The organism is Selenomonas ruminantium AC2024, from assembly GCF_000687995.1.
Lineage (GTDB): Bacteria > Bacillota > Negativicutes > Selenomonadales > Selenomonadaceae > Selenomonas_A > Selenomonas_A ruminantium_B.
Genome location: NZ_JIAC01000001.1, coordinates 403,701 through 634,386 on the forward strand (window position 1 = coordinate 403,701; position 230,686 = coordinate 634,386).

206 protein-coding genes, 3 tRNA genes, 3 rRNA genes and 1 riboswitch (2 of these 213 only partly in view) are annotated in these 230,686 nt (G+C 50.1%); of the genes, 92 read left to right on the plus strand and 120 right to left on the minus strand.

Features of this window, described 5'->3' with window-relative positions; translation table 11 throughout:
* The 16 genes from P157_RS0101845 to P157_RS0101920 form a co-directional block, all read right to left on the minus strand.
* Positions 1-653: the start of an alginate O-acetyltransferase AlgX-related protein gene (locus P157_RS0101845; protein ID WP_026759510.1), read on the minus strand. It extends 685 nt beyond the left edge of the window; the window shows 653 of its 1,338 coding nt (coding positions 1-653); it begins with the start codon at positions 651-653; its stop codon lies beyond the left edge, outside the window.
* A 9-nt stretch (positions 654-662) separates the two neighbouring features.
* The gene (locus P157_RS0101850) at positions 663-2,057 is read right to left on the minus strand and encodes an MBOAT family O-acyltransferase (protein WP_026759511.1); all 1,395 of its coding nucleotides are present in this window, start codon (positions 2,055-2,057) and stop codon (positions 663-665) included.
* A gap of 180 nt (positions 2,058-2,237) precedes the next feature.
* On the minus strand, positions 2,238-2,687 hold the full coding sequence (locus P157_RS0101855; RefSeq protein WP_026759512.1) for a Fur family transcriptional regulator: 450 nt from the start codon (positions 2,685-2,687) through the stop codon (positions 2,238-2,240).
* Positions 2,688-2,779: 92 nt separating this feature from the next.
* Entirely contained in the window at positions 2,780-3,703 is a 924-nt protein-coding gene (locus P157_RS0101860; protein ID WP_026759513.1) for a hypothetical protein, read from the minus strand.
* A 72-nt stretch (positions 3,704-3,775) separates the two neighbouring features.
* Positions 3,776-4,714, minus strand: coding sequence for a cation diffusion facilitator family transporter (locus P157_RS0101865; protein ID WP_026759514.1), 939 nt, complete (start codon positions 4,712-4,714; stop codon positions 3,776-3,778).
* Positions 4,715-4,786: 72 nt separating this feature from the next.
* A complete protein-coding gene (locus P157_RS0101870) occupies positions 4,787-5,209 on the minus strand; it encodes a hypothetical protein (protein ID WP_026759515.1) in 423 nt (140 codons plus the stop codon).
* Positions 5,210-5,411: 202 nt separating this feature from the next.
* Complete coding sequence (gene hypE / locus P157_RS0101875) at positions 5,412-6,419, minus strand: hydrogenase expression/formation protein HypE (protein ID WP_026759516.1); 1,008 nt, start codon at positions 6,417-6,419, stop codon at positions 5,412-5,414.
* Positions 6,409-7,533 (minus strand): hydrogenase formation protein HypD, encoded by a 1,125-nt coding sequence (hypD, locus tag P157_RS0101880; protein WP_230578425.1) that lies wholly within the window; start codon positions 7,531-7,533, stop codon positions 6,409-6,411. The genes hypE and hypD overlap by 11 nt, the downstream gene beginning before the upstream one ends.
* Positions 7,530-7,766 carry a HypC/HybG/HupF family hydrogenase formation chaperone gene (locus P157_RS0101885; protein WP_026759518.1) on the minus strand — a complete coding sequence of 79 codons (237 nt, stop codon included), beginning with the start codon at positions 7,764-7,766 and terminating at the stop codon, positions 7,530-7,532. Before P157_RS0101885 ends, hypD begins: the two co-directional genes overlap by 4 nt.
* A gap of 19 nt (positions 7,767-7,785) precedes the next feature.
* Positions 7,786-8,376, minus strand: coding sequence for a HyaD/HybD family hydrogenase maturation endopeptidase (locus P157_RS0101890; RefSeq protein ID WP_026759519.1), 591 nt, complete (start codon positions 8,374-8,376; stop codon positions 7,786-7,788).
* A 2-nt stretch (positions 8,377-8,378) separates the two neighbouring features.
* Positions 8,379-9,038, minus strand: a complete 660-nt coding sequence (gene hypB, locus P157_RS0101895) for a hydrogenase nickel incorporation protein HypB (RefSeq protein WP_026759520.1) — start codon at positions 9,036-9,038, stop codon at positions 8,379-8,381.
* Between the two features lie 2 nt (positions 9,039-9,040).
* Positions 9,041-9,382 carry a hydrogenase maturation nickel metallochaperone HypA gene (hypA, locus tag P157_RS0101900; protein WP_026759521.1) on the minus strand — a complete coding sequence of 114 codons (342 nt, stop codon included), beginning with the start codon at positions 9,380-9,382 and terminating at the stop codon, positions 9,041-9,043.
* A 112-nt stretch (positions 9,383-9,494) separates the two neighbouring features.
* Entirely contained in the window at positions 9,495-9,740 is a 246-nt protein-coding gene (locus P157_RS0101905; RefSeq protein WP_026759522.1) for a heavy-metal-associated domain-containing protein, read from the minus strand.
* Between the two features lie 206 nt (positions 9,741-9,946).
* Complete coding sequence (gene cybH, locus P157_RS0101910) at positions 9,947-10,642, minus strand: Ni/Fe-hydrogenase, b-type cytochrome subunit (RefSeq protein ID WP_026759523.1); 696 nt, start codon at positions 10,640-10,642, stop codon at positions 9,947-9,949.
* A gap of 20 nt (positions 10,643-10,662) precedes the next feature.
* The gene (locus tag P157_RS0101915; RefSeq protein ID WP_026759524.1) at positions 10,663-12,570 is read right to left on the minus strand and encodes a nickel-dependent hydrogenase large subunit; all 1,908 of its coding nucleotides are present in this window, start codon (positions 12,568-12,570) and stop codon (positions 10,663-10,665) included.
* A gap of 16 nt (positions 12,571-12,586) precedes the next feature.
* A complete protein-coding gene (locus tag P157_RS0101920; RefSeq protein ID WP_026759525.1) occupies positions 12,587-13,663 on the minus strand; it encodes a hydrogenase small subunit in 1,077 nt (358 codons plus the stop codon).
* Positions 13,664-14,061: 398 nt separating this feature from the next.
* Here P157_RS0101920 and P157_RS0101925 point away from each other — a divergent pair.
* Positions 14,062-14,137 (plus strand) — tRNA-Ala (locus P157_RS0101925).
* A 65-nt stretch (positions 14,138-14,202) separates the two neighbouring features.
* Positions 14,203-15,540: an MFS transporter gene (locus P157_RS0101930; RefSeq protein ID WP_026759526.1), complete on the plus strand. Its 1,338-nt coding sequence runs from the start codon at positions 14,203-14,205 to the stop codon at positions 15,538-15,540.
* Positions 15,541-16,166: 626 nt separating this feature from the next.
* Here the strand turns inward: P157_RS0101930 and P157_RS0101935 are convergent.
* From P157_RS0101935 to P157_RS0101950, 4 genes are read right to left on the minus strand one after another with little or no spacing between them, the layout of a single operon-like run.
* Complete coding sequence (locus P157_RS0101935) at positions 16,167-16,646, minus strand: NUDIX hydrolase (RefSeq protein WP_037368462.1); 480 nt, start codon at positions 16,644-16,646, stop codon at positions 16,167-16,169.
* An 18-nt stretch (positions 16,647-16,664) separates the two neighbouring features.
* Positions 16,665-17,486, minus strand: coding sequence for an ATP-dependent sacrificial sulfur transferase LarE (gene larE / locus P157_RS0101940; RefSeq protein ID WP_026759528.1), 822 nt, complete (start codon positions 17,484-17,486; stop codon positions 16,665-16,667).
* Positions 17,483-18,541, minus strand: coding sequence for an FAD:protein FMN transferase (locus P157_RS0101945; protein WP_037368072.1), 1,059 nt, complete (start codon positions 18,539-18,541; stop codon positions 17,483-17,485). Before P157_RS0101945 ends, larE begins: the two co-directional genes overlap by 4 nt.
* Positions 18,542-18,561: 20 nt before the next feature.
* Positions 18,562-19,863, minus strand: a complete 1,302-nt coding sequence (locus P157_RS0101950) for a dicarboxylate/amino acid:cation symporter (RefSeq protein WP_026759530.1) — start codon at positions 19,861-19,863, stop codon at positions 18,562-18,564.
* 240 nt (positions 19,864-20,103) lie between these two features.
* Here P157_RS0101950 and P157_RS0101955 point away from each other — a divergent pair, with 240 nt between their 5' ends.
* Positions 20,104-20,379 carry a hypothetical protein gene (locus P157_RS0101955; protein WP_230578426.1) on the plus strand — a complete coding sequence of 92 codons (276 nt, stop codon included), beginning with the start codon at positions 20,104-20,106 and terminating at the stop codon, positions 20,377-20,379.
* A gap of 97 nt (positions 20,380-20,476) precedes the next feature.
* Here the strand turns inward: P157_RS0101955 and manZ are convergent, their stop codons facing one another.
* The 8 genes from manZ to P157_RS0101995 all read right to left on the minus strand — a co-directional run bounded on the left by manZ (position 20,477) and on the right by P157_RS0101995 (position 27,539).
* Positions 20,477-21,301 carry a PTS mannose transporter subunit IID gene (gene manZ, locus P157_RS0101960; RefSeq protein WP_026759532.1) on the minus strand — a complete coding sequence of 275 codons (825 nt, stop codon included), beginning with the start codon at positions 21,299-21,301 and terminating at the stop codon, positions 20,477-20,479.
* Between the two features lie 15 nt (positions 21,302-21,316).
* The gene (locus tag P157_RS0101965; protein ID WP_026759533.1) at positions 21,317-22,114 is read right to left on the minus strand and encodes a PTS mannose/fructose/sorbose transporter subunit IIC; all 798 of its coding nucleotides are present in this window, start codon (positions 22,112-22,114) and stop codon (positions 21,317-21,319) included.
* Between the two features lie 44 nt (positions 22,115-22,158).
* Positions 22,159-22,650, minus strand: a complete 492-nt coding sequence (locus P157_RS0101970; protein WP_026759534.1) for a PTS system mannose/fructose/N-acetylgalactosamine-transporter subunit IIB — start codon at positions 22,648-22,650, stop codon at positions 22,159-22,161.
* A gap of 239 nt (positions 22,651-22,889) precedes the next feature.
* Entirely contained in the window at positions 22,890-24,356 is a 1,467-nt protein-coding gene (locus P157_RS0101975) for a 6-phospho-beta-glucosidase (protein ID WP_026759535.1), read from the minus strand.
* Positions 24,357-24,371: 15 nt separating this feature from the next.
* Complete coding sequence (locus tag P157_RS0101980) at positions 24,372-24,722, minus strand: PTS lactose/cellobiose transporter subunit IIA (protein ID WP_026759536.1); 351 nt, start codon at positions 24,720-24,722, stop codon at positions 24,372-24,374.
* An 18-nt stretch (positions 24,723-24,740) separates the two neighbouring features.
* Entirely contained in the window at positions 24,741-25,040 is a 300-nt protein-coding gene (locus P157_RS0101985; protein ID WP_026759537.1) for a PTS sugar transporter subunit IIB, read from the minus strand.
* A 22-nt stretch (positions 25,041-25,062) separates the two neighbouring features.
* Complete coding sequence (locus P157_RS0101990; RefSeq protein ID WP_026759538.1) at positions 25,063-26,409, minus strand: PTS sugar transporter subunit IIC; 1,347 nt, start codon at positions 26,407-26,409, stop codon at positions 25,063-25,065.
* A 260-nt stretch (positions 26,410-26,669) separates the two neighbouring features.
* On the minus strand, positions 26,670-27,539 hold the full coding sequence (locus tag P157_RS0101995; RefSeq protein ID WP_080695363.1) for a MurR/RpiR family transcriptional regulator: 870 nt from the start codon (positions 27,537-27,539) through the stop codon (positions 26,670-26,672).
* A 196-nt stretch (positions 27,540-27,735) separates the two neighbouring features.
* Here P157_RS0101995 and P157_RS0102000 point away from each other — a divergent pair, with 196 nt between their 5' ends.
* Positions 27,736-28,068, plus strand: a complete 333-nt coding sequence (locus tag P157_RS0102000; RefSeq protein ID WP_026759540.1) for a PTS lactose/cellobiose transporter subunit IIA — start codon at positions 27,736-27,738, stop codon at positions 28,066-28,068.
* A 65-nt stretch (positions 28,069-28,133) separates the two neighbouring features.
* Here the strand turns inward: P157_RS0102000 and P157_RS14755 are convergent, their stop codons facing one another.
* From P157_RS14755 to P157_RS0102040, 8 genes are all read right to left on the minus strand, one after another.
* Positions 28,134-28,631 carry an HMA2 domain-containing protein gene (locus P157_RS14755; protein ID WP_051598450.1) on the minus strand — a complete coding sequence of 166 codons (498 nt, stop codon included), beginning with the start codon at positions 28,629-28,631 and terminating at the stop codon, positions 28,134-28,136.
* An 18-nt stretch (positions 28,632-28,649) separates the two neighbouring features.
* Complete coding sequence (locus P157_RS0102010; protein WP_026759541.1) at positions 28,650-30,767, minus strand: heavy metal translocating P-type ATPase; 2,118 nt, start codon at positions 30,765-30,767, stop codon at positions 28,650-28,652.
* Entirely contained in the window at positions 30,764-31,420 is a 657-nt protein-coding gene (locus P157_RS0102015) for an HMA2 domain-containing protein (protein WP_026759542.1), read from the minus strand. The genes P157_RS0102010 and P157_RS0102015 overlap by 4 nt, the downstream gene beginning before the upstream one ends.
* Positions 31,421-31,423: 3 nt before the next feature.
* Positions 31,424-31,723 carry an HMA2 domain-containing protein gene (locus tag P157_RS0102020; RefSeq protein WP_026759543.1) on the minus strand — a complete coding sequence of 100 codons (300 nt, stop codon included), beginning with the start codon at positions 31,721-31,723 and terminating at the stop codon, positions 31,424-31,426.
* 85 nt (positions 31,724-31,808) lie between these two features.
* A complete protein-coding gene (locus P157_RS0102025) occupies positions 31,809-32,018 on the minus strand; it encodes a hypothetical protein (RefSeq protein ID WP_014423389.1) in 210 nt (69 codons plus the stop codon).
* Positions 32,019-32,267: 249 nt separating this feature from the next.
* Positions 32,268-35,324, minus strand: coding sequence for an efflux RND transporter permease subunit (locus P157_RS0102030; protein WP_026759544.1), 3,057 nt, complete (start codon positions 35,322-35,324; stop codon positions 32,268-32,270).
* Entirely contained in the window at positions 35,324-36,397 is a 1,074-nt protein-coding gene (locus P157_RS0102035) for an efflux RND transporter periplasmic adaptor subunit (RefSeq protein WP_074672094.1), read from the minus strand. The genes P157_RS0102030 and P157_RS0102035 overlap by 1 nt, the downstream gene beginning before the upstream one ends.
* Entirely contained in the window at positions 36,384-36,866 is a 483-nt protein-coding gene (locus P157_RS0102040) for a MarR family winged helix-turn-helix transcriptional regulator (RefSeq protein WP_026759546.1), read from the minus strand. The genes P157_RS0102035 and P157_RS0102040 overlap by 14 nt, the downstream gene beginning before the upstream one ends.
* Before the next feature lie 207 nt (positions 36,867-37,073).
* On the opposite strand from P157_RS0102040, the gene P157_RS0102045 reads away from it, so the two are divergent.
* Complete coding sequence (locus tag P157_RS0102045; protein WP_026759547.1) at positions 37,074-37,913, plus strand: menaquinone biosynthetic enzyme MqnA/MqnD family protein; 840 nt, start codon at positions 37,074-37,076, stop codon at positions 37,911-37,913.
* On the opposite strand, the gene rsmH is transcribed toward P157_RS0102045, so the two are convergent.
* The 4 genes from rsmH to P157_RS0102065 form a co-directional block, all read right to left on the minus strand.
* Positions 37,910-38,992, minus strand: a complete 1,083-nt coding sequence (rsmH, locus tag P157_RS0102050) for a 16S rRNA (cytosine(1402)-N(4))-methyltransferase RsmH (RefSeq protein ID WP_026759548.1) — start codon at positions 38,990-38,992, stop codon at positions 37,910-37,912. The genes P157_RS0102045 and rsmH overlap by 4 nt on opposite strands.
* Before the next feature lie 290 nt (positions 38,993-39,282).
* Positions 39,283-41,244: an alkyl/aryl-sulfatase gene (locus P157_RS0102055; protein WP_230578427.1), complete on the minus strand. Its 1,962-nt coding sequence runs from the start codon at positions 41,242-41,244 to the stop codon at positions 39,283-39,285.
* Between the two features lie 126 nt (positions 41,245-41,370).
* Positions 41,371-42,183, minus strand: a complete 813-nt coding sequence (locus P157_RS0102060; protein ID WP_026759550.1) for a Cof-type HAD-IIB family hydrolase — start codon at positions 42,181-42,183, stop codon at positions 41,371-41,373.
* A 93-nt stretch (positions 42,184-42,276) separates the two neighbouring features.
* Positions 42,277-43,464, minus strand: a complete 1,188-nt coding sequence (locus P157_RS0102065; RefSeq protein WP_026759551.1) for a multidrug effflux MFS transporter — start codon at positions 43,462-43,464, stop codon at positions 42,277-42,279.
* A gap of 411 nt (positions 43,465-43,875) precedes the next feature.
* Here P157_RS0102065 and P157_RS0102070 point away from each other — a divergent pair, with 411 nt between their 5' ends.
* Positions 43,876-45,897: an alpha amylase C-terminal domain-containing protein gene (locus P157_RS0102070; protein WP_026759552.1), complete on the plus strand. Its 2,022-nt coding sequence runs from the start codon at positions 43,876-43,878 to the stop codon at positions 45,895-45,897.
* Between the two features lie 49 nt (positions 45,898-45,946).
* Here the strand turns inward: P157_RS0102070 and mscL are convergent, their stop codons facing one another.
* The 12 genes from mscL to P157_RS0102130 all read right to left on the minus strand — a co-directional run bounded on the left by mscL (position 45,947) and on the right by P157_RS0102130 (position 59,299).
* Entirely contained in the window at positions 45,947-46,384 is a 438-nt protein-coding gene (gene mscL / locus P157_RS0102075; RefSeq protein ID WP_026759553.1) for a large conductance mechanosensitive channel protein MscL, read from the minus strand.
* A gap of 90 nt (positions 46,385-46,474) precedes the next feature.
* Positions 46,475-46,591: ribosomal RNA gene (gene rrf, locus P157_RS0102080) — 5S ribosomal RNA — on the minus strand.
* Between the two features lie 72 nt (positions 46,592-46,663).
* Positions 46,664-49,580: ribosomal RNA gene (locus tag P157_RS0102085) — 23S ribosomal RNA — on the minus strand.
* Positions 49,581-49,747: 167 nt separating this feature from the next.
* Positions 49,748-49,824 (minus strand) — tRNA-Ile (locus P157_RS0102090).
* A gap of 4 nt (positions 49,825-49,828) precedes the next feature.
* Positions 49,829-49,904: transfer RNA gene (locus P157_RS0102095), tRNA-Ala, on the minus strand.
* 89 nt (positions 49,905-49,993) lie between these two features.
* Positions 49,994-51,554 (minus strand): 16S ribosomal RNA (locus P157_RS13610).
* Together the 16S, 23S and 5S rRNA genes with 2 tRNA genes alongside form the textbook arrangement of a ribosomal RNA operon.
* Positions 51,555-52,124: 570 nt before the next feature.
* Positions 52,125-52,832: a hypothetical protein gene (locus tag P157_RS14760; protein WP_051598451.1), complete on the minus strand. Its 708-nt coding sequence runs from the start codon at positions 52,830-52,832 to the stop codon at positions 52,125-52,127.
* 28 nt (positions 52,833-52,860) lie between these two features.
* Positions 52,861-53,586 carry a hypothetical protein gene (locus P157_RS0102110; RefSeq protein WP_026759554.1) on the minus strand — a complete coding sequence of 242 codons (726 nt, stop codon included), beginning with the start codon at positions 53,584-53,586 and terminating at the stop codon, positions 52,861-52,863.
* A gap of 126 nt (positions 53,587-53,712) precedes the next feature.
* Positions 53,713-54,486 carry an HAD-IIB family hydrolase gene (locus P157_RS0102115; protein WP_026759555.1) on the minus strand — a complete coding sequence of 258 codons (774 nt, stop codon included), beginning with the start codon at positions 54,484-54,486 and terminating at the stop codon, positions 53,713-53,715.
* A complete protein-coding gene (locus P157_RS0102120) occupies positions 54,483-56,177 on the minus strand; it encodes a glycoside hydrolase family 13 protein (RefSeq protein WP_026759556.1) in 1,695 nt (564 codons plus the stop codon). The genes P157_RS0102115 and P157_RS0102120 overlap by 4 nt, the downstream gene beginning before the upstream one ends.
* 79 nt (positions 56,178-56,256) lie before the next feature.
* Positions 56,257-58,377: an alpha-glucoside-specific PTS transporter subunit IIBC gene (locus P157_RS0102125; RefSeq protein ID WP_026759557.1), complete on the minus strand. Its 2,121-nt coding sequence runs from the start codon at positions 58,375-58,377 to the stop codon at positions 56,257-56,259.
* Between the two features lie 154 nt (positions 58,378-58,531).
* Positions 58,532-59,299 carry a MurR/RpiR family transcriptional regulator gene (locus tag P157_RS0102130; protein ID WP_026759558.1) on the minus strand — a complete coding sequence of 256 codons (768 nt, stop codon included), beginning with the start codon at positions 59,297-59,299 and terminating at the stop codon, positions 58,532-58,534.
* Between the two features lie 145 nt (positions 59,300-59,444).
* Here P157_RS0102130 and P157_RS0102135 point away from each other — a divergent pair, with 145 nt between their 5' ends.
* Entirely contained in the window at positions 59,445-60,038 is a 594-nt protein-coding gene (locus tag P157_RS0102135) for a sigma-70 family RNA polymerase sigma factor (protein ID WP_026759559.1), read from the plus strand.
* A 33-nt stretch (positions 60,039-60,071) separates the two neighbouring features.
* Here the strand turns inward: P157_RS0102135 and P157_RS13620 are convergent, their stop codons facing one another.
* The 6 genes from P157_RS13620 to folE form a co-directional block, all read right to left on the minus strand.
* A complete protein-coding gene (locus P157_RS13620) occupies positions 60,072-61,112 on the minus strand; it encodes a LacI family DNA-binding transcriptional regulator (protein ID WP_051598452.1) in 1,041 nt (346 codons plus the stop codon).
* Between the two features lie 96 nt (positions 61,113-61,208).
* Positions 61,209-61,883, minus strand: coding sequence for a uracil-DNA glycosylase (locus P157_RS0102145; protein ID WP_026759560.1), 675 nt, complete (start codon positions 61,881-61,883; stop codon positions 61,209-61,211).
* A 5-nt stretch (positions 61,884-61,888) separates the two neighbouring features.
* Positions 61,889-62,878: a 2-amino-4-hydroxy-6-hydroxymethyldihydropteridine diphosphokinase gene (gene folK / locus P157_RS0102150; protein ID WP_026759561.1), complete on the minus strand. Its 990-nt coding sequence runs from the start codon at positions 62,876-62,878 to the stop codon at positions 61,889-61,891.
* A gap of 1 nt (position 62,879) precedes the next feature.
* Positions 62,880-63,242 (minus strand): dihydroneopterin aldolase, encoded by a 363-nt coding sequence (gene folB / locus P157_RS0102155; RefSeq protein ID WP_026759562.1) that lies wholly within the window; start codon positions 63,240-63,242, stop codon positions 62,880-62,882.
* Positions 63,235-64,092 carry a dihydropteroate synthase gene (gene folP / locus P157_RS0102160; RefSeq protein ID WP_037368077.1) on the minus strand — a complete coding sequence of 286 codons (858 nt, stop codon included), beginning with the start codon at positions 64,090-64,092 and terminating at the stop codon, positions 63,235-63,237. The genes folB and folP overlap by 8 nt, the downstream gene beginning before the upstream one ends.
* Entirely contained in the window at positions 64,092-64,658 is a 567-nt protein-coding gene (gene folE, locus P157_RS0102165) for a GTP cyclohydrolase I (RefSeq protein ID WP_026759564.1), read from the minus strand. The genes folP and folE overlap by 1 nt, the downstream gene beginning before the upstream one ends.
* A gap of 129 nt (positions 64,659-64,787) precedes the next feature.
* Between folE and P157_RS13625 the strand changes: the two genes are divergently transcribed.
* From P157_RS13625 to P157_RS0102195, 4 genes are all read left to right on the plus strand, one after another.
* Positions 64,788-65,498, plus strand: a complete 711-nt coding sequence (locus tag P157_RS13625) for a phosphatase (protein WP_037368080.1) — start codon at positions 64,788-64,790, stop codon at positions 65,496-65,498.
* Between the two features lie 1,085 nt (positions 65,499-66,583).
* Entirely contained in the window at positions 66,584-67,042 is a 459-nt protein-coding gene (locus P157_RS15705; RefSeq protein ID WP_230578428.1) for an IS30 family transposase, read from the plus strand.
* 1,018 nt (positions 67,043-68,060) lie between these two features.
* Positions 68,061-68,666, plus strand: a complete 606-nt coding sequence (locus P157_RS0102190) for a DUF805 domain-containing protein (protein ID WP_026759567.1) — start codon at positions 68,061-68,063, stop codon at positions 68,664-68,666.
* 23 nt (positions 68,667-68,689) lie between these two features.
* Positions 68,690-69,541, plus strand: a complete 852-nt coding sequence (locus P157_RS0102195) for a zinc ribbon domain-containing protein (RefSeq protein ID WP_026759568.1) — start codon at positions 68,690-68,692, stop codon at positions 69,539-69,541.
* 55 nt (positions 69,542-69,596) lie between these two features.
* Here P157_RS0102195 and P157_RS0102200 read toward each other — a convergent pair whose 3' ends face one another.
* From P157_RS0102200 to P157_RS0102245, 10 genes are all read right to left on the minus strand, one after another.
* On the minus strand, positions 69,597-70,508 hold the full coding sequence (locus tag P157_RS0102200; RefSeq protein WP_026759569.1) for a zinc ribbon domain-containing protein: 912 nt from the start codon (positions 70,506-70,508) through the stop codon (positions 69,597-69,599).
* A 23-nt stretch (positions 70,509-70,531) separates the two neighbouring features.
* Positions 70,532-70,810: a hypothetical protein gene (locus P157_RS0102205; RefSeq protein WP_196243094.1), complete on the minus strand. Its 279-nt coding sequence runs from the start codon at positions 70,808-70,810 to the stop codon at positions 70,532-70,534.
* Between the two features lie 160 nt (positions 70,811-70,970).
* Entirely contained in the window at positions 70,971-71,360 is a 390-nt protein-coding gene (locus P157_RS0102210) for a hypothetical protein (protein WP_026759571.1), read from the minus strand.
* Positions 71,361-71,387: 27 nt separating this feature from the next.
* Positions 71,388-71,744: a hypothetical protein gene (locus tag P157_RS0102215; RefSeq protein ID WP_026759572.1), complete on the minus strand. Its 357-nt coding sequence runs from the start codon at positions 71,742-71,744 to the stop codon at positions 71,388-71,390.
* Between the two features lie 85 nt (positions 71,745-71,829).
* On the minus strand, positions 71,830-72,837 hold the full coding sequence (locus tag P157_RS13635; protein WP_072000138.1) for an AIM24 family protein: 1,008 nt from the start codon (positions 72,835-72,837) through the stop codon (positions 71,830-71,832).
* Between the two features lie 576 nt (positions 72,838-73,413).
* Positions 73,414-74,010, minus strand: a complete 597-nt coding sequence (locus tag P157_RS0102225) for an NlpC/P60 family protein (protein WP_196243095.1) — start codon at positions 74,008-74,010, stop codon at positions 73,414-73,416.
* Between the two features lie 116 nt (positions 74,011-74,126).
* Positions 74,127-75,551 (minus strand): L-arabinose isomerase, encoded by a 1,425-nt coding sequence (araA, locus tag P157_RS0102230; protein ID WP_026759574.1) that lies wholly within the window; start codon positions 75,549-75,551, stop codon positions 74,127-74,129.
* A 29-nt stretch (positions 75,552-75,580) separates the two neighbouring features.
* On the minus strand, positions 75,581-77,188 hold the full coding sequence (locus P157_RS0102235; protein ID WP_026759575.1) for a xylulokinase: 1,608 nt from the start codon (positions 77,186-77,188) through the stop codon (positions 75,581-75,583).
* 80 nt (positions 77,189-77,268) lie between these two features.
* Positions 77,269-78,696, minus strand: a complete 1,428-nt coding sequence (locus P157_RS0102240; RefSeq protein ID WP_026759576.1) for a sugar porter family MFS transporter — start codon at positions 78,694-78,696, stop codon at positions 77,269-77,271.
* A gap of 211 nt (positions 78,697-78,907) precedes the next feature.
* Complete coding sequence (locus P157_RS0102245) at positions 78,908-79,792, minus strand: LysR family transcriptional regulator (RefSeq protein ID WP_026759577.1); 885 nt, start codon at positions 79,790-79,792, stop codon at positions 78,908-78,910.
* A gap of 326 nt (positions 79,793-80,118) precedes the next feature.
* On the opposite strand from P157_RS0102245, the gene P157_RS0102250 reads away from it, so the two are divergent.
* On the plus strand, positions 80,119-81,288 hold the full coding sequence (locus tag P157_RS0102250; RefSeq protein WP_026759578.1) for an exonuclease SbcCD subunit D: 1,170 nt from the start codon (positions 80,119-80,121) through the stop codon (positions 81,286-81,288).
* Positions 81,285-84,476, plus strand: a complete 3,192-nt coding sequence (locus tag P157_RS0102255) for an AAA family ATPase (RefSeq protein WP_026759579.1) — start codon at positions 81,285-81,287, stop codon at positions 84,474-84,476. Before P157_RS0102250 ends, P157_RS0102255 begins: the two co-directional genes overlap by 4 nt.
* Before the next feature lie 70 nt (positions 84,477-84,546).
* On the opposite strand, the gene P157_RS0102260 is transcribed toward P157_RS0102255, so the two are convergent.
* The 3 genes from P157_RS0102260 to P157_RS0102270 are packed head-to-tail and all read right to left on the minus strand — an operon-like array spanning position 84,547 to position 88,365.
* Positions 84,547-85,827 (minus strand): S-layer homology domain-containing protein, encoded by a 1,281-nt coding sequence (locus P157_RS0102260; protein WP_026759580.1) that lies wholly within the window; start codon positions 85,825-85,827, stop codon positions 84,547-84,549.
* A 32-nt stretch (positions 85,828-85,859) separates the two neighbouring features.
* Positions 85,860-87,215 carry a C4-dicarboxylate transporter DcuC gene (dcuC, locus tag P157_RS0102265; RefSeq protein ID WP_026759581.1) on the minus strand — a complete coding sequence of 452 codons (1,356 nt, stop codon included), beginning with the start codon at positions 87,213-87,215 and terminating at the stop codon, positions 85,860-85,862.
* Between the two features lie 16 nt (positions 87,216-87,231).
* Complete coding sequence (locus P157_RS0102270; protein WP_026759582.1) at positions 87,232-88,365, minus strand: M20 family metallopeptidase; 1,134 nt, start codon at positions 88,363-88,365, stop codon at positions 87,232-87,234.
* Positions 88,366-88,556: 191 nt separating this feature from the next.
* On the opposite strand from P157_RS0102270, the gene P157_RS0102275 reads away from it, so the two are divergent.
* Both P157_RS0102275 and P157_RS0102280 read left to right on the plus strand, forming a co-directional pair.
* A complete protein-coding gene (locus P157_RS0102275) occupies positions 88,557-89,459 on the plus strand; it encodes a LysR family transcriptional regulator (protein WP_026759583.1) in 903 nt (300 codons plus the stop codon).
* 59 nt (positions 89,460-89,518) lie between these two features.
* Complete coding sequence (locus P157_RS0102280) at positions 89,519-90,427, plus strand: hypothetical protein (protein WP_026759584.1); 909 nt, start codon at positions 89,519-89,521, stop codon at positions 90,425-90,427.
* 93 nt (positions 90,428-90,520) lie between these two features.
* On the opposite strand, the gene P157_RS0102285 is transcribed toward P157_RS0102280, so the two are convergent.
* Positions 90,521-91,231, minus strand: a complete 711-nt coding sequence (locus P157_RS0102285; protein ID WP_026759585.1) for an aspartate/glutamate racemase family protein — start codon at positions 91,229-91,231, stop codon at positions 90,521-90,523.
* A 134-nt stretch (positions 91,232-91,365) separates the two neighbouring features.
* Between P157_RS0102285 and P157_RS0102290 the strand changes: the two genes are divergently transcribed.
* From P157_RS0102290 to P157_RS0102300, 3 genes are all read left to right on the plus strand, one after another.
* On the plus strand, positions 91,366-92,322 hold the full coding sequence (locus P157_RS0102290; RefSeq protein WP_026759586.1) for a LysR family transcriptional regulator: 957 nt from the start codon (positions 91,366-91,368) through the stop codon (positions 92,320-92,322).
* A 13-nt stretch (positions 92,323-92,335) separates the two neighbouring features.
* Positions 92,336-93,841, plus strand: coding sequence for an NAD-dependent dihydropyrimidine dehydrogenase subunit PreA (gene preA / locus P157_RS0102295; RefSeq protein ID WP_051598453.1), 1,506 nt, complete (start codon positions 92,336-92,338; stop codon positions 93,839-93,841).
* Positions 93,842-93,946: 105 nt separating this feature from the next.
* Positions 93,947-95,302, plus strand: coding sequence for an SH3 domain-containing protein (locus tag P157_RS0102300; RefSeq protein ID WP_051598454.1), 1,356 nt, complete (start codon positions 93,947-93,949; stop codon positions 95,300-95,302).
* A gap of 73 nt (positions 95,303-95,375) precedes the next feature.
* On the opposite strand, the gene P157_RS0102305 is transcribed toward P157_RS0102300, so the two are convergent.
* From P157_RS0102305 to P157_RS0102335, 7 genes are all read right to left on the minus strand, one after another.
* Positions 95,376-97,718 (minus strand): FAD-dependent oxidoreductase, encoded by a 2,343-nt coding sequence (locus P157_RS0102305; RefSeq protein ID WP_026759589.1) that lies wholly within the window; start codon positions 97,716-97,718, stop codon positions 95,376-95,378.
* A gap of 15 nt (positions 97,719-97,733) precedes the next feature.
* Positions 97,734-99,365 carry a glutamate synthase-related protein gene (locus P157_RS0102310; RefSeq protein WP_026759590.1) on the minus strand — a complete coding sequence of 544 codons (1,632 nt, stop codon included), beginning with the start codon at positions 99,363-99,365 and terminating at the stop codon, positions 97,734-97,736.
* A complete protein-coding gene (locus P157_RS0102315; RefSeq protein ID WP_026759591.1) occupies positions 99,353-100,459 on the minus strand; it encodes a glutamate synthase in 1,107 nt (368 codons plus the stop codon). Before P157_RS0102315 ends, P157_RS0102310 begins: the two co-directional genes overlap by 13 nt.
* A gap of 406 nt (positions 100,460-100,865) precedes the next feature.
* Positions 100,866-101,825, minus strand: coding sequence for a M23 family metallopeptidase (locus P157_RS0102320; RefSeq protein WP_026759592.1), 960 nt, complete (start codon positions 101,823-101,825; stop codon positions 100,866-100,868).
* A 28-nt stretch (positions 101,826-101,853) separates the two neighbouring features.
* Entirely contained in the window at positions 101,854-102,363 is a 510-nt protein-coding gene (locus P157_RS0102325) for a DUF4446 family protein (protein WP_026759593.1), read from the minus strand.
* A 24-nt stretch (positions 102,364-102,387) separates the two neighbouring features.
* Positions 102,388-103,341 carry a ParB/RepB/Spo0J family partition protein gene (locus tag P157_RS0102330; RefSeq protein ID WP_026759594.1) on the minus strand — a complete coding sequence of 318 codons (954 nt, stop codon included), beginning with the start codon at positions 103,339-103,341 and terminating at the stop codon, positions 102,388-102,390.
* On the minus strand, positions 103,334-104,092 hold the full coding sequence (locus P157_RS0102335) for a ParA family protein (RefSeq protein WP_026759595.1): 759 nt from the start codon (positions 104,090-104,092) through the stop codon (positions 103,334-103,336). Before P157_RS0102335 ends, P157_RS0102330 begins: the two co-directional genes overlap by 8 nt.
* Before the next feature lie 215 nt (positions 104,093-104,307).
* Here P157_RS0102335 and P157_RS0102340 point away from each other — a divergent pair, with 215 nt between their 5' ends.
* Complete coding sequence (locus P157_RS0102340; RefSeq protein WP_026759596.1) at positions 104,308-104,982, plus strand: methionine synthase; 675 nt, start codon at positions 104,308-104,310, stop codon at positions 104,980-104,982.
* 24 nt (positions 104,983-105,006) lie between these two features.
* The gene (locus tag P157_RS0102345; RefSeq protein ID WP_026759597.1) at positions 105,007-107,385 is read left to right on the plus strand and encodes a homocysteine S-methyltransferase family protein; all 2,379 of its coding nucleotides are present in this window, start codon (positions 105,007-105,009) and stop codon (positions 107,383-107,385) included.
* Between the two features lie 55 nt (positions 107,386-107,440).
* On the opposite strand, the gene pfkA is transcribed toward P157_RS0102345, so the two are convergent.
* Complete coding sequence (pfkA, locus tag P157_RS0102350; RefSeq protein WP_026759598.1) at positions 107,441-108,403, minus strand: 6-phosphofructokinase; 963 nt, start codon at positions 108,401-108,403, stop codon at positions 107,441-107,443.
* 628 nt (positions 108,404-109,031) lie between these two features.
* Positions 109,032-109,108, plus strand: a riboswitch (ZMP/ZTP riboswitch).
* A gap of 43 nt (positions 109,109-109,151) precedes the next feature.
* Between pfkA and P157_RS0102355 the strand changes: the two genes are divergently transcribed.
* Complete coding sequence (locus tag P157_RS0102355; RefSeq protein ID WP_026759599.1) at positions 109,152-110,321, plus strand: phosphoribosylaminoimidazolecarboxamide formyltransferase; 1,170 nt, start codon at positions 109,152-109,154, stop codon at positions 110,319-110,321.
* A gap of 81 nt (positions 110,322-110,402) precedes the next feature.
* On the opposite strand, the gene P157_RS13640 is transcribed toward P157_RS0102355, so the two are convergent.
* The 11 genes from P157_RS13640 to rpmH form a co-directional block, all read right to left on the minus strand.
* Positions 110,403-111,053, minus strand: coding sequence for a hypothetical protein (locus tag P157_RS13640; protein WP_051598455.1), 651 nt, complete (start codon positions 111,051-111,053; stop codon positions 110,403-110,405).
* A gap of 128 nt (positions 111,054-111,181) precedes the next feature.
* Complete coding sequence (locus P157_RS0102365) at positions 111,182-111,997, minus strand: hypothetical protein (RefSeq protein ID WP_026759600.1); 816 nt, start codon at positions 111,995-111,997, stop codon at positions 111,182-111,184.
* Positions 111,998-112,061: 64 nt separating this feature from the next.
* Complete coding sequence (locus tag P157_RS13645) at positions 112,062-112,286, minus strand: hypothetical protein (RefSeq protein ID WP_037368084.1); 225 nt, start codon at positions 112,284-112,286, stop codon at positions 112,062-112,064.
* A gap of 785 nt (positions 112,287-113,071) precedes the next feature.
* A complete protein-coding gene (gene rsmG / locus P157_RS0102375) occupies positions 113,072-113,788 on the minus strand; it encodes a 16S rRNA (guanine(527)-N(7))-methyltransferase RsmG (protein ID WP_026759601.1) in 717 nt (238 codons plus the stop codon).
* Positions 113,781-115,691: a tRNA uridine-5-carboxymethylaminomethyl(34) synthesis enzyme MnmG gene (mnmG, locus tag P157_RS0102380; RefSeq protein WP_026759602.1), complete on the minus strand. Its 1,911-nt coding sequence runs from the start codon at positions 115,689-115,691 to the stop codon at positions 113,781-113,783. Before mnmG ends, rsmG begins: the two co-directional genes overlap by 8 nt.
* A gap of 13 nt (positions 115,692-115,704) precedes the next feature.
* Positions 115,705-117,081, minus strand: coding sequence for a tRNA uridine-5-carboxymethylaminomethyl(34) synthesis GTPase MnmE (mnmE, locus tag P157_RS0102385; protein WP_026759603.1), 1,377 nt, complete (start codon positions 117,079-117,081; stop codon positions 115,705-115,707).
* 91 nt (positions 117,082-117,172) lie between these two features.
* Positions 117,173-117,976 carry an RNA-binding cell elongation regulator Jag/EloR gene (jag, locus tag P157_RS0102390; RefSeq protein ID WP_026759604.1) on the minus strand — a complete coding sequence of 268 codons (804 nt, stop codon included), beginning with the start codon at positions 117,974-117,976 and terminating at the stop codon, positions 117,173-117,175.
* Entirely contained in the window at positions 117,976-118,653 is a 678-nt protein-coding gene (locus tag P157_RS0102395; protein WP_026759605.1) for a YidC/Oxa1 family membrane protein insertase, read from the minus strand. Before P157_RS0102395 ends, jag begins: the two co-directional genes overlap by 1 nt.
* Before the next feature lie 36 nt (positions 118,654-118,689).
* Positions 118,690-118,899 (minus strand): membrane protein insertion efficiency factor YidD, encoded by a 210-nt coding sequence (yidD, locus tag P157_RS15065; RefSeq protein ID WP_072000139.1) that lies wholly within the window; start codon positions 118,897-118,899, stop codon positions 118,690-118,692.
* Entirely contained in the window at positions 118,896-119,240 is a 345-nt protein-coding gene (gene rnpA, locus P157_RS0102400; protein WP_026759606.1) for a ribonuclease P protein component, read from the minus strand. Before rnpA ends, yidD begins: the two co-directional genes overlap by 4 nt.
* A gap of 87 nt (positions 119,241-119,327) precedes the next feature.
* Positions 119,328-119,462, minus strand: coding sequence for a 50S ribosomal protein L34 (gene rpmH, locus P157_RS0102405; protein WP_014425951.1), 135 nt, complete (start codon positions 119,460-119,462; stop codon positions 119,328-119,330).
* A 430-nt stretch (positions 119,463-119,892) separates the two neighbouring features.
* Between rpmH and dnaA the strand changes: the two genes are divergently transcribed.
* The 9 genes from dnaA (at position 119,893) to htpX (ending at position 129,166) form a co-directional block, all read left to right on the plus strand.
* Positions 119,893-121,314, plus strand: coding sequence for a chromosomal replication initiator protein DnaA (dnaA, locus tag P157_RS0102410; RefSeq protein ID WP_026759607.1), 1,422 nt, complete (start codon positions 119,893-119,895; stop codon positions 121,312-121,314).
* A 281-nt stretch (positions 121,315-121,595) separates the two neighbouring features.
* Positions 121,596-122,708: a DNA polymerase III subunit beta gene (gene dnaN / locus P157_RS0102415; RefSeq protein ID WP_026759608.1), complete on the plus strand. Its 1,113-nt coding sequence runs from the start codon at positions 121,596-121,598 to the stop codon at positions 122,706-122,708.
* A 13-nt stretch (positions 122,709-122,721) separates the two neighbouring features.
* Positions 122,722-122,946, plus strand: coding sequence for an RNA-binding S4 domain-containing protein (locus P157_RS0102420; protein WP_177166180.1), 225 nt, complete (start codon positions 122,722-122,724; stop codon positions 122,944-122,946).
* Between the two features lie 11 nt (positions 122,947-122,957).
* Positions 122,958-124,061, plus strand: a complete 1,104-nt coding sequence (gene recF / locus P157_RS0102425; RefSeq protein ID WP_026759610.1) for a DNA replication/repair protein RecF — start codon at positions 122,958-122,960, stop codon at positions 124,059-124,061.
* Positions 124,062-124,064: 3 nt separating this feature from the next.
* Positions 124,065-125,015 (plus strand): DUF721 domain-containing protein, encoded by a 951-nt coding sequence (locus P157_RS0102430; RefSeq protein ID WP_026759611.1) that lies wholly within the window; start codon positions 124,065-124,067, stop codon positions 125,013-125,015.
* A gap of 3 nt (positions 125,016-125,018) precedes the next feature.
* Positions 125,019-125,339, plus strand: coding sequence for an extracellular matrix regulator RemB (gene remB, locus P157_RS13650; protein ID WP_051598456.1), 321 nt, complete (start codon positions 125,019-125,021; stop codon positions 125,337-125,339).
* A 71-nt stretch (positions 125,340-125,410) separates the two neighbouring features.
* On the plus strand, positions 125,411-127,375 hold the full coding sequence (gene gyrB / locus P157_RS0102440) for a DNA topoisomerase (ATP-hydrolyzing) subunit B (RefSeq protein WP_155266761.1): 1,965 nt from the start codon (positions 125,411-125,413) through the stop codon (positions 127,373-127,375).
* 230 nt (positions 127,376-127,605) lie between these two features.
* Entirely contained in the window at positions 127,606-128,325 is a 720-nt protein-coding gene (locus tag P157_RS0102445; protein WP_026759613.1) for a TerC family protein, read from the plus strand.
* Positions 128,318-129,166: a zinc metalloprotease HtpX gene (gene htpX / locus P157_RS0102450; protein WP_026759614.1), complete on the plus strand. Its 849-nt coding sequence runs from the start codon at positions 128,318-128,320 to the stop codon at positions 129,164-129,166. Before P157_RS0102445 ends, htpX begins: the two co-directional genes overlap by 8 nt.
* A gap of 99 nt (positions 129,167-129,265) precedes the next feature.
* Here htpX and P157_RS0102455 read toward each other — a convergent pair whose 3' ends face one another.
* Positions 129,266-129,862, minus strand: a complete 597-nt coding sequence (locus tag P157_RS0102455) for a hypothetical protein (RefSeq protein ID WP_026759615.1) — start codon at positions 129,860-129,862, stop codon at positions 129,266-129,268.
* A gap of 290 nt (positions 129,863-130,152) precedes the next feature.
* Here P157_RS0102455 and P157_RS0102460 point away from each other — a divergent pair, with 290 nt between their 5' ends.
* The 3 genes from P157_RS0102460 to gyrA all read left to right on the plus strand — a co-directional run bounded on the left by P157_RS0102460 (position 130,153) and on the right by gyrA (position 134,634).
* Positions 130,153-131,148, plus strand: a complete 996-nt coding sequence (locus P157_RS0102460) for a pyridoxal-phosphate dependent enzyme (protein ID WP_026759616.1) — start codon at positions 130,153-130,155, stop codon at positions 131,146-131,148.
* Between the two features lie 17 nt (positions 131,149-131,165).
* Positions 131,166-132,074: an exopolyphosphatase gene (locus P157_RS0102465; protein WP_026759617.1), complete on the plus strand. Its 909-nt coding sequence runs from the start codon at positions 131,166-131,168 to the stop codon at positions 132,072-132,074.
* 130 nt (positions 132,075-132,204) lie between these two features.
* Complete coding sequence (gene gyrA, locus P157_RS0102470; RefSeq protein ID WP_026759618.1) at positions 132,205-134,634, plus strand: DNA gyrase subunit A; 2,430 nt, start codon at positions 132,205-132,207, stop codon at positions 134,632-134,634.
* Between the two features lie 68 nt (positions 134,635-134,702).
* On the opposite strand, the gene P157_RS0102475 is transcribed toward gyrA, so the two are convergent.
* A complete protein-coding gene (locus tag P157_RS0102475; protein ID WP_026759619.1) occupies positions 134,703-135,935 on the minus strand; it encodes an NAD(P)-dependent malic enzyme in 1,233 nt (410 codons plus the stop codon).
* A 278-nt stretch (positions 135,936-136,213) separates the two neighbouring features.
* A complete protein-coding gene (locus P157_RS0102480) occupies positions 136,214-137,470 on the minus strand; it encodes an LCP family protein (RefSeq protein ID WP_026759620.1) in 1,257 nt (418 codons plus the stop codon).
* Between the two features lie 156 nt (positions 137,471-137,626).
* Here P157_RS0102480 and P157_RS0102485 point away from each other — a divergent pair, with 156 nt between their 5' ends.
* From P157_RS0102485 to P157_RS14765, 8 genes are all read left to right on the plus strand, one after another.
* The gene (locus P157_RS0102485) at positions 137,627-138,091 is read left to right on the plus strand and encodes a CYTH domain-containing protein (protein WP_026759621.1); all 465 of its coding nucleotides are present in this window, start codon (positions 137,627-137,629) and stop codon (positions 138,089-138,091) included.
* Positions 138,092-138,462: 371 nt separating this feature from the next.
* Positions 138,463-139,143 (plus strand): MgtC/SapB family protein, encoded by a 681-nt coding sequence (locus P157_RS0102490; protein ID WP_177241779.1) that lies wholly within the window; start codon positions 138,463-138,465, stop codon positions 139,141-139,143.
* Positions 139,144-139,230: 87 nt separating this feature from the next.
* On the plus strand, positions 139,231-139,650 hold the full coding sequence (locus P157_RS0102495; RefSeq protein ID WP_026759623.1) for a cytidine deaminase: 420 nt from the start codon (positions 139,231-139,233) through the stop codon (positions 139,648-139,650).
* Between the two features lie 60 nt (positions 139,651-139,710).
* Positions 139,711-140,184, plus strand: a complete 474-nt coding sequence (locus P157_RS0102500; RefSeq protein WP_026759624.1) for a hypothetical protein — start codon at positions 139,711-139,713, stop codon at positions 140,182-140,184.
* A 69-nt stretch (positions 140,185-140,253) separates the two neighbouring features.
* Positions 140,254-140,523 (plus strand): hypothetical protein, encoded by a 270-nt coding sequence (locus P157_RS0102505; RefSeq protein ID WP_026759625.1) that lies wholly within the window; start codon positions 140,254-140,256, stop codon positions 140,521-140,523.
* Positions 140,507-140,764 carry a DUF4160 domain-containing protein gene (locus tag P157_RS0102510; protein ID WP_051598457.1) on the plus strand — a complete coding sequence of 86 codons (258 nt, stop codon included), beginning with the start codon at positions 140,507-140,509 and terminating at the stop codon, positions 140,762-140,764. Before P157_RS0102505 ends, P157_RS0102510 begins: the two co-directional genes overlap by 17 nt.
* A gap of 175 nt (positions 140,765-140,939) precedes the next feature.
* Positions 140,940-141,290 (plus strand): hypothetical protein, encoded by a 351-nt coding sequence (locus P157_RS0102515; RefSeq protein WP_026759627.1) that lies wholly within the window; start codon positions 140,940-140,942, stop codon positions 141,288-141,290.
* 105 nt (positions 141,291-141,395) lie between these two features.
* A complete protein-coding gene (locus tag P157_RS14765) occupies positions 141,396-143,054 on the plus strand; it encodes a restriction endonuclease (RefSeq protein ID WP_051598458.1) in 1,659 nt (552 codons plus the stop codon).
* Positions 143,055-143,293: 239 nt separating this feature from the next.
* Here P157_RS14765 and P157_RS0102530 read toward each other — a convergent pair whose 3' ends face one another.
* The 4 genes from P157_RS0102530 to P157_RS0102545 form a co-directional block, all read right to left on the minus strand.
* Entirely contained in the window at positions 143,294-144,601 is a 1,308-nt protein-coding gene (locus P157_RS0102530; protein WP_026759628.1) for an NCS2 family permease, read from the minus strand.
* 160 nt (positions 144,602-144,761) lie between these two features.
* Positions 144,762-146,657, minus strand: a complete 1,896-nt coding sequence (locus P157_RS0102535) for a PTS fructose transporter subunit IIABC (protein WP_026759629.1) — start codon at positions 146,655-146,657, stop codon at positions 144,762-144,764.
* 63 nt (positions 146,658-146,720) lie between these two features.
* On the minus strand, positions 146,721-147,629 hold the full coding sequence (gene pfkB, locus P157_RS0102540; RefSeq protein WP_026759630.1) for a 1-phosphofructokinase: 909 nt from the start codon (positions 147,627-147,629) through the stop codon (positions 146,721-146,723).
* Between the two features lie 3 nt (positions 147,630-147,632).
* Positions 147,633-148,379 (minus strand): DeoR/GlpR family DNA-binding transcription regulator, encoded by a 747-nt coding sequence (locus P157_RS0102545; protein WP_026759631.1) that lies wholly within the window; start codon positions 148,377-148,379, stop codon positions 147,633-147,635.
* 233 nt (positions 148,380-148,612) lie between these two features.
* Here P157_RS0102545 and P157_RS0102550 point away from each other — a divergent pair, with 233 nt between their 5' ends.
* Positions 148,613-149,512 carry a YitT family protein gene (locus P157_RS0102550; protein ID WP_026759632.1) on the plus strand — a complete coding sequence of 300 codons (900 nt, stop codon included), beginning with the start codon at positions 148,613-148,615 and terminating at the stop codon, positions 149,510-149,512.
* 35 nt (positions 149,513-149,547) lie between these two features.
* Entirely contained in the window at positions 149,548-150,147 is a 600-nt protein-coding gene (locus P157_RS0102555) for a hypothetical protein (RefSeq protein ID WP_026759633.1), read from the plus strand.
* Here P157_RS0102555 and P157_RS0102560 read toward each other — a convergent pair whose 3' ends face one another.
* A complete protein-coding gene (locus P157_RS0102560; protein WP_026759634.1) occupies positions 150,148-150,711 on the minus strand; it encodes a beta-class carbonic anhydrase in 564 nt (187 codons plus the stop codon).
* Between the two features lie 15 nt (positions 150,712-150,726).
* Positions 150,727-151,287, minus strand: coding sequence for a hypothetical protein (locus P157_RS0102565; protein WP_026759635.1), 561 nt, complete (start codon positions 151,285-151,287; stop codon positions 150,727-150,729).
* Between the two features lie 180 nt (positions 151,288-151,467).
* Between P157_RS0102565 and P157_RS0102570 the strand changes: the two genes are divergently transcribed.
* From P157_RS0102570 to P157_RS0102580, 3 genes are all read left to right on the plus strand, one after another.
* A complete protein-coding gene (locus tag P157_RS0102570; RefSeq protein ID WP_026759636.1) occupies positions 151,468-151,734 on the plus strand; it encodes a YhdT family protein in 267 nt (88 codons plus the stop codon).
* The gene (panF, locus tag P157_RS0102575) at positions 151,727-153,226 is read left to right on the plus strand and encodes a sodium/pantothenate symporter (protein ID WP_026759637.1); all 1,500 of its coding nucleotides are present in this window, start codon (positions 151,727-151,729) and stop codon (positions 153,224-153,226) included. Before P157_RS0102570 ends, panF begins: the two co-directional genes overlap by 8 nt.
* 171 nt (positions 153,227-153,397) lie before the next feature.
* A complete protein-coding gene (locus P157_RS0102580; protein ID WP_026759638.1) occupies positions 153,398-153,682 on the plus strand; it encodes a hypothetical protein in 285 nt (94 codons plus the stop codon).
* 58 nt (positions 153,683-153,740) lie between these two features.
* Here the strand turns inward: P157_RS0102580 and P157_RS0102585 are convergent, their stop codons facing one another.
* Positions 153,741-154,049, minus strand: coding sequence for an AzlD domain-containing protein (locus tag P157_RS0102585; protein ID WP_026759639.1), 309 nt, complete (start codon positions 154,047-154,049; stop codon positions 153,741-153,743).
* Positions 154,050-154,201: 152 nt separating this feature from the next.
* On the opposite strand from P157_RS0102585, the gene P157_RS0102590 reads away from it, so the two are divergent.
* Together P157_RS0102590 and P157_RS0102595 are read left to right on the plus strand one after the other, a co-directional pair.
* Positions 154,202-155,152, plus strand: coding sequence for a class I SAM-dependent methyltransferase (locus P157_RS0102590; protein WP_026759640.1), 951 nt, complete (start codon positions 154,202-154,204; stop codon positions 155,150-155,152).
* Entirely contained in the window at positions 155,131-156,762 is a 1,632-nt protein-coding gene (locus tag P157_RS0102595; RefSeq protein ID WP_026759641.1) for a dicarboxylate/amino acid:cation symporter, read from the plus strand. The genes P157_RS0102590 and P157_RS0102595 overlap by 22 nt, the downstream gene beginning before the upstream one ends.
* A gap of 323 nt (positions 156,763-157,085) precedes the next feature.
* On the opposite strand, the gene P157_RS0102600 is transcribed toward P157_RS0102595, so the two are convergent.
* Together P157_RS0102600 and P157_RS0102605 are read right to left on the minus strand one after the other, a co-directional pair.
* Positions 157,086-157,805, minus strand: a complete 720-nt coding sequence (locus tag P157_RS0102600; RefSeq protein WP_026759642.1) for an AzlC family ABC transporter permease — start codon at positions 157,803-157,805, stop codon at positions 157,086-157,088.
* Positions 157,806-157,882: 77 nt separating this feature from the next.
* Positions 157,883-159,211, minus strand: a complete 1,329-nt coding sequence (locus tag P157_RS0102605) for a threonine/serine ThrE exporter family protein (protein ID WP_026759643.1) — start codon at positions 159,209-159,211, stop codon at positions 157,883-157,885.
* Positions 159,212-159,361: 150 nt separating this feature from the next.
* On the opposite strand from P157_RS0102605, the gene P157_RS0102610 reads away from it, so the two are divergent.
* Positions 159,362-159,775 (plus strand): peptide deformylase, encoded by a 414-nt coding sequence (locus P157_RS0102610; protein ID WP_026759644.1) that lies wholly within the window; start codon positions 159,362-159,364, stop codon positions 159,773-159,775.
* A 64-nt stretch (positions 159,776-159,839) separates the two neighbouring features.
* Here P157_RS0102610 and P157_RS0102615 read toward each other — a convergent pair whose 3' ends face one another.
* Positions 159,840-161,222 (minus strand): alanine/glycine:cation symporter family protein, encoded by a 1,383-nt coding sequence (locus tag P157_RS0102615; protein ID WP_026759645.1) that lies wholly within the window; start codon positions 161,220-161,222, stop codon positions 159,840-159,842.
* Positions 161,223-161,332: 110 nt separating this feature from the next.
* Positions 161,333-163,102, minus strand: a complete 1,770-nt coding sequence (locus P157_RS0102620) for a MutS-related protein (RefSeq protein ID WP_026759646.1) — start codon at positions 163,100-163,102, stop codon at positions 161,333-161,335.
* A gap of 147 nt (positions 163,103-163,249) precedes the next feature.
* Between P157_RS0102620 and P157_RS14770 the strand changes: the two genes are divergently transcribed.
* The 35 genes from P157_RS14770 (at position 163,250) to P157_RS14780 (ending at position 207,164) form a co-directional block, all read left to right on the plus strand.
* Positions 163,250-165,448: a SpoIIE family protein phosphatase gene (locus tag P157_RS14770; protein WP_026759647.1), complete on the plus strand. Its 2,199-nt coding sequence runs from the start codon at positions 163,250-163,252 to the stop codon at positions 165,446-165,448.
* 85 nt (positions 165,449-165,533) lie between these two features.
* Entirely contained in the window at positions 165,534-165,701 is a 168-nt protein-coding gene (locus P157_RS0102630; RefSeq protein ID WP_026759648.1) for a hypothetical protein, read from the plus strand.
* Positions 165,702-165,776: 75 nt separating this feature from the next.
* Entirely contained in the window at positions 165,777-166,052 is a 276-nt protein-coding gene (locus tag P157_RS0102635) for a hypothetical protein (RefSeq protein ID WP_026759649.1), read from the plus strand.
* Between the two features lie 26 nt (positions 166,053-166,078).
* Positions 166,079-166,747 (plus strand): hypothetical protein, encoded by a 669-nt coding sequence (locus P157_RS0102640; RefSeq protein WP_026759650.1) that lies wholly within the window; start codon positions 166,079-166,081, stop codon positions 166,745-166,747.
* A gap of 70 nt (positions 166,748-166,817) precedes the next feature.
* Positions 166,818-167,477 (plus strand): D-sedoheptulose-7-phosphate isomerase, encoded by a 660-nt coding sequence (locus P157_RS0102645; protein WP_026759651.1) that lies wholly within the window; start codon positions 166,818-166,820, stop codon positions 167,475-167,477.
* Between the two features lie 338 nt (positions 167,478-167,815).
* The gene (locus P157_RS0102650; RefSeq protein ID WP_026759652.1) at positions 167,816-169,324 is read left to right on the plus strand and encodes a phosphoglucomutase; all 1,509 of its coding nucleotides are present in this window, start codon (positions 167,816-167,818) and stop codon (positions 169,322-169,324) included.
* Complete coding sequence (locus P157_RS0102655; protein ID WP_026759653.1) at positions 169,324-170,001, plus strand: FadR/GntR family transcriptional regulator; 678 nt, start codon at positions 169,324-169,326, stop codon at positions 169,999-170,001. Before P157_RS0102650 ends, P157_RS0102655 begins: the two co-directional genes overlap by 1 nt.
* 159 nt (positions 170,002-170,160) lie before the next feature.
* Entirely contained in the window at positions 170,161-170,778 is a 618-nt protein-coding gene (locus tag P157_RS0102660) for a LutC/YkgG family protein (protein ID WP_026759654.1), read from the plus strand.
* A 2-nt stretch (positions 170,779-170,780) separates the two neighbouring features.
* Positions 170,781-172,961 carry an L-lactate dehydrogenase (quinone) large subunit LdhH gene (ldhH, locus tag P157_RS0102665; RefSeq protein WP_026759655.1) on the plus strand — a complete coding sequence of 727 codons (2,181 nt, stop codon included), beginning with the start codon at positions 170,781-170,783 and terminating at the stop codon, positions 172,959-172,961.
* Between the two features lie 192 nt (positions 172,962-173,153).
* Positions 173,154-174,872 carry a M48 family metallopeptidase gene (locus tag P157_RS0102670; protein ID WP_026759656.1) on the plus strand — a complete coding sequence of 573 codons (1,719 nt, stop codon included), beginning with the start codon at positions 173,154-173,156 and terminating at the stop codon, positions 174,870-174,872.
* Between the two features lie 8 nt (positions 174,873-174,880).
* Positions 174,881-175,399 carry a hypothetical protein gene (locus P157_RS0102675; protein WP_026759657.1) on the plus strand — a complete coding sequence of 173 codons (519 nt, stop codon included), beginning with the start codon at positions 174,881-174,883 and terminating at the stop codon, positions 175,397-175,399.
* A gap of 167 nt (positions 175,400-175,566) precedes the next feature.
* Positions 175,567-176,529, plus strand: coding sequence for a YybS family protein (locus tag P157_RS0102680; RefSeq protein WP_026759658.1), 963 nt, complete (start codon positions 175,567-175,569; stop codon positions 176,527-176,529).
* 10 nt (positions 176,530-176,539) lie between these two features.
* Positions 176,540-178,549 (plus strand): DHH family phosphoesterase, encoded by a 2,010-nt coding sequence (locus P157_RS0102685; RefSeq protein WP_026759659.1) that lies wholly within the window; start codon positions 176,540-176,542, stop codon positions 178,547-178,549.
* Entirely contained in the window at positions 178,521-178,964 is a 444-nt protein-coding gene (gene rplI / locus P157_RS0102690; protein WP_026759660.1) for a 50S ribosomal protein L9, read from the plus strand. Before P157_RS0102685 ends, rplI begins: the two co-directional genes overlap by 29 nt.
* A 1-nt stretch (position 178,965) precedes the next feature.
* Positions 178,966-180,954, plus strand: a complete 1,989-nt coding sequence (gene lonC / locus P157_RS0102695) for a Lon family ATP-dependent protease (RefSeq protein ID WP_026759661.1) — start codon at positions 178,966-178,968, stop codon at positions 180,952-180,954.
* 4 nt (positions 180,955-180,958) lie between these two features.
* Positions 180,959-182,287 (plus strand): replicative DNA helicase, encoded by a 1,329-nt coding sequence (gene dnaB, locus P157_RS0102700; protein ID WP_177241780.1) that lies wholly within the window; start codon positions 180,959-180,961, stop codon positions 182,285-182,287.
* 314 nt (positions 182,288-182,601) lie between these two features.
* Positions 182,602-185,130, plus strand: a complete 2,529-nt coding sequence (locus tag P157_RS0102705) for a DEAD/DEAH box helicase family protein (protein WP_080695367.1) — start codon at positions 182,602-182,604, stop codon at positions 185,128-185,130.
* Between the two features lie 45 nt (positions 185,131-185,175).
* Positions 185,176-185,826, plus strand: a complete 651-nt coding sequence (locus P157_RS13665; RefSeq protein WP_051598459.1) for a hypothetical protein — start codon at positions 185,176-185,178, stop codon at positions 185,824-185,826.
* A 141-nt stretch (positions 185,827-185,967) separates the two neighbouring features.
* Positions 185,968-187,443 (plus strand): ATP-binding protein, encoded by a 1,476-nt coding sequence (locus tag P157_RS0102715; RefSeq protein ID WP_230578429.1) that lies wholly within the window; start codon positions 185,968-185,970, stop codon positions 187,441-187,443.
* Between the two features lie 429 nt (positions 187,444-187,872).
* On the plus strand, positions 187,873-189,714 hold the full coding sequence (locus P157_RS0102720) for a glucose PTS transporter subunit IIA (RefSeq protein WP_026759665.1): 1,842 nt from the start codon (positions 187,873-187,875) through the stop codon (positions 189,712-189,714).
* 57 nt (positions 189,715-189,771) lie between these two features.
* A complete protein-coding gene (locus P157_RS0102725; RefSeq protein WP_026759666.1) occupies positions 189,772-191,217 on the plus strand; it encodes a glycoside hydrolase family 32 protein in 1,446 nt (481 codons plus the stop codon).
* Between the two features lie 773 nt (positions 191,218-191,990).
* On the plus strand, positions 191,991-193,343 hold the full coding sequence (trkA, locus tag P157_RS0102735; RefSeq protein WP_026759668.1) for a Trk system potassium transporter TrkA: 1,353 nt from the start codon (positions 191,991-191,993) through the stop codon (positions 193,341-193,343).
* A 32-nt stretch (positions 193,344-193,375) separates the two neighbouring features.
* Complete coding sequence (locus P157_RS15710; protein ID WP_051598461.1) at positions 193,376-193,774, plus strand: hypothetical protein; 399 nt, start codon at positions 193,376-193,378, stop codon at positions 193,772-193,774.
* A 17-nt stretch (positions 193,775-193,791) separates the two neighbouring features.
* Positions 193,792-194,847 (plus strand): TrkH family potassium uptake protein, encoded by a 1,056-nt coding sequence (locus P157_RS13670; RefSeq protein WP_051598462.1) that lies wholly within the window; start codon positions 193,792-193,794, stop codon positions 194,845-194,847.
* 3 nt (positions 194,848-194,850) lie between these two features.
* Positions 194,851-196,302, plus strand: coding sequence for a TrkH family potassium uptake protein (locus P157_RS0102745; protein ID WP_026759669.1), 1,452 nt, complete (start codon positions 194,851-194,853; stop codon positions 196,300-196,302).
* Positions 196,303-196,312: 10 nt separating this feature from the next.
* Entirely contained in the window at positions 196,313-197,254 is a 942-nt protein-coding gene (locus P157_RS0102750) for an AEC family transporter (protein ID WP_026759670.1), read from the plus strand.
* 240 nt (positions 197,255-197,494) lie between these two features.
* Complete coding sequence (locus tag P157_RS0102755) at positions 197,495-197,794, plus strand: PBECR4 domain-containing protein (protein WP_196243097.1); 300 nt, start codon at positions 197,495-197,497, stop codon at positions 197,792-197,794.
* A 141-nt stretch (positions 197,795-197,935) separates the two neighbouring features.
* Positions 197,936-198,430 carry a hypothetical protein gene (locus P157_RS0102760; RefSeq protein ID WP_026759672.1) on the plus strand — a complete coding sequence of 165 codons (495 nt, stop codon included), beginning with the start codon at positions 197,936-197,938 and terminating at the stop codon, positions 198,428-198,430.
* A 515-nt stretch (positions 198,431-198,945) separates the two neighbouring features.
* Positions 198,946-199,965, plus strand: coding sequence for an ABC transporter substrate-binding protein (locus P157_RS0102765; RefSeq protein ID WP_026759673.1), 1,020 nt, complete (start codon positions 198,946-198,948; stop codon positions 199,963-199,965).
* Between the two features lie 91 nt (positions 199,966-200,056).
* Complete coding sequence (locus P157_RS0102770) at positions 200,057-201,565, plus strand: sugar ABC transporter ATP-binding protein (protein ID WP_026759674.1); 1,509 nt, start codon at positions 200,057-200,059, stop codon at positions 201,563-201,565.
* Complete coding sequence (locus tag P157_RS0102775; protein WP_026759675.1) at positions 201,565-202,638, plus strand: ABC transporter permease; 1,074 nt, start codon at positions 201,565-201,567, stop codon at positions 202,636-202,638. Before P157_RS0102770 ends, P157_RS0102775 begins: the two co-directional genes overlap by 1 nt.
* On the plus strand, positions 202,635-203,672 hold the full coding sequence (yjfF, locus tag P157_RS0102780; protein WP_026759676.1) for a galactofuranose ABC transporter, permease protein YjfF: 1,038 nt from the start codon (positions 202,635-202,637) through the stop codon (positions 203,670-203,672). Before P157_RS0102775 ends, yjfF begins: the two co-directional genes overlap by 4 nt.
* Positions 203,673-204,361: 689 nt before the next feature.
* Positions 204,362-204,604 (plus strand): hypothetical protein, encoded by a 243-nt coding sequence (locus tag P157_RS0102785; protein ID WP_026759677.1) that lies wholly within the window; start codon positions 204,362-204,364, stop codon positions 204,602-204,604.
* A 134-nt stretch (positions 204,605-204,738) separates the two neighbouring features.
* Positions 204,739-205,929 (plus strand): phosphotransferase, encoded by a 1,191-nt coding sequence (locus tag P157_RS0102790; RefSeq protein ID WP_026759678.1) that lies wholly within the window; start codon positions 204,739-204,741, stop codon positions 205,927-205,929.
* A gap of 14 nt (positions 205,930-205,943) precedes the next feature.
* A complete protein-coding gene (locus P157_RS14780) occupies positions 205,944-207,164 on the plus strand; it encodes an RsiV family protein (protein WP_026759679.1) in 1,221 nt (406 codons plus the stop codon).
* A 59-nt stretch (positions 207,165-207,223) separates the two neighbouring features.
* On the opposite strand, the gene P157_RS14785 is transcribed toward P157_RS14780, so the two are convergent.
* From P157_RS14785 to P157_RS0102825, 6 genes are all read right to left on the minus strand, one after another.
* Positions 207,224-209,734, minus strand: coding sequence for an ATP-binding protein (locus P157_RS14785; RefSeq protein WP_051598463.1), 2,511 nt, complete (start codon positions 209,732-209,734; stop codon positions 207,224-207,226).
* Positions 209,721-210,836, minus strand: coding sequence for a BMP family ABC transporter substrate-binding protein (locus tag P157_RS0102805; RefSeq protein WP_026759680.1), 1,116 nt, complete (start codon positions 210,834-210,836; stop codon positions 209,721-209,723). The genes P157_RS14785 and P157_RS0102805 overlap by 14 nt, the downstream gene beginning before the upstream one ends.
* A complete protein-coding gene (locus P157_RS0102810) occupies positions 210,826-212,169 on the minus strand; it encodes a PTS transporter subunit EIIC (protein WP_026759681.1) in 1,344 nt (447 codons plus the stop codon). Before P157_RS0102810 ends, P157_RS0102805 begins: the two co-directional genes overlap by 11 nt.
* Before the next feature lie 10 nt (positions 212,170-212,179).
* Complete coding sequence (locus P157_RS0102815; RefSeq protein WP_026759682.1) at positions 212,180-212,620, minus strand: response regulator; 441 nt, start codon at positions 212,618-212,620, stop codon at positions 212,180-212,182.
* A gap of 12 nt (positions 212,621-212,632) precedes the next feature.
* The gene (locus P157_RS0102820) at positions 212,633-214,690 is read right to left on the minus strand and encodes a transporter substrate-binding domain-containing protein (protein WP_026759683.1); all 2,058 of its coding nucleotides are present in this window, start codon (positions 214,688-214,690) and stop codon (positions 212,633-212,635) included.
* Positions 214,691-214,867: 177 nt separating this feature from the next.
* The gene (locus P157_RS0102825; RefSeq protein WP_026759684.1) at positions 214,868-215,230 is read right to left on the minus strand and encodes a PTS glucitol/sorbitol transporter subunit IIA; all 363 of its coding nucleotides are present in this window, start codon (positions 215,228-215,230) and stop codon (positions 214,868-214,870) included.
* A gap of 222 nt (positions 215,231-215,452) precedes the next feature.
* Between P157_RS0102825 and P157_RS0102830 the strand changes: the two genes are divergently transcribed.
* Genes P157_RS0102830 through P157_RS0102845 form a run of 4 tightly spaced genes read left to right on the plus strand, consistent with a single transcriptional unit; the run spans position 215,453 to position 219,715 of the window.
* The gene (locus P157_RS0102830; protein WP_026759685.1) at positions 215,453-216,418 is read left to right on the plus strand and encodes a sugar ABC transporter substrate-binding protein; all 966 of its coding nucleotides are present in this window, start codon (positions 215,453-215,455) and stop codon (positions 216,416-216,418) included.
* Complete coding sequence (locus P157_RS0102835) at positions 216,418-217,752, plus strand: sensor histidine kinase (protein ID WP_026759686.1); 1,335 nt, start codon at positions 216,418-216,420, stop codon at positions 217,750-217,752. Before P157_RS0102830 ends, P157_RS0102835 begins: the two co-directional genes overlap by 1 nt.
* A complete protein-coding gene (locus P157_RS0102840) occupies positions 217,752-218,423 on the plus strand; it encodes a response regulator transcription factor (RefSeq protein ID WP_026759687.1) in 672 nt (223 codons plus the stop codon). Before P157_RS0102835 ends, P157_RS0102840 begins: the two co-directional genes overlap by 1 nt.
* A complete protein-coding gene (locus P157_RS0102845; RefSeq protein ID WP_051598464.1) occupies positions 218,420-219,715 on the plus strand; it encodes an ABC transporter substrate-binding protein in 1,296 nt (431 codons plus the stop codon). The genes P157_RS0102840 and P157_RS0102845 overlap by 4 nt, the downstream gene beginning before the upstream one ends.
* A gap of 38 nt (positions 219,716-219,753) precedes the next feature.
* Here the strand turns inward: P157_RS0102845 and P157_RS0102850 are convergent, their stop codons facing one another.
* Together P157_RS0102850 and P157_RS0102855 are read right to left on the minus strand one after the other, a co-directional pair.
* Positions 219,754-220,239: a PTS sugar transporter subunit IIA gene (locus P157_RS0102850; RefSeq protein WP_026759689.1), complete on the minus strand. Its 486-nt coding sequence runs from the start codon at positions 220,237-220,239 to the stop codon at positions 219,754-219,756.
* 218 nt (positions 220,240-220,457) lie between these two features.
* Positions 220,458-221,555, minus strand: a complete 1,098-nt coding sequence (locus tag P157_RS0102855) for a hypothetical protein (RefSeq protein ID WP_026759690.1) — start codon at positions 221,553-221,555, stop codon at positions 220,458-220,460.
* A 119-nt stretch (positions 221,556-221,674) separates the two neighbouring features.
* On the opposite strand from P157_RS0102855, the gene P157_RS0102860 reads away from it, so the two are divergent.
* On the plus strand, positions 221,675-222,115 hold the full coding sequence (locus P157_RS0102860; protein ID WP_026759691.1) for a metal-dependent hydrolase: 441 nt from the start codon (positions 221,675-221,677) through the stop codon (positions 222,113-222,115).
* A gap of 38 nt (positions 222,116-222,153) precedes the next feature.
* Positions 222,154-224,067 carry a fructose-bisphosphatase class III gene (locus P157_RS0102865; protein ID WP_026759692.1) on the plus strand — a complete coding sequence of 638 codons (1,914 nt, stop codon included), beginning with the start codon at positions 222,154-222,156 and terminating at the stop codon, positions 224,065-224,067.
* A gap of 22 nt (positions 224,068-224,089) precedes the next feature.
* Here P157_RS0102865 and P157_RS15430 read toward each other — a convergent pair whose 3' ends face one another.
* Positions 224,090-224,266, minus strand: a complete 177-nt coding sequence (locus P157_RS15430; protein WP_155266689.1) for a hypothetical protein — start codon at positions 224,264-224,266, stop codon at positions 224,090-224,092.
* A 195-nt stretch (positions 224,267-224,461) separates the two neighbouring features.
* On the opposite strand from P157_RS15430, the gene P157_RS0102875 reads away from it, so the two are divergent.
* Positions 224,462-224,875: an EamA family transporter gene (locus P157_RS0102875; RefSeq protein ID WP_026759693.1), complete on the plus strand. Its 414-nt coding sequence runs from the start codon at positions 224,462-224,464 to the stop codon at positions 224,873-224,875.
* A gap of 63 nt (positions 224,876-224,938) precedes the next feature.
* Here P157_RS0102875 and P157_RS0102880 read toward each other — a convergent pair whose 3' ends face one another.
* From P157_RS0102880 to P157_RS0102905, 5 genes are all read right to left on the minus strand, one after another.
* Positions 224,939-225,703, minus strand: coding sequence for a TSUP family transporter (locus P157_RS0102880; RefSeq protein WP_026759694.1), 765 nt, complete (start codon positions 225,701-225,703; stop codon positions 224,939-224,941).
* 59 nt (positions 225,704-225,762) lie between these two features.
* Positions 225,763-226,782 (minus strand): LacI family DNA-binding transcriptional regulator, encoded by a 1,020-nt coding sequence (locus tag P157_RS0102885; protein WP_026759695.1) that lies wholly within the window; start codon positions 226,780-226,782, stop codon positions 225,763-225,765.
* Positions 226,783-227,157: 375 nt separating this feature from the next.
* Complete coding sequence (panD, locus tag P157_RS0102895; protein ID WP_026759696.1) at positions 227,158-227,541, minus strand: aspartate 1-decarboxylase; 384 nt, start codon at positions 227,539-227,541, stop codon at positions 227,158-227,160.
* Positions 227,542-227,558: 17 nt separating this feature from the next.
* Positions 227,559-228,407, minus strand: a complete 849-nt coding sequence (gene panC / locus P157_RS0102900; protein WP_026759697.1) for a pantoate--beta-alanine ligase — start codon at positions 228,405-228,407, stop codon at positions 227,559-227,561.
* Positions 228,408-228,419: 12 nt separating this feature from the next.
* Complete coding sequence (locus P157_RS0102905) at positions 228,420-229,376, minus strand: bile acid:sodium symporter family protein (protein WP_026759698.1); 957 nt, start codon at positions 229,374-229,376, stop codon at positions 228,420-228,422.
* Between the two features lie 518 nt (positions 229,377-229,894).
* On the opposite strand from P157_RS0102905, the gene P157_RS15840 reads away from it, so the two are divergent.
* On the plus strand, positions 229,895-229,963 hold the full coding sequence (locus tag P157_RS15840) for a type I toxin-antitoxin system Fst family toxin (protein ID WP_419185406.1): 69 nt from the start codon (positions 229,895-229,897) through the stop codon (positions 229,961-229,963).
* 142 nt (positions 229,964-230,105) lie between these two features.
* Here the strand turns inward: P157_RS15840 and P157_RS0102915 are convergent, their stop codons facing one another.
* A protein-coding gene (locus tag P157_RS0102915) for a class I adenylate-forming enzyme family protein (protein WP_026759699.1) crosses the window boundary here: on the minus strand, positions 230,106-230,686 show its 3' portion. 910 nt of this gene lie beyond the right edge of the window; the window shows 581 of its 1,491 coding nt (coding positions 911-1,491); its start codon lies beyond the right edge, outside the window; the stop codon is at positions 230,106-230,108.

Sequence of the window (230,686 nt, forward strand, 5' to 3'; positions counted from 1 at the left end):
TCAAGGGTGTCTATGCCACAGTTCTGCAAGCCCTGCAGCATCGCATCTTTTTTCTGCAGGCTAAAATCCACCCGCCCGATGAATTTACCATCGCTCGCTTCATCCAAGGCCGGCGGATTGGGCACGAACAGAAACTTAGCCCCCTGCGCATGGCAAAAATCCGCCAAACCTGCTGTTTCCTCAATGTATTCCTGAATGTCAAAGGGAAGCGTGGGGAAAAAGAGCCAGCCATCTGGCAGCACCTGTACGCTGCCGGGAGTTATGGGCCGGATGTCCCAGCCAATCAGCCGGTCATAACGCCTGCCCGTTTCGACAATGCCCGTATAGCCGGGAAAATACGTTTCGCTCCAACTGGCAAACCGTGCCTGCTCCTCCCGCAATTTATTTTCCCGATAGCGCATTTCCGCCAGCAGATTTCGCTCCGGTTCCGGCTCTGAAAAAGGATAGAGACCAGCCCAGTCAATATCTTTTTCCCTTGGATGGATGCGTTCCAGCAGACGCCAATTATCCCAAAGAACCAACTGCGTCAGCGCGTTATCCCACTTGCAGCCTTCAATCAGCACCACTACGGTAAACCAGCGCAGGAATATCATCAATAGAGCCAGCACCAAAACACCTGCGCAAAAACGCATCATATAGTCACGCATGCTCATAGCTGCACCTCAAAAGTTAAAATAGATAAACGGATTGTAATTTCCGGCTACGGTAGCGATAATGGCGAGCAAAAACAAAACGGCCGCCAGACAAGGCTCGACCACAGGCTGCCAAAGCGCCCAACGTTTTGCCACCCAAGGATAGATGGGGAGAGAAAAGATAAGCCCCATCAGCCAAACTATCCCGCCGTCAAAGAGAAAATGCCCCGCCAGCTCGTCATAGAGAGGATTTCCGGCCAGCCCCCACATCATGCCCATATAGGCGAGACTCTGCGTTAAATCAGAGAATTGAAATACCACCCAGGCCATAATGACCGCCAACAGGGTGTACATATGTCCAAAAACGCCCAGGCGATTGGCAAAGCCGGTAAACTTCTCCAGAATCAACAGGCAAAAATAAATCAGGCCCCAAAGCAGAAATGTCCAATTCGCGCCATGCCAAAAGCCGGTCAGCGACCAGACGATAAAGAGATTCAGCGCCAGACGGCTTCGGCTGCAGCGGCTTCCCCCCAGCGGAATATAGACATAATCCCGGAACCAGGAGGACAGGGAGATATGCCAGCGGCGCCAGAATTCCGTCACGCTGCGGGAAATATAAGGATAGTTAAAATTCTCCCGGAAGTGGAAGCCAAACATATGCCCCAGGCCAATGGCCATATCCGAGTAACCCGAGAAGTCAAAATAAATCTGGAATGTATAAGCCATAGCCCCGAGCCAGGCCGCCGCCACAGACAGCGGTTCCTGCTCAGCCATAAACCTTGCGTCCAGCGCAATGACAGCAAAATAATTGGCCAGCAGTACTTTCTTGGCAAGACCATAGATAAAACGTATCATGCCGTTCGTGAAATCCTGCCGCGTTTCCTGCCGCTGAAGGATTTCCCGCTCAATATCAGCATAGCGCACAATCGGCCCTGCAATAAGCTGCGGGAACAACGCAATATAGAGACCTACATGCAAAACATTTGCCTGTGCCTGCGCCTTGCCATAATAGATATCAAACAGATAAGACAGGAGCTGGAACGTAAAGAAGGAAATCCCGATGGGCAATGCCAGCCGAATGGCAGAAAAATCCGTCTGCAATAAAAGCCCCAGCTGAGCTGCCGCAAAGGTCAGGTACTTAAAGACAAACAACATGCCCAAATGAAAGGCTGCGCCCAAGATGAGCCAGCGCTTGCGCGCTTCCGGCGTTTTTGCCCCGCTCATCCTTAGCCCCACCTGCCAGCCAACGACGATGGACACCACCATCAGCCAGACAAAGAACGGCTCGCCCCAGGCATAGAACACGAGGCTTGCCAGCAGCAATAAGATATTACGAAACCTCCTGCTCCGGCAAAAGGGGTTATAGTAGAGCAGGAGTATCAGCGGCAGAAACATAAACAAAAAGATATTCGATGAAAAAACCACGGCCGCCCCTCCTTTGTAATTTTTTCGCTGGATTCGACCTTCCCCACCTATTCGACATTTCGCCTTCGACTTCCTGCCGCAGTGCACCGCTACGGACAGACAGCAAAAAGCCCCTAAAAGCATCTTCTTGCTTTCAGGGGATATTATCGTAAACTTTCCTGCTGATTTTGTTGTTCTCGTTTAGGCTTCCTGCGCCAGCATTGCCTGCTGGCAATGTGGACAAACGCCATAGAAATAGTATTGCTGTCCTGTCAGCTGATAGCCTGTCTCGAGCATGACCTGCTCCGAAAAATCCGTGGTCGGCAGGGTCTTTACATCGTCCACCCGGCCACAGTGCATGCAACGGATATGCGGGTGCGGACTGACTCTGGCATCATAGCGGAAAGAGTCCTCGCCCACATTCAATTCCTGTACAATTCCTACGGCACACAAAATATTCAACGACTTATAGACCGTCGCCAAACTCATGGTAGGATAATCAGGCAGCAATTCCTGATACAAAGTTTCCGCACTGGGATGTTCCGTGGTATGCGCCAGCGCATTATACACCGCCAGCCTCTGTGGTGTGACCTTGAAACCGCGCTCCCGCAGCAGCGCAGTCACTTCCTTCGGTTTCAATCCAACCCGCATGATAAATCCTTTCTATAAGTAACAAATAATTATTATCCTTTGCGATTTATTCTAAATAAAAAAGCACCTCCTGTCAAGAAGGTGCTTCAAAATTATTCTGCCGTAGTAGCTACGCCATACAGCGTCGTGTCGTTCTTCGTCTGAATGTAGAATTCCGTACCGGCCGGCAGTTCAATGTTCTTGCCGTTGACAAAGGCACCGCCAATGATGCCAATGGGGCCGAGGAGAACCATGCCTGCTACACTGGCACCAGCAGCCAGCGCCAGACTCTTCATTTCCTGCTTGGCTTCCTCACCTACAAAAGTAGCAACATAAGTACCATCTATGGATTTCGTCTGCTTATAATCAACATCCAGCTCGGCATTGCGGCCAAAGTTACGCGCCTGCGTTACCTTCTTGACGACGCCATCGCCCGGTTCCCCTTTAGCGAATACCAGCTTGCTGTCTACGATGACATCAGCGGCCACCTTATAGCGAATGATATCGCCTTTTTTCAGATTCTTGGTATTTACCGGGTCAACCAGCGCTACCTTAATCAGCGTATTTTTCGGCACCACGACCTGTTCCATCGGCAGTTCCACCGTGCCAAAGGAAGCCGAAGCCAAATCCTGAATCCGTTTCTTGTACGTACCCTCGTTGGTATGACCGTTGATGGTCATTTCCATATCAGCTACGCGCTTTTCTACGGAGTTCATGCTGACTTCATGGTCAATATTCCACTCAACCGCATTGAGCTGTGCCAATACCGACGGCTTGCTGCCATTGGTATACACCTCATCATAAAGAGCATCCACACGCGCCATCATGCTGCCCTTCTTATGGCTGCCATTATAATCTTTTTCCAGTTTGTTTATACGTTCTAAAAGAGCACCAGTCTGTTCTGTGCCGTAGGTATCTTTTTCTACAGCAGAAAGTTTTGCCTGCACCGTTTCCGGCGTTGCGGCACTGGCCATTCCCATGGATGATACCAACATCATCGCCGACATGACCATCGCACATACTTTGCGAAATTTCATAAACTCGTTCCCCCATTCATTTCTTCACTGACCTTACTATTGTACCATATTCTAACTTGTTTTTCTTAAAAATCAGTTAGAAACATCAATTTTTTCCTGTTTTTTGGCAATCTCGTATTGGGCCGCCTTTGTCTCAGGCTCATGGTTGCCTGCCGGTTCCGGGTGAATCAAAATGTCAAAGGCGCCGAACTCCTCCCGGATTTTTTCTTCGAGCTCATCACAGATTGCATGAACATGGGAAAGATGCATATTGCCATCAAAGAGCACATGCACGTCCAAAAGCTTATACGAGCCGGATTTGCGGGTGCGCAGGCAATGGCAGCCTTTGACCTCGGGAATGGCATCGATAATGGCCATGATTTTGTTCTCCTGCTCCTCCGGCAGGCTCACATCCGTAAGCTCCATAGTGGAATCCACCACCATCTTCCAACCCTCCCGGAAGATAATCAGAGCCACAGCAATAGCAATGGCACCATCGAGCCAGGCCCAGCCGGTAATTTGCATAAGGATTAAGCCAGCCATGACGCCTACCGAAGTCCAGACATCTGCCCGCAGATGCAGGCCATCGGCCTCCAGCGCCTGCGAGCCTGTGAGCTTACCCACGGAAATCAGTTTGTGGGACACGAGCAGGTTGATGATGATGGACACCAACATAATGGCCACACCGAAGTGCAACATCTCCGGCACTTTATCCTGTCCGATGTGTTCAAAGGCTTCATAGACAATGCCCCCAGCCGCCGCTACAATGAGCAGAGCTTCCACCGCCGCCGAGAGATTTTCAAACTTACCGTGGCCGTAGTCATGTTCTGTATCCGGGGGAGTCACCGACTTCTTCACGGCCCAAAAGGCAATCAGCGAGGCCACCAAATCGACACTGGAATGCAGGGCTTCGGAAATCAGACTTACCGCCCCCACCCAAACGCCCACAAAAAGCTTCAGGAGCACCAGCACGGTGTTGGATATGATGGACAAATAAGCGGTATCTTTTTTCAGCACATCTATCTCAGTCATAAGAACCTCCATTCCGATTCGCAAAGATTTCATAGTAAAAGCCTCCCCCATATTGGAGGAGACTTCAAACATTTAATTTGTGCGGGGCTGCTCGTAAATAAAGTCCACCACGGTCTGCATGGGGGAGGTTTCCACAAAAGGCAAATCCAGATGCTGATCCCCGGATTCTTCCAATGTCTGCTTGGTATCATAAGCCTGCACCTTGGAAGCCAAGATATGGTAGACCCGCTTGTCCCTGTTGAACTGCATCAGGTAGATATAGCGGCGGTTCGTACGGGCTTTGATGACAGCCACCCGTGCCTGCACCAGTTCATAAGTCCGGCTCGTATTATCAGGCTGCACTTCCACCGTCTGGAAATAGGACAGGGAATCCACATCCACATAGTACCCTGTCGGCCCTACGGCATCCACAAACTGCATATTTTCGGCAAAGACACTGGTACTGCCCCAAAACAACAGTCCCAGCAACAACGGCAAAATCCGCCCCAGTTTCATCTATTTCGCTTCCTTCTATGAGTAAAGTGTAACATCTTCTAAACATGATTCATTATAGCCAAAAAGATTCGTTCGTGCAAGGTTTGCATCGGTGAACTTTTGGGACTCGGACTCACATCGTGCCGCGAATAAAAAGATGTACCACGGAGTGGGGCGGGGGCAGCAGACCAACTGTCCCCGCCCCACGTTGTACCTTCATATATCAGCAAATTCGCGGCACGATATTCCCCAACGGCATATCAACTACGCGAATCCCGCCGATTCCCGTGCGCAGTCCCACGGTTCCCGGAGCCTCGGCCGTAACTTCGCCGATAATCCTTGCCTCCTGCCCATAAGGGCTTGTCCGCATTGCTTTGAGCACTTTATCGGCACTTTCTGCAGGCACAAAGGCCACGCATTTACCCTCGTTAGCCAGATACAGCGGGTCAAAGCCAAGCATATCGCAGACACCCTGCACCTCGGGATGAATGGGAATCTCATCCTCGTCAATCAAAATGCCACAATGCGAAGCCTCAGCGATTTCATTGAGCACTGCCGCAACGCCGCCGCGGGTCGGGTCACGCATGACCGCAATATCCGGTGCAGCCTCAAGCATAGCCTTGGTCATTTTATTGAGCGGCGCACAGTCCGTCTGCACGCTGGCAGGCAGATTGATATTGTGCCGTCCCGCCATAATGGCGGCCGCATGGTCGCCGATATAGCCGGAGAGAATCACCTTCATGCCCGGCTTGACGTTTTCCGGACTGATATGCGTGCCGGGAATCTTGTCGCCAATCCCGGCCGTGGTGATGAAAATGCCATCGGCCTTGCCCTTTTCCACCACTTTGGTATCGCCAGTAGCAATGACGACACCGGCTTCATCTGCCATCTTCTTCATCGTGCTCACGATGGTCTGCAAATCCTTGATGGGGAAACCTTCCTCGATAATCATGCCCACCGAGAGATAGCGAGGAATCGCCCCCGTCATCGACAGGTCATTGACCGTGCCGCAGACGGCCAACTTGCCGATATTGCCGCCCGCAAAAAACAAGGGCTGTACCACATAGGAATCCGTGGTGAAAGCCACTTCGCCCTTCATCTCCACCAAAGCCCCGTCATGCAGGGTGTTAAGCACCGGATTGCCATAGGCCGGCAGGATAACCTGCTCCATCAATTCCTGACTCACCTTGCCCCCGGCACCATGGGCCAGGGTTACTTTATCATTTGCCATATTCAAACCTCCCCTGACCATATTTATACCAGGCCGCACATACACCTTCCACCGACACCATGCAAGGGCCGATAGCGTGTGTCGGCACACAGGCCTTGGCAAACAGCGGACATTCCTTGGGCGTTACAATGCCCCGCAGAACCTCGCCGCAGCGGCAGGCCGTCTTTTTCACCACCGTCTCTACTTCCAACGGCAAGACCTGTTCAATATCAAAGCGGGCATATTCAGCCTTCATCTTGAGCCCGGACAGGGGCACAATCCCCATGCCGCGCCAGCCTGTATCGCACGGCTCATATACCTTATTGGTAATCGCCATGGATACGGGATTGCCTTCTGTCTTTACCACATCGGTGTACTCATTTTCCACCTTGGCTTCGCCGTTTACTACCTGCTGCACCAGACGGTAAAGGCCGCGCAAAATCTGCAGCGGCTCAAAGCCTGTGACCACGCCCGGCACATGATACTTGCCGATTACCGGCTCATATACGCCGGTTCCCGTGACCACCGATACATGGCCTGGCAGGATAAAGCCGTCCACATGGACTTCTTCATCGTTCAAAAGTGCTTCCATGACCGGCGGCACCAGTTTTTGCGCGGACAACATGTAGAGATTGCTTATCCCCTGCTGCTCAGCCGCCAGCACCGTAGCCGCCGCCGTCGGTGCCGTGGTTTCAAAGCCCACCGCGAGAAAGATAACCTTCTTATCCGGATTGTCTTTAGCAATCTGAATGCTGTCCATTGGCGAATACACAATGCGGATATCTGCACCATTTGTTTTCGCTTCATTCAGACTGGACTTGGAACCGGGAACTTTAAGCATATCGCCAAAGGTCGCGATAATCACATCATCACGCTGGGCATAGGCAATCGCCTTGTCCATATAATCGTCCGGCGTCACACAGACAGGACAACCAGGCCCCGATACGAGTTCCACCGAATCCGGCAAAATCTGCCGCAGACCTGCGCGGAAAATCGCCACCGTATGCGTGCCACAAACCTCCATAAAACGCAGCTTGCGGCCAGTTGTGGCGGCCAGTTCACCTATTTTTTGTACGAGCTCTTTGGCAAATGCCCGTTCTTCCGCTTTCGTCAGCTTCTCCTTAACTTCCGTCACAGCTTATCCACCGTCCTCGGCGCCCCACGCATTTCCGCCATCAGGGCATAGGTTTCCTCTGCGTCCTTCTCCTCCACCTTCTGCATGGCAAAGCCGGCATGCACCAGCACATAATCCCCGAGCTTCGTCTCCGGCAGCAGCATCAGACTCACATCGCGGGTCACCCCCGCAATATCCACCGTGCCCATGGCATCCTTTATCGCAACTACTTTGGCAGGAACAGCCAAACACATAGTATAACCTCCTAACGCATCATCTGACAGACGAAAAATCCTCTGCCACTTTATGGTAGTCCATATCGTCAACATTATCACGCTTGCGCGGCTCAATTCCCCAGTTTTTGAGTTCTTTGAGCGCCTGCTCCACCATCTGCGGCAGCAGTTCCATCATGCCATCCGACAACTCAACGCCTGCCTCTACATCATAGGGCTGGGCGCCAATAACCACCACATCGGGAATCTTATGCCCCGTAACCGTGAGTAATCCCAGCACATCCTGAATGCCGACTTCATGAGCAGACAGTTTATCCTGAAAGTGCTCCATCACATCATCGTTATGAAAGCGGAACGTCGTTCCGGGATCGGCCCCGCCATTGATGGAGTCAATGACCAAGAGTTTCTCTGTACCCGTGACATACTGCGTGAGCTCAATACCCAGTGTACCGCCGTCCACAATCTGCACGGATTCCGGGAATTCGTAATGCTTGTCGAGATATTCCGCCACCCGCACGCCGAAACCTTCGTCCCTCAGGATGACATTGCCAATGCCCAAAATCGTCACTTCATTTTTGTAGAGCACATTATCCAGACTGGACTTGCCGCCAGCCGCAAATACATCAGCCATGCTTACTGTCCTTTCTTGGCATCAATCTTTTTCAACAGCCAGTCACACCATTCCTCAATGCCCTGCCCCTTGGTGCAGGAAACTTCCAGCACCTCAATGCCCGGATGCAGGCTCGTTATATCCTTCTTGGCTGACTCCATATTGAAGTTACAATACGGCGCCAAATCCACCTTGTTCAGCAGGGCGATTTCGCTTTCCTTGAACATCAGCGGGTACTTTAAGGGCTTATCGTCGCCTTCTGTCACAGAGAGTACCACTGCGCGAGCATCTTCACCCACAGGGAACTCTGCCGGGCAGACGAGATTGCCGACGTTTTCCACCACCAGCAAATCCAGCTCATCCAAATTCATTTCCTTGACGGTTTTCTGCACCATATTTGCATCGAGGTGGCAGCCGCCCGCCGTGTTAATCTGAATCACCGGCACGCCGTATTTATCGATACGCTCCGCATCCTTGCTCGTAAAGAGGTCGCCCTCTATAACTGCCATCTTGATTTTATCCTTCAAACGCTCCATGGTCTTTTCGAGCACGGAGGTCTTGCCTGCCCCCGGCGAGCCCATAAAATTCAGTACAAAGACTTTTTTATCCGCAAACATGGCCTGATTTTCGGCGGCCAATCTGTCGTTTTCCCCTAAGATATTCTTGATAACCTTTATCTCCATAATCAGTCAACCTCCAAATATTCCACCTGCATCTCCCGGCCGCTCAGGGTGGTCAGTACCCCATTTTCGCATTCAGGACACCAGAAATCATAATGCTCGATATGAAACTCCTTGCCGCATTTGCTGCATTTGCCCATAAGCGGCACATTCTTTATCTTCAGCTCTGCCCCTTCGGCAATAGTTCCCTGGGTCAGCATATTAAAGGAGAAATTCAGCGAGTCAACTTCCACGCCGGACATCTCCCCAATCAGCAGACCGATTTCATTGATTTTATGGGCATTGTTCGCCTTTGCATAATCCAGAGCAATATCCAAAATCCCTTCGGCAATGGCCATCTCATGCATATTTTTCACCTCGTTTGCATCTTTTGGGAGCGTTCCCCCAGCAGATACATAATGAAAACGCCTTCCCCGCCAACACTATGGGCAGGGAAGGCGTCACCTAATCAGCGATTAATCACAGAACCGCGTCCAAACCACGAGCGTTCAAAACCTTCAGGATTTCCCCCAGTTTGGTCTTTTCCGGGTTGTAATCCACCGTGGTTTCACCATCATGGGCATGGATGTGAACATAGAGCACCCCGGGCAGGCCCAAAAGCTCTTTTTCCACTTCCTGAGCAATCTCCTCAGTATAACCATGCACCGTAAACTGCAGACGAGTGTTAGAACCACCCTCATGCCCGCAACCACATTCTTTACACATTGGGCAAAGCCTCCTCTATTATAAAAATCATGCGTACTCGTAGCCCGGCGCTCACGGAAGAGCGCTGGCGGACGTAAATCGCGTGATGCGATTTCAGTCCGCTGTTTCTTTTGGTCCTTTTCTTTGCACCAAAGAAAAGGACATAGACCACGCACTAACAACAACCACTAACCCTACTTGCCCACTGTGGTCAAGTAACAACTAAATCACTTCAGCGTGCCGTCAAGATGACCTGCATCACGCGGCTTATGCGCCAAAATCTTGCTGCCGGAGAACATGGAAGAAACTTCGCTTTCACCTTCCATAAACTCTGCACGGATAACCATGTAGAGATGACCGATAGCAAAGAGGATAATCGCCCAGGCTACATAATGATGTACCAGATGGGCCATCATTTCACCGCCCAGCACCGTGATTACCCAACCAAAGAGGGTGCCACCGATGCCCGAAGGATCCGTCATGTAGTAAATACCGAAGCCCGTGAGGATTTCGATAAATACCAGCACATACAGGAACGCATAGGAGCAACGGGCAATGGGGTTACGCAGATAGGACGCATGTTCCGAACGCAGGAACATATAATGGAGCGCCACATCTACGGTATTGCTGTAGAAGTACCCCTTCCATACATGAGGGAACAGGCGGTCACCGGGATTGGTGCAAAAGCCGTAAATCCTCAGGATAAAGGCGGCACAGAACAGATAGGCTGCGACAAAATGGATATTGCGGATATTATCCAGCGTCATACCGGAAAATGTCGGCTCTGAAGCATGGATACTCCAAGGGCTGGTAATCATCAAGCCTGTAACAAACAGGACGCAGATGGCTACCACCATAATCCAATGAAAGATCCGCAGCCAAGGACTAAACAGGTAATATTCCCTGCGAACTACTTCTTTCATAGCTTTTTCCTTTCTGCAGATTACTTGTCCACCCGCGTACCAGAGTACGGGTCCGTGGTGATGACGTTAATCTTTTCACCCTTGGCATTGAACATATGCGTTGCGCAAGCCATGCAGGGGTCAAAGGAACGAATAACCTTCACGATTTCCAGCGGTTTGTCCGGAATCTTCACCTGCGTATCCTTCATGGCCATTTCGTATGCACCATTGCCGCCCTCATCATCACGCGGGCAGGCATTCCAAGTGGTCGGAACGATACACTGATAGTTGTCCGTCTTGCCATCCTTAATGGTAATGTAATGGGACAAAGCGCCGCGCGGTGCTTCGTAGAGGCCAACACCTTTGCATTCTTTCGGCCAGGTGCTGATTTCCCATTTATCAGAGTTGGCAACCTTGGTATCACCAGTTTTGAGGTTGGCAATGAGCTTATCGAAGAAGAACTTGTTGATTTCGGCAGCCAGCTGGCAGTCGAGCGCACGGGCAGCCGTGCGGCCAACCATCGTCGGCAGCCATACTTCCGGAGCCAGGCCCAGAACCTTGGATACTGCATCGAGCTGGTCAAGCATCATCTTTTCTGCCCAGGTCATATCCGGCAGCAGGCCTTTCTTAGCCTTGGTGTAGATGATGATGTAGCGGGCCAGCGGGCCAACTTCACAGAGTTTGCCCTTCCATTTCGGCGTTTTCAGCCAGGAATATTTGCCGCTTTCATTGAGCGCCTTCCAATCCGTTTCCGTGCCCTCTTTAGGACCGGTGAACTTAGGTGCAGTAACGCCTTCCCAAGGATGACGGTCTTTCTTCCCGGCAGGATACTCATACCAAGCGTGGTCAACGCTTTCCGTAATATTTTCCGTCGTAACATCTTCTGCCGTTACCTCCGAGAACTTAGCTGCTGCGAGCCCCTTGCCGAAGTCTTCAACTACACCGTTGCAGCGGATTAAGAGGTTCTTGAAGAAACCGCCATCGCTGGTACCCGTGTAGCTTTCAATCGGATATGCACCATAACCCAATACGCAGGTCTTGGCCATACCGCCGCCATCAACGCGGCCAGCTTTCACATAAGCCGAACCGATTGCCAAAAGGTCAGGCAGATAGTAGTTGTTCACGAGACTTCTGCCCATATTGATGGCTCTGTCCACGATTTCCAGACGGGCCGTGTTGACCGGTGCATTGCCGTCTTCCAGAGAAATGGAGCAGGGCATGCCGCCAACCACATAATGCGGATGCGGGTTCTTGCCGCCGAAGATAACGTGCGGCGTAACCAGTTCACGCTGCTTGTCCAGCATTTCAAGATAATGTGCTACAGCCAACAGATGAACTTCAGGCGGCAGCAGCTTGTAATCGGGATGATCCCACCAGTTGGCGGAGAAGATACCGAGCTGACCGCTTTCGACGATAGCTTTTACCTTGTTCTTAATCTGCTCAAAATACTGCGGCGTAGCTGCCGGGAAATCATGCTCATAGGCTTCCGTTACGGAAGTGTCCGGAGCACGGAACGGCAGTTTGTAGGTATTGAGCAGCGTATTCTGCAGATTAGCCGTAGCAATGGCATCAGCAGCCAGTGCTTCTACCGGGCTAACCCAGTCCAGTGCATGGAGATGATAGAAATGCACGATATGGTCCTGCACCGTCAGCGTAGCCGCCATGATGTTGCGAATATAGTTGGCATTCTTCGGAATCGTGATGCCCAGAGCATCCTCTACGGCGCGCACAGACCCCAAGGCATGTGCCGTGGTGCAAACACCGCAAATACGCTGAATATAAGCCCATGCGTCACGAGGGTCACGGTCTTTCATCACCAGTTCCAGACCACGCCAGGCGGTACCGGAGGAAACAGCGTCTGTGACTTTCCCCGTTGCTTCATCAACCTGTACCTCAACACGAAGATGTCCTTCAATGCGGGTTACCGGATCTACTACTACATGTTTCATTTATTCACCTGCTCCCTTATTCCTCATTATGTTCTTCCGCTTCGCGTTTCTGCTTCTGCACGACGCTCATTGCGCCATGAACAGCTACGCCGGCAGCCGTACCAACAGCCATTGCGGCACCAATCTTATCCACATTTCCGAGAGGACCATACTCCGGCATACGGGTGGTCATGGGGTCCTCGTCCCAGAAATGCGCATTGGAGCAGCCAATGCAGGGAGCACCGGACTGAATCGGATAGCTCATGCCCTGGAACCAGCGCAGGTTGCCGCAGGAGTTGTAAGTCTCGGGGCCGCGGCAGCCCAGTTTGTAGAGGCACCAGCCAGCCTTTGCACCTTCATCATCAAAGTGCTCGGCAAACATCCCAGCATCAAAGAAGGGACGGCGATAGCAGGTATCGTGGATGCGGTTGCCATAGAACTGCTTGGGACGGCCCTCATTATCAAGAGGCGGCACCGTGCCGAACAGAGCAACGTGCATAACCACGCCCGTCATAACTTCCGGAATCGGGGGGCAGCCCGGTACATTGATTACCGGAGTCTTGCCTGCGAAATGGGCAATGCCCGCAGAACCCGTGGGGTTCGGTTTAGCAGCCTGAATACCGCCGGATACGGCGCAGGTGCCGTACGCAATGACGGCGGCCGCATTGTGCGCAGCATGCTGCAGGGTCTCGATGAAAGGCTTGCCGCCGGACATGCAGTAAACACCATTGTCCTTCGTGCAGACAGCACCTTCCACGCACAAGATGTACTGACCCTTGTACTTGTTAATGGTTTCTTCCAAGTGTGCCTCGAAGGGCTCGCCACTGGCAGCACTCAAAAGATGGTCATACTCCAGCGCAATCTGGCTCAGCACCAAATCCGATGCCAATGGTGCACCGGAACGGATGAAGGATTCATCACACCCCGTGCATTCATGCCCGTGAATCCAGACTACAACCGGCAAAGGCTTCTTTTCGGCAGCTTCCACCACCCTGGACACCTGGTCCGTGCTGAGTCCCATCAGGGAAGTCAGCGCTACGCAAGCTTTCACAAAGCTGCGGCGGCTCATGCCTTTTCTGAGATATACATCCCACATACTCTCCCGTTTGTCCACTTTTTTACCTCCTCTTGATTATCCTTGCAATAATTGCCACAGAAAATTCCACCGCTGGCTCATTTGCGGTTTCATAAAGAAAATCTATTAGCGAACAGTCTTATTATACGCTGAAAAAATACAAAATGCTATATCTATAAATGCATTTATTCACCATAAATTAACTTTATTTTCGCCAGGCAATAAAGCAAGAATATCCTTTGATAAACAGGACTAATAACGCCCATTTTCCATAGATATCCATGTTCACCATTTTCGCCAAACCCCTGCTTTTTTCCTGCTACGAAAAAACATTTTAAGCCTAAATAAAAACGAAATTATCCTGTTCATCTTGCAAAACAATAGAAAACGCGGTATACTTCTAATTGGTTGCTGATGAAGCATAATCCACATTAATTGGGGACATAGCTCAGCTGGGAGAGCACCAGGTTCGCAATCTGGGGGTCGAGGGTTCAAGCCCCTTTGTCTCCACCAATTTTGAAATAACAAAGCCTTCCTCAGGGGAGGTTTTTTTCTTGTATATACGAGGAGAATAAAACATGGAGCGCCGCGTACTTTTCACCATTATGCTCACATCTTTCCTTACCCCTTTTACAGGCAGTGCCTTGAATCTGGCTCTGCCTTCTTTGGGTGCAGAATTTGGCGCTTCGCCAGCGTCCTTAGGCTGGGTGCTGGGCAGTTTTCTGCTGGCGGCCATTGTCGTGCTGCTGCCTTTTGGGAAACTTGCCGACCGCTATGGAAAACGGCGATTTTTCATCATGGGTAACGGGATTTTTGCCCTGACTTCTTTGGCAGCTTGTTTTGCCCCGAACCTGCCTCTGCTGATTGCCGCCCGCGCAGCCCAGGGCATCGGTTCTGCCATGACCTTTGCCACCTCCATGTCCATCCTGACGCTGGTAATCCCCAAGGAGCGCCGTGGTTGGGCCATGGGCTGGAATGTGGCAGTTGTTTACACCGGCCTCACCTTAGGGCCTGCCGCCGGTGGTTTTCTCAACTACTATTACGGCTGGCAAAGCATCTTCGTGGTGCTCTCCCTCCTTGGCGGCATCGCCTTTCTGGCCGCCCGCCATTTCCTGCAGGAAGAATGGTACGAGGACAGCAGCCCCCAATGGGACAAAAAAGGCGCCGTCCTTTACGGCGGCGCTATTCTCCTCGTCATCTACAGTCTGTCCCAACTGCTTGCTGAACCACTGGCCCCCGCGCTTTTATGCGCAGGCCTGCTGCTGTTTGCTGTGTTCATTCGCTATGAACGGCACACGAAAAATCCACTTCTGCCGGTAAGTCTGCTGTTTACCAACCGGCCTTTTTCCCTTTCCTGTCTGGCGGCACTGCTCAACTACTGTGCCACCTTTGCCACCAGTTTATTGCTATCGCTCTATCTGCAGTCAATTCTGGGACTGACCTCGCGCAGCGCGGGACTTATCCTGCTGGCCCAGCCCATCATCATGGCCAGCCTTTCCCCCTTGATGGGCAAGCTGTCGGATAAATACTCACCCACAAAGCTTGCCGCCTTGGGCATGGCAGTCATCACCATCGGCTTAGGCGGTTTTGCCCTGACGGTTCACAATCTCTCCCTGTATCTGCTCATCCCCATGCTCATCATCACCGGCACCGGCTTCGCCCTATTTGCCGCCCCCAACAACAACGCCATCATGAGTTCCGTTGAGAAAAAACACTACAGCCTCGCCGCCAGTCTGCTGAGCACAACCCGCCTGTTTGGTCAGGTACTCAGCGTTGCCATCATGAATTTAATCCTGTCCCTCCAATGGGCAGATTGCGCCCCACGCGAAATTCTCTTACAAAACCTGCAAATCGCCCTGCTCTGCTTCGCCCTCTTCTCCGCAGCAGGCGTAATACCCGCAAAAGCACGAAAATAAGGACTGCGAAATTGCAGTTTGTTGGTTAGTACGTGCTGAAATATTTTTGTTACAGCTCAGTTTGGGTGGAGGTGGTAATACTTTTCGCCGTTGCACTGAATGACCCACAAGCAAATTTATGGGCTTTTTAGTTACCTGCGCCGGGCAAGACCGGCGGCGCGTATGTTCATATCAGTGTTTAGTTTATACCGTTTGTGGGCCAGTCCTCACTTCGTTCGGACAGTCGTTCCACGGCGAAAAGCATCACCACCTCCGCCCTAAGCGGCGTCCGCATAAAATGTATTTTTCCTCGATGATAAGCAACAAGTACATCGATGTTCTTGTTACGGGAGCAACGAGTTCGTGGCAATTGCCTCATCCGCAACTTGGGGCGAATGAGGGAGTGATTTTTCTGTAGGGAGCGACTGCCTGAACGCAGTGAAGGCCGGCCCCATGTAGGACGCTGCCAAGCAAATACGCTGAAAGCTGCGCCGTTGGCCTGCCCGGCGCGAGTAACTGGACAGCACTATTTTGTGAAGGGGTCGTTTAGCGGAAAACAGAAAAATTACTCCCTCGTTCGCCCCTGACAACGTATGAACGGGATATCTTTCCCACGAACTAAACAGCCCGTTAATGCTGTTTTTTATTTATTCCAATATATTTTTGCCATCCAGTACGGCTTCTACCAGGGCCTCCCCCACATACCGAAGTTTCAGCGAAAAATGGGGGCGCTGCTCCTCCAGCAGGTGGAAGAATATCTTATCCCCTTCCCAGAGGGGCAGCTCATAGACCTTTTCCTTGTCTATCCATTCCAGCGTTCCCTCGTTGCACTCGCCGATTTCTCCCTCATAAGCCGAGGCCGTGTAGAGGAACATATATTCGGTCTGCCATTTGTCGGACATAAAGGTGATAATGCCCCGCTGTTTATACTCCGTAAGCGTCAGACCGGTTTCTTCCCGTGCCTCCCGCAGCAGACATTCCTCCGGGGATTCATCCGCCTCGAAATGGCCGCCAATCCCCACCCATTTATCCTTATTGATATCATGCGCCTTTTTTACCCGGTGCATCATCAGATACCGGCCATCCTTTTCAATATAACAAAGGGTAGTCAAATTACTTTTCGGCATATTCTCGCCTTCCATCCTTCACCGTCTTATGGTTTCGTTCAGGCTTCCCTGACGGTATCCCTGTAAATCCATGGTCACATAGGCAAAGCCCAGTTCCTTTAACTTCTTCACCACATCGTTGCACAAATCCGCGTCTGTCAAACGGGCCATATCCTCATGAACCAGTTCCAGACGAGCCAGATTTTCGTGACTGCGCACCCGGACATTATGGAAGCCCCGCTTTTGCAGATAGGCTTCGGCCTGTTCTATGCGCTTCAATTTATCAGCCGTTATCTTTTCCCGATAGGGAATGCGGGAGGCCAAGCAGGCCGAGGCAGGCTTTTGCGCGCAGGCCAGCCCCAGTTCGGCCGCATAGGCACGAATGTCCGCTTTGGTAAAGCCGGCTTCCTGCAGCGGGCTGATGATCCCCAGTTCCCGCAGAGCCCTCCGGCCCGGCCGGTAATCATGCCAGTCGTCCACATTGCCGCCATCGAGCAGGTGAACAAAACCTGCCTGCCCGGCTAACTTCCGCAGGCGGTTAAAAATCAGCCGCTTGCAGTAATAACAGCGGTCCGGCGGATTATTGCGCACATCCTTCATCCGGATTAAATCCAGTTTTGTCACCTGCTGGCGCAGCCCTTCCTGCTCACAAAAAGCCCGGGCCGCAGCAATCTCACTTGCTGGCATCAGCGCACTTTCCGCCGTCAGAGCCAATATCTGCTCATTGCTCATAACCTGCTGCGCAGCCTTTAACAGCACCGTCGAATCCACACCTGCAGAAAAAGCTACGGCCACCCGGCCGTAGCTTCTCAGCAGGAAATGAAGTTTATCGACTTTTGACTGTAAATCCTTGTCCATCATTGTAACTCTCCACTTCCTTGCCAGAATTGAAACTCCTCTGACACGTTTTCCATTTCCGCTGCCATATTACCCGTTGTCCAAAGCTGATAGCGGCCATCCACCACGGCGCCTTCCACCCCCCGTGGCAGAGTCTGCAAAAAGCGGGTTCCTTGCTCCGGCCCCAGGACAAAAACCGCCGTGGTCAGCAGGTCCGTCAGCATACCGCCATCCGGCACGGATGCATCCGCCAAAATGGTGACGCTCATGGCACCGGATTGAGCAGGACGGCCGGTACGGGGGTCGATAATATGGTGATAGCGAACACCGCCGGCCTCAAAGAATCGCTCATAATCCCCGGAGGTAGACAGAGCCGCATCCTGCAGGGACAGCACCGCCATCTTCTGCTGGGCATCATCCTTGCGGGGATGGCGCAGGCCAATTCGCCAGGACTTCCCTTCTTTATTCAGCCCCAGCCCATACATGGAACTAGCACCCAAATTAATCAGACCGTCCTTAATGCCGTATTTTGCATAAATCTGCCGCACTTCGTCCACTGCAAAGCCCTTGGCAATACCGCCTAAGTCCACCCCCATGCCCTTCTCCTGCAAGCGGGCACTATGAGTTTCTTCATTGAGCTCCAGCTTCTGCCAGCCCACCAGTTTTTGAGCTGCCATCAGCTCCTGCGGGGAAGGCACTTTTGCATGGTCGGTGCCAATCCCCCACAAATCCACCAAGGGTTTCGTGGTCACATCAAAGGCCCCGTTGGTTTTTGCTGCATAAGTCTGGGCAAAGGCCAGCATCTTGTAAACCTCCGGATGCAGGCTCACCCAATGGCCAGACCCTGCGTATTGCGCCAGTTTGCACACATCGCTGTCGGGCACATTCGGATTGACCATGCCATCAATATTTTTCAGCCGGGCCATGCTTTCATCAATAGCGGCTTTGGCATCAGCTCCATCAGCAGTGAGGGTGACCGCCGTATCCAAAACGATATCGCTTTTTTGCACCTGCTGTTCCCCACAGCCGGCACACAAACACAAGCATACCAGCAGGAGCACCGCATACAGCTTCTTCATGTCAGGCATCTTCCTTCAGCTTATGATTGGATACTCGGGCTGGGTTCCAGTTCCCGAGCCAAATCATGATTTGTCATGGCGCAGACGCTGGCATCTGACCAGACATTCTCCGCTGTCTCTATCATATCAATAATGGTGTAAATAGGCAAGATGACCCCCATCAGGCCGATCGGCGCACCCAGAGAACTCATCAAAGACAGCGTGAGGAAATAGCAGCCCATCGGCACACCGGCATTGCCGATAGCAGCCAGTACGGCGATAAATACCCAGGCAATCATGGTGCCGAGCGTCAGTTCAAAACCGGCATTCTGCATCACAAACAAGGAAGTCACCAGAATGAAGGCTGCACAGCCATTCATGTTGATAGTGGTGCAGATAGGCAGAACGAAGCGGGATACCTTGGGATTTACCTTTAGATTCTGTTCAGCCGTGGCCAGCGTCACCGGCAGGGTTCCGGCAGAACTTTTGGTAAAGAGCGCCACAGCCACAGCCGGAGACATCTTACGGAACACATCGAGCGGATTAAGCCCCCGTAGCAGCAAGAACAGCGGAATGACGATAAACATCTGAATGAGATTGCCGCCCATAACAACAGCTACATACTGACTCAATGCGCCGACGATTACGCCCGCTTCAATCTGGGCAGACAGCTGACCGGCAAAGGCCAGAATCCCCACCGGCAGTGCCCACAAAATGGCGCGAATCAAAGTGAAGAGCAGTTCCTGCAAACCATGCAGGCCCTTCAGCAGCACTTCCCGATTTTCCGTCTTGGGCATAAAGGCCAGCCCCAAACCAACGGAGGCGGCAATCAGCATCACCGACAGTACATTACCAGCCAGGAACGGCTGCAATACATTATTGGGAATCACCGAGAGAATATGGTCATAGTAGGTGAGCTTGCCTACCTTGTCCATAGGCACAGCAGAAGCTCCAGCCCCTACGATTTCTGCCGGCAGATTGCCTGGTGAAATCCACAGATACAGTCCCAAGCCAACTGCAGCAGCCGCCAGCGTAGTCAGGAAAGTATAACTCACCGCATGGGCAAAGATACGGCCGGTTTCCCGCTGGCCGCCCAATGCCGCCAGCGTGGTAATCACCGCCAAAGCGATGGTGGGCACGGCAATAAACTGGAACAGTCGGGTAAACACCGTGGCGATAAAGTTAAACAGTTCATTCAGCGGGGCAATCCCTAAGAAGCCTAAAAAACCGCCTGCAATCAGCGCGCCGAACCATAGCACAAGCTGCTTGCGGCTGGCCTTGGGATTGTGGGCCCGCAGGGCTTCTTCCCTGGCTTCCGCCACGGATTTCTTTTCTTCTGCCATAATAATTCCTTCTTTCCATTTGTAAATTTATTATAAAACCTAGTAAATTAATATGTTAACACTTTAGCACATATTATAAATAAGTCAAGCTAAATCTGTATCTTTTTCTACATTATATACCATTCTCGCAACAAAATAAAATTTGCAAATTGTCTGGTAATTGCAGGATAATCCACCGGTCAGGGAGAATAGATATGTATAATTACCCTGATTCACCTGCATTGACAAGGATGTGATACGATGAACATGAAACTGCACGGAGATAAGATTGCTTATTTTTTCATTGCCTTTGCGTTATATCTGCTGATTCGGGCCTTTTCGACCCATTTGACCATGCCGCTGACCAACGTACTGCTCTATGTATCCATAGCCTCCTCCCTGCTGGCCAGCAACGTGCCCCGGGTACTGGATATTCCCCTGCACTATGCCTATCCCGTGAAGTGCGTGGAATACTTCACCTTCGGGGTTTCCATCGTCTGCTTTATCGCCTTGTGCTTAAGACATATGTGGATTTGAAATACAAGCACCTAAAAAGCTCCGCGAAACTCGCGGAGCTTTTTTCGGGAATGAATATAATAATGGAATGTGTATGTAGACTACTACTGGACTTATCTTAGGCGAAAAGACCAACAGCGTAGCCAGCAATGCCAAGGGCGAAGAGGCCCAGGATGATAATCAGCGGATTAACACCTTTCTTTAAGAGATACATGCAGGCAAAGGTCATGAGCATGGGCACGATGCCAGGCATCAGGCTGTCGAGCAGGCTCTGAACCGTGGTAACGACCTGTTCACCCTGGCTGTTCGTATAGGAGGACAGCACCATGGGCATGTTGACCGTGGTCCATTTTGCTACGAGAGCACCCATAACCAAGAGACCGAGTACAGAGGAACCTTCGGTGAGGTAGCGCATGCGGTTGCCGCCTACTTCGTTTACGAGTTCCGTACCTTTATCATAGCCGTACATTACGCCGTACCAGTTGGTCAGAAGGCGAATGACGTTGAATGCCACGAAGAAAATCAGCGGGCCGACGATGCTGCCCGTCAGAGCAACACCAGCACCGAGAGCTGCGAGGACCGGACGGAGCGTGCCCCAGAAAATCGGGTCACCAACACCAGCCAGAGGACCAATCAGACCTACTTTAACGCCGGACAGGGTGTCCTCACCGATATCGGCGCCGTTAGCCTTCTTTTCTTCCATGGCGGCAATGATACCCATAATCGGGGTTGCCAGGAACGGCTGGGTGTTGAAGAATTCGAGGTGACGTTTCAGAGAACGCTTGTATTCTTCCGGGTCATCTTTGTAGAGCTTCTTGAGTGCCGGAATCAGGGACACGCAGAAGCCGATAGCCTGCATACGCTCGAAGTTGAAGGAGCCGAGCAGGAAGTTGGAACGGATAAAAATCGATACGAGATCGCCTTTAGTGAGCTGTTTTTCCATGAGTCGAACCTCCCCTTACATCAAATCGGAATCATCAATGCTGTCGAGCGGGTCACCAGAGCCGCCAGCAGCTGCGCCATTCAGTTCACGCTGCAGGCCACGGATGTGGAAGTAAGCAGCGATAAGACCGATAGCACCGAAACCGATGAGGTTGACGTTGGTGAACACAGCGATGAGGAAGCCGAGGAAGAAGTACGGCATGAGGGACTTGGCGTTCATCATGTTGATAACCATTGCATAACCTACAACTACGATGAAACCACCGGATACCTGCAGACCGCGGGTGATAACTTCCGGAATGGAAGCCAGCATAGCGTTAACGGTGTCCGTACCAGCAACAGCAGCAACGACAGCAGCCGGAACAGCTACGCGAATACCCTGCAGCAGCAGACCGCCGATATGGCACATTTCAATGCCGAAAGCATTGCCTTCGAGAGCGAATTTATCAGCCAGATGCTGGAAGAATACGGTAATCGTACGAACGAAGATGGTGAGAACCTGACCAGCAGCGGCAAGAGGTACGGCAAGCGCGATACCAGCGCCGATGGACTGATGACCAACGATTACAAGGATTGCAGATACTACAGAAGCCAGAGCCGCATCCGGTGCCATAGCTGCACCAACGTTCATCCAGCCCAGAGCCAGCATTTCCAGAGTACCACCTAAGATAATACCGGTTGTCATATCACCTAATACAAGACCGACCAACGTGCAGGCCACCAGCGGACGATGGAACTGTGCTTCGTCGAGCACACTCCCCATACCGGCAATGGCTGCCACAACGATGAGCAAAATAAATTGTACACTCGTCATAATTTCATTTCCCCCTAACGAATTCTCTAAGATTCCCTAACGAATCATGCAAGACCTTTTGCCTTCAAAGCCGACATCAAATCCCCTTTCGGCTCGCTGGCAAGTTTGCGGATTTCCACTTCGATGCCCATTTCCTGCAGTTCGAGCAGTGCTTTGACATCATCCGGATTTACCGCTACAGCGCTGGAAATCAGCGTATCGCCGTCTTTGTAAGTCATGCCGCCCAGGTTTACGGACTTGAAGGGAATACCGCCCTTCACTGCACGAACCACATCAGCCGGCTTCGTGAACAGGAACAAGGTCTTAAATGCATCATACTTCGGATTCTTATAAGCTTCGCAGGCCTTCTCCACAGGCACAACGTAAGCTTTAATTCCCGGCGGCGCAACCTGCAGCAAGAGTTTCTTGCGCATGTCATCCTTAGCTACTTCATCACTGCAGCACATGATGCGGTTGCAGCCCGTAACCTTGGTCCAAACTGTTGCCACCTGACCATGAATCAGACGGTCATCAATACGGCAAAATGCGATTTCCATAATTCATTCCCCTTTCGGAATTTCTCCTGCACGATTTTCCCCAATCGGTGCAAGATAGTTAAGCTTTGTTTTTTTCTGACAATAAGAATTATAATATCAAACTCGACCAAAGTCAGCTGAACTCTGTCACAACTTCATAAATAATCGTATGACATTTGTCATATTTTCATAATAAAAAAGACTGCTGCACTTGTTAACGTGCAGCAGTCTGTACTCACTAAGGGATATTTTCAATTCACTTAAAAGGAGGCTGCTTTGGGCAGTTCCTCTTCATCAAGGCTGAGGTCTTCGCCATTGCTCTCAATGACCTTCTTATACCAGTAGAAGGATTTCTTACGGGCACGATTAAGGGTGCCGTTGCCTTCGTTATCCTTATCCACATAGATAAAGCCATAGCGTTTCTCCATTTCGCCGGTACCAGCAGATACCAGGTCAATGGGGCCCCAGGGGCAATAGCCCATAAGGTCTACACCGTCTTCTTCCACAGCCTTCTTCATCTCAGCGATATGGGCCTGGAAGTAGGCAATGCGGGCATCATCTTCGATAAGGCCGTCAGCATTGGGCGTCTCATGGAGGCCAATGCCGTTTTCCACAATCATCAGCGGCAGTTCATAGCGCTCCTGCAGAACATTCAGCATATAGCGCAGTCCAACAGGGTCAATGGGCCAGCCCCAATCGGATTCCTCGATATAGGGGTTCTTGACCCCGTCGAAGAAACCGCCCTGCAGATTCTTCTTGCGGCTGTCCACAGATGTGGTCGCATGGCTCATGTAGTAGCTGAACGCGTAGTAGTCCACGGTGCCTTCGGACAGAATGTCAAAATCGCCATCTTCCATCTCAATCTGATAGCCCTTGCGCTCCCATTCCTTCAGCACATAGTTGGGGTAATGGCCCCGCACCTGTACATCGCCAAAGAAGAAGCTCTTGTCCATTTCCTTCAAAGCTGCTATCTGATCCATAGGGCGGCAGGTTTCCGGATACACGGGCGTCATGGCCAGCATGCAGCCAATCTGGAAGTCCGGGTTAATCTTATGGCCTTCGATAACGGCCTTAGCCGAAGCCACGAACTCATGGTGTGCCACCTGATACATGACAGCCTTCTTGTCCTCACCCTTCTTATAGAGCACGCCGCTGTTGGTGAAGGCGGTGAATGGCACATTCAGCTCCCGCTGATTATTGATTTCGTTAAAGGTCATCCAATACTTAACCTTGTGCTTATAGCGTTCAAAGCAGACGGTGGCAAAGCGGACGAAGAAATCCACCAGCTTGCGGTTCCGCCAGCCGCCGTACTCGGTGACCAGATGGTAAGGCATTTCAAAATGCGACAGGGTGATGACCGGCTCCATGCCATACTTGTGCATTTCGTCAAAGAGGTCATCATAGAACTTCAGGCCCTCTTCGTTGGGCTCCGTCTCATCCCCTTTTGGGAAAATACGGGTCCAGGCGATGGAGGTGCGGAAGCACTTGAAGCCCATCTCGGCCAGCAGCGCAATATCTTCTTTATAGCGATGGTAGAATTCAATACCCTCATGGTTGGGATAGTTCTTGCCAGGAAGCACGCCCGGGGTGATTTCACGGGGTACCCCATGACGGCCCGCGGTCATGACATCGGCTACACTTATGCCCTTGCCGCCTTCCTGCCAACCGCCTTCGAGCTGATGAGCAGCTACTGCACCGCCCCATAAAAAACCTTTCGAAAAACTCATATTGTATCTCCTTCGTCAAGCCACTTTAGCGGCAGCTTTGTTCTGCGCTTCGAGCTTTGCAATCTTCTTGTGAACATCAATAAACTCCTGGGCGATGGTCTTAAACGCCTCGGCGCTCATCAGCTGGTCCTCGGCATGGAGAATCAACAGCGACAATGTGCTGCCGGGGCCGCCCTCGGCTTCCTGCTGCAAGAGGCCTGCATGAGCGTTGTGTCCCTCCACGAACACTTCGTCCCCCTCTTTAATCAGGGATTCTGCCTCTGCAAAGTTTCCTTCCTTGGCCTGCTGAATGGCCTCAATATAGGAACTGCGGGCCGTGCCTACAGAAGAGATAATCTGAAATGCAGTGAGTTCTAAACCTTCCATTTACGCATCCTCCCCTGCTCAAGCAATCAGCTTTTTAGCTGCTTCCAACACGCCCTTGCCATCCATGCGGCCATAGAGCTTCATGTCGATGGCTTCCACGGGAATGCCCGGGCAGGCAGACTGCACTTTGGCCTTGGCAAAACGCACCTGGGGGCCAAGCAGAATTACATCGGCATCGGAAGCCTTGTCCTTTGCTTCAGCAGTAGGATAAGCGGCAATTTCACATTCAAAACTCTCAGATGCAGCCGCTTCCTGCATTTTCTTGACCAGCATGCTGGTGGACATACCTGCGGCACAGAGAAGAATGATTTTTTTCATAATTATGCACTCCTTTTATATCTCAATGGTTCAGTACGGGCGTACCCTCTTCTTCATGTTCATGTTCCTCAGCTTCGCTCTGCTCTTCCTTATAGAACGCATTATCCTGCGCCTTCACAAAGGGGAAGTAAATGGCAGTAGCTGCAGCTAGGCCTGCAATCTGTACGACTGCCCCCTGCCAGCCATTCATGAGGAAACCGGCAATGATGGGCGGCGTAGTCCAGGGCACCTGGATGGCGCTGAAGGGAGCCATGAAGCCAACGGCAATGGCACCATAGGCAATCAGCATAACAGCCAGCTGCGCCAGGCAGAACGGAACAATCATGTACGGATTGAACACGATGGGAAGACCGAAGATGATGGGTTCGTTGATGTTGAAGAGACCGGGGACCGTGCCCAGGCGGGTGATGGTTTTCATCTGCTGGGAACGTGCCACCAGATAGCTGGCAATCAAGAGGCCGAAGGTTGCACCGCAGCCACCGGGTTTCATCAACGTATCGGTAATCTGAATGGTGAGGATATGTGCATCCGGGTTACCCAAGAGGCTCATACCGGCATCGAGGATTTTCTGGTTGTCCAGAGAGTTGGCAATCATCAGCGGATTGAGAATGCCGCCGACCACGTTGGGGCCATGAATACCGGCCCAGAAGAGAACGGTCATCAGCATGGAGAATACCGTGCCGCCCACGATGGTATCCGAAAGACCCTGCAGCGGCGTCTGAATTACCGCGAAGATAAGTTCCGGCAAAGTCGTATTGCCGATGAAGTGGCAAAGACCGAATACAACCGCAGCGGTCGTAAAGAGGATGACGCCAGGAGTCAGAGCCTCAAAGGCGCGGGCCACACCGCCGGGAACTGCAGCCGGCATCTTGATGCCAATGTGGTTCTTCTCACACCAGCAGCAGACAACGGAAGTGAAGAAGGCCACCATAATGGCCGTGATAACACCGTTACTGCCGGCCCAAAGTTTTGGCATGACGTTTTCCGCCAGAGCGCCGCCGTCCACAGCAACGCTGGCAGGCATGATGATGACGAACATGGCCAGAGCCAGGATGGAAGCCATAATAGCGTCACAGCCTTCAGCCTCTACATATTTGTAGGTGATGGCCAGAACCGCGATAAATCCTAAGATATTAAAGGTACCACCAGCTACGGCATTCAGCGGGTCCGTCCAATGTGGGCCGAACATGCTGGCCATCAGCTCGGGATAACCCGGGATAGGCAGATTTGCAATCAACAGGAACAAGGAGCCGCAAATGGTGAAAGGGGTGGTCATGATAAAACCGTCCCGCAAGGCGGCTACCGCTTTGTACTCGGCGAAGCGAGCCATGAATTCGACAAACTTATCGAACATCTCTTGTTTCGTCATGAGGTAAAGCCTCTCTTTCTCAAATGAACTAATCCTAAAGCTAAAATTATGATTTCCTGTATCCCCTGCGCGCGTTGGAACTGTTCTTCACATTTCCCGGGGATTTTCCTCCTTGGTACGTTCCTAATATAGCATGGTAATTCCGTCTGTTCAAGAGATTCAGACAGTTCTGGAATGTCGTTTCAAAAGAAATAAAAAAATCCGAAACAAGATTAAACAATGTTTCGGAAAATGGTTTCTATATTGTTTTTATCGTACTTTTACCAGAGCCTGTCCTTGGCATCAGAACGGCCGATTGCGCCTTCGTAAAGGTCGTAGAATTCCTCAATCGCCTGAAAATGCTTGGACAGAATGATGCCCACCAGCACGTCCATGTAGTAACGCACCCCCACGCTGAAGATATTGCCGCCGCAGTCCAGATATTCCAAAGTATTGGCCACGTAGAGGAACTCATCACAGATGCGGGAAAGGGGCGTATCCTTGTTACAGGTCAGCAGCGCCGTGGGTACATGGCACTCCCGCAGAATTTTCGCCGTGCGCAGGAGGCGCTTGTTCTCCCCGGAACGGCTGATGAGAATGGCGAAGTGACTCTTGTCCGAAATCAACGCCTGAGAAAACTGACTGTTCATGGAGTTATGCGCTACAGCCGTCTGCTTCACCTGCAGCAGGTTGTAAACGGCAGTTTCCGCCAGTGAATAGTTCTGGTCATAGGCATAGATGTCAATGACAGCCGCCTTTTCCATGAGATTGGCTATGCGTTCGAGCTGCGCCATATCCATCTCGTTCTTTGTTTCCTCGATGGCCTCTATCTCAATGGCTGCCATCTTCCGCACAATATCCCTTACGGAGTCCTTATCCGTGATGGGACGGCTGATCATGGCCGAAATGTCATGGTCAGCAGAGGAACGGCTCATCTCGCTCATAAAACGTATCTTAAACTCATTATAACCTTTGAGCCCCAGCTTCTGGCAAAGCCGGAACACGGCCGCGGGGCTGGTGAAGGTACGATCTGCCAGTTCCCGGATGGAAATGGTCGCAATTTCCTGCGGATTTTTCGTGATATAGTCAATGACGGATTGTTCCGTAGGCGAGAAACGCTCCGCCTCCTGCATGGCTTTTAATAGTCGCATGGGGCCTCCTTAGTCTGCTTACTGAACACCTTGAACACAAAATTTATTATAACGCTATCAAATTAATTTTTCTATAGAATTTTCCACCACCAAAGAATGTATACAGGCAGGATTTTCTCAGTCAAACGCTAATTATGTATAGAGGATGATGGCGGAAATACTGCCATCGCCAACAAGAGGAAAGGAGGTTTTTTCTGTGGAAGATTTAGAACTGATCGCGTTTAAGATTATTTCCGGTGTGGGGGCCGCCCGCAGCTCCTATATCGAAGCCATTCAGGCCGCCAAAGCCGGTGACTATGACCGGGCAGAAAAGCTCATCGCCCAGGGCGATGAAAGTTTCGTCGAGGGCCATGATGCCCATACGGGGCTTTTAACCCGTGAAGCCAACGATGGTCAAGGCAGCAGCGTCACCCTGCTGATTCTCCATGCCGAGGACCAGCTCATGAGCGCCGAGGCCTTCAAAATCATTGCTCAGGAATTTATCGCAGCCCATAAACGCATTGACCAGTTGGAAGCAAAATTAAAATAATATGACGTAAAACAGCCCCCTGGCACATTTCCATCTGCCAGGGGGCTTGCTTTATGTCATTAGGGTTACAGCCGTTCTGCCGCCAATTCTGCAATCTTATCTTCCAGTACGGCAAGTTTCGGCTTTTGTCGAAGCTGTGCTATATCATAGGTGATAAGCAGGGAACCGGTCAGCGGATTGATAGCGGCAGTCTGCACGCCTGTGAAGGATTTTACATATTCCTCCAGGGGCTGCTGCCATTCGGGATAAGCTGCCAGCAGACTGCTGCGCAGGCGCACACGGCCCGGTACATAGGAATCCACCTGAAAGCTGTTCACCAGCACCTGCACGGGAGTAAGCTGTGCATGAATATCCGCTTTGACCGTCAGGCAGCAGTTTTTGAGTCTGCCCGCATCAGCCTGCATCTTCTTATGATGCTGCCAGCCATGCCAAAAGGACAGCGCCGCCCAGGCAACACCGAAGCCGGCGTGAAGATTCTTGCCGGCGAACAGGGTTGCCAGCGTGCCCACCGAAGCCATCGTCATGGGCAGGCCCAAGGGTAAATTTTTCCAGTCGTTCTGCATGATTATCCCCCTTTTCTATCAGGCTGCCCGGCGGTTGCTGCGGGCAAAGAAACCAGACTTATTGCTGTTCAAAATACGGCAGCTGTTAAGCACGACAGCCAAAGTTGCCGTATTGTGAATCACGGCCGCCCACAGCGGGCTGATTTTGCCCAACGCGCCTAAAAGCATAGCCGAGGAATTGACCAGAATGGTCGCCATGAAGTTCTGATGCACCAAATCCATGGTGCGGCGGCCAAGCTGCAGAGTTTCAATCAGACGTTCCGGGTCTTCGGAGTGGATGGTCACAGCCGAGGATTCCGCGGCAATATCCGTCTGCCGCCCGCCCAGAGATACACCGACATCGGAGAAAGCCAATGCTGGCGCATCGTTAATACCATCGCCGACCATCATGACCGTACCACGCTGCTTGAGCTTGTTGACATAATGGCTCTTGTCCTCCGGCAGGATTTCGGCATGATAGGAGTCAATATCCATATTGTGGGCAACTTCGGCGGCTACCGCCTTGCTGTCGCCCGTGAGCATGACGATTTCATCCACACCATGACGGCGCATCTGATTCAGCGTCTTTTTCATCTTCGGACGGATGGGATCTTCGATACCGATAACGCCGATAAGGTCCTTATCACGGGCTACATAGAGAAGATTCTTGAAGGCCAGGCCATCCGCCAGCCCCTGCGTATCTTCAATGCCGTTTTCCCGCAGGAATTTCAGGCTGCCGACACGAATGAGGCCCCCCTTATACCCTTCAAAGTCAGGCACCTTGGCCTGCATACCGCGGGCCACAATGGTCTTGGAAGATGTATGCTGAGGCGAAGTCCATTCCTGCGCCTCCACGTATTTCTGAATGGCTACCGCCAGCGGATGAACGGAATGCTGCTCGGCAGAAGATGCCAAGAGAATCATTTCCTTTTCCTCTACGCCCTTGGCGGTTTTGACAAAGGCAATCTGCGGAATGCCCACCGTGAGCGTACCCGTTTTATCGAGCACGACCGTATCGGTTTCGGCCAGAGCCTCAATATAGTTGCCGCCCTTGACGAGGATACCGCGCTTGGCCGCCGCACCGATGGCCGCCGACATGGCCGTAGCCGTGGACAATTTGAGCCCGCAGGAGAAGTCGATAAACAAGAGGTTCAACACACGCTGCCAATCACGGGTAGCACCATAGACAATACCTGCGCCGATAAAGGAAACTGGCACGAGGAAATTGGCCATCTTGTCGGCAAAGTTCTGCACCGGAGCCTTGCGGTTCTGGGCTTCTTCCACCAGATGGACGATATGGGCCAGCGACGTGTCCTTACCGACCTTTTCGACCTTGATAACCAGTTCACCGGCCTCAACCACACTGCCGGCATAGACAGGCGAATCCGTATGCTTCATGGCAGGATTGGACTCACCGGTAATGGATGCCTGATTGACTGCGGCATCGCCGCTGATTACCCGGCCGTCCACAACGATTTTTTCACCGGTATGGGCCGCGATGGTATCGCCAACCTTGACCTGTTCCACAGGAACTTTGCGCTCGACCTCGCCTTCCACCAGCCATACATAACGCTGGTCAAGAGAAAGCAGGCCCGAGATATGCGTACGGGCCTTTTCAGCCGCATAGCTTGTGAGCATTTCTGCACCGTTGGACAGCGCCAAAAGTGTCAGGCTGGATTCGGGCTTGCCCGCCAGCACTGAGGCGATAACGGCCGTAGCCGTCAGGGTATCGGCATTGGGCTGATGGTCTTTGACCACGCCGCTCACGCCGTTTTGGATAAACTTCCGGGCAATGCCCAGCACCAGCAGGCTGCGCAAAATCTTCGAGCCCACAAAAAGCTGCGGCGAAGTGCGCTTTAAGACTTCCATCGCCGCAAAGCCCGCCAGGGAAATCACGGCATCCCGGCGGTATTCGGCCAGCCGTTCAGAGGGCGTAATGGCCGCTTCCTGCAGGCGTTTTACGGTTTCAATCAGCATTTTTTGAATTTCCTGCAGCTGATAAGCCGTCATCTGTCGTTTATACCAGATATGCACCTTGCATTCATCCACCGTCACCGCAATAATATTGCGGTTGCGGCGGATTTTAGCGGCCAGCTTTGCCCGTTCTTCACGGTTGAGCGCTGCCTGCAGGTGAAAATAACAATTTCCGTACATCATACGGTACGCCACCCTCTTATTAAGGTCACGGCCCACCAGAGCATCTGGGAGCCTGATGGATACTGCTTAGTAAGCATCATCTTTCTAAGACCACGGAGCAGGAACAATAGCGAAGCCAAAGAGCTCATATCGAACCAACCGCAGGTATGGTCCTTAATCCACTGGCTGAATGCCCGCGCCGTATTGCGAATGCTGCGCGTGATGCTGCCTGCATGGGCTTCAGAGCTTGCCATAGCCGCCATCTTGCCAAAGCCATGGCTGATTTTAGCGGCCACACCGCCGAAGAACTTACGTTCCAGCCACTGTGCCAACTGTTCGACATCGGCCTCATAGGCCTCATCGAATACCAGCAGGATGCTGCCGCTGACGGGATTTGCCTGTACACTTTTCACATAATTGAGCTTAACAAGCTGTTCTTCCAAAAGCTTTGCCAGTTCCGGCGAAAGCTTGCTCACGCGATAACGGCGGCGTCCAGGCAGGCTCGACACCAGCTTAAAGGACGGCGCCGGGCAGACTGCTGCTGCCACCGTGCGCTTTACCTTGCGCAAAGGCATGGCTGCGCTACCCATCTTAGGTGCACCGCCACCTGCTACCATCTGGCGAATGCTCTTGCCAATAGCCGCCCCCATCATAAAACCTGATACATAAGACATTCGTTATTTCCTCCTCGCATGCGTCATAATATACTCCTCCACCTTGCGCAGTTCTGCGTTGCGGCGAAGTCTTTCCGGCTCATAAAGGATTAATATGGAACCCGATGTGGTGTTGGTCTGCACACTGTCAATCTCGCCAAAAGCCAACAGCTGACTTTCGACTTCTGCTGCCAAACCGGCATTGCCGATGAGATTATTGCTATACAAACGCACCCGTCCGGGCAGATAGGACGAGATATCCACAGAACGGATAAATAAATCCAACTTATTGGTGGGGATTTGGATGTTTCCCAGCAAACTCAAAACAATTTCCTCCCTGTTGACAAGAAAAGACTGCCGCAAACGTCAAGAGCGGCAGTCTCCTTTCTCGTCAAAAACGATTTATAACTTATTTAGCCTTTTTCGCTTCCTGAGCTGCGATCAAATCTTCGAGCTCTTCCTTCTGGCGCTGCAGTTCAGCAACCGGAAGTTCAGCAGCGGGAGCAGCCTGCTGCATAGCAGCCAGCTGAGCTTCACGCTCCTGCATGAAACGATAGCCAAAAATACCAGCAACAGCACCTACAGCCAGACCAATCCAAAAGTCAGTTTTCTGGAACATCGAATCCATCCTCCTTAACATAAAACAACATATAAACAGGGATTATCCCCGCCTATTTCTTTATTGGGCATCCTGTTTCCCCATTCTGCCATTGGAGAACAAAATCGATAATGTAGAAATATTATCAATTTCAAGCTAAATCATAGCAGAATTGAGATTTTTTGTCAATGCAGGAATTCCCCTCTACACCTTATTATAAAAGGCATAAAGGGGAATTGTCAATTAATTCTATACAATCAATAGTAATTATTAATCACACTTGTCCTCACTGGGTACCCTATAGGCTACAGCATACATGGTTGGCAGCACCAAAAGCGTCAGGATTGTAGCCACCAACAGGCCGCTGGCAATGGCTACTGCCATAGGCCCCCAGAATTTGCTGACCATCAATGGCAGCATACCTAAGATAGCCGCAGCCGCCGTCAGCATAATGGGACGGAAACGGAGAATGGCCGAATCCACCACTGCATCATAGGGGCTTTCTCCTTCGGCAAGGTGTTTCTTTATCTGGTCGATAAGGATTACCGAGTTGCGGATAATCATGCCGAAAAGTGCCAGGATTCCCAGTTCAGCCACAAAGCCCATGGCCGAGTCTGTCAGAAGCATGCCCCAGACCACGCCGATAAGCCCCAAGGGAGCCGTCAGCAGGGTAAGCAGCATCTGTTTGCCACTGTCTAACTGGAACATCAAGAGGGTCATGATGACAAAGAGCATGGCCGGCACAGGCGCCAACAAATGCTGGGATGCCGTGTGGCTGTCCTCCAAGGCTCCGGCAGGTTCAATGCTGCAGCCGAAGGGCAAATCCTCCCGCAGCTCGCGCGTAGCCTCATAGGCCTTTTTCGTGGCATCATTGGCGGTACCGCTATGAACTTCGGCCTGCACCGTCACCGTCGGCATCAGATTGCGCCGCTTCACCAGGCCGTCTTCTGCGCCATAGGAAATCTTGGCAATCTGTTCCAGCGGCACATAACCGGCACTGCCCAAATAGACGGGCAAGCTGCCCAATTTGCCCAAATCTTCCCGGTCGGCTACGGAAAGCCGCAGGGTGATGTCCAGTGTTCGGTCTCCATTGTAGAACTGTGCCGCTTTGGCACCAGTGACCTCAGTGTAAATCATCTGCTTCACCGCCTGGGCACTCAAGCCCAAACTTTTGAGCTTATCCTGGTCGAGTTCCAGTTTCACCACTTTGCTCTTGGCGTTCCAATCCAGATGCACGTTGTAGTTGTTGCTATCAGCAGCCACAATCTGTTCCACCTTGTGAGCGATAGTTTTTGCCTGCTCGGGACTGTATCCGCGCACCCGCAGCATCACCGGATAATCCGTCGGCGGCCCGGTCTGAATATACTGCAGCTTGGCCCGCACATCCGAAAACTCCTCGTTAAAGGCCTGCTGCAAGTCTTTGGCCAAGGCCTCACGTGCTTTGACATCCTTGGTCACAATCACAAAGTTGGTGACATTATCCGCATCTGCCTTGGGGTCAACCGTCAGCACGAAGCGGGGAGCATACCGACCTACATAGTAGGAATAACTTTCCAGCAAATCCTCATGCTGCTGGAGGAATTGCGACATGCGGTCAGCCACCTGCTGGGAGGCCTCCATGGAAGCTCCGTCCGGCAGTTTCAGTTCCATCAGCACTTCCGGCCGTGTGGAAGTCGGGAAAAATTCCTGCCGGATATGTGGCATCATCACCAGCGACAGGACAAAGAGTACCACCGTACCCACCAGCACCAACCGGCGATGACTCAGGAAGAAGCACAGTACCTTACGGAACTCCACATAAAACCGACTCTGATAGGGATTGATTTCCCCAGCGGAATCCACCTTGGGCTTCGCCTTAATCATATAGGTACCCAGAAGCGGAGCCACCATAACCGACACAATCCAGGAAAGCACCAGGGCTATGCCGATAACCGGAAACAAGGCACTGCAGAATTCGCTGGCCATGCCCTCGGAAAAGGCCACGGGAATGAAGCCAGCACAGGTAATCAGCGTACCGGTAAGCATGGGCTTAGCTGTGGCCTTAAAGGCGAAGCAGGCCGCATCAAAACGGTTCATCCCCGCTTCCAGTTTCACGCTCATCATTTCCACGGCGATAATGGCATCATCTACCAGAAGGCCCAATGCGATAATCAAGGCACCCAGGGACACCTTATGGAAATCAATGCCCAGAATATACATGCAGATAAAGACGCCGCAGAGCACGAGCGGTATGCAGCAGGCTACAACCATGCCGGTGCGCCAGCCCAAAGACAGGAAACTTACGGCCAGTACGATAACAATAGCTTCGAGCAGTGTCTTGATAAACTCGTTGATGGAATCACGCACCACATCTGACTGATTCGCCACCTGCTGGATTTCCACGCCGGCAGGAACTTCTGCCTGTATAGCCTTTATCTGTTTTTTGAGGTTGTCGCCCAAATCCAAAATATTGCCGCCGTCCTCCATGGACACAGCAATACCAATGGCAGGCTGGCCGTTAAAGAACATCTTGTTTCCCGCGGGGTCACTGGCCTTACGGGTTACCTTGGCGATATCCCCCAGTCGGAAGTTGCGACCGCCCGCGCTGATAGGCGTTTCGGCAATGGCGTTTACATCTTCATACTGACCGGACAGTCGCAGATAGACATTGGACGAATCCGTGTCCACCATAGCTGCTGCCGTCATTTCATTCTGTGTCTTTAAGGCATTTGAAATCACCTGCGGACTGATTCCCAGCTCCGAAAGCTTCATGGTATCCAGTTCCACATAGATTTTTTCCTTCTGCTCGCCAATCAGCTCCACCTTCTGGACGCTGGGCACATTCAGCAGCATGCGGCGGGTCTTTTCTGCGTACTGGCGCAGTTCTTCGTAACTGTATCCTTCACCGGTCACAGCATAGATGGTGCCGAACACATCATCAAAACGGTCGTTGTAATAAGGGCCATAGACACCTTCCGGCAAATCCTTCCTGATGTCCTCACAGAAATTACGCACATCCCGCCAGGTGGGGCGGATATCATCCTTGGCAATGGCATCATCCAATTCCACATAGATAACCGTCTGCCCCGCGCGGTTTTCACTCTTGATATTCTTCAGATGTGGCGTATCCTGCAGGCGCTTCTCCAGCTTGTCTGTAACCTGCTCCTCCATCTCCTGCGCCGTAGCTCCGGGCCAGGCCGCCGTCACCACCATCTGACGAATGGTGAAGTTCGGGTCCTCCATACGCCCCAGCTGAAAGTAGGACAGGACACCGCCAATGGCGGTGACGATGATAAAATACCACACCAAGGTGCGGTTCTTTAAGCTGACTTCCGTAAGATTCCGCATCAGTCCGCCTCCGTCCGTACCGTCTGCCCCTCGTGCAGCTTATGGACACCAGCCGTAACAATCAAATCCGTGGCATTAAGGCCCGTAACGAGCACCTTGTCATCCCCCAGATTTTCTACGGTTACAGCCTTGGCCGTGAGCTTGTTATCTTCGTCCACTACCCAGACCTGCGGCGTATCCCCATCCTGGAAAATAGCGGCCAGCGGAAGTACAGCACCTTCCGCGCCAGCATTATCGGCTCCCTTAATGGAGACGTTAGCTGTCATGCCCAGCTGCATACCCTCCGGCGGTTCCGGAATGGCCACCCGGACTTTATAGGTGCGGGCAGTTGGATCTGCCATGGGCGAAATCTCCCGGATAGTGCCATCAGCCCGGCCCTTTAACGCCCAGAAATTCACCGAAACCGGCATGCCCAGAGTCAGTTCACTGACCTTGTTTTCCGGCACAGAGATTTCCACTTCCATTTCGCCGGTCTGTACCAGTGTCAGCACCGTCTGCCCGGCGGCCACGACCTGACCTTCCTCTGCCGAGATAGAGGACACTACGCCGTTAGCTCCGGCAGTAAGGTTGGTATATCCCAAAGAGTTATGACCCTGCTTCTGCTGCGCCAATGCACTTCTATAAGCCGCAAACGCCGCATCATAATTCGTCTGATACTGGTCAAGCGTGGCACGGGATATCGCATTTTCCTGATAGAGCTGGGTATAACGCTCCAGATTCTTCTCCGCTAACGAGAGCTGCGCCCTTGCTGAAGCCAGCTGAGCATCGCCCTGATTGGCCTGCTGCACCACATCACGGGCATCGATGACCATGAGCACATCCCCGGCCCGTACCCGGCTGCCGGCCTGTACGTTCCGGGCCAGAATCTGTCCCCCTACCTGAAAGGACATATTGGTTTCATGACGCCCCTTCACCGTACCGGAATAGCTGCCACTTTCCGCACTTGCCCCCAAACCTGCCTGCTGGGTCTTAACCAGCATCGGCTTATCCTGGGCCGCTTCTTTATGACCGCAGCCGCTGAACAGAACCGTCACCGCCAGCAGAGCTGCCGCGCCAAACTTAAAGTTTATCACGAACAGCGCCCCCTGTCGGCAAATGCTTGACCAGTTCTACCAAGTCCGCATCACAGGCTCTGTCCACCAACTTATGGAAACCGTTGAACAGCTCCTTGATTTCCTTCTTATCCATATCTGCCACCAGATAATCCACCCAGCCCTGAATGACATTGCGCAGATATTCATGCTGCTGACGGCCGTAATCCGTCAGATAGATATGGCGGATGCGGCGGTCATTGGTATCGGCCTCCCGATAGATAAAGCCCTTGTCCACCAAAAGGTTAATCGTGCGCGTCACGACTGCCTTATCGAGATAAAGCATGGCCGCCAGCTCATCCTGTTTGGCCCCTTCATGGTCAAAAATGCGAATCAGCATGATATACTCAGAAAAAGTTAAACCGAACTTTTGGCAGGCTTCCACCACAAACAGCTGTGAACGGCGGTGCAGAATGGAAAACCAGCGCCCCCAATTTACGTATTCATCCATCAAAATTCCTCCTCAGCAAAATCCAATTTTATCGCAAAATAAACTGTATAACTGTAAGTTGATTACATCAAACAATTTTACTCTAATGACCGCCAAAAGTCAACATTCATGGCGCTTTTCTGACAATTCCCACAGGATATTATCGTTGGCAAAAAAGGAACGGCCGCGGTATAATGGAGGAGAACTTTTTCCAAAGGAGGAACACCTATGACCTGTCCCCGCGTTGGGCATATCGACTTTTTGAACGTCCTGCCCCTTTCCTACAGCTACAATCACGGCGCCGCCCAGGGGCTTTCCATAACCCGCGGCGTACCTGCCGTCCTGAATAATGACATCATCAACGGGCGTCTGGACATGAGCAATACCTCATCCATCATTTACGCCCGCCACAGCGAAAAATTAGTGATTCTTCCCGACGTCTGCATCAGCACCGATGGCCCTGTACAGAGCATCCTGCTGATTTCCAAGAAGCCCATCGAAAGCCTAAAAGATGACAAAATCATCCTCACGGCCAAGAGCGCGACCTCGCACTGCCTCTTAAAAATCATCCTGCGCAGTTACGGCGCCATTCCCAACTACTATGTGCGCCATGTCGGCCCGGATGCGCCCATCCCAGATGACGCCACGGCCTCCCTGCTCATCGGTGATGATGCCCTCTGGTGCTACCATCACCGCGAAGAAGGGCTTTACTACTACGATTTGGGCCAGGAGTGGCAGGAACTCACCGGCCAAAAGATGGTCTATGCCCTCTGGGTCGTTAACCGGGACTTTGCCGAAAGCCATCTGGAAATGCTGCAGCTTATCTACGACCGCGTGACCAAGTCCTTCCGCAAGTACCCGGAACAGAAGGATAAAATCATCCGTTCGGTACTGGACGATAAGCCCTTCACCTATGAACAGCTCGACAGCTACCTCTATAACACCATCAAATGGAATTTAACCGAGGAATACAAAAAAGGGCTGGAGACATTCTACGCTCTAGCCCATAATATGAATTTAATTGAACATATCCCGGAACTTCATTTTGCCAAGGTCAGACGCAATTAAGCCTTTATGGCCCACCTGAGTTTCGTGGAATGTGCCCGGCTATTGCGGTAACATTCCTCCTTGGACGGACGGATAACCTCCTGCGAAATCTCGCGGTAGATGCCCTGCTGGAAGAAAGTCTTAAGGGCTTTCTTCACAATCCTGTCCTCGCCGGAATGGAAGGTCAGAATGGCGGCCCGCCCGCCGGGTCTTAACGCCTCCGGCAGTTTTTCCATAAACTCATAGAGAACTTCATACTCGTGATTGATATCGATACGCAGTGCCTGGAACACCCGGGCGCTGCTTTTTTTGATGAGTTCTTCCCGCGCAAGCGCTTGCTTCTTCGTGCTGTAACCGGCCCGCTCCTTCATCTCAGGGGGCAGTTCCACCTTCGCCAAAGCCTTGGCTACTTCGTCATAAAGCTCCCGCGTGGTCTTAATCGGCCAGCGGCGGCGGGTAATCTGCCGGGCAATCTCGGCGGCATAAGGTTCATCTGCGTTTTCCTGCAGCATGCCCGTAAGTTCCTCCTTGGAAATATCCGCCAGCCTTTCTGCCGCCGTAATCCCCGCTTCAGGATTCAGCCGCAAGTCGAGCGGCCCATCACTCTTGAAGGTAAAGCCCCGCTCGGGGTTGTCAATCTGCATGGAGGACACGCCGAGGTCCGCCAGTACGAAATCAAAGCCACCGACTTCCTGCGCCAGTTCATCAATCTGACAAAAATTCATATTCCGCAGCTGCCAGATATCCTCGCCAAAGCCCTTGTCGCGGATGCGCGCTTCTGTTTTCTTCGACTCAATCGGGTCAATATCCCCACTGTAAAGCCGCCCCTGCCCCGCAAGTTTATCGAGCATGGCCAGCGTATGACCGCCATACCCCAACGTGCCATCAAAGCCCTGCTCGCCGGGCTGAATGGCCAGCACATCCAGAATCTCCTCCACCATAATGGGAATATGCATGCCCGCCGGCGTATTGCCCTTGGCGATAACATGCGCCACTTCCTCCCCATACTTTTCGGGATTGAGTTCCTTATACTTCTCAGCAAAATGCCGGGGATACTTGCCGCTGTAATGTATGCGTCGCTTATGTTTCTGTTCTTCCATTATCGTTCCTCTATCTAAATCCATTCAACTATTTGTGTAACTAATATATCACAGTAAAGCCGCTTGAACAATCCCCGGCAGGTAAACCGCAATGCCCTCCCAAGGGCGAGCGGGGCTTTATTTGCTGACCGGAGCGATTGCCGCAGGCTGGCGCCCAAACGAAAAGCCCCGGTTACCACGCTGCAAGCCGCGACGTGGTAACCGGAGCATCCCGCTAAGTTAACGGCATAGACGAAGGCGCCATTTAGCGCAGGCCAGCAAATAAAGCCCCGCTGGCCACATCGCACGCACTAAGGTTCAATGATATTAAAGAACGCCTTCGTCACCGTAATCGCATCTGAGAACCGATTGAGCAGACTCTTATCCCCTTCCTGCCGAATCAATTTCGCCTGTTTTTCCTTATCCTTGCTGAGCAGGGTAAACAAGCCGTCCTTCGGCATCCGCCAGACAGCATCCGGATTCTTTGCTTCCTCACCTTTCTGATAGAGCAGAATCCCCGAGCGAACCTTCAGCAGATATTTTTCCCCTGTATCCGTCAGATGAAGATTTACATCAAAATTCAAATCATGCGCCTTATCCGTATCCAGCATAATCCCCAAATCATCCAGCATCATGGACGAATCCATTTTGCGGCGGATATCCGGGCTTGGCGGTGGCGTGCGACTGGGGTCAAACTTGCTGCCCTCCCGCAGTTCCTTGGCGCCTGACAAATACACATTGCGCCAAGTGCCGGATTCCGCCTGATAAGCCAACTGTTCCAAAGCATCTGCGCAAAGATTGCGGGCCTCCTGATTCTTGGGGTCAGCAAAGACCAGCTGATTGGTGATTTCCGCTACCCACTGATACTCCCCTTTGGCAAAATCCTGCCGTGCTTTTTCCAGCACAGCCTGCGGATCACCCAGATACTCTGCATATTTCTTCGCACTTACCGCAGGCGGCAAGGCATTCAGATTCACCGGATTGGCATCGTACCAGCCCATGTACTTTTCATAGACGGCCTTGGCATTATGGGGAACCGTACCATAATACTGACGGGTATACCAGACCTTCTCCAGCGCTGGCGGCAAATGGATAGCATGGGCAATTTCATTTTCCGTCATGCCCCGATTCAGATAGAGCAGGGACTGGTCATGGATAAACTGATAAATCAGCGCCGTATTCGTGATGTACTCCTTGATATACGCATTTCCCCAATGAGGCCAGTTATGCGCCTGAAAGACCACCTGTGCCTTGTCGCCATAGCGGCTTAGGGATTCCATCAGATAATGCGACCACTTGTTGCCATCGCGCACCTCTGCGCCCCTCAGGGTATAGAGATTGTGCAAAGTTCCCGTGCAGTTTTCCGCCATCCACAGGGCTTTCTTTTGCGGAAACCAGGTATTCATCTCGGCGGGAGCTTCGGTGCCCGGCGTCAACTGGAACTCCATCTCCACGCCATCGATATTGAGCTTTTCTCCTGTGCGCTTGATGTTCACCGTCGGCGAGAGATAGGAAATCTGCCCGATGGACTGCCCCATGCCGATACCAATAGAGAGCCGCCCCTCAGGTCCCGGGTCCAGCAGTGTACCATACTGATAAGATGCCCGGCGCCCCATCGCCGCTCCGGCGTATACATTTTCGCTGACCGCATGCTCCTCAAAACCTTCCGGCGCAATGATGGGTACATTATCTTTTTCCGAGACAATGCCCCGCACGCCGCCATAATGGTCCACATGCGAATGACTGTAGATGACCGCCTTCACCGGCCGCTTGCCAAAATGCTTTTCCACAAGCGCTTTGGCTGCCTGACTGCACTCTACCGTCATCAGCGGATCAAAGACTATCCAGCCTGTCTTCCCGCGGACAAAGGTGATGTTTGACATGTCATAGCCACGCACCTGATAGATGCCGTCCATGACCTCAAAAAGACCGCAGACATGATTGTTCTGGGCGTTGCGCCAGAGACTGGGATTGGCAGTAGCCGGCGCTTTGTTCTGCAGGAAACTGTAGGCCGCCTGACTCCAGACTACCCGTCCCTTGGCATCCTTGATTTCGAGTGCCTTGGGCGCTTCAATGAGCCCCCGCTCAGCAAACTCCTTTTCCCGTTCATCCGAGAAGTCCAGCTGGCTGTAAACCTGCTGATTGGCCGCTGCCGTATAGGGCGAAGCCGGAGCTGCCTGACACCAGTCAGCAGGTACCAGACTCACGGCCAGAGCCGCCGCCAGGGCCGCGGCTGTCCTGCGGGCACAAGTCTTGCTTATCATCCTTTTCATCCATCTGACCTCTTTTCTCTAAAAAATTACACCAAACACATCTGCCGACAACTTTCGCGCTCCAGACAAAAAATCCTGCAAAATTAACATAAAAAAAACCTTCCACACAGGGAAGGCTTTTCGCAATCAAATATCAAAATGTCTGGACAGCGTTACAGCAATACCATCTTCATTATTGGTCGCGGTGATTTCATCCGCCATGGCCTTGAGCTCGTCACAGGCGTTACCCATGGCCACGCCATAACCGGCAAAGTCCAGCATGCTCATATCGTTCTGGGCATCACCAAAGGCCATAACTTCACTGGGGTCAATGTTCAGCCGCTTGCAGGCCTGCCCCAGTGCACTGTACTTGCTGACGCCCTTCACCGTGGCTTCATAGAACCAGGGAGCTGACTGCACGAAGGACAGCTTATCCTCAAAGCCGCGGCGAATATCCGCCAGATGCGGTACCAAAATATCATTGGGCGCCGCCGTGAGAATCTTCACCGGAGCAAAGTCCACCGCATCGGCAATGTTATCCACCAGCCGCACCTGCATATTGTTGTTGCGGCACTCGTCCATCACCTTATGACGGCGGGCGTCCGTGGTATAGATATATTTTCCGTCATCCACAATGGGCGACAGTTCCGGCCAGGCTTCCAGATGACGCAGGAAGGAAACCGCCGTTTCATTGTCAATGGCACAGTCAAAGAGAATCTGCCCCGTGGTCGCATCCTGAATCCGGCCGCCATTATAGGAAATCCGCAGGCCATGATAATCCTCCAGATGCAGGGCATCCGCCTCCCGCTGCAGACCCGGTGCCTGACGGCCGGAAACCAGCGCCACAATAACCCCCTGCTCCTGCACTGCCATCAAGGCATCGCGGGTGCGGGGCGTAATGACTTTATCATCATTGTTCAGGGTGCCGTCCAAGTCCAACGCAATCATTTTATATTCCATGTATAACTTTCCTTTCGTAATGCAAACAACACTCTCAATATAGCATAAAGCCCGCCTGCTATCAATACGCAGACGGACTCTTTTTTCAGCACTTTACGCCCTGTGCTCCGGGGCAATCATCAGCCGGAATACCAGATAGCCCAGCCCATAACCACAAATCATAATCACGCACATGGGAATGGCCGTATTATCTCCGGCAATGCCCACCAAAGGCATCATACAGCCGCCGAGAATCATGGAAAAGAAACCGATTAAGGCGCTGGCACTGCCGGCATTTTTTCCCTGCCTTGACAGGGCCAGGGAAAAACTCGCAGCTCCCATCACCGAAAGCGGCGTAATGGTCAGAAAGAGCACCGGCAGGATAATCGCCATGCCTGCCCCCGCCGAAAAAGCCAGTAGCAGCAATACAGAACCCACCAAGGGCACGATTAAGGATACCTGCAGCATCTTCACATCTTCCACCCGTCCGGCCAATCGTGCCGGCAATGCGCCTGCCAGCAGCAGCCCGGCCCCGATGCCGCCGAAAATCAGGCTGAACATCTGCGGCGAGACATGAAAGATATTCTGAAATACAAAGGATGACCCCGCCAGATAAGAAAAGAACGCGCCAAACACAAAACATTGCGCCAGACAATGCCCCAGAAAATAACGATTTTTGAGCAGCAGGGGAAACTTGGCAAAGGATTCCTGCAGCCCCTTGAGCCGCTTATCGGTAGGCAAAGTTTCCTTATAGATAAGCGTCGCTATCAGCTGGAAAAGCCCCACGGCTACCAGAAGCACAAATACGCCACGCCAGCTGGTAAAGAGCAGAATCTGCCCGCCGATTACCGGCGCAATAATCGGTGCCAGACCATTGACCATCATGAGCATAGCAAAAAACTTCGTCAGCTCCGGCCCCTCACAAACATCCCGGGCAATGGCCTTGGCAATCACGATACCGCTGGCCCCGGCAAAGCCCGACACAAAACGGAAGAACAGAAAGAGCATGATGTCCTGCGCCCAGACACATCCCACGGTGGACAGGGTGAAAATCACCATGCCTGCCGCCAAGGGCCATTTCCGCCCATAGCGGTCACTGACCGGCCCCGCAAAAATCTGTCCCAAAGCCATCCCCAGCATGGTCATGGTCAGGGTCATCTGCGCCAGAGATGCCGAAATGCCCATATCAATCTGCACCGTCGGCAGAGCTGGCAGGTACATATCCGTAGCCAGCGGAGCCATAGCCGTCATCAACCCCAAAAACACCGTGAGCCAAAGCTGTGTTCCTTTAGGCATCGCCATATATTATAGAAACCTCCTCTAAGCAATCATTGATAGTAAGGTATTATACCATATTTTTCCCGACTAGAGCGATTAATTTTACCGCGCGAATTTATCCACAATCGTCTGAAAAATACCAATCTCCTAGCAAGGCAAAATCTTACACTTATCCACATTATGCACAGTCTTTCCTGTGGAAACTGTGGATAAGTGCGCATTTTTCCTGAAAAAAACCTGAAAATCCCTTGTTTATGGGGTCTTTTCTCCCCACCTCTTTGTGGATAACTTTGTGTATATGATTTTTCTTTTCACTTATAATGTCAAAACAAGCCAATTTATGAAAAATGTGTTATACTATGTTTGTTTGTTAGGGAAAATTTTATCAAGATAGGGGGATAGGTTTTGACAGGTTGGACTGTCAGAGCATAAATAATGGTAAAAAACAAACAATTAGGATTAATCGCGCATGATGAATGGCTGGCTCCATATGAGGACGCTATTCGGGGACGTCATGAGCATGCGGTTTGGAAAATCAATCAACTCACACAAAATGGCAAAAGCAGCTTGAGCGACTTTGCCACGGGACATCTCTACTATGGCCTGCACAAGCAGGGCCGTGGCTGGGTTTTCCGGGAATGGGCACCGAATGCCCTGGACATTTACCTGATTGGTGATTTCAGTGACTGGCAGGAAAAAGAGGAGTTTAGATGCCGTCACATCCCCGGCACCGGCGACTGGGAGCTTGTAATACCCGCCGGTAAAATCAAGCATAAAGATTTATACAAGATGAAGGTGCACTGGCGCGGCGGTGAAGGGGAACGCATTCCCGCCTGGGCAACCCGTGTGGTACAGGACGAAAACACCAAGATTTTCTCCGCTCAGGTTTGGAACCCGCGCAAGAAGCACACCTGGCACGATGCCAAATTTAAGCCGGACACCGCGCCGCTGCTTATCTATGAATGTCATGTAGGTATGGCGCAGGATGCCGAAAAGGTAGGCACCTATAAGGAGTTTACGGAAAAAATCCTGCCTCGGGTAAAGGCGGACGGCTATAACTGCATCCAGATTATGGCCATTCAGGAACATCCGTATTACGGCAGCTTTGGCTATCATGTAAGCTCCTTCTTCGCACCGAGCAGCCGCTGCGGCACGCCGGAAGAACTCAAGGAACTCATTGATACAGCACACAAGATGGGTCTGGCTGTTATCATGGACATCGTCCACAGCCATGCCGTCAAGAACGAAGTGGAAGGCCTCGGCAACCTCTGCGGCGACCCCAATCAGTTCTTCTATCCCGGTGACCGTCACGAACATCCGGCCTGGGACAGCCTGTGCTTTGACTACGGCAAGGACGATGTCATGCACTTCCTGCTGTCCAACTGCAAATACTGGCTGGAAGAATTCCATTTCGATGGTTTCCGCTTTGACGGCATCACCTCCATGCTCTATTACAGCCATGGTTTGGGCGAAGCCTTTATGAATTACGGCGACTACTTCAACGGCCATCAGGACGACAACGCCATCTGCTATCTGACACTGGCCAACAAGCTGATTCACGAAATCAACCCTCATGCCATCACCATCGCGGAGGATGTCAGTGGCATGCCGGGACTCGCGGCCAAATTCGAGGACGGCGGCTATGGCTTTGACTATCGTCTCGCCATGAATGTACCGGACTACTGGATTAAAACCATCAAGGATAAGAAGGACGAAGATTGGCATCCGTCCAGCATTTTCTGGGAAATGACCAACCGCCGCGCTGATGAAAAGACCATCTCCTATGCCGAAAGCCATGACCAGGCACTGGTTGGCGACAAGACCATCATCTTCCGCCTGATTGATGCCGATATGTACTGGCATTTCTCCAAGGACAACCGCAATGGCATGGTTGACCGTGGCATTGCCCTGCATAAGATGATTCGTCTGGTAACGGCTTCGACCATCAACGGCGGCTACCTGAACTTCATGGGCAACGAATTCGGCCATCCCGAATGGATTGACTTCCCACGGGAAGGCAACGGCTGGGGTTACAAATACGCCCGTCGTCAGTGGCATCTCGTAGATGATAAAAACCTCTGCTACCATTATCTCGGCGACTTCGACCGGGAAATGCTCGCCACCCTCAAGACCGTCAAGAACATCCAGAAACAGCCGGTTGTCGAAATCTGGCACAACGATGGCGACCAGATTCTGGCCTACAGTCGTGGCGACCTCGTCTTCGTCTTTAACTTCTCTCCGACCCAGTCCTTCCCGGACTACGGCTTCCTAGTACCGAAAGGTTCCTATGAAGTTGTACTCAACACCGATGCCAAGGAATTCGGTGGCAACGGCCTGGCGGATGACAGCGTGATTCACAAGACCAACTTTGACCCGCTCTATGAAAAAGACGGCAAGGAATGGCTGAAAATCTACATCCCGGCCCGCAGTGCTGTGGTTCTGCGCAAAAATAAATAAAAGGCAAAAGCCCCGTATGTCAAATCGCATACGGGGCTTTTTCTATACCTTACAAGGACGATGTACAATGTGGGCATTTCGTTGCTTCATCAGGAATTTCCGTCTTGCAGTAAGGGCAAAGACGCGGTTCCTTGGCAGGTTCCTCTTCCTTCTTGTGCATCACGCGGTTAACCTGCTTAATCAACATAAAAATAGCAAAGGCTACAATCAGAAAATCAATGATGGCGTTTAAGAATGCACCATAAGCAATAACCGGCAGCCCAGCGGCCTTAGCCTCTGCCAAAGTCGCAGCCGGCGTGCTGGACAGATTGATGAACAGATTGGAGAAATCCACTTGCCCCAAAATGAGACCAATCGGCGGCATCAGAATGTCGTTGACAAAGGAGGTGACAATCTTGCCGAAGGCAGCACCGATGATGATACCCACAGCCATGTCCAATACATTGCCACGCATGATAAATTTCTTAAATTCTTCTACCATAATAATCCCTCCTTAAAAATAAAATAGGATAAATAACAACAATGCTAGTATAACACATGTACACGAAAAAAGCACCCTTACGGGTGCTTCTCATTTAACTGGCAACGCCCTATCCTCCCAGTCCGTCTCCAGACAAGTACTTTCGGCGTATGAGTGCTTAACTACTGTGTTCGGTATGGGAACAGGTGGAACCACTCAGCTATCGTCACCAGATATTTAGTTGAGTATATATGCTACACTCAAAACTATACAGAAGAAATTTCTATGTCGAACATTTTAGCTCTGAAAGATAAGCCCTCGATTTATTAGTATTGGTCCGCTGCATGCCTTACGGCACTTCCACTCCCAACCTATCTACCTTGTCTTCTTCAAGGAATCTTACTGGATTACTCCATGAGATACTTCATCTCGGGACAGGCTTCACGCTTAGATGCTTTCAGCGTTTATCCCTTCCGGACGCAGCTACCCAGCTATGCTTCTGGCGAAACAACTGGTACACCGGCGGTCCGTCCACTCCGGTCCTCTCGTACTAGGAGCAGCTTCCCTCATGTATCTTACGCCCGCGATGGATATGGACCGAACTGTCTCACGACGTTCTGAACCCAGCTCACGTACCACTTTAATGGGCGAACAGCCCAACCCTTGGGACCTGCTTCAGCCCCAGGATGTGATGAGCCGACATCGAGGTGCCAAACCTCCCCGTCGATATGGACTCTTGGGAGAGATTAGCCTGTTATCCCCAGGGTAGCTTTTATCCGTTGAGCGATGGCAATTCCACTCTCATTCCACCGGATCACTAAGCCCTACTTTCGTACCTGCTCGTCGTGTATGACTCGCAGTCAAGCTCCCTTCTGCCTTTATACTCTTCGCGCGATTTCTGTCCGCGCTGAGGGAACCTTTGGACGCCTCCGTTACTCTTTCGGAGGCGACCGCCCCAGTCAAACTGTCCGCCTGCCACTGTCCCCGAGTTCGTTACTCTCAGGGTTAGATTCCTAACACGCAAAGGCTGGTATCCCAACATTGACTCCTATAGACCTGGCGGCCTATACTCTCCGTCTCCCAGCTATCCTGTACGTTACATGCCAAAAATCAATGACAGGCTGCAGTAAAGCTCCATGGGGTCTTTCTGTCCAGTCGCGGGTAACCTGCATCTTCACAGGTATTTCAATTTCACCGGGTCCCTCGTTGAGACAGTGCCCAAGTCGTTACACCTTTCGTGCGGGTCGGAACTTACCCGACAAGGAATTTCGCTACCTTAGGACCGTTATAGTTACGGCCGCCGTTTACTGGGGCTTCAATTCCGAGCTTCACCTTGCGGCTAACCCGTCCTCTTAACCTTCCAGCACCGGGCAGGTGTCAGCACCTATACGTCAGATTTCTCTTTAGCAGGCACCTGTGTTTGTGGTAAACAGTCGCTTGGGCTTCTCTTCTGTCGCCGCCTGTCGCTCCATCCGCGAGGGACTTCACAACCTGCGGCCATCCTTCTCCCGAAGTTACGGATGCATTTTGCCGAGTTCCTTAACGAGGGTTTTCCCGCGCACCTTAGGATTCTCTCCCCGCCTACCTGTGTCGGTTTTGGTACGGGTACATGTCGTCTCGTTAGAAGCTTTTCTTGGCAGTGTAGTACGTCTGAATTTGACTTGTACCGAAGTACGCGTCTATCTATCGGTTCTCAGCCTTACAGAACGGGGATTTGCCTCCGCTCCAGCCTACCGCCTTCGACTGGCATTTCCAATCGCCAGCTCAGACTCCTTGCTGCGTCACTCCATCCTCAAACAACTTCATGCAGTACAGGAATTTTCGCCTGTTGTCCATCGCCTACGCTTGCTGCCTCGGCTTAGGTCCCGACTTACCCTGGGACGACGAGCGTTGCCCAGGATCCCTTAGGCTTTCGGTGGGCCAGATTCTCACTGGCCGTTTCGCTACTCATACCGGCATTCTCACTTCCATACGCTCCAGCTGTCCTTCCGGTCAACCTTCAACGCCCATGGAACGCTCCCCTACCCATGCTTGCGCATGCCGCGACTTCGGTTCTGTACTTGAGCCCCGGATATTTTCGGCGCAGGGCCTCTCGACCAGTGAGCTATTACGCACTCTTTAAATGGTGGCTGCTTCTGAGCCAACATCCTGGTTGTTTAGGAAGTCCTACATCCTTTTCCACTTAGTACAGCATTGGGGACCTTAGTCGGCGGTCTGGGCTGTTTCCCTCTTGAATACGGGTCTTATCACTCGCATTCTGACTCCCAGGTTCTTCTCATAAAGCCATTCGCAGTTTGACTGGAGTTGGTATCCATTACAGACCCGCGTCCGATCAGTGCTCTACCGTCTTTATGTGTCGCCTGAGGCTAGCCCTAAAGCTATTTCGGGGAGAACCAGCTATCTCCACGTTCGATTGGCATTTCACCCCTATGCACAGCTCATCCCAAAGTTTTTCAACACTCACGGGTTCGGTCCTCCACTCATTTTTACCTGAGCTTCAACCTGGCCATGCATAGATCACTGTGGTTTCGGGTCTAATCCATGTAACTTTCGCCCTATTAAGACTCGCTTTCGCTTCGGCTCCGTGTCTTCCACTTAACCTCGCTACATAAATTAACTCGCCGGTTCATTCTTCAATAGGCACGCCGTCGCACATATAAAGTGCTTCGACTGCTTGTAGACATACGGTTTCAGGTTCTATTTCACTCCCCTCCCGGGGTTCTTTTCACCTTTCCCTCACGGTACTATGCGCTATCGGTCGTTTCGTAGTATTTTGCCTTGGATGGTGGTCCACCCTGCTTCCCACAAGGTTTCACGTGTCTCGTGGTACTCTGGATACCGGCCCGCTTGTTTTCCTTTCGCTTACGGGGGTTTCACCTTCTGTGCCGCTCCTTCCCAGAAGCTTCAGCTAGGAACTTTCCGCTTGATGCCGGTCCTCAACCCCGGTCGTCCGAAGACGTCCGGTTTGGGCTCTTCCCTGTTCGCTCGCCGCTACTGAGGGAATCTCTTTTGATTACTTTTCCTCCGGTTACTTAGATGTTTCAGTTCACCGGGTGTGCCTCTCACAAGTGAGTGGTACGACATGACTCGTACCGGGTTGCCCCATTCGGATATTCATGGCTCACAGCCTACTTGCGGCTCCCCATGACTTTTCGCAGCTTATCGCGTCCTTCATCGGCTCGAAACGCCTAGGCATCCACCATATGCCCTTTGTAGCTTAACTTTCGTTTTGCCATAAAGTATCATATTGTTCTATGATGTCTATGCTTTTGAATCCTAAAATGTTCGTTCAACCTCTGTTTACACTGTCGTGTAGACCTTTGGTTAAAATTGATACATTTTAATTTCTTCTGTGTAGTTTTCAGTGTACATATACCATTCTTGTTTTAATGGTGGGCCTAAATAGACTTGAACTATTGACCTCACGCTTATCAGGCGTGCGCTCTAACCAGCTGAGCTATAGGCCCATAATGGTGGAGACGAGGAGAATCGAACTCCTGACCCCCTGCTTGCAAGGCAGGTGCTCTCCCAGCTGAGCTACGCCCCCATTATGGTATTTAATTTAGAGAGATTATTCTCTCAAAACTAGACAATGCAAATGCCAGATGCTCCGACCTAAGATTTTGTAATCCTTAGAAAGGAGGTGATCCAGCCGCACCTTCCGATACGGCTACCTTGTTACGACTTCACCCCAGTCATCGCCCCCACCTTAGACGGCTATATCCTTGCGGTTTACCCACCGGCTTCGGGTGTGAATGACTTCCGTGGTGTGACGGGCGGTGTGTACAAGGCCCGGGAACGTATTCACCGCTGTATGCTGACCAGCGATTACTAGCGATTCCGACTTCATGCAGGCGGGTTGCAGCCTGCAATCCGAACTGGGAGATGGTTTATGGGGTTCGCTTGCCCTCGCGGGGTCGCTGCTCTCTGTCCATCCCATTGTAGTACGTGTGTAGCCCAGGACATAAGGGGCATGATGACTTGACGTCATCCCCGCCTTCCTCCGCGTTGTCCGCGGCAGTCTCATTTGAGTTCCCACCTTAACGTGCTGGCAACAAATGATAGGGGTTGCGCTCGTTGCGGGACTTAACCCAACATCTCACGACACGAGCTGACGACAGCCATGCACCACCTGTTTTCGTGTCCCCGAAGGGAGGGATCTATCTCTAGATCTTTCACTCAATGTCAAGCCCTGGTAAGGTTCTTCGCGTTGCGTCGAATTAAACCACATACTCCACCGCTTGTGCGGGCCCCCGTCAATTCCTTTGAGTTTCAGTCTTGCGACCGTACTCCCCAGGCGGAATGCTTATTGCGTTAACTCCGGCACAGAAGGGGTCGATACCTCCTACACCTAGCATTCATCGTTTACGGCGTGGACTACCAGGGTATCTAATCCTGTTCGCTCCCCACGCTTTCGAGCCTCAGCGTCAGTTACAGTCCAGAAAGCCGCCTTCGCCACTGGTGTTCCTCCTAATATCTACGCATTTCACCGCTACACTAGGAATTCCGCTTTCCTCTCCTGCACTCAAGAAAGACAGTTTCAATCCCATCACGGGGTTGAGCCCCGCACTTTTAAGACTGACTTGCCTTCCCGCCTGCGCTCCCTTTACGCCCAATAATTCCGGACAACGCTCGCCACCTACGTATTACCGCGGCTGCTGGCACGTAGTTAGCCGTGGCTTCCTCGACGGGTACCGTCATTGCAAGAAACTATTCGCATCTCGCACGTTCGTCCCCGTCAACAGAGCTTTACGAGCCGAAACCCTTCTTCACTCACGCGGCGTTGCTCCGTCAGGCTTTCGCCCATTGCGGAAGATTCCCCACTGCTGCCTCCCGTAGGAGTCTGGACCGTGTCTCAGTTCCAATGTGGCCGTTCATCCTCTCAGACCGGCTACTGATCGTCGCCTTGGTAGGCCGTTACCCCACCAACTAGCTAATCAGACGCAGACCCATCGCAAAGCGATAGCTTACAAGTAGAGGCCATCTTTAATCAATCTCTCATGCGAGAAACTGACAACATTCGGTATTAGCAGTCCTTTCGGACTGTTGTCCCCATCTTTGCGGCAGGTTGTCTACGCGTTACTCACCCGTTTGCCACTCGACTCATCTAAGCAAGCTTAAAATCGTCTCGTTCGACTTGCATGTGTTAAGCACGCCGCCAGCGTTCGTCCTGAGCCAGGATCAAACTCTCCATAAAATTTATGAAGAACTTAATCAAGCTCTCAATTATCTATTAAAGAAATTGCCGATTGCTATGTTGTTCATACCAATCGATGTTTTAATAAGAAGTTTTCACTTCTCAAACATCTGGCTTTAATCATGTTGCATGATTATTTGCATTGTTTAGTTTTCAAAGAACAATCTGTTTTGTCGTTATCGGCTCTCGCTTCAAGCGACTCATTTATCTTATCGCATTCAGCTTAGCTTGTCAAGAACTTTTTTGAAGTTTTTTCGAAGCTTTTCGGTACTCATCAGTGCCTCGCCAGTCAAGGCTTCGCTACACCGTTTCGTGTCCGTGTCTGTCAGCGACTTGTATTATATTACACGAGTCAGAGGCTCCTGTCAACACCTTTTTTGAAAAAAATATGAAAAAGTTGGCAAAAAGTTCGAGATACAAGACGGAGGGAAGGGGAGGCAATGTACGCAAAAGCCCGGTGGCTGATAATGCTTTTCCGTCGCGTTAGGCAAGCCTGCATAAGCAGAGGAAAAGTATTATCAGCCACCGGGCGTCTTAGCACCACGATGTAAACAATATACGCTGTTTCTTTTAATTCACCCGTATAACCCCCGGCTGCACAATCACCCATTTTCCCTGCCGCAGTGTGAAATGCGCAGGCAGCTTCACCTGTACCTGCTTAAAGCTGCCGGTTTCATAATTAGAGGCAAAGGTTTCCTTCATGCCTCCTTTGTGATGCAGTTCCTCGTTATACTCAATCAGCGGATTCGGCACCACCGCAAAATCATCCGGCTTGCCCGTCATATTCCAGGCCCAGTACCTGCTGCTCCCCACATTGTCCACCGCAGTGTATACCAGCGTTTTCCCATCCTCCGCTTTCTGCGATTCTACGCAGACGAGCAGCTGCACCTTATTATTGCGTACGAAGTTTTCACAGGCTTCTGCCGCCTTGGGGATGTTCATACTGTTGGCCAGATTATTGTAATCATCCACAAATCCCTGCCAGACTTCCTGCTTAACATTCCCTGCCATAGCACCGCCCGCGGCCTTATCCATCGCCGGTTTTGTATCCGTATTATCCGGCATTGCATCTTTCGGCAGCCTGTCCTGCAAGGTCTTTATATCGCGCTGCAAAATCTTTACATCACGTTCCAATTCTTCTACACGGGCAATTTTTTCCCGGGTACTTCTAGTAAGGGAATAATTATAGGCAATGCCCACCAGTGCTACCATGCTAATGGCGCCCACAAAAATCAGCAATATATGAGCTGCCATAGGCGGAAACAACGCCGCTTCCATACAAACACTTCCTTCTGGTCAAACGTTATCAGGATGTCTTTTTCTTGCCGTTCAGAATATCACAGAGTTCCAACATATTCTTGATGCGCTGGGCTTCCGTGGCCGACAGCATCCGGTCATCATTCGAGCCGCCCGGCACCCCGAGCATCAGAATTTTCCCGGCCAGCTGGTCGCCCACTTCGCGCATGCCCTTCAGGGTTTCCGCATCCGCTACCTGATCGCACCATTCCATAATGCCGCTGTTAGTATTGGAAGTCACCACATTGCCACCGGCCTTGACTTGGAAAATATCTTCTTCGCTGGTCTGCAGGCCGACACCCTTAAAATTCATCGGCTTTTTTCCCCGATGACGCAGGATTACGTGAATAACCGCCGTCCCGCCGCCATCCTGAACAATATACGGCTGAATGAAAATTCCATCCTCCACGGGGTCTTCATAACGATAATAGGTGGAGCCGTCCATTTCTTTGCCCTTCAACATATCTGCCGTCAAGCCACGGATAACCTGATCCGGCTCCTCGGCCCGCCCGGTGCGTTTATCAATCAACGCCTGTTTGCGCCGCGCCTTTTCCTTTAACTTCGCTTCCTTGGCTTCCTTTGCATCAATCTCTGCCTGTTTTGCTGCATCTTTCCGGTCCTGCTCCGCCTGAACAACAGCCCGGGTCTGATCGTACTGGATGGCTGCGTAATAGCCGCCTACTCCTGCTACGGCAATGACCAGCACCACCAGAAAAATATATTTTAGCTTCGCCATAACAGACACTTCCTTCCCTGCGCGAAATGACACTTTTCACCGTAAATATACGCCCTAAAAACAGAATTTTCCTGCAAGATATCATAAAAAAACCAGCCAGACTCGCAAAAATCTGACTGGTCAATATTACAGATTAGCGGCCAGCATGGCACCTACACCAGCATAGACCTCCCGAGCGCGGGCCTTTATTGCATCCCGCGCCGTGTCCACAGTAAATCCGTCAAAGGCTTCCAACATCGGCAAATCATTGCTTTCATCACCGATGGCATAAACCTCTGCGTCCTGCCAGTTCATCAATTCCAGCAGTTTGTTAATCCCCTGGCTCTTGCTGACACCAGCTGGCACAATATCCACGCTGCAGCCGTTGGGATAAGCCTGCACATAGGCACCATACTTCGCATTGATGACCGCACTGGTTGCATCGGCTTCACTGGCCTCGTGGTATCCCAGACAGAACTGATGAATCTGCGGCAGACTCAAAATCTGCCGTTCCTCAATCTTCACGATGGGGAAATCCCACTCCAAGGCCTCCCGCATTATCCAGGAACCTTCCCGGTCATGGTAAAGATAAGTTCTGTCCTCCGCCGAAAAAGCAAAATGGAAGGAACGGTCAACGGATGGTTCCTTGACCATTTCCGCCAGCACCTTGAGGGGAATGCTCCCCTGCCACAGGGGCGTACCATCAGCTCGGAAGATAATGGCGCCATTGTTACATACGGCATAGTCGGATTCAATGCCGTAAAATTTCAGCTGGGGCATCAACATGCCGTAATCCCGGCCGCTGACCACACCAAACTTGTGGCCTGCCGCCCGCCATTTCTTTACGCCCTCCACATCTTCTGCCGCAATGGTTCGCTGACGGAATAAGGTTCCATCATAATCGCTTGCGCCTATCTTCATAAACCTTCACCTGTTTCCTTGATGTATAAAACTGCTTCGTAAGGTCGAAGCATCCCCTTACGGCTGCCGGGAACACTTTCCAGCAGCAGCCGCGCTTCCTGCAATTCCGGCAGGACATAAGCCTGTTCCCTGCCGGTAAAGTTCACCAATGTATAGACTTCCCTGTTGCCAAAGTGGCGCATAAAGGCCAGAATGGCTGGATTTTCCCGCAAGAGCTCTGTATACGTGCCCTGCTGCAGAACGCCTGCAACTTCCCCCGTCTGGCGCAGCGCCGCCAGCTGGCGGTAATAGCTCAACACAGAATCCGCTTCTTGCGCTTCACTTTCCACACACTGTCGGGCATAATCTTCATGAACGGGCAGCCATGGCTTGCCTGTGCTAAAGCCGGCATTTTTCTCCTTTGTCCACTGCATGGGCGTGCGGGCATTATCCCGGCTATAGCGATGTACCAGTTCCATCGCCTCTGCCGGACTCCGCCCCTCCTCCAAAGCCAGGAAATACTGCCCCTTGGATGAGATATCATTGTAATCGTTGATGTTGTTCCAGGCTACGTTATCCAGCCCCAGTTCCTGCCCTTCATAGATAAAGGGGGTTCCTCTCATGGTCAGCAGCACGGTAGCTATGGCCTTGGCCGCCAATTTCTTATCCGCATCTGCGGGGAAATAATGCGCCGTGCAGCGTGGCTGGTCGTGATTTTCAAAGAAGACAGGGTACCAGCCGTTCTTAGCCGTAGCCTGCTGACTTGCCGTAAGCGCCTGTTTTAATCCCGTGATAACCTTGGGCGTATAGCCCGTAGCATGACTCCATAGCTCCCCATCAGGGAATTCCAGATTGACATGGGAGAACTCAAAGAGCATATCGAAGGCGCCTTTTTCGCCCACCCATTTATCCAAATCCTCCGGAGCGACACCATTGGCCTCGGCCACCGTGAAAATATCGTGGCCCTTAAAGACCTTTTCCTTGAACTCATGGAGATAATCCAGAATCCCCGGCGTGTTGGCAATCATGGAATGGATATTAACCATGCCGTCATCACTATCCGGCTTGCCATCTGCAAACACGGCAGGCTTTTTGATATAGACAATGGCGTCAATGCGGAAACCGCCCACGCCCTTGTCCAGCCAGAAATTGGCTGCATCATAGAGCGCCTGCCGCACAGCGGGATTTTCCCAGTTCAAATCCGGCTGTGCCTCAGCAAAAGTATGCAGATAATACTGCTGGCGGGCTTCACACCAGGTCCAGGCACTGCCACCGAAGATGGAGCGCCAGTTCGTGGGCGCCGAGCCATCCGGTTTGGCATCCCGCCAGATATACCAGTCACTATGTTCACTCTCCCGTGAGCTTGCCGAGTCGATAAACCACGGATGCTTGTCAGAGGAATGGTTATAAACCAAATCCATCACCATGCGGATATCCCGCTTCCTGCCCTCGGCAATCAGCTTTTCCATATCCGCCATCGTGCCATAGGAAGGGTCAATGCCGGTGAAATCGGCAATATCATAGCCATTATCCACCATGGGAGAGGGATATACCGGCGTCAGCCATATTGCCCCAACACCCAAGGTTTTCAGATAGTCCAATTTTGCTGTAATACCTTTGATATCCCCCGTGCCACTGCCTGTGGTATCGAGAAAACTCTTAGGGTAGACCTGATATACATTTGTTTTCTGCCACCATTTTAGCTTATTCATGTTACTGTATCCTTTATCTAAGAACATTTCCTAATCCGTCAGTTTTGGCTATCGCCCTCCCCTGAAGGAAAGGCTTCACTCAAAAAACAAGTACAGGCGTTTCATTGCATTCAACATCCGCATCTTCATGTTTCTGCATCTGCGGATAATCGGTGCTGTTGGTAACAGCCATGATAACCGTAGTCTGATAACCGGCCTCCTTAATCACCTGCTGGTCAAAATGAATCAGCGGCGTACCGGCCTTTACCTTATCGCCAGCCTTGACCAGAGCCTTAAAGCCCCGACCATTTAACTTCACCGTGTCAATACCGATATGAATAAGAAGTTCTGCACCATTAGCCAAACGCAGGCCGATGGCATGAAGGCTTTCCTCCATAATCATAGTGACCTCTGCATCAGCCGGAGCTACCACCGTGTCGCCCTCTGGCTCAATGGCAATACCATCTCCCATCATCTTCTGAGAGAACATATCGTCATTTACTTCACTCATATCAATCAATTTACCGGATACACAGGCGCTTAGTTTCATGGCCAGGTCGTTATCCAGAGCAGTCTCCGGTTTTGCCACAGCCTGCACAGGTGCAACACTGTCAATCTTCTCCCCTTTGAGCAGCGCATCAAAGTAACTGCGTACCTGGGGTACAGAAAGTCCCACAATAACCTGAATGGCCTTGCCGTTTTTCACGAGGCCAAAGGCACCGGCTTTGGTAAACTTGCCGACAGCAGCCACTTTATCCGGGTCTGCTACCGTTACCCGCAGGCGGGTAGCACAGTTGGTCACTTCACGGATATTGTCAGGGCCGCCCAGAGAATCCAGGAATACTTTGGCTTTGATGGCCAGTGCATTATCGGCCAGCCCCATCTCTTCCATTTCCTTCTTGGCCTGATACTCAGCCTTGGAGAAGAGCTTGTCTTCCACATCATCAGCGGTACGGCCCGGCGTTGCATAGTCAAATTTCAAAATCAGCGTACGGAATACCACAAAGTAGATGGCCGTAAAGCAGAGGCCAATCACAATCTGCATAAGATAAGTAGCAGAATGATACTGGAACAGCGGAATCCAGTTCTGCACAAAGGCATCAATCAGGCCGCCGCCAAAGTTACCGGCCAGCCCCATGGCATAGAGTGCCGAAGACAGGCAAGCGGAGAGAACTGCATGCACCAGATAGAGCAGCGGTGCGACAAAGAGGAAGGTGAATTCCAGCGGTTCCGTAATACCGCAAAGCACAGCAGTCAGCGTTGCCGGAATAAGGAGTGCTGCCGTCTTTTTGCGTTTTTCCGGCTTAGCACACATATAGATAGCCAGAGCTGCACCAGGCAGACCAAAAACCTTAGAGCTGCCATGCAGGGCAAAGCCGCCCTCCGGGAACATTTCCTTGAGGCTGTGTGCACTGTTGGCAAAATCATTCAAATGCTGCAGCCAGTAAGCCTGAATACCGCCATCGCAGACAGCGGGGCCGAAGATAAACGGCAGATAAATAAAGTGATGTAAACCTGCAGGAAGCAGAATGCGTTCCGAGAACGTATAAGCCCAGACTCCCACCAATCCACTGGTCTTAAGGAAATCCTGGAACTGCATGATGGCATGCTGTACAGCCGGCCATACCAGGCAGAAGATAAATGCCAGCGGAATCATTACCGCAAAGCCAACGGCTACCACAAATGCCGGGCCTTTGAAAATTCCCAGCCAGTCGGGAATATCCGTATCATAGAAGCGATTGTGCAGATAAGCCGTCATGCAGGCAATGAAGATGGCACCGAGCATACCCATGTCCAACGTCTTGATGTTGGCAATCATGGCCAGCCCAGTTCCTGCGCCTGCTGCCTGACTGTAATCCACACCGAAGTACGACCCATGCAACGTCAGGAATCCGGCAATGAAATAGTTGAACAGCATGTAGATAACGAAACCTTCCATGGCGCAACGAGCCGGTTCCTTCTTGGCAAAGCCGATGGGAACGGCGATGGCGAAGAGGATTGGCATCTGGGCGAACACCGTCCAGGCGCCCTGCTCCACCACGAACCAAAAATCATACCATACGGTCCCCTGTGCGGCTATGCTCCCCAACAAGCCTTCATTTTTGCAAATGATGGATAAAGCCACCGTCAGACCAAAAAATGCAAACAGGATAACCGGTGTGTACATAGCGCCGCCAAACCGCTGCATGCCTTGCATCATGCGGTCTTTACTGATTGTCATTTTAATGCCCCCTAATTGTTCAAGTTGTTATGATTGCTTCGCTAAAAAGAGAATACCCTAAAAAGCCTGCGAACACAATAGTTTCGCAGGCTTTCGGCACATTGCCCTGTGCCTGTATTTTGTTCCATTTGGCGTACTTTGGTACATGCCCTTATCAGCCCTTGCGCTGCAAGTACATCCGATACTTCACATACCAGACCTCAATCAGCATAAAGTACGGCATCATGGACTGAAAGGCCGTATGCTCATCATCCGTATCATAGAGCTGGAACCGGGCTGGAGATACATAGAGGTTCACCGTGGACAAGCTGGCCAGCGTGTTATCATGCAGCTTGGTTATAGAGATAAAGGGCACATCCAACAGCTGCAGATGCCGGGCAAAGTCCACCACCAGCGGCGTTTCCCCGGACAGAGAAACGAAGATAAAGAGGTCATCTGCCGTAAGATTGCGGGAAATCGAAGCAAACTCCTCCCGCCCGCTGATTTCATAAATCAACACATTATCGTAAAAGAACAAGCGCTTCAGCTCCTGCGCCACATTGCTCTGCACATAACCCGACGCAAAGATAAAGACCCGGTTGGCCTCATGTATCAGACGGCTGGCGCTGTCAAAATTCCGCTTGAACACTTTGCTGGCAGTCTGGGAATAGAATTCCTGCAAATCCTGCAGCACATCATCCTTGTAAACAGACTTATCCCCTTCCTCCAACTTGAGCACGGCCTTCAAGTCGCCAAAGCCGTCGAAACCCAGCTTCTGGGCAAAGCGCACGATAGTTGTGGACGACACCGCACAGTTCTTCGCCAGTTCGTGAATGGAAATATGACGTGCCTGCGCGCGATGCTGAACAATATATTTATAGATAACCATATCGGTATCATTCAGATTTTGCCGATGCTGGTTGATGATTTCTTCCAATCGCATGAAAATCCCCCCTGCTTCCCCCTTAGTATAGCAAATCAGACAGAAATACACCAAATAAATCCCCCGATTTCCATATAAATCCTGCTTCGCCCAAATTACTTGCAGCCTCTAAACTGAGAGCAGTAAAGCAAAGGAGGAAGCAGCCATGTACAGCCTGCAGGAAGAAAATGAACTCATCCACCATGCACAAGCAGGAAATCAGTCTGCCTGTGCCCAATTATTAGCCGCCTATGACGGTCTTATCGACCATATGCGCCGCCGCTACCAATACACGCCCACCGGAAAACTGCTGGCCGATGATGCTCTGAGCATTCTGCAGCTGGCATTTATGGAAGCAATCCATGATTTCAACCCGTCCCTGGGTATTCACTTTGCCGCATTCCTACAAAGCCGCCTTCATGCCGCCCTATACAAAGCCTTCAAACAAACCTGCAGATACAATGAGCGCACCGCCCATCCCACCGCCCCAGCAGGAGAAGATGAGCATGATTTTTTCGCCCTGCAGGAAAGCTCTGCCCCCACACCGGAACGCAGCCTGCTTGCCCGTGAGGAACTGGCCAATCTGCTGCACCAACTGAATCCGCAGGAAAAAGAACTCCTGCAGCTTATCTATGCTCAGGGGCTCCCACAGATAACTGCCGCCCGCATCCTGCATATCAGCCCCCAGACACTGAACAAGCGCAAAAAAAGATTGCAGGAACACTGCCTGCAAATCCGGGAAAATAAAAACCGCCCTTAGTTAAGGACGGCATGTAAATTATAGTTTTATCGTTCAGGCCATACCGGGCATGGCATTCAGTGAAGGTTCATCCACAGCAGCGTTAAGGTCACGCACGCTCTCACGCTCCACGAAGAACAATGGCATATCGAGATTTGTCTCCTCCCGGCCCTTGCCCCGTAACAGGTTCAGAATATAGCTGGCCGCCTTCATGCCCATGAGTTCGTAATCAAAGGCCACGGTAGTCAACGCCGGATAGACAACGGCGCCCACATCATAGCCGCCAAAGCCCACCACGGAGATATCCTCTGGCACATGGACGCCCCGCTCATGGAAGTAACGCAGAATACCCAGACTGATATTATCCGTAGCCCCCACGACAACGCTGGGGGCTAATTTGCGTATTTCCTCTGCCTGATTGTAGGCGGACAGGAAATCAAAGCCTGTTTCGACAAAGTCCACTTTGGCATCCGTCCGGCCTTCGCAGAAACCTGCCACAAAGCCTGCCTTACGCTCAATGCCCACAGCTTCATCACTTTCCGTGACACCGGCAAAGACCGCATGCTTATGCCCCATCTGCCGCAGGTAAACACCCATGCGGTGTCCGGCAGCAGCGTCATCGATTTTAAGGCAGTGCACCTCCGCCTGCTGCTGGCCGGTATAAAGGATTGGCAAAGACCATTCCTTGGCCCGCCGCACATGTTCCGGCGTGATGCCTACCGAATCCACCAAAATGGCATCCACGCCCTGTTGCTGGAGCTTCTGCATATTCTCCAATTCCTTTTCGCCGGACAGCTGACTTACCAGCAAAATGCTCTGATAGCCCTCCGGTTCCAGCACCCGGGTAATCCCCGCCAAAAGTTTCCCCACGGTAACGGAATCCATGCGGGGCAACACAATGCCAATCAATTTGCTCTCCCGGGTTTTGAGCCGCTTGGCAAAAAAGTTCGACTGAAAGCCCGTCTCCTCAATAGCCTTGCGCACCCGCACCTGTTTTTCTACACTGATATAACCGTTATTCAAATAGCGGGACACTGTGCTCTTGGATACGCCCGCCAGTTCTGCCACATCTTTTATGGTTACTTTTTGTTCCATATAATACCCCAACTTCCCCAAGTATCGAGTTTTCTAATAATATCTTAGGAGATTTTGGTCAAAAAAGCAAGAAAAATATGGAACTAATTCCACATATCAAATATTAGGCAGCTGCCAGTTGATAGGTTCCTGTCCTGTGCTCTGCAAAAAGTCATTAACCCGCGAGAAAGGACGGCTGCCAAAGAAGCCACGGAAAGCCGACAGAGGACTAGGATGCGGAGATTCCACGATAAAGTGTTTCGGATTGGTAATCATGGCCTTCTTGCGCCGGGCAGGTGAGCCCCAGAGGATAAAGGCCATGGGCTTTTCGCGGGCATTCAGCAGTTCGATAATCTTATCGGTAAACTGCTCCCAGCCCTTCCCCTGATGAGATGCCGCCTGATGGGCGCGGACCGTCAGTACCGTGTTCAAAAGCAGCACGCCCTGCTCCGCCCAGGGCTTCAAGCAACCATTGTTCGGCACCGTACAGCCTAAATCCGTTGAGAGCTCCTTGAAGATATTGATAAGCGACGGCGGCGGCTCCACGCCCGGCATTACCGAAAAAGAAAGCCCATGCGCCTGCCCATCCCCATGATAAGGGTCCTGACCTAAGATAACCACCTTCGTATCGGCGTAACTAGTATAATGCAAGGCATTAAAAATCGAATACATATCCGGAAAAATCTGGCGGGTACGGTATTCGCTAATCAAAAACTGCCGCAGTTCGCGGTAATAGGGCTTGGCCATTTCGTCCCGCAAAAGGTCAGCCCAGTCATTATGAAAAATCTCCATTGAAATTACCAACTCCTATATTCAGCTCCCGCCCGCAATAGCCTCACAAATGAAAGCCCGCTCCGAGCCTCCCTTGCCGCCTCGAAAAACTCTTCGTGAGCCGGAAAGAAAGTATCCGCCGCGAACTTTCCCTTAACTTTCGTCAGCATAATCTCCTTCGCATAAGGCAGCAACAGCGAGTAAATCTCCCCGCCCCCCATGCAGATAAACTTTCTGCGAGGCTGTTCCACTTGCAACCTGCCCAACAGCGTCCATAGCTCCGCAAGATTACGGCAGATAAGCACATCATCCCGCACCAGACTTCGGGATAACACGATATTTATCCGCCCCGGCAATGGCTTCCCATCCGGCAGGGATTCCAAAGTCTTGCGCCCCATAATCACTACCTGCCCGATAGTTTCCTGCCGAAAATGCTGCATATCCTCCGCATGATGCACCAAGAGTTTGCCCTGCCGCCCAATGCCCATCTGTTCATCCACGCAGGCAATCATCGACAAGGGATACGGCTCACTAATCTCTGCGGCTGGATGGATTTCCTGCTGCTCAATCCGTTCGTCCCGGCACCAATCGTCCACCGTGCGTCCCTGCACCAGTAAATTCGGCGCAATATCCCGCAAAGGCATCAGCACAAAGGCCCGCTCTGTCACATAGGGATGGGGCAGCTTTAATTCTTCCGTATCCGAAACAAAGTCCTCTGCCCAAAGCAAATCAATATCAATCGTGCGTGCCCCCCAATGTTCATGGCGCACCCGTCCCAAATCAAGTTCAATCTGCTGGGTCTTATGCAAAAAGTTCAGCGGCGACAGTTCCGTTTCCACCATCGCCGCCGTATTGATAAATGCTGGCTGCTCCAAATTTCCCCAGGGTGCCGTTTCATAAAAAGGAGCCACCGCTTTTAAAGCTGTCTGGGGCAAACAGGCAATCTGTCGCAGTGCCTCTCGCAAGGTTTCCCCGCGACTCCCCAGATTTGCGCCCAAACTCAAATAAATGTTCATGTTAGCTCCGCGAACGCACTACGCTGATAGAGGCATCCGTAAATCTTCCCGGCAGCGGCGCATGGGGCTTGTGTACCGTAACCCGCACTTTTTCCACCAAACGGAAATCCTTTAAAATCGTCTGGGCGATTTCTTCACCGACCACTTCAATGAGCTTACGCGGCTCGCCTTCCACGATTTTCTTGACCACATCATAAACTTCTGCGTAGTTTACCGTCGCCGCCAGCTTATCGGATTTGCCTGCTTCCTTCAAATCCAGATACATCGAAAGATCTACGATAAATTCCTGGCCCATCTGCCGCTCACTAGGCAGGCAGCCGTGATACCCATAGAAATTCAGGCCCGTCAGTTTAATCTTATCCATTTTTTCCGCTCCTTAATATAACATCCGTCATCCGGCACATCCGTACAATAGGCTTCACATCATGCACCCGCACGATGGACGCACCCTTCATAATGCCAACTACACAGGCTGCCCCCGTGGCCTCCATGCGTTCTTCCACCGGCAAGTTCAGCGTCTTGCCAATAAAACTCTTGCGGCTGGCGGCCAGCAGCAACGGATATTCTTTCCCCGCTACTTGCAAGAGTTCCTCCTGCCGCCGCAAAACCTCCACATTCTGCTCCGCAGTCTTGCCAAAGCCAATTCCCGGGTCAAAGATGAACTGTGCGTCCTGCATGCCGGCTTCCCGGCCAATACGCAGGGATTCCTGGAAAAAGTCCTGCATAGAATCAATAATATCGCCGCTATACTCCGTACCATGCTGATTGTGCATCACAATTACAGGCAGACCGCATTCGGCCGCTGCCTTGGCCATCTCTCCCGGTTCAGCCGCATACTGCAAGCCCCAGATATCGTTGAGAATATGCGCTCCAGCGCGAGCCGCCGCCCGCGCAGTTTCTGCCTTGAACGTATCCACCGATACCGGCACCGGCGAGTTTTTGAGGATTTCTTCCAGCAAAGGCATGAGCCGTTCCATTTCCTCGCTGGCGGGCATCGGCGTAAAACCCGGACGGCTGGATTCTGCCCCCACATCGATGATGTCGGCACCATCAGCCACCATTTCTTCCAAGTGACGCAGCGCCTTGTCCCGCGTGTTGAATTTGCCGCCATCGGAAAAGGAATCCGGCGTGATGTTGAGTATGCCCATGACCAGTGTTTTTTCACCTAAAGTCAACGTCTTGCCATCCGCAAACGTGTATTTCCGTTGTACCATTATGCCTTTTCTCCTCCCAAAATCATCCATGCCTGTTGATAAAGGGCGGTATCTTCCTTAAATACGCCATTGCATTCCGAGGTTACCGTGCGGGTGCCATGTGCCAAATCCCCCCGCATGGTCATGCAGAGCTGCTGGGCTTCGATGATGACCAATACGCCTCTGGCCCCCAAATCCTTCTGCACGGCCGCTGCAATCTGCGCAGTAAGTCTTTCCTGCAGTTGGGGCTGATGGGAAAGCTGCTCCACCAGTTTGGAGAACTTGCTGAAGCCTGCTACCCGTCCATTTTCCGGCAAATAAGCAATGCTGGCCTCCCCGAAAAAGGGAACCAGATGATGCTCGCACATGGAGTAGAACGGCACATGTCGCACCGCCACAATGCCATCCGAACCTGCATCAAATGTTTCTCCCCAAAGCGGTTCCGTCTCCTTGCCCATTCCGTTAAACAGAAACTCATACATCTGTGCCACCCGGGCCGGCGTCTTTTCCATGCCCCGGGCCTTTATATCCACGCCTACGGCTTCCAAAAATTCACTCATGGCCTTTATCGCCCGCTCATTTGCCAAAAAAAAACCTCCCCGCAACTTTCTCCCTATAATATACTACAATCATACGCGATAAGCTAGGTTTTGCTATGGTAAAATATCCCTAACTGCGCTATGATGATAAGGAATATTTTAATTGGAGGTTTTTTTATGTTAGATTTGCTCGATGTCCATACCCATACCATTGCCAGCGTTCACGCTTACAGCACCCTGCGGGAAATGATTACCGCCGCCAAGGAAAAGGGACTCAAACTTATCGGCATTTCCGACCACGCTCCCTCCATGCCCGGCTCCTTTCATGAATATTATTTCTGCAACTTCAAGGTCATCCGCCGTGATGCCTACGGCATCGATTTAGTCATGGGGGCTGAACTCAACATCATCGACTATTCCGGCAGCACAGATTTGCGTCAGGATTTGCTCGACCGCATGGACTATGCCATTGCCAGCCTCCACGACCCTTGCATAAAGCCCGGCACGAAAGAGCAGAACACTGCCGCCCTGATTGGTGCCATGAAAAATCCCCGGGTCAAAATCATCGGCCACCCGGACAATCCCAAATATCCTGTCGATTTTGATGCACTGGCCAAAGCCGCCAAAGAAAATCACGTGCTGCTCGAATGCAACAACAGCTCCTACACCCCCGGCGGCAGCCGCAAGGGCTCCCGGGAACTGGCGGGGGAACTCTTAACTGCCTGCAAGAAACACGGCACCATGGTCATCATGGGCAGCGATGCCCATATCGACCTGGATGTCGGCAGCCACCAGCACGCCATGGAAATGATAGAAAAATACCAGTTCCCGGAGGAACTGGTGATCAACAGCCAACCTGAATTGTTCAAGAAATTGATAAGTCAGTAATCTTTTTGCCACTGCCTAATCAGCCTTTAATTTTGCAATGGTATCGTTATTCTGTACGAGTTCAAAATCTAGAGGTGTGATTACAAAATGGTATTAGCTTCTTTGCTATACAGCCATAAAGAATGCACAGAAGCAGACACTCATCAACGTATACGGGAAGTGAAGTTGGTATAAAATCATCCGCAGAAAAATATATCTGCTGGATATAAGGTCATAGAAGGCTATCCCTGCTGTATTAATGACTTTTCATCATTGAGGAACAATTCTATCATAGCCCCAATGCCTGCGTAAGACTTTGCTAAGAAATAAAAAGCCATCATCTTCTATCATTGCCGTATCAAATGAATGATTCGGTACTTTTTGTAGTCGAAATTTATAGTCGTAAATTTTGAGGAGAAGTCATTCGTTGTGAATATGCCCGGGACTCTATTCGTAAATAAGTGAAAAGGAACAGTCTTACAGAACAACACAGGGTGCTTATGGATAGTAGCGGAGAGGACGTCATCGATGAATATTACGTGACGTCCACAACTAGATGCTTTGCTAAGAGGGCTTAATATCGAAGATACGCCCATGGTTAACTAGACAGGCTGGCTACTTCCACGGAAGTAGCCAGCCTTATCAAGGATCTTACAGATAAGGGAATCTGCGTTAATATCCGACGGATTTACAATCTAAGTGCAACAGCACATAGCGTAAAATATAATAACGCATAGACCTCTGGTATAATGGTGTTTGCTACAACCCATTTCCAGGAGGAACTATGCGTCATTACAAGCATCTTACACTATATGAAAGAGAAAATCTACTATTTCTTAGAGCCAAGAGCATGGAGCGTAACAAAGGAACTAGCTCCCGTGAGCTTCGCAGGAATGCTGTTGGTCGTCAGTATATGCCAATAGTGGCACAACACCAATATCAGGCACGTCGTGCGTATTGCAAGCCCCATAACAGGCTGGAATGCACTAGTCTCTTGGAGCATGTGAAGCACAGGCTGCTCGAATGCCAGTGGTCTCCAGAGGAAATTTCTGGACGGTTGCGAACTGAATACGGTCAGTGCATCATAAGCACCACGACCATTTACCGTGCGATATAACGGATGGTTGAACGCTCCCAAATCCACCACGGCAAGTGTCATAAAGAAATTGAGGCACCGTGGCAAACGTAGGAGGAAACGTTCAGTCGAAGAGAAGCGTGGTAAAATCCAAATTAGCCATGATATTTCAGAACGCCCAGCAGGTGCCGAAAACCGTTCAGAAATAGGGCATTGGGAAGCTGATACCGTTGTTGGCCAGCAAGGAAAATCCTGCCTTGTAACCCTGGTAGACCGAAAAAGCCGCTACCTTATGTGTGGCAAGGCTGACAAGAAAAATGCTCAGGCAGTCAGCAGGACAATAATGGATCTGCTTCTTGGTGTCACAGCCCTGTCGGTAACGCCTGACAGGGGCAAAGAATTTGCCCGCCATGCAGATGTGACAGAATACCTAGATGGCCTGCCGTTCTATTTTCCGCAGCCTCACCAGCCGTGGCAAAAGGGGCTCTAACGAGAACACTAACGGTCTGCTTAGAGAATATTTCCCAAAGGGCAAGGACATAACAGAAATCCCTGATGACTACATACAGAAAAAAGTTGCTATGATGAACTTGCGCCCAAGGAAATGTCTTAACTACAGAACACCATATGAGGTCCATTTTGAGGAAGTGTTGCATTTAGCTTGACAATCCGTCCCTCAATATGGGGAAGTAGATGTTCGGCCACAGGGCCAGCCTCCTGCTCCAGATATTATTGACCTTCACCGAATTTGAAAGGGATATGATTGTGGATCGGACACAGGCAGGAAAAGATATTGCTAGAACTAAGGCCGTTTTTGCGAAGGACGACTACCAATAGACAAAGCTAGAAAAGATGCTACGTGTGAGATGTGTCTCAATGGTAGCATATCATGTGAGGAAGCCGCTCCAGCGGTCGGCATAATTAAAATTACTATAATAAGTGCTATAAGAGCAAAGAATGCTGATGATATAAGTGCACTGTAAATATAATATTTATATGACATAATCTTATATATTATATCTCGCGATATATCACATAAGATTATGTCATATAGGTATTTGCATTTTCGGATGGACCTCTCTTCCATTTCAATAAGAAAGAGAAAGAAACCATATTGTTCATCGAATCTTCCATCTAATAAGCGACCATTTGTCATCTAAAGCACGGTGGGAAGAAAATGCATATCAAATATTTGCTGCCGTAAACACTACAGGATATTCCACTGTACCACATTTACATTTGGTACATAATAGTCCTCGGCGGAGCTGACTACAAGCGCACTGGCCTATTGACGCTATTTTTATAAAATTACCGACAAATAAGAAAATATTTCACTTAATTTTTTGTGATAAAACATTTGAAGTCCCAGCAGGGAAAAGAGTTTTCTTGTCGAATCATAAAAGCAAATAGCGGAACACCTAAATGACAAGACGATCATAAATTATAATTATGATTTATGATTGTGGTTGAACTAGTAGAAGAGTTTTATATTGCGGGAGGAATGGGATATGAGTCACTTTTGTTCAAAATGTGGTGCTAAGTTAGAAGAAGGAACAGTATTCTGTGGTTCATGCGGAAAAAAAGTTGAAGACGTTATTCCTTTAGAAGAAAAACATATTCAACAACCAATTCAACAAATTAATTATCAAACAGAAGTTGGAAATACGCAACTAGGGTATCAAGAAGAGTCTACTTTTCAAGAAATGTTCCTTAAAAGAACGGGAAGACTTAATAGACTAAGGTATTTTAAAAGATGTTTAGTACTTGGTGTGATTAACTTTATATTGGTTATGATTGCTGATGCTGTTTTTTTAAAGCCCTGGGAATTGACTAATTCTGCATATGAAGGGTTTACAATATTATGCGGTTTGGCAATGTTATATCCTGAATTTTGCTTAAATAGCCGGAGATTAGAGGATTTGGATAAACCTAAAGAAATGGCTTATTGGCTTGCTGGTATAGGGGCAGTTGCAGTAATTAGTAGTACGGCTTTTGAATCGACAAAGGGAGGCATAGTTGCTTTACTTTACTTAGTAGCTACATTGTACCTATTACTAGCTGAAGGTACCAAGGGTGATAATAAATATGGTCCTGACCCTTTAGGAAGAACGTGATTTAAATTGAAAGGAAGATTAACATGGCTGATAGTAAAATTTTCCATATCAATGGTAATATCACCCCCGAAAGTATAGGTCGTGAAGTAGAAGCTTTTTTAAGGAATGAAAAAGAACTTACTGTTGAAGGTTTTTCTGCACAGGATGGTTACTTAGTGCAAGCAAAAGAAACATCTAGTTGGAAAACTTTTACAGGTTTAGGGAAAGCCTTACAGGTACAAATAATACCAAGCGGTGAAAATGATGTTATGGTAAATATTGGTATTGGTAAGTGGGCTGATAAAGCAGGCGCTGCAGCTGTTGGTTTATTTTTATTTGCGCCTTTAGCAATTACCGCTGGCGTTGGCGCATATATGCAAAATAAATTACCGGGTGAAGTTTTTGATTGTATTGAGAAATTTATAATGGCAGGCGGTCGTTCTGTTCGTCGAAATGTTACATTTGAGAGAACTGACGATACAAAGATTAGATGTCCATCATGTGGTGCTAATAATCCAAAAGGCACAAAATTTTGTTCTGGATGCGGGAGTAAACTATCAGATATATGTCCTTCGTGTGGTAAAGATGTTGATTTAGGAAAAAAATTCTGTCCTCATTGCGGTTCTTCGATGAAGAAGATAAAAACAATAACTTGCCCCAATTGTGGTTCGGAAGTTGAAGAAGGGCGTAAATTCTGTTCAGAATGTGGCACATCTATGGAGCTTGCAGTAAAAGATAAATGCCCTAAGTGTGGAGAATTAGTTGAAAAAGGGACAGTATTTTGTCCTTCGTGTGGATCATCTATAAATGGGGAGATTGTTTGTAGTAAATGTGGCAGTAAAATGGAAGCTACACAGAAGTTCTGCAGCAAATGTGGTACTAAAGTTGAATCTTAATTAATAATAATACCAAAGGCGGTCTAAAGACCGCCTTTGGTATCATTATTATTAATTAAAGGTTTATGTAATTTTTTGCAGCATTTCTATATAAAGTTAAAGCTTCTTCAAGAAATAGATTCGTTAGCTCGACATTTCTCTTTTCATATAAAACTCCTTGAAAATGTGATGGGTTCGCACCTTTTCCACTTGTTAGCATACCTGGGATAATATTTCCATTGCTGTCAAATTTATAAAGTGCATAAATGGGGAAGAAATGATTACTACCTCTCCATTCTCCGTATTCAGCATCATTACCTCTTGTATCAGAAAAAATTAAAAATTCTATAATAATAGGGTCGGGATTTTTTTTATCTTTCATAGAATAAAACTTTTCTAATGTCATGCGAGGAGTGGCTTCTGCAACTCTTTTATTTTTACTATCTACAATCATTATATGGAAACCATCATTACGTTTATCTACTGCCAGAAATCCATTTTGATTATGCCCGTATGAAGTAGCAACAATGTTGCAGGTGAATCCATATTTTTCTAGTTCTTTTTTTGTTGATTTTATAGATGGATGTTCACTTTCTTTATTATCTTCAATCTTTTGTTCATTTGATGTTTGAACATTTTTGCTTGAATCGTTTTTAACAGTTGAATTTGTTGATATATTTTGAGATGGAGCTTTGTTTTTATAGAAATAATATCCTCCTCCTCCAAGTAAAACTAACAAGGCTAGTATACCTATAATAATAGTTTGTCCACTATCATTATGTTTGTTATTTGATTGTCGATTTTGTTTAATATTTAAATTTTCATTACTTTGTGGATTTTGGGGCGCATTTTTTTGATGAATAGATTGCGCTGACGGCACAATTGTTTGCTCACTATTTTTATCTTGAATAATTGGTGTACCACATTTGTTACAAAACTTCATTTCTTCAGTTAATTTATTACCGCAGTTTTTACAGAAATTAGGCATGAAAGCACCTCCTAACTACAGAACTATTTCTTTTTAGGATTATAATCCTCTAATACTTTAGAAACAACACCTAAACTATCAAAATCATTCAAGCTTGATCCATTTATTTCTACGTAATAAATCGAGAAATTCTTATTTGAGGTGTCTAGCTGAAATTGAATTGTAAAATCTGCTGGTGCATTGTACCAAGTACATTCTCCATTAAACTCTACATATCTATAGCCATTATTTTCAAAACTTTTCCATTTCCCATTTGTGAAAAATTGATCAAACGCTTTACCAACTGGCACATTTGGTTCCATATATAATGTACCTTCTTTAACCATAGTAACATACTTATCGTTGCTACTACATCCTATAAAAGATAAGGAAATTATTATAATACTTAGCACTATAAATAATCTGGAAATGTTCATTTTATATCTGTTTAACATGATTGTCATCCTTTGCTATACATTAATTTCAATCATAAACAAGAAAACATAAGGCGAATGTAATAACAACAAAGACTTGAAACGCTCTTACCAGCCTTTTATCTTTATTGTCTTTGCATACACCTAATACGCCAAGTATTCCATAAATAACAAAAAATGCTATGGAATTTCCAATTACATCTCCTATAATGCTAGTTATTGCGTCTTCTACATCCATATAACGCGCAACACGAACCTGTAAGAAAAGCGATATTGAAAAAAAGCCTATTAGCCAAGGAGCAGAAAGGCTCTCGCTTGGAACACCGTCAAGAGGTGGATTTTTTCTTCTATACCACTCAAAAAGAACAATACATATAATCGTAGATGTAATAACGCTTACGCCTGACCAAAAACTTAACTGTTCCAAAAGCTTACCCATTTTTTCACCCCCTATTAATTTTTTGTTTTAATCAAGATAATCATTGTTACGCAACCAATCTCTGAAGTATCCACTCCAATCTTCATATGTGGTTTTAAAATATAGATGGTCAGGATCTATTACACGCTGCCACACATATACTCTTTGGGATGATTCATACCACATAGCTATATCAACTTGTTCGCTGTCTCCTCCTGAGCTAACATACATAGAAAACGTAGTGACACCATTGACTCCTTTACGGATGGAAAGGTCTTCTATTGACCAGGCATTACCTTTCCCCTGAGTACATATGACAATCTCTTTTGCTTCTGCTTTTCCAAAAAAGAACAGACCACATAAAACAAAAAAAATTGCCACTAATCCTATAATGTTCTTTCTCACGTTAATTACCTCCATATTTAATTATGAAATAACATGTTATTTTCCTTATAAAACTCCTTCAAATGTAATTGTTGTTCCATAAATATCAGTCATCCAAGAAATTATTAATTAATTTCAATGCCGTCCCTGCTTTTGATGCTGATTGTGAATCAGAATTTGCATTTGAAGATGTCGTATTTTCTATTGCTTTTTGTTCACCTAAATCATCAATAGGTGCAACAAGAATTTTTCCTGTACCTCGATATACGTTAACTACTCCTTCACCAGTAGCTACACTGCTAATAATAGAATTATTAACTTTTTCTACAGTAAATTGCAAACTACCAGACCAAGCAACAGCATATGGACCATCTATTCTTGCGATACTATCTTCAAGTGTAATCTCCATCAATTCATCATACGGTATGGAAGATTCCAATACAGCAACTCCATCACCAACTAATTTAGTATTGAACAATCCCTCTCCACCTAAAATAGCAGAAGAGAAATTGGCTCTTGACTGCATATCAATAGTTATATCACCAGAACTTGCAAGATACATACCATCTTCCACAACGATTCCACCGTCCCAATCGTTAGGATTTACTAAAATAATATGCTTATATGTTGGTTCAAGAATCAATGTACCACTACCTGAATACAGTGGTTTTACAGCTGATTCGTTATTTACAACACTTTTCACCATTTTCCCAAGAAAGTCTCCTGCATCTTTTACATCCGATTTTACAGCAATATTACCTACCATCATCTGCATAGCACCAGCTTGCAATCTATATGAATCATCTTTTAATTCAATCCAAACTTGACGCTTACGAATATTCATTTCAGATGCATAATATGCAAACATAGCCGAAAGAGGATTGGTTGACAAATCTCTTTTATATTCATATACTTTTACTGCACCTAATTCAGATACACAACTTCTATTATTGCCTTCCTCTTGCTTTATTGAAAAATTGCCATTATGTATCGGTTCACTATTTACATATCCTGTATTTGCTTGTGCTACTGGTGATGAACCAAGTTGTGCACCACAACTAGTACAAAATCTAGACTCATCCGGCAATTTTTGTCCACAATTAGTACAAAACATAATATTTCCTCCCTACATAAAGCCACAAACGTATAATTAGCCATGACCACCTTACCATTGTTCTCGTATTTGCTATTTCGTTATAAATTTAATATTTCCCTGCTACTCCTAAAAATATTCTAAAAACACTATTTTATTTATAAAAAAAAGCGGAATAAATGACAATTTAAATCATTCATCCCGCTTTTCCGCATCCATTATTTCATTTCTGAACATTTTTCTGACGCTCATTCCAGATAATTTCATTCCGTTTGTCCCTCGCCTCATCCCCCCCTTCATGTCCCAGAAGGTAAACTCAGTACTTTTAATATTCTGGTTATACTAAATAACATTTACGCTGTCTCGATGATAGACAAAGTCACTGTGAATATCATTACACACCATGTGCATGATGCCACAAGTTATCATAATATACAATACGGCCGTAGTATTTATAAAAAAAGCCGCTTCCACAAACATTTATTTATGGAAGCGGCTTTTTATACCTGCACATCTAAAACAGTCTGTATTCAACATAACGCCCAAACCATATTGAACACTTACAAGAATTACGGACATATAAACAGGTTGCAGGCTTCAGTATTTTCCCGTATACCGATAGACTTCCGTCCAGCCGCGGCCATAGGCACTATAGCAGTCGATTTCGCCGCCCTGGTCGCCGGTGCGCCAATCGCCGCCCTGCCCGTTTTGCACACCTTTGGCTTCCACGGTCCAGCCATCACCAACATACAAAGCCACATGATGTGCCGGGTCACAGAGAATATCGCCACGCTTCAGATTGTTTTTGACCGCCTGCCAGGAATACCGGGTGAAACCGCCAATTCGCTGCAAATCAGGCCAGATGGTATCCGCATCGCCCGTATACTGCTTGCCATGATAAAGCTTCCTATAATCAGGATTTTTATGCCAGGCCTCAATAATCGGAAAGCCCGCGTGCTCCAGAGCATGATAGATGAAGGATGAGCAGTCATAGTCCGGGCCCTCACGGGAACCTGTATAAGGACGGCTGGCCGTGGCGTTTTCCTTTCCCTGACTATAGCCATGACGATTATCGGCCGCTGTCTTCATGGCCCAAGCGATGGCTTTTTCCATGGGATTGCTGTTTGACGCACCTGCCTGGGCAATAGTGCCCCCCAGCAGCATAAATTGCACCACCAACAAAGAAATTACCAATACACAGTTTACTCTTTTCATAGTTTCACCAACTTCATAAAAAAAAACGAGTCGTTCATCTGTACTTATCATACAAGATGAACGACTCTATTACAATAGGGGCTTTTTATAGGAACTTAGCAGATTTCAACGAGATTTACGCCTAGCATTACGCCCAGGTCATGAATCTGTTCTTCCGTGAGGCGGAAGGACAGTACCGTATGGTGGCCGCCACCAGCTTTAATCCATTCGGTGGAGCCTTTCTTGAGGCCGCATTTCGGCGTCCAAAGCTGTTTTGCCACCGGCAGATGCGGGGTTTCAGCCTCTGCTTTGCGGCAATCAACAGGATAGCTGATCATGCGGAAACCATCGCGGAAATCAGCGACCGTTACATCGACAGCTTCGCCATCAGCGCCGGTGAATACCAGACGGGCCGGGTCATCCTTGCCGCCGATATCGAGCGGATGAACTTCCACTTTCGGTTTGTCGCTGGCAATCGTCGGGTCAACTTCGAGCATATGCGCACCGAGGATTGCTTCATGGCCTTTGCGCAGGTCAAGGGTGTAGTCTTCCATAAATACCGTACGGTCATTGTGGGCCATGATTTTCAGCAGGCGAGTCAGAGCAGCATGCTTCCAGTCGCCTTCAGCAGCGAAGCCATAGCCATCGCGCATCAGCATCTGAGCAGCCAGGCCCGGCAGCTGTTTGAGCCCCTTGAGGTCCTGGAAGTTGGTGCAGAAAGCATTGTAGCCTCTATCATCGAGGAATTTCTTGATGGCAATGTATTCGCGAAGCTGATAGCGTACAGATGCCTCAAATTTTTCCTGCGGGTTATCCTGCGGATTGAGCGTGTACATTTCAGCCAGTTTCTTGTATTCAGCGTCGATGTCAGCTTCCGAAACAGCATCTACCTCATCCACGAGTTCACCGACCGGCCAATAGTCAACCGTCCAGCCGAGCTGAATCTGAGCTTCTACTTTATCACCTTCGGTAACAGCTACGTCACGCATGGTATCACCGAAACGGCAGACGCGGATATGGAAGCTTTCGTTGTAAGCTACAGCTACATCCTGCCAATCAGCGATTTCCTTCTGGACTTCCTCGTCACCCCAGTAGCCATAAACAATCTTGTTGTTAATGTTCAGACGGGAGTTAAGATAGCCGTATTCACGGTCGCCATGAGCACTCTGGTTGAGGTTCATGTAGTCAAAGTCAATCGTAGCGTAGGGAATTTCGTTGAGATACTGGGTAGCCAGATGCAGGAGCGGTTTCTGCAGGAGTTTCGTGCCGCGAATCCAGTTCTTGGCCGGAGAGAAGGTGTGCATCCAAGTGATGATACCAGCTACTTCATCATGGTAGTTGACATCCTTCATGAACTGCGTGATGCCATCAGCCGTGGTCATAACGCCTTTGCAGACCACCTTATACGGAAGTTTGCCGCTGGCATTGAGCTTGTCCACAATGTCCTGTGTGTCACGTTCTACATTCTTGAGCTGTTCTTCACCATAGAGATGCTGGCTGCCTGCAACAAACCAAAATTCATAATTTTTTACTTCCAACATTGAAATTACTTCCCTTCTACATTATTGACTTATTTATCCGCGACGACTTTACCGGCCTGCTGTTCCAGCGGCAGACCTTCCTGATAAGCCGCAATAAACTTCTTGCAGCCCTCAACACCTTCTGCATTAGGTGTCAGCGTGGTGCTTTGAGGATTCTTAAAGACCTTGGTATCCAGGAAATCCGGCAGGCTTTCCTGACCTGCATTTGTCTTGGCGTAGACTGCCAGTACTGCCATGCCCCAAGGGCCGCCTTCGCTGGCGGTTTCCATTACGGTAATGGGAATCCCCAGACTGTCGGACAAAACCTGCTGCGCAATGACCGGCGTCTTGAACAAACCGCCCTGGGCCACCATCACATCAGTCTTTACACCTTCATCCTTAATCAGCACATCCATGCCGATTTTCAGCGGCGCAAAGGCACCGTAGAGCTGCGCCAGCATGAAATTGCCCAGGCTCATATGGCTGTGCGGGGTTCTGACAAACAACGGCCGGCCGGCTTCCACGTTGGTGATATTCTCACCGGAGAGGCAGCTGTAATTCACCAGACCGCCTGCATCCTTGTCGGCGCCCTGTACAGTGTTGAACAGGGTGCTGTAGAGCTTTGCCGGCGTTTGTTCGTGGCCAATGGCCTTGGCAAATTCACCGAACATGTTCACCCAGGCATTGATATCGGAAGAACAGTTGTTGACATGCACCATGGCAACATTGGCACCGTCAGGGGTTGTTACGATGTCGATATCCCGATGCACCTGCTTCAAGGGTTCATCCAACACATTCATGGAGAATGCGGAAGTACCTACAGAGATATTGCCCGTGCGTTTGCGCACACTATTGGTGGATACCATGCCCGTGCCGGCATCCCCTTCCGGCGGTGCCATGAGGGCACCGGCCTGCAATGTGCCGGTGGGGTCGAGCAGTCTTGCCCCAGCTTCCGTCAGATGACCGGCCTCCACGCCAGCCCGCAGGGATTTCGGCAGGATTGCCGTCAGCTTCCAGGGGAAAGCTGCCACTTCCGGCAGGCCATCGAAAATCTTGACCATGCCAGCATTATAATCGCCCGTTGCCTCATCAATCGGGAACATGCCCGAGGCATCGCCGACGCCCAAAACCTTCTCACCGCAGAGCTGCCAATGAATGTAGCCTGCCAAAGTCGTTAAGAAGTCAATATCCTTTACATGTTCCTCACCATTCAGAATGGCCTGGTACAGATGGGCAATGCTCCAGCGCTGCGGAATATTGAAGGAAAGTTTCTCCGTCAGCTTATCTGCCGCTTCACCTGTGATATTGTTCCTCCAGGTGCGGAAGGGCGCCAGTTGCTTGCCGTCCTTGTCAAAGGGCAGGTAGCCGTGCATCATGGCACTGATGCCGATGGAACCAATCTGCGTCAGGGACACATGATAGCGGCTCTTGACATCCGCTGCCAGCTCCTTAAAGCAGGTCTGAATTCCCTTCCAGGCTTCGGACATTTCGTAAGTCCAGATGCCGTCCACCAGTTGGTTTTCCCATTCAAAACTGGAAGTTGCCAACGTTTCGCAGTTCTCGTTCACGAGCACGGCCTTGATGCGTGTGGAACCCAGCTCCACCCCCAGTGCCGTAGCACCGCTTTCAATGCTAGCCGCATTTTTTACCAAGTCCATAACCAATAACCTCCTAAATGATGACGGTTATATCTTAATATACCGCCTCGTCCACATCAGATATGAACGAGGTCGTATATTTAGCCCATATTTGTCGCCGGGCAGGCTTCATCTTTTTTTTCGTGTGCAATTCCCGCTGCTTCAATTTCTTCCAGCGTTGCACCACGCGTTTCCGGTACACAGTTCCGGATAAAGGCTACGCCTAAGAGGCAGATGCAGCCAAAGATGGCAAATACGGCGGCCTGCGAAATGCTGGCGGTCATAATGGGGAATAACAGACCGACCAGGAAGGAGCCAATCCAGTTGAAGGAGGAAGCCATACCGGAAGCACGGCCGCGAATTGCCAAGGGGAATATTTCACCAACAATTACCCAGGTAAGGGGTGCCCAGGTAAAGGAGTAAAACGCAACATACACACACAGGAAACCAACAATCATCATGGGGTCCGTATCCGGCACAATGCTGTTGATAACAGCCGGCAGGATGAAGGAAAGCCCCATAACCGTGCCGCCCAAAGTCAGCAGCGTGCGACGGTTGAAACGGTCAGCCACAGCCAGGAATACCAGAGAACCAAGAACCAGCAGAATGCCCTGAATAATCGGCCACATCAGCTGGGAGCTGGCGGCCTGACCCGTAGCCTGTTCCACAATCAGCGGAATGTAATAGAAAATTGCATTAGCGCCCTGGAACTGCTGGAAGGCAGCCACACCAACGCCAGCGGTAACCAGATAGCGGTATTTATCAGAGAGAAGTGTACTAAAGGAAGTATTGGCAGCTGCTGCCGATTCTTCCTGAGCCGTTTCCTGAATGTCGCGGAGTTCTGCATCCACTTCATGTTTTTCACGGATAAAGCCAAGCACCTGACGAGCTTCCTCAATTTTGCCATGACGGACGAGGAAACGCGGAGATTCTGGCAGGCGAAGTACGCCCAAGAACAAAATGATAGCAGGTACGGCGGCCAGACTCAGCATGAGTCTCCAAGCCAGCGTTTCCGGCATATCTTTTAATAAGAAGTCAACTACATAAGACAGGAGCATACCGGATACAATCATGGTCTGGTTGATACCGGAGAGCCGCCCGCGCAGACGAGCTGGAGACATTTCCGACATATAGGCCGGCACGAGTGCAGATGCCGCACCAACAGCCAAGCCCAAAAGCACACGAACCGCAATCAGATATAGGGAACCGTCCTGCGGAGCCAAACCGGATAAAATCGAACCTACAACAAAAATAAGTGCTGATAAAAGAATCATTTTGCGGCGGCCCAGCTTATCGGAAAGCTGACCTGCTAAAGCGCCGCCAAAGATGGCGCCGAACATTACAGAAGAAGTAATCCAGCCGATGATGCTGGCGTTGCCTGCCAGGCCCCAGTCATTCTGCAGAAAGGGAAGTGCGCCGGTCATAACGCCGATATCATAGCCAAAAAGAATACCACCAAACGAACCAAAGAAATAAATGAATGCGCTGGAGATTTTCTTCTCCTGTGCATTAGAGGAACCCATTGTCATTGTGTACTAACCTCGCTTCTTTGTTGTCTACCATTGTGATTTACCATTCTGTGTTCGAGCACATTTATAATATAACATTACCAAATTGCTTTGTCAATGTTTTTATCGTTTTTTATTTGTGCTATATTTATAAATCTATATGGTATTTTCAGTAAATTCTTTTTTATTAAAAGGCCCCCGGCAGAGAAATCTGCTGGGGGCCAGTATTGTGTCACCGAGCACAGTTGCCGGTGATTTCCTTTAGATACTTAATGAGCAGCCGCTCGTCATCATAGACCTGCCGACCTTTCTTGGTGACGATGCCGGAATTGATATAGAAGGGTTCTTTCATGGGAATAACAACCAAATCATCCCGCTGCAGAACAGCCTGACGTGTTAGGAAGGTACTGCCAATCCCAGCCCGCACCAGATTCTTGATGGTATGCAGATACGGCGAATAATGCACGACCTGCGGCTTACCGTTCTCCTTGGCATACATATCATGTACCATGCGATAGACAAAGAAACTGCTATCCAATAAGACCAGCGGTTCTTCCTGGACATCCTCCAATGTAATATATGATTTTGCCGCCAAGGGATTTTCCGGACGGGTTACGAGACAGCATTCGCAGGCAAAGAGCTTTTCATAATTGAGTTTTTGGCTAAAACCGGCTTCATAGTTGGTAAAGGCGATATCGAGCTTCTCCTCCTCCACCATGTTCAAGGCAGAGATACCGCCGGATTCAATGATATCCAGACGGATTTCCGGATGCTGCTGACGGAACTCGCCCAGAATCCGGGGCAGGAATTGTGTCCCGAGCTGCAAGGGCATCGCCATGCGAATATGATTGCGATTGTGTGCCATGTCCTGAATTTCATCATCTAACTGGTCTATCTGATCCAAAATGTGTTTGACTTTGCCAAGTAATTTGCTTCCCTCATTGGTAATGAGTATCTTTCTTCCTTCACGATGGAATAGATTCAAGCCCGTCTCTGCCTCCAGAGTCTGCATGGCTACACTGATGGTAGGCTGGGAAACATGCAGATGCTCCGCTGCTTTGGTGATATTCTGCCATTGGCAGACTTCATAAAAATAACGCATCTGTATAAGGGTCATCATTCTTCACCTCATCATTCTGTTCTTTTTATTATAACCCCGTTGTTCCACTTTTACCACAGGCAAACCTTCTCTTGCCAGGACATAAAACATATAGGAAAAACTTATACATTTATCAAAAAACCGTATTTTACACTTCCTTGTTTCTATGACATAATACTATTTATCGAAGACTTGAGAGTATATAACTATTGTATATTCTCTCTTCCTTTCCATAACACAACATCACATTAGAAAAAGTCAGGCCAGTCCCCTTGGGCTGGCTTTTTCGTGCGCAAATTTAGCGGTATAATAGATAGAGCAATTATCGTACAGGAGGCACCGCCATGAAATTCTTTCACCTTTCCGACCTGCATATCGGTCTGAAACTGGTCAATCACGACCTGACAGCGGACCAGCGGTATATATTGGCACAAATCGTTACCAAAGCCCGTGAACGCCAGCCAGATGCTATTGTAATCGCCGGAGATATTTATGATAAGGCCATTCCTTCAGCAGAAGCTGTTGGCCTATTTGATGAGTTTATCACCCAACTGCATCAGGCGGTACCTGCTGCGGAAATCATGTTGATTTCCGGCAACCATGACAGTGCCCAGCGAGTCAATGTCTTCCGTCATGTGCTGGCCAGTCATAAAATCCATCTCATCGGTCTGCCCCCCATGGAAGAAGATGAATACATCCCCAAAGTCACCCTTAGCGATGAGTACGGCCCGGTAAACTTCTACCTGCTGCCCTTCGTCAAGCCCTCCATGGTCAAACGCATCACAGGTACGGATGAGAACGGAAATAATCTATCCTATGACGCCGCCCTCCATGCTCTTGTTGCACGTGAAACAATTGGCCAGACGCAGCGCAATGTGCTGGTCAGCCATCAATTCTATCTTTCCACCGGTGGCAGTGCTGATGATGTCACTCGCAGTGATTCCGAAATCATCACCGTGGGCAATATCGACTCCATCAACGGCGATATGCTGGAGCAGTTCGACTACGCCGCCCTTGGCCATATCCATAAGCCTCAAAAACTCAACGGCAAGGATTGTTACCGTTATTGCGGCACACCTTTGGCCTGCTCCATCAGCGAGGCTGGCCAAGCCAAGGGAATCATTGAGGTGGAACTGGCGGAAAAAAACAGTGTTAAGACCACCGTACTCCCCCTGGAACCACTGCACCCTGTCCGCAAGCTGAAAGATACGCTCCGAAATATACTGGCCCTGCCTTCTGATGATTATGTCAGCATCACCCTCACGGATAAAGAGGACTTGGATGTATTCGACATGCAGGACAGACTGCGCGAAGCCTTCCCCAACCTGTTAGAAATCCAACGGGAAAGTCAGCGTCAGGTCAACTATCAGCAAAAGATTACGGCTCAGGATATCCTTTCCCCCTTCGACCTCTGTAAAAATTTCTTGGAAGATATTGACCCAGAAGAAGAAAAACTGCTTACAGAAATCATCAACGACATACAGCAGTCGAACGGAAAGGAGAAACAGGCGTGAAACCCATAAAACTTACCCTACAGGCCTTTGGCTCCTACGGGGAGCAAACCATCATCGACTTTACCCGTCCCGTGCAAAGTCTTTTTCTCGTTACCGGAGATACCGGTGCAGGCAAGACCACGATTTTTGATGCCCTGGTCTACGCCCTTTATGGCGAAAACAGCTCCAATACCAACAAAAAAACCGGCAACGACCTGCAAAGCCAGTTTGTCGGCAGGGATGTCACGCCTTTTGTGGAGCTGACCTTCAGTGAAGCCCAAGGCGGCGCTGAGGAAATCTATACCGTCCACCGCTCCCCTGCCCATCTGCGCAAACGCCAACGTGGCCAGGGCGGGGATATCCCTGTCAATGAAACCATTGCGCTGACCATGCCTGATGGCCGGGATTTCAACGGCAAGAATAACGAAATCAACAATAAGCTGCAGGAAATCATCGGCCTGACCAAGGAGCAATTCATGCAGGTCGGCATGATTGCCCAAGGGGAATTTATGGAACTCCTGCGCACAGACTCAGGCACAAAAAAGGAGATTTTCCGCAAGCTGTTCAACACCGCTATTTTTCAGCAGATTACGGATAACTTAAAGGAGCGGAACAAGGCAGCCCAGAGTGAAATGGATAAACTTCTGCTGCGCTGCAAACTGAAAGCCGAAGATATACAGCTGCCGGAAAATATCCCCTCCGACCACCCACTAGCCGAACTAAAAACAGCCATTATCAAGTCCGAAAAGCCGAATATCGTCACGATTGAAAAACTACTGGAAGAATTGCCCACTCTCTGTGAAAGCCTTGCCCAACAGGAAAAGGAACTCAAGCAGTACTTTACGGCGCTATCGGCGCAAAGAGAACAGAGCATATCCCAATACACTGCGGGAAAACTTCTCGCAGACGCTTATGCTGAATTGGATAAGATTACGGAACAAGAAAAGGAACTCACAACCCAGCAGAGCGATCAAGAAAAAAATGCCCAACTCGCTCAGGCAATCATGGATGCCTATCAGATAAAGTCCGCCCATGACCTCTACGCCAGTCAGGCAAAACTCCTGCAGGATACCATGGCCCAAAAGGAACGCGAAACAGCCCGCCTTCCCGAACTCAAAACAGCTGAAGAAACAGCCACGAGCCAAAGTCAGGCAGCCAAGAAGGCATACACACAGGAATTATCCGCCTTCTCCGCACTGCAGACAAAAGTTACGGCCGCCAAAGAAAATTTTGCCGCCATAGCCGCAGCCGAAAAAGCCTGTACCGCTGCCAAAGCGCAAGCTGCTGCTGCCCAGGCAGAAAAAGAAAAAACACAAAAAACCTTAACCGCTTTTAACGAGGACATCAAGCAATGGAACAAGCGCTTTCAGGAATTATCCTCAGCCGAAGGTGAAAAACAGAAATGGGCAGAGAAACAGGGAAAAGTAGAAGCCTGGCAAAAACAACAGCTGGAACTGGCAGAACTGGACAAAAAGCGCTCAGCCGCTCAGGATGCAGCAACACAGGCGCAAAATTCCTTCAAACAGGCAGAAGATAACTACCAGCAGAAACGTGATGCCTATGAACACGCCCATCGGATTTTCCTAAATGCTCAGGCTGGCCTTTTAGCGGCCGACTTAGAGCCCAATACCCCCTGCCCGGTCTGCGGTTCCACCACACACCCTCATCCCTATGTCCTGTCTGCCAGCGAACAACCGCTTGAGCGGCAGGCATTAGAAGATTTACAAAAGCAGGTCCAGCAGCTCAACATTCAGCAGAGCAAGGCCGCGCAAAAAGCCAGTGAAGCCCTGACAAACTGCAAAAATCTCACGGAACACTACCAGTCTGCCAAGGAAAAATTCACGGCCAGTCTGCAGGAAGCCAAAATTCCCGCCGACACCAGCCTGTCTGCTATCGCTCAGGAATTGCATAAATGGGCCGCCGTCATCCAGCAGAAACTGCAAAAATATTCGTTAGAAGTACAGGAAGCCAATGCGCTCAAAGAGAAACTAGCCACCAGCAGCAATAAGCTCGCAGAACTGGAACAGGCCGCCCAAAAAGCCGACACAAGGCACAGGGAACTCGAAACCAAGTGGCAGAGCCTTTCCAGCCAGTTGGCCACCTTAAAAGGACAACAGACCTATGCTTCTCCTGCCGCTGCCGAAGCAGCGTTAGCGGCCGGTCAAAAACAACTCCAACAAACACAGGAAAAAGCGAAAAAAGCCGAAGGCGAACTGACAACAGCCCAGAAATCCCGGCAGGAAGCCGAAACCATCATCAAAGACTGCAGCCAAAAAATTCCCCAGCAAAATACTGCCAAGGAAACAGCCTATGAAGCCTATCAAAAACAATGCACAGCCAAAAATATGACAGAACCGCAATGGCAAGCCCTGACTGCTGAATACACTGCTCAAGATGGCGAGGATAAACGAACGCATTATCAGCAGTATAAAAATACTGCCCTAAAAGTCCAGGGTCAGAAAGAAACCCAGCTAAAAAATATCAACGGCCAGCAACGTCCTGACTTAACCGCTCTTGCCGCCACACAGGATACGCTTAATATTCAATGGCAGGAGCTTGGTGACAAGCTGAAACGCCTGCAGCAACTGCGACAGCGCAATGAAGAAGCCACTGATTCCTTACGCGACCTTATGGGCAATCGCAACAATAAAATTGCCGCGGCGGCGCGCATCGAAAATCTCTACAGCCGCCTCTCCGGTAAAATGACGGGCAGCCGCATGGATATTGAAACTTTCGTTCAGCGCCATTATCTGCAGCAAATCCTTCTGGCCGCCAATTACCGCTTTGCTGAGATGTCCGCCGGACAATTCGAATTGCGCTTGATGCCTGTGGAAGATGCGGGGCAGGGCAAGAATCGAGGCCTCGACCTCCGTGTTTACTCCACTGTCACCGGTCAGGAGCGCGATATCAAAACGCTCTCTGGCGGCGAGTCCTTTATGGCCGCCCTGTCACTGGCGCTAGGCCTGTCTGACCAGATTCAGGCCAACACCGCCGCAATCAACCTCGATATCATGTTTATCGATGAAGGCTTCGGGTCCCTTGATGACCACTCCCGCAGTCAGGCCATCAAAGTCCTCAAGCGCCTCTCTGCCGGCAATAAACTCATTGGCATTATTTCCCATGTAACGGAGCTTAAACAGGAAATCGACAACCAACTGCTGGTCCGCAAGGACGAAAAAGGCAGTCATATCGAATGGCAAATCAGCTGACACAAAGGCCCTGCAAGCAAAAACGCTTGCAGGGCCTTGTTTCACGTGCAACATGAAGGAAACGATAGGATTAGAACCAATACTCTACGCGGGCGAACAGTTTTTCTGCCTTACGGTCATTTTCGAGCTGCTTGCCCCGAAAATAAATTGCCTTAGCCTGCACATTGGGGAAAATGGTATACTGTGCGCTAACTTCTACGCCCTTCGTATTATAGAAGGCGCCATCACAGGAGGGATACATGGATGTATTAGCGCCTTGATGACGATACGATAGATAAGCCCCCCATGAGCCTTGATGCAATTTATTGGCGCCCTTATAGGCAAGATGCAGCAGTCCGGAACGATTATAGTAATCTGCGGCTGTATTCTGCATATAAGCACCGGTCAGAGAAACATTCTTGTCAAAGCGGTAAGTTGCCGCTGCTTCCCAGATATGAGCATTTTCCTCATTGGCTCCTCTGCTGTAAAACGTGTCCTTAAACATACCACTCTTAAGGTGATAATAAGCACCGGTCAATGAAAGCTTTCCCGGATTAACCGTTACGGCCAAACTTTGTATAGATGCTACATCTTCAGAAGCTTTGCGCTTGGTAGCTCGATTCAGTGCTTGTTCATAGCGCAGATTAGCTTTATTTATGCGTCCTGCACGAGCCTGCACCTTAACCTTATTCCCAAAATTAACCTCTACACCGGATAATTGGGTAAAGAACATTAAATTCTTGTCATAACTTGTCGCATCCGGAATACGCCCTATCTTCACATTGAAATTCTTATAATTTCCCTGCGCCCACAAACGCTTTAATTCCACATCACCCGTGTCATCTTTTTTTGTATCAATGCTCGAATCTAGCCGTGCATGCACATTCCAATTCTTATTGACCTGTGCTTTAGGTTCAAGACGCAATAAAAGCGCCTCCTTGGTGGAATCCTTCGTTTTTCCCGTGTTGTCTTCGGTCCGTTCACTGGTGTAAGTATATCGAACTTCGCCAGACCACTTTACCATATCAGCATTTCTCTCTAACTTGGCCACACGCACACCAAAATTATTTAATTCCTCAGCAAACTCAGCTGCCAGCTTATCCACAAGGCCTTTGTCAGCTGGATTGCCCGTTTCTTTTGCCATGGCCTTAGCCACCATCTGCGCCATTTCATAGCGGGTGATATTGCGTGCCCCTTGATAGCGGCCATCACCATAACCTTCGATAACCCCGTCAGCAGCCAGTGTCGCTATGGCCTCGTACGCCCAATGGTCTGCGGGCACATCAGAAAAAGGATTTGCGGCAGCGCTGGCCCCCGCAGCCGTTCCCACTACCAGACTGGCTGACAACATGGCTAAAACTGTTTTTTTCATAACCTGCACTCCTCTTTATCCTAAAATATTAATTACACCAGTACAGACATCACAAAAGAGGTAACCAAGGCCACCAACATCGGAATTGCAGTTCTTTTTACTACGTCAACTGACGATACATCAGCCACCCCAGCCACAGCAACCACCGCTGCAGTAATCGGCGAAGCGCTGCGCGCAATACTGGACGCCATCTGCATGGGCGTTATCATTGCGGCAGGCAAAATGGCCATTTTTGCAGCAATGTCCGGTACCAATGCCCCGAACGAATAAAAAGGAGCATTGCCTGACCCCATAATGACAGCAGATACCGTAACAATCAGAACCATCACCAAGGTTATTCCGGCTGCGCCGAAACCAGAACTCTGGGCACCGCTGATAATCATATCCACGGCCCCAATTTTCGTCAAGCCATAGGCAAATGTCTCACCTGCAACAATTAGGGTAATGACCGTAGCAAAAATCTTTCCCATTCCATCAAAGAAAACTTTAATGCTGTCAAATACAGTCTTTACGTCCCTTGTACGGACTAATTCAAACAACATGGCCAGTGAGATGCTGATAATCATCGCCGTAACCACCGGCATCTTGATGGTAGATATACACAGCTTGCTGAAAACAAGCACAAGTGCTATGGGAACCAGCGGTAAAATCGCATAAATAGCAGGCGGCAGAGAATCGTCCTTTTCAGCGGCCACAAACGTCATCGACTTCGCCTCTACACCATCCCTCCGGTCAAACCAGCGCTGTACAAAAAAATGCGCTACGGCAATCGCGAAAATTGTAACCACCGCTATGGGAATCTGCTCGCCAACAAAATAATCCGCCACGTCCAAACCGGCCGTTTTCGCCGCAAACACAGCAGTACCAGATGCCGGTCCTAAATCCAGACAAGGTGCTGTGGCAATGACCGCCGCCGCTGATAAACGGCTGACCCCCAAACTGGTCAGTACAGGATAAAGCGTTGCCATCAGCAATACACACAAGCCTGCCGCGCTGGGGATAACGATATTCAGCAGCTGCCCTACCACATAGCTGGCCGCTAAAAGCAAATACGGAGATTTCATCATACTTAACGGTTTAGCAGATAAATGAACCAAAACACGACTTGCCCCGATATGCTCCATATACTTAGCAAAGCCGCCTACAGCCATAATGAGCAAACCTATCCCAGCTGCGCGGGAGCTAAAAGTATCCTCGATAAACTTAAAGATATCAAACCAGACCATTCCTGTTGTTTTCTTGCCATCCAGCAAAGGATACCCCATTAGTATTGTCATGGCCATCAGAAATATGCCGCCAGCAAAAAGCACCGTCTGGGCATTTTTCTTCTTTAGAATCATATAGGCCACAATCACAGTAGTTATCAGAGCCAAGGCCAACGCTAACATAAACTCTCCTCCTCTTTTACCGTAAACCGACAATATGCTGTATAATCCGGCACAGCAATTCGTAGCGGGGAATAATGCTATCGATTTCCAGATACTCACCCTCACTATGGGCGCCACCGCCCACTGGCCCTAAACCATCAATTGTGGGGATTCCTTCAGCTGCGGAAAAACTGCCATCAGAACCGCCACCGCTGGCAGTCCAGCCAAAATCGACCCCGATTTCCTGCCCTATTTCATCAATGCGCCGGCAAAGCTCCATGGTTTTTTCCGTAGGAAGCATCGGCGGTCTTGTTATGCCACCTTCCACGGTAGCTGCCGTTCCCTCTACATGCGGCTGATTATGTAATGCATTCATAACCCCAGACACACGCTCTATTTCGGCCTTGTCATAATAACGTACATCAATTGCAGCACCGGCTTCTCCCGGTACGGCACTTATGCCAGTCCCCCCCCAGACCTTGCCTACATTTACCGTAGTCTCCTTGGTAAGATTGGTGGCCGACTGCAGGGCAATAATCCAATGAGCTAATTCCTCAACGGCATTTCTACCTGCTTGATAATCCACACCTGCATGCGCAGCTACCCCTTTGATATTGATATGGTACCTGGCAATTCCTTTGCGTTTATGAACCAGGTTTCCATTGGCACGACCAGCTTCCAGGACAAGAACGTAGCGGCTTTTTCTGGCTAATTCCGTAGAATACACTGCCGAATACCTTGAACTTATGCCTTCGTGGTCACTATTGAGAAACACACAAATCGATGCTTCTTGCAGAGCGCCTCGCGCCTGTAGATTTGCCAGTGCATAAAAACCGCTCAACATACCTGCCTTACAATCGATTACCCCAGGACCATAAGCGCGGTTTCCCTCTACTCTAAAGGGGCGCTTAGCAGCCGTTCCCAGTGGAAATACCGTATCCATATGCGCCAGCACCAATACATCATAATGGTCAGTCTCTCTGTTTACAATTCGCAGACAAGGTGCAATGGTCGGTGACAACCTGACTTCTTCGACCAGCCAGCCGAGCGATTCATACTTTCCCTTCATAAAAGCAGCAATCTTACCGGCACCTTCTGGCTCAGAGGAAACACTGTCGATATTGACGAGTTCAGCCAGTTCGTCCAAATAGTGCTGTTTTTCCAGCTCCATACCAACTACCTCCTGTAAAACATTATTGGATAAAACAAAATGTCATGGCCACACCATTATCATAATATTTGCTAGACTAAATGTAAAATTCGCAATACTTCTAAATTTATTAGTCAATCTAATTGGACAAAATATGACAAAGCAGTATATAATGATGGCGAAACCGAAAAAACGCAGAAAGGTGATGCGTCATGCTCTTGCGGCAAATACAGTATTTTATGGCGGTAGCAGAATCACACCACTTTACCAAAGCAGCGAAACAACTCTTTGTCTCCCAGTCTGCTCTATCGCAGCAAATAAACAAACTCGAAGAGGATTTAGGGGTTAAACTTCTTGACCGCATTTCACATCCCATTACATTAACTCCAGCTGGTGAAGAATTTTACCGCTGCGCCCAAAAAATAATATCCGATATCAATCATCTTGAGCTGCAAATGCAGCATTATGCCCGCGACAATCAAGGAACTTTACACGTTGGCGTGATTACAGGTCTGGGAAAACTCCCCCTCACAGACATATTTTCCAAATTCAATACCGAAATCTCCCCACAGATGCAATTTTCCCTAACCAATTGTCTTAGTAAGAAACTCTGCCATATGCTGGGCAATCACGAAATAGACATTGCCATTATGGCTGTCCCCGACGAATTGTCCACAACGGACTTTGAACTGCTCTCCTTGCAGCATGAACCGTTTATGGTTATTCTTCCACCAGCCCATCCGATGGCAAATCAAGCACAAATAAACCTAAACGACTTGCAGACCGAAAATTTTATTTTCCCTACGGCCGAAAATGTTTCCTATGATGTCTTTATGGCAGCCTGCCAGAAAGCAGGTTTCACCCCTAATATTGTTACCTACTGCAATACACCCGGCCAGCGGATTGACCTCGTCCAATCCGGATTAGGCATCAGTCTGATTTCGGAAAGCGGTTTTACTTATTTCAACCATCATGCTGATGTTGTATCCCGCGCTTTAACAGAGCCCTTTTACAAGCACATTGCTATGGTAAGACGGCGGGAAGAAAAACATTCACCGTTGGTCGATAAATTCTGGGAATATATCCGTACAAACTACGGTCAGGATGAAGCATAAATAGCAGATTCTTACCGTTAGAATATTATTTATATCACCCTTGAAAGGAGTGCTTTTTAATGAAGGGTCATTCTCTACTTATGGGGTTGCTGCTGTTATTAACGTGCATCCTTTTGCCATCTCACGATGTTCATGCACAAAAACAGCCACTCCCCACCGGTCTAAGTGATTTTTCCATGGCTGAAACGGCTGGCGCCACTACCGATTCACTAAAGGTATATACCTACAAGCCAGCCGCCTGGCAAGACGGCCGCCCCATTGTCGTCGTCTTTCACGGTTTGAAACGGAATGCGGAAGAATACTGTCAAGGCTGGAAGGAATATGCGGAAAAGCATAATTTCCTCATCGCCTGTCCAGAATTCACCGAAAGTAAATTTCCCGGCGTGCGTTATTACAACTTCGGTAACGTTATCGACAACGACAATACAGGTGGAAACATACAGCCAACAAAACAGTGGATTTTCCCAGTAATCGATAACATCATCAAAGAAACCAAAAAACAGGCTAACGCTAAGAAAAGCCGTGTCATCATCTATGGTCACTCTGCTGGTGCTCAACTCGTTCACCGTTATGTGCTCTTAAACAAAGGTACCTCTGCTGACCTCATCATTGCGGCCAATTCAGGCTGGTACACCATGCCAGATGAAAACATTACTTACTCCTATGGCATAAAAGGACTGAATCTGACGAAGAAAGAGTTCCGTAATGCCTTTACTAAACCAGTTGTCATTCTCTTAGGTGAAAATGATACACTCCGCTCCAAAGTGCTTCGCAAAACACCGGAAGCCGATGCCCAAGGGCAAAACCGTCTGGAGCGTGGACGTAACTTCTACAACAATGCACAAGACAAGGCCACAAGTTTAGGATTAAAGTTTAACTGGCAGCTTATCACAGTCCCCGGCGTCGGCCATGACGGTACTGGTATGGCAAAAGGCGCAATTCCCCTTATTGAAGCACTTGCCCGTTAAAAAAAGAAAAATTAACGCACACTAAATCCCCTGCAAGCAAAATTTGCAGGGGATTGTTTCACGTGCAACATGATGAAAAGTTCATCAGCTTCCTTATGCAATCATGGTTCCATCCGAGATTTCTGCTTTCGCAAACTTCACAGCTGCTTTAGCCAGTTCATCCGTGGAATCAATAAACGTGCCTTCCAAACCATACATGGACACGGCGACAGGCACTTCCGTACAGCCAAGGATAAAGGCTTCGGCGCCTTGCGCCTGCATTTCCGCCAGCAGTTCCCGGACTGCCGTCGTGTCGTAGTCCTCGTTCATAGCCTTGACCCCATCGTAAATCATATCATCAATCAGATGCTGTTTTTCTGCTGCTGGCATAATACATTCAATCCCGTTGGCCTCTAAGGTCTTCTGATAAAGACCTGTGCGGACAGTACCGCTGGTAGCCAGTAAGCCCACAGACTTAAAGCCCTTTTCCTTAATGCTGGCAGTCGCCACATCAATGATGGAGAGCACCGGAATAGTAATCTGTGGCAGAATTTCCGGCAGAAAATAATGGGCCGTATTGCAGGCAATGATGATGAAATCCGCTCCAGCCATCATCAGCCGTTTGGCACTTTTTACCATTTCGGGAGCCGGAGATGCACCCAGCCCCATAATCGCCTTGGTACGGTCGGGAACCTGCGAGTTGTTATCCACCAACATGGGAATATGCTCCTGGTCATTCTTCGCCGGTGTAGCCAAAATGATTTTCTTCATCAAATCCACCGTTGCCATGGGGCCCATGCCCCCCATAATGCCAATCGTCTTCATATCCTTCACGCCCCCTATAACACCGATTATTGTCTGACTTTTCCCTTGCCTAAAGCATAACATCAGCGTAGAATATAATCAAATACTTATAATAATATAAAAGATATAAAATATTTTTATATGGAGATGATTGCATGACCGGCATGGATTACGTCTATACCGTTTACGAGGAAAAGAGCTTTTCTGCCGCCGCCAAGAAACTCTTCATGACCCAGCCTGCCCTGTCCGCGGCCGTAAAAAAAGTAGAACAGGAGCTCGGCATGGCCATTTTTGACCGCTCCCATTCCCCACTGCGGCTCACAGATGCGGGACAAGCCTACATCGAAGCGGCGGAAAAAATCTTCCAGATTCAGCGCAATCTACAGCGTTATGTAGATGATTTGGCCCAGCTGGAAAGCGGCAATCTGGCCATTGGCGGCACCAACTTCGTAACCGCCTGCTTTCTGCCAACACTCATCCGGCAATTCAGCGAAAAGCACCCCTTGATAAAACTTTCCGTTGTTGAATCCAGCAGTGCGGAACTATTCGCCGGCTTAAAAAATGGCACCATTGACCTCGTCATCGACAGTGGCGAATGCGATACGAAAGAGTTTGAATCCCTGACCTTCTTCACCGACCGCATCATGTTAGCCGTCCCCAAGAGCATGGATACAGGGGCCACCGAACTTGCCTACTCCCGGCAGGATATCATTGCAGGCCGGCATCTTGCCCCCGGTGCGCCCGCTGCTGACCTCAAGCACTATGACCACACCGATTTTCTGCTGCTCAGCCGGGGCAACGATATGAACCGCCGGGCCAAAGGACTGCTCCGGGCTGTGGGCATCGAACCCCCGGTGCGCCTTTACCTCAATCAGCTGATGACGGCCTATCACATGGCGGCCGCAGGCCTGGGGGCTACCTTTCTCACAGACACACTTATCCGCATGGCCGCTCCCAATGACAGCCTCAATTACTACCTCATAAATCATCCGCTGATGGAACGGGAAATCTTTATCGCAGCACCGCAGAAAAAATACCGCCCCAAAGCCTTGCAGGCATTTTGGGACAGCGTGGCGAATATCTACGTCAACGATGTGAATACATGCCAATAGGAGGATTATCGTCATGAAACTGCACAGCATAACCCGACGCAGCGATATGCTAAAATGTATGCTCTGCCATAATGCCCCCTGCTCCACTGCCTGTCCCCACGGAGTAGAGCCTGAAAAAATTCTCCGCCATATTTGGTTCAACAATGAGGATTATGCTGCAGCCGGACTAACGGAGAGCAACCCCTGCGCCAACTGTCCAGCCCCCTGCCAACAGGCCTGTCTGCGTCCGGGGGAAATTCCTATACAAGAGCTTATCATCCGTCTCCATGAAGATGTTGCCCCTTATCGGGATATTCCCCAGCCCAACGACGAGTCGACCCTGCAAACAGACCTCTGCGGCATTCCGCTTGAAAATCCCTTTCTGCTGTCCTCATCCGTTGTGGCCAGCACCTATGATATGTGCGCCCGTGCCTTTGAAGCAGGCTGGGCGGGTGCTGCCTTCAAAACCATCTGCACACTGGACATTCACGAAGCCTCTCCCCGCTTTGCCTCCATTAACGGCGCTGACGGCAGTATGATTGGCTTTAAGAATATCGAACAGCTCTCTGACCACAGTGTCCCGGAAAACATGGCCGTATTCCGCCACCTCAAAGAAAAATATCCCTCAAAATTCATTTTAGCCTCTATCATGGGGCAAAATGAAACTGAATGGGGAGAACTTGCCCATACCTGTCAGGAAAACGGTGCCGATGCCATCGAACTGAATTTTTCCTGTCCGAATATGATGGAGGAAGGACTGGGTTCGGATATTGGCCAGGTACCGGAACTGGTCGAACGCTTCACCGCAGCTGCCAAAAAAGCCACGACCATACCTGTTCTGGCAAAACTCACCCCCAATGTTGCGACAATGAGTCCTGCGGCAGAAGCCGCCCTGCGAGGAGGCGCCGATGGCATTGCGGCCATCAACACCATCAAGAGCATTATGAACGTCAATCCCCATACCTATATTTCCAGCCCTGCTGTGCATGGACAATCCGCTGTGGGTGGCTACAGCGGCAACGCCGTAAAACCCATCGCTTTGCGCTTTATCGCGGAACTGGCAAAAAATCCTCACCTGAAAAACTTGCATATCAGCGGCATGGGCGGCATCGAAACCTGGCGGGACGGCTTGGAATTTTTGCTGTTAGGCGCAAGTTCCCTGCAAGTCACGACAGCGGTCATGCAATATGGCTACCGTATAATCGAGGATTTGAAAACCGGCCTGAACTACTATCTCCATGCCAAAAGCTTTAATTCCGTAAAAGAGGTCACTGGTCTTGCACTCGACACCATAAGCGAGACTACCGATATACTGGAACGAGATACCATTATTTTCCCCCAATTTAATCACGACACTTGTCTAGGTTGCGGCCGCTGCGTTATCTCCTGTGCTGATGGCGGCCATCAAGCCATTCACTTAAATGAAAAACGCCAACCAATTTTGGACGGAAAAAAATGCGTCGGCTGCCATCTTTGCCGCCTGGTCTGCCCCACCCACTCGATATCCTCAGTTAAAAAGCGGATAAGCAGACAACATTGAATACCTGCCTATGTTTCACGTGAAACAAAACTTCAGTAGGATAATATCCACATCATGGCGAATATATAGGAGAAATACTTATGTGTTAGGAAAGGAAGTCTCTCTATGAAGAAAAAATTTCTGACTGCTGTGAGCGGATGTTGCCTGGGACTTTGTGCCATGATGTTTTCACCAGTCCCGGCATTTGCTGCAGATACCATTGCCATTACCGACCAGCGCGCCACACCGTCATATTGGACAAAACATACCATCAATGGGGACAAAGTCTTGCTCACCCAGCAGGAAATCAGTACCATCAATCGCACAATGCGGGGAAAAAGCAAAACTCTGGTGGATTTAGCAGCCTATAATATCCACCAGTCTGCTGCAGCAGTAAAGGAAATGATACTAGCCGCCCAACAGGATTACCGCGGTGAAGAAACACCCGGCGAGGCTTATGATGCGAACGGCAAACAATTTCCTACAGCGCACTTCAAACAAGTAAAGGCTAACTGCAATCTTGAAGGATTAACGGGCAATATCACCGGCCAATACGCGCTGGTCACAGAACGCACGAATATGCGTCTGCTGCCCACAGCCGACAATTACTTTGATGATGTAACCTGCCTCCATTACGACAATCTACAGGCAACAGCACTCGACCCGGCAGAACCCGTGATTATTCTCCATACGAGCAAAGACGGTGCCTTTGCCTTTTGTCAGGCGCGCCATTATACAGGCTGGGTAAGCCTTAGCGCTTTGGCCATCACAGACCGCAAACATTGGCAGCGTTATGTAAATCCCAAGGATTTCCTTGTCGTAACCGCCAATAAAAAGGTTGTCTCCGTAGGCGGCACCTGTACGGTTCTGTTCCAAATGGGCAGCGTTATCCCGCTGGCCTCGAACAAACTGCAGGCCCATGACACCTGGCTGGCTTATGTTCCTGTTGCAGTAAATGGCGTTCTGAGCGAAGCAACGGTAAAAATCACCAATGATGACAGTGTCCACAAAGGTTTTCTCCCCTGCACCCCAAACAACTTTATCCGTCAGAGTATGAAATTTCTCGGCGATGAATATGGCTGGGGCGGCATGGATGACAGCGTGGATTGTTCCGCTTTTACCGCTGACATCTACCGCAGCATGGGCATTGAGATTCCCCGCGATGCCGACCAGCAGGAACTGGCTATGCCTCAGAGCCTAAAATTCGACGGTCTCACCACAGCCCAGCGTTTCGCAAAAGTAAAAGAAGCACCTGTCGGTGCACTTCTATTCAAACCTGGCCATGTGATGATGTACTTAGGTCAGGATGCGAAAGGAAATCCTCTCGTCATCCATTCGGCCAGCAGCTACTTTACCTTTGACAAAGGCAAGAAACAGAAACACTATATCCGCAAAATTCTCGTATCGGATTTGCACTATCAAAACGGCAAAGCCGTTGAAACCATCGACGGCCTGACCAGCGCAGGCTTTTGCGCCAAATAAACATAGCGAAAACAAAGAGGATTGCCCGCCATGAGCAATCCTCTTTTTGTTTCACGTGAAACAATATCTAATTTTAGGCTTTTGCACCTGTGGAATACATCTTAATCGGTTCCGGATTATCCTCGATGCTCCAGACACCGCATGGGCAGACACCGGCACAGATACCGCAGCCGATGCACTTATCGGGGTCGGATACATATTCCCAGCTGCCATCCGCTTTTTCAATGCGGGTGATGGCTTTTTCCGGGCAGGATTCCAGACACATCTTACAGTCACGGCAGGTACCGCAGCTGACGCAGCGTGCATGGTCGTCCACCGGGTCGCCTAGCAGGCAGTGATGGCATTTGTCAAAGTAAGCCTTGGAGAGCCTCCCCGCCGGAATCTGCTGCTTCTGCGGGAAAGGCTTAACCTCCTGCCCCATCACATACTGGTCAACGTAGTAAGCCGCTTTACGGCCACTGCCGATGGCATCCGTAAGTCTTCCCGGCTTAATGGTATCACCAGCCGTGAATACACCCTTGGCAATGGACTGGTCGGCCTTCGGCACGAGCCAGCTCTTGCGGAAGAATTCAATGCCTTCATCTTCGGGCAGGAAATCGAGTTCCGGCTCCTCACCGATGGACACGATAACCTGGTCGGCAGGAATGAAGGTGCCGTCATTTGCATAGACGCCTTCAGCCGTAATCTTATTGGTGAAGAACGGCCAAACGAGCTTGCCGCCCAAACCTTCTACATAGTCGATTTCCTCTTTGAACGCTGCCGGTTTCTGTACGTCCACCGCCACTACCGTTTCTGCGCCCATTTCATAAGCACCGCGACAGGTATCCATACCGGAGTTGCCAGCACCGATAACGACGACATGCTTGCCCGTTTTGGGATGCTCACCACGGTTGATGGCCTTGAGGTATTCGAGACCCATGGTCAGGCGTTCTGCCCCTTCCCAGGGGAAGAAACGGGATTTCGTGCCGCCCGTTGCCACAACAACAGCATCATGTTCACCGCGCAACTGGGCAAATTTTTCTTTATCGACTTTATAATTGGAAACGAATTTCACGCCCACGCTTTCAATGCGTTTGAGTTCCGCTTCCAAAAGTTCATGGGACAGACGACCACGCGGAATAACCTGTTCCAGCTTGCCGCCGATATGTTCCGCTTCATCATAGACCGTTACGCTATGACCCTTACGCGCGAGCTGCCAAGCAGCAGACAAACCGGCTACACCGCCGCCGATAACGGCGATTTTCTTGCCCGTCTGTACGGAAGGTTTTGCCACCGGCAGGAAGGCCGAACGATAGCCCAAAGCACCAATCTGAATCGGCTCATCAATACCGCCGCGGGTACAGCCATCCATACACGGGTTCGGACATACGGAACCGCAGACCGAACCAGGAAACGGCGTATAATCGAGTTCCAGCTGGAAAGCTTCATCGAGCTTGCCCTGACGAATCAAGTCAAAGCGGCGCTGGGTTGGAATGCCCGTTGGGCAGTTGAATTCACAGGGTGCCGCAAATTTGGCATTATCCCAGCTCGGTACACGCAGACGGTAAAGCCCCGTCGACAGCGTGTTATGTACCGCAAAATCATCATGAGCAACATCGGAGAAGATACCGCCCTTAACCCATTCATTCAAGCGGAAAGCCTGCATGGAAGGTTTGTTATTGCCCTTGGCTGCCTTTTCCGCAAAGGTCAGCGGCGTGAGCTTCTGCCATTCCTGCCAGTTGGTGAGTTCGCCTTTCAGCTCCGTACGTTCGATATGGCTCAGGAAATCGTCCATACCGCCCTGCAGGAAGGCAATATCCTCATCATCTAAGGGCAGGCATTTGATATCCGCCGGGAAATCATCGACATTGCCGCGGACATAAACGACACCGCCGACCATGCCGACACAGGCACGTTCACCGAGCACAGAGGAAAACTCTGCACTATCATAGCCGCAGACCACAGCACGGCCGCCGCCCATAAACTCAAAGGAGAAAGAACCTGTGTTCTTGAGAATCCAAAGCTCCGGTTCCTCATAGAGCGGGTCATGCTTCATCAGTGAACCCGTACGGGTACCGCTACGGCCGCCGATAAAGATTTTACCGCCTGAAGAGCAATGGCCGGCCGTATCACCGGCATCGCCCTTGACGGTGATGATACCGCCAGCATTAAGCCAGCCCACATCAGCAGAGGTTGCCCCCTCCACCACGATTTCCGTGCCCGGCAGACACATGGAGCCTGCGCGCTGACCGGCATTGGTGATATGGAAATGCAGCGTCTTGCCTTCCGGATGCCACAGGGGGCCACCAATATCATGCTGGCCGGAAGCCGCTACTTCAAATTCCGTTTCGCCCTGCCGTACAGCTTCTTCAATAGCCAGCAGCAGGTCCTGGGTGGACATACGGTCATGTCCCTTCATGGTATTAATCTTGAACATTACGCTATCCCCCTATTAACATACATACTGAATGCCGAGCTGGTCGGCCACGGCCTTGTCCGTGGATACCAGCGCATCGCTGCGACCGATAGGCAGCGAGCTGTTGCCGATAGGCGCCATGAGCTTTTTGAGCTCGGAGTCGAAGGCCAATACATAGTCCACAATCTTCTGCGCGCCCTTGTCGATATCCAGACGCTTCACGAGGCGCGGGTCCTGCGTGCAGATGCCCATTGGGCATTTGCCTGTATTACAAGAGTTGCAGCGGCCCTGCTCGTTGCCGACACAGCCTAAGAGCTGAATGAGTACCTTACCGACGAATACGCCGTTGGCACCAAGGCACATGAGCTTAAAGGCATCAGCTGCCGCATTGCCGGTCATGCCGATACCGCCGCCGCCGTAGAGGGGAATCTGCCCCTGCAGGCCCTGCTTGACAGCCGCCAGATAACAGTCGCGAATCTTCGATACCACCGGATGGCCCGTATGGTCGAGGGAAACCTCGTTGGCTGCACCAGTACCGCCTTGAATACCATCAAGGAAGAAACCGCCGCAAATCTTATAGGGGTCACGCAGCAGGTTGTTGTATACCGATACAGACGTTGCCGAAGCCGCACACTTGATGCCGACCGGCACGCGGAAACCGAACGCCGCATTCATGGACAGGTGCATTTTCTGTACCGATTCTTCAATGGAGTACAAGCCCTGATGATTCGGCGGCGAAGCCAAGGTTGCCTTCGGTACGCCGCGGATAGCCTGTACATGTTCAGCCACTTTCGCACTGGGCAAGAGGCCACCGTCACCGGGTTTTGCACCCTGGCCGATTTTAATGAGGATACCTGCCGGGTCCGTGACCATATGCGGCATGGCCTTGATGATACGGTTCCAGCCGAAATGACCGGAGGCAATCTGAATAATGAAGTATTTGAGATAATCCGATTCCAAAAGTTTAACGGGCATACCGCCTTCACCGGAGCTCATGCGCACCGGCAGGCCGCATTTCTCATTGAGATAGCCGACAGCCAAAGCCACGGCCTCCCAAGCTCTGGTGGACAGCGCACCGATGGACATATCGGAGAAAATCAGCGGATAAATCCAATCCACAGGCGGGGTCTTTGTCTTCTGTACCAGCTTGCCATCCTTGATTTCAAAGGGCAGGTCTTTAGCAGGCAGTACCCGGCCGAAAGGAGCGCGGATATCGAAAGTATGACGGGCAGCGTCCAAAGACGGGTCAGTCATCTGGGAGATACGGCCCACCACAATGCTGTCCAGCGTGCGCTGGGCGTTGAGGTTCGTACGGCCGCCCCGCTTGATGGGGCCGTTGTCCTTCGAGAGCAGGGTCTTGCGGGTATCTGCATTGCGCACCGGACGGATGGCATTATTCGGACAAATCTTTTCACACATGCCACAGCCACGGCAGAAATCCGTGAGGCTGGCCACCTGCTTGATGATGGGTCTTGCGATATGCGTATGTTTCGGTTCCGGCTGGCTGCCTTCCGAAACAGTGAGAGACTGCTTCTGCACCTCTACCTTGATGGCCTTGAAGGAACACCCCGCTACGCAGCTGCCGCACATGGTACAGCGCTCTGCGTGATATTCGATTTTCCACGGCAGGTCATTGACGCCGATATCCTGTGTTTTTACTGCTTCCATCTCTGTACCTCCAGGTCATTGTCAATCACGACAATCTCACGTTCATTGGGATAAATATCCTGCGACTGGTCACGGTTCGGCATGATTTCATTGATACCGCAGACCTCCGAAGAAATCGCCACCATGTTTTCATCACGGCCCACCACTACCGGGCGCAGCTTCTTAGAATCACAGCAGGTAATCATGCGGCAGTCCGGCAGCACGCCGATAACCGTATTCGGCCCGTTGATTTCCAAGTTGGCCAAAGACTGGCGAATAGCGACCAGCACATCCTTATCTTCACGTTGCTCACATTCCTCAAAGGGCAGCGGCGTAATGACATGCTTGTAATAAGTAAGCGGCCATTTGAGTTCATGGTGCACATAGTGCAGGGTATTCAGGAAGCACTGGGAATCGGATTCAAAGCCGATATAGCCGCGGTGCAGGGAAGACTGAAATTCCTTATTCTTCGTATAGAAGGTATTTTCGCCGTTAGCACAGAGCGTATAGCCCTGCAGAAAGAACGGATGCGCTGCATAGCGCACGATATCATAGTTCGTATTCTGACGGCACTGCGCCACGATGGATTTAGCCACGAGGCAGCCATTGTCATCCCAAAGATGGAAATAAGTAGCAATATCTGCAGGGTCGCCGATTTCCTTCAGCGTCAGCACATCCGGCCAGAAGGAATACACGAAACCGGCATTGTTTTCCGTGAGGATTTTACGCAAAGCCAGTCTTGTATCGAGCAGGAGGTTTTCCTTCTCCTCCTTCGTCATATGGCCGGCTTCTTCCGGATAATCATAGTTGCGGAAGATATAGTAAGGCATAGCCTTGATATCGAGCCCCGGACGCTTATCCGGCACCGGAATCCACTCGGCCAGCGGCACAAAGTTATGCGCATCCATATAGTCCTCGACCAACTGTGCGCCGCGCTGCGTGCAAGCCAGAGAAAGCAATGGCTTATCTTTATAATCGGAGAATATACCATAGAGATCCTGCATAACCATGGCAAAGCCCGAATTATCATGGCCTTCCTGCTGAGGCAGCATCAAATGCAAAGCCTTGGATGGCTGGATAGGCACCTTGCTCTTAATCGAACCAATTCTGCACATAACTGTCGCTCCTTTGCGAATGTATACAAAATATTATACCATTGTCCATACTTGATGTATTTTCATTACAACGTAATTTACATTATAAAAACTTTGTAAACCTGTGTCAATAACTCAAAAGCCGAAATTTATGCATTTATGATTGGCATAACCCCCAATAAAAAGCCGCACTCAGCCTACAGCCTTGTATATTTATTCATATTTATGTATTTTTTATAAAGCTATATATTTACACTGTTACAGATTTGTTATACCAATGAAGGCAATAAAAAAGCCCTATGCAACAATGTGCATAGGACTTTCAATAATATAATGCATTTGTTATGTTATGTATTTTTTTACGGTATACAAGAATACAAAGGCTGTTTTTCTCCTCTGCTTCCCCATGTAAGTATACATAATACTTTTAATGGAGATAAGCCGCAGGGTTCACGGCCTGCCCGTTAATCCGCACTTCATAATGAACATGAGGGCCAGTGGAAAAACCGGTACTGCCCATATAGGCGATGACCTGGCCGCGATGTACATACTGACCGGCAGTAACTGCTACCTGCATAGCATGGCCGTAACGGGTCATAATGCCATTGCCATGGTCAATATCCACCATATTGCCATAGCCGCCATCATTCCAGCCAGCTACCCGCACAACACCATCTGCCGTAGCAATGATGGGCGTGCCCATATCATTGGCAATGTCAATACCGGGATGGAAATCCGAGCCGTTCCAGCGCAGGCCGTAAGGCGAGCTCACAACACCTCTAGCCGGCCAAATTGCCGGCGTAGTGCCGCCTGGCAGGGACACGGCAGGAATCCCCAGTGCCTGCTGACGCTGGCTCAGTTCTTCCTTCAAGGCCGTAAGGGACTGACGGCGTACAGCCAGCCCCTGCTCCACAAGTGCCAGCGTATCGCTGACATTCTGCACGGTAGGTGTGCTTATAGGGCCGCCCTGCCCATTGTGGGTGGCAGGGTCAACACCCTGTTCACCGCTGGCATTCTCCTGCTGATTTTCCTGCAGAGGCTGTGCTCCGGACAGGCGCCGGATATCTTCTTCCAGCTTTTTCAGCTGATTCATTTCCTCCTGCAGGCTGTTGGCTTTTTTCGCCAGCTGCAGCAGTTGTTCCTGCTGAATACTGTTGACCTGGCGCAAATCCTCGATTTCAGCCGCACCATTGCGGTTAGCAAAAGTGCTGTACACCGCATAACTGAAAGCCCCAACAAAGAGCAGGGCACCAGCCAGCAGAGATACCACACCGTATTTTAACAGATTGATGGGCAGGCGTATGGTTTTTACATCACCGCCCTGGGGAGGGATAAATTTTATCGTATATTCCTCAGCAGTTTTGCTTATTTCTTTTTCTGCTGACATTAAAAGCCTTCCTTTCTAAGTACCTTTATTACTGGGCTTTGGCCATAGCTTCCTTCAGGGCCTGTTCTTCTTCCTGAGTCATGGGATAGGAAGATTTGCCATCCTCAATGGGCTTGGCATAGCTGCGGGAATCCTCACGGCCAAAAATGCTGGACAGCACCACGCCGTTGTTGTGGGCATCCAACAGCGCCACAGCATAGCTCAAGTCGCTGCCCATGTCCTCAAAGGCACGGAAACGCACCATACCCACCCTGGTAACTGCCATATTCAAAAGTTCATCCATCCGGCGGTTTTCCGTATCCAGACGCTGGTTTTCTTCCACCACATGACGAACCTCGTCAATATGGCCCATCAGCAGTCGCTCCAGATTATCCCCATCCACGCCATTCATCATCTTCCGATAGCGTTTCTTCATATAACTGAGGTTCCAGGCCTGCTTAATCATCACACACAGCATGATGAACATAATCACTGCCATAGCCACCACAATAAAAGGCATATTATCTGCCATAAACTTCATAAAATAGTTCATATTCATTCGAAACCAAAACTCCCTAATCGTTTATACCGTAAACTTCCCCGTCTGCGAAAACTGCCGCAAGGCATCCATCTTCGCCTGTTTCGTACTCTGCTGACGCTCCAGCATGGTTCCCATAATGCGTTCCAAATCTTCATTGGAGTAAAACTCAATTTCCAGCTTACTCTTTTTCTTCCCCGTCTGAATCCGCACCTGGGTGCCGAACATCTGCGTGAGCTTATCCACTGCATCCCGGATAAAAATGTCCTGCTCCGGCTTTTCCTTGGCGGATTTCTCTCCGGACTGTTCCTTCAGCAGTTCCGGATTTTCCAGCAGTTTCTTCACCAGCTGCTCCGACTGGCGGGCCGAAAGCTCCTTGCTCTGAATATAATCTGCCGCCTCCATCTGCAGCTCCTTATTCTCCAGTGCCAGCAGCGGCTTGGCCTGCCCCATGGAAAGGCTGCCGTTAGCCACATAGGCCTGCACCTGCTCTGCCAGATTCAGCAGGCGCAGGAAATTGGCAATATGGGAACGGCTGCGGCCGACTTTCTTGGCCACGGTTTCCTGCGTGAGCTTAAATTCCTTCATCAGGCGCTCATACGCCTTGGCTTCTTCCATGGCATTTAAGTTTTCCCGCTGAATGTTTTCGATCAGCGCAATCTGAGCAATTTCCTCATTGTTGAATTCCCGTACATCTACGGGCACTTCCTGCAGACCTGCCAGCTTAGCCGCCCGCAAGCGGCGCTCCCCGGCAATCAGTTCATAACTGCCCTCGGAAAGTTTGCGCACCAGCAAAGGCTGCAGCACGCCGAATTCCTTGACGGATTCCTTGAGTTCCTCCAACGCGCTTTCATCAAACTCCATACGGGGCTGATAGCGGTTCGGCTTTATGGAAGCAATCGCTACCGACTGTGCTTTTTCCGCCTTCTCCGGCTCCACTTTGGCTTTCACCAAGCCAAAAGCGCCTAACCCTTTGCCCAAGCCGCCTTTCTTAGCCACGGGCAATCACCTCTTTCGCAAGCTTCATATAAACCTCGGCTCCCTTGGATTTCTTGTCGTAATAAAGAATGGGCTGGCCAAAGGACGGCGCTTCGCTAAGGCGTACCGTGCGGGGAATCATAGTCTTGTACACTGCGGTATCGAAGCTGTTGCGGACTTCATCCACCACCTGCTCCGCCAGTTTCGTGCGGGAATCGTACATGGTCATAACCACACCTTCTACGGCCAATTCAGCATTGAGGTTGCTGCGCACCAGCTCAATGGTTTTCATCAGCTGGGCCACACCCTCCAATGCGTAGAATTCACACTGAATGGGCATGATTACAGAATCTGCTGCCGCCAGCGAATTAAGGGTCAACAACCCCAAGGAAGGCGGGCAGTCAATCAGGATGTAATCGTAATTATCCCGCACCGCATCCAGAGCTTTTTTCAGCCGCGTTTCCCGGGAGATGGCAGCCACCAGCTCCACTTCTGCACCTGCCAGTTCAATATTAGCGGGCAGTATATCCACCTTAAATTCCGTCTTCTGAATAACTTCGCTGACGGGCACATTGTCAATCAATACATGATAAATGGTCTTATCCAATGCGGATTTTTCCACGCCAAAACCACTGCTGGCATTCCCCTGCGGGTCACAATCCACCAGCAGGACTTTTTTCTTCTTGGCCGCTATACAGGCAGCCAAATTTACCGACGTGGTGGTTTTGCCCACGCCGCCCTTTTGATTGGCAACTGCGATAATCTTTGCCAAAACTTTTCACCACTTTCTTCCACTGTGCGTTAAGTTACAGTAATGCTTGTATATTTCCCTTAAAATAAGTATAATTGTTACATTAAAGGTTTTATTTTGGACAGTTGTAATTATTATCCCATCCGAAAATAAGCATACCTATATAATAATATGAAATGCAAAAAAATGCTATTGTTTCACGTGAAACAGTAAAAAAAATTTAAGGTGGTGAGTTCATGCCTGTTTATAATGCGCCCCTACTCTCCATAGATGCCAAGGAAACCCGCCGTTATGCGGGCCTGCAAAAAGCCGTTGACTTTGACGAAGAAAAAATCCTCGCCGCCTGCGAAGATGCCCGGCTTATGGCCGCCCCCAAAGGAATATGGGAAGTCTATGATTATGACTGTGAGAATCAAATCATTAAGTCTGCCCCGCCCTGTACCATACAGGGGCAAAAAATAGGCCAGCATCTGGCTGGCTGTGAAAAGATTATCGCCCTGTCGGCAACCGTTGGCGAAGAAGTCGAAGAAGAAGTGACCCGCCGCTTCAATGCCGGTGAATACAGCACCGCGGTCATCATGGATGCGGCTGCTACCGCCGCTGTAGAACAGATTGCCGATGGCATGGAAAAAGCCCTGACTCCCAAAATGGCCGCCCAAGGCTTTGCCATGAAGTGGCGGTTCAGCCCCGGTTATGGGGACTGGCCCTTGGAACAGCAGCCGGAGTTAATCCGTCTGGCCCATGCAGATAAAATTGGTGTCAGCCTCAGTTCCTCCCTAATGCTCATGCCCCGCAAGAGCATTACAGCGATTATCGGCCTCTACCGCAAACAGGCAGAAACTGCCCCCAGCCACAGTCCGCATGGTTGTGCAATGTGCAATAAGACCGACTGCCCCTCCCGTAAACAATAAATCTCCAGAACAGGAGCTGAATGTATGTGTAAAATCGAAATCTTTGATGGTGCCATGGGCACCATGCTGCAAGCCGGTGGCCTTCAGCCCGGAGCCTGCCCGGAACTCATGAATATCGAAAATCCGGATGTGGTAAAGAACATCCACAATGCCTATATAGAAGCAGGCGCCACCATTATCGAAACCAATACCTTTGGTGCCAGCCCCTTAAAACTCGAACACTATGGCTTAACAGACCGCATGGCAGAGCTCAACACGGCCGCCGTAAAAATCGCTAAGGCAGCCGCCAAGGGGCGGGCTAAAGTAGCCGGGTCCATGGGTCCCACAGGCCGTTTTATCGAGCCGCTGGGAGATTTGTCCTTTGACGAAGCCTACCAGAACTTCTACGACCAAGCAAAAGCCCTTGCCGAAGCCGGTGCCCATTTTCTCATTATCGAAACCTGTATCGACATTCAGGAAATGCGCGCCGCTTTGCTGGCGGCCAAAGATGCCTGCGATATTCCCGTAATCTGTCAGCTTTCCTACAGTGAGGACGGCCGCACAGTCACGGGTACTGACCCGCAATCGGCCGCGATTCTGCTCGACGCCATGGGCGCAGATATCATCGGTGTCAACTGTTCTCTTGGCCCGGAAGAACTGGTGCCCATCGTCAAAACGCTGGCCGAAAACTGCACCTGCCCCATCAGCGTGCTGCCCAACGCCGGTATGCCCTATCTGAAAGACGGACATACCGTATTTCCCATGGGGCCGGAGGACTTCGGTAAATGGGGCGTAAAACTCTTGGAAGCCGGTGCAAGCTATCTGGGTGGCTGCTGCGGTACCACCCCGGAACATATCCGCGAGCTTGCCAAAGCCGTAAAGGATATGCCCCTGCCAGAACGCAGATTGCCTGCAAAAAAACTCTGGCTGACCAGCCGCAGCAAATCCGTCTGCATTGATAAGAGCCTGCCCACCCGCCTCATTGGCGAGCGCATCAATCCTACAGGCCGCAAGAAGCTGGCCGCCGAAATCCGGGACGGTTCGCTTTTGGGTGTCAAGAAAGAAGCCGTCAATCAGGTCAAAGCCGGTGCCCACCTGCTCGATGTAAATATGGGCGTTGGCGGCATTGACCAGGCTGCCGCTATGAAAAAGGCCGTCACTGAAATCGCCCAGCTTACTGATGCTCCGCTGGCTATTGACACCAGTGATGCAGAAGCCTTGGAAGCAGGCCTCAAAGCCTATCCGGGCCGTGCGCTCATCAACTCCGTCAGCTACGAACCGGAGCGCATCGCCCAGTTCCTGCCGCTGGCAAAAAAATACGGTGCCGCTATTCTCTGCCTGCCTATTACGCCGGACGGCGTCCCTAAAACCGCCGAAGAACGTATCACCGTCATGCACAAAATCATTGCGGCAGCTAAAGAAGCGGGCTTAGATGATGGCGACTTCCTGCTGGACGCTCTGGTTATGACCGTATCGGCAGATAAGAACGCCTGCTATGAAGTGCTGATTACCCTGCAGATGTATCGGGAAAGATTCGGCTATCCCACCACCATGGGCCTGTCCAATATCTCCTTTGGCCTGCCCAACCGCCCGCTGATTAACAGCACGTTCTTTGCCATGTGTCTGGCGGCAGGTCTGGATGCTCCGATTATGAATCCTTACGACGAGTCCATGCAAAAGGCTCTGATGGCCAGCGCCGCCCTGCTAGGTGATGACCCCAACGGCCTTGCCTACAGCAAGAACGAAGCCAATCTGGCCGTTCCAAAGGCTGCTGCCACCGCCAAGGTCACGGAACTTTCCCCACTGGAAGCCATCAAACAGGCAGTCATTGACGGGGAAAAGGACGAAATCCCCCTATTGGTGGAAAACGCCCTCAAAGCCGGTATGGCTGCCAATACCATCACAGAACAGGCACTGACCGCCGCCATGACGGATATCGGCGTGGACTTTGGCGCAGGCCGTATGTTCCTGCCCCAGGTATTGCTATCCGCTGAAACCATGCGGGCTGCCTTCAACAAAATCAAGGAGTTGACCCCGGCCAGTACCGCCCCGGAACAGGGCACAGTCGTTATCGCCACGGTAAAGGGTGATGTTCACGATTTGGGCAAGAATATCACAGGCGCATTGCTTGCCAACAGCGGCTTCAAACTTATCGATTTGGGTAAAGATGTGGACAGCACCGATATCGTCAGAGCCGCAATCGAAAACAACGCCGATATTGTGGGCCTCTGCGCGCTGATGACCACGACCATGGTGCAGATTGACAAGGTTATTGAAGACCTCAAAGAAGCAGGCTGCAATGCCAAAGTCATGGTCGGCGGTGCCGCCGTCACGCAGGAATATGCCGACAGCGCCGGAGCTGATGCCTACGCTCCGGATGGCGTAAAGGCTGTAGAACTAGCCAAAGAATTAGTACAAAAATAAAAAATTAGGATGTTGCAAAAGCAACATCCTAATTTTTTGCATTTTATTCGTTTAATCAGAACAAGACCTTTGCCAGATGTAAATATTCCGGGTCAAGCTGTTTCTTGTTGTTTACGGAGTCATGCAGGTCGATGGATACTACGCGGCCTTTGCTGAAGCCGAATACCACATCAGACAGACCGGAGATAAGTGCCAAAGCAGCCTGCTCGCCGAGCTGGCTGGCGCGCACACGGTCGATAACCGTCGGCGAACCGCCACGCTGAATGTGACCAAGAACCGTTACACGAGTATCGAGTTCCGTTTTCTTGGCAATGAAATCACCGATTTCCTGTGCATTGCCAGCACCTTCAGCAACAACTACGAGGATATAGCGCTTGCCTTCTGCATAAGCATTCTTCATGTCATCGCAGAGTTTATCCAAATCATAGGGTTCTTCCGGCACGAGAATGTATTCAGCACCGCCGGAAATACCGGAAACAAGTGCCAGCCATCCCGAGCTGCGGCCCATTACTTCCATAACGATGACACGACGATGGGCCGAAGCCGTGTCACGTAACTTATTGATGGCATCAATAATGGTGTTGGCTGCCGTATCACAGCCAATCGTGTAGTCAGAACCCCAAACGTCATTGTCGATGGTGCCCGGCAGGCCTACGATAGGAATGCCCGTTTCCTGAGACAGCAGAGAAGCACCGCGCAGGGAACCATCACCGCCGATAACGCAGAGGCCCTGAATCCCACGGTCAACGAGGTGCTGATAGCCGAGCATACGGCCTTCCGGCGTCTTCCAGCGTTTGCAGCGGGCCGTACCGAGGAACGTGCCGCCGCGCTGAATGATATCGCCTACGTCTTTGGATTCCATTTCAAACATATTTTCTTCGAGCAGACCATGATAACCATCACGGATGCCCCAAACTTTTACACCTTCATAGAGCGCCGTGCGCACAACAGCACGGGCTGCCGCATTCATACCGGGGCTGTCGCCGCCGCTGGTCATGACTGCAATGCTTTTTAACATAATCGAAGTTCCCCCTTGAATTATAAGCAATCTGCGGTCATTTTTGCTGACCACAGGAAAAAACAAACCTCACTAATCCCTATCATACCATAAAAAGAAGAAATCTAACAGAAATTTTTTCATACACCTACGAAGTTAATTGTTACTGACAGAAGGGGACTATTTTTTGTATTCGCGCAAATGTCTCGCATGATATTGCCGTTTTTTTAGTTGCTCGCGCCGGTCACCACGGCGCTGCTTTCAGCTTTACTTCCCGCTCGTTCTCTTGCGAGCCAGCCTTCGGCAGTGCGCTCCATACAAAAAACAGCCCCCTTCTGCCAAGATACAAAGTTCCCGAAATAATCCACGATAAAAAATCGTACCTAAAGAGCCACAAGTGCAACGAGGGGCGAGGGGATATGTTTTGCGGGCAGGAGCGACTGCCGTCAGGCTGGCCGGAAGCCGAAAATTTCTGGACACAACGCTGAAAGCTGCGACGTGGTAACCGGAGCATTTAGCTGGAAAGCGCGACTTAGCGAACCGGTCATTTAGCGACGCCCGCAAAACATATCCCCTCGCCCTGACCGCAGTTACTTCTTGAAAAAATGTCCTTGACAAGCGCATATTATTCGTGTTAAATTCGTTGTAGTTGATGCTGTGCGACTGACGGAAGTGGATAACCACAGGGAGCACAGGGAAGAAAAGCCGACCGTCTGGGTGAAAGCCTGGATTTGTGTCGGCTTTTTACGTTATATGGAGGAGATTTGCAATGACGGAAATGGAACTGAAATACGGCTGTAACCCCAATCAGAAACCGGCCAGAGTTTTCTGCGAAAAAGGTCTGCCCTTTACGGTGCTGAACGGCAAACCGGGGTATATCAACCTGCTTGATGCCTTTAACAGCTGGCAGCTTGTGCGTGAACTCAAAGAAGCCACCGGCCTGCCTGCCGCCGCTTCCTTTAAGCATGTAAGCCCGGCTGGCGCAGCCGTTGCCGTTCCCCTTTCCGAAGCTCTGCAAAAGGCTTATTTCGTTGAAGGTGTGGAACTCAGTCCTGTGGCTACCGCCTATATTCGTGCCCGCGGAGCTGACCGCATGTCCTCCTATGGGGATTTCGTGGCCCTGTCTGACGAATGCGACGCCCAGACAGCCAGCTTCCTGAAACGAGAAGTTTCCGACGGCATTATTGCCCCCTCCTACTCCGCCGAAGCACTGGAAATTCTGAAATCCAAGCGCAAAGGCACGTACCTTGTCATTCAAATGGATACGAACTACCAGCCGGAACCTTTGGAACAGAAACAGGTCTTTGGCATCACCTTTGAACAGCAGCGCAATGACATCAAGATTACACCTGACTGCCTGACGGAAATTCCCACGGTCAATAAGGAACTGCCAGAAAGCGCCAAGCGTGACCTCTTGATTTCCCTGATTACCCTGAAATACACCCAGTCCAATTCCGTCTGCTATGCCAAGGACGGTCAGGCCATCGGCATTGGTGCCGGCCAGCAGTCCCGCGTACATTGCACCCGCCTTGCCGGCAATAAGGCCGATATCTGGTATCTGCGCCAGTGCCCAAAGGTAATGAACCTGCCCTTCAAAGAAGAAGTTCGCCGCCCGGACAGGGACAATGCCATTGATGTATACGTTGGCGAAGAAAGCGAAGACCTCTTAACCGATGGCAACTGGGAACACCTGTTTACCGAAAAGCCGGCACCGCTTACCCGCGAGGAAAAGAAAGCATGGCTCGCCACCCAAACGGGGGTAGCCCTTGGTTCTGATGCCTTCTTCCCCTTCGGCGATAATATCGAACGCGCCCGCAAGAGTGGTGTCAGTTACATCGCCCAGGCAGGCGGTTCCATCCGTGACGATAATGTTATCGCCACCTGTGACAAGTACAATATGACCATGGCTATGACGCATATTCGCTTGTTCCATCATTAATTTACTTACCCCGTTCTTACATACATACACACAGCAAAAATCGCTGGCGGCTCATCCGTCAGCGATTTTTGTCTTGTATCCTTATAGCGATATACGGAAAATATCTTCCAATACATCCCGCACGCTCTTATGCTTCGGCCAGAATTGTTCGTTCTTCTTTACTACCTTTAACACACTGTGGTAAATCTCATCTTCCAATGACCCGGACACGATATTTTCCCAGTTGTGCACACTATAGGGCCGTTCCTTGATGGCGTTATCTGGACGGCCTGTGACCTCCAATTCACTTAGGAACTGAATTTGCTTTCTATCTGGCCGCAGGTAATAATGCTCCAAAAAATATTTCTGGGGATAGCTGTACTCCTCATCCGGAGCCACCTTTATCAGCTTAATCCAGATATCCAAAATCTCCTCAGTTTCCGAATAGGGGATTGGCTTCCATTTTACATTCTGATTGTCCAGATAATAGACAAAGCCATTATCCTCAAACAGGTAAATATAGCGCTGTTTTTCCTTCGTTTCCTGTTTCTTCGCTTCATTTTCTGACTGATTTATAATACGTCCTGCTTCTTTTGGCTTGGTAAACCAATCATCTGCCCGTCCATCATCCGATGAAACTTCGTTATTACCTGTAATTTCTTCCGGCTTGTCTGCTGCATGAGAAATCATGGGCACTGCCCATAGCAATGCCACGATACAAGAAGCAGCAACATACCGCCAACATTTATTCATATTTCCACCTCTATTCACGCTCAATCCATCTTGCCTCTAATATTCTCTATAGCCTCCTAAATATCCTTTTCTATTCTTATCAATTACTATCCGAGAAAAATAAGCAGGGATTACTCCCCGCCTATTATTTAATCATCATTTACCATGATATCATCCATTATTTCTTGTACTGCATTTTTTACTGACCTTTCATATAATCGTCCATTTAACATATTATTATGTGCTGTTCCTGTAGCAACTACATCATTCCTGTACAAATATTTACCACTTTTAACATCTACCAAACGTGCTCTTACCCATACATTTTGTTTACTACTATGTGTGCTAAAAATTATGAAATTGTGATTATACATTCTAAGTTCTCCCAATGATAATGTCATCACAAACACATAGTCATAATCAAATTGTTTCCCTGCTTGTACATATTCTTCCAATCTCATATCCGCTAACCCACGCGGTCTTACACCAACAGGCATACCATCTACATCATTAGTGACTTGTGCAACATTTACTTTACCATCATCTGACTTTGTTGCCCTTCCCTTTTGCATATCATAAATTTCTTCTTCAGACTTCTGCAACAAATATGTATTTACATCAGTTCCCTTCATCACCGCAAATGACTCTCGTGGAAATTTCTCTCTTAATTGACCATATATCTGATTTTTTACCCTGTTTTCAACTACCAAACTTTCTGATCCTGTTATTACCACTGCAACACGCACTCTACCATCAGGCCCTAACGGCCCCTTTTTCCCATATATCAAATGATGCGCTCTCGCATACAAGTCTGAACTTTCATACTGACGGTCTTTTTTCAGCTCTCGTGGTGTTACCCCAATCGTAGGTTTACTTGCCGCTTCTACCGTACTCCCAAAAGAGTATACAAAGGACGAACTTAGAGTCTGCCCCCCCCGCAAATACAAATGCCCATTACAAAACATACTAATACCACCAATTTCCTAAACATCCCTTAGCCCTCCTTGTCTCAAATTCCATATATAAAATTTAGTATATATTCATAAATCGAATCATATTTAAGTATTTATTTACTTCCTCTTGCGAAAATCCATAAACACTCTCAATTTTATAGTCAGGTAAATAACAAGTCATATGATGAAATCCATCTTTATGGTCTGCCTTTTCTACATACACTTTTATTCTACCATTAGCTAACTTTTCCGAATGTGTTATTTCTGTTTCATCATCCAGTGTCATAAATGGATACATCATTGTTACCACCTGCCATCTTATATTATAGCGCAAATTTTCACAAAAGTCCATTTTATCTTTTTTTTATCTGATGAAAAGAGACTTTGAATACTATACCGTAGCTTATTCACACAGATAAATTGCAGTTTATCGATGTTATTGCGAGCTTTATTTTTTTGTTACAGCTCAGTGGGGCGGAAGTGGTAATACTTTTCGCCGTTGCGTAGATTTATGGGCTTTTAGTTGCTTGCGCCGGGCAAGACCGGCGGCGCATATGTTCAGCCCAGTGTTTAGTCTATGCCTTTTGTGGGCCAGTCCTCACTACGTTCAGACAGTCGTTCCACGGCGAAAAGCATCACCACCTCCGTCCTAAGTTGCATCTGCATTAAATGTATTTTTCTCGACGATAAGCGACAAGTATATCGATGTTCTTGTTACGGGAGCAACGCGTTCGTGGCAATAGTATAGGCCATAACTTTGGGCGGACAGGGGAGTGATTTTTCTGTAGGGAGCGACTGCCTGAACGCAGTGAAGGCCGGCCCCGGCAGAATGCTGCTAAACAAATACGCTGAAAGCAGCGCCGTTGGCCTGCCCGGCGCAGGTAAATGGACAGCTCTCTTTTACGAGGGGGTCGTTTAGCGGAAAACAGAAAAATTACTCCCACGTCTGGCCCCAAACTACGTATGAACAAGATACCTTTACCACGAACTCCCCAACAAACTGCAATATGCCCAAAAGCCCGCCAACATTTTTTTGTCAGCGGACTTTTTAAGTTAATGGAATTTTTCACAGACCTTTTTCTTGCTTTATACTATGGGATTTTTGGTTGGCGTACCGGCCTTGCGTGGATAGGCTTTCGGCGTGGGCATGGTCTTGGTTATGGTAATAACCGCCCGCTTGTCGTCAAGTTCCGGCAGCTTTACCGGACGGATTTCCGTCTTACTTCCGCCCATGACCTTGATAGCCTTGGCAGCTTCTTCTGCCTCATCATGATACTGCATACCCTTGAGGGCGATGAAGTGACCGCCTTTTTTGACAAAGGGCAGGCAGTATTCGCAGAGAATGGGGAGCCTTGCTACCGCTCTGGACACCGCAATATCGAAGGACTCACGGTACTTCTTATTGCGGGCGCCTTCTTCGGCACGGGCATGGACGCATTCGACATCTTTTAGGCCCAGTTCCTCGACCACCGTCTGCAAAAACTTAATGCGCTTGTTGAGGGAATCCATCAGGGTCAGCTTGATTTCCGGGCAGAAAATCTTTAGGGGCAGGCCAGGAAAGCCTGCGCCGGTTCCCACATCAATAACGGTTGTACCGTCCTTAAAGAGTTTTTCATCATAGGCCGTAATGCTGTCAATCATATGCTTGATGGCAACTTCCTTCGGCTCAGTGATGGCGGTGAGGTTAATCTTTTCATTCCACTCCACCAGCAATTCAAAGTAGCGGTTGTACTGCTCCATCTGCGTATCGTTAAGGCTTATGCCGTATTCGGCGGCCGCTTTGGCAAGTTCTTCCTTAAACATCGGCTTTGACCTCCCCTGCTTTGATGCGCTGCTGTTGTTCAAGCCAGATAAGCAGCACGGAAATATCTGCCGGCGATACGCCGCTGATGCGGCTGGCCTGACCTACGGAACGCGGGCGGATGGCCTTTAATTTCTCCCTGCCCTCGTCACGCAAGCTGGGCACATCATCATAGTTGAGATTTTCCGGCAGTAGTTTTTCTTCGAGCTTTTCCATGCGCTCAACCTGTTCCAGCTGTTTCTTGATATAGCCTTCGTAGGTGATTGTGATTTCCACCTGCTGTTTGACTTCCTTATTGAGTTCCGGCAGTTCAAAGAGCTGCGCGAGTTTATCATAGTCCAAATCCGGACGGCGCAGGAGGTCATAGAAACTCGTCGCATTGCGCACCGGTTCAATACCTGCTGCCGTGAGTTTTTCCGTGATTTCCTTAGTAGGGTTAATGCTGTTCTTGCGCAGATAGTCCAGTGCTTCATTGATGGCGTTCTGCTTTTCGGTGTATCTTGCCCAGCGGTCATCTTTGACCAGACCGACGCGGCGCCCGAGCGGCGTCAATCGCTGGTCGGCGTTGTCCTGCCGCAGCAGCAGACGGTATTCGGCACGGCTCGTCATAATGCGGTACGGTTCATTGGTTCCCTTCGTCACCAAATCATCAATGAGCACGCCGATATATGCTTCACTGCGCTTTAATACCAACGGTTCTTCATTTTTTATCAGCATAGCCGCGTTGATACCGGCGATAATGCCCTGTGCCGCCGCTTCTTCATAGCCGGAAGTGCCATTGGCCTGTCCGGCCGAGAAAAAGCCGTGAATGTTCTTGAATTCCAGCGTCGGTTTTAACTGGGTGGGGTCAATGCAGTCATATTCAATGGCATAGCCAGCGCGCATGACCTTGGCGTGTTCCAGCCCCGGGATGGTGCGCAGGAAGTCGAGCTGTACATCCATGGGCATGGATGTGGACATCCCCTGCACATAGACTTCGTTGGTATGACGGCCTTCCGGCTCTAAGAACAGCTGATGGCGTTCCTTGTCCGGGAAGCGCAGAATCTTCGTTTCAATGGACGGGCAGTAACGGGGGCCGATACCTTCGATAATGCCGTTGGCCATCGGAGCACGTTCCATATTGTCCCGCAGAATCTTATGGGTTTCTTCATTGGTATATGTCAGGTAACAGGGAATCTGTTCGCGGGTCACTTCATCACTCATAAAGGAAAAGTTGCGGCATTCCTCATCACCGGGCTGAATCTCCATCTTGCTGTAATCGAGGGTGCGGGCATCTACGCGGGCTGGCGTACCGGTCTTAAAGCGCATCAGTTTTACGCCCACTTCTTTCAAAGAATCGGAGAATTTCACCGCCGCCCTTTGACCTGCGGGGCCGCCCTCGTAGGTGTGCTCGCCGATAATGATACGGCCCTTGAGATATGTACCCGTAGCCATAACGACAGCCTTGGCCGTGTAGATTTCACCCGTTTCCGACTGTACGCCCGTAACTTTGCCCTCTTCGACCAACAGTTTATCAATCAGCAGCTGTTTGACATCCAGATTTTCCGTCTGTTCGCAGGTTTCCTTCATCGTGAACTGGTAGAGTTTTTTATCGGCCTGGGCGCGCAGGGCATGAACAGCCGGGCCTTTGCCCGTGTTGAGCATGCGGAACTGAATGCAGGTCTTGTCGGCATTGACGCCCATTTCCCCGCCTAAAGCATCGAGTTCCCGCACGAGATGCCCTTTGGCCGGGCCACCTACAGACGGATTACAGGGCATCATGGCAATATTGTCCATTGAAAGTGTTGTCAGCAGGGTATTACAGCCAATGCGGGCGGCCGCAAGCGCCGCTTCGACACCTGCATGGCCTGCCCCCACTACGATTACATCATAAGAACCGGCAACAAATACGTTTTTACTTTCCATTTTCCTTACCTTCTTATTTACCAATACAGAACTTCGAGAAAATCTCATCAATGATATCTTCGCCCACCGTATCGCCGGTGATTTCACCTAATTTTTCCCAGGCAGAACGCAGGTCGATGGAGATAAAGTCCAGCCCCATGCCCGCTTCAATCGTCTGCAGGGCCGCAGCTAAATGATTGTCAGCAGTGCGCAGGAGATTTGCCTGCCGCTCGTCGCTGACAAAACTGCCCTCGTCTGCTATCACTTCGCCGCCGTATACCTTCTGCTGAATGGCCTGTGCCAGCGCATCCAAACCATGATTTTCCTTGGTGGAGATTTCGATAACGGGCACATTGGCTTTGGCAGAAAGTTCTTCTGCCGTTACCATGGACTGCAAATCGCTCTTGTTCAAGAGAACAATCGCCTCCTGCCCCTGCAGCAGTTCCAGTATTTCTTCATCCTCTGCATCCAGCGGGCGGGAACCGTCAAACAGTGCGAGTACCAAAGTGGCATCGTTAATCATTTGCCGGGCCTTTTCCACGCCAATCCGTTCCACGACATCTTCCGTAGCCCGAATGCCTGCTGTGTCGATAATGCGCAGGGGCACGCCGCCCACATTGGCGTATTCTTCGATGGAATCGCGGGTAGTACCGGGAATATCGGTAACAATCGCCCGTTCTTCCTGCAATAAAGCGTTGAGTAAGCTGGACTTACCTACGTTTGGCTTGCCCACGATAGCTGTCATGAGGCCATCCCGTAAAATACGGCCTGTACCGGCAGTTTTTAAGAGCTTGGTAATATAGTTGCGGATTTCAACCACTTTTTCAGCTACTTTTTCCGTCACCACATCATCCACTTCGTCCTCCGGAAAATCAATAGCTGCTTCTAAGTGAGCAATCTGTCCCAAAATCTCCTGACGGAAGTTCTTTATCTGCTGGGAGAACTGACCGCTTAAATGCCCAGCTGCCATTTTCAAGGAACGGTCCGTCTTAGCCGTGATGATATCCATAACTGCCTGCGCCTGAGATAAGTCCAGACGGCCATTGAGGAACGCCCGCTTGGTGAACTCGCCCCCCTCAGCTGGTCTTGCCCCATGGCTATAGGTCAAAGCCAAAGTCTTACGCAGCGGCATTACACCACCATGGCACTGAAACTCCACCACATCTTCCCGTGTATAGGAATGCGGGCCTTTCATAATCAGCACCATAGCTTCATCAACAGTCCGCTCGTTTTCATCCACTATCCTGCCATAGACAGCTCTATGACTTGCATAAGAATCCAATGCCTTGCCGCTGGCGGGGCGAAACATCTTCCCGGCAATCTCCAGCGCCTGTTCCCCGCTCAAGCGGATAATGCCAATGCCGCCCTCGCCCTGGGCAGTGGCAATCGCACTAATCGTATCTCCTTGCATTTTCTCACCTACTATAATACACCTAAAAGATACACAAAAGGGCAGCCTCAAAATGAGACAGCCCTTTCACAGCTCTCTTAGCTAATGCTTATTAATCTTCGTTGTAGCGTTCCTGCACTTCATAATCGCGACGGCGGGAACGGCGGCGGCGCGGTACAATCACCACATAGCGGCGGGGTTCATCCCCGGCACTGTAGGTACTTACCCGACGATTATCCTGCAACGCCATATGGATAATCTTGCGCTCATGACGGTTCATGGGTTCCAGATGAACCTCTTCACCGATACGGCAGGCCTTTTCTGCCAGATGGCCAGCCAGCCGCATAAGCGTTTCCTCACGGCGTGCACGGTAGCCTTCAATATCAATAATAATGCGGACACGGCCTTCAGCCACACCGCGGTTAGCAGCCAGATTCACCAGATACTGCAAGGAATCCAGCGTCTGCCCATGTTTGCCAATAAGAATGCCCAGATTTTCGCCTTCCAGATTAAAGACTACACCGTCTTCTGCCTCAGACTGCTTCCAGGTCACTTCAATATTCATAGCCTCGAATACTTCCCGCAGGAACTTCTCGGCACGGGCCAGCTGTTCTTCGACAGGCACTGTCGGTTCAGCAGGCTCAACTTTTTCAGCAGCTTCCACAGGAACATCTGCTGCGCTGCTGTTATCTACTTTGACATCTTCTACGGTTACAGCAGGAGCAGCCTCTGCAGCCATTTCCTTCTGCGTAACCTTAATCTTTGCCGGCTTTACGCCGAACAGTCCCAAAAAGCCCTTGGACGGAGCTTCCAGCACTTCATAGTCTACATCGTTTTCCGTGCAGCCAAGCTGCTTCACAGCCGAAGCCAAAGCTTCCGCCACGGTTTTCCCCGTTGCTTCAACCACCTGTGCCATTAGGCAGCCTCCTTCTTCGGTGCGGCATTGTCACCGCGATACATCCACCACTGCTGGATAATCTGCACCACGTTCATGGTTACCCAGTAAAGTACCAGACCAGAGGGGAAGTTAATGCTGATCCAGCCGATAAACAGCGGCATGATGAACATCATCATCTTCATCTGCGGGTTATTGGAATCCGTCGTGGTCATCTTCTGCTGGAGGAAAGTAGTCAAAGCCGACAGTACCGGCAGAATATAGAGCGGGTCCGGATTCGACATACTGGTCATCCAGAGGAAGTAAGCCGATTCTGGCGTCGGATAGCTGAAATTGTACAGAGAATAATACATGCCCATAAGAATCGGCATCTGAATGAGCAGCGGCAGGCAGCCAGCCAACGGGTTCACACCGGCATCCTTGTAGAGAGCGCCGATTTTCTGCTGCATAACCTGCGGATTATCCTTATATTTCTCCTGAATCTTCTTCATCTTCGGAGACAGTTCCTGCATGGCCTTCATGGACTTGACCTGCTTCACCGTCAGCGGATAAAGCGCCATCTTAACAATAATCGTCAGTAAAATAATTGCCCAACCATAGCTGGCAAAACCTGCCGCACTGGTGATTGCAAAGAGACTTTCCAGTACAAAGCGCAGGAGGCTTTCAATCGGAGAAAAAAGAGTGCTAAAAAATTCCAAACCATCACGTCCTAATCTAACAGTCACACTAAATAATTATGGTACAGGGTCATAACCGCCCTTATGGAAGGGATGGCAGCGCAAAAGGCGCTTTATGGCCAACCAGCCACCATGGCGAACCCCGTATTTTTCAATGGCAATGCGCGCATATTCCGAACAGGTGGGAACATAGCGGCAAGTTGGTGGTTTCAATGGAGAAATAAACTTTTGATAGCCCCATATCAAAAGGAGCAAAATTTTTTTCACCGGAAGATACCTGCCTTTTTGCCCAAGGAGAGGAAACTCTTCTCCACCACAGGGCACTTCACGTTGAGCATAGCCTGCCTGCCCACGAGCAGCAGGGCAATGCCCGGCCTTAAATCCTGCTGATGCAGGCGGTAAGTCTCCCGCAGGAGACGCTTTACCCGGTTGCGCTTTACAGCACAGCCCAGTTTTTTTCCGGCGGCAAAGCCCACTTTCCCTGCCAGCTCCTCCGACTCAAATACATAGAGTACAAAGTAACGGTTGGCCAGGGACTTTCCCTTGCGGTAAACCCGCTGGAAGTCGTTGCGACGCTTGAGCATCCGCCGTCTCGGCAATTCAAACATACCTAAATTCACCAAAATCTATCTGAACATAAAAATGGAACTAATCAAAGAAAAAGGTCACTAACCAAAGTGACCTTGCTTTACAATTTATGCCGAAAGCTTCTTTCTGCCGCGCTGGCGTCTTCTCTTCAAAACGAGACGGCCGCCCTTCGTCTTCATGCGCTCACGGAAGCCATGGGTCTTCTTTCTCCAGTGGTTGTTCGGCTGAAAAGTCATTTTCATTCGGTATACACCTCCTTAAACTGGTATTATTCTGATTTCAGAAATTCATCGTTATGTCTCAGTGAAAAGTCACCCTCGCACTAAGAATCACTATGAATTATAGCCTAAGCCTTGGGCAGTGTCAATATAATATCCACGGTTTTTTCGTCCCTGGTTGTGGATAATTTCACAAATTCTGCGCATATCCACAGAAAAACTGTTGATAACTCAGTTTTATTTTGGTAAGATATTGTTGGTAATTTTGCGGATAACTTCACAGGACTTGATTTTTCGGGAGGGTTCGACTCCCGCATTTTTATCCCCTTTTCCCGCCTCGTCCCTTGCGGAAGCCTTCATTTATCCACAGCTGTGGATAATCATGTGGATAAACTTATACACCTGTGGAAAAAAATTCCTATCATACTTTTATATGCAGAAAGGAACTTTCTAAATGGAGCAAACACAGCTGCAGGCTGTCTGGGCCCAGATTCTCGACAAGATGAAAGAACAGCTAGCCCCCACAGCCTTTAATTGGCTAAATCCCGTTCAGCCTCTCTCCCTGACAGACGATACTTTGGAACTTGGCACTCAAAACGAGATGTCCAAGGAATGGATTGCCGGACACTATCAGACTTTTATCGAAGATGCGGTAAAAGCTGTGTTAGGCGACCCCAAGGTTGTCCAGCTGACGGTGATGGCAGAAGCCAGCACGGCAGGCCAGGAAGATGCCCCCGTAGTGGTAGAGGCCAAAAACGAAAAACCCGCGCAGGGAACGCTTTTCCCCGAAGGTGGCGCAGAGGCACATGCAGAAGTTGTTGCGGAACCTCATATTGTGGCTCCCGGCGACAATTCCTCTTTGAACCCCAAATACACCTTTGATACGTTCGTAACGGGTAAGTCCAACAATTTCGCTCATGCAGCTGCTATGGCCGTAGCCGATAAACCCGGCAAGACCTACAATCCTTTCTTTATGTACGGCGGTGTGGGGCTGGGCAAGACCCATCTCATGCACGCCATTGGCAACCGGGTGCTCAAGAACCATCCGGAAATGCGGGTACTCTACGTATCCAGCGAGCAGTTCACCAACGAAATCATTCAGGCCATCCAGCAGGGTACCTCGGATAAATTCCGTCAGAAGTACCGCAACATCGATGTGCTGCTGATTGACGATATTCAGTTTATTTCTGGCAAGACCAGTACGCAGGAAGAATTCTTCCATACCTTCAACACGCTCTATGACGCCCAAAAACAGGTTATACTGTCCTCCGATAGGCCGCCCAGAGAAGTGGAACGCCTCGAAGAACGCCTGCGCTCCCGCTTTGAGTGGGGCCTGACCACGGATATCCAGGCGCCGGATTTGGAAACCCGCATCGCCATCCTCAAGAATAAGGCCCAGAGCGACCACTTCAGCGTACCTGATGATGTGATGGTCTACATTGCCAGCCGCATCGACAGCAACATTCGAGAGCTGGAAGGTGCCCTGACCCGGGTAGTTGCTTATGCCTCCCTGACCAAGAGAACCGTTAACACGGATCTGGTGGCCGAAGCCCTCAAGGATATTTTCCCCAACGGCAAAGCCAAGGAAGTCACCATGGACATCATTCAAGAAATCGTGGCCTCCTATTTCAAAATTAAAATCGAAGACCTTCATTCCAAGAAGCGTACCCGTAATATCGCCTATCCCCGGCAGATTGCCATGTATCTGTGCCGGGATTTGACGGAAACCTCTCTGCCCCAGATTGGCCAGTTCTTTGGCGGGCGTGATCACACCACCGTTATCCATGCCTATGACAAAATCAATCAGGACAAGGAAACGGATAACCGTCTCAAAGGCATCTTAAACGAACTGATTGACCGTATTCAGAAGGTCTGATAATGCCACGCCCTCGTTATGCACAATGAGGGCGTGGATAACTTTGTGGAAATGCCTATTGAAATCTTGTTAGCAAAATGTGGATAAGTGAGAGCTGTGATTAAGTCCGTGGATAATGTGGATAACCGGCCCTATTGTTTTCAACACATTATTAACAGGCCGCTTGTAGATAAACTACTACACCGCAGGGCTTTTCCACATTTCCACAGGCCCTACTACTACTACGGCTATTTATTTATATATTTCTAGAGTCATAATAAAAAAAGAAAGGACCCTGCCCCATGAAAATAACATGCCCAAAATCTGAGCTGACCAATGCCCTTTCCATTGTTGCCAAAGCAATCGCTTCCAAACCCCAGACCCCCATTCTGGCAGGAATTTTTATGAGAGCGGAAAACGGTATCTTGGAACTTCATGCCACCAACAATGAGATCGGCATGGTCTGCCGTATCCCTGTAGATATTGAAGAACCGGGACAGATTGCCGTCAGCGGACGTTATTTCCTGGATGTTATCCGCAAGCTTCCTGGGGATAGTCTGACCATCACCTATAACCGCACGGAGAAAATCATCAACATCACTTCCAATCAGGCCAGCTTTACCCTGCTCAGCATGAATGCGGCAGAGTTTCCAACCGTTAAGGAAATCGAGAGCAACGTAGAATTCACCATCAAGGACAACATCCTGCGCGCTTTGATTAAGAAAACTGTTTTTGCCTGCTCCAAAGATGAGTCCCGTCCGGTTTTCACCGGCTGCTATCTGGAAGTTGCTGACAACAAAGTCACCATGGCAGCTACCAATATGCACAGATTGGCTGTGAAATACGAACAGTTTGCAGAACCACTGGGCAATATCAAAATCATTATCCCGGCCAATATTCTGCAGGAACTTCTCCACAATATGACTTCGGATATCCCCACGGATGTGCATGTTTGCTGCAACTTTAATCAGATTAGCTTTGCCTTTGATAATATCTACATGACTTCCCGTCTCATCGAAGGTGCATATCCCGATTACAATTACGTTATCCCGCCTAATCACGATACGTTAGTCACGCTGGACTCGGCGGAATTCAACGCTGCTGTTGACCGCGTTTCCCTGATTTCCCGGGCTGGTGATTACAATGTCATCAAGATGGAGTTCGCCAATGGCCAGCTCCATATCACCTCAAACAATCCGGATATCGGTAACGCCGAAGAAACGATTCCCGCTTCCATCGAAGGCCCCGAGGTAACCATCGCCTTCAACGCTCAGTACATCACGGATGTGATGAAGATTATCGACAGCAAAAACTGCGAACTGCGTCTGACCAAACCCCTCTCCCCCATGACGGTGCGGGAAGAAAAGGATGATGCCTTTATCTATGTCGTTACGCCGGTACGTACGGCCCATTAAGGAGGTTATCCACATGCAGATTGAGGATATCGAGATTGAAACCGAAGAAATCCAGCTGGATCAGTTCTTAAAATGGGCTGGTGTTCTGCCCTCTGGCGGAGAAGTCAAAGCCTTGTTGGCAGAAGGTTTGATTTTCCGCAATGGAGAGAAGGAATCTGCCCGCCGCCGCAAACTCCATGATGGTGATGTGATCGAAATCACCGATATGGGAGCATGGCGGGTAAAAGTCAACAAATAACAGGTGCAATAATGAATATTTATTCATTAAAACTGAAAGATTATCGTAATTATAGTGAGTTAAAGTTAACCTTTGACCCCAATATCAATGTTTTTCTGGGGCAGAATGCCCAGGGAAAGACAAACATCATTGAAGCAGTCTATTATGCTTCGCTTGGACGCTCCCACCGCACGAATACGGATAATGATTTAATCCGCTGGGAGCAGCCTGGAGCACTGGTTCAGCTGGGCTTTACCCGCTTGGGGGTGGAGAATAAGCTGGAATTTCAGTTCAGCCGGGAAAAGCGGCGCAGGATTCTTCTGAATGACCATCCTATTCGTCCCAAAGAACTGGTGGGCAGCTTAAATACCGTACTTTTTTCCCCGGAGGACTTATTCCTCATCAAGGGAGCGCCGGCACTTCGCCGGCGTTTTTTGGACGGAGAGATAAGCCAGGCTAGCCCAGCCTATTACCATGAACTGGCTAAATACAGTAAAATAATCACCCAGCGCAATAACCTTCTGAAAAAGATACGGGAGCGTAAAGCCGGTACGGAGATGCTGGAACTTTGGGACGCCCAGCTGGTGGACAGCGCCGTCAAAATTACGTTGAAGCGTCTGGAAGCCGTCAAGAAGCTCAATATGCTGGCCAATCTCATGCAGCGGCGGATTTCCGGGAATCTGGAGAATCTGGCCATTACCTATGAAGTCCACGGGGCAGATGGGGATAACGTGACAAGTGACCTTCAGTCATGGTATAATAAAGAGCTTGCAAGTCACCGGGAAATCGATATTATCCGCGGTTCCACAGGGCGCGGCCCTCATCTTGACGATATTATTTTGACTGTCAACGGGATTAATCTGCGTTCCTTTGGTTCCCAGGGGCAGCAGCGCACAGGCGTGCTGTCTCTGAAGCTGGCGGAATTGGAATTTCTGCGTTCGGAGACAGGAGAATACCCGGTACTCTTGCTGGATGATGTCATGAGCGAACTGGACGCATCCCGCCGCAGCCAGCTCATGGAGTTTATTCGCCGGGAGCGGATTCAGACCATGATTACGGCCACGGACAGTGCCTATTTCCCGGCGGAACGCATTGGCACCTATTATCAGGTGGCGGCAGGGAGAATTACGAGGTAAGTCATGGCTGGCAGCTTGAAAGCCCGCAGCCCGGGATTGGAACGGCCGGATACCATTATCCGCAAGACCATTCACCATATGGGCAGCAACGCAGAGAAAAAATATTATATGCATTGGGTTCTGTGGCACTGGCCGGAGATTGTGGGCGATTTTATCGCCCGCAATACCTCGCCACAGGGAATCCGCAAGGATACCCTCTATATCTATAGCGACAATTCTGCCCTGCGCAATGAGCTGCAGATGATGATGCCCCAGATTGTGCAATCTGTGAATAATTATGCAGGACAGAAGATGATTGATAAGGTGGCTTTTTCCAAGCGTTGGGAGAAGTCGGACAGCGAAGGAATTGATGAAATCCGCTTGGCTGCTCCGCCTGATGATGAGAATCTGGGCAGGGAGCGCCGTAAGATGCCGCTGTCCCCTGCGGAGATGCAGGCAGCAGAATCCTTAGGCGCAGCCGCCGGCGATGGAGAAATTGGCCGGGCAATCAGCGGGCTTTACCGCAAACATCTGCAAATGCAGAAGCTCAAAATGGCTAAAAATTATCAGAAATGTCCCCAGTGCGGGCGGCTGATGCCGCCGGATGTTGCTATTTGTGATGATTGCAGCCGCAAACAGCGGGAAAGCATTACAGCGGCGGTGCGGCAGGTCCTGCGGGATATGCCCTGGGCCCGCTATCCGGAGGTCAAAAAGTATGTGCCGGAGGCCACGACCAAGATGGTCAACGAACAGCGTTCCATCATGGTGCAGAAGCTGGCGGCGGATACGGAGGTCAACGACAAGACGAGCATTAAGGCCAAGACACTCGTCATGCTTTACCGCTGTCTGCCACCGGAGCAGCTCAACGAGGACAATATCACCCGGGCGCTTTATGCCCTGCGGTTCGATATGCACCGTCCAAAGGATTACAAAACACCCAAGCGTTATGATGTGATTAAGCTGGGGAGGAGGTAACTTATGTTTCTCCATTTAGGCAATGGCATGTCTGTCCGCACCAAGGACGTAATTGCCATTCACGATTACACGATTTTTGCCAAAGGCGCAGGCAGTGAGTTCCTGGCCCATGAACAGGCTTTGGGAAGGCTCGAAAATACTCTGCCTTTGGATATCCGCAATGATGAGGAAGCCAAGAAGTCCCTCATCATCACAGACGGGAAAACTTACCTGTCGGCGATTTCGCCCTGGACACTGAAACGGCGTTCGCAGATGGTTTATGATACAATGGATATGGATAAGGATGTTTCTGTAGAGGAACAATCGGACTATTTGATGGAATGATGGGAGCGTAAGATTTCATGGCAAATGATAATGAACAGTTGAACATAGAAAATACCGCGCCAGCAGAGGAAATGGAAAGCGTTGATACCACAGGCGTAGAGATTCATACGGATGAAAGCAGTGCCGAAGTGACAGCTGTAGATGCTGATTACGGTGCCGAACAGATTCAGATTCTCGAAGGTCTGGAAGCAGTCCGCATGCGTCCCGGTATGTATATCGGCAGCACCTCGGAGCGCGGTCTGCATCATCTGGTATACGAAGTTGTGGACAACTCCATCGACGAGGCTTTGGCCGGTTACTGCGATAAGATTGATGTAACCATTCATCGGGACAACAGCATTACCGTTACCGATAATGGCCGTGGTATCCCCGTAGACATGCACGAAAGCGGCATGCCTGCCGTAGAAGTCGTACTGACGGTGCTTCATGCCGGTGGTAAATTCGGCGGCGACGGCTACAAGGTATCCGGCGGTCTGCACGGCGTAGGTGTATCTGTTGTTAACGCTCTCTCCACTTCCATGGAAGTACAGGTTAAGCGTGACGGCAAAATCCATGAAATCTCCTTTAAGCGCGGCGAAACTGTGGAAAAGCTCCATGTTACCGGCGAAACGGAAATCACGGGCACCCGTGTACACTTCGTACCCGACCCGGAAATCTTCTCCGTGACCACATATAGCTACGATACGCTCAAACACCGTCTGCGCGAGTTGGCCTTCCTGAACCACGGCATAACCATCGTGCTGAACGATGAACGTGGCGAGGAACTGCGCAGCGAGAAATTCCACTTCGAGGGCGGCATCAGCTCCTTCGTGGAACACCTCAACCGCAAGAAGGAAAAAATCAATCCGGAGCCGATTTACTTCAACGGCACGAAGGACGATACCGTTGTGGAAATCGCCCTGCAGTACAACGACAGCTATCAGGAGAACATCTACTCCTTCGTCAATAATATCAACACCGAAGAAGGCGGTACGCATCTGGCAGGCTTCAAGCTTGCGCTGACCCGCGCCGCTAACGACTTTGCCCGCAAGCAGAATATCCTCAAGGAAAAGGATGGCAACCTTTCAGGTGATGATGTGCGTGAAGGTCTGACGGCGGTTATCAGCCTCAAGGTGCGTGACCCGCAGTTCGAAGGTCAGACCAAGACCAAGCTGGGCAACAGCGAAGTCCGTGGTATCGTGGATTCCATCGTTACGGAAGGTCTTTCCGAATACTTCGAGGAAAACCCTGTTATCACGAAGAAATTCATCGAAAAGGCCATCATGGCCGCCCGCGCCCGTGAAGCCGCCCGCAAGGCACGCGAACTGACCCGCCGCAAAAATGCGCTGGAAGTATCGAGCCTGCCCGGCAAGCTGGCAGACTGCTCCGTCAAAGACCCGGAAATGGCCGAAATCTACCTCGTAGAGGGTGACTCTGCAGGCGGTTCCGCTAAGCAGGGCCGTGACCGCCGCTTCCAGGCCATCCTGCCCCTGCGCGGTAAGATTCTGAACGTAGAAAAAGCCCGCCTCGACAAGATTTTTGCCAATGCGGAAATCCGCACGATGATTACGGCTTTCGGTACGGGTATCAGCGATGATTTTGACCTCGCAAAACGCCGTTACGGCAAAATTATCATCATGACAGATGCCGATGTGGACGGTGCCCACATCCGTACCCTGCTCCTCACCTTCCTCTATCGCTATATGAAGCCGCTGATTGAGCATGGTCATGTGTTCATTGCACAGCCGCCTCTCTATCAGATTCGCAAGGGCAAGAAGCATTGGTACACCTACAGTGATGAAGAACTGGCCAAGAAGCTCGACGAAGTGGGCCGTGATGGCAGCACCGTACAGCGCTACAAAGGTCTGGGCGAAATGAACCCGGAACAGCTTTGGGAAACCACCATGGACCCCGCTGGCCGTACCATGCTGCGCGTGGAAATGGCTGACGCCGAAGCAGCTGACGAGCTCTTCACGATTCTCATGGGCGATAAAGTAGAGCCGCGCCGCCAGTTTATCGAAGAAAACGCTAAACTCGTGCGCAATCTCGATATTTAATTAAATTTTAATTTGACTTTCCGATTTTTTATGATATAGTAATAGCATAAATCCCATACAAGGGGAGTAGCTGAACGGTCAGATATCGTCAATACGGTGCATCGCACCCGGTATGGCCGGCTATAATTTAGTAAGCAAGACCTTGTCTTACAGGTGGCCTGCGGGCGGCGTGTAGGGCGAGGTCTTTTTGGTATTTATTTTTGCGTGAAAAAGGAGTTTGATTAGCTGTGATGGAATCTTTATTTGCAGGGATGTTTAGTCCCGAATGGTTTGCGGCGTTATCAGGTATTCTGCTGCTGGATATTCTGTTATCCGGCGACAATGCGATTCTGATTGCGCTGGCCTGCAAGAATCTGCCGGAGCACAATAAGAAAAAAGCCATTTTTATCGGCGGTTTCGGTGCGGTGTTCATCCGTATTGTATGTACACTCTTTGCCACCAGTGTGCTGGCGGCACCATATATCGAATTTGTCGGCGGGGCGGCACTTCTCTATATTGCCGTGAAACTGTTGACCGACCATAAGGAAAATAATGAGGAAGGCGAAGCTCCGGCCAGCTTTGGCGCAGCGGTACGCACGATTCTGATTGCTGACTTCATCATGAGTATCGACAACATCCTCTCGCTGGCTGGTGTAGCCAATACGGTGCCGGAGGGCAAGTGGAGCCTTATCATCTGCGGTCTGTTAATCTCTATCCCCATCGTGCTCTTTGGGGCGCAGATTTTCCTGAAACTCATGCAGAAGGTGCCTGCCCTTATCTATGGCGGCGCGGCTATCCTGGGCTGGACGGCGGCAGAACTCATGACGGCGGATAAAGGCTTGGGCATGTATTTTGAACCCTATGCCCTGGCAATGAAAATTGGTTTTGTGGCGATTGTTTTGGGCCTCGGTTATTATTTGAACAGACGTTATGCAAAAGAAGTAAAGTTGGGAGTGACGGATAATGAATAATTTGAAGACTTTAATGCTGATGGTGCTGTTAGGTGCCATTATGCTTTTCATCGGCGGCCTTGTGGGCGGCAAGGGCGGCATGATGGTTATGCTCATGATTTCGCTGGGGATGAATTTCTTTTCCTACTGGTTCAGCGATTCTGTGGTACTCAAGATGTACAATGCCCGCGAAGTCAGCCGGGAAGAAGCTCCGCAGCTCTATGGCCTGGTGGAGAATCTTGCAGCTAATGCCGAGCTGCCTATGCCCAGAGTTTACATCATTAACGAGGATACGCCGAATGCCTTTGCGACCGGCCGTAATCCGTCCCATGCTGCAGTTGCAGTAACGACGGGAATTATGCGGGCTTTGGATTATAACGAGCTGTCCGGCGTTCTGGGACATGAACTGGCCCATGTAAAGAACCGCGATATCCTGACGGGCACGATAGCGGCGATGATGGCTACGGTAATCACCTATACGGCGCAGTTCTTTGCCTTCTTCGGCGGCCGCAGTGATGATGACGAAGGCGGCAATCCGATTGCAGCCCTCGTCATGGCCCTTTTAGCACCTTTGGCTGCCAGCCTGATTCAGATGGCGATTTCCCGCTCCCGCGAGTACGAAGCCGACCATGATGGTGCCGAAATCTGCGGCAACGCCAACTATTTGGCAGATGCCCTCGAAAAAATCGAGTATTATGCCTTGAATGGCCGCCAGATGAGCGATGCCACACCGGCTACGGCCCATATGTTCATCATCAATCCCTTCAGCGGGATTGGCTCGACCATGAGCAGACTCTTCAGCACGCATCCGGATACCAGCGACCGTATCGCCCGCCTGCGTGCCCAGGCGGCCGGCAGATAACATTTTCTTTGTAACTTAAAGGAGCGGTATAACCTTTTCTGTAGCGCTTGACAAGCTTGCGCGAAAGAATAGGTTATACCGCTCTTTTTATGTATGATGTTATTTTATCAGTTTATCGAATTCTTCCTGTGCCAGTGGTCTGGTCAGCCCCATAATAGCCATCAGCTGAATCAGTGCTGTGGATTTATCACAGGTGTTGCGAATGATGTGGCTGCAGACTTTCCACAAATCAAATTCCTTGTTATTCTCTGCGTATTGCAGGTGGTATTTGATTTCGTCATTGGTATAGCCCATACGCAGAAGCCGGTCTACCAGGGTTACATAATCCACCATCAGGAATATGGTTTCCAGTCGTTTCTTGATGAGTTTGCTCATGGGCTTGAGTCCAGTGATTTCTAAGATAATCACGCTGATGGTATGGTCCCGCAGGGAATTTAGAATATCGTCTTTGCGGTAGCCATAACTATAACCCTTGTGGGTGAATTCCACCACAAAATCCATCTGGGCAAATTCTTCCGGGGTAACGGTTTTATAGAGATTCTCCCGGGATAAGTTGTAGCGGGTGCGTTTGTGGTTACTGAACTCCTGAGTGGTGTAAGCAGGGATATAATGAATCCCCATAGCCTCCAGCTGGGTGGCCATAGTGGCTCTGCCGGATGCTTGCGCGCCCATCAGTGCATAAATTTTGTTTTCCATATCACACATCCTTATTTTCAAAGGGCAATACAAAAGCGGGAACTACCGAACGTTCCCGCTTTTGCCGCCTCTATACCTTCTGCCTACAACGATATACTAGATATCGTTGTTCTCCCTCCTTTATAATACAACACTTGCCATATGATTTCAATAGAAAAAATGCAATTTATGTAAATTTATGGAAATAGCGGCAGCAAAGAGGGTTTTGAGAATCTTTGACGAATATATTATATTAGTATACAACTATACGATACAGCAAATATTTAAGCATTTTCTGGGGAGGGGCCATCATGTATTTTTATTGTGAGAAATGTAAGAAACCATATCCGCTGAACACGCACTCCTATATCTGTGAGTGCGGGGGAATGTTCCGTTTGCATAAGGATAAAATGGACGAAGTGCATAATGATATTACACTGGGGGAAGTGGAGACGCCCTTACTGCCGTTGAAGGTGGGGAAACTGGAAGTGCTGCTGAAATTGGAAAATCTGCAGCCAACTGGTTCTTTTAAGGATAGAGGTGCTCATGCGCTGATTAACGAAATCAATCACTTGGGCATTAAGAAAATTGCTTTGGATTCAGCAGGTAACGCCGGGGCTTCGATTGCTGCTTATGCAGCCGCTGCCGGCATTGAATGTACGGTTTATGTACCGGATGATATTTCGCCGGAAATGAGCAAGCAGATTGAGGCCTATGGTGCCAATATTGTCAAAGTGCCGAATGGCCGCATGAGCACCTGCGCAGCCGTGAAGAAGAATCTGGGGGATGCTTACTATGCTTCCCATGTTTATAATCCGTTGTTCTTTGAGGGAATGCGCCCCATGGCCAAGGAAATCTACAAACAGCTGGGCGATAGGATTCCGGAATACATCTTTATGCCCGTGGGTAACGGCACCATGATGATTGGCTTGTATCAGGGCTTCATGGAATTAGGCCGTTTGCCGCATTTTGTGGCAGTGCAGAGTTCCAAGTGTGCGCCGCTCTACGAAGCCTTCAAGGTTGTGGATGAACAGCCGAAGAAAACTACCATTGCGCATGCTATCCGCATTGAGCGGCCCAAACGCATCACCACCATGCTGGAAATTCTGAAGCAGACTGGCGGCGATGTGGTGACGGTAGAGGATGCGGAAATCCTCAAGGCCAAGAAGTATCTGGGTTCCAAGGGCGTGTATGTGGAGATGACTTCGGCAGCAGCTTTGGCTGGCGCCGAGAAATTCTTTGCCAAGGGCAAACCGGATAACTACAAGGTAGTTATTCCTATGACGGGCAGTGGTTTGAAGCGTTGAGTCTGAGGAGAGTGCCTATGCTGCACGGGATAATCGATATTGGCTCCAATACCATTCGGATGGCGGTCTATCTCATTGAGGGCGGCCATTTTGAACAGCTGATGAAGCGTAAGGCGACAGTGGGGCTGGCCTCCTATGTGGAAGACGGGATTATGCAGCCGGAAGGCATAGACAAGGCAGTTGAGACACTGCAGGAATACAAGAAGATTCTACAGTGTTTCAACATTACGCAGGTGGATGCTTTTACCACAGCGGCTTTGCGCAATGCCAAAAACAGCCGGCAGGCGGTGGGCGAAATCGAGAAACGCACAGGGATAAAGATTCGGGTCATCAGTGGTGACGAGGAAGCTACCCTTGATTTTATCGGTGCCACCCACAGCCTCAATAATGCATCCGGGCTTTTGATTGATATTGGCGGCGGCAGTACGGAAATCGTGACTTACCGCAATCGGCAGATTCAGTACAAGACCAGCCTGCCGATTGGCTCATTGGGATTTGCTAAGAAGTATGTGAGTTCTATCCTGCCGACCATGAATGAATGTCTGGAAATGTATGGCGAGGCGGAGGCTACTGTTGGGGCCGCAGCTGATTTCTGCAACATCTGCGAAGCGGAAATCGTGGGCATTGGGGGGACATTCAAAGGGGCATGTGCCCTGAATAATGAACTTTTCAATCTTCCGGCCGTCAACCGTCGTTTGGAAACGAAAAACATCCGTTCCATTATCGGCACGTTCATTGGCGATTTGGGAATGACCCAGGAAATGGCGGTGGCGCTGATGCGCTCCGTGCCTGAGAGGATTCAGACAATTATCCCGGGGCTGGTTATCGCCAATGTGCTGGCAAGAAGATTTCAGAGCCACTGGATTACCTATAGTGATTCGGGGGTTCGGGAAGGGTATATTTACAGTCAGATTATTGACAAATAACAAAGAAAAACTACAACAGACAAAGCCAGGCAAGAGCTTGGCTTTTTGCTTTTTGGGCGTAGAAATGATATAATAAAGTGTTGATTTTTAGCTAATTGGTTATGTAAGAAATAGATTTTGAGGTGAGATTGTGGAGTTTGAACAGGGAAAAATTGTCCCCGTCAATCTGGAACATGAGATGAAGAACTGCTACATCGACTATGCGATGAGCGTTATCGTGGCTCGTGCTCTGCCGGATGTGCGGGACGGTTTGAAGCCGGTACATCGCCGTATCCTCTACGCCATGCAGGAAGCAGGCATGGGCTCAGGCAAGCCCTACAAGAAGTCGGCGCGTATCGTCGGCGAAGTTTTGGGTAAATATCACCCGCATGGTGATAGCTCCGTTTATGATGCCATCGTCCGCATGGCGCAGGATTTCTCCATGCGCTACATGCTGGCTGACGGTCACGGCAACTTTGGTTCCGTAGATGGTGACCCGGCCGCTGCAATGCGTTATACGGAAGTCCGTATGTCCAAGATTTCCGAGCTGATGCTGCAGGATATCGACAAGGAAACGGTGGATTTCACGCCGAACTATGATGAGTCCTTGAAGGAACCTTCCGTATTGCCGGCTAAATTCCCCCAGTTGTTGGTCAATGGTACTTCCGGTATTGCCGTAGGTATGGCTACCAATATCCCGCCACACAACATGAGTGAGGTTATTGACGGCACACTGATGCTCATTGACAACCCGGATACCACTATCGAGGAACTTATGACGGCCATCAAGGGGCCGGACTTCCCGACGGCTGGTCTGATTCTGGGCAAGGAAGGCATCCGTCAGGCCTATACCACAGGCCGCGGCATTATCAAGATGCGGGCCAATGCCCATATCGAAACCATGAGCAACGGCAAGCCCCGCATCGTGGTTACGGAACTTCCGTATCAGGTCAACAAAGCCCGTTTGATTGAAAAAATCGCCCAGCTGGTGCGTGACAAACAGATTGAAGGCATCACCGACCTGCGGGATGAATCGGACCGCAACGGTATGCACATCGTTATCGACCTGCGCCGTGATGCAAATGCCAACGTTATCCTGAACCAGCTCTTTAAGCACACCCAGCTGCAGGAAAGTTTCGGCGTTATCATGTTGGCTTTGGTAGATGGCAAGCCGCAGGTTCTGAACCTCAAGCAGGTGCTCCATTACTACATCAAGCATCAGGAAGAAGTCATTACCCGCCGGACGCAGTACGATTTGAAAAAGGCTGAAGCCCGTGCTCATATTTTGGAAGGCTTGACCATTGCGCTCGACCATCTGGATGCGGTAATTACCACCATCCGTGAAAGCCGTACAGCTGAAATCGCCAAAGAGGCTTTGATGTCGGGATTCAAGCTGTCTGACAAGCAGGCACAGGCCATCCTCGATCTCCGTCTCCAGCGCCTGACCGGTCTGGAACGGGAAAAGATTGAGGAAGAATATCAGGAAACATTGAAGGCCATCGAAGAATTCAAGGCCATCCTCGCTGACAATCAGAAAATCCTGGCCATTATCAAGGAAGAGCTGACGGCTGTAAAGGCTAAGTACGGTGACGAACGCCGCACGAAGCTCACGATTGATACGTCTGAAATCGATGTGGAAGACCTCATCGCCGAAGAAGATGTGGTCATCACTTTGACCCATAACAATTATATCAAGCGTATGCCGCTGGACACCTACCGCCGTCAGAATCGCGGCGGCAAGGGCATCAAGGGGATGGGCACGAAGGAAACGGATTTTGTGGAAAACCTGCTCATTACCACAACCCACCACACCATCCTGTTCTTTACGACCCGCGGCCGCGTCTACAGCCTCAAGGCTTACGAGATTGCCGAATCCAGCCGTACGGCCAAGGGCACGGCGATTATCAACCTGCTGCAGCTTGACCAGGGCGAAAAGATTACGGCGGTCATTCAGGTCAAGGGCTTTGACCCGGATAGATACCTCTTCATGGCTACCCGCAAGGGTATCGTGAAGAAGACGTCCTTGTCCGAGTTCAGCAACCTGCGTAAGAACGGTCTCAACGCTATCAACCTTGATGATGATGATGACCTCATGGGCGTTAAATTCACCGATGGCGAAAGCTATCTGATGCTGGGCACTAAACTCGGTAAGGCCATTGCCTTCTCCGAGGATGATGTGCGCGCTATGGGCCGCATGGCCCGCGGCGTAAAGGGTATCAGCCTGGCGGACGGTGACGAAGTTGTAGGCATGGATATCCTCGTGCGCAACGCCGAAGTCCTGACCGTTACGGAATCTGGCTACGGCAAACGTACCAGCACCGAAGAATACCGTGCGCAGACCCGCGGTGGCAAGGGCCTCATCAACATGAAGGTCACGGAAAAGACCGGCTGCGTGGTAGGTATCAAGGTGGTTCGTCCCGAACACGAACTCATGCTGATTACCACCGACGGTATCGTAATCCGCACCAACGTATCCGATATCTCCGTTATTAGCCGTAACACGCAGGGCGTTAAGCTCATGACCACGGCAGAAAATGATAAGGTGGCTTCCATGGCTACTCTGGAGCAGAAGGAAGACTAAGTTTTATTCTATAATACAAAACGCTTAAATCACAGTAACGTGATTTAAGCGTTTTTTTATGCGTGTATTTACTTTTTTAGCAGTTCCCGCGTATGTGCGGCAACCATTTCCGGTGTCATCTCCCAATTGCGGGCTACGCCGGTTTTGCGGGCGGCCTTTGCTACGGCTGCGGCAACGGTCGGTGCTACTTCAGGATTAAAGGGGCTGGCGATGATATGGTCTTCGTCCAGTTCTTCCGGCTTAATCAGGGAGGCGATGGCTTTTGCGGCGGCCATCTTCATTTCCTCGTTGATGGTGCTGGCCTGCACGTCCAGTGCGCCGCGGAAGATGCCCGGGAAGGCCAGGAGGTTATTGACCTGATTGGGGAAGTCAGAGCGGCCTGTGCAGACGATTCTTGCTCCGGCTTTTTTGGCCAGATGAGGTAGGATTTCCGGTTCGGGGTTGGCCATGCCCATGACAATGGCATTCGGCGCCATTGTACGCACCATATCCTGCGTGACACAGCCTGCTACGGATACGCCGATAAATACATCAGCTTTGCGGATGACGGCGTTCAGAGGGCCTGCCTCATGGCTGGGATTGGTAATCTTAGCAATATCTTCCTTGTAAGGATTCATGCCGTTGGGACGCCCTTTGTAAATGGCCCCACGGGAGTCGCAGAGGATGATATTGCGGCCGCCCGCGCTGTGAATCAGCCGTGTAATGGCCTGTCCAGCAGCTCCGGCACCATTGACCACGAATTTAGCCGTGGTAAAGTCCTTGCCCACAATCTTGAAAGCATTAATCAAAGCGGAAACTACCACAATAGCGGTACCGTGTTGGTCGTCGTGGAATACGGGGATGTCCAAAGTCTTTTTCAGTTCCCGTTCAATATCAAAGCACTGGGGCGCTTTGATGTCCTCCAGATTGATGCCGCCAAAACTTGGTGCCATCAGCTGAACGGCCTTGATGACCTCCAGAGGCTCTTGCGTGTCCAAAACGATAGGCACGGCATCTACACCTGCAAATCCCTTAAAGAGGATGGCCTTGCCTTCCATTACGGGCATACCGGCCTGGGCACCGATATTGCCTAAGCCCAGCACAGCCGTACCGTTGGTGACTACCGCCACCATATTGCCCTTGCTGGTATAGTCATAGGCCTTGCGCTTGTCCTCTTTGATGGCCAGACAGGGGGCGGCCACGCCGGGGGTATAGGCCAAAGTCAAATCCTCGGCAGATTCCAAAGGCACCTTGCTGGCCACCGCCAGCTTGCCCTGATGTTTTTTATGCAGCTGCAAAGCCTGCTCATTTACATTGCTCATATATCATTCAAACTTCCTTCCTGATTATGGTCTATATTTTAGCTCTATGGTCAAGCTAAGTCTGTGTGTTATGTTACAGTTTACAGTCTCGTTGATATTAGTTAATAAAATCTATAAAACTGTAATATGTTTCATTATAACCAGATTTGTAGAAAAAACAAATACCAAATATTGATTGATACAATAGTTATATTTTATAAACAAAATATAAAAAAAACCCGTATAACTTTTTTAGTAAAGTTATACGGGAATTTGAAGTACGAACTAAGCTTATGAAGTTAACGGGTTTTGCTTACCCCTGCGCTGGGGGTTGGTACGGAGGAATCTCCGCTGTTATCGGTGTTGGGAGCACTTTGACGGCGGTCGGAGCGGGAAGTTTCTTCACGGTTGCCCCGTTCTTCGCTGTTGCGGGTGCGTTCCTCACGGTCTATATTTTTGTCTTCGCTGCGTTTATTCTTATCGGCTTTTTCTTCGCGGCGGCGGTTCTTGCTGCTGTCGGAAGGTCTGGCCTTGCCAATGGAGGTATCGCTGGCAGGAACTTCGCTGGCGCTGGCCGGAATGCTGTTTTCATACTCGCGGATATCGGCTTCCATCTTGGTCTTGTACTTGCCGCTGAGGGATACGCCAAGAGTGTCAGCAACCGTCATACGGAGCTTGTTGAGGTTCGGAATCCAATAGCTGATGCCGTCGATGTAGAGCGGTCTGCCCGGCACCATATCGGTTTTAAGGCCGTTTTCCTTGGATTGTTTCAGCGTACCGGCAAATTCCAGCAGCTGGCGGAAGGTCAAATCCGTCTGGATGGAATCCATGACTTCCTTGATAACGGAAGGCAGCTTCGGAATAATGGCCGGGGAAACAATCTTATCCATGCAGGCGCGCATAAAATCCTGCTGGCGGCGGATACGGCCCAAATCCCCTTCTTCGTCACGGTAGCGCACATAGGTTACGGCTTTTGCGCCATCCATATGCTGCATACCCGGCTGGAAGTCAATGATAAGGCCGCCGTCATCATCCCAAGGGTCTTCGTAGTGCATGCGTTTGGGCACATCAATATCAATGCCACCAATGGCATCAATAATTTTCTTAAATGACTTGGTATTAATGATGATGTAATGGTCAATATTTACGCCCAGCAGGTTTTCTACTGTGTCCTGAGAGAGTTTTTCCTTGCCATAGGCATAGGCAGCGTTGACCTTGTCAAAGCCATGGCCTTTGATTTTTACACGGGTATCGCGGGGCACGGAGAGCAGCGAAGCCTGATTGGTCTTGGGGTCGATGGAGGCAATCATCAGCGTGTCGCTGCGGCCTACATCATCGTCACGCTCATCCACACCCATAATCATAATGGTGGCCTTATCCTTGGCGGTAATCAGTTCTTCACTCTGTTTCTTTTCCACAGGTTTTTCCAGCAGACTGTTGCTGGCATAGTACGCACCAGCCAAAGCTGCGGAGATAAACACCAGTACCATCAGCACCCAAGGCCAGATACGGCGTTTCTTCTTTGCCTTGCGAGGAGGAATATTGGAAGTTTGCAAAAATCATACCTTCTTTTCTTCAAAATTGTTATGGATTCTTACTCATTGTAACACATGTTTATTATAAACTAATTAAGTATAACAAACAAATCTGAAAAAAGCGAGGGTTCAGTGGAAAAAATGTTACAATATAGAGAGTAAAGGAGGTTGAGGTTCATGGCAAAGGAAATTGAACGGAAATTTTTGGTGAAAGACAGCTGGCAGCCGCAAAGCGCAGGCATAAAAATAGCTCAGGGTTATTTGTCCACAGTGCCGGAGCGTACGGTGCGGGTGCGGATAAAGGGAGAGAAAGGGTATCTGACCATCAAGGGAAAGAATGTGGGGGTCAGCCGGGCAGAGTATGAATATGAAATCCCCCGGCAGGATGCAGAGGAAATGCTGCAGCTGGCCGAGCAGCCCATTCTCGTCAAGACCCGCTATTTGGAACAGCAGGGAGCATTCACTTGGGAAGTGGATGTTTTCGCGGGCGAAAATCAGGGACTGGTAGTGGCAGAAATCGAACTGCCGGCAGAGGATGCGGAGTTTTCGCGTCCGGCCTGGCTGGGACAGGAAGTATCCGGTGATGTCCGTTACTACAATGCAAACTTAATAAAATTCCCATTTTCCCTGTGGAAAAAGTAGGATTTTGTAACATTATGGGTCGACTTGGGGATATCCACAAGATTTAGGCATAAATCTGGGGATAAAAGCACAAAATGTAGTTGATAAGCGTTTGTCAAGCTGAAAATATGGGGTTATCCACGGATTTATCCACATTATCCACAGATTTTGCCCAGACGAGCATAGACAATATTCACATGATGCTTATATATTATAGAAAGAAAAGGCAAAAAAACAGGGAGAAGTTCATACTTATCCACACCTGTGGATTATTATGTGGATAAAATGTTCCCTTATTTGGCGGGATTCACATGGACAGGCAGGATTTTTTTGGCTGAAGGCGAATTCATAAGAGAATAGGCATGATTAGTGGAAGAAAGAGGTGAGAAGTCATGCTGTCGGAATGGGAGTTGTTTCTGAGGCTGGTTCTCTCCTGTGTTTTGGGCGGTATCATCGGTTATGAGCGCCAGTCCCGTAGAAAATCGGCGGGGTTGCGTACCAATGTGCTGGTATGTCTTGGTTCCTGTTTGATTATGGTCATGTCCATCGGTCTGTATCAGGATGTTGAGGGCAAGACCAATGCTGACCCGGCACGTTTGGCAGCGCAGGTGGTCAGCGGCATTGGTTTCTTGGGCGCCGGTGCCATCATGAAGGAGGGGCTGTCCGTTACAGGCCTGACTACTGCTGCCTGCCTTTGGGTGGTGGCTGGCGTTGGCTTAGCGGTAGGAGCTGGCTTTTATACTGGGGCGCTTATCAGTACCGGTTTGGTGTTTGTGACTTTGGGCAGGCTATCCCGCTTAGATGACTGGGTGGACCATGAGAAGAATCTTTCGCTCAATATCCACACAGTGGACAGGCCTGGGCAGCTTATGCGCATCAGCCGCTGTCTGGAGGATTTGCAGCTGCGGGTCAGAGGTGTAAAGGTCAATGCTGCTGATGATGAAATGGAAGAGGGCGGCGAGCGCTCGATGTATATTGATTTGGAAATTTTCAACAAGCAGAGTATCAAGAGCATCATCATTGTCGATGCTGTGCGGCAGATAGATGGTGTTATTCGGGTGGATGTTGTCTAAGAAAATTTTATTTCGCGCAAGGATTTTGCCCTTGCATGGGGAATAGTAGAAGTAGGTAGTAGTGGCTAGAAAAGGAGTGAAACAAATATGAATCCGGAAATCGTGGATACCATGGTGCGGGCGGCTATGCAGGTCATGGATAACGCTTATGTACCTTATGGAAAGGCAGCTATTGGCGCTTGCGTGTTGGCCAGTGATGGCACCTTTTATACAGGATGTAATATCGAAAACGCCGTCCCCCGTCTCTCCGTCTTTGCGGAGGAAGTGGCTATGTACCGGGCGGTAGCAGATGGCAAGCGGGAATTTGACGCCATTGCCGTGATTGCTGATACGGATGAGCCCTTTGTTCCCAATGGTGCTGTATGTCAGCTGTTGGCAGAGTTCAACGTGGAAGAAATCATCATGACCAATATGGACGGCGTGGTGAAGACCGCTAAGCTCACCGATTTGATGCCGTATGCCAGAGCACCGCTGGATAATGCTCTGCGCCCTGTAGAAGAAGATTAAAACGCTAAAGTAATGCCCCCTTTCTTTCGATATATATAGAGAGAGAAAGGGGGCATTTTTATGTCGCAGATGTCAATGGAAACGTTACTGGCCCTGCAGAATCTGGCGGCCAAATCATATACGAGCACAACTGCCACAAAGAAGAAGGATACGGAAAATACGGATAGCTACAGCGATATTTGGGCCAAGGTGCAAAAAGAACAGGAAGAATGGGATAAGACCCTCAATGAATACGACCTGACGAAGTACAAACTATCCCTGATGGACAGCTTCTGGTCAGACAGTACCCGCAAGACCCAGGACTACCTCTACAGCTACTACAAGCGCCAGCAGAGAACACTCAATCAGCAGGCCATCAACGAAATCGCCCAGAACATCTCCTGGCTCAACCAGTTAAATAACAGCGGCCTCCTCAACGGCAATATCGACACCGAAGCCGCCAAGGCCACCAGCAAAGCCTTAACCACGGCTCTGCAGACCACCGTGCTGGCCAGCATTAAGAACTATCAGCTTAATTCGTTTTTGGGGATTTAAGCTTTTCCGGTCAGGTTGTGCTAAAATAATAGTAGAAATATTCTTTAGGTGACAGGAAGGTGACCGGCAATGAAGAACTTTTACTCCGAAGTTGATGACGTTACGTTGACTTATAGTGATATAAAGACTACTGATGATGGTATGGAATATATCCGTATCTACTTTGAAAAGCCCATAGAGGGGGGATTCTCCTTCTTGGAATCGGTTATTCCCGGCTTGGATATAAAGGAAACAGAGGGCTTTTCTGATGAGGAGGTTACGGATTTATTAGGTTATGCCAATAGAAACGCCTTCATTATCTGGCGGTTAGCCAAAGAGGGGAGTGCTGGCATTGCCTAAAGTATGTCGTTTAGGAAAATATGTTATTTTCTTTTGGTCAAATGAGAATGATGAGCCCATCCATGTACATGTATGCGAAGGAACTCCCCATGAGGATGCCACAAAAATATGGATGGACGGCATGATTAGGGTGGCGCACAACAAAAGCCGCATTCCGGCAAAGGACTTAAATACAATCATGCAATGGCTGGCGGCAAATAGAGAGACCGTTGAGAATAAATGGAATACGCATTTTGAATAATATAAATAATATATTCAAACTTCGCACATCCAAAATAAGCCTGCTATCAGGATTAGCATAGGGCTTTGACATCTAAAATTGCGACTTAATGTACACTGTTTTAGGAAGCTATGCCATAAGGCAAATTTTGAAGTTCCTCACGGGAGAAAGTAAATTACAACAAGGGGGGAGCGATATGTTCAAGAAAGTTATTGTGGTCATATTTCTGTTAACTGGAATATGGACTAATGCAGGCAATATATCATATTTTCCATCATCGGTTGCTTATGCTGAAGATGTAGTCGTGTATGATGAACCTAGATACACAGTTATAGTAAAAGCAGTATATCCACTAGGAACCAACCATTTTGATACGGATATTGAATTTATATTCGACTATCCCACCGATATAACGCATTACGAATTTCGACTAGTAAGAGGACAATGGATATTCCGTACCCATAGAAATACTAATGGTCCGTGGCGCCCTGTTTATCAAGACAAAGTAGCGCAAGCTATCTGGGATTATGCTTATTATAACCAATAATATAGATCAGAAACTCAAACTTCGCATATCTGAAATAAGCTCTCTACGGGACAGTGGCTTGTTTTAGATGTGCGAATTTTGAGTAATATATAAGAGGAAAATAAAATGGAACCCATATTAGTAATAGTAGTTTTGGTGTTTTTATATATTTTTCATTTGAGATTTAAAGTGTCACATCTAAGAGAAGAAGTAAAGAAAATAAGCGATGAGAAACAATATGAATTAATTTCTAAAGTTAATGATAATATAAGGATGAAAAATGAGGAGTTTGAAGACAAAGTCAATGGGTTTGTTAAAAAGGTAAATGAACTTCAAAAAGAAATAAAAATTTTATTGAATAAGAAACATGAGGACCATGGGATAAGAAGAAAATCATTAAGAGGGGATTTACTAGAAGATGCGATTGATTATATAATTAGCGAACAAAAAAATATAAATGAAACATACAAAATATGGATTGACAAAATAAATAATGAAAGTAATACGAAGAAAAGGGAGATAGAAGATAAGGAAAGAGAATTTAGCAATAAAAAACAAGAAATACTTGATGAGATAGAGTCTTATTCACAAAAAAGAAGAAAAATATTTACAAGACGGGTAAATGAGATCATCCAAATAATAAAAGAACTTCAAGATAAAACATATTTAATCACAGGTGAGAAATATGAAGAAAGTAGTGTGAGTTACGTATCGGGAGAAGGAGATGTATTAGAGAAAGCACTTAAAGAACTAGTGAATGGGCAGAAAAACATAAATGACGAGTATAAAAAGATACAGGAGAAAGTGACGATGCAAAAGGAGTTACTTTCGAAAAAAATTATAGAATTTCCTTTTTTAACCACTGTGCTTGCAGATTATGATACAGCAAAAGAAAAAGCTGCTATTGAATATTTAACATATAAAAGGCAATCTGCGCCTAAAACGGCAAAGATAGTAGAAGAGATAAAACAAGAAAAGAAAAAGTGTTTGGAAGAATTATATGCTTATAGATGGGAATTAGCATATCTGCATAATTTGTTACCCTGGCTTGGAGAAATGGAACGTGAGCCAGTATCTTCTCCAGTAGTATATAATGATGAGAACAACAAAGATAGCGTTGCAAATTGGGTAAGTCCTAAAGAATATAAAGAGTTATCGGAGATAGATAGAAATCAGTTAGCGCTAGACCGATATATGAAGCGTAAAAAGACAAAATGGCAAATCGGAATGGAGTATGAAAGATATATAGGATATAGATATGAGAAAAAAGGGTACAAGGTTAAATATTTTGGTATAGAGGAAGGCTTAGAAGATTTGGGGCGTGATTTGATATGTTATAGAGAAAATGATATTCATGTTGTTCAATGTAAGTGTTGGTCTGCCAAAAAAGAAATACATGAAAAACATATCAATCAATTATTTGGTACTACTGTAATGTACTATTTCTCGGAAATAAATCCTAAAGGTAGCTTTAGCGAATTCTATAACTATATAAAAAATGGTCATTTGATTCCGGTTTTTGTAACGACGACGAGTTTTTCGCCTACAGCTAGGAAGTTTGCAAAATCATTGAAGGTCTTGGCTTTGACTGTACCTTTAGATGATTACCCCATGATTAAATGTAATATTAATCGTACAACAGGAGAAAAAATTTATCATTTACCATTTGACCAGCAATACGATAAATGTGTAATAGACCAATCAGAAGGCGAATTTTATGCAAAAACTGTAAAAGAAGCAGAAGCTAATGGATTTAGAAGAGCAATGAGGTGGCACGGAAATTAGAATGTGAATAGCCTAAGGCACGGGCAGGGAGCTTTACTAAGCGAAGCCTTTGCCCGTTGGCGTAAAGAAATAAAATTTTGCCTTCCGCTATTTCCTCTAAAAAGGTCTTTTGTCTGAGCAAAGCGAGTTTAAGACCGTTTAGAGGATAAGTTAGAAGGCAAAATTTTATTTTAGCCAGCGGGCAACAGCGCAGCGTGTAAAGCTCCCTGCCCGTGCCGCCTTAATATATCGTTTTTAAGTTATGACCGCATAACAAGATTGATAAGAAAAGCCAAACTAATCACCAGCATAATCGGCTTAACTTCTTTATACCGTCCCGTAGTCAGCTTCAGCACCACATAGCTGATAAAACCAAAGGCAAAGCCGCTGGCGATGCTGTAGGTCAGCGGCATCATAATGATGGTCAGGAAGGCCGGTACGCCGTCGGTGAGGTCGGAAAAGTCAATGTCCTTGACGGAAGAAATCATCAAAGCACCGATGAGAATCAGCGCAGAGGCCGTCGCATAGCTGGGCACTAAGGCAATCAGCGGGGCGAACAGCAGCAGGGAGAGGAAGCCGAGCGCCGTGATAACGGCGGTAAGTCCTGTGCGGCCGCCGGCTTCAATACCCGTGGCGCTTTCCAGATAAGTGGTTACGGTAGAGGTGCCGACAAACGCACTGCCAATTGTGGCGAAGGCGTTCATGGTCAGTGCCTTGTTGAGGCCAGGGATTTCGCCATCTTCCTGCACCATATTGGCCCGGCGGGTCAAACTGATGAGCGTGCCGATATTATCGAAGAGTTCCACCATGGTAAAGGTGAAGATGATGGAGATAATCCCATAGTCCCAGGCACCTGCAATATCAAGCTGGACGAAGGAACCACTCACTGAGGGAATGTCGAAGCTGATAATATCGCTGATACCGTGGGGAATGGGAGAATATCCCAGCGCCATGGAGAGCAGTGTGGTCACGCCGATGCTGATGAGGATAGCTCCCTGCACGCCACGCACCATGAGAATGACTGTGAGCGCCAGTGTGAACATGGCAAAGACGGGGGCAGGCTGGGTAACGTCACCGAGCGCTACAAAGGTTGACGGGTCAGCTTGCAGGACACCGGCATTCTTGAGGCCAATAAAAGCGATAAACAGGCCGATACCGACCGTGATGGCCGCTTTGAGCGTATCCGGTACGGCATGAATGATGGCTTTCATAATGCCGCCGCAGGTCAGAATCAGAAAGACAATGCCCGAAAAGAACACGGCACCGAGGGCCACAGTCCAATGCAGGTGCAGGCTGCCGCAGACGTAGTAGGAAAAGAACGCGGCAAGGCCAAGTCCGGGGGCAAGTGCCACCGGGTAATTGACCAGCACACCCATAAAGAGGGTGGACACAGCGGTAATCAAAATCGTAGCAGCGATAGATGCTTCCTGGGGCACACCGGCATCCGTGAGCATGTGGGGAATGACAAAAACGATATAGGCCATGGCAATGAACGTGGTCAGCCCGGCAAAGAATTCTGTGCGTACCGTCGTTTCGCGGTCGCTCAGCTTAAATAGGCGGTCTAGCATAACTCCTCCTAAAATTATAGATATAAGCCTTCCCCTTTGGAGAAGGTGGACGCGCAGCGCCCGGATGAGGTTCAGGTATGCTTTACCTCATCCGGCAACCTTTCGGTTGCCACCTTCCCCAAAGGGGAAGGCTATTATATGTTTTTTTTTTTGTTAGTGATTAGTCCTTGATGGGCTTTTTCAGTACGGACAGTACAATGCAGCCTACTACAGCACCAATGATGATGGCTGCCAGGTACATACCTGCATTGCCGATGGTCGGTACTACGAAGATACCGCCATGGGGAGCACGCAGGGTGCAGTCAAAGGCCATGGACAGGGCACCAGCCGTAGCGGAACCGATGAATACGGAAGGAATCACGCGCAGGGGGTCACCAGCGGCGAACGGAATAGCACCTTCGGTGATGAAGGACATACCCATTACATAGTTGGTGATACCAGCTTTGCGTTCGCTTTCGGTGAAGCGGTTCTTGAAGAACGTCGTGCACAGAGCGATAGCCAGAGGCGGAACCATACCGCCAGCCATAACAGCAGCCATTACATGGTATTCGCCGGAAGCGAGAAGGCCAGTACCCGTTACATAAGCTGCCTTGTTGATGGGGCCGCCCATGTCGATAGCCATCATGCCGCCCATTACGATACCCAGCATAATGCGGGCGTTCGGATCCATGTTCTTGAGGGTTTCAACGAGCCAGGTGTTGATTGCACCAACCGGCGGAGCAATGATGAACATGCTGATGAAACCGATAATCAGAATACCGAAGAACGGATAGAGCAGAACGGGCTTGATGCCGTCCAGAGATTCCGGCAGGCAGGAGAATGCCTTCTTCAGGAAGTTTACGGCGTAACCGGCAACGAAACCGGCTACGAGAGCGCCGAGGAAGCCGGAACCCGTCGTACCAGCCAGCGCACCGCCGACGAAACCTACAGCAAGGCCCGGACGGTCAGCAATGGACATAGCGATAAAGCCGGCGAGAATCGGCAGCATGAAGCCGAAGGAAGCACCGCCAATATCCATGAAGAACTTAGCCAGCGGCGTATTGGAACCAAATTTGCTCGGGTCGATGGAGTAATCATCGAACAGGAAGGCCATGGCAATCAGGATACCACCGCCAACAACGAAGGGCAGCATGTGGCTGACACCGTTCATGAGGTGCTTGTAAATCTGACGGCCGAGGCTTTCACCGGATACATCAGCAGCAGATTCTTCTGCATCAGCGCCGGAAGCATGATAGATGGGAGCGTTGCCGGACAGGGCACGGTCAAGGAGTTCGTCAGCCTTGTTGATGCCGTCAGCAACCTTGGTGATGATGGTCGGTTTGCCATCGAAACGGGCCATAGCGACGTTCTTATCAGCAGCGACGATGATAGCGTCAGCTTTGGCGATTTCTTCAGCGGTCAGTACGTTCTTAGCACCGCCGGAGCCGTTGGTTTCAACCTTGATGGTGATGCCGCGCTTTTTGGCATGCTGTTCGAGGCTTTCCGCAGCCATGAAGGTGTGGGCAATACCCGTCGGGCAGGCCGTAACAGCCAGCACCTGAATGTGGTCGGCTTTCGGCGCTTCTTCTACTGCCTCTGCAGCCGCCGGAGCAACGAATTTGCCGTCTTCTTTGGCATCGATGAGTTTCAGGAATTCATCATTGCTCTTGGCAGCAATCAGAGCTTCCTTGAAGTCCGGGTCCATAATCATGGTAGCCAGCTTGGACAGGATTGCCAGATGGTCATCATTGGCAGAGTCCGGAGCAGCAATCATGAAGAACAGGCGGCTCGGCTGGCCGTCCATGGACTCAAAATCCATACCAGCAGGAACCGTCATAGCAGCAAGGCCTGCTGCCTTTACACCAGCACTCTTGGCATGGGGAGTGGCGATACCGTCGCCAAGGCCAGTGGTGCCGGATGCTTCGCGGGCGAATACATCCTTGGTGTACTGTTCTTTGTCGGAAAGGTTGCCGCCAGCTTCCATGAGGTCAGCCAGCTGATTAATGGCTGCAGCTTTGTCAGCCGGGGAGGCGCCCAGAACGATGCTCTCGTTCTTGAGCAGGTCAGTGATACGCATAATGTTCTCTCCTTTGCAAATAAAAGAATTATATATAATGCCTAAAAGGCGAGATCCCAAATGTTAAGCGATGGTGGCCAGCAGTGCTTCAACTTCCGGACGGGTAGCGAGATTTTCGCTGAACGCGGAAGCAGAACCCGTAGCTACGCCCATGTGGAAGGCTTTTTCAAAGTCGCCATTGGATTCCATGTAACCCGTGATGAAACCGGCTACCATGGAGTCGCCAGCGCCGACGGAGTTGATGAGCTTGCCCTTCGGTGCCGGGCACTTATAAGACTGGCCTTCCGCCGTCAAGAGGATGGCACCGTCGCCAGCCATGGAAATCAGCACGTTCTGTGCGCCTTTTTCCTGCAGCTTCTTGGCATAGGTGATGATTTCTTCGTCCGTGGTGAGTTTCACGCCGAACATATCGCCGAGTTCGTGATTGTTGGGCTTAATGAGGAACGGATGATACTGGAGCACGTTGAGAAGCAGGTTCTTCTCAGCGTCAACCACGATGCGGATACCCTTGCCGTCAAGGCGGGCCATGATGCGCTGATAGATGTCATCCGGCAGGGTCTTGGGAATGGAACCGGCCAGTACCAGCGTGTCACCTTCTACGAGTTTGTCGAGCTGTGCAAAGAGTTCAGCCTGCTTGGCTTCGCTGATGTCCGGGCCCTGACCGTTGATTTCCGTCTCCGTGCTGGCTTTGGCCTTTACGTTGATACGGGAGAAACCTTCGTCAAGCTGTACGAAATCGCTCTTGACGCCGAATTCCTTGAGCTGGCGCTTGATTTCTTCGCCGGTGAAGCCAGCGACAAAACCCAGGGCGCTGTTGTCATGGCCCATATTCTTCAGCACGATGGACACGTTGATGCCCTTGCCGCCAGCCAGAACCTGCTCATAGTTGACGCGGTTGATGGCACCGGCGGTGAAGTTGTCCAGACGGACGATGTAATCCAGGGATGGATTGAAGGTTACGGTGTAAATCATTTCTTACTCTCCTTCAAGAACAGTGGTATAATCACGGTATTTTTTATCTTCCAGCCGACCTGTAATAATGGTAGCACTGGAGATATTGGCAAAGGTGATAGGGGAAATCTTGTTGAATTTTGACTGGTCAGCCAAAACGTAAGCATGCTTGCAGCGAGCCAGAGCAGCGCTCTTGATGGTGCCTTCATCTGCATCCGGCGTAGAAAAACCGGACTTGGGGCTGATGCCGTTGGTACCGAAGAAACCCTTGGTAAAATTGTAGCACGTGAGGCTTTCCAGGGCTTCTGTGCCGATAACCGCTTCTGTAACGGCTTTGACAGCACCGCCGATAATGAAGACCTTAAAGCCTTTGGCAGCCAGCTTGGCAGCATGCTGCATACCGTTGGTGACGAATACGGCACTGGTTTCCGTCAAAAAATCAATTAAATGCAAGGTGGTGGAACCCGCATCAATATAGACAAAATCCTTCTGCTTGATGAGTCCGGCAGCCTTGCGGGCGATGGCGATTTTTTCCTCAGGGAATAAATCGTTCTTGGTTTTCATGTCTTCCTCGGCACTGCTGTAGTTGTTGTCGATGGAAGTGGCCCCGCCGTACACCTTGTAGAGACGCCCATTCTTGTGCAGGGCGGTCAAATCCCTGCGCACTGTGGATTCAGATGCGTTCAGGGCACGGGTGAGGTCAAGGACGGTAACAGCCTTTTTTTCCTCAAGGATGCGCAGAATTGTAGCATAACGCTCTTCCGTCAGCATGGCTATCACTCTCCAAAAATGTGATTTTTTTATATAATACAACTAAACTCCTTCAAAGTCAATCAAACTCACGAAAAAACACGCAAGAAGTTGCTAAATCCCGCCAAAAACTGTCGATAAAATACGAATGTACTTTAGTGTGGTACAGAAATAAACATGAAAAAGAGGATTATTGTCTGCGTTTACCTAATAATATATAATGAATATAGAACGAAAATGGGAGTGTGAGGTGTATGGAAGAACAGGCAGCCTTGAATAATGAAGTAAAACCTAAAATTGGCCAGAATCGCACGACGTCATTTTATGTGAAAAAATATGCCATGATTTTTGTCGGGGCGGTTATTGCGGCTTTTGGGCTGGAAGAATTTTTGATTCCCAACAACGTCATTGACGGCGGTATCGTGGGCGTTTCCATTATGATGGAAACCATCACGGGCATGAGCATGGGTGTTTTCTTGGTGCTCTTAAACATTCCCTTCCTCTTTATGGGGTACAAGCAGATTGGCAAGAACTTTGCCATTGCCACTTTGGTAGCCATCTGTTTTCTGGCCGTCTGGTCAGAGATATTTGACCCGTTGGAGAAGGTGACGGATGACCCCTTCCTGGCGGCTATCTTTGGCGGCATTATTGACGGTATCGGCGTGGGCATGATTATCCGGGCTGGCGGCAGTCTGGACGGTACGGAGATTGTGGCTATTATTATGGATAAGAAGTCCGTGTTCTCCGTGGGCGAAGTAGTTATGTTCATCAACCTCTTTATTCTGTCCAGCGCAGGACTGCTCTATGGATGGGATAAGGCTATGTACTCGCTGGTAGCATATTTCGTCATCTCCAAGATGATTGATGTGGTCATCAAGGGGCTGGATGAAAGCTACGCCGTGATGATTGTGACCAATGAGCATGAGGAAATCACTTCGGCCCTGAATGACCGCCTGGGCCGTGGCGTGACCCTGCTGCACGGTGCCGGTGGCTACACTGGGGAGAGCAAGGAAGTGCTTTACTGCGTGGTGACTCGTCTGGAAGTCGATAAGCTCAAGGAAATCGTACTCGACAAGGATGAAAATGCCTTTGTAACCATCAATGCCGTCCATGATATTGTGGGCGGGCGGTTCAAGAAAAAATCCATTCATTAAAAGTCCGTGTGGTTTAAGGTTCTGGAGGTGTTATTGTGAAACGGAAAATTGCCTTACTATGGGTACTGTTGATGCTTATCCTGTCGGTGCAGGCCTGGGCGGCAGAGCGCACGCCGCTGCGGGTGGCGCAGTTTCCCTTGCTCATACAGAGTTATATGACGCCCACTCAGGATGTGCATGACCGCTTGGAAAAACTGGTGGACAGAAGCCTGCATGTTCCATTGAACGGCACGTTAAAAGCCGTCCAATACATTCCGGAGAAGGAATGCTGGGCGGCTTTGGAAGATGCGCGCAATGAAGCTGTCGGCAAGGTAAAGCTCAAGGATTTAATGCGGCCAGTGGCAGAAAAACTGAAGGCCGACCTGGTAGTTATGCCGGTGCTTACAGGTTATGAGCAGTATCAGACCATGCGCTGGAACCGCTGGGGCAGATATATCGTCCATAGCTATGCGGCGGTGGAAATTGTCGGCTTTGACAAGGCTAAGGCAGAATCCTTTAGCAAAGGCGCATCGCGTCATTTCAACGACGAATACGCCACGCAGGGGGATGTGTCGCAACTGGCCTATGAGGCTATGGAGGAGGCCCTGCAAAGTGCGAAAATCCATGACCGGATATGGACGTGGAAGGACAGATAATCAGGTATAGCCGTTCATGACCACATCCACCTTCCCAGTGCGTGGGTGGAAAATCAGGCCGTGAATGGGCACATCAACGGGAATCAGTGGATTAAGGCGGATGCGTTCTACCGTATCGATGACATTTTGCTCGGGATGGTGGAATTCATCCGCCCATTCTGTGAGTTCCTTCTTTATCATATGGATAGCTTCTTTCGAAATGCCTCGTTCCACCATGGATTTTATGAGGCTTTCCGAAGTGGTGTTGGCCATGCCGCATTCGTGATGGCCGATGACGATAATCTCCTTGACGCCCAGTTCATAAATACATACGAGCAGGCTCCGAATGGTGCCATCAAATACGCCGGTAATGCCATTGCCGGCGGTTTTTATTACCTTGGCTTCCCCGCGGCCAATGCCTAGAGCTGGTTCCAGAAAATTCACTAGGCGGGTGTCCATGCAGGTAATCAAGGCCACCTGCTTTTGGGGCAGCTTGCTTTTTTTCAAATCTTCAAGGGTGTAGTCAGCGGGCGGATGGGCGCAGAATTCTGCATTGGCCGCCAGCATGGTATCGAGAATGGTCATGGTGCTTACCTCCCCTCAAAAGACGCTCGGCCGGATATTTATCGTCTGGCCGTTGCGCAGGCTGACTTTTTGTACGAGGCAGCTGCGCATGCCCACCATGAAGAGTTCAAATTCATCCGCATGGGGCAGTTTTTTGGTCAATTCATCCCTTGTCATCTTGTCGGCAAGGTTCTGGTTCCCTTCCTTGCCATTCGGGTCAAGAATCATAACATAGTACTCGGCGGCGGGAACATCCTGGAAGGTGAACTGTCCCTGCTCATTCACTACGGCATGGTAAATGGGCTGGTTGGCGGGGATAGTTCCTTGCTGATACCATTTTTGCACGGCGGCGTAGGGAAGGGCCGTAAAATTAATCCCGCGCTCAATGAGCCAGATTTCTGCCCGCTCGGAACGCTTGCGGTTCTTGGGGGCGCTCATATCCCACATCATAGCTGCGCCGCCTTCGCCCCTGCCGATGTGCATTCCCCGTTCGGTGTTGGGCAGGTGAACCGTGCCGGTGATGGTGCCGCCGGCCGCGGCAACAGCACTGATGCTTATCAGCAGGCAAAATATCAGCAGAGTGACAAGGCGTTTCATATAAATCATCCTTTCTGACATAGTTTCCAGTAACTGTCTTTGCCATTAGTTTTCGCCTTTGGCAGAAAAAATCCTGCTGGATTTGCCTGTGTAGTCATTTTGCGGTACACTAGAGAGCGACGGTATGCACTGCATAAAGCAAATTTCAGGGTGCAACTGTACGAAAGGAGACTATGGTTTATGACAGATTGGGAAAAGTATCAGCAAATTCGCCGGGAAGCCGCGTTTACGGGGCTGGCACTGCTGGTACTTATTTTATTTTGGTGCTGGGCAGGCTTTGGCCTGGCTGGCGTAGATATGGAGATTGGCGGTCTGCCTCTCTGGGCAGTAACCTCCAGTATTGGCGTATGGTTTTTTGCCATTGTGCTGGTGAAAATCTTGCTGAAATTCGTCTTTAGGGATATGCCCTTGGAAGATGGCGGAAAGGAGGGCTCTGACCATGAGTAATGGCGGCAATCCGGCAGCGCTTCTGCCCCTGCTTATCTTTATGGCCGTGATGATTGGCATTGGCTTCTACGTACGGCAGGTACAGGCCCGAGGTTTTGGCAGGAATTTTGTTCAGCAGTATTTTATCGGCAACCATGATTTGGGTGGCTTTGTGCTGGCTATGACTACCGTGGCCACATATAGCTCTGTAAGTTCTTTCGTGGGCGGGCCGGGCATGGCCTGGCAGATTGGCTTTGGTTGGATTTACATGGCAGTGGTGCAGGTTACGGCCATCTTCCTCGTGCTGGGTATATTCGGCAAACGGGTGGCCCTGTTGTCCCGCAAGTTCGATGCGGTGACGGTAGTCGATATTATCCGTGAGCGCTTCCAGTCGGACGGATTGGCAAGTTTGGCGGCCTTCATCATCGTGCTGTTCTTCTGTGCAACCATGACGGCGCAGTTCGTGGGTGGTGCCAAGCTCTTTGCGGCGGTGACGGGTTACAGTTATGAGATGGGCCTGCTGCTCTTTGGTCTGGCCGTGGTGGTCTACACCACTGTGGGCGGCTTCCGGGCTGTGGCGCTGACCGATACCTGCTGTGCCCTGATTATGATGGTGGGCATTGTATTGTTGCTTTACTATGTGCTGGCGGCAGGGGGCGGCTATGAAAATCTTATGGCCAATCTCCATAGCAATCACCCGGAAATGTTTGAACCCTTATCCAATGGCCATATGCCTGTCGGGCTTTATCTGACCCAGTGGATATTGGTAGGTATTTGCACCATTGCCCTGCCGCAGTCGGTGGTGCGGGGTATCAGTTACAAGGATACGGCCAGCCTGCACAAGGCCATGCTGATTGGTACGGTGGTCGTGGGCTTTATGAATATCGGCATCAACTTTACGGGCATTCTGGCACATGGCGTGCTTACCGGGGATTTGGCCTCCTATGGCGGTGTGGATAATATCATCCCTAGGACTATCGTCACGGTTATGCCGCCGGCTTTGGTGGGACTGGCCATTATCGGCCCGTTGGCGGCATCCATTTCGACCATTTCCGGCCTCTTGATTGTGGCTTCTTCGGCCATTATCAAGGATGTGTATTTGCATCATCAGCATAAGCAAGGCAAAGAGCCGGGCACGAAACAGTTGCGTCTGCTCTCCATGCTGGCAACCGCCGTTATCGGCGTGGTGGTGTTTGTCATTGCGCTGACGCCGCCGAGCCTTATCTGGATTATCAATATGTTTGCCTTTGGCGGTTTGGAAACGGCCTTTTTCTGGATGCTTTTGCTGGGCCTGTTCTGGCGGCGGGCTAATAAGCTCGGCGCACTGCTTTCTATGAGCGGCGGTACGGTGGTTTACTGCCTGACGCAGGGTATGGGCTTCAAGGTTATGGGCCTGCATCAGATTACCATCGGCATTACGGCGTCGCTCTTGTTCTTCCTGATTGGCACTTATCTGGGCAAGCCGCAGGACGAGAAGGTTTTGGCAGAGTTTTTCCCTCATAGGGAGAATTAATAAGCATATAGGGAAAAATTTTCTAAAAAATAGTTGAAACTGCAAAAAATATCTTGCTTAATTGGGACTTTTGGGGTAAAATTACAAAGTATTTTTGGATACAAATGTATATTGTGGAAATAATAATGGGATATTGTTACTGGAAAGATTTTTTTGGAGAGGAGAAGAACGATGATTGTTGCGGTGAATAGTGCGACAAACAAATTGTTTAAGTTCAAGACAGGTAAGTATAATTTGAAGGAGCAGGCGGCTTGGAAGTCCCGGACGGCTTTTGTGGAAGATACGTTGCAGGAGATTTTGCGCAAGGCGGCCAATAAGGAAGCTACGGTTTTTGCAAAATGTTGTTACGGCATTGAACTGGGCAGAAGTGAAGCCGAGGACCGCTACCTTTTGTCCTATGATGATGCAGTGAGCTATTGGAAAAATTTTGATGCACGGGTGTATCAGATAGCATAAAATATACGAACAGCCCATGAAGCAAGGGATAAGCTTCATGGGCTGTTTTTTGTTTCGCTTATAATAAGACCAGTTCAACGCCGAACACAACGATACAGCAGGTGGCGGCTACTTTGAACAGGCTGAAGCCTTTCCAGGCCAGGCCAATGCCGATAATGAGGGCTAAAAGTCCTGCGTAGGGACTGCGGGTGGCATCCATGATGGCGGGGAAGGTCATGACGGCAAGGGTCACATAAGGAACATAGAAAAGGAAGGAGCGTAGAAACTGGTTTTTGATGGGCCGTCTTATAAGCGTGACGGGCAGGATGCGGATGGCGAGCGTTACAGCGCTCATTACGAACAGATAGATGTAGATATCGTGGTTCATGGGCGTTTTCCTTTCTCGATGAATGGTATTTATTAACATTTTAGGCGGATAATGCCGGATTGTAAAGAAAAATAGCAGGATTTAAGCAGACAAAGGGCGAAATGTTATAAGCTGACGTTTCAGTAAAACATGAAATTGGGAAGGTGTGGCAAATGAAAAAAATACTGCCTGTAAAATGGCTGTCTGTTCTTGTTTTGGGGCTGTGCTTGCTGTTGAGTGGCAAAAGCTGGGCCGCTGAATTTGAGCCGGTTTCCTATACTGCCTATACGTCGCTGTTCTGGCTGCGGGAGGCTGGTGTGCCGGAGGCGGCTGAATATGCCAAGGCAACGGGGAAACAGCATCTTTTGTTCACGGGGAAAATCAAGAATTTTTATACTCTGCAGCCGGTGAATATGCTCTACCATGAGATGCGTTATGCGGCACTCAATGAATATATTCAGCAGAACGGCTACAAAAATGTCATGGACATTGCCTGCGGGTTTTCCTCCCGGGGACTGTACATGGCCCGTCATGGAATCCATTTTGTGGGTGCAGAATTCCCCGCTGTTGCAGTCTATGGCAATCAGTATCTGGCCAAATGCCTGAAGCCGGAGGAAGTGAAACTGGCATCCTATGAGGTCGCAGATGCTACGGATAAGGCGCAGATGATGGCTGCGGCCGACAAGATGGAAGGCCCGATCTGCATTACCATGGATGGCCTGATGATGTATCTGACCCATGAACAGCAGGCCAGCGTCCTGCAGAATATCAAGGCTGTTTTGCAGAAACATGGCGGCTGCTATATTACGTCGGACTTTTCTGCCCGTGATTTCGTCATGGGGGCTTCCAAGGTCGTTTATGGGGAGAAAAATGCTCGTGAAGTTTATAAGGAATCGGCCAAGGTTTACGAGGAAATTGCCGATGCCGATTTTGACCAAAAATTCTTTGCTACCGACGAAGAAATCAAAAAATTTATTGAGGCACAAGGGCTGAAGGTAAAACAGATTCCCTTGTTTAAGGAATCATTTAAGCTCTACAGCGAGAAGGGGTTGAATAAATTGCAGCTTCAGCGTTTGGATGACCTGAAGAAAGCGAAGATTTTATGGCTGATTACACTCGAATAACGGACCGTTCTTTTGTCATTACATGGAAAAATTTTTCGCAGGCCATGGACTGGATTGCGGATTCATTGTCCCAAGAAAAGGCTGAACAGCATGAAATTTATCTGATGCAGCTGCTCGTAGAGGAAACTTTTCAGCGTTTGGCCCAGCAGGATAAAAAGGCGGAAGACTTTAGCCTGACGTTGAGCTGGAAAAAGTCCTTTCATCGCTTAAAGCTGTTGCTGACGGCCAAAGGGGATGCCTATAATCCTTTGTTGCTGCTGCCGGAGGATATGGAAAGTGACCTGACAGGGTATGCAATTCTGAAAGCCCATCGCAAACGGCTGAAGTATTCGCGCAGCAGACGGCGGGGCGAAAATATTGTGGCCATACAGTTCCGTGACCCGGAGTATCAGGAAGTGCGCAGGATTCTGGCAGGACTGATTTTTGGCACGGCTGTGGGGGCGTTGCTGTACTTTGAAGCTAGTCAGGCAGCTAAGGACTGGCTGGAGGCAGTTGTTATCGAACCGATACAGACGGTATTTATCAGCGCACTGATGATGGCGATTGCGCCGATGATATTTTTCTCGGTTATTGAGGGGATTATCAGTATGTCCTATTCCAGCAATATCGGACGTATCGGCTGGCATGTGGTCTTATGGTCACTGCTGAAACTGGCTTTTTTCGTAGCGGCCGGCCTACTGGCAGGTTATCTTATGGGCGGCACACCGGAAATTTTGGATACCCTTACCCTTACGTTGGAGGGCAATCTTGGCAATGCTCCGGGTATTACGGTGGGGTCGCTGTTAGGAGGAATTGTGCCGGGGAATGTGGTTTCGCCTTTTTCGACCAATAACATCATGCAGACTTTGTTTCTGGCCTGCTTCTGTGGTTTTATCCTGAATAAAATGGACGGACAGCTGGATTGGGCGCGTGAAGGGGTTCGCTTTATGAGCAATTTTACGATGAATGTTGTTCAGACCGTGAGCCTGCTGCTTCCCTTTCTGGTGTGTATATCCACTATCAAAATGGTTATGCAGCTGGGGATTATTGGCCTTTGGGCGTATGGCCGGATGCTCCTGGTCATTGCGTTGGGGCTGCCCCTTAGCTTTTTGGTGGCGGCTTTGCTGATTCTGCTAGTTGCCCGTTGCTCGCCCCTGCCTTTTTTACAAAAAACAGTGCCTTTTAGTGCGCTGCCTTTTTCCAGCAGTAATTCCAGTGCCTGTCTGCCGGCCACGCTGAAATTTTGTGTGGAAAAATTGGGCATGAATGAGCGGATTACGAAATTTACGGTACCGGTAGGTATGCAGTTCAACATGGATGGCACAGCCTATTATGTGTCCGTAATATCCATGATGCTCGCGTGTACGTTTTCGGTGGAGATGAATGCAGACTTTATCTTTTCCCTGTTCTGCGTAGAGTTCCTGATGGCGATGACGGGAGTGGGACTTCTCGTTATGCCGCCGGTATTGGAGAATATGGGGATTCCGGGAACTGCGGTTATGCATTTTATCGGCATTGAGCCGATTATCGATATGCCGGGAACGGCGCAGAATGTGGTAGGGGATATTACATCGGCGTTTTTGGTGGCAGGGAAGGACAGGCAGGTGGATGAGGCGGTTTACCGTTCTTAGTTAACATCATAGTGTAAAGGCGCCCGTGGGGCTGGTAACACTTTTCCTCCGCCATAGACAGGCTTGTCAAAAGCTGCGGAAAAGCATTACCAGCCCCACGGGCTTAATGCGAGATGATTGCTCCGCCATGAATAAATTTTTCTTGTGCTTATCGGAATGAGATGCTATAATGACAACATAAGAAGGACACGAACATAGAAAAATCCCCTGCGAGTACCAGTCGCAGGGGATTTTTTGCGCATCATTTACGTTCTTAGTGGTTTAACCAATAGCTGAATAATTCAACCAGGATGCCTTGATAAACGCGGCTGGTCTTTGTTTATTTATTCCTTTACCGGATGCAGGATGGCGCCTATGGCGGCGATGGCGACGGTCAGGATGATGGTTATTGTGCCGCCGGACAGGTCGCTGATTTCGGGCAGGTGGGCGCAGGCGAAGCTGGCGATGAAGCTGATGGCGACCAGCACACCAATAATGCGGTTATCTCTGGCGGGCGGGATAATGACCCAGATGAACATGCCAAAGAGTGCTACGCTCAGGGCGCTGACGGCGGCTACAGGCAGGAGGTTGCCCGCCATAACACCGAGGGCGGTGCCGACAGACCAGCCCGGCAGGGCTACGCTCATGGCACCGTAATTGTAGTAGGGATTCAAGGGGCCTTTTCTCGCAATGGTGATGCCGAAGATTTCATCGGTGATATCAAAGCCCACCAGCACCCGGTGGAGAATATTGGTATCTGGGGAGAATTTTTGGCTGACGACGCAGCTCATAAGGAGGTAGCGGGCGTTGGCTACGAGTGTCATAATGGCCAGTTCCAGATAGGGAGCGTCAGCAGCGATAATGGTAAAGGCCGCGTATTCACCTGCTGAAGCGTTGTTGAAGAAGCTGGCTAAGAAGCCTTCAAAAGGGGTAAGTCCTGCATTGCGGGCGGCAATGCCCAGGGTAAAGGAGACTACGAAGTACCCCAAGGCAATGGGCGTGCCATCGCGAATTCCGTCCATAAATGCCTCCCGGCGAGGAGAGGATGTTGTTGCCAAAGTCATACGTTCACTTCTTTCATAGATTAGATAGCCTTCCCCTATGGGGAAGGTGGTCGCGTAGCGCTCGGATGAGGTTTTTCTTAATCTTCCGATTCGGCATAGCGTTTGGCCAACAACCTCTGCACGTTATTTTGCTTGCGCCGTTCAATCTGCCGATGGATAAAGATGTTGGGAATGGCCACACCTACGGCAATGCCGATAATGATGGTCACGGCATCTACGCCCATGCGGAAGCTGGCAAAGAATTCTTCGCTGGTGATGAACTGGATATTCAGCAGGGCAAAGAGCAGACGGTAGAGCAGTACCCCGGGAATCATGGGGATAGCCGAAGGAATGGTCATGACGATATTGGGCGTATGGAACCAGTGAATGGCTTTGAGGGCAATGAGGCCAACCACTGCTGCGCCGATAAAGGAACCGGCGGTTTGGGACATTCCAAGCTCGATTACGGAAATATTGCGCAGCAGCACCGTGATAATGCCACCTACAGCCACTACTGGCAGAATTCGTTTGGGCACGTTGAAGATGATGGAAAAGCCCGTGGCCGCAATGGCTGCCGCGATAGCTTGGGACAGGTATTGAGTGTCGGGAGTGAGCTGGACACTGGTAAAGTCTGTAACCCCGCAGAGGCGGATGGCAATAACGATACCGAAGGTCATGCTGCCTACAACTAACAAAGTGTGCATGGCTCTTGTCATGCCGGCCACGATAAAGTTATTGAGCAAATCATCCACGGCATTTATCAGCGGAATTCCCGGTACGAGAAATAGAGTGCAGGCAATTAGAGGATACCAGTTCAATTCTCCCGTAAGGAATTGGGTACTCCAGGCCAGAATCGTGGTGACAAAAGAAGTGATGGCAATGGTGGCATAGGCATTAAAAGCGTAGGCATTGCAGAGCCTTCGCGTATAAAAGCCCAGCAAAGAGCAGATGGCCGTCAGCAGAAAATCAAGCCAGCTGCCGCCGAAGAGTTTGCAGAAACCACCGCAGGCCGCGCCTGCTCCGAGTGCAGTCAGCCATACGGGATAGGCCCGCGGAAGATTGCGTATATTGTTCAGCTGACGGCGGAATGCTTCGAGGCTGTAATTTTGGGCCAGGGCCCGCCAGGTCAGTTTGCTCACCGCTGACAGGGTAGTCATATTGACGCCCAGCTTTTGGTACTTGCAGAATTCCGTATAGGAATGGCGGCTGTCGCTGACATTGAGCATCAACGTGGTATAGAGCACATGCTGATGCATATGTTCCTGGTCAATACCCATAAAGGCCGCAGCCCGCCGCATATCCCGCACGGTGCGGTCACTGTCGGCACCGTTTTCCATCAAGAGGGCCCCGGTCTGCAGCAGCAGATGCAGTTTCTCGCCGATTTCAGCAAAGGGTTTATTCAGAATTTCATCCTTGTCGTCACTCAAAATATCCCTATCCTTTCTTATAATATGTAAACAACATTGTAAATGTATGTAAACTATTGTAGGACAGTAGAAGATAGATGTAAAGTTTTTTGGCGGGAAAAATTGTGGTAAAATAAATAAGAAAATATAGTCGAAATGAGGAAGATAGATATGGTAAAGAACATCATCAAAGATACGGAATTCCTGCAGAAAATGGCGGAACCTGCTACCCGCAAGGATAAGGCTGTGGCAGAGGATTTGTTGGATACCCTCAAAGCAAACAAGGCTATCTGCGTAGGGTTGGCAGCTAATATGATTGGTGTGGCCAAGAGCATCATCGCTGTGCAGGTGGGCAAGCAGAATATCGCCATGTTGAACCCGCAGATTGTCAAACATTCCGATGAATGCAGCGAGGTTATGGAAGGCTGCCTGTCACTGCTGGGAGAACGTCCGGCCAAACGCTATACATGGATTGAAGTAGAGTATAAGGATATAAAATTCAAACCGCAGAAGCAGCGCTTCTCCGGCTTCACCGCAGAGGTCATCCAGCATGAGATTGACCATTGCAATGGCATCATAATTTAACTCATCAGGAGAAAATAAAGGCAGATTCGCCAGTGAAAAGCGAATCTGCCTTTTGACATGTCATTTATTCTGCTATCGTTGCATGAGGAATGTCGTCCTCATCAAGTTCCCCTTTGCGGGACAAGTAGCTTTCGGTTTCTGCCACAACGACGCCGGACAGGGCAATCAGGGCAATCAGGTTCGGGATAGCCATGAGGCCGTTTACGATATCGGCCAGAATCCAGATGGCTTCGAGTTTGAGGAAACCGCCGCTGGCAATCAGTGCAATGAAGATTACGCGGTAGGGCATTACACCTTTGGTACCGAAGAGATAGATGCAGGCACGTTCGCCGTAGTAGTTCCAGCCCAAGATAGTGGTGAAGGCGAAGAGCACGAGTGCGATAGTCAGGAGGCTGCTGCCCACAGCACCGTAAGCAGAAGCAAAGGCGGCGCTCGTCATGGCGGCACCGGCGGCATCACCCTGCCATACGCCCGTGAGGACGAGGGCCAGGCCTGTCATGGTGCAGATAATCAAAGTGTCGATAAAGGTACCCGTCATGGAGATAAGACCCTGTTCAGCAGGTTCCTTGGTCTTGGCGGCAGCGGCGGCAATGGGGGCAGAACCGAGGCCGGATTCGTTGGAGAACACGCCGCGGGCGATACCATTCTGCATGGCCATCATAATGGTGGAACCGGCAAAACCGCCGGCTGCTGCCGTGCCGGTGAAAGCGGATTCAAAAATCAAAGCGACAGCGGCGGGAACGCCATCAAAATTCATGGCGATAAGCCCCACGCTGATGGTGATATACATGACCGCCATAAAGGGAATGACCTTGGCGGCAACTTTGGCAATGCTCTGCAGGCCACCGATGGTGATGGCGGCAATCAGAATCGTGAGTACAGCGCCTGTGAGCACCTTAGACAGGCCAAAGGAAATTTCCGCACTATCCACAATGGCGTTGACCTGCGGGAAGGTGCCGATACCGAAATATGCTACGAGGATGGTGGCAGCGGCGAAGAACGTAGCCAGCGGCTTATACTTTTCGCCCATGCCCTGACGGATGTAGTACATGGGGCCACCGGCGATATTGCCCTTGGCATCCGTGCTGCGGTACTTAACGGCCAGCAGGCCTTCGGCGTACTTGGTAGCCATGCCGAAGAAGGCGGCCATCCACATCCAGAAGATAGCGCCGGGGCCACCGATTTTCACAGCTGTTGCCACGCCGACGATATTACCCGTGCCGACCGTAGCAGCCAGTGCCACACAAAGGGCCTTGAAGCTGGAAACGTCTCCTTCGCCGTGATTCTTGGCTTTGAAAATCAGGGAGAGAGCCTTGGGCAGGCGTACAACCTGCAAAAGTTTCAGGCGCAGGGTCAGGTAGATGCCTGTGCCCACCAGCAGGGTAATCAGCGGCGGCCCCCACATGAAGGAGTCGATGGCATTAAGCATAGGGATAAATGATTCCATAAATTGATGTCCTCCTCGTATGATATAAACAGGTCTGTGTCTATTTAGAAAAGACACAGGTACTTCTGAAATAAGATAGTCCCTATATTATCATACAAAAAGACATTTGTCTACAAGATTCCTGCCATTTTTAGCAAATATTGAGCATTGGTCGTCTGGCAGCGGCCATTCTTTATTTTATAGTCAAATTTTATCTTGTTATTCTCGTAGTATTCGGCAAAGTGATAATTGGTCACGGGAATATCATTATCTGATTGCAAATCGCAGAGTTCAAAGTCATGGGTGGATACTAACGTGATGGCGTAAGGACGGGTCAGACGCTTGATGGCCTCGCGGGCGCCGATAATCCGGTCGGCCGAGTTGGTTCCCTTGAAAATCTCGTCAATGCAGATAAACATCGGCGTCTGTTTCTGGCTGAAATCCACCATCTGCTTGATGCGCAGAAGTTCGGCATAAAAAGTGGAAATCCCCTGCGATTGGTCATCATGAACCTGAATAGAGGTAAAGACAGCCATGGGCGTGCAGGCAAAACTTTTGGCGCAGACGGGAGCGCCCGCATAGGCCAGCACCAGAGAACTGGCCAAAGTGCGCATATAGGTGGTTTTGCCGGACATGTTGGAGCCGGTGATGATGCGTGTTTCGGCAGTCATGGCAGTATCGTTGGGCACGGCCTTTTCTTCAGTGATTAGCAGGGAGGAAAGGCCTGTCGTGTTCAGTTGGGGTGCGCCTTTTAGTATCTGCGGGAAGGTGAACTGTTCCCGGGTATGGGCTGTCATGGCCAGGGAAATATAGAGTTCCATCTCTGCCCAAGCATCCAGCCAGCTTTTTAGGTTTTGTGCGGCGTTGTCCTGCCAGCGGCTAAAGCGGGCGGCGCAGTGGCAGTCCCAAAGCAGCAGGGCATTGCCCATCACGAAGAAAAAGAGATTGCGGCAGAGGTTTACATGGTCCGTGAGGCGGGCAAGTTTCTGCAGGGCAGGAGCGCCCGCTGTTGACAGGTCATTGGCCAGCTTGTTAAGCTGCGGGCTTGTAAAGTTTGTCTTTCCCAAGCGGATAAACAAGGCGCGATAGGCGTGTAACTCCTGATTGAGGGTGCGCAGCGGGGCGAGGATGGTCTGATTCTGCCGGTGAAAGACCATGGCAATGGCAAATTGCAGCAGTATGAGGAGGCCGGGAATATGCCATTCCATAAGGCCGCCGAGTGCCAGTACAATACTCGTCATGGTTAGTAGCGGGAGCAGCCGGGCCGTTTGCTGCAGGACAGGGCTGATATGATGAGGCTGGTCTGCAGTTACTTCCTTTATCAAAGGCGCAGTGTCGTGCCCTGTGGGGAGAAAACGGCTTAAGGCCAGCAGTTCCACGCAGAAACGCTGGCGGTCAATGAGTTCGTTGACCGCTGCCTGACGTTTGGTGATGACATCTGCGGGCGGCGGTGTTACCGTCAGCGCTTGGGCAAGTTTTTGTTGGCCGAGGGCGGTGCGGGCACAGCACAGGTATTGATAAAGGGAGGATGGGCCATAGATATGCAGGTCAATGTCCTGGGGACGCTCGGGATGAATGAATTCATCCCCTTTGTCGGTCAGCTTTTGCCAATTTCCATTGAAGCGCGAGAGATATTCTTCCGTTACGTCTAAAGAATTTTGGATAAAATGGATGCGCTTTTTCAAGCGGTTGTGCTGGTGGATAAGCCGGCTAAAGAACAACAGCAATAGCACGCCGATGACAGTTGCGCCCCTTACGCCGTCATAACCTGCCGCAAAGGAAAAAATCAGGGCAAAGAAGCAGGCGGTGCGATAGAGGGTATATCGGCCGGACAGTTTTTCATCAGCGGTCAGCTGCGTCTGCGCTTCTGCCTGCAGGTTTTTATAAAAATCCTGTTTCATGGAGGTCACTCCTTACGGTTGTTTTTGCTTTTCTACATTATACCATTGGAAAAAAGATAAATGGAGGGAAGTTGCCTTTGGCTGGGTAAATATTGTAAAATATAAGGAAACTAAGAAATTTTTAATGAAAGAGGGCGGCTGGAATACATGGTGAAGTTATCGATTCGTGGGCGGGTATTGCTGCTGCTGCTGGCCAGTGTATTGATTACGCTGATGGCAGTGGGCGGTCTGGCTTTTTATGCCCTTAACACCACCAAAATCACCATGTTGGCGCAAAGTGAGGCAGTAGGCCAGTTTCTGGCTGAATCCATGGGGAGAAAGGCTGCCAGTGACGCCAAGAATGATTTGCAGGAGATGACCCGCGTAAAGGCTCAGCATCTTAGCCGGGAACTGATGATGGTGAAGAAGGATGTGGCCTATATGGCTGATTCCCTGCAGCTCATCCTGACATCTCCTGCCCAGTATCGTCCCCGAAAATTGCCGGATACCCAGCAGGAGCCGGATATTTTATCGGAAACGGTGTATATTCATTACAGTCCGGAGCTACAGTCCCGCGGGATAGATGGGAATTTGCATCGACAAATTGCCTTGGCGGGAAATTTTGCTGATGTGCTGGAGCCTCTGAGTAAATACTATCGTGGGTATCGCACGTCTCTTTATGCCGGTTCCCGTGATGGCTATTTTATCTGTTTGGATATTGTCCCTAGTGAGCAGGGAAGGGCCAGCATTTATCCATCGCCGGAGGTGCGGCAGGATTTCATTCAGACCTATGACCATCGGGAAAGGTTTTGGTATAAACTGGGGAAACAGACGGACACGCCAGCTTTTTCCGATATTTACCGCGGTGCGGAAGGTAAGCTGGATGTGACCTGCGCCATGCCCTATTATGATGGGAATGGTTTTGCCGGCGTGGTGGGCATCAGCTACAGTGTCGATGACCTGTACCGAACCTTCCTGGCAGATGCGATAAAACAGGACGGCATCAGTTTTGTTATGGACAGTCATGGACGGGTGGTTTTTTCCTCCGAGGAAGAAGGCGTTCTGGCAGCCCGGCTGGATGGTACGGATATCCGCCAGTTGTCGGAATCTGAGCCGGATATGGCGGCAGCAGCCCAACGGATGGTGGCTGGGGGAAATGATGTCATGTCCGTAATCATGAACGGCAAAAAGTATTATTTGGCATTTGCTCCGCTGGAGGGGGCGAACTGGAGTTTTGGCACGATGATTGAAGCCCAGACGGTTATGACACCCGTGGAGCGGGTGAAAGATGCCGTTCTGGAGAAGATGACAGAACTGCAGACCACCGGGCAGAGCACCATTAACAAGTTTATCTGTCGGTCTGCAATATTGTTGATTCCCATATTGCTCCTGCTGATATACAGCAGCGGTCTTATGGCTGGCCGCCTGACCCGGCCAATCCGGCAATTGGAGGGCGGCGTCCGGGAAATTGCGGCAGGGAATTTTGACAAGAAACTGCATATTTCCACCGGGGATGAGATTGAAAAACTGGCGGTAAGTGTCAATTCCATGTCGGAGGACTTGAAGCTCTATACGGAAAATCTGGCACAGGTGGCAGCGGAGAAGGAACGCAGCCGCACAGAGCTGGAAGTGGCAGCGCAGATTCAGCAGGATATGCTGCCGGGCACCCGCCAGCCTTTCCCCGAACGGCAGGAGTTTTCCATTTATGCACTGATGGAACCGGCCAAGGACGTGGGGGGCGATTTCTACGATTTCTATATCGTACAGGACAACTATCTGGTGGTCACCATTGCCGATGTTTCAGGCAAGGGGGTCCCTGCAGCCTTGTTTATGGCGAAATGTCAGTCGGTATTGAAGAGCTGCATTATGGGCGCAAAGAGTCCGGAAAATCTGGGGGCTATTTTGGAAAAGGCCAATCGGGAGCTTTGCCAGAATAATGAAGCCGCCATGTTCGTTACCGTGCTGGTGGGGGTATTGGACCTGCGCAATGGTCATTTTACGTATGCGCATTGCGGCCACTGCCCGCCGTTGCTGCAGCATGAAGGCTGTTATGAGTTTTTGCCACTGCCCAAGAGTTATGTGCTGGGGCTTTGGGAAAGACCTTATACACAGAAAAGTATGGAGTTATCCCCAGGGGATATGATTTTCCTGTATACCGATGGGGTATCGGAAGCCATGGATGTGGATGGCAATCTCTTTACGGAACCGCGGATTCGGGATACGTTGAACAATCTGTCTGCAGAACGGCAGCCGGAAAAACTCCTGCCGCAAATGTTGGCGGCTATACGGCAGTATGCAGGTGGAGAAGATCAGTCTGACGATATCACTATGGTGGGGCTGCGTTATGACGGGCAGCCAGTCAAATAAGGAAAGGCAGCGCGGGTTAGGCGCTGCCTTAGTTGTAGAAACGGGCTGATTTTGTTATACTTATAGCCGTTGGAGGATAAGATTTATGGATGACAAAACGGCGGCTATGGCGCGGCTGCAGGCCAGCATCGATGCGATTAACAAGCGTCTGGCCATTGATTCTAATGATTTGGATTATGAGACGCATTTGCGTCAAAAGCGGCAGCTGCAGCAGATTTTAGACCGCATGAAGGAAAAAATGTCCCAAAAGTGAGATTATCATGTTATTTTCAGCATATCCTGCTAGAATAATAAACATCAAAAAGTCAAAGATGAAAGGATGAACACTATGTCGCAGCGTATGACCATGGACGAAGTCTTGAAAGAGTATGGTGTGCCCCAGATTAAACTGGATATTCATGCTACCCGCAGTGAGCTTTTGAAGCTCCGGGAAAAGCTGATGGCCATTCGTGACCTGTCAAATGGCACGGAGCAGGGCTATCTCGACCTCGATTGCAAACTCTACATTGATGTGGACGATATCGACCGCTATCTGTCCGGCGAGCTGGACACGGTGGGGGAAATCTATGCGTTCCCCGAAGATATTAAATCCTATAAAGAATAATGGACAGAGTCAAAAGGAGATTTGACATGAAGATGAAGAAAATTCTCGCGTCCCTGATGGTGGGAGCAATGGTAATGACGACAGTTCCTGTGGTAAATATGAGCTATACGGCTACGGCCTATGCCGCCAAAGGCGGGGCAAAACTTGGCGGCGGTGCCAAGAGTGCACCAAAGGCTGCAGCTCCTAAGGCAGCTGCGCCTAAGAGCAATGCCGATACCCATAAGTCCGTATCCGGCAGCGGCGATACCTATAAGCCGTCCAAGGATGCCAAGAGTCTCGATAAGAATGCTCCGGCGGCGGGCAGTAAGAGTAACGCAAATGCCAATACGGCCGCCAATACCCAGAGCGGCAGCCGTTGGGGCAATGCCCTGCGTACCGTAGGCCTGCTGGCTGGTGGTATGCTGCTTGGTTCCATGCTGGGCAATCTCTTTGGCAGCTCGATGCTGGGGGATATCTTTGGCGTTATTGCCAATGTGGTGATGTTCCTGGCTGTGTTTATGCTGATTCGCTGGGCTTGGAATAAGTTCCGCAATCGCGGCAAGGAAAATGTATACGCATCGCAGATGAATAACTACAATCGTCCGAACGAGCCGATTGATATTACGCCGCGCAACAACCAGCCGATACAGGACATTCGTGGCCCGCAGGCTGGCTATGATGCCCGCAGCACGGCGAATAAATATAGGAACAAGTAACGATATACAGCCTTCCACTTTGGGAAAGGTGCCCCTTAGGGGCGGATGAGGTTTATAAGGAGTATCTATTTTGGTTAAAGAATCTACATTGAAATGTGTCGAGGATTTGATTGCTCGCTATCCGCAGATGGCGGAGTGCCGGGCTGATTTGCAGGCGGCGGTGGAGGCAATCTGCGAGAGCTACCGCGGCGGGCATAAGCTGATTGCCTGCGGCAATGGCGGCAGTGCTTCGGATAGTGAACATATCGTAGGCGAATTGATGAAAGGTTTCCTGCTCAAGCGGGAAATCAAGGGCGAACTGGCCGAGAAAATCCGTGCAAACTGCGGCGAAGATGCGCAGTATCTCATTGACAATTTGCAGGGAGCTCTGCCTGCGCTGTCCATGGTCAATCAGGTGGCGCTCAACACGGCCTTTGCCAATGACCAGGCGCCGGATTTATCCTTTGCCCAACAGCTTTTGGGCATGGGGGATGAAGGGGATGTATTGCTTGCTATCTCTACTTCTGGCAATAGCACCAACGTAATTTATGCGTTGGAAATGGCTAAGGTCAAGGGTGTGAAATCCATCGGCCTGCTGGGACATAGCGGCGGCAAAATCAAAGCCCGCGGCCTTGCGGATATCAATATCTGTGTGCCTGAGGATGAAACCTTCAAGATTCAGGAATTGCATTTGCCGGTATACCATATGCTGTGCATTGCGGTGGAAAATGAATTTTTCGGCGATTGCTGACGAATTGATTTTTTTAGCAAAATGTGATAAGATAAAACACAAGAAAGGCTACCGGTGACGGTCAGCCCTACAGTTAAACGAACAATGAAGAATTGCCGCCTGCTGATTGGGAGTCGTTAGGCGGCTTTTCTTATGCCTTTATGGTGATTACAAGCGCAAGAACTAAAATCAGTATCAGATAAAAATCATATCTACTCATTGTTCAGCGCCCCTTCCCAGGGCCATCGATTAACCGCCACCGTTCGGTAGCCGTTTAGTAGTATATCACAGCAGCAGGAAATCGTCCATATCATGGCGAATCTATATATTATATGACAACAACAGGGGAGGCATTATCTATGATTATTCCAGAAAAGAATCTGATGAAGCTGGCTAACGGCAGTGATGTGCGTGGTGTAGCCATTGAAGGCGTGGCAGACGAGCCTGTGACCTTGAGTACTGACGCAGCGAATGTCATTGCTAGCGGGTTCCTTGATTTTCTGGCTGACAAGACCGGCAAGAAGAAAAAAGACCTGCGCATTGCTGTCGGCCATGATTCCCGCCTGTCGGCTGGCGACCTCAAAAAGGCAGTCTTGAACGCTCTGACGGCGGCAGGAGTGGTAGCAGTGGATTGCGGCCTGGCTTCTACGCCGGCTATGTTTATGTCCATCGTTTTCCCGGAAACTAAGATGGACGGCTCCATTATGATTACGGCAAGTCACCTGCCCTACAACCGCAATGGCCTCAAGTTCTTCACGAAGGACGGCGGCGTGGAACATGATGATGTTATCGCCATCCTCAAAAATGCCTCCCGCAACCCTGTGGTCGAAGGGGACTTGGCTAAGGTTCAGAAATACGATTTGATTGAACGCTATGGTCATCACCTGCGCAAGAAAATCCGTCAGGCTCTGGGCGGGGAGAATGAACCCTTGAAAGGTATGCACATTGTGGTGGATGCCGGCAATGGTGCAGGCGGCTTCTTTGCTACGCAGGTCTTGAGCCGTTTGGGTGCCAATACTTCCGGCAGCGTCTTTTTGGAACCGGATGGGCACTTCCCCAATCACATCCCCAACCCCGAAAATAAGCAGGCTATGGCAGCCATCAAAAAAGCAGTGCTGGACAGCCGTGCAGATTTGGGCTTGATTTTCGATACGGACGTTGACCGCATGAGTGCCGTGCTGAAAAACGGTAAAGAAATCAGCCGCAATGCCCTGATTGCCATGATGGCAGCAATTCTGGCTCCGGATTATCCCGGCAGCACCATTATCACTGACTCTGTAACCAGTGATGAACTGACGGTGTTCCTGGAGAAGGAACTGGGGCTCAAGCATCTCCGCTATATGCGCGGCTACAAGAATGTCATTGACGAGTGCATCCGCCAGAATAAGGCTGGCACGGTTTCCCCGCTGGCCATTGAGACTTCCGGCCATGGTGCCCTGTCGGAAAACTACTACCTGGACGACGGCGCTTACCTGGCAGTAAAACTGTTGATTGCCGCTGCCAAAGCCCGGGCCAAGGGCAAGAAGCTCTCTGACCTGGTAGCCAAACTGGGCGAGCCGGTGGAAGGCCGTGAGTTCCGTCTCAAAATCAAGGGCGAAGAGGATTTCCGTGGCTACGGCAATGACGTGCTGCAGAAGTTTGAGGAACGCGCCCAGGCCGCTGGCATCAAGATTGCCAAACCCTCCTATGAAGGGGTGCGTCTGGTATTCCCCGATGGCTGGGCCCTTCTCAGAATGTCCCTCCATGACCCCAATATGCCGCTGAACGTGGAAAGCCGCAAGGCTGGCGGCGTTGTGGTTATTGCAGATAAAGTAAAGGAGTTGCTCGCGGGCTTTACCAGCCTCGATATGAGCGTGTTTGAAAAATAATGGCAAAAGCAACATTAGCCGAAGATACGGCCCAGTCCATAATCCAGTACATTTTGGATAATCATTTGAAACCCGGGGACAAATTGCCCACAGAACCGGTTTTCATGGAGAAGCTGGGCGTGGGCAGAGGAACCCTGCGGGAAGGAATAAAGCTTCTGGCAGCCAGAAATATTCTGGACATCCGTCAGGGGGCTGGTTCCTATGTGTCCCATCAGCGGGGCATTCCCGATGACCCGTTGGGGCTGACCTTTATCGAAGAGGACAGCGAGCTCATTGTCGATATGCTGGATGTGCGTCTGCTGTTCGAACCGCATGTGGCCAGACTGGCTGCGGCGCGAGCCGGCGAAGAAGAGAAAGCTGAGATAATGGCGCAGGCGGAAGAAGTGGAACGCTGCATTGAGGCCGGTGAGTCCTATGTGGCTGCTGACGCCCGCTTCCATCGCTTGATTGCCGAAGCCAGCGGCAATAAGGTTTTTGGTAATCTGACTTACATCCTCAATACTTCCATTGCGCAGAATATCGCCATCACCAAGGATGCTCAGCGGGACAGCAACACCATCCGCTATCACCGCAAAATCGCGCAGGCAATCATGGATAAGCAGCCTGATGATGCGGCCAGCTACATGAATATGCATTTGCAGCTGCTGCGGGAATTCGTCAGAGAAAAGATGAGTTAAATAGGGAGAGATTCACAGAAAACACAGTCTGTGAATCTCTTTTTTTATGTATTACATGAATGAAAAGTTGACATTTTCAGAAAATAAAGTTATACTATTCATATGATGAATTTATAGGTATTATAGGAGAGTGGTTTTATCTAAAAAGGGGGAGCCTTTATGGAAAAAGTATGTGCAGATTGGCCGGCAAAAGCATTTGATGAGCAGCTGGTCAGTGGTAAATACTGGGACGAATTCGCCGAAAACACAAAAGCGGCGGCTACGGAGCTAGTTCATGCCGGCACCTGGCAGGAAGCGGAGCAGTTGCTGCAGGAATTGGTGGATGACATGGAAGCTAAGGAGATTTTGGCTGTTGGCGGCGAGGAAAATCCACGTTTAGGTATGATGTATAAACATTTGGAAGGTCATGGCCGAGTGGTTTATACGGATAAGTTTGCGATAGCCGAGCATGCACCGCAGGCGGATTTGGGCATTTCCACGGCAGAATTCGGCGTAGGGGAGAGTGGCAGCGTCTGTGTGGATACAGCCTCCTACGAGTCCCGCGTTACCGGCATGCTTCCCCCGACACATATTGTTTTTCTGCAGGCTGACCACATGGTCAAGAATATCGACACGGCTTTTCGCGTGATTTCCAAGGTGTACAAGAAGGGCTATATGGGTTTTATCACCGGCCCGAGCCGTACCGCCGACATTGAACGCGTATTGAGTCTCGGGGTTCACGGCCCCGGCCGCTTTATCGTAATTGCCGTTGATGAACCAGCACAAGGGAGGGCTTGACCATGGCCGTAAAGGAAAAACGCAATATCCGCAAGGAAATCCATACGAAACTTGATGATAATGTCATGCAGGGGGCATTGGCCAAGTTTACCTCTGAGTATCCGCTGGCCCGTCTCAAAGCCTATGCCAATGTGGACAGCATTGACGATTTGCGGGACGATTTGCGCACCATGAAGCGCTGGGCCGTTGACCACATCGATGCGCTGGCTGATGAATTCCAACATTCCGTAGAGGAGCGGGGCGGCAAGGTGTTCCGGGCTGCCACTGGTGATGATGTGAAGAAGATTCTCCTGCAGATTTGTGAGGAAAACGGCGTACAACGCATCGTTAAATCCAAGTCCATGGCCACGGAAGAAATCAAACTTAACGGCGCTTTGGAAGAAGCTGGCCTGCATGTAAGAGAAACAGATTTGGGCGAGTGGATGCTCTCGGTAGCTGGCCAGAAGCCTTCGCATATGGTTATGCCGGCGATTCATCTCAACAAGGAACAGTGCGCTGGTTTCTTTGAACAGGAATTGCACGAGGAAGTGCCCAGCGATATTTCCTATATGATTCATACGGCTCGCCGTGTTCTGCGGGAAGAATTCCTGAATGCAGATTTGGGTATCACGGGCGCGAACTTCGGCATTGCAGAAAATGGCGCGATTGGCCTTGTGACCAATGAGGGGAATGCTCGCCTGGTTACGACCACGCCGAAGATTCACGTGGTGCTTATCGGTTATGAAAAACTGATTCCAAAAATCAAAGATGCTGCCAAAATCCTGCGCCTGCTGCCCCGCAACGGCACCTGCCAGCGCATGACCAGCTATATGACTATGGTTTCCGGGCCGACCCCCATCATCTACAAGAAGGACGGGAAATGGGTGGAGGAAAACCGCAAACAGTATGTAATTCTTCTGGATAACGGCCGTCTGGCTGCGGCCAAAGACCCCAAGATGAAACAGGTTTATCAGTGCGTGCGCTGTGCTTCCTGCCTCAATGTCTGCCCTATCTGGCGCATGGTTGGCGGCCATGTCTATGGCCATATCTATTCCGGTGGAATTGGCGCTATCCTGACGGGCCTGTTGGGCAATATGGAGGCTTTCTCCAAGTTCAGTGACCTTTGCATTGGCTGCCGTCAGTGCACCACCATCTGCCCGGGTGAAATTCCCATTCCTGACCTCATTGACGAACTGCGGGCCCGCTATGTGAAGAAATACGGCCTTTCCATGCCGGAAAAAACCGCCTTCCAACATATACTTACACATCGCAAGGTATTCCATTCGCTTCTGCGCATTGGTTCCGTGGCGCAGAAACCGGTGCAGTCCGGCAAGTTTATCCGCCATCTGCCGCTGTTCTTCTCCGGAATGACCGATGGCAGAAGCCTGCCTGCTATTGCCGCCAAGCCTTTGCGTGACCGCACGGAGGATTTGTGCAAGCACAATCCGAAGAATCCCGTTATGACGGCGGCCTTCTTCAGCGGCTGCAATATGGACTTTGTATTCCCCGATACCGGCGAATCTGTGGTAAAGGTATTGCAGGATTTGAATATTGCTGTTAGCTATCCGCAGGAACAGACCTGCTGCGGCAAGCCGGTCTTGGGTATGGGCGACCGGGAGACGGGCAAGGTCATTGCCAAGCAGAATATTGAAGCCTTGGAAGCCACGGGAGCCGATGTGATTATCAGCGCCTGCCCCACCTGCGCCGAAACTCTGGAGCGCACCTACAAGGAACTCTTTAAGGATGACCCCGAGTGGCGGGATAGAGCCGCAGCCTTGGCCGGAAAAGTGCGGGAGTTCACCAGCTTTGTGGCTGAGCAGTATAAGGCGCAGGGGCGTACACTTCCCAAGAACGAAAGAGGCAGCCGTATCACCTACCACGATTCCTGCCATATGCGCCGCGGCTTAGGCGTTTGGGAACAGCCCCGGGAACTCATCAAAATGACCGGCGCGGACTTCGTGGAGATGAAAGACAGCGACCGTTGCTGCGGCATGGCTGGTGCCTTCGGTGTCAAGTACAGTGAAATCTCCAAGCCTATCCTCCATGATAAACTGGAGAATATCGCAAACACTGGAGCCGATACTGTAGCCGTAGCTTGCCCGGCCTGCATGATGCAGATAGGCGGCGGCCTCAACCAGCAAAATCCGCGGGTTAAGGTAAAACATGTGGCCGATATTCTGGCGGAGTGTATTGCGGAACGGTAAAAAAATAAAAGGGTTGCGAAATGTAACTCTTACAGCGAAAAAATTCCGATGATATAAAAATGTCATCGGGATTTTTTCGCTGTAATTATTGCAAATTTATTAGAGGAAGATTATAATTCCCTTAGAAAATATCTGCTAAAGCACAGGTGTTTTTGAAAGCGTGTTTTTCGGCTTTTATTTTTAGGAGGAAGTATGATTCAGGGAAAGAAAATCAGACAGAAAAAATGGCAGAAGAAAGTTGCGGCAGCCTTGCTGGCAGCAGGGATGTTCAGCTTCTTGCCGGCTGGTCTGCCGACGGCGCAGGCTTTTGGCTGGGGGAATGTGGTCGGCAGTATAATCGGTGCCTCGATACAGGCAGATGCGCTGCGCTCGAATTTTCTTAGCGCTGGTGATAACCCAACGGTACAGAATGCCCATCATGATTTAGCGACGCGTCATGCCACGGCCAACCGTCCGGTTGATGCACGGGCTGTGAAGATGACGGATGAAATTATGAAGCAGATGATTGAACGTGGCGATTATGTGCTGCGCAACAATTCCCTGCCGTTTCGTTGGCAGGTTGTGCCCAACAACACGTTTAACGCCTCCTGTTATTTTTCCAATTTTATCATCGTCCATGATGGTTTCGTAGAAAAATGCGGCTATAACCGGGATATGGTTGCCGCTGTGTTAGGCCATGAAATGACGCATGGCTTCAATCAGCATATTGCCAATAGCGCCGCAAAAAGCACTTGGGCGAATGCGCTCTCCGGCATGGCCAACAGTGCCCTGAGTGCATCGAACTTCGGTGTAGGCGTGGGGCTTACGGGACTGTCGGATGCGACCCTCCGCTTTCTGACGGTGAAAAACATCAATGTCGCCGATGAAAAAGATGCCGACCGCAATGGCTTCTATGTCATGGCCTCGGCTGGTTTCAACCCGGGCGGTGCGGCAGCAGCTATGGCACGCATGAGCTATTATACGGAACACCGCAGCCAGGTGGCAGATTTCTTCAATCCCAGCGATCATCCGGATACACGCAAGCGCCTGAAGGACATGGCTGAACTGCTGCACAAATATGGTATCGGCCATACGGAAGTCAAGAATGTCAACGATGTATACTTTGACAAGGAATTGTTGCTGACTGCTGAACCGGAAGGGCTGCAGGATGCTGAGGAAATGGCTTATCTGATTTCCGGCGGCATTGCCAAGGGCTTCCATGATAACCGCTTCTATGCTTCGTGGAATTTTAAGACCAATGCAGATGGCACTGTGGATTTCCTCAACAATGACCCCGCCTATCAGCCGCTCAAGAATGCACTGAAGGTTGAAAAAGGTCTGGGGCAGCGCTTCCAGGCATTAGTAGAACGTGCCTATAACAATGATGTAAAGAATAATGCACGCGAAGAATATTTGCAGGACGAAATGGATCGCAAACAGCGGAACCGTGAACTGCGTCAGGAGCAGGCTGCCCGCAAGCATGATTCCAACGATAAGGCCATAAACGGTCAGACGTATCTGAAAATGGGCCTGACCAATTTGGCCGAGCAGGAATTTAAGCGTTCCTCCAAGCTGGATAATACCAATCCGTCTGCAAAGAGCGGTATGGCAACGGTGCTGGGTAAGCAGGGGAAATTTGACGAGGCCTTAAAGATGGCAAATGAAGCCATTGCGATGAATCCGGAACTAGGTTCCAGCTACGTTGCCCGGGCAATTATCTACAAGGATATGGGCAAGTTGGACAGTGCCTTAAATGATTGCAATACGGCTTTGCAGTCGCCGCAATCCAATACTTATGCCTACAAGCTGGCCGGTGATATATTCCATCTGCAGGGTGCTGAAGACAGTGCACTGATGGAATATCAGGCTTACCATGATTCCAGACCGGCAGCCAAAGATATTCCAGCAGCTTATGCGGCACGCCTGAACTGAGGCCATTTATGATGAAAAAAATTCTTTGCTTGTTTTTAGCAGGGGTGCTGATATCCCTGCCGCTGTCCATGTTGCAACCGTCCTTTGTCATGGCAAATCAGAAGGTTTTTCGCAAGGTGACGCCGGCCGATAATCAGCGGGCGCTGCAGCTGTTAGAACAGGCCAACAGCCTGCGGAGCAGCAAAGAATATGAAGAAGCAATCCCACTTTACACCAAGGCCATTCACATCAATGAGAGGTTGGGTGGTTATGCGGGCAGAGCTTATTGCCGATTCATGCTCCACGACTATGAGCAGGCCGAACGGGATGCCAACACTTCCATCCATAATCGCAGTGCCAGAGATTTACTTCTCCCTGGCATGATGGGTATGGCTGAATACGTGCGCGGCATCTGCCGTTACCGGCAGGGTAAATATGCCGAAGCTGAAAAAGACCTGCGCATAGCAGCCAACAGCCGCTATGGTACAGACGAGGTTAAACAGCTGTATCAGACTTGTAAAGAAAAAGCTGCGGCGGTGCAGAAATAACGATACCTCAAAACGCTCTCAGTCATTGGCTGAGGGCGTTTTTGTGAGCATTAAACAATATATAATGCTATATACTAGTACGTCGTTGAGGGATTTAGTACCTGCCCTCAAGACATGCCTATCCTTTTCTGCTATAATGAAATGTGATTTTCAGAAAGGATGACAACATGAATCAACATAGAATGACACCGTTGACGGAGAGCGGGCTCTTGACGGCACTCAGTGTGGTGCTGGCGTTAATGGCGGTTTACCTGCCCTTTATCGGCTTTTTACTGGTTCTGTTCTGGCCGCTTCCTCTGATTGTTCTGGTGGTGCGTCATGGACTGCGCTGGGGGCTGATGGCGGCAGTAGCGGCGGGTGTATTGATGGGACTGCTTTTGGAACCGTTACTGTCCCTGCGGCTGATGATTGCGTATGCTCCGGCTGGACTGCTTCTTGGCTGGGCCTTTGCCAAAGGCTTGTCCGGTGTGAAGGCTTTTCTGCTGACGATTGCAGCAGCGATTGCCGGGCAGGCAGCGTCTGTTGGACTGCTGCTTCTGGTTACGGATGTGAATCCGCTGACCATGCAGGTGGATCTTTTGCAATCTTCCTTTGACACATCTTTGCAGCTCTACGAAGGGATGGGCATGAGTGAGGATACTCTGGCCAAGACCCGGGCGGAAATTGAGCAGGGGTTGCAGATGCTGACGTATCTTTTCCCTCTGGTATTTATTATTATAGGGCTGTTGTATGGCGGCGTGGCCTATGTGACGGGTGGAAAAATCCTGAAACGGCTGGGCCATAATGTGCCGCAGTTCCCGCCTGTACACGAGTGGCGTTTGCCGCAGGCGTTCCTGTATCTCTTTGGCTTTGCGCTGGTGGGGCTCTACTGGGGCGGCACCAGGCAGATTATGTGGCTCTATCAGATTTCCCTGAATGCCAATGCATTGGCTATTATGGCCGGACTTTTGCAGGGGCTGGTGCTGATGCACTGCCTGTTCCGTCATTTCAGGGTGAGTCTTTTTTTGAGGATTGTCTTTTATGTGTTTATTGTGATGAATCCCTTTTTGGCCCAGGTGGTGGCCATGACGGGGCTTATCGATATGATTTTTGACTACCGGCAGCGTTTTTCTGCCCGCAATCAGAAATGAGGTGCGCTAAATGCCACGAAATCTTTCGGCGTGGATAGATTTATCGATACATTTGCTTATCATGCTGGTGCTTATCGGCGTGCTATCCTATTACAATTTTTACATTGCCGCCATTGCCGGTGTGGTATGGCTGGCGCTGGCTTCTTTCGCACGGGAACGGTGCGCGGACAGGTCCAGGCGCTTCGAGCGGTATTGCCGCAATGTAGTGCGCAATATCAATGAAATGCTCAATTATGCGGTGGATGAGCTGCCTCAGGCCATTATGATTGTCAATGAGGAAGGGCGCCTGCAGTGGTGCAATGACCGCATTACCGCATACTTAGGGGAAAAGCCCGAACAGGATACGGATGTGAAGGACATCTGGCCGGGCATCATCATTGCGCCGGTCTGGGGGCAGGAAGGCGAATACGTCTTTGCCCATGAGGACAGGTATTACCATGTGTTCTATCATCCGGTGAAGATGGCTCCGCGTCAGGAACCGCTGATGACCCTTTACATTCAGGATGTGACCAGCCACGAACAGCTCAAGAGTACCTATCAGCAGAGTCGTACGGTATTGGTTTACATTCAGATTGATAACTATGACGAGGTCATGCAGGGGCAGACGGAAGCTGAGCGCACATCGCTGCTTTTGGCCGTCAATCAGACCATTGATAAATGGATGAAGAATCTCGGCGGCTTTATGCGCCGTGTCAGCGAGGACTTGTATGTGGTGATTCTGACCCGTGAGGGGCTGGATCAGGCCATGAACGAGAAGTTCGATGTGCTGGATAAGGCGCGTCAGCTGCAGAGTACCAACCGTTTGCCGGTAACCCTGTCCATGGGTGTAGCTGTGGCGGAAAATCAGACCATGGCCGAGCTTGGGGCACAGGCGCAGGCCGGTTTGGATTTGGCTTTGGGCCGCGGCGGCGACCAGGTGGCCGTGCAGATGAACGGCAAGACCCAGTTCTTTGGCGGCCGGGCTAAGGCCGTGGAGAAGCATACCCGTGTCAAGGCGCGGGTGGTGGCTCATGCCATTCGGGAAATCATGGAAGGCGCCGACGAAATCTACATTATGGGGCACCATAATGAGGACTTTGACTGCTTCGGCGCAGCTATGGGCGTGGCCAAGATGGCCCGCCAGCTGGAAAAGCCTTATCATATCGTGCTGTCGGATATGAACGATGGTATTGACAAATTCCATGATTTGCTTAAAGATAAAGAGGAATACGCAGGCGTTTTCGTTCACGCCGAGGATATTAAGGGCAGCACCGCTCTTAACCCGGTGCTCATCGTGGTGGATACCCATATTCCCCATCTGGTGGCTGACCCCACTTTGCTGGAGCGGGTTCATCAGGTGGTGGTTATCGACCATCATCGCCGCAGCGAGAACTTCATCAAGAGCCCGCTGCTGGTTTACATCGAGCCAGGAGCCAGCTCCACGAGTGAGCTGATAACGGAGCTTCTGATGTACTTTGGCGAGGATATCCGGCTGGGACGAATGGATGCCACCGCCCTTTATTCCGGCATTGTGGTGGATACCAAGAATTTTGCGGTACAGACTGGCGTGCGAACCTTTGATGCGGCGGCCTTCCTGCGGCGCAGTGGGGCTGACCCGGTCATGGTGCGCCATCTCTTCCGCTCCGATTTTGATACTACGGTGGCTTTGGCTAAGACCAAGGCGCGGGCGGAACTCTTCCCCGGCGGGCTCATTGTGTCCACCATTTCCGAGCGTATCCCCAACATTCAGGTTATCGCAGCGCAGGCGGCGGACAGCTTGCTGCGCATTGAAAATGTGCGCATGAGCATCCTCATCTTCCAGTTGACGGAGGACACCGTCGGCCTCAGTGCCCGCTCCACTGGTGAACTCAACGTGCAGGTCATCATGGAAGCCTTCGGCGGCGGCGGCCATCAGAATGTGGCCGGAGCGCAGGTGAAGGACGGCGACATTGAGGTAATCAAGGCCAAGGTTGTTGAGATAAGCGAAAAATATATCGAGGAGAATGATAAAGATGAAAGTGATTCTGCAGCAGGACGTTAAAAAATTAGGCAAGAAAGGCGAAATCGTGGAAGTATCGGAAGGCTACGGCCGCAACTTCCTCCTGCCCCGCAAGGCAGCCGTGCTCGCCAATGCTGAGAATATGAATGTGGCCAAGGCACAGGCCGGTTCCAAGGCCCGCAAGGAAGCCATGGCTACGGATGAAGCAAAACTGATGGCAGCCCAGCTCGAAAAGGTTTCTGTGACCATCCCGGTGAAAATCGGCGAAAACGGCAAGCTGTTCGGCTCTGTTACGGGCAAGGATGTAGCCGATGCTTTGAAAAAGGAAAAGATTGATATTGACCGCCGGAAAATCACCATCAAGGGTGATGTAACGGGCGTTGGTGAATACGAAGCCGTCATCAAGGTGCATCCTTCGATTACCAGCACCATCAAGGTCAATGTAGTGGCAGGTTGATATGAAATTTCTGGATTATATTCGCAATCTATTTACGAAAAAACAGGAGCAGGCATTGCCTGCTCCTGCTTCACGCAGTGCTACCCCGCTGGACCGGCAGATTGAGGCCCTTTACGCCATTTTGGTAGACGTTATGGGCACGGAAAAACTGGTGATTCAGGCCGGGAAGATGAAGGCACTGGACCTCATGCGCTCCGCAGACCCCTGTGAACGGGTACTGGCCCTGCAGCGCATCTTAGGGGAAGACCCGCTGATTAATCCTGCGCCCAAGCCAGAACAGGTGCCCGCCATTATGGATGCCCTGTCCGAGCGGGTGGCGGACATTGTGGCCCGCCGCAATGTGGAAGACAGCATTGAGAAGAAGGTCAATGAAAAACTCGAAAAAGATCACGCCGATTATGTGAACGATATCCGCCAACAGGTCATAAAGGACGAAAAAGGCGGCAATGAAAGTCCGCAGGACAAGGAAAAGCGGGAGAAACTGGAAAAGCTGGAAACGATTAAGCTGACCCAGTCCATTATGGAACTTCTGCGCCCGCAGGATTTCTCGGAAATTGTCGGTCAGGAGCGGGCGGTTAAGTCGCTGATGGCTAAACTCAGCTCCCCTTATCCCCAGCATCTGCTGCTTTACGGCCCTCCCGGCGTGGGCAAGACTACAGCAGCACGATTGGTGCTGGAAGCGGCTAAGAAAAAGGCCGTATCACCTTTCGGCGAGGAAGCGCCCTTTGTGGAGACGGACGGCACAACCTTGCGTTGGGACCCGCGGGATATTACGAATCCTTTGTTGGGTTCCGTTCATGACCCCATCTATCAAGGCGCGCAGAAGACGCTGGCGGACAGCGGCATTCCCGAACCGAAGCCGGGCCTTGTTACAGACGCCCACGGCGGCATCTTGTTTATCGATGAAATCGGTGAAATGGATGAAATGCTGCAGAACAAACTGCTAAAGGTGCTTGAAGACAAGCGGGCCTATTTCGAGTCGGCTTACTATGACCCCACAGATAAGAAGGTGCCGCCCTATATCAAGAAGCTCTTTGAGGAAGGGGCACCGGCAGATTTTGTGCTGATTGGCGCCACCACCCGGGATGCAGGCCATATCAATCCGGCGCTGCGCTCCCGCTGTGCGGAAATCTACTTCGAACCGCTGACGCCGAAGCACATTCAGCAGATTGTGCGCAATGCGGCAGAAAAGCTCAAGGTTACGGTCAGTGATGAAGTGACGGCCTTAATCAGCGAGTACACCATCGAGGGCCGCAAGGCCATCAACATCCTGGCTGACGCTTACAGTCTGGCCTTGGAACGCCGCGGCGTTGGGGACGAGTTCAAGGTGGAGGATTTGGGCACGGAAAATGGCCCGCAGGTAGAAATCACCAAGGCGGACATCTACGAGGTGACTCAGGTCAGCCGTTTGACACCATACGTCACCAAGAAGGCTTCGGATAATGCCCTCCAGGGCCATATCTTCGGCCTGGGGGTAGCAGGCTTCTTAGGCTCGGCCATCGAGATTGAAGCAGTGGCTTTTCCGGCCAAGGAAAAGGGCAAGGGCACGGTGCGCTTCAATGAAACCGCCGGTTCCATGGCCAAGGATTCCGTGTTCAATGCAGCTTCGGTGATGCGTCAGCTCACCGGCAAGGATTTGCATGATTATGATGTGCATATCAATGTGATTGGTGGCGGCAATATTGACGGCCCCAGCGCAGGTACGGCAATACTGGCGGTTATCACCAGTGCCGTAACCGGCCGCAAAATCCGTCAGGATGTGGCGGTAACCGGCGAAATTTCTTTGGCAGGCCGGGTGCGCCCGGTTGGCGGCGTCTTTGAAAAGGCTTATGGGGCCAAACAGGCGGGAATTAAAACCCTGGTAATCCCCAAGGAAAACAGCAAGGATATTCCGCAGGAGCATTTGGGACTGGACATTCATCCTGTGGATACTGCGGAAGAAGCCTTTAAGTATATCTTTGCGCCGGAAATGGAGAAGGAAGAGGAGTAAGAAAATGGCATTGCCAGAACGTGTACCACCCCAGAACATTGAAGCCGAACAGGCGGTTTTGGGGGCCATGCTCATAAAGAAAGAAGCCATCATTGAGGTGCAGGAAATCCTGCGCCCGGATGACTTTTACCGGGAAACCCACCGCATTATCTACGAGGCCATGGTGCGTCTGCAGAATAATGATGAAGCGGTGGATTTGGTAACCTTGACGGAGGAACTGCGGAAAACCGATATGCTCGACAAGGTGGGCGGCCTTGGCTTTATCACCCAGCTGGCCAATATCGTGGCCACGGCGGCCAATGTCAGCTACCACGCTAAAATCGTCAAGGAAAAGGCAGAGCTCAGAAACCTTATCAACGTGGCCACGGAAATTGCGGGCAAGGCTTATGAGGACAGCGATGAAGTCGAAAACATCATGGACGAGGCGGAGAAGAAGATTCTCGCCGTGGCCAGCCGCCAGGGGGGCGGGGCTTTTGAGTCCATGAAGAATATCGTCATGCGCACCTTTGAGCGCATCAATGTGCTCTATGAATCCAAGGGCGGGCTTACGGGCCTGAGTTCCGGGTTTAAGGATTTGGACAAGTTGACGGCGGGGCTGCAGAAGTCGGACCTCATCTTAGTGGCGGCTCGTCCTTCCATGGGTAAGACGGCCTTCACGCTGAATATTGCGAGCTATGTTGGTCTGCATGGCGGTAATGTGGCGTTTTTCTCGCTCGAAATGAGCAAGGAGCAGCTCATGCAGCGTATGCTCTGCTCCGAAGGCGGCATCGATGCGTCAAGACTCCGCACCGGCCAGCTCGACGAGGTGGAATGGAATAAGCTCGTCGGCGTGGCCGACCGTATGAGCCGGGCGCCTATCTATATTGATGATACGGCAGGCATCACGGTTATGGAATTGCGCTCTAAGGCGCGGCGCCTCAAGGCGGAGCATGGCCTTGACCTCATCATCATCGACTATCTGCAGCTGATGCAGGGGCGGGCCAGCAAGAACAGCGACAACCGCCAGCAGGAAATCTCCGAGATTTCCCGCTCGCTCAAAGCCCTGGCGCGTGAACTCGATGTGCCGGTTATCGCGCTCTCCCAGCTCTCCCGTTCTGTGGAAAGCCGACAGATTAAAAAGCCGATGCTTTCCGACTTGCGTGAATCCGGGTCGTTGGAGCAGGATGCGGATATTGTTATGTTCCTCTATCGCGAAGATTACTACGATAAGGATACGGAGAACAAGAACATCACCGAAATCATCGTGGCGAAACATCGTAACGGCCCGGTCGATAGCGTGCAGTTGTTCTTCCAGAAGGAATATACCAAGTTCCGGGATTTACTTGTACAGTAGAAGATTGTTTAGTTCGAGACTGGCGGGGTGGATGGTGGTTGTTCACGCTGCGCTAAGACATCTGGCTAAAAATCATTTTTGCCTTTTATAAAACTCAAAGCACTTAAACTCACTGCGTTCAGACAAAAGTGCTTTGAGTTTTTTTGTATGTGGGCAAAAATTATTTTCTTTACGCCAACTGTCAAACGCTGCGCTTAGAACAACCACTAACCGCCTCGCCAGAAGCTATTGCATATAAGCAATGATAGAGGAAAAATTTTTATCAATGTCGAAGTATTCGAATATGAGATTCTATTAGAAAGTGGGCGGCGTATATGAGTTATGCGGGAAAATGGGACTATACAATCAATACAACTAAGTCAAAGTCAGATGGAAGAAAGCTGATGATGCCTCATCAACAGGAGGCTGTAAATGCGCTAAATGCGTATTATGATTTGTCAGGTAACTGTACGAAAGAACAAAGTGGTTTACTCATAATGCCAACAGGAAGTGGGAAAACATTTACGACAATTACATGGCTTATGGAAAGTGTTATCCCTGCAGGGTATCGTGTTATCTGGTTTGCACATCGGCAGGAATTGGTGGGACAGGCATTGAAGGAATTTTGCCGTGTAGCTCCAATACTTTCAGAACATGGAATAAAGAAAATAAAGATCCTGCCAATATCTGGTCAACATGCTGGAATGTCGCAATCATCAGGCTATGATATAAATGTTTGTTCTATAATGTCCGTAGCTACCAGAAACGGTATGCGATTCATTCGGAGGATGCTGGGGACGCCAGGAGCTAGAAAAGTAGTTGTTGTCATTGATGAGGCTCACCATGCTCCAATGCAGTCATATCAGAATGTGCTAGAGAAAATTCGTCATATTAATCCTGCCATGATATTGCTGGGGCTAACTGCTACGCCAAAACGCTTACAAGATAATCAGGTGCTTATGAAGATGTTTAATGTAGAGGAAAATCGGGAGAAATATGGAAAGGGGTTTATTTACGAGGTTTCCTTACAACACTTAATACAATACGAATATTTAGCTACACCACGTTATATACCAGTCAATACAGAGATTCATGGTGATAAAGTATATAATATTGATGAAAAAAATATCAAGTTTTTCGAGCAATTCGGTGAATTGCCTGAAGCTGTTTTTGATAGAATAGCTTGTAATGTAGCTAGGAATAAATGTATAGTAAATCATTATTTGGATAATCGTAAAAAATATGGGAAAACTATAATCTTTGCAATCAATAAGAATCATGCGGAAGAACTATATGATATTTTTTCTACAGCAGGAATTGCCTGTGATTATGTAGTTTCGGGAAAAACTGATAACCATGATGTTATTCAAGCTTTTCGTGAAAATGCATTTGACGTGTTAATTAATGTTCAAATTTTAACGGAAGGAGCTGATGTACCAGATATACAAACTGCTTTTATGACTAGAGAAACAAATAGTGATTCACTTTTTATGCAAATGATTGGCCGAGCATTAAGAGGCCCTTATGCAGGAGGAACGAAAGAAGCTTACATTGTCGATTTTCACGATAAATGGGAAATGTTACATTTTTGGTTCAAACCGAAAGACTTGGATGTATTCAAAGATGTGGATGTACATGATATTATAGCGGATGATAAAGGATATAATGAAATAAATGATATTGTTGAAGATGAAAATTATGATGAAAATATTGAATTAGAAGATGATGAAAATACTGATGATGAGAATACTATCATTCCACTGGATGAATTTGTTGAAATATATCGGAATATAAGCAAAAATATTAAAACTAATTGGGAAGTAATTGAAGATCTTCCACGATGGCCTGTTGGTTGGTATGCGATTCCAAATAAGTCTGCTGTAATAGTATTAAATGATCAGTTGGAAGCATATCAAGATATGCAGAAGTATCTTGATGTTCTTTTGGATGAGAATCGTTCTGCTGAATTTATTAAAGACAATTATTTTGCAGAATGTACTCAGCCCTCTAGTGAAGATGTAGATAATTTACTTATTTATGCACAAGAGAAAAGAGAGTTGCCGTCGTACTATGAATTGGCAGAAACAGATATTGCTGATCCGCATTTTATGGCGCAGATGGTTTTAGAAAAGTATCCTGATTGTGTATATGATTTAAGTGGAAGAGCGATATATTGGCTACAAGAAAAGTATGAATCATCATCAAGAATACAATCCTTGTATCCACAATTTGTTTCTTACAGACGTGCAGTCGAAAATATATTATCAGCATATAAAAAAGCAGAAATATATAATGAGGATGAAAGGAAAGAATATCATTTAGTAGATGACTATTATGATATTGAAGAATTATCCAATGAGATTTATAGTGCGTATCCTTCATTAAAAACGGCAAATGTGATAGCAATTAGTTGGAGCGAACGAGTCGTTAAAAGCTGGTTAGGGATATGTCATAAATTAAGCTCGGATACTTATAGAATACGTATTAATAAGCTGTTATCTTCGCCGGATGTAAGCCGGGAGGCAATTAAATATGTGATTTATCATGAGCTTTTACATGCTAATGGATTATGGGCACATGATGAGAGATTTCGAGACACAGAATGGGAATATCCTAATTCAGACCAGTTGGATGGGGAATTGGATAGCCTGGCAAACAAGTATAAAATTGATTATAGAGAATTAAAGAAGGGGTATCATAACGTAGGACATAAAGAAAAAGATAAATTAAAATGTAACAATCATTTTAATCCAGAGGCAGCTGGTGTATTAGCAGGATATAAATACTGTCAAAACTGTGGATATAGACTTCCTGAAAGTGCAAAATTTTGTAATAAGTGTGGAAGACCTGCAATTTATGATTGATTACGAAATCAAATGGCAAAATTAAACTATAAGAAGGTATGTAAAATGAATGTTATTTTTTGTAAGATTACTTCCATGAAGTATTACAAAGGGGTTACTTTCTATGACCAACCTTCTAGAGGTGGCAGTTATATTGACGAAAATGGTACAGGTGGAGAGGTGACAAATTTCTATCCTACGAAAGATGCTGATGGAGAGGAAGTATGCTTTGGGTTTGTGGAACCTAAGCATAATCATGGAGTAACTAATACTATACATTTAGAAAATATTACAGGAAATATGGCTGATAAGGAGGCTGAGTATGTAGATGATGTTCTTGTGATATGGTGTGCTACGTTAGATACTCATCATCCCGCAGTGGTTGGATGGTATAAAAATTCTACTTTTTATAGAACAATACAAGAAGTAATGATTGATGATTATTACTATCCTTATAATGCGTTAGCTAAGGCTGATGATTGTGTTTTGTTACCGAGAAATGAGCGTGATAAGGGGATTTGGAGCATACCAGTATCCAGGTATGATGGCTATGGATTTGGGCAATCTATGATATATTATCCACAGTCAGATTTTGATAAACAGAAGGTAAAAAAGATTATTGAGTCTATTGAGTCCTATGCTGGGAATAATTGGTTAAGAGTTTTTAATGAAGACCAAGAACCAAAACCGGAAAAGAAGTATTTTTGGCAAAAATAGAGTATGGAAAATGGTTAAGCAATGAATGGTTATTATGATATCGACAAATATATGTTAATAGATTATAATGATTAAGTTGAGCGTATTTTTAGAGCAGTGTATATTATTCGCACATAAGAGTTGATGAATAGAGGGAAAAAATTGGCAATCCAATCACATATTAATCCTTTCCTTAATTTGGAGTATATGCAAAATGAAAATGAGAATAAATATTTTGATAGGAAATCTGCAAAAATCAAGCCTGCTGATTTAGCTCCCTTAATATCGGCTTTTGCAAATGCAGATGGTGGTACGATTGTTATAGGAATTAGTGATAAGAGCCGCAGGTTAGAGGGAATAAATTCTGTAGGTGAAGAGCGTGTGAATGGATTGATAGCTGCACGTAAAGATTGTTGTAAGCCTATGCCTCAATGCGATGAAGAATTTTTAGAAATAGAAAATGAAGAGGGGCAGCAGGACAGATTATTATTGCTTCATGTACAAAAGAGTATAGATCAAATTATCCGTACAAGTGATGACCGTACGTATTTGCGTATAGGAGATAAGACAAAGGAACTTCGTGGCGAAGATTTGATAAATCTCGAATATGCTAAAAGCACGCGTCATTTTGAGGACGAAATCAATAGGGATGCGACTTTAGAGGATTTGGATGAGGAGCTGCTTAGGGAATATCGTCATAGGTTAGATGCAGATGAGTCTACAGATTGGCAAGTGCTGAATGCAAGAGGTTTTATCAAGAAAGTGGACGATAGAGACTATCTGACAAATGCAGCAGTATTGCTTTTTGCCAGGAATATAGCTAAGTTCTATCCTAATTGCCGTGTGCGCTTTTTGCGTTATGAAGGAGACTCGGCTAAAACAGGAACAAGAATAAATATCATTCGAGACAAGAGCATAGAGCTTCCGCTGCTACGGATAATTGATGCAGCAAGGGAGTTCATTGCCACGCAGTTAAGAGAATTTACTATGTTGGATGTTAGGGAAGGAAAATTTCGTGTTGTGCCAGAGTACCCTGATTTTGCATGGCTGGAGGGAATTGTAAATGCAGTAACTCACCGTGAATATGCTATGAGTGGCAATTTTATTAAAGTAAGTATGTATGACGACCGTTTAGAAGTGGAAAGCCCTGGCCGTTTGCCTAATATTGTGACGCTAGAGAATATCAAGGAAACTCGGTATTCCAGAAATCCGCGGATTTCTCGTGTTATGACGGAATTTGGTTGGGTAAGGGAGCTTAATGAAGGCGTGAACCGTATATACAGTGATATGGCAGAGTTCTTTTTGGATGAGCCAGTGTACAGCGAAAATGGTGAAACATTGAAATTAGTCTTGAAGAATAATATTGTAATGCGCAGGATGCGTCGAGAATTGTATGCACTGAACAATGTAGGTATTTCGGTCTGGAGACAGCTTGACTATATGGAACAGGCTATATTGGCATATATATTAAATCGTGGGAACGCTAGTCGTGCGCAATTAGCTGCTTATGTTGGAAAGTCAGACAATACAGTAAGAACACGACTGAATAATTTAATGAAGAGAAAGCTGATTAAGTCCAAGGGCAATAAATATGACCCAAATCGTACCTATGAAGCTGGTCCGGCAGTAGTGGAATAAAGTCCTTTTAGGATAGTGGTGATTTTGCGAGGTTATAGGACGATTTTGCGAGGTTGACATTAAAGGAAATAGGATAGATCCCTGCAAAGCCTTTATTTTTACGGCGTTTGACACTATTTTTGATTTGCGAGGTTAAGCAGAGGTTTTGCGAGGTTCTTGAAAATGAAAGAAAACTAACAGGGCCGGAGCGGGGGCAAAAGGAACAGCGGCTTAGCGTAGTCGTGCCTTTTGCCCCCGCTTCGGCTGTACATAGTATCTTATTGTTGAGATGAAAGAGAGACTCTTGACCGATTTTGACGGATTTTTGCAAGTTCAATCTTGACAAAGCGATATGGAACTTGTAAACTGTAAATATGAAATTGGTTTCATATTTTACCCTTGCAGGAATTATATTTTGAAGACGCGAATATTTAGAAGGAGGCATTTCCTATGAAGGAAATTCGTTTGGACAGCCCGCTGAAAGGCGAACTGGTGGAACTGTCCCAGGTGAATGACCCGGCTTTTGCCAGCGGGGCCATGGGCTTTGGTGCAGCGGTAAAGAACCCGGACGGGAAGGTTTACGCTCCCGTTGACGGTGAAATTACGGTGCTTTTCGAAACGAAGCACGCTATCGGCATTCATGGTGTGAACGGTGAAGACCTGCTGATTCATGTTGGTCTGGATACCGTGAAACTGAATGGCGAGCACTTCACGGCACATGTGGAGCAGGGCGCAACGGTGAAAAAAGGCCAGCTGCTGCTGGAATTTGACGGCGAGGCCATCAAGGCGGCAGGTTATGACATCACTACACCGTTCGTTGTAACCAATTCCACTGAATTTGACAAAATCACCATTGCTCTGGGCGATAAGGAAATCGTTTCTGCTGAAGCTGAAGCCAAGGCTGAAACGGTGACGGCTGACGACGAATACGCGGACCTTCCGCAGGAAGCCCGCGTGGCCAAGCTCATTGAAAAATATGTAGGCGGCATGGACAACGTGCGCAATGCAGAACACTGCGCTACGCGCCTGCGCCTCATCATTAACGACAAGTCCAAAATCGATGAGAAAGCGATTGAAAACATCGATGGCGTAAAGGGCCAGTTCTTTGCAGCTGCGCAGTATCAGATTATCCTGGGCACGGGCTTTGTGGACAAAGTCTTTGCAGAATTCGTCAAGGGCACGAATTTCTCCGGTGTCAGCAATAAGGAAGAGGCTTATGCACAGATGACGCCGCTGCAGAAGATTTCCCGTACGCTGGGTGACGTATTCGTACCCATCATCCCCGTACTGGTGGCAACCGGTTTGTTCATGGGGCTGCGCGGTGCAGCACAGAGTCTCGGCGTACAGTTCAGCGATAATGTACTGCTCCTGAGCCAGATCCTCACGGATACGGCCTTCATCTTCCTGCCGGCACTCGTTTGCTGGTCCACGATGAAACGCTTCGGCGGCACGCCGGTTATCGGTCTGGTGCTCGGCCTCATGCTCGTTGGCCCGCAGCTGCCAAACGCTTGGGCGGTTGCCGGTGGCGATGTGAAGCCCATTCCGATGGAAATCTTCGGTATGACCATTGGTATCGTTGGCTATCAGGGTTCTGTTCTGCCGGCACTTGTTCTCGGTATCTTTGCTGCGAAACTGCAGAAAGCCCTCAAGACGGTAGTCCCCGATATTATCGACCTGATTGTTACGCCGTTTGTTACCCTGTTCATCTCCATGATTCTGGGTATCCTCATCATCGGCCCCATCATGCATTCTCTGGAAACGACGATTTTCGGTGCGGTTTCCGCATTCCTGCAGATGCCTATGGGTATCGGCGGTTTCATCGTCGGTGGCCTGCAGCAGGTTATCGTAGTATTTGGTGTGCATCATGTGTTTAACGCTCTGGAAGTACAGCTCCTGGCTACTACGGGCGTTGACCCCTTCAATGCTATCATCACCGGTGCTATCGTAGCGCAGGGCGGTGCGGCTGTGGCTGTTGCCATGAAGACGCAGGACCCGAAGAAACGCGCGCTCTACATTTCCTCTGCTGTGCCTGCATTCCTGGGCATTACGGAACCGGCTATCTTCGGTATCAACCTGCGCTTCATGAAGCCGTTCCTCTATGCACTCGTTGGCGGTGCCTGCGCTGGCGGCGTGGCCAGCTTCCTGCATCTGGCAGGTACGGGCATGGGTATCACGGTTCTGCCGGGTACGCTCTTGTATCTTGACCATCTGCTGGAATATGTGATTGTAAATCTCATCGGCTTTGGGGTTGCCTTTGCGCTGACCTTTACGTTATTTAAGCCGGAAGAATAAAGAGTTGAGGCTGTCGCTTTCGGGTGGCAGCCTTTTGTAATAAGGAAGGTGACTCATATGGAAAAATTCAATAAGCAGGAAATAGATGAAAAGTTAAAAGCTGGTTTCCCGATGGAACACCGCTGGCATAACCGTTTCCATTTGGAAATGCCCTTTGGTCTGATTAACGACCCAAATGGACTGGCTTTTTGCGATGGCAAGTTCCATGTCTTTTATCAGTGGAACCCGCTGGGCTGTGAGCATAAGAACAAGTGCTGGGCGCATACGGCAACCAGGGATTTCATACATTACAGCACACCGGAACTGGCCCTGTGGCCGGATGATGTCCACGATAAGGATGGCTGTTACTCCGGCTGCGGCACCGTGGAAGACGGACAGCTGCGGGTGCTTTATACCTGCAACCGCAAGGAAGATGGCGTGCGGATTCCTGCGCAGCGTTTTGGCAGCTTGAAGGGCGGTCAGATTAAGAAGGAAGACATTATTGTGCCGGACCATCCGGAGGGCATTACCGGCCATTTCCGTGACCCCTATCTCTTTACGCGGCGGGGCAAGCGGTACTTTGTGATTGGTGCTCAACGGGAAGCGGACGAAACAGGTACGGTGCTGGTTTACGAAGAAACTGCGGAGGGTTGGAAGAATCTGGGTGAGGTACAGACCCGCTTAGGGGAGTTCGGCTATATGTGGGAATGTCCCAACCTCGTGCAGTTTGGCAGTTATGATGTGCTGATTTTCTGTCCGCAGGGATTGGATGAACGAGCCTTTGACCGGCAGAACCTCTATCAGGCCGGTTATATCGCAGGGCATTTATCTCTGGACAGCATGGATATGATGCAGCACACCAAGTTCCAGGAATTGGACAAGGGGTTTGACTTTTACGCACCGCAGGTGCTGACGCATGAAGGGCGCCAGATTCTGATTGGCTGGATGGGGATGCCTGACAAGGATAACGAATATCCCACGGCGGAAATGGGCTGGCAGTACAGCCTGACCATGCCGCGTGAGCTGCGTCTGCGTCAGGGCCATATTTACTCCCGTCCGGCGCGGGAAATGAAGGATTTGCGCATTGCGGAGACGGCAGTGGAACTGGAAGTTGAGAATACGACAGCAATCAGCCGCACGCTCTTTGACGGTTCGGAAATTCTTCTGGATATGGAACTGGGCGAAAGCAAGGAAATCGTCATCACCATTGCCTTTGGTGCGGAGAAACTGCGCTTTATCTATGACCTCAAGGCGCAGGTTATGTCCATTGACCGCAATGAAATGCGCAATGGCGGCCGGGGTGTGCGCCGCTTCCGCCTGTTTGCCGATGAAAACCTCTCGCTGCAGATTTTCGTGGACAAAACCGCGGTGGAAGCCTTCTTCCAGCATGGCGAAGAAGCCGCCAGCCTCCTGGTGTTCCCGGAGAAAAACATTCAGCCGGAACTCACCGTGGAATCCAATGGCATACTTAAGTCCCTAAGCGGAAAAATCTGGCAGCTGGACGGTTTCAAATTCAACTGTTGAGCATATAAAAAGGAATAAGCCCCTGAAACCGATGGTTTCAGGGGCTTATTCCTGTCAGAAAACGGCTGGGGAAGCCGCACGTCAGTTGTTTACTGCGCGATTTTCGAAGGACTCTTTTTTCAGAGGAATTCGTCTAATTCGGTCGAAGGGGATTGACTCAAACGAATAACGAATATCTAAATACGCATCAGATCGATTAAAAATAACCTTCTTCAGGGAAAATTTCGAGGTCTTTTTAATGCGATTGATATAATACTGCGCATCTTCCGCTGAAAATGTTCCGTTCTCGATAATAACGCGGACGTTATCGACTATCATGGGGAAACACCTCCAACAAATAAAACACCGCATAAGCTACCTATTGGGGATTATCAGGGACGGTAACTTATGCTTCCTTGTTGTTAGCGAAGCAAAGGAATAGAGTAAATCCTTAACAACTCGATATACAGTATACACTATGAAACTCTCCTTGTGAAGTAGTAAAAGTTACCGATATTGCCCAAAAGTCCTAATTCACATGGAATTATTCCCAGTGAAGGAACTTTACATAAAAATCTCGCCTGTTTTTGGCGGATTTTAGCGATTTTTGACGGTTTTTTTATAATCTGGTCATATAAATGTTTATATAAGGCAAACTTAGCAATATTTATTTTTGTTATAAGCATAGCGGGTTTTTTATGGATGAATTTTGTCTATCGACAAAGGTTGAAGAATGGCGTTATAATAAACTGAAAAATGTATGAAAGATTAACGGTCAGCGGGGAGGGTATAATTTGCGTATTATTGTTGTGGGGGCCGGGAAGCTGGGGTACAGCATTGCCGAGCTTTTGTCCAAGGAACAATTTGATGTGGTGGTTATCGACAAGGACGAAAGCCAGCTGGAGGCGGCCAAGAATACGCTGGATGTGCTGACGATTGCGGCCAATGGCGCCAGCCCCATTACCATGGACGACCCGGATGTGCGGGATGCGGATATTCTCATTGCGGTGACGGCCAGTGACGAAGTGAACATGGTGGCCTGTGTACTGGCCAAGAAACATGGCATCAAGCATACCATTGCCCGCATCCGCGATATGAAGTTCATGTCGGAGGCCAAGGATTATCTCAAGAAAAACTTTGATATTGATGTGATGCTCAATCCCGAGCTTATCACTGCTAACGAAATCAACCGGATTCTCATGACCCCGGCAGCATTGGACGTGGAAGACTTTGCGCACGGGAAAATCCGGCTCTTTGAAACGAAAATCCAGCGCAAATCCTCTTTAGCAGGGATTCCGCTGAAGGATATTCAGTTGCCCAAAGGGGTGCTGGCCGGGATGATTTTCCGCGACCATCGCATGATTATCCCTCATGGTGATGATTGCTTCCAGCCCCATGACAATGCCTATTTTATCGGGATACCCGAGGAAATCGAGAAGTTCAGCCAGAAATTTGTGCAGCGGGATGCCCGCAAGCTGCACAGGGTGCTGATTATCGGTGCCGGCCGTGCCGGCCGTGCGCTGGCCCAACAGCTGGATGAACAGGGCGTCCATGTGAAGGTCATCGACCAGGACAGGGAACGCTGCCAGCTCATGGCGGGAATGCTCACCAACGGCATTGCCATCTGCGGGGATGGCACGGATATTGACCTGCTCGTGGAAGAGGATGTGGCCCACGCTGATGTGGTGGTGTGCCTGACGGAGGATGACAAGTTGAATCTCATGCTGGCATTGCTGGCCCGTCATCTGTCCGGCAATAAGACCAAGACGGTCGTGCGTGTGTCCCGCAATGAGTATGTGGAACTGATGGAGAAAGTCGGCGTCAATATCGTTTTGTCGGCGCGTTTGCTGTCGGCCAGTGAGGTACTGGCCTTTGCCCGCCGCGGCGGGGTGGTATCTGTCTCCCTGCTCGAAGGGGCCAAGGCGGAAGCCGTGGAAGTTATCGTGCAGGAAGGTGCGCCGGTGGCCGGCAAGAAGCTGATGGAGGTAAACCTTCCGCGGGAATGTCTGGTCTGTGCTTATGTGCGGAACGGCGAAGCCAGCATCCCGAATGGTCATACGGTTTTGCAGCCTGGAGACAGAACCATCCTCTTTATCCAGACCCGGTTTTCACAGCAGGTTATCAAGTATTTCAAGGGAAAGGAATAGGCGCTTGTGCCTAAGGTCGCAAGAGTATGCGCATGGAAAAGGAAAACGGCTTGGAACTCTTCTGGCTCCTGATGGGGCAGATGTCAATACTTATGGCAGGGGCACTTATCGTGCCCTTTTTGGTCACGCTTATCTGGGGCGATACAGAAGCGTGGCTTTTTGTGCTGCCGGCGGCCTTTGCTTATGGACTGGGGCGCGTGATGATAAAAATGGGTTCCAGTGAGCACCGGGGACGGCAGCTTACCATTCGGGAGGGCGTGTACTTCATGTCCTTTGTCTGGTTTTTGATGTGCATTATCGGTTTGATGCCTTATGCCATTTCCGGGATATTTCCTAGTTTTCCATCGGCCTTTTTCGAGGCCATGTCCTCGCTGACGACCACAGGGCTTTCCTGTCTGCCCTATGACCGCATGGAGCTTCCGCGGGGCTGATACTTTGGCACAGCGTCATGAGCTGGCTTGGAGGGCTGACCTTTGTGGTGGTGATGGTTACGGTACTGCCGCAGGTCAGCGGTTGTTTTGGTCTGACTTTGTCGGCCCGCCAGTCCATCTTTTTCAGTCCCGTCTGGAATAAAATGGCCCAGTCGGCCCGGCAGGGTACGACGGTCTATGCCGTTTTGACGGTGGCGGCGGCGGGGGTTTTCTATCTGGCCGGGCTGAATCCCTTTGAGTCGCTGCTGCGGGCCATGGTGACCATATCCTCCAGCGGCGGTTCTTCCGTGTATGCCTTCATTTATTACAATAATCCTGCTCTGGAACTGGCGGCCATGGCGGTTATGCTCATGTCCAGTTTAAGTCTGCTGCTCGTCTGGAAGGCCTGGAAAATCAAGAGTATCTTGTGGCTCTTAAAGGATACGGAAATCCGCAATTTCCTGCGGGTGGTTTTGATAACGGGGGCGGTACTGGCAGGGCATCTTTATGTTACGGGAACCTATGATTGGGTGGAAAGCCTGCGCTATGGCTTTTTCCAAACCATGTCTTTTATTTCCACCAATGGCTTTGTGGCGGCACCTTTTTGGCTCTGGCCCTCCTTTGACCGCTATGTGCTCTTCCTGCTGGTGTTCGTGGGCGGCTGTATCGGTTCGGCAACTGGAGGCCTTAAAATCATGCGTCTATTGGTGCTCTTTCGCCTGGCTTGGGCGGAGATGCGCCGTACTTTGCATCCTCGCATGGTTCTTTCCATCAAGGTGGATAAGCTGCCGGTGCCGGATAAAATCGTGGGACGAATTTTGGCCTTTTTCTATCTCTACATGACGGCGTTTTTCGTCTTTGCCATGATTCTTTCCCTGTCGGGCATCAGCATTATACAGGCTTTGGGGCTGGCGGCCGGGTGCCTGACCAGTACCGGTGCATCCAGTGCACTGTTTGGGCTGGAGAATCTGCATATTCTGCCGGATTGGGCCAAAATCTTTTGCAGTCTGCTGATGGTCATGGGTCGGGTGGAAATATTTTCCTTCCTGGTGCTGTTGGACATGGGCCGGCGCAGTTTCCAAAAGAGGTGGTAAGGGATGGATATACGCATTATTTACTATGTGCTGGGCCGTCTGGTCATGGCGGAAACCATCACCATGTTTATCCCCTTTGCCATGGCTTTGTGGAATCTTGAGAGCAGTGTTTCCGGCTTTGCGGTGGCGCTGGGGCTTAGTGCTTCGGTCGGTTTGGTTCTGCAAGCCAATGGCCGCAAAAGGGAAACGGATTTATCCATGCGCGAGGGCATTGCTATTACGGGCTTTGGCTGGGCTTTGGCAACCGGCTTGGGCATGCTTCCCTATGTCTGTGGCGGCTACCTCAATGCGTTGGATGCGGTGTTTGAAAGCATTTCCGGCTTTTCCGGCACTGGGGCTACAGTGTTTAACAGTCTGTCGGGGCTGCCTGCCAGCATTCTTTTCTGGCGTATGATGACTCATTGGTTTGGCGGGTTGGGCATTATCGTGATATTTATCGCGCTGCTGCCCCAGACCGGGCAGAGTTCTGTTTATATGTACAACGCGGAAACCACGGGGCCGACAGAAGAACGCGTACTGCCCCGGCTGAAGGATATGACCAAGGTACTCTTCCGCATGTATCTGATGTTTACCTTTTTGGCGGCGTCGGTTTATATGCTCTGCGGGCTGACACCCTATGAGGCACTGACGCATGCCATGAGTACCATTGGAGCCGGCGGCTTTTCGACTTACGACGATAGTGCCATGCACTTTGACAGTCCGGCTTTTGAGTGGTGGATGACCTTCTTTATGATATTGGCGGGAGGCAACTTCGGCCTCTATTATCGTATCTGGCAGAAGGGCCCCGGGGTTATCAAGCGTAATTCGGAGTTCAAGGCCTATTTATGGATTCAGGGGCTGGCCATTTTGCTGGTGTTTCTGAACCTTGCGGCGACGATGCCGCTCGCCTTGGGGGATGCTCTGCGCTATGCGGCCTTTCAGGTGGGCTCGCTGTCTACTACGGGCTTTGTGTCGGCGGACTTTGAGCAGTGGCCGCCATTTTCCAAGGGTATCATTTTGCTTTTGATGATGTGCGGGGGCTGTGCCGGTTCCACCGCCAGCGGTATAAAGGTGGTGCGGGTGCTGGTACTCCTGAAAAATGCCTGGGCTGTGGTGCATCAAAAACTTTCGCCTCGCCGGGTGGTGGAAGTGCGTCTGAACGGCAGCCGGGTCAGTGAGGAAACCCTGCGGCGGGTAGGACAGTTCTTTTTCTTATACATCTTCTTTATCGCTTTTTGGGCTTTGCTGTTGACCTTAGATGGTATTGAAGTCTTTGATGCCCTGGGTCTCAGCGTCAGCACCATGGGCAATATCGGCCCTGCTTTCGGTATTGCCGGGGCAACTTGCACATATGCAGGCTTATCGGTGTTCAGCAAAAGCATTCTGTGCATTTCTATGCTGCTTGGCCGTTTGGAAATGTTTACCCTGCTGGTTATGCTGACGCCGGATTTTTGGCAGAAAGGAAATCGGTGGTAAGTCAATGGATATGATGAATAATTTTTGGGTAGCGGTAGGGGCCGTAGTGCCGCTCTTTACCCTGCTCTTTATGGGACTGGTCATTAAAAAGCTGAAGCTTATGACGGATTCGGAACTGGCACATACCAACCGTATGGTCTTTACCTTGTTTTTCTTCTGCATGATGTTTTATAACATCTACACCACGGATTTGGCCCATACGGTGCGGCCTTACCTGATGCTGTTCGGCGGCGCGGGCGTTTTGCTGGTATGCCTGCTGGCTGGCATGCTGACTTGCTTTTTTGACAAGGACAATCGCCATCGGGGAGCCATGATTCAGGCCATCTTCCGCAGCAATTTCGTGCTGTTCGGCATTCCGATTGTCGGCAATATCTTCGGCGATTCGGCACTGGCCATTCCGTCCATGATGATTGCGGTGATTGTACCCATCTATAACGTGCTGGCGGTATTCGTGCTGGAAACCTTCCGCGGGGGGCGTTTTGCCCTGTGGCCGATTCTGCTGGGCATCCTCAAAAATCCCATGATTATGGGGGCGATTGTGGCTGTTATCCTGCGGCTTATTGACTTCCCCGTGCCCAAGCCGGTGCTCAAAGGCATTGGGCAGGTGGCGGCGGCCACAACACCAGTGGCGCTGATTATCTTGGGCGCATCCTTCAAGGGTGGGAGCTTCCATAATCATCTGCCACAGCTCATCAGTTGCGTGACGGCAAGGCTCGTTATCGTGCCGGCAGTGGCACTGAGTCTAGCAATTTATCTGGGCTTTCGGGATATTGAACTCGTGACACTTTTGGCTATCTTTGCCTCCCCCTGCGCCGTGGCCAGCTTCGCCATGGCACAGCAGATGGGAAGTGACGCGGATTTGGCAGGGAACTGCGTGGTGTATACTACGGGGCTGTCGTGCTTTACCATATTCTGCTGGGTATTTGTGCTGAAAACATTGGGGCTGTTTTGAGCGGGAAATTCTTGTATTTAAGGCCCGCTCATGATATACTTTATATGTACAGAGGCGGTAGCCAATCCGTTTCTAACCGTTTGAGCTTGAGGTTCATCGCCGTGGATGTAGTCAGCGAGGTTTCGGCAGGTTAGTGTTGAGCCATGTCACGGATAGGGAGAATGTTTCTTCTAAAGAGAAAAACACATTGCAGGGGGCAGCGCCGTTAAGGCGTTGCCCTTTGTGTTTGTGGGGGAAGATATGGATTTATTGTACGAAGCAGCTAAAGATTATAGTGAACTGTTGGATAAGGATTATCATATTACGGCAGTTTATAAGGACGAGGTCATAGAACTGTCTTTTTATTTTTTGCCGGAGCATTTTTATCATTTGATTGGTTTCCATAAATTGCTGGATGAGTCATATGCACATCTTTTCCTGCGCAGGGATGAGAAGTATGGCTATGTGCCATGTTCTTTTTTCTGTCGCAGTGATGATCGATATATTCGCAATAACAAAAAGTATCGTGTGAAGTCATTTTCCATAACGGCAAGAGGATAAAGCGATAACAGGTGCATGCGGATTTTTAATCAAACTTTAATCGCTTTCTAAAGACATTCAAAGGTTGACTGTGTATACTATAAGCATAGTCAACCTTTATTCAATTAGAGAAGAATTTTGGACAGGATGGGAGCGATAGTGATGAAAAGTTTGAGGTGGCAAAAGTTAGTAGGCGGCGTGATGGCTGGCTTAATGACATTTAGCGTTCTGGGGAGTACGTTGGCCGCCCCGGCTTATGCGGCAAGTTATGAATCCTCCTGGAGTGAGCGTGAATATAGGGAGGATGTTGGCAAGGAACATCGCCGTCATATGGAGAAGCGGGACAAGATTGAGCAGGAACGTCGCGAGGAACAGGCCCGCCATGAAGAAAAAGTCCGTCAGCTTAAATACGAGAAGGAAAAGCACGAGCGGGAGCAGTACGAAAAAGAACGCCGTGAAGATTGGGAACGGGAACACCGCAAGAAGACTGCGTATGAGCGCTATCGTGAAGCCAGAGAGCGCGAGGATGCGCTTGAGCGCCGGGAAAAAGAACTGGAAGAGCAGCGCAAGCATGATGAAAAGGTAAACCGCAACGAAAAAATTGCTGCGGCTGCTATCGGTGCAATCGTTGGCGCCGTAATTGCGAAGAATACCTGAGTAAAAGAACACCTCATCCGTCAGCCTAACGGCTGCCACCACCGGGGAGTCTACTGGACTCCCGCGGCTTCGCCGCCCCCTCCAAGGGGACGGTTTTTCTTTTGCATCGAATTAGTGGTGGCTCTTGGCGCTCAAGGATGAGCGCCAGCGGACGTAAATCCCGTGATGGGATTTCAGTCCGCAGTTTTCTTTTGGTTACTTTTCTTTACACTAAAGAAAAGTAATAAAGATTTGTGTTCGAACAAAAATAAAGAATAAAAATCTATTGACAAATGCTGTGCGAAAGAGTATCGTATAAGACAGAGATGGTTGTGATTGAGCACGGAAATGTTGTTATCTACCATTAATAGTCTGACTTTTGCCAAAAGACTATATTGTGTGCAACTTAAAGTGTGCACGAGAACAGATGCAACATTACCAAGCGAACTGCGCTGAAAGCGTCACAAGGGGGGAGGAGCAGAAGATTGGCGCGGAAATCACAAACGGAATCATGATGTAGCAAAGGAGACGATGAGATGAAAAAGCTCATAGCATTATTACTAGCAAGCGTTATGATGATTGTTGCTGCCGGCTGCGGCGGTGGTGAACAGGCCAAGGACAACGGCAAGTCCGGTGGCGGTGACAAGAAGATTACCATGGGCTTCTCCCAGATCGGAGCGGAATCCGAATGGAGAACGGCCAACACGGAATCCATTAAGAAAGCAGCTGAAGAAGCTGGTATCAACCTCCAGTTCTCGGATGCTCAGCAGAAACAGGAAAATCAGATTAAAGCTATTCGTTCCTTTATCGCTCAGGGCGTTGACATTATCGCCTTCGTTCCTATCGTAGAAACGGGTTGGGATACGGTTCTCAAAGAAGCTAAAGATGCCAAAATCCCGGTCGTTGTTGTTGACCGCGATGTGAAGCTGGCTGATGATAGCCTCTATGTTGCTAAAATCGGTACTGACTCCGTAAAAGAAGGCAACAACGTTTTCAAATGGATTGACGAATACATGGCTAAAGAAAAGAAGACCCCGCGTGATGGTGGCAGCCAGTACAACGTAGTTGTTCTCGAAGGCACTGTTGGTTCCTCCGTTGCTATCCGCCGTCAGGAAGGCTTCAAAGATGCTATGGCAAAATCTCCGAATGCAGGCAAGTATAACATCCTCGCTTCCCAGACTGGTGAATTCACCCGTCAGAAAGGCCAGGAAGTTATGGAATCTTTCCTGAAATCCTATGGTCCGAAAATCGACATCCTCTTTGCTCATAACGACGATATGGCTCTCGGTGCTATTCAGGCAATCGAAAAAGCTGGCCTCAAACCCGGCAAGGACATCACCATCATCTCCATCGATGGCGTAAAAGGTATGTTCCAGGCTATGATTGACGGCAAAGCAAACTGCACCGTAGAATGCAACCCGCTTCAGGGCAAGCTCCTGATGGAAACGGCTAAGAAGATTCTAGCCGGTGAAAAAGTTGAAAAACTGGTTTACGTTGACGAAGGTGTATTCCCTGCTGATGTAGCAGCTAAGACCCTGCCGGAACGCAAATACTAAGATGAAAAACTAATGCAAGCCGTGCCCGTACAGCGTATGTGTGCGGACACGGCTTTATTATCGTTAATTCACGCAACAAGGAGTGACATCTATGGCACAGGCACTACTGGAAATGCGGCATATCACCAAGGAATTTCCCGGGGTGCGGGCGCTGTCCAATGTGGACTTTACCCTGCATGCTGGCGAAATCCACTCCCTGATGGGGGAAAATGGTGCCGGTAAATCCACCTTGGTAAAGGTGCTGACTGGCGTATATCCCCGGGATGGAGGAACTGTGTTCCTGAACGGCAAAGCCATCAATCCCAAGACCCCGAAGGATGCACAGGACTGCGGTATTTCCACCGTTTATCAGGAAGTCAATCTCTGCTCCAACCTCACCGTAGCGGAAAATATCTTTATCGGCCGGGAACCGCGCAAGTTCGGCATGATTGACTGGAAGACCATCAACCGGCGGGCGGCGGAACTTCTGGCTAAACTCGATGTGCATATCGATGTAACCAAGACACTCGACAACTATTCCGTGGCGTTGCAGCAGATGATTGCCATTGCCCGGGCTGTAGATGTGGATGCCAAGATTTTGATTCTGGACGAGCCGACATCTTCCCTGAACGAAGAAGAAACTGCCCATCTCTTTAAGATTATGCGGCAGCTGCAGAAGCAAGGCTTAGGTATTATTTTTATCTCTCATTTCCTCGACCAGATTTATGAAATTTGCGACCATATCACGGTACTGCGCAACGGTGAACTGGTGGGCGCCTATGAAACGGCCAAGTTGCCGCGCCTTGAACTCATCGCCAAGATGGTTGGTAAAGACCTCAACGAAGTTAAGGATATGGACAACTTTGCTGAAAAGAGTGTGCCCAGTGACGAAGTATTCCTGGAAGCTAAGGGTATTGGCGCAGTCGGCAAGCTCAACGAAGTGGATGTACAGATTCACAAGGGCGAAGTTATCGGCTTTGCCGGACTCTTGGGCTCCGGCCGTACGGAAACGGCAGAACTCCTGTTTGGTATCAATGAAATCAACAAGGGCTCGTTGTCCATTAATGGCAAGAAGCTGCATTTGAAGAACCCCATGAATGCCATGGAACAGAAAATCGGTTTCTGCCCCGAAGACCGCAAACTATCTGGTATTATCGGTGATTTGTCCGTGCGGGAGAACATCATCCTCGCCATGCAGGCCAAAGACGGCATCCTGCGCCACATTCCCTATGAGGAACAGGTCAAGATTGCCGATGACTGCATTAAACTCTTGCGTATCAAGGTATCGAGCCGTGAACAGCTCGTGAAAAACCTCTCCGGTGGCAATCAGCAGAAGGTCATTATCGCTCGCTGGCTGGCTACCCAGCCCGACCTGCTGATTCTGGACGAGCCGACCCGCGGTATCGATGTGGGTACCAAGACCGAGATTCAGAAGATGGCTATTTCGCTGGCCAAGAAGAAGGGCATGGCGGTGGTGTTCATTTCCTCGGAAATGGATGAGATGGTGCGTACCTGCACGAAGCTGGTGGTTATGCGCGACCGCCGCAAGGTGGCCGAGCTTACCGGTTCTGACATTAGTTCCGATGGCGTGATGAAGGCCATTGCAGGAGGTGCAGCCTGATGGAAATGCTGAAAAAATTTAGTGGCAGTTCCCTTTTCCTGCCCGTAGTGGCATTGACGGTACTGCTCATATTCAACACCCTGTTTGTCGATGGATTTTTGACCATTCAAATGACCGAGGACGGTCATTTATATGGCCGCTTGGTAGATATTCTGAACCGTTCCTGCTCCTTGATTATCCTGGCTTTGGGCATGACCTTCGTCATTGCGACCAGCGGCATTGATATTTCCGTTGGTGCTGTGGTGGCAATCTCTGCCGCTGTGGTCTGCACGTTGATTGGCGGCCGTGGTGACGGCGTGGCCGAAATGCCCATGAGTGTTGCCATGCTGGCTGCTGTTGGCGTTGGTGTGCTTTGCGGTATGTGGAACGGCTTGCTTGTAGCCAAGTTCAAGATTCAGGCCGTTGTGGCAACGCTGATTCTGATGACCGCTGGCCGTGGTGTGGCCCAGCTCATGACCGAAGGGCAGATTATCACGGTTTACTACAAACCCTTCGAGTATATTGCCGGCTTCCTGCCCAATATGCCTCTGCCCACCAATATCTTTATTGCGCTGGCGATGGTCATTCTGGTGGCCATCCTGATGAAGAAAACCAGTATCGGCCTCTTTGTGCAGTCGGTCGGTATCAATCCGACGGCGGCAAGATACGCGGGCATCAATGTTACCATGGTAATCTTTTTGGTATACGCTTTTTCCGGTCTTTGCGCTGGCGTTTCCGGCCTGATTGAAAGCTCCCTGATTCGGGCGGCTGATGCCAATAATGCGGGCCTCAATATGGAAATGGATGCGATTCTTGCAGTCGCTTTGGGCGGTACACTGCTCTCGGGCGGTAAGTTCTATGTGGGCGGTTCCGTAATCGGTGCCATCACCATTCAGACGTTGACCACGACCATGTACGCTTTGGGCGTTTCGGCTGACCAGCTGCCGGTGGTAAAGGCCGCTGCCGTTATCATCATCTGCCTGATTCAGTCCAAGAAGGCACAGGAGATGTTTGATAAGTGGAAGGCTTCCCGTCATTCCCAGCAGAAAAATGATACCAAAGCAGTAATCGGAAAGGCGGTGAAGCAATTATGACCAGCAAACTCAATCAGATGATTGCTTCCAAGTATTTCTCCTTCTTTGTAACCTTGGCGCTCTTTGTGATTCTCTATGGAGCGGGCATGGCCATTTATAAGGGCTTTATGCGGCCGCAGGTTTTTTTGAACCTCTTTATTGACAATGCGGCGCTGATTATCGTTACGATTGGCATCACCTTTACGCTGATTATCGCGGGCATTGACCTTTCCGTAGGTGCGGTGCTGGCGCTGGTCTGCATGGTGCTGGCATGGCTGCTCGCCAATACGGGGATTCCTTTGAGCCTCGCGGTGCTGCTGGTGCTCGTCATGGGCACGGTGTTCGGTGCGGTGCAGGGCTATATCATTACAAAATTTGACTTGCAGCCCTTTATCATCACGCTGGCAGGTATGTTCTTCTGCCGCGGCCTCACGGCGGTTATCTCGCAGGACACCATTCAGATTGTCAATCCCGATTGGGTGGCACTGGCCAGCTACCGTATTGATTTGGGCGTGGGCTTTGTGTCCATTGGTGCAGTTGTGGCACTCATTATGATTGCCATTGCAGCTCTGGTGCTGGGCTTTACGAAATTTGGCCGGGCTGTTTTCGCCATCGGCGGCAGTGAATCTTCGGCAGCGCTCATGGGCCTTCCGGTATTCCGCACGAAGGTTATGGTCTATGCTATTTCCGGTTTCTGCGCTTCCATGGGTGGTCTTGCCTACAGCCTGATTATGCTGACGGGATATAACCTGCATGGCCTGGGAATGGAAATGGATGCCATTGCATCTTCGGTTATCGGTGGTACGCTGTTGACCGGTGGTGTAGGTTTTATCCCCGGTGCACTTATCGGTGTCCTGATTCAGGGCGTAATTTTGACCTTTATCAGCTTCCAGGGGACCCTGTCGGCATGGTGGACCAAGATTGTGGTCGGTGCACTGCTCTGCGTCTTCATCATCATGCAGGCCTTCATCACGGAGCAAAAGAGCAAACTCTCCTCCAAGAGCTCTATGGAAGACAACAACAATCCACCTCAGGCAGCGCCTGCGGCACAATAGGAAAATAAGCACGAAAAAAGCCACCCTCGACCAAAAGGGTGGCTTTTAATGTCCAAAAAGCGGACTTCGTGCGTCGCAAGCAGTCAACTTGCAACGCTGCTGTTAATGCATTTCTCAACCTACGCTCATTGTAGCACATATCTAAAAAAAATGCTATAATAATTTTTGCTGTGCACCTCTCAGCGGAAGGGAGGGCTGAAAGTGCGATTCTCAACCATGTTGCGTGACTTCCTGCTTTCTTTGATTGCAGGATTGGTAGCCAACTATCTTTTTCTCATGCTGGTGAAATAGCACAGCGACCAGTAAATCCCTCGGGCAAAAGTCAGTCGTAGAGGGAGAAAAGCCGTCCAAGACCAAGTGGACGGCTTTTTGTATAAACATTTTTGGACCAAGTTCAGTGTGGTGGTTGGTTCGGTTTCGTCATACCGAATCGGACACTAATGGCTGTGGTGGCCAAATAACGGCAGACCGCGCCTAGGCCGCCACCCAGAAAAACGTAGAGATATTGCACGTGGAAAGCTCCTTTGTCATTCAAGTCTTTAGGACTTCATGTTACCACGAAGACATAAGACGGACAAGAGGGGATAAGTCATAAGATGAATACAGAATACTTCCCGTAAAACTATCCACATTACAGGTGTAAAGTTGTATACTAACCTTGGGTTACGGATAAGAAAGGATGGTTCTGTATGAAAAGTTATTTGGGAATGTTAGCTGGTATTATGGTTTGGGGCGGTTTGCTCTTTTTGCAGGGCACACCTGCCATTACGGAGGAAATTGCCGAAGAAGCAGTAGTAGCTGCGCATCCGGACACGGAGTTCTGCGAGGTGGAGCGGCAGGGCAGTGATTTCCGGGTGGCTTATGTGACCGCCAGCCTGGAGCAAGGCAAGGTGACGATTGCTCAGGACGGACATATTGTAAGTATGCAGTAATTGATGATAAGGAGAGCAGGAAGTCTTACAGCAGAGCTGAGACTTCCTGCTTTTTTGATTTATAAGGAATGGCAGGAATTATTCGGGGAAAAATAGAATTTACTCAAAAAAGCAGGCGTTAAGGGGGGCTTCCCATGGATAATTTTACATTGGTCATTCCCTTGGAAGGAAAAATAGATTCGGTCAATGCCGCTGAAGTGGGGCGTAATATTGCCAAAAAACGGGCGGCACAGGAGCATCAGGTGGTAATCTTTGATGCGAAGAACCTGATGTTTATTTCGTCGGCAGGACTGCGGGTTATCATGCAGGTGGTCAAGGAGGAAAAAGTTCAAAAACATGAGCCGGTTTCCATGATAGAGGTTTCCAAGGAAGTGTACAATATCCTGGAAATGACGGGCTTTACGGAGTTTATGGAGGTACAGAAGGCTTATCGGGAAATTAGTCTGGAAGGCAGCGAGCTTATTGCGGAGGGCTTTTTTGGCAAGGTTTACCGGCTGGACGAGGAGACGATTGTCAAGGTATATGGGGAGGGCGAAGCCAGCATTCCCCTGATTAAGAGGGAGCATTCACGGGCCAAACAGGCCTTTGTCAAAGGGATTCCCACGGCGATAGCCTATGATATTGTGCGGGTAGGCAATCAGTACGGTTCGGTGTTTGAGTTGCTGCAGGCCAGAAGTTTCAATGATTGGGCGCAGGAATATGAAGCGGATAGAGCGCAGCTCGATGAGCTCATGCAGCTCTATGTGGACTGTTTGAAGCAGGTTCATGCTACGGAAATGGAACGCGGCGTGCTGCCTATGGCCAGAGACAATATGCTGGAATCTTTGTCTGCGTTACAGGACTATCTGCCAGCGGAAATTCTTGAACGACTGCGGAAATTGTTGGCAGCCCTGCCGGATGATAACCATGTGGTTCATGGTGATTTTCAGATGAAAAATGTGCTGCTCTGCGATGGGGATCCCATGCTGATTGATATGGAAACCATGTGTACAGGTCAGCCCATCTTTGACTTGCAGGGGCTTTATGTGGCTTATAAATCCTTTACCGAGGACGAGCCGGATAATTCGATGGCCTTTTTGGGCCTCCGTATGGAAACTGCAGATTACATCTGGCAGCGGATTATGGAGCTTTACTTTGGCACGCAGAACAAGGCGGTGCTCAGTGCCTTGGAGGACAAAATAAAAGTTGTGGCCAGCGTCCGGTTTTTAAGTCTGTTGACGACAACCGCGCTGAAAGAACATCCCCTTACGGAACTGCGCGTGAAGCATACCCGGGAGCATTTGCAGGAATTGTTGCTGCGGGTGGATTCCTTGAAGTTAAGGTGAATGGAGGGAGATTGGTGAAGAAAACATTTCGTCTCAGCTTGCTGCTGGCCTTGTTGGTGGGGCTGCTGTCCCTGTCTGTTGTGGCCAGCGCCGCGCCTCGTGCTTTGGGTGGCTTTTCCAAGCAGATGCATCAAAAGTGCGAGACTGGCCGTGATGTCCGCGGGGAGCATGAACTGTTGCTTTCCAAGTGGGCAGGGCTGGCGGTGAATGCGGAAATTCGCCGCGATTATCCGCTTTTGGCAAAAGCCATTGAAAAAATCAACCAACGGGAATGGCGGCGAATTCAGCAGGTGCAGGAGAAGCTGAAAGGTGAGGCCATCGCGTTCCGGCAAAATGATTTGAAGTACTATCATCCGCTGTCGTATGAATTTGATGTACAGATGCGGCGGGCGGATACCGTAGCGGTTAGTTTTTTGCAGCAGGAATACACGGGCAGCAGCGGTGTGCACGGCATGTATGCCTGGGAGGGTGTGAATCTCGACCCGCTGACCGGTGCGAATATTCCTTTGTCAGCGGTGGTGAAGGATAGGGAAGCCTTGGTCAAGACTATCTGCAAGCAGCTGCGGCAGGATTATCCCCATAGCAGTTTTGACGGCTTGGAGGCCAAACTGCAAAAAGAAGCCTCAAGCGATACGCTCAACTGGACATTAGACCCGCGGGGGATTACCTTCTACTTCAATCCCTATGAGATTGCTTCCTATGCCGAAGGTCTGTTGATGGCTACGATTCTGTTCCGGGAACAGCCGGAGCTTTTCAACATAGCTTATCAGCAGACAGCGGCGGCCTATGCCCAGCCCTTTTCGGCTTATTATCCACTGACGACATCCCTAAAGGACAATGGCAAGCGGGATGTCATTGAAGTAGTGCAAATGGATGGGGCAGTGCGTGTACGGCTTAATGGACAGGATACGGTAATAGCTGCTAATTTGACGGATTTGGAGCCCGTGCTAATCCATATGGAAGATGGACGGAACTATCTCTATATTGACGGCAACGGCAAGGACAGCGTGCGTCAGACACTGGTGGTGCAGCTGGGCGCAAAATCGGCCCGCTATATCAGCACTCTGCCTTATTCCTTCCGCCATACCATCGCCGTAGCACCGGCGATGCAGGAGTATTGGAATTTCCTGACGAACCCCAACGGCTTCTATATTGACCGCAAGGGGGCCTTTACCTCGACTACGAAGACCGATATCTGTGCGGTTGGGGAAAAAGGAGAATTGACCTTCGGGTAAGATAAAAAAGTCCGATAAAATCAACATTGCGATGCTGATTTTATCGGACTTTTGCTTTTTCAGCTTATGCCAAAACGCGATTGTGCTTCGTCTGCCAGTTTAGCATAGAGTTCCATGGCTTCGCCATGATGCTCCTTGATGTACTGCAGGTTATCCGCCTTTTCTTCCTCCGGCCCGTCACAGTAGGCGTGGCCTGCCATTTCCAATGCTTTGGCGGCTTCGGAGAGTTGGATGCCGCCGATGGAAAGAGCCGTGGATTTGAGGGCGTGGACGTGGGTGGTATAGTCGGCAATGTTGTCGGCGCTCAGGTCTTTTTCCAGCAGTTTTGTGACAGCTTTGCGGCGGGTGACGAACATGCTCAGGAATTTTTTCTGCATCTCCTCGTCGTTGCCGCAGTACTGCATGGCGGTGGGCAGGTCAATTTGCTGGTCAGCGGGGGTGGGGGAGGCAGTTTCGCCTGCTGCCTCGATTTTTTCGGGGGGCAGGTATTTTTGTACCATGTGCTCCAAGGTTTTGCCATCCACGGGTTTTGCTAGGTAGTCGTTAAAGCCTTTGGCGAGGAACATTTCCTTTACTCCTGCCACGGCATTGGCGGTCAGGGCGATAAAGGGCGTATGTTGGCAGGGAAAGTCGGTCATGGTTTTAGCGCGCTGCAGGGTTTCGATGCCGTCCATTTCCGGCATCATATGGTCCAGGAACACGATGTCGTAGTGGTTTTGGGCAATCAGCTGCAGACATTCCTTGCCGGAAGTGGCTGTATGGATATGGACGCGGGTTTTCTCCAGCAGGCTTTCTACGACGGTGAGGTTCATGTCGTTGTCGTCAACCACCAGAATATGGGCCTGCGGGGCGGTGAAGCTTTCCTGATAGTTTTCTTCTTCCCGCAGGGCCGCTTCAATGCGGGTGTTGAAATCCCCGATGGGGTCATATTTTTCGACTTGCTGAGGAATGCGAATGGTGAAGGTGCTGCCTTCGCCGTAAATGCTGTCCACGCTGATACTGCCCTGCATCATTTCCGTCAGTTTCACGGTGATGGCCAGCCCCAGTCCGGTGCCTTCGATATTGCGGTTTTTCTCGATGTCCAGCCGCTGGAATTTGGCGAAGAGTTTTTCCTTGTCCTCCTCGCGGATGCCAATGCCCGTGTCCTGCGTGATGAATTCCAGTTCCAGCGTATCGTTTTCTGCCGTCCCCTGTGATTTGACGGTAAAGGTCACGGAGCCTTTGTGGGTGTATTTGACGGCGTTGTTGAGGATATTCACGACCACCTGCCGCAGGCGCACTTCGTCGCCAATCAGGGCGTCGGGGATGTCCGGGTCAACGTTCATATGGAACGCCAGCCCCTTTTGCCCGGCTTTGTAGTGCACCATGTTGTAGACGTCGTTGAGTACAGAGCTAAGACTGTAGCTTACCGGCACAATCTCCATCTTGCCGGATTCGATTTTTGAAAAGTCCAAAATGTCGTTGATGATGGAGAGCAGAGTTTCTCCGGCACTTTTGACATTGAAGGCGTATTTTTTGAGCTTGCCGCTGGCCTCCCGCATAATCATCTCGTTCATGCCCAAGATGGCGTTGAGGGGCGTGCGGATTTCGTGGCTCATGTTGGCGAGAAAATCGCTCTTGGCCTGATTGGCCCGCAGGGCTTCGTCCCGGGCTTCCCGCAGGGCAGTGCTTTCCTCGGCGGCCACCTGATTGGTGAAGGCGTAGAGGATAAAGACGCAGAACAGCACGACCAAAAGGCCGAATACCCAGAGCACAATCAGATGGATATTGGTGATGCCGGTAACGACCGAGCGCCATTCCCGATAACCGATGGCGATGAAATTCGTATCAGGAATCGGAGAGGCGTAGAGTACATAATCTGCGTTGATTTTCGGGTCAAAGATGGCGGCTTCCTGGGCACTGTCCAATTTGGCCAGCAGTTGGTCAAGTCCCAGGGGGATGTCCTTGTCTGCATCGTAGAAGGGGCTGTCCGTGTAGTTTTCAAAGGGCACTACCACCTGCTGGGTGCGGGTATCGTAGAGCAGGATGTTTTCATCGTCCTTTTTGTCCGCAAACTGGAAGGGGGAGGATTTATCCCGGAGGGATGAGTTTGTGTGGAGTTTGCAGAGTACATAGCGGACGGTGTTTCCCTGATAGACCGGCACCATGACCACCAGCCCTACATCTTTGTAGTAGCGCCAGCTGGGTTCCCCCTGCAGAGTGCGGGCACATTGCAGTCTGGCCTCGGCAGGCAGGGCTACGCCCCAGATACTCTGCCCGTGGATGTCCAACAGACCGCCCAGCTGTCCCTTGTCACTGATGGACTGGACGCCGTTGGCCGGGGTGATTTTTTCGGCGGCAATCAGGGTGGCGGTTTTGCTCAGCTCGGCGATTTCCGTCTGCAGCAGATTATGGTAGACGAAGGCGAGCAGTTCCCCCTGATGGGTGCTGAATTTCTCCACTTCCCGGTTCAGGGAGTCGTTCATCTTGCTCTGCAGGGCAAAGCCTATCAGTAGCAGGATGGCGAAGAAAATCATAAAACGTCCCAGCAGGTGCAGGGTGAATGTGAGTATGCGTTTATCTTGTTTCAATGATTTCCACTCCCTTCACCAGCCAGTCCATTTTTTCACGCAGGCTGTTGTTGGCGATGACTTCGCCCTCCTGACAGCGCACATGGCCGTCCCTGTCCACGATGTTGCCGGAGAATACGGGATAGCCCTGCAAAAGTTCCTGCCGGGCCCGCAGTACCAGCGCTTCTTCACGGGGGCTGAGATTCGGGGCCAGCCGCAGGGTAATCACATCATCCAGTATGCCCTGCCAGTAGACCTTGTTGGCAGTTTTATGGCCGTTGATGTGGAGCAGCTTGCCATAGACCTGCTGCCAGTCCGTTTCGATAGAGGCGAGGCAGTGCAGGGGTGTTTTTAGCCCTGCACTGTGGAAGTCGATGTAGTCGAGCCCCAAGGCGGCAGCTTCCTGCGCCGGATGCTGGGAGGCGGCAAAATAGGTAATCACATCGGCCCCTTCGTGTTTCAGGATATAGAGAGCCTTATTTTCCTTTTCGGGGGAAATCCACTGTCCCGTCCATTGAACGAGAATCCGGGCCTCCGGGCGCACCTTCAGCACGCCTAAGGCAAAGGCGTTGACATCCTGGCGGGTTTCCAGCGCAGGGAAGGGGGCCAGATAACCCACAATACCTGTCTGGCTGTGGAGTCCTGCGAGCATTCCCGCCAGATAGCGCACCTCGTAGTAGCGCATGGAGTAGTTGAACATGCGGTCGGAAATGGTCTCGCCTACGGAGTTGGCGTAGAATTCCACCTGCGGATAGCGGCGGGCAATGGCTTCCAGATTGTGCTGGTAGCCGGGGTTGGCCAGAAAGATTTTTTTGACCCCTTTGTTGACGAGGTTTTCAGTTACCCGGGCCAGGCTGTTGTCGTCGCTGTTCACATTGTCTTCGATATAGAGGTTAAAACTCCGCTCGTTGCAGGCCTTTTGCAGCCCCTGTGCCATTTCTCTTGGCCAGCCCGGTGCATCTTTGGGGCTGGCAAGAATCAGGCCAACTGCGTCCCGGCGCTCCCAGATGGCCGAACCAAAGTAGTTGATGGAGAGGAAGATGGCCAGACACAGCAGGAAGGCCTGCAGCAGGGCAAAGGCCACAAAGCGGCGTTTCAGCATATTATGACTGCTAAGCTTCATGGGGGTGCGCCTCCTCCCGCCGGTCTTCTTCCTGCGTCAGCAGGTTGAAAATGATGACAAAGGGGGTGTAGACCACGATATCAAGGCTCAGCCATACGAGCTGCAGCACGGCCCCCATCACATCACCGGTGGCCAGCCAGCCCTGCAGCAGCACGGGGGCGGTGGATTCCACCGTATAGCGGAACAGGGGGACAATGCCCCAGTGAATGGCCAGCCAGCCCACCAATACATTGAGCATGGGCGCCAATAGATATGGCACGAGGAACATGGGATTGAGGACGATGGGCAGGGCAAAGAGGAAGGGCTCGTTGATGGAGAGCAGCATGAGGGGAAAACAGTAGGCTGACAGCCGCCGCAGTTTTCTGCGGGAGGCAAAGACCCAGACGGAAATCGCCAGCCCTAAGAGGGAGATGGAGGTGGCGTCAAAGAATTCAGCGGTAAAGATGAATTTGCCGCCAGTAAGCTCGTTGGCCGTTTGGGCCGGTACATAGAAGGCTTCGCTCCAGAAACAGGTGAGGCTGTTGCCGTTGAGGCCTAGCCACCAGAGCAGGCGGCGGATGAGTTCGTAGCCGATGGCCAGAGCGGGGCTTTGGGCGATGTTTTCATGGATAGCATTGGCCAGCAGGGTGGGCAGGGACAGCAGGGCGCTTTCGATGGATATCCAGCCAAAAGCAGTGAACAAAGAGGCCAGCAGAGTGAAGCTCAGAGGCAGCAGAAGTTTCAGGGATACGGCCATTTCATGGGGCAGTCCGGGTACTACCGACAGCTGCCAGAATTTCAGCTGGGAGAGGCGGCTGAACATGAGCGTGCTGAAGGTCGCGATGAGTAGCGCCAGAAAAAAGCCACGCACGGCAAAGTACAGGGCGAGTTCATGGGAACTGCCCGGAAAGGCGGTGATTAAAAAGAGATAGGCCGATACGGTGCAGATAAGGGCAAGGTATTTATTCCCCTGCCAAAGGTCTGCCAGTTTTACGGTCAGTACCATGGCAAAGAGCAGGGAGTTCAGGATATTGGTGACTTCTAGATACTCTTTGATTTGGTTCCCCAAGGCAAAGAAGGCGGATTCACGGTAGGCCTGGTCATGGAGTCCGCCGGTCAGGATACTGCCCAGCCCCAGCCAGTCTTCGCCCAGCAGGGGGCCGTTGGGATTGCAGAGCAGATAGCCGGTCATATGGATGAGCGTCAGCAGGATAATGACCGGCATCATCAGGCAGAAGGATTCCCGAATGGCCTTGAGGTATGCAATTTTGCGCAGGCGGCGGCTCAGGGGGATGATGATACCGTCCAAAAGACCGCCCCGCTGGCTATAATCTTGCTCGTTATGACCGCCCATAATTTACTCCTTAGAGTCCCAGGTTATCCAATGCCTTAAAGATATCGTTGACCTCCGGATTTTTGATGGGCGGGAAAATCTGCTTTTCCACCCGGGTGATGAGGTCGGCGGGGATAAAGGGTTTTTTTACATAGTCTGCGATTTTGAGCTGGCTGGCCTTGACGATGGTTTCTCTGTCGGCGGCAGCGGTGAGGAAGATAACCTTCATATCGGCGTAGTCGGGATTTTTCCGAATGACCGAGAGCGTCTGCAGACCATCCATGCCGGGCATGGCGATGTCGAGCAGGATTAAGTCAATGGCCCCCTGCCGCTTTTGCAGGATGTTCAGGCAGTCAGAGCCGCTGGTGGTGGTCAGAATTTCGGCCCGCACCTTCATTTCCAAGATGCTTTTGGCCATGGCGATATTCATTTCATCATCATCAACGACTAAAATAACGGGTAATTTACTCATGGTTTTTCCTCCTCAGTATTCCAATGGTTTATCCCCAAAACGGGCAGGGGCTCCTTTTTCTCTGGCTTCCTGACAGGCCTGGGCAGCTATTGCTTCGGCCTGGGAGAGATTTTTGTCGGTCATGGGGCAGCAGCCTGCCTGCCATGCGTAATTCTCCTGCAGGGCGTTCAGGTCCGTAATGAATTCGGCAGCAAAGTTCAGCATCTGCCTGTTGTTTTGGGCGGTACAGAGGCAGATAAGCTCGCCGCTGACTGTCCCGGCCACAACGGAGCGCACCCATTCCTTAGCCGCTAAGAGCCGGGCCGCTTCCTGCAGGGGCGGGGCCAAAAGATGGCGGCTGGCAGAGGCGTCTTGGGGCGTTATGGCAAAGAGTGCCAGATAACAGGCGGGGGGTGCAGGGCCTGTGGGGATTTTTGTCATCAATTCTTCAAGGTGCTGCTCCAGATAGAGCATATTGGGGAGCTGACTGAAATTATCCCTGCAGGCCAGCTGCTCCATGGCCGCCAGCTGCTGACGGTGGTTGCGGGAACGGTAGTAGATAATACCCATGATGATGCCCATGATGAGGAAAATCAGCAGGGCAGCCTGTTGGGGATAATGGTACAGGAGATACTGGGGGCTGAAGTGCCGGATGTGTTCATGGGTTCCCTGATTCAGGGTCGTAGTCAGCAGTCCGGGCGGCAGATGATTGATTTCCTTGTTGAGAATCTGCCAAAGCCGGCGGTCGGCATTCTGGGCAACACCGAGGCTGATGGTGCTGGCAAAGACCTGCTCCGTATCGGCCGACAGATTGTAGGCCGAGGACGATTCCAACAGGGAGGGAACAGTAGCCCGGGGAATGTAGGTGATATCTGCCAGACCGTTGCTGACGCCCTGACAGCATTCCTCTAAACTCTTGCAGTAGAGAATCTGCTCCTCGGGATAGCTGGCCTTGACGAAGGTGACGGTTTCAAACAGTCCGTCCACGGCGGCAACTTTGGGCGATTCCGGCAGAACGGCGCCGTGCTTGGTGATGGGCACAAAGCCGATATCGAGATAAGGCTGGGTCGGGATAAGGCCCAGCTCATCCAGCCAGCTGAAATCGCAGGGCACATCCGCGACCATATCCACCGTGCCTCGCAATAACAGGCGGTGGATTTCTGTCAGGGATTTTTCCTCTACCAGTTTAATCTGAATGCCCAAATCCGCTGCCAGCTGGTCAAGCAGGGCTTTCGTGGCCCCCGTCCATGTTCCGTCAGCATCCTGATAGAAGTAGGGCTTGCTGTTCATCAGTACGGCAACTTTGAGGACTTTCTTATCCTGCAGGTAAGCCTGTTCCGCAGGGGACAGCACGAGGGGGAAGCCCTTGGAGCGCTCGTATTTATCGTTGAGCCGGTTGCGGATATTGGGCTGGTTTAGGAGCATATTGTCCTGAGCGGCATTGACCCGGGCAAAGAGTTCGCTTCTGTCCTGGCGAACCAGCAGGCGGTAACTCACCCGGTCAAAGAGTGCCAGTACCCGTTCGGCTTTCCCGGGGTGCAGCAGGGGCTGGACATAGCCGTCAATGGCGTGGCTGGTAAAGGCATTTTTCATGGCCGCAGGCTCATGGAAGGTTATCAGCTCGTAGCTGAAGCCATGTTCTTTGGCTATGCGGGCAAGGTTGGGGGTGGGATAATTGTAATCCAGTGTTCCCAGTCGCAGATGGCCGCCGGTGAAATCTTCCTGCACCACCAATTCCATGGGGAAGCGGGCGATAACATGGTCGGTGCGCCGGGCAAAGGGCAGGCTCTTGTAGTCGCCGGGCATGGCGGGCAGCAGGTCAATCTCACCGCTGTTTAACTTGGCGCCTGCCTCCCACCAGTTTACGCAGGGGATATAGGTGAACTTTGCCCCCAGAAAGCCGGAAAGAAATTCCATATATTCATAGCCGTTGCCCCGCAGATGCCCCGGGCGGTCTTCCTCGACAAAGCCCGTCCCCGGCACATAGCCTACCTTCAGTTCCTCAATGGCCGAGGCGCGGGCGGGCAGCAGTATGGTGCAAAGGATGAGCAGCAGGGCGCACAGCCGCCTGGCCCATGAATAAATCCTCATGTCCTCGCCTCCATAATATATGTGTCGCAATTATTCAACAATAAAAGCGACACAAAGCAAACAATATAATAAAGTTACTTTCGCCTTTGACATGTCATAATCCTGCCATAGGCAGCAAAAAAGGAGGGGCGACAAAGTGTGGATACATTTTGTCGCCCCTCCTGTATGGGCAGTTTCTTATTTCTTGGTAAAGGTAATATGTGCGCCGACAGTCAGCACGGGCAGGGACGGACCCTTGACGATAATCTGGCCGGGCATGGAGCCTTCAGCGTTGAACACCAGCGTGCAATGACCTTCTTCGCGGAGGTTGTCATTAACGGCGTCACCGACTTTTTCGATGGTGAACTTGATGCCGCCCATCAAGAGTTTGTCGCCCTTCTTGATGTCTTCTTCCAGTTTGCCGGGGGTGTGTTCCAGCACCATATCCGAAAGGTTCGGGCGGATGCCTTCATCTAACAGGATTGCGCTGTTGTTATTGGTGAGAAAGGTCTTGGCCAGGTTGCCGATGGCCGTGATTGCTACGTCGTACTTAATGTCCATGCTGTTCATTCCTCCTACAGATACACATTGCCTTTAACTTGCTATACATTCCATATTCATTATGAGTGTTAATCTTTATTATATCATATTTCCGCGCGAATGTGCGGGGACATTTGTCTTATTGTTGATTTTTTTTTCGGAGACTGGGAATAATATGGCAAAAACTAAGTATTGGCGGTATAATTTGACTTAGATTGACTGAGAAAGGCGGAGTTTGCAGGTATGGAACGGGGCGAGCGGTTCTTTTGGAGCGTGATGGGGGCCTTGCTGATGTTTTTGACAGGGCTTATCATGTGGCAGGTAATGCAGACGGATTTTTCTTTGCGGCAGACGGAACATCGGCGTAAGTTTGGGGCGGTCTATATGACCCTTAACAATCCCTTCTATGAAATCGTGGATGAGGAAATCCGCATGGAAGTGGAGCGGCGGGGAGATGTGCTTATTTCCCGGGACCCTGCGCTGTCGGTGGAACGGCAGGAAGAAGCGGTGCGGGATCTTATCAACAGTGGGGTGGATGTCATCTTCATCAACCCTGTGGACTGGCAGCGCATTGCGCCAGCGCTGCAGCTGGCCAAAGAGGCTAATGTGCTGGTGATTGCCGTGGATACCAACGTGGAAGATGAGAATTATGTAGCCGCTACGGTGGTGTCGGATAATTATCTGGCAGGCCAGCAATGTGCCGAGCATTTGCTGGAACATGCCAGCGGGGGCAATATTGCCCTGCTGAAACATTCGGAAGCCCGTTCTTCTGTGGACAGAATTCAGGGCTTTTTGGACAGGCTGGCAGGCAATCCCAATTTCAAGGTGGTGGCGCAGGCGGAGTGCCGGGGACAGCTGGAGCTGGCCATGCCTGCCATGCAGGAAATGCTGAAACGCCATCCGGAAATCGATGTGGTGATGGCGTTGAATGACCCCGCGGCTATGGGCGCCATGGCCGCCCTGCAAAACGTGGGCCGTCTGGACAAGGTGATGGTCTATGGCGTGGACGGTGTGCCGGAAACCAAGGAAATGATTTATCAAGGCCATATGATGGCGACGGCTGGGCAGTCGCCGCGCGCTTTGGGTCGTCATGCGGCGGAACAGGCCTACAAGCTGTTGGCAGGAGAAAAGGTGCCTAAGCTCATGCGCCTGCCCACAATGCTGCTTACCCGGGATAATCTGGGAACCGAAATGAGAGGATGGGATTAATGGCCGGGGAATATACATGGGAGGAACGGCGGCTCGAATGGCTCTATGGTTTGCTGGGACTTTACAATGGGCTGGTTGTTTTACTGATGGCCGGGTTTATGAGCCTGACGCAGGAAAAAATTGTGAACAGTATGACGGCCCATGCATTTTTGACCACGCTGCCCATTGTGCCATTGCCGGCCTCGAAAGGTTTTTTGCTGTCGGTGGGCGCCTATGCCCTGCTGATTCTGCTGGGCAAGCTCTACCGTCACGGCGGCATGACTTCAGGCCAGCTCCATTTGATTTTTGCAGCGGAAATCGGCATCTGCATGCTCTTGATGAAAAGCCTGAATTTGGCTTATGACGGCATTGTGTTGTTGGCGGTGGCTGACCTGATGCACCGCTACCATGGGGAGAATCAGAGCTGGCTGCTCCTGGGCGCAATGCTTGGAATTTACTTCATGGCCAACTACAATATGGCCATCTTTCAACGCCATGTGGCACCTTTTGATGTGTACACGGCCTATTACCGGCCGGAGGTGCAGTCGGTACTGCTGGCCATAAAGAATGGCTTTCAGTCGTTCAATATCGTACTGTTTGTGCTCTATTTGGTGCTCTTGGTACAGAGCAAGCACCACGAGAAGGAGCGCATTGCCAGTCTCAATAAGCAGCTGGAGGAAGCCAATGTGCAGCTGCGGGCGTATGCCTTGGAGGCGGAGCGCACGGCTGAGACACGCGAGCGCAACCGTCTGGCCCGGGAGATTCATGATACGCTGGGCCACACCCTGACGGGCATTGTGGCCGGGCTGGATGCCTGCATTGTGTTGGTGGATGCGGTGCCGACCGCCGCCAAGAAGCAGTTGGAAAAGATTCGGGAGACGGCCCGCCATGGCATTGTGGACGTCCGCCGCTCCGTGAAGAAATTACGCCCGGATGATTTGGAAAAAATGCCGCTGCAGCAGGCGGTGAAGAAAGTTATCGCCGAGTTCTCGGCCTCATCCGGTGTGGAAATCCATCTGGTGGAGCTGGGCTGGCCGGAGAAGCTGCGGGAAGATGAGGAAGAAGTTATCTACCGCATTGTGCAGGAGGGCATAACCAATGCCCGCCGCCATGGCATGGCAACGAAGGTTACAGTCACCTGCGGTACGGAACCGGGGCGGTTCTATATCATGATTGCCGACAATGGTAAAGGCTGCGACAAGCCGCAGCATGGCTTTGGCCTGCGCCATATGGAGGAACGGCTGGAACTTCTGCATGGGCGGCTGCGGTATTGGAGTGACAAGGGCTTTACTTTGGAAGCCACCATACCCATGGGGAAGAATGTAATGGATAATAATGGGGAGGCAGATGTTTGATGATAAAGGTGATTATCGCCGATGATCAGGAACTCATCCGGGAAAGCCTGAAAATCGTATTGGATCAGAATGAGGATATTGAAGTAACCGGTGTGGCAGAAAACGGTCAGATTTTGATGGATATGCTGACAAATAGCCAGCCAGATGTCATTCTGATGGATGTGCGCATGCCGGAACTGGATGGGGTGGAGGCCACCCGCGAGGTCAAACGGCTCTATCCGGCAGTCAAAATCATCATCCTCACCACCTTTGATGATGATGAGTACGTGTTTAACGCCTTGAAATATGGAGCCAGCGGCTACCTCTTAAAGGGTGTGTCCGTGCCTGAGCTCACCGGGGCCATTCGTACGGTCGTTTCCGGCGGGGCCATGATTAACCCGGGGATTGTGGCCAAGGTCGTGAAGTTCTTCAATCAGATGGCCCAGGGCAGCAGTGCCGTGGAAACCGGCCCCATTGGTGAAGGTCTCAGCCGCACGGAGCGCAATATCGCGCATCTGGTGGGGCATGGCCTCTCCAACAAGGAGATTGCGGAAAAACTGCGGCTTTCGGAAGGCACGGTGCGCAATGGTCTGTCCAGCACCCTGTCCAAACTGGGGCTTAGGGACCGTACGCAGCTGGCCATTTGGGCGGTGCAGACAGGGCTCGCAGCTGCTGAGGTGGATGTATCGTGAAGCGCGGATTTGCCATTTACTTTGCCTGCCTGATGCTCTTGACCTGCTTTCTGGGCTGGTATTTGACCCGTCCCAAGGTTCTTACGGTGGGGCTATTTGCCGGCAGCAACTGGAATGTGCCGGAGGGTGATTCCTATGCGCTGATGGAAGAAGCCATCAAGCGCTTTGAGGCCGAGCATCCCGGCGTGAAGGTTAAATATGTCAGCGGCATCCGCAGGGAGGATTACTCCGAATGGCTGGCGGAACGCCTGCTCAAAGGTGAGGAGCCGGATATCTTCGTGGTGCCCGGAGCGGATTTTGACCTTTACGCTTCCATCGGTGCATTGGCGCCCCTTGACCGGTCAATGAATAAGGACACGGAATTTGACCCGTCCGTTTATTACCCCATGGCGTTGGAATATGGCCGCTGGAACGGCATCAGCTATGCTTTGCCGGTGGGAGCTGTGCCCACTTTGATGTTCGTCAACAAGACCCTGCTGGCGAAAGAAGGCATTCCCATCCCAGGAAATGACTGGACATGGCAGGATTTTTTGCGGATTTGCAAGGCTGTGACAAAGGATACTGACGGGGATGGGCGACTCGACCAGTTCGGTGTCTATGACTACACCTGGCGCAAGGCGGCGCTCACCAATGACGTGCAGATTTTTTCTGCGGATGGGCGCAATGCAAACTTCATGAGCAAGAACATGGAGGAAGTCCTGTATTTTATGGACGAATTGCATGCGGTCAGTCAGGGGCAGGAAGTTACCGCCAAGGACTTTGACATGGGCCGGGTGGCCTTCCGTCCCTTCACCTTTGCCGAGTACCGCACCTATAAGCCCTATCCCTGGCGCATAAAAAAATACAGTTCCTTCGAATGGGACTGTATCAAACTGCCAGCGGGGCCGTCCGGCCATAATTCTTCTATTATGCAGACTATGATTATGGCCATCAGTGCCCGCACCAGTGAGCCGCGCCTGTCGTGGGAACTGTTAAAGACCATTTGCTATGACCCCGCTATTCAGGAACTGATGTTGACGAAATCACAGGGACTGCCCGTCCGCCGGGATGTGGTGGAATCTCCCCAAGCGCAGCAGCTCTTTATGGCCGCTACGCCCGGCAGTGAGGAAATGAATCTGAAAATCGTGAGTCAGGTCATGGATGATTCTATGACGGAGCCAAAGTTCCCCCGTTACAAGGAAGCCATGAATCTGGCCGACCATAAGCTCTTGCATATCGTGCAGGAAAATATGTCCCTGAGCAGTGCGTTAAGTCAGGTACAGAAGGAGATAAACGCCTACCTGCAGCAGTAATGGGCAAATAAATAAGCCGCCATGAAAGGCGGCTTTTCTTATACGGCGATGGCGTATTGCAGAACCTCATCGCTGCCGGCAGATACTTCACAGCCGGGACAGCAGGGCTTCAAATCCGATACTTTGTCGTAATTGACCACAAGGACAGGAGAAATCATGTTGATGGAGTGCTTTTCCAAAACATCCAAATCAACTTTGATGATAGGGGTGCCGGCGGTTACCCGGTCACCGGATTGTTTCAGGGCAGTGAGGCCTTCACCGTTCAGAATGATGCTGTCGAGCCCCACATGGACGAGAATCTGAATACCCTCATCCGTGGTGATGGCAAAGGCGTGTTTTGTGTCAAAGAACAGGGAAATCACGCCGTCACAGGGAGCCAGCACGGTGTCGCTGGCCAGTTCAATTGCCAGACCGTCACCGGTGAGTTTTTCCGCAAATACCGGGTCAGGAACAGAGGCAAGTTCCAAAGTTTTACCGGAGAAGGGGGCTAAAAGACGTTGGCACGGTGTTTTAACTGCAGTCATAGTATCGATCCACCTTTCTTCTTAGTCTAATTCAAAAGACAATTGATTGTATTTGCGAATTTTCTAATAAATCTTTTATATTTACATTTTACTACGAAATCTTGGCAAGTCAAGTCCTAAAAGGACGCAGAATTGCTTAGATTTCGTGTAAGAGCGTGTGGACTCCGTAGGTGTCCAGTAAGTTTACTACGAAATACTAGGAAGTCAAGGAAAATCCATCAAGGCAGATTGGGGATGTTTTTGCTGATGGCTGTATGACGGATGATGTCCTGAACGCGCAAATCTATGGCCAGTTCCTGCTTGTGCAGGGTTTCGGCCGTGGCAAATTCAGCCGGACTGTCTTCCCGCAGGCCCTTGATGTAATGCTGCCAGGCCTTGATGCTGGTTTCTGTAGCCTGCTGGCGCTGACGGGCTAGATACTGAGCACCGGCGGGGACTTCTACCGCATCCAGCTGGGCTTGCCGTTCCTGCAGGCCCGGAATGATATCGTCCTCAATGAGTGCGGCGATATTGTATTTCTGCTGTTTGGAGAGGTGGCCGTTCTTGCTGCTGTTCAGGCGTTTGAAGTGATTTTGGAACACTTCAAAATGCTCATTGCTTTCGGTGACAATGCTCTTGGTCGCGGCGATGTAGTCCGCAATATCCTTGTTCTGCAGTGGCGAAATCTTGTCGAGATAAGCCTTATAATTCTTGATGTAGGATACCTGCCAGTGGCCGTCTTCCGCTTGCTCCATAGACAGTATCAGGGTGAAGGGGGTCTGGGTATAGTCCTCCTTGATTTCGACTTCTGCGGTGGCACTGCGGCCCATATGCTCCACCTTGCCAATCTTGACAAAAGTGGTATTGCGTATCTGGCTGCGTTCGATAAAGCGCTCAAAGTCGATACCAAGCTGGCGGCCTTTCAGGATATCCGTGCCATCCGGCAGATTCCAGCTGCCGCTGCTCACGCGGGTGAGGGCAGCATTTTCGAGTCCTGTGGCCAGCTGGGGCTTAATGATGATGTAGAATTTTTCAAACATGGAGCGCGATTTCGGCGTCAGTTCCGAGTCGTAGGCGAATAAATCTACGGTCAAATCGTCATAGGCCCGGGAAGCTAACAGTTCCGAATTTACATAACGCTGGAATTTCTCGCCATCCTGTTCCGTGATAGCCGTCTGAATCTGTTCCAAGGCATATTCAGGGGTGCGGATGTAGAAAAAGAAATACCAGACCATTGCGCCAGCTATAGCTGCCAGCAGCAGAAAGACCAAAGACAGTTGCCGCCGTTCCTGAGCGCGCCTCGCCCGCAGCCGCTGTTGCCAAGTATAATCGTCCATTCACATAATCTCCGTTTCTTTAAGTAACCTCATTATACTATAAGAAAATAGCACGAACAATAGCCGATATGTTAAGATAAGAAGGTAATTAAGCAATTTAAGGAGTAAAAGACGAAGCAATGAAATGGGTTAATCACGAAATCGTAACTGGGGTAATCGTGTATGGAGCTACGGGAGATTTATTGTCCACGGCGTTTTCCATGGCAGGCGCAATTTTCCCCGACAAGGTGGAGGGGCGTCCAGGGGCCAATTATTGGAGCTGGCGCGCCCGGCACAGGGGCTGGTCCCACTGGCCGGTCATCTATATTGCCATCCTGGCCATTATGCAGTTGGGCTTTTTGCCCCAGGGGGCAGATGTCGAGAAGGGCGTGACGTTTATCGCTGTCGGAGCACTCCTGCATATTGCCGAAGATGCGCTCTGCGGCAAGGTGCCCTTTCTTTTTCCCTGGCAGAAGGTGGGCATCAAACTCTTCACGGTGGGCTCGGTAACGGAGTATCTTTTTTCCATGGCTGCGGTTATTGTCACCTATATCATTCACGCACAATTTATGATAAAATGATAGTAAATCAATAAAAATAATAGCGCGGGGTGATTATCATGGTACGTGGTGCAGCGGTTAAGGGCAGGCCCAACAAAATCATGCGGCTGCTGGCGGAAAAATATCCCACCAAAGAAGCGGTGTATGAACAGCTGATTTATCTGCAGTCGAGGCTGTCGCTTCCCAAAGGCATCGAGCATTTTATGAGTGATTTGCATGGGGAGTATGCCTCTTTTTTCCATATCCTCAACAACTGCTCCGGGGTTATCCGGGAGAAGGTGGACTATGTCTTCGGTGAGCGGCTCAGCGAGGAGGAGAAAGCGGAGTTCTGCACCCTCATCTATTATCCCAAGGAAAAAATCGAGCAGATAAAGAACGACCATAAGAATACACCGGAGTGGTATCGGAAGAATCTTTCCCAGCTGTTGGAACTATCCAAGCTCATGAGCTATAAGTATCCGGCGTCCAAGGTCTACGGTTTTATTCCCAAGCGGTATGAGTCTGTGATTGTGGAGCTCATGAACACCCGGCCAGAGGCGGATAATGCCCAGTTTGTCTACCATAAGCGTCTCTTAAATACCATCGTGCAGATTGACAGCGGTGCGGATTTTATCGAGGCCTTTACCGTGCTGATTAAGCGGCTGGCCGTGGACAGGCTGCATATCGTTGGCGATTTCTTCGACCGGGGCAATCGTCCCGATGCCATCTTGAATCTTTTGATGAAGCATCCGTCGGTGGATATTCAGTGGGGCAACCATGATGTGCTCTGGATGGGGGCGGCGCTGGGCAATGAAACCTGCATTGCGGCAGTGGTGCGCAACTCCCTGCGCTACAATAATACGGATGTGTTGGAGCGGGGCTACGGCATCAGCCTGCGGCCTTTGACGACCTTTGCTTCCCGCAGCTATCCCGATGCCAATCCCATCAAGGCCGCCGAAAAGGCCATCACCATGATGATGTTCAAGCTGGAAGGCCAGCTTATCCGCCGTCATCCGGAATATCAAATGGATAGCCGTTTACTGCTCGATAAGATTGACTTCCGTTCATCACATGCGGTGCTTGGGGACGGCAAGCGCTACGAATTGGAAAGTGCCTACTTCCCCACCATTGATGAGGAGACGGCTGACCCGTATGAGCTGACGGAAAAGGAAGCGGCCATTATCGCTGATCTGAAATCCTACTTCGAGGAAAGCGCCGTGCTGCAGCGCCATGTAGAGTATCTCTATCAGAAGGGCAGTATTTACACCCGCTATAATGGCAATCTGCTGTTCCATGGCTGTGTGCTGCTCAATGATGATGGCACCATGCGTTCCGTGTCATATGGCGGACAAGAACTCAAGGGGCGGGCCTGGTTCGACTATTGCGACCGCATTGCCCGGGAGGCCTATCTGCATCATAAGCAGGAAGCCGTGGACTTCATGTACTTCCTCTGGTGCGGGCGCCTGTCACCCGTGTCGGGGAGGGAATTCAAGACCTTCGAGCGGGCCTTTATCGCCGATGAAAGCACCTGGAAGGAACCCTCTGACCCTTATTTCAAATACATCAATGATGAAAAGACCTGCGCCATGGTCTTAAAGGAGTTCGGCCTTGACCCGGCCAAGGGGCATATCATCAACGGTCATGTGCCCGTCAAGGTCAAAAAAGGTGAAACCCCTGTCAAAGCTGGCGGCAAAGCCATTATCATTGACGGAGGTTTCTGTAAGGCCTATCATAGCAAGACCGGGATTTCCGGTTATACCCTGATTTCCAATTCCCGCGGCCTGCGGCTGCTGCAGCATCAGAAAATTGCCGATGTCCGGGAGGCGTTGCGCGAGAATCAGGATATCGAATCTGTCTCGGAAACGGTGGAACTGCAGACCTGCAGAACCACCTTGGGGGATACGGATGAGGGAAGGCTGATTCAGGATGAGATTACCGACCTCTATAATTTACTGCTGGCTTATCAAAATGGGCTGATTAAGCCGCAGGAATAATTGCATTTTCGTTTTGGGCGGATTACATCAGGTAATCCCCTGCGGCAAATGAGAGGTCCAGTTCATCGGCAATGGCCAGGATTTTAGCGGCATCGCTATTATCATCTTCATGATTATCCCAAACATCACCGACGATGGTGGGGACATCCTCGTATTCCTGCAGCAATTCCAAAAGTTTTTTTGCATTTTCGATGGCCATGATACTCATTCCTTCCCTGTGATGTCTATCTTAATCGACAGCTGACAATTTTTCTGTTCTTTATATCCCTGAGAGGGCGAAAGTGTTAGAAATTTTTTTGCGGCTTGTCAAGGGAACCATGTCTCTATCTAAGGAATTTTGGCTATGCTAAAATAAATGGTAGATAAAATTATAGTTTGCAGAGGAGGAACAGCTATGTGGTTATTGTTGGCGTTGTTATCGGCTGTGTTTGCTGCGTTGACGGCAATACTTGCCAAGGTCGGCATTGAAGGCGTGAATTCCCATCTGGCTACGGCCATTCGTACCGTGGTGGTATTGGCATTGGCTTGGGGCATGGTATTTCTGACCAATGCCCAAAGCGGTATTGCAGATATCAGCCGCAAGTGCTGGATTTTTCTGGTGCTATCGGGCTTTGCCACAGGGGCATCCTGGCTCTGCTATTTCAAAGCCCTGCAGATGGGTGAAACATCTGCCGTGGTGGCCGTGGATAAATTGAGTGTCGTGCTGACGCTGATTCTGGCCATTCTGTTCCTGCATGAAGAATTCACCATGAAATCTGCTGTCGGAGCAGTATTGATTACGGCGGGCACTTGGATGATGATTAAGTGAATAACGAAAAGGCACCCTGTGGCAATGCTTCAAGGGTGCCTTGTTATTTATGCAGTTATTTCATCAGAAAAACAAGTCGTAGACGAGTTTGCCAATCAGCACTGTGGTCATAATGATGAACAGCGGCCTTACATAGCCGACGCCCTTCTTGAGGGCCATGCTGGCTCCGCAGTAGGCTCCGGCAATCATGGCAAGGCCCATGGGGATGGCATGGGAAAAGTCGATACAGCCCAGATAGCCGAAGAAAAATACGGCGGAGAGGTTGCTGGCAAAGTTAAGCGTACGGGCGTTGGCGGCGGCGCCTAAGAAATCAAAGCCTACCATCAGCAGGCCAAAGAGCATGAAGGAACCGGCACCGGGGCCGAAGAAGCCGTCGTAGAAGCCCAGAGAAAAGGCGACAAAGCCGGCCATCAGCAGCATTTTCGTGGACAGGCCGGTGTATTTATTCTCTTTGCCCCAGTCCTTTTTGAAAATGCTGTAGAGGAGCACGGCGATAAGCATTACGACAATCAACGGGCGCAGGATGGATGAAGGCAGCAGCTGGACGGCGAATACGCCTAAAGCCGAGCCGATAAAGGACAGGGGAAAGAGGCGCTTCATAAGCCAGACATCCACTTTTCCCGAGCGCACGAAGGTGATGAAACTGGTCATAGAGCCCATGACCGCGGCGCATTTGTTGGTGCCCAGAGCCATCACCGGAGGCAGTCCTGTCCAAAGCAGGGCGGGCACGGAAATCAGCCCGCCGCCGCCAACTACCGAATCAATAAAAGCGGCCATAAAGCCGAAAAATATCAGAAAACCTGTTGTACCAAGGTCTAAAAATTCCATAAAATCAATCCTCCTCAGGTAAGCATACTATGAATGAGGAGGATTTGACAATAGGCTTTTTAGTCAGCCACATTTTCCAAAATGCGGATTTCGTTGCGCATGATGTAGGCGTTTTTTTCCGGCAGGCTGCCGTTTACCAGATAGTCGAACATCAGCTGCATGGCCCGGCGGCCCTGCTGATGCGGGTGCTGGTAGAGGGCGGCTTTGATGAGTCCCTTTTTCATCATGTCGATGGTACTGGGAATGGTATCGAAGGCCACGATGGTGATGTCTTCGCGTCCCACCGCCTGAATGGCACGGGCTGCGCCGTAGCCGCCGGAGGATACCACGAAGATGGCGTTGATTTCCGGATTGTCGGCAATCAGACTGCGGGCGGCTTCGTAGGCCTGCAGGTCATCATCGGCGGTTTCTGCTACACCCAGCAGGGTGAAATCGGGATGGTTGTGCATGACTTCCTGAAAGCCCTCCAGACGCTGATTGTGGCCCAGCATGTTGAGTGAGCCTAAGAGCACACCGGCTTTCAGCGTGGTGGGGCAAATCATTTTGAGCAGAGCTCCCGCGGTGCGGCCGCCCTGCAAATAGTCACTGCCCACATAGCAATGGCGGCGGCTGGATTCCACATCATTGTTGATGGTTACCACAAACATGCCATTGTCTACACATTCATTTATCTTATCAATTACCTGCTGGTCATTGACCGGGTTAATGATAAGGCCGCTGATTTTGTCCTTGAGCTCGTCGATAATGCGGCACTGTTCGGCGGCATCAAAGCCCTTCATGCTGCGCCAGATGACCTCCATGCCGTAAGAGGAAAAGCGTTCAGCGGCATGGTGCATGGTGGTGAGCATATCGTCAAAGAAGTGAACGCCTTCAGAGGCAATCAGCACGCCGACCACGGGGTGTTTTTTGCGGGCGGCCAGAGCCTTGCCCGCGGGATTGGGACGGTAGTTGAGCTTCTTGGCCATTTCCACAATGAGTTTTTCTTTTTCCGGCTTCACGTTGCCGCGTTTGTTGAGGACTCTGTCCACTGTGCCCCGCGACACTCCGCAGAGCTCGGCGATTTGCTTTATCGTAACCATTGCCTTACCTTCCTTTGTCATTTCTGTTATCCTACAGTATAGTATATTCGGAAGGGAAGGGCAAATTCCTGCCGTGCTCGGGCAAAAAATAAACGTGAATAGCTGACTTTTTTTGATGTCAGGAATGGTTTATAATGTAAATATCTTCTCGTGAGAGGAGGTGAAATTCTATGTCCTCTAAGGAGTTCATTCTATGTGTGCTCTGCCCGCTGGCAGTGGGAATACTGCTTGAATTATTCAAGTACTGGTTGAACCATTAAGCGCGGCTTGGCGTGCAAAAATCCCCCTGCGACCGCCATCGCAGGGGGATTTTCTAATTCTATGTCCTCTGTTACTGTTATTATAGCAGTGTACAGTGGAAAAATCAATAATTTGTTAATTCGTCTGTCCGTGATATTCGACTTCGCGGATTTCTTTTACGTGGTTCTGCGCATCAACCATGACAACCTTTGGTTTATGTGCCCGGCCTTCTTCTTCGGTGAACAGGGCGTAGGCCATGATGATGACGATATCGCCCGGCTGGGCGAGGCGGGCGGCGGCACCGTTTAGGCAGATGACACCGGAGCCTCTGGGGCCGGGAATGGTATAGGTTTCGAGTCTGGCGCCGTTGTTGTTGTCTACGACCTGCACGCGTTCATTGGGCAGGATGCCGGCTTTTTCCATGAGTTCTTCATCAATGGTGATGCTGCCCATGTAGGCAAGGTTGGCCTCGGTAACGGTAGCGCAGTGAATTTTTCCTTTGAGCATATTTAAGAGCATTTTGGGGTATCCTTTCGTTAAGCGGAGAGAATTACGTTATCAATCAGGCGGGTTTTGCCGATTTTTACGGCGATGGCCAGCAGGGTGTCCTCGTTGACTTCGGTCAGCGGTTTAAGGGACGGGTAAGCGTAGGCTTTTACATAGTCAATGGACGCCATGGGTTCCTTGCTGATTTCGTCTTTGACGATATTTTCCAGCGCCGCTACTTTGGTTTCGCCCTGGGCAAAGGCCGTTTTTGCTTCCTTCAGGCTGCGGGAGAGGACGAGGGCTGCTTCTTTTTCCTCAGCGGACAGATAGGTGTTGCGGGAACTGCGGGCAAGGCCGGACTCTTCGCGGGCGATGGGCACCATGTTGATGTGCACGTTGATGTTGAGGTCCTCCACGAAGCGACGGATAACTGTTACCTGCTGGGCATCCTTTTGGCCGAAGAAGGCTTCGTCTGCACGGGCGAGGTTGATAAGTTTGGTGACAACCGTAGCCACGCCGCGGAAATGGCCGGGGCGCTGGGCGCCGCAGAGTTTATGGGTGATATCTCCATCCACGTTAACATAGGTGCAGTAGCCTTCCGGATACATTTCGGAGGGTTCCGGATGAAAGACGGCATCGACATTTACGCTTTCGAGTTTCTCGCAGTCGGCGGTAAACTGACGCGGGTAGGCGTCATAGTCCTCGTTGGGGCCGAACTGCGTGGGATTGACAAAGACCGAAGCGATGACGATATCGCATTTTTCACGGGCCGCGCGCATCAGCGTCAGATGGCCTTCATGCAGAGCGCCCATGGTGGGGACAAGGCCGATGGTTTTGCCCTGAGCTTTGCAGTCAGCGGCGTATTTTTTTATGTCTTGGATGGTTGTCAAAATTTTCATAGCGAATTCTCCTTAGTTGTTGTAAGCGGGGGCGGGTTCTTCCTGTGCCTCGCGGTTGTCCTGGCGCACGCAGAAGTTGGCCACAAGGGAGCCGGAAACATTATGCCAGACGCTGAAGATGGCGCCGGGCAGAGCGGCGGCGGGGTTAAAGTACATGACGGCAAGACTGGCGGCCATGCCGGAGTTCTGCATGCCAACTTCGATAGCGACTGTACGAGCCTTGCGGGCATCCATATGCAAAAGTTTGGCAGCGGTAAAGCCTAGCGCCAAACCAAAGGCGTTGTGCAGAATCACGATAGCAGCCATGGTAAGACCAACGGTTGCCAGCTTGCTGGCGGAGAGCGCCACCACACAGCCGACCAGCAGAACAATGCAGACTACCGAAACTAAAGGCATGGCAGGCATGATTTTTTTCGTCGTGTCAGCCATAAAGTGATGTACCAACAGGCCGAGGATTACCGGAGCCAGTACCATCTGGGCAATGGAAATCATCATGGCCGTGAAGGAAATATCAATCCAGGCGCCGGCGAGGAAATAGGTCAGCGCCGGCGTTACGATGGGCGCCAAAAGCGTGGTGGTCATGGTCATGGATACGGAGAGTGCCACATCACCCTTGGCCAGATAGGCAATGACATTGGAGGCCGTACCACCGGGGCAGGTGCCCACGAGGATAACGCCGATGGCCAGTTCCGGCGGCAGGGCAAAGACTTTGACCAAGGCCAGTGCGACAAGCGGCATAATGATGAACTGAGCGCCTACGCCGATAGCGACCTCCTTGGGATGCTGAAGGACACGCTTAAAGTCCTCGACTTTCAGCGTCATGCCCATGCCGAACATGACAACGCCCAGCATCCACGAAACATAAGGCCCGACCCAGGTCAGCGTTTCCGGCCGCCATGCGCCCAGAATACCAATGGCAACCACGAGCAGTGCCAGATTGTCTACAATTTTTTTGATGATTTTTTGCACAAAAAAACCTCCTCATAAAGTTGAATTTTTTTAGGCAAAAGAAAAAGGCTGTAAAGCAATGCGTTCTCGAAAAGAACGGCAAAGATGCTTTCACAGCCTTGGTGTTTACTGATTGTACGGAAAATAACCTTAATAGAGCATATACCCCTAAAGCCGTCCCGGTTTCTGACAATCCGGGCAGTTTCCTTTATATGCTAAGATTAATCCTGTTCATAAAAGTATGACTCACAGCAATGATGTCATCTTTTGCCATGAGTCATATTTTAGCACTAATGCGGTGTTTGGTAAAGGGGCAAGGTTTACATCTATGTACTAAGGCGCCCGTGAGACTGGTAATATTTTTCCTTCGCCATAGACAGGCTTGTCAAAAGCTGCGGAAAAATATCACCAGTCTCGCGGGCTTAGTGCTATGCACTTGACTTCCCTAGGTGCGATAGCTGGCCTTTCATTCTATGCTGTGTTAAAATATTACCATCTCCTTGCGAAAGGAGGTGACTCTTTTGAAGGAGAAGCTCATAGTGCATGTACTGATGCCGTTAGTGGTGGGAATGCTGGTAGCTATGTTTAACTACTGGTTGAATCATTAAGATGCAGATGATGTACAAAAACCCCGAGGACTGCCATCCTCGGGGTTTTCTCGTCTTTTAAAGTCGAAGCTCATAGTGTTTAATTCGTGCTTTTATTATAGCATTACATAGGGGATAAAGCAATCTCTTTTGGTAATGCTGCTTATTTATTTTTGCTCTTGCGGAACTCGTCGAGAATCATGCGTTTGGCGATTTTGCCTGTGGAGGTGCGGGGCAGTTTTTCCATGAGGTGGAATTCGCGCGGAATCTTGTAGAGCGCGAGGTTGGCCTGCAGGAATTTCTTGAGTTCCCGCACGTTGATGTCCTGACCGTCATGGGTGCTGTAGAAGCAGGCACCGGCCTGGCCGCGCAGTTTGTCCTCGATACCGATAACGGCGGCTTCGAAGATGCCGGGGAACTGGTAAACGAGTTCTTCGACTTCGCGCGGGTAGATGTTTTCGCCCATGCTGATAATCATGTCCTTGATGCGGTCCACGATGTAGATATAGCCTTCTTCGTCACAGCGGGCCACGTCGCCGGTGTGGAACCAGCCGCCGCGCATGGCGTCTTGGGTCACATCCGGCAGGTTCCAGTAACCGAGCATGATGTTTTCGCCCTTGACGATGAGTTCGCCGGCTTCGCCCTGCGGAACTTCTTTGCCTTCGGCGTCAATCAGCTTCCACTGAATACCCGGCACAATCTTGCCGCAGGAGCCGACAATCGGTTTCTCCGGCGGGTTCATGG

Coding starts and splice junctions, on each gene's coding strand:
- P157_RS0102855 (WP_026759690.1), bottom strand. CDS start 221,555: ATGGACGATTATACTTGGCAACAGCGGCTGCGGGCGAGGCGCGCTCAG.
- P157_RS14770 (WP_026759647.1), top strand. CDS start 163,250: ATGGTGAAGTTATCGATTCGTGGGCGGGTATTGCTGCTGCTGCTGGCC.
- panD (WP_026759696.1), bottom strand. CDS start 227,541: ATGCTCTTAAATATGCTCAAAGGAAAAATTCACTGCGCTACCGTTACC.
- P157_RS0101915 (WP_026759524.1), bottom strand. CDS start 12,570: ATGAAACATGTAGTAGTAGATCCGGTAACCCGCATTGAAGGACATCTT.
- P157_RS0102045 (WP_026759547.1), top strand. CDS start 37,074: ATGACCTGTCCCCGCGTTGGGCATATCGACTTTTTGAACGTCCTGCCC.
- P157_RS0102570 (WP_026759636.1), top strand. CDS start 151,468: ATGACAGATTGGGAAAAGTATCAGCAAATTCGCCGGGAAGCCGCGTTT.
- P157_RS0102060 (WP_026759550.1), bottom strand. CDS start 42,183: ATGGAATATAAAATGATTGCGTTGGACTTGGACGGCACCCTGAACAAT.
- P157_RS0101995 (WP_080695363.1), bottom strand. CDS start 27,539: ATGCGACTATTAAAAGCCATGCAGGAGGCGGAGCGTTTCTCGCCTACG.
- P157_RS14760 (WP_051598451.1), bottom strand. CDS start 52,832: ATGGAAGCGGCGTTGTTTCCGCCTATGGCAGCTCATATATTGCTGATT.
- P157_RS13640 (WP_051598455.1), bottom strand. CDS start 111,053: ATGAATAAATGTTGGCGGTATGTTGCTGCTTCTTGTATCGTGGCATTG.
- P157_RS0102660 (WP_026759654.1), top strand. CDS start 170,161: ATGGAAAAAGTATGTGCAGATTGGCCGGCAAAAGCATTTGATGAGCAG.
- P157_RS0101860 (WP_026759513.1), bottom strand. CDS start 3,703: ATGAAATTTCGCAAAGTATGTGCGATGGTCATGTCGGCGATGATGTTG.
- P157_RS0101980 (WP_026759536.1), bottom strand. CDS start 24,722: ATGGAAGGTTTAGAACTCACTGCATTTCAGATTATCTCTTCTGTAGGC.
- P157_RS0102120 (WP_026759556.1), bottom strand. CDS start 56,177: ATGAATAAGCTAAAATGGTGGCAGAAAACAAATGTATATCAGGTCTAC.
- ldhH (WP_026759655.1), top strand. CDS start 170,781: ATGGCCGTAAAGGAAAAACGCAATATCCGCAAGGAAATCCATACGAAA.
- P157_RS0102240 (WP_026759576.1), bottom strand. CDS start 78,696: ATGACAATGGGTTCCTCTAATGCACAGGAGAAGAAAATCTCCAGCGCA.
- P157_RS13670 (WP_051598462.1), top strand. CDS start 193,792: ATGAGCTGGCTTGGAGGGCTGACCTTTGTGGTGGTGATGGTTACGGTA.
- P157_RS0102545 (WP_026759631.1), bottom strand. CDS start 148,379: ATGCTGACGGAAGAGCGTTATGCTACAATTCTGCGCATCCTTGAGGAA.
- hypB (WP_026759520.1), bottom strand. CDS start 9,038: ATGGAGATAAAGGTTATCAAGAATATCTTAGGGGAAAACGACAGATTG.
- P157_RS0102770 (WP_026759674.1), top strand. CDS start 200,057: ATGGCACAGGCACTACTGGAAATGCGGCATATCACCAAGGAATTTCCC.
- P157_RS0102790 (WP_026759678.1), top strand. CDS start 204,739: ATGGATAATTTTACATTGGTCATTCCCTTGGAAGGAAAAATAGATTCG.
- P157_RS0102565 (WP_026759635.1), bottom strand. CDS start 151,287: ATGAAACGCCTTGTCACTCTGCTGATATTTTGCCTGCTGATAAGCATC.
- P157_RS0102775 (WP_026759675.1), top strand. CDS start 201,565: ATGGAAATGCTGAAAAAATTTAGTGGCAGTTCCCTTTTCCTGCCCGTA.
- P157_RS0102420 (WP_177166180.1), top strand. CDS start 122,722: ATGCAGATTGAGGATATCGAGATTGAAACCGAAGAAATCCAGCTGGAT.
- P157_RS0102805 (WP_026759680.1), bottom strand. CDS start 210,836: ATGAAGCTTAGCAGTCATAATATGCTGAAACGCCGCTTTGTGGCCTTT.
- P157_RS13665 (WP_051598459.1), top strand. CDS start 185,176: ATGAATGTTATTTTTTGTAAGATTACTTCCATGAAGTATTACAAAGGG.
- folB (WP_026759562.1), bottom strand. CDS start 63,242: ATGGATAAGATTAAACTGACGGGCCTGAATTTCTATGGGTATCACGGC.
- P157_RS0102145 (WP_026759560.1), bottom strand. CDS start 61,883: ATGGAGATTTTTCATAATGACTGGGCTGACCTTTTGCGGGACGAAATG.
- P157_RS0102280 (WP_026759584.1), top strand. CDS start 89,519: ATGAAGGGTCATTCTCTACTTATGGGGTTGCTGCTGTTATTAACGTGC.
- panF (WP_026759637.1), top strand. CDS start 151,727: ATGAGTAATGGCGGCAATCCGGCAGCGCTTCTGCCCCTGCTTATCTTT.
- P157_RS13635 (WP_072000138.1), bottom strand. CDS start 72,837: ATGTTTTGTACTAATTGTGGACAAAAATTGCCGGATGAGTCTAGATTT.
- P157_RS0101955 (WP_230578426.1), top strand. CDS start 20,104: ATGAACATGAAACTGCACGGAGATAAGATTGCTTATTTTTTCATTGCC.
- dcuC (WP_026759581.1), bottom strand. CDS start 87,215: ATGTTAGCGTTGGCCTTGGCTCTGATAACTACTGTGATTGTGGCCTAT.
- rsmG (WP_026759601.1), bottom strand. CDS start 113,788: ATGTTTAAGGAAGAACTTGCCAAAGCGGCCGCCGAATACGGCATAAGC.
- rnpA (WP_026759606.1), bottom strand. CDS start 119,240: ATGTTTGAATTGCCGAGACGGCGGATGCTCAAGCGTCGCAACGACTTC.
- P157_RS0102850 (WP_026759689.1), bottom strand. CDS start 220,239: ATGACTGCAGTTAAAACACCGTGCCAACGTCTTTTAGCCCCCTTCTCC.
- P157_RS0102815 (WP_026759682.1), bottom strand. CDS start 212,620: ATGAGTAAATTACCCGTTATTTTAGTCGTTGATGATGATGAAATGAAT.
- P157_RS0102320 (WP_026759592.1), bottom strand. CDS start 101,825: ATGTCAGCAGAAAAAGAAATAAGCAAAACTGCTGAGGAATATACGATA.
- P157_RS0102205 (WP_196243094.1), bottom strand. CDS start 70,810: ATGGAACCAAATGTGCCAGTTGGTAAAGCGTTTGATCAATTTTTCACA.
- P157_RS0102055 (WP_230578427.1), bottom strand. CDS start 41,244: ATGAAAAGGATGATAAGCAAGACTTGTGCCCGCAGGACAGCCGCGGCC.
- P157_RS0102285 (WP_026759585.1), bottom strand. CDS start 91,231: ATGAAGACGATTGGCATTATGGGGGGCATGGGCCCCATGGCAACGGTG.
- P157_RS13620 (WP_051598452.1), bottom strand. CDS start 61,112: ATGGAACAAAAAGTAACCATAAAAGATGTGGCAGAACTGGCGGGCGTA.
- P157_RS0102585 (WP_026759639.1), bottom strand. CDS start 154,049: ATGAACCACGATATCTACATCTATCTGTTCGTAATGAGCGCTGTAACG.
- P157_RS0102065 (WP_026759551.1), bottom strand. CDS start 43,464: ATGGCGATGCCTAAAGGAACACAGCTTTGGCTCACGGTGTTTTTGGGG.
- P157_RS0102115 (WP_026759555.1), bottom strand. CDS start 54,486: ATGAAGATAGGCGCAAGCGATTATGATGGAACCTTATTCCGTCAGCGA.
- P157_RS0102260 (WP_026759580.1), bottom strand. CDS start 85,827: ATGAAAAAAACAGTTTTAGCCATGTTGTCAGCCAGTCTGGTAGTGGGA.
- P157_RS0102880 (WP_026759694.1), bottom strand. CDS start 225,703: ATGGAATTTTTAGACCTTGGTACAACAGGTTTTCTGATATTTTTCGGC.
- P157_RS0101865 (WP_026759514.1), bottom strand. CDS start 4,714: ATGACTGAGATAGATGTGCTGAAAAAAGATACCGCTTATTTGTCCATC.
- P157_RS0102310 (WP_026759590.1), bottom strand. CDS start 99,365: ATGGAAGCAGTAAAAACACAGGATATCGGCGTCAATGACCTGCCGTGG.
- P157_RS0102505 (WP_026759625.1), top strand. CDS start 140,254: ATGAAGAACTTTTACTCCGAAGTTGATGACGTTACGTTGACTTATAGT.
- yjfF (WP_026759676.1), top strand. CDS start 202,635: ATGACCAGCAAACTCAATCAGATGATTGCTTCCAAGTATTTCTCCTTC.
- P157_RS0102765 (WP_026759673.1), top strand. CDS start 198,946: ATGAAAAAGCTCATAGCATTATTACTAGCAAGCGTTATGATGATTGTT.
- P157_RS0102235 (WP_026759575.1), bottom strand. CDS start 77,188: ATGGACTTGGTAAAAAATGCGGCTAGCATTGAAAGCGGTGCTACGGCA.
- dnaN (WP_026759608.1), top strand. CDS start 121,596: ATGAAAATAACATGCCCAAAATCTGAGCTGACCAATGCCCTTTCCATT.
- preA (WP_051598453.1), top strand. CDS start 92,336: ATGAAACTGCACAGCATAACCCGACGCAGCGATATGCTAAAATGTATG.
- manZ (WP_026759532.1), bottom strand. CDS start 21,301: ATGGAAAAACAGCTCACTAAAGGCGATCTCGTATCGATTTTTATCCGT.
- gyrB (WP_155266761.1), top strand. CDS start 125,411: ATGGAAAGCGTTGATACCACAGGCGTAGAGATTCATACGGATGAAAGC.
- P157_RS0102550 (WP_026759632.1), top strand. CDS start 148,613: ATGGAAGAACAGGCAGCCTTGAATAATGAAGTAAAACCTAAAATTGGC.
- P157_RS0102675 (WP_026759657.1), top strand. CDS start 174,881: ATGATGAAAAAAATTCTTTGCTTGTTTTTAGCAGGGGTGCTGATATCC.
- P157_RS0102490 (WP_177241779.1), top strand. CDS start 138,463: ATGCTGTCGGAATGGGAGTTGTTTCTGAGGCTGGTTCTCTCCTGTGTT.
- P157_RS0102615 (WP_026759645.1), bottom strand. CDS start 161,222: ATGGAATCATTTATCCCTATGCTTAATGCCATCGACTCCTTCATGTGG.
- P157_RS0102125 (WP_026759557.1), bottom strand. CDS start 58,377: ATGACAATCAGTAAAGACCGCATGATGCAAGGCATGCAGCGGTTTGGC.
- P157_RS0102530 (WP_026759628.1), bottom strand. CDS start 144,601: ATGCTAGACCGCCTATTTAAGCTGAGCGACCGCGAAACGACGGTACGC.
- P157_RS0102275 (WP_026759583.1), top strand. CDS start 88,557: ATGCTCTTGCGGCAAATACAGTATTTTATGGCGGTAGCAGAATCACAC.
- P157_RS0101890 (WP_026759519.1), bottom strand. CDS start 8,376: ATGGCTGATGTATTTGCGGCTGGCGGCAAGTCCAGTCTGGATAATGTG.
- P157_RS0102685 (WP_026759659.1), top strand. CDS start 176,540: ATGCCACGAAATCTTTCGGCGTGGATAGATTTATCGATACATTTGCTT.
- P157_RS0102245 (WP_026759577.1), bottom strand. CDS start 79,792: ATGACCCTTATACAGATGCGTTATTTTTATGAAGTCTGCCAATGGCAG.
- P157_RS0101990 (WP_026759538.1), bottom strand. CDS start 26,409: ATGACGAAACAAGAGATGTTCGATAAGTTTGTCGAATTCATGGCTCGC.
- P157_RS0102305 (WP_026759589.1), bottom strand. CDS start 97,718: ATGTTCAAGATTAATACCATGAAGGGACATGACCGTATGTCCACCCAG.
- P157_RS0101885 (WP_026759518.1), bottom strand. CDS start 7,766: ATGTGTTTGGCTGTTCCTGCCAAAGTAGTTGCGATAAAGGATGCCATG.
- P157_RS0102865 (WP_026759692.1), top strand. CDS start 222,154: ATGGTACGTGGTGCAGCGGTTAAGGGCAGGCCCAACAAAATCATGCGG.
- dnaB (WP_177241780.1), top strand. CDS start 180,959: ATGGCATTGCCAGAACGTGTACCACCCCAGAACATTGAAGCCGAACAG.
- P157_RS0102025 (WP_014423389.1), bottom strand. CDS start 32,018: ATGTTCCAGAAAACTGACTTTTGGATTGGTCTGGCTGTAGGTGCTGTT.
- P157_RS0102785 (WP_026759677.1), top strand. CDS start 204,362: ATGAAAAGTTATTTGGGAATGTTAGCTGGTATTATGGTTTGGGGCGGT.
- pfkB (WP_026759630.1), bottom strand. CDS start 147,629: ATGATTTACACCGTAACCTTCAATCCATCCCTGGATTACATCGTCCGT.
- P157_RS0102355 (WP_026759599.1), top strand. CDS start 109,152: ATGACGGAAATGGAACTGAAATACGGCTGTAACCCCAATCAGAAACCG.
- P157_RS0102720 (WP_026759665.1), top strand. CDS start 187,873: ATGAAGGAAATTCGTTTGGACAGCCCGCTGAAAGGCGAACTGGTGGAA.
- P157_RS0102600 (WP_026759642.1), bottom strand. CDS start 157,805: ATGACTTTGGCAACAACATCCTCTCCTCGCCGGGAGGCATTTATGGAC.
- P157_RS0102430 (WP_026759611.1), top strand. CDS start 124,065: ATGGCTGGCAGCTTGAAAGCCCGCAGCCCGGGATTGGAACGGCCGGAT.
- P157_RS0101945 (WP_037368072.1), bottom strand. CDS start 18,541: ATGAAGAAGCTGTATGCGGTGCTCCTGCTGGTATGCTTGTGTTTGTGT.
- hypE (WP_026759516.1), bottom strand. CDS start 6,419: ATGGCAAATGATAAAGTAACCCTGGCCCATGGTGCCGGGGGCAAGGTG.
- P157_RS0102110 (WP_026759554.1), bottom strand. CDS start 53,586: ATGGCGAAGCTAAAATATATTTTTCTGGTGGTGCTGGTCATTGCCGTA.
- P157_RS0102445 (WP_026759613.1), top strand. CDS start 127,606: ATGGAATCTTTATTTGCAGGGATGTTTAGTCCCGAATGGTTTGCGGCG.
- P157_RS0102200 (WP_026759569.1), bottom strand. CDS start 70,508: ATGCCTAATTTCTGTAAAAACTGCGGTAATAAATTAACTGAAGAAATG.
- P157_RS0102680 (WP_026759658.1), top strand. CDS start 175,567: ATGAATCAACATAGAATGACACCGTTGACGGAGAGCGGGCTCTTGACG.
- P157_RS0102825 (WP_026759684.1), bottom strand. CDS start 215,230: ATGGACATTAAGTACGACGTAGCAATCACGGCCATCGGCAACCTGGCC.
- P157_RS0102325 (WP_026759593.1), bottom strand. CDS start 102,363: ATGAATATGAACTATTTTATGAAGTTTATGGCAGATAATATGCCTTTT.
- P157_RS0102595 (WP_026759641.1), top strand. CDS start 155,131: ATGGCTGATTACACTCGAATAACGGACCGTTCTTTTGTCATTACATGG.
- panC (WP_026759697.1), bottom strand. CDS start 228,407: ATGAAAATTTTGACAACCATCCAAGACATAAAAAAATACGCCGCTGAC.
- P157_RS0102250 (WP_026759578.1), top strand. CDS start 80,119: ATGAAATTCTTTCACCTTTCCGACCTGCATATCGGTCTGAAACTGGTC.
- P157_RS0102655 (WP_026759653.1), top strand. CDS start 169,324: ATGGCAAAAGCAACATTAGCCGAAGATACGGCCCAGTCCATAATCCAG.
- P157_RS0102460 (WP_026759616.1), top strand. CDS start 130,153: ATGTATTTTTATTGTGAGAAATGTAAGAAACCATATCCGCTGAACACG.
- P157_RS0101965 (WP_026759533.1), bottom strand. CDS start 22,114: ATGACGAGTGTACAATTTATTTTGCTCATCGTTGTGGCAGCCATTGCC.
- P157_RS0102745 (WP_026759669.1), top strand. CDS start 194,851: ATGGATATACGCATTATTTACTATGTGCTGGGCCGTCTGGTCATGGCG.
- P157_RS0102290 (WP_026759586.1), top strand. CDS start 91,366: ATGACCGGCATGGATTACGTCTATACCGTTTACGAGGAAAAGAGCTTT.
- P157_RS0101935 (WP_037368462.1), bottom strand. CDS start 16,646: ATGCCGAAAAGTAATTTGACTACCCTTTGTTATATTGAAAAGGATGGC.
- P157_RS0102455 (WP_026759615.1), bottom strand. CDS start 129,862: ATGGAAAACAAAATTTATGCACTGATGGGCGCGCAAGCATCCGGCAGA.
- P157_RS0102705 (WP_080695367.1), top strand. CDS start 182,602: ATGAGTTATGCGGGAAAATGGGACTATACAATCAATACAACTAAGTCA.
- P157_RS0102340 (WP_026759596.1), top strand. CDS start 104,308: ATGCCTGTTTATAATGCGCCCCTACTCTCCATAGATGCCAAGGAAACC.
- dnaA (WP_026759607.1), top strand. CDS start 119,893: ATGGAGCAAACACAGCTGCAGGCTGTCTGGGCCCAGATTCTCGACAAG.
- P157_RS0102620 (WP_026759646.1), bottom strand. CDS start 163,102: ATGAAACAGGATTTTTATAAAAACCTGCAGGCAGAAGCGCAGACGCAG.
- P157_RS0102885 (WP_026759695.1), bottom strand. CDS start 226,782: ATGGTTACGATAAAGCAAATCGCCGAGCTCTGCGGAGTGTCGCGGGGC.
- P157_RS0101950 (WP_026759530.1), bottom strand. CDS start 19,863: ATGGCAGAAGAAAAGAAATCCGTGGCGGAAGCCAGGGAAGAAGCCCTG.
- P157_RS0102475 (WP_026759619.1), bottom strand. CDS start 135,935: ATGAGCAATGTAAATGAGCAGGCTTTGCAGCTGCATAAAAAACATCAG.
- P157_RS0102130 (WP_026759558.1), bottom strand. CDS start 59,299: ATGCGATTGGAAGAAATCATCAACCAGCATCGGCAAAATCTGAATGAT.
- P157_RS0102610 (WP_026759644.1), top strand. CDS start 159,362: ATGGTAAAGAACATCATCAAAGATACGGAATTCCTGCAGAAAATGGCG.
- P157_RS0102015 (WP_026759542.1), bottom strand. CDS start 31,420: ATGTCTTATGTATCAGGTTTTATGATGGGGGCGGCTATTGGCAAGAGC.
- P157_RS0102875 (WP_026759693.1), top strand. CDS start 224,462: ATGTGGTTATTGTTGGCGTTGTTATCGGCTGTGTTTGCTGCGTTGACG.
- P157_RS0102820 (WP_026759683.1), bottom strand. CDS start 214,690: ATGAGGATTTATTCATGGGCCAGGCGGCTGTGCGCCCTGCTGCTCATC.
- P157_RS0102860 (WP_026759691.1), top strand. CDS start 221,675: ATGAAATGGGTTAATCACGAAATCGTAACTGGGGTAATCGTGTATGGA.
- P157_RS0102070 (WP_026759552.1), top strand. CDS start 43,876: ATGGTAAAAAACAAACAATTAGGATTAATCGCGCATGATGAATGGCTG.
- P157_RS0102365 (WP_026759600.1), bottom strand. CDS start 111,997: ATGTTTTGTAATGGGCATTTGTATTTGCGGGGGGGGCAGACTCTAAGT.
- P157_RS0102195 (WP_026759568.1), top strand. CDS start 68,690: ATGGCTGATAGTAAAATTTTCCATATCAATGGTAATATCACCCCCGAA.
- P157_RS0101905 (WP_026759522.1), bottom strand. CDS start 9,740: ATGTGTAAAGAATGTGGTTGCGGGCATGAGGGTGGTTCTAACACTCGT.
- P157_RS13625 (WP_037368080.1), top strand. CDS start 64,788: ATGTTAGATTTGCTCGATGTCCATACCCATACCATTGCCAGCGTTCAC.
- P157_RS0102495 (WP_026759623.1), top strand. CDS start 139,231: ATGAATCCGGAAATCGTGGATACCATGGTGCGGGCGGCTATGCAGGTC.
- P157_RS0102835 (WP_026759686.1), top strand. CDS start 216,418: ATGGCCGGGGAATATACATGGGAGGAACGGCGGCTCGAATGGCTCTAT.
- P157_RS0102830 (WP_026759685.1), top strand. CDS start 215,453: ATGGAACGGGGCGAGCGGTTCTTTTGGAGCGTGATGGGGGCCTTGCTG.
- P157_RS0102670 (WP_026759656.1), top strand. CDS start 173,154: ATGATTCAGGGAAAGAAAATCAGACAGAAAAAATGGCAGAAGAAAGTT.
- P157_RS0102515 (WP_026759627.1), top strand. CDS start 140,940: ATGTTCAAGAAAGTTATTGTGGTCATATTTCTGTTAACTGGAATATGG.
- P157_RS0102040 (WP_026759546.1), bottom strand. CDS start 36,866: ATGGATGAATACGTAAATTGGGGGCGCTGGTTTTCCATTCTGCACCGC.
- P157_RS0102650 (WP_026759652.1), top strand. CDS start 167,816: ATGATTATTCCAGAAAAGAATCTGATGAAGCTGGCTAACGGCAGTGAT.
- P157_RS14755 (WP_051598450.1), bottom strand. CDS start 28,631: ATGCAGAACGACTGGAAAAATTTACCCTTGGGCCTGCCCATGACGATG.
- cybH (WP_026759523.1), bottom strand. CDS start 10,642: ATGAAAGAAGTAGTTCGCAGGGAATATTACCTGTTTAGTCCTTGGCTG.
- remB (WP_051598456.1), top strand. CDS start 125,019: ATGTTTCTCCATTTAGGCAATGGCATGTCTGTCCGCACCAAGGACGTA.
- P157_RS0101870 (WP_026759515.1), bottom strand. CDS start 5,209: ATGAAACTGGGGCGGATTTTGCCGTTGTTGCTGGGACTGTTGTTTTGG.
- P157_RS0102630 (WP_026759648.1), top strand. CDS start 165,534: ATGGATGACAAAACGGCGGCTATGGCGCGGCTGCAGGCCAGCATCGAT.
- P157_RS0102755 (WP_196243097.1), top strand. CDS start 197,495: ATGGATTTATTGTACGAAGCAGCTAAAGATTATAGTGAACTGTTGGAT.
- larE (WP_026759528.1), bottom strand. CDS start 17,486: ATGATGGACAAGGATTTACAGTCAAAAGTCGATAAACTTCATTTCCTG.
- hypA (WP_026759521.1), bottom strand. CDS start 9,382: ATGCATGAGATGGCCATTGCCGAAGGGATTTTGGATATTGCTCTGGAT.
- P157_RS0101985 (WP_026759537.1), bottom strand. CDS start 25,040: ATGAAAAAAATCATTCTTCTCTGTGCCGCAGGTATGTCCACCAGCATG.
- P157_RS0102810 (WP_026759681.1), bottom strand. CDS start 212,169: ATGGGCGGTCATAACGAGCAAGATTATAGCCAGCGGGGCGGTCTTTTG.
- lonC (WP_026759661.1), top strand. CDS start 178,966: ATGAAATTTCTGGATTATATTCGCAATCTATTTACGAAAAAACAGGAG.
- pfkA (WP_026759598.1), bottom strand. CDS start 108,403: ATGTTAAAAAGCATTGCAGTCATGACCAGCGGCGGCGACAGCCCCGGT.
- P157_RS0102300 (WP_051598454.1), top strand. CDS start 93,947: ATGAAGAAAAAATTTCTGACTGCTGTGAGCGGATGTTGCCTGGGACTT.
- P157_RS14765 (WP_051598458.1), top strand. CDS start 141,396: ATGGAACCCATATTAGTAATAGTAGTTTTGGTGTTTTTATATATTTTT.
- rsmH (WP_026759548.1), bottom strand. CDS start 38,992: ATGGAAGAACAGAAACATAAGCGACGCATACATTACAGCGGCAAGTAT.
- P157_RS0102010 (WP_026759541.1), bottom strand. CDS start 30,767: ATGATGTACGGAAATTGTTATTTTCACCTGCAGGCAGCGCTCAACCGT.
- P157_RS0102580 (WP_026759638.1), top strand. CDS start 153,398: ATGATTGTTGCGGTGAATAGTGCGACAAACAAATTGTTTAAGTTCAAG.
- folK (WP_026759561.1), bottom strand. CDS start 62,878: ATGAACATTTATTTGAGTTTGGGCGCAAATCTGGGGAGTCGCGGGGAA.
- P157_RS0102345 (WP_026759597.1), top strand. CDS start 105,007: ATGTGTAAAATCGAAATCTTTGATGGTGCCATGGGCACCATGCTGCAA.
- P157_RS0102840 (WP_026759687.1), top strand. CDS start 217,752: ATGATAAAGGTGATTATCGCCGATGATCAGGAACTCATCCGGGAAAGC.
- P157_RS0101970 (WP_026759534.1), bottom strand. CDS start 22,650: ATGGAAATCGCATTTTGCCGTATTGATGACCGTCTGATTCATGGTCAG.
- P157_RS0102315 (WP_026759591.1), bottom strand. CDS start 100,459: ATGTGCAGAATTGGTTCGATTAAGAGCAAGGTGCCTATCCAGCCATCC.
- P157_RS15430 (WP_155266689.1), bottom strand. CDS start 224,266: ATGGCCATCGAAAATGCAAAAAAACTTTTGGAATTGCTGCAGGAATAC.
- P157_RS0102535 (WP_026759629.1), bottom strand. CDS start 146,657: ATGCGTATCACTGACCTGCTCAAGAACGAGAGCATCGTTCTGGGCGCC.
- P157_RS0101930 (WP_026759526.1), top strand. CDS start 14,203: ATGGAGCGCCGCGTACTTTTCACCATTATGCTCACATCTTTCCTTACC.
- P157_RS0102190 (WP_026759567.1), top strand. CDS start 68,061: ATGAGTCACTTTTGTTCAAAATGTGGTGCTAAGTTAGAAGAAGGAACA.
- P157_RS0102635 (WP_026759649.1), top strand. CDS start 165,777: ATGTCGCAGCGTATGACCATGGACGAAGTCTTGAAAGAGTATGGTGTG.
- htpX (WP_026759614.1), top strand. CDS start 128,318: ATGAATAATTTGAAGACTTTAATGCTGATGGTGCTGTTAGGTGCCATT.
- P157_RS0102590 (WP_026759640.1), top strand. CDS start 154,202: ATGAAAAAAATACTGCCTGTAAAATGGCTGTCTGTTCTTGTTTTGGGG.
- P157_RS0101975 (WP_026759535.1), bottom strand. CDS start 24,356: ATGAGTTTTTCGAAAGGTTTTTTATGGGGCGGTGCAGTAGCTGCTCAT.
- P157_RS0102760 (WP_026759672.1), top strand. CDS start 197,936: ATGAAAAGTTTGAGGTGGCAAAAGTTAGTAGGCGGCGTGATGGCTGGC.
- araA (WP_026759574.1), bottom strand. CDS start 75,551: ATGTTGGAAGTAAAAAATTATGAATTTTGGTTTGTTGCAGGCAGCCAG.
- P157_RS0102210 (WP_026759571.1), bottom strand. CDS start 71,360: ATGGGTAAGCTTTTGGAACAGTTAAGTTTTTGGTCAGGCGTAAGCGTT.
- P157_RS0102560 (WP_026759634.1), bottom strand. CDS start 150,711: ATGACCATTCTCGATACCATGCTGGCGGCCAATGCAGAATTCTGCGCC.
- mnmG (WP_026759602.1), bottom strand. CDS start 115,691: ATGGAAAGTAAAAACGTATTTGTTGCCGGTTCTTATGATGTAATCGTA.
- P157_RS0102725 (WP_026759666.1), top strand. CDS start 189,772: ATGGAAAAATTCAATAAGCAGGAAATAGATGAAAAGTTAAAAGCTGGT.
- mnmE (WP_026759603.1), bottom strand. CDS start 117,081: ATGCAAGGAGATACGATTAGTGCGATTGCCACTGCCCAGGGCGAGGGC.
- recF (WP_026759610.1), top strand. CDS start 122,958: ATGAATATTTATTCATTAAAACTGAAAGATTATCGTAATTATAGTGAG.
- P157_RS0102465 (WP_026759617.1), top strand. CDS start 131,166: ATGCTGCACGGGATAATCGATATTGGCTCCAATACCATTCGGATGGCG.
- P157_RS0102485 (WP_026759621.1), top strand. CDS start 137,627: ATGGCAAAGGAAATTGAACGGAAATTTTTGGTGAAAGACAGCTGGCAG.
- P157_RS0101855 (WP_026759512.1), bottom strand. CDS start 2,687: ATGCGGGTTGGATTGAAACCGAAGGAAGTGACTGCGCTGCTGCGGGAG.
- jag (WP_026759604.1), bottom strand. CDS start 117,976: ATGGCACAGGTGGTTGAAGCAACGGGGAAAACCGTGGCGGAAGCTTTG.
- P157_RS0102270 (WP_026759582.1), bottom strand. CDS start 88,365: ATGGAGCTGGAAAAACAGCACTATTTGGACGAACTGGCTGAACTCGTC.
- P157_RS0102135 (WP_026759559.1), top strand. CDS start 59,445: ATGTACAGCCTGCAGGAAGAAAATGAACTCATCCACCATGCACAAGCA.
- folP (WP_037368077.1), bottom strand. CDS start 64,092: ATGGTACAACGGAAATACACGTTTGCGGATGGCAAGACGTTGACTTTA.
- P157_RS0102500 (WP_026759624.1), top strand. CDS start 139,711: ATGTCGCAGATGTCAATGGAAACGTTACTGGCCCTGCAGAATCTGGCG.
- P157_RS15710 (WP_051598461.1), top strand. CDS start 193,376: ATGGAAAAGGAAAACGGCTTGGAACTCTTCTGGCTCCTGATGGGGCAG.
- rplI (WP_026759660.1), top strand. CDS start 178,521: ATGAAAGTGATTCTGCAGCAGGACGTTAAAAAATTAGGCAAGAAAGGC.
- P157_RS0102750 (WP_026759670.1), top strand. CDS start 196,313: ATGATGAATAATTTTTGGGTAGCGGTAGGGGCCGTAGTGCCGCTCTTT.
- P157_RS13645 (WP_037368084.1), bottom strand. CDS start 112,286: ATGATGTATCCATTTATGACACTGGATGATGAAACAGAAATAACACAT.
- P157_RS0102030 (WP_026759544.1), bottom strand. CDS start 35,324: ATGCGGAATCTTACGGAAGTCAGCTTAAAGAACCGCACCTTGGTGTGG.
- rpmH (WP_014425951.1), bottom strand. CDS start 119,462: ATGAAAATGACTTTTCAGCCGAACAACCACTGGAGAAAGAAGACCCAT.
- P157_RS0102640 (WP_026759650.1), top strand. CDS start 166,079: ATGAAGATGAAGAAAATTCTCGCGTCCCTGATGGTGGGAGCAATGGTA.